Below are 178103 nucleotides of genomic sequence, written 5' to 3' on the forward strand. Positions count from 1 at the left end.
GCGGGGAATACCGCCTCCACCTGCCAGCCGCCTTTCGTGCGTCCATACCGCAAGGTACCGTCCGCACCACGCACACGCTCCTCCAGTCCGGCCAGGCCACTTCCCCCTGCCGTCAGCGCCTCGCGCGCGGGGCCGGGCAAGACGGGCGAATTGTCACTGATGCGAACACCCCTTTGCCAGGTCTGGATGGTGCACCGTGTGGCGGCGACACTGTGATGAACAATATTGGCGGCCGCTTCCCGTACCACATGCGCGGCCGCGCGCTCGGCGTCGTCGTCCACTTCTAGCGGATCTCCAAGCACGATCAGTTGAATCTCTGCTGTCTTCAGCAATTCGCGTGCCGCCGATATTTCTTCGGCCACACTGAGGCGCCTGGCATCACGAACCACCCGCCGCACATCGGCCAGTGCTTCCTGCGAGAGTTTCTGCATTTCATAGAGCTGCTGGCGAGCCTGCTCGGTGGCATCCGGCGTCTCCTTATCCAGCAGCTTGCCGGTGAGTTGTGCTTTGAGAGAGAGCGCCGTGAGGGACTGCCCGACAATATCGTGTAGATCGGCACCGATACGCTCCCGCTCCGTTATTCGCGTGAGTTGCCGGATCGTTTCATTGGCCAAGGCAAGCTTGCGATGCGAGCTGAAAACCTGCGCCAGGGAGAAGAACATGGCGAGCATGATGACAAGCTGGATTACGGTGACGGTGACGACGGTGCTATCCGCCCCCATGCGCCAAATGAGCCAGGCACTCTCTGCCGCTAGGAAGCCAACCAGTGCGGCAGCTCCGTAAAGGAACTGGGCCGGCGCCAGTTGCATCCCGATTACCGCCGCAGCAAATACCAGCATTTGCATGTTCTGCACACTGCCGAAAACAACGAAGGTGAACTGACATGCACAAATAACGGCAAGTGTGGCGAAGAAGCCGACCGGTGCGCGGTACTCGTTGGGAGGCATTGCAGGGTACACGAGCCACGACCGTACGATGGCACCTATAAACAGGGCGCATGTTGCCAGAGCACACCACCGGTGCCATCCGGGCGGCTGCGCGAGCGCGTCGGCAATGGGAAACAGGGTGAAAACCAGCCATACATACGCCCATGTCAAGGTGATGGCTCGTGGATGGTTACGTAACCAGGTGCGCATGATGAACAACCTATCGGATGGGGTGATCCGGCATCGAATTCACGGTGGGCAAGTGGAGGGATGATGACCTGCTCGCGCTCGACCGCCAGCCGCAAGCGCCCGCACGCGGCGGGGTTGCAGAAGCGGCGAGGGGCGGCTTGCGCTAGCCGCGCTCGGTATCGCGGCGCATACGCCAGATAGCGACAACGCAGCACACAGCCGTCCATGCCCCGATATTCACTAGCCAGAGCCAGTTGAATTCTCCGCTTCCCATCGGCCACTGGCTGAGGCTATAGATCCCGTGCAGAGGTGTGTAGGGAGCGACTACACGGAAGAAACTCGGCATAAGATCCAATGGTAGGAACGCTCCGGCAAGGAAACCGAAGATAACGCTGACTCCTCCAATAATCGAGTAAGCGGCATCGGAGCGGACCAGGTAGCCGGTCATTATTCCCATTGTGCCGGCGCAGATACAGCCCGCCAGAATGAGCAGTGGCACCACCACCCAGATGTGCCCCTGAGCATGTGCTCCGGTCAGAGAGCCTGCCACCATGAGAACCAGCAGGGAGAGCAGCGCACCGCACAGTGCCAGCAGTATTTTCAGCACGAAATTGGTGTGTACACTGACCGGTGTTAAGGCGAGTTGACGACTCCACCCCTGGCCGCGTTCCACGCCCACCTGCGCGCCCATACTGGCCGCCCCCAGAAATGCGCCGTACGCCCCCATGCCAAACATCACCGCGCAGGCGACATTGGCATGCCCGATCCACTGAGTCGAATAACTCTGCGAGGCACCAAACATGAAGTACATGACCAGTGGTAGGCCTACCGAGAATCCGATGAGGCCCGGATAGAGCACGGTGTGCCGGAACTGGTGACGGAAGAGTGAGCCGAGGCCCTGCAGTGGCTTAACACGTGGGCATTCCGGGCGCCCGGTGCTTGTGAGGGCTTCGTCTGGCGCGTTTTCCTTGCGGGTAGCGGTAGGCATGTGGACTCCTTAAGGAATTGAGTGTGGTCAGGAAGGCGTGTTGTGAGGTGTCGATATTGGCGTATCCGGCGAGGTACCGGTGACGGCGGGTTCGGCGGATAAGTGTGCTAGAGCTGCTAGGGCTTGGGAAGCATGTTCATGTGGGGGTGCACGGCCTCGGGGTGTGCGTCGTCGGCGGCTACGCCACCCTCGCTGGTAAGCAGGCCGAAGGCCTCGTCCAGTGAACTATCGGTGATGGAGATTTTGACTACGCCGACACATGCCAAGGCTGCGCGGGCGAGCGAAACGGTATCCTCGCCAAGTAACTGGAGCGTGGTGCCCTCGCGCGAAACGACTCCCACCTGGCTGAGTCGCGCGGCGGCGGCTACACTGTTCGCTTCGCCGTCGAACCCGAGCGTGATGCGCTGGGAGGAGAATTGGCTGCGGACCTGCGCCGTGAGGCCGTCGGCGGCAATCACGCCACGGTTCATGATGACGGTCCGCTGGGCGAACTCTTCTGCCTCGGCCAGATAGTGGGTGGCGAAAACGATGGTCTTGCCACGCTCAGCCTCCGCCCGCATGCCGTCCCAGAAATGATGACGAGCCGTGACATCCATGCCGGTTGTTGCCTCATCCAGAATCAGAAGGTCCGGATCGGACAGGAGCGCCAGGGCCACCCGCACTCGCTGCTGTTCTCCACCGGAACATTTGGAGATACGCCGGTTGGCGATCTCGGTGAGGTTGGCCCGGGTCAAAACGACATCAACGGGAAGATGATGCGGGAGTGTGCCTGCGATCATGCGGATCAACTCCGCCACCTTGTACTCTCCCAGTAGGCCGCCGCTTTGCAGCACGGCGCCGAGCCTTCCGCTCCTAATCGCCTGGCGCGGCGTGCCGCCGTACACGCTGATGGTGCCTGAGGATGGGGTGGACAGGCCGAGAATCATGTCGAGAGTGGTGGTTTTTCCCGCTCCATTGGGGCCGAGGAGAGCGACAATCTCACCGCGTTGCACAGTCAGGTCGATTCCGCGCACCGCATGCACCGCCCCGAAGGATTTGGATAGGGCTCTTGCTTCCAGAGCCGACGTCGTGGTCTTCATGTTCTTCATGGTGCCGGGCCGGGCCAGTTGCCAGAAGTCCTAGCTGTCATGTTCCTGGAATGACAGGTGTCATGGGTCAGTGGACACGGCTAGTATTGAGGGCGCAGGGGAGGAGCAGTTCAGATGGAAGAGATCCGGGTCAAGCTGGTGCGCACGGTCGATGAGTCGTATCCGATTGTTATCGGGCATGGAGCAACCGCATGTGTTTCCGATCTTGCCAATCGCGACGGTCTCGCCTCCCGGCGTATCGCCATCATTACCGATACCACGGTGGAAAAGCTTGCTGCGGGCGCGCTCGCGGAGGATCTGCGTCTTACTGGCCGCGACGTCCGCGTTATTGCCTTCCCTGCCGGGGAGAAGAATAAAACACGGCAGACGAAGGAAGCCATTGAGGATCAACTAATCGCCGCCGGATTCGGACGCGACACCCTGGTGATCGCGCTGGGTGGTGGTGTGGTCACCGACTTGGCCGGTTTCGTTGCCGCGACGTACACGCGTGGAGTTCCGTACCTTTCCGTCTCCACCACGCTGCTGGGTGCCGCGGATGCTTCCGTGGGTGGGAAGACTGCGGTTGACACCCCGGCGGCCACTAACCTCATCGGTGCCTTCCACCAGCCCGTCGCCGTGGTGATAGATCTGGATCGTTGGCTCACCCTGTCCGACTCGCAGATACGCGAAGGGCTGGGGGAAACGGTGAAACAGGCCTGCTTGGCCGACGCGGAGTTCTTCGCCGCCTTGGAGGACGCGTTTGTTACCAGGGGCCTCACCCCGGCTGAGTTCGTGCGCGACGACGCCCTCACCGTCCTCACGGCGCGCCGCAATTGCGAAATCAAGCGGGATTTCGTGGCGAGCGACGTACACGAGGGCAATCGCCGCATGGGCCTAAACCTGGGCCACACCATTGGGCGGGCACTCGAATCCGCGTTGGGCTACACGCTCAGCCACGGGTACTGCGTTGCGATCGGATTGGCATTGCAAGCGCGCTGGGGAGCAACTTTCGGCTACGTCAGTTCCGGCGATGTGGCCCGCCTGGAGCGTCTGCTGGGGGCTATTGGTCTGCCGTACCGGTTGCCGGAGGGTGTCGATGTCAGCCGGATCATGGACGCCATGTGGCATGACAAGAAGGGAACGACTAACACCATCCGTTTCGTCTTCCAGCGGGGGGTCGGCGACCTCATGGTCTTCGACTGCGGGCGATACGCACGCCCGGTGCGGGAGAGTGCGATCCGGGCTTTTCTCGAATCGCAGGTTGCAGCGGGGCAGTGATTCCGGATGGGCTGGCGCGGTGGTTCATGCTGGAGCGGTGGTGTCCGGCGGCATGGAGACTCGCTGACCGGCGGCGATTCATTGCGACACCGCGTCCACGCAACCATAGTTAGGTGCGCCTAACATTTTGTGAGACAACGCGATACCATCTGATTATGAACGAGGCCCACGAACACACCGGCACAGACGGCCGCGAGAACCGCGAGCCGTCCCATTGGGGTGTACACGGTGGCCACGGCGATAGGCACGTTGGCCACGAAGGTGGGCACGCTGGCCACGGCGAACACGGGCACAATATATCGATCACTGCCGACCGCCGGTATCTGTGGAGCGCCTTGCTCCTCATCCTCGGTTTCATGCTTGGTGAGGTTGTCGTCGCCGTCGCCTCTGGATCACTGGCGCTGTTGTCCGACGCCGGTCACATGCTTTCCGACGCCGGTGCGATTGCCGTCGCCCTCTGGGTTACACATGTAGCACAGCGCCCGGCGCACGGCGCATGGACCTACGGCTTCACTCGCTCCGAGATCCTCTCGGGCCTCGGCAATGGCCTGACAATCCTCGTCGTCGCCCTCGTCATCCTCGTGGAGGCGGTGCGTCGTCTCATTACTCCGCCGGAAGTGGAGGGCGTCGCCGTCGTCGTGGTGGCCGTCATCGGGATCGGTGTGAACCTACTCGCCACCTGGTTGCTGGCCAAAGCCAACCGCTCCAGCTTGAATATCCGCGGCGCGTATCAGCACATACTCACCGACCTCTACGGCTTCATCGGCACCGCTGCGGCAGGGGTGGTCATTATGGTGACGCACTGGACGCGGGCGGATGCGATCGCCTCAATCCTGGTGGCGGCCATTATGATCCACGCCGGGTGGGGGTTGGTACGTGATGCCGGCCGGGTGCTGCTGGAGGCCGCTCCCGCGAGTGCGGATATTGCCGAGATTCGGCGTCATATGCTCAGCCTGCAGCATGTGCGGGCCGTGCACGATTTGCATGTGTGGAGCGTCGGATCGCAGCAACCGGTGGTGTCGGCACATTTGGTTGTGGATGAAGAGTGTTTTACAACCGGGCGGGCACCGGAGGTACTCGACGACGTTCAGGGGTGCCTGTCCGCGCATTTCGACATCGCGCATTCGACGCTGCAGTTCGAACCGGAACGCCATGCCGCGCATGAACGCGGCACGCATCGCGACTAAGAGGCGGCGCTTCCCGGCGCCTCCTAAACGCAGCGATATAGCAGTGCAGCTAGGCGGCGCCGGCTCCCCACTGTGTCGGGCGGTCCTTTTCGGTTGCCTTGCTCGCCGCCGCGGACTGTTCGCCTCCCAACTGCAAATTGAGATCAGCGGAATGCGAACCGGGCGTGTGGAGGTACGCCTCACGAATGCGTGGTTGCGCGTCGATGGCGCCCGTTTGGGGAATGGACACTGCTGAATGGGGCTGTGCCTGGCTTGCTGGCTCGTCAGGGTTCCCGGAGGTGGGCGTGTGGCCGGAGCCTTCGCTACGAGTGGCCTCTTCGCTACCGCGCCACTGCCGGGCCACGAAAAGGGCGGGTGCGATTGGCGTTCCTGCTTTCAGTTCGGCCCGCGAATGCGCGACGACGGCGTCCAGCGTTCCGGCGCGCTTCGACACCAGCCGTTGGCGCACATAGCCCACGCCGTCGGAGACGAGCTGCGGCGCCAGGGCGAGGTCGGCAGCGCAATCGAGGTCTTCCGCGACGGGGAGCAGTTGTTCCACCAGATCGGGTAGCGCCAGCATCATGGGCATGAGTTCGCCGTCGTCGGTGTCAATCAGGAGCGCGCCCACACCGTAGCGGGCCGCGCGCCACTTGTTCTCCTCGACGTACCAGTGAGGCAGGGTGGGTAGCTCTCTGCCGGCATCCAGTTCGCGGGATGCCCACTCCACCAGGCTATGAACGAGGGCTGCCAGTGCCCGGACTTCCGCCAGGTTCGATGACGAGTCCGCTATCCGCGCCTCGACGGTGCCGAAATGCGGGGCGGGGCGGACATCCCAACGGAGCTCGTCGAAGTGGTGGATAGCTCCTACCCGCATCATATTGTCCGTGTATTCCTCTAGGTTCTCCCAGGTAGGAAGCTCGGGCGGGATACCGGCCGTGGGCAGCTGTTGGAACATCATGGCGCGGTTATCGGCGTAGCCGGTGTCGATACCGTCCCAGAAGGGGGAAGCGGCCGTCAGCGCTTGGAGCAGGCCGATTTTAGTGGTGAGGAACCGAGCGATGGGCAGTGCCTTCGCCCGGTCTTCGACGCCGACGTGCACATGCGTACCAAAGATCAGCATCTGACGGCCCCAATACTGGGTACGATCAACGAGCTCCTTGTAGCGGGGATGCTCGGAGACCAGTTCGTGGGTGGGATTGGCAAAGGGGTGGCTTCCGCCTCCCGCAAGTTCAACTCCCAGCTCGTCGAGTACAGGCTGTAGCAGGCTCAGGCCTTCGTTCATGTCTGCGGCGCATTCGGCGACGCTGGTCCGCTTGCGGGAGACCAGTTCAACCGTGTTGCGCAACATTTCACTGTGGAGGATGCCGTGTTCGGGACGCTGCTTCTCGACTGCCTCCAAGACCTCCGGCGCGCATTCGGCCAGCGCGTTCGTTTGTGGGTTGATGAGCTGTAGTTCCCACTCCACCCCGATGGTGGAGCGCTGCGATGGAGCAAACTTGATGAGCATGCGAGTCCTCTCCGCTTACGTTATGTTCGAGCTTTCCAGTAACGGGAGACGAAGGCCGAGATAATCTGATTGGCACCAGTGGTATCCGCTGCGTCGCAGCGGGCTATGACGGCTTCCTTCTCATCGGCGGGGTAGTAGGTATCGCTATAGGTGTTGATACGGATATGCATGCCTTCCTTTTCTATCTCCGGATGAAACTGGGTGCCGTATACGTTTCTACCCCAGCGCACCATCTGGATTTGACAGAATTCGCCGGTGGCGAGAACCGTGGCGTCGCCTGGCAGGACGCCAATAGCGTCGGAATGGCCAGTGTATCCGTAGATAACAGGTTCCAGGTGCCGGGTGAGAGGATCGGAAAGAGCTGCTTCGGTAAGCGTAATCGCGGGTGCCTGCAGGTCTTCCGCGAAGCCGCCCACCAGTGAGCCACCGAGTGTGCGAGTGATGGCTTGTAGGCCGAAACATATCGCCAGGGTGGGGATGTCCTCGGTTATGACACGTTGGGCTAGTTGCTCTGCGCGGTCCTCTAGGACTGTGGGAATGCCGTGCGCATCCACCTCGCTGTAACCGAAGGGTGAACCGGTGATGACGACGCCGGAATACTCACCGGTCAGGTCGAGCTCCGCCGGGTTGGGAGCCGAGGCATCCACCATGGAGACGCGCACGATGTCGCTGTGCGGATCCAGACCTCCGAAAGCAGCGAAGGAATTCCACTCGTCCTGCGCGATTGTGCCCTCCGGTCGGCATACGGCAAACAGGAAGGGCTTCATGGGCGTGGACGAGATGGTCATGAGGATTAGATTACGTTGTTGGGTGGCCTGTGAGTAGCGCCCGTTCACTGGATGGGTGACTGCGGTGAGAAGGTGCGGTTTGTGCTAGGACCGTCGTCGTGTCGGTAGCGGCTGCAATCGGGCTGGCCCTTCGGGGTGCCCAGGGCTGCTCTTGGTGCGACGGGTGGGGCGTGGTTCTGGGTTGTCCATAAAACTCCACCATGCGGGCTCGTGGCCGATCAGAAGCTCTGCCCCAATAGCAGTGCGCGCTCTGCGGCCTCGTTCATAATCTCCTCGGCATGCTCGGGGTCGAAATCCATGCCTTCGGCCACGATCTCTTCGAAGCTTTGCACACCGAGAAAGCCGAAAATCGTGCGCAGGTACTGGTTTGCGGGATCCGCACCCCGGAAAATGCCCCCGGCGGTTTGAATATGGAGGATCTTTTTGCCCGGTACGAGGCTGATGGCGGTTCCGTCGTCGTTGTAACGGAAGGTCACTCCCACAACGTTAATGGTGTCGATCCACGCCTTCAGGCGTGTGGGAACCTGCAGGTTCCACAGCGGGTTCGCAATAACGACCTTGTCGGCGGCGACGAACTGTTCGGTGTAGTGCTTGAAGAGCGTGATCTTGGCCTGCTCGGCAATACTCAAATGGATGAAGGGCACGCCCTCGCCCAGCTCGTTCCAACCATTGAGGAGGTCTAGGTCGATCTCCGGGATTGCGACCTCGTACAGGTTGAGATTGGTGATTTCATCCTTCGGATGATGCTTACGGTATTCCTCTTCGAAAATCGCCGTGAGCCGCATCGTGCGCGAGGCTCGCGCGTCAAGAGGATGACTGCGAACGATCAACACACGTGCCATCGCGACTTCCTTTCCGTACTTTGCCATACGTGCGATGCCTGAACCGTACCGATTCTAAGGCACCAGACTTGGAGTGGATAGTGTGGGTTAGCCGGGAGCGACGAAGCGACTGAGCGGATGCGCATTGACCGCGCGGGTGCTCGCGCCCCTGAAGCGGGTCCGGTATTGACAGCGCCCCTGGGGCCCGTGCGCGACCGCTCGGCCAGCGCCAGCGCCCGGGGCTTCCTTCACCGCCGGTTCCCCTGCACCTGCGTGGCCGGTGTTAGCGGCCGGGCTTCCCTCATCGCCCGAGTTCCGTGCACGTGCGTGGCCGGTTCTGCTTCCCGTTTGTCAACTGGGCTACTGTGTACCGGTTCCCCTGCACGTGCGTGGCCAGTGCTAGCGGCCGGGACTTCCTTCATTGCCCGAGCCCCGTGCGCGACCGCATGGCCAGCGTCCGGGAGCTGCCCAACGAAGTGGAACGAGCGTTCGTTTGTGCCAAATGCTTGACACAAACGAACGGGGCGCCTAGCTTTGTATCAAGTAGTTGGTACATCGGATTGGGGAGTCATGTTCCTGCTTTACTTTGCGATCACGCTTGCTGTCACGGTTTTGGCCGTCGCCCTGCCACTCGTCGTCGTGCGTAATGCGGTTGTGGATAACGGTGGCGAAACAGAGGTACCAGTAGACCTTGTTGCTGTGCAACGATACTCGCGTAGCAGTGTCGCCATCGCGTTAGTTGCCGGGGTGGTGGCGGGCCTGATCGGCGTCGTCGGCTGGGGAATTGCGTGGCATGCCACAGCACAGGGGAGCGGTTCGGAACTGATCGGCCCTCTTGCCGTGACTACCTTTGGCGGTGGCGAGGACGTGGGTATGGAGCAATTCCTTGGGGTGCTGGTGGCGCCCGGCCTCTTCGGCGTCACGAGTATGGCGGTTCTGCGGATGCGGGAACGGCGCAGCCCCATAGTGACAAACGGGCCTGTAAGCGCGTCGCTCAAACCGCGCCGCGGTAGCGACTATGTGCCGCGATGGGCCTCGGTTGCCGCGGGTACGGCGCTGGCAATGGTTGCCTCCTTGCTTGTCATAGGAATGGTGACCAGCGATGGCACGGGCACGGCTTTACGCGTGCAGTGGCGAGGCGACGAAGGCGAGCTTGTGACAAGTATTGTGGGGCCGTGGCCGGGTCGGGTATTCGCCGGGCCCATCCTTCTCGCTCTGCTCGTCGAGGTAGTTCTCGCGGCGATGACCTTACGAGACATCGCTGTCCGTGGGCAATTGACTTCTGGGTTCGACGCCGGAGTGGACCGGACCATCCGCTGCCGTAGTGCCGAGGCTGTGATCGGACTACTACTGCTCTCGGTTGCCTGGCCCATGTTGGTGCTGGGGTTGAGCATGGGGCCCGTGCTGGGCTACGCGCTTGGGGCGCAACCGATCGTTGGCATTGGGGTGGGCGTCGTCGGAGCATGGGCCTTCGTATGCGCCAGTGCTGGGCTGGTCTTCTTCTGCGGCGGATGTGTGCTGTTGATGCGACGGTTGCCGACACAGAAGCTGGCTGCATCGGGCAGGGAGGTGAAGAAATGACGGATCGGTCCGGCGATTCGCCGCGTATCGTGCTTGATCTCGATGACCCGACGCCGCCATTCGAACAGGTACGTCGTCAGATCAGTGAGCTTATCGTAGCCGGAGCCTTGGCCGAGGCGGCTCGGCTTCCTACGGTTCGGCAGCTCGCTGCGGATTTGCGTGTTGCGCCCGGAACCGTCGCACGCGCCTACAAGGAACTGGAAGCCGAAGGCCTGGTGAAAACGCGCCGCGGTGCAGGAACGCGAGTCGCTCCAGGGCAGGCGTTGCCACTGCGCCAGCGGCAGATGAAACTCGAGCAGTTGACGGCCGGATTCGTGGCTGCCGCCCGCCGGATCGGAGCCGACGGCGCCGCGATACGTGCGGCCGTGGAAGCCGCATTGCATGAGGCCTGATTCGCAACGCATTGGTTTGATGGCCTGGCGCCGGGAATCAAGAGAAAAGTGTCCAGATCCCGTCCAAACGGCGGAAAACTTGATCGGATCAATTTAAGAACTGGCGGAATCATGCGGATTTCGCGGCTTGGTTAGACTGGGCGCCTCTCGTTTGGACGGGATTTTGACACGTGTGCGGGCGACCGACGCGGGGCGCCTGCGAGAAACCCCACCCAACAACACAAGACCTTTAACCCAAATGACCTATAACCCCAACGGGGGAGGTGCGCGGTGTTGGGTGCCTGGCGGAATAAGTACGAGAAAGCCGCAGCACAACGTGCTGCGGTTGTTGCTGGTCGGGGTGGCGGGATTTGAACCCACGACCTCTTCGTCCCGAACGAAGCGCGCTACCAAACTGCGCCACACCCCGAGGCCGTCGCAAAGCTGCAACTAGTCCATATTAGCCGAATGACGTCGTGAAATGGAAACCCCTTGCCGTGATATGCCACGCATCTGCCCGCATGTGCCTCGTAGTACGGTGACGATTCCTGCTGGATCAGTACTCACGGCGGTGCTTGCCCATCACCAGAGTTCCCACGTCCGGGAGCGCGGTCAGTCACCTGTGCCGACTACTGTCTCCGAGTATCGCCTGCACACGTCCGGGAGTGCGCGGTCAGTCAGCGACCCGCCTGTAGATACGTGCTGAAACCAGCACGCGCGCGTCTAGGGTTCGGGCGTCGATTCTGGGGGTCACCGGAGGTTTCCGACGATACGACCGTGTGGCTTGAAGCTCACGGGCGGCGATTCTGCGGGTCTCCGGAGGCTTCCGAATGGCCCTTCATCTCCACTGGGGCCGGTGTGAGTGGAGTTCCTTGCGCACGCATGCTTCAAGCGGGCACATCAAACACCCTCGGGATGAGATCCGTTGGGGATTTGGTCCGCATCCGATTCAGTAGCTTGGCCGCATTGCGATGATCACGTAGAAGCCGACTCTAGATCACTACGAGAACCTCAGATCACTGCGAGATCCAGCAACACCGCCTCCGGGCGGCACGCAATCCGCATCGGAGCGAAGGGTGATGTGCCCAAACCTGCGGAGACATTGACCCAGGCGGTGGGACGCCGCTCGGTGCCCGTTGGCACCGTCCCGTCCCCGTGCATGACGCCCTTGCCGGTGGGCGGCCACTGGAACAGGCCCGAGGCGTATTCACGTTCCAGGTCGCAGTTTGTCACCAATGCCCCAGCTCCAGGAAGGCAGATTTGCCCGCCATGCGTATGCCCGGCGAACACCAGTGCGCACCCGTCTGCCGTCATCGCATCGAGAATCCGCTTGTATGGTGCGTGGGTCAGTCCGATGCGCAGATACGTTGCTCCGTCAGGCGTTGTGCCAACAACTTGCTGAGGAGCGGGGGTGTACGGAGTGCCGCACTGTGGCGATCCCTGCGGGGAGTCTCCCAGCGGGAGCGGATATTCGTCGCGGTCCAAGTGCGGATCATCGACTCCCACGGCGTCAAGACTCCAATTACCGATGTCGAGATGTGCGCGCTGGTTCGTCAGGTCGTGCCATCCGAAGGCTTCCAGGCCGCTTTGCAACTCCTGCCAGGGCTGTTCCGCACGCTTTTCGTTCTCACTTGCCTGGGGTGTGGTGTTCGCCGCCAGGTAACTCAACGGGTTCTTGGGCTGCGGCAGGTAGTAATCGTTAGAGCCGAAGACGAAGGTGCCCGTCGTGCCCGCAAACGGAGATAAAGAGGAGAACAGCGGAGTCAACGCTGCTGGGGAGGCAATCAGATCCCCCGTGAGAACAACGAGGTCGGGCTCAGTAGCCGCCAGTTCTTCAATCCAGGCCGCACGGCGATGCTGCCAACCCAGCAAGTGAGAATCGGATAGATGCAATATGCGAAGTGTGCGGCCAGCAGATGTCGGATTACCGGCTTGGGCGCCATCGAGAAGAACTGTCCGGCGCCGAAGTGTATAGGCTTGCGCCTCGAGGAGGCCCCACGTGCCAGCGGTTGCTGCCGCTACTGCGGATGCCGTCGCGGTACGTTTAGCCCCCCGCCAGATACTTCTCCCGGCGCGCGCAAGAGCATTAGCCATCGCCGTCACCACCACCGTCGTGGGGTTCCTGCTGATCAGACTGCGCTGGCTCTACGTCTCCACCCTCGCCCGATGTATCGTCCTCATCGTCGCTGCCTTCGGCATCCTCCGCCGGTTCGGTTTGCGTTGGGGGTGCGGTCGACGACGGCGTACGGCGGGTGTTCGGTGATGTTATGACATTACTGGATGGTGTGGGGAACGACTCCGCGGGCTCGTCCGCTAGCGCCTGTGTCATGTACTGAGAAAAGGCCATGGCGGGGAAGAGGCCGCCATACACCTCCCAGTAGTACCGCCCGTTAATGACGGAACCCAACATCGAAATGCTTCCGGACTGGTGGCCCTGCCAGATCGCCGTCGCCAGCTGTGGTGTATAACCGACGAACCAGGCAGCCATATCACTGTTCGCCGTCCCCGTCTTTCCGGCGACTTCGCGCCCGGGAATGATGGCATTCTCGCCGGTGGCACCGCGAGTCACTACCTGCTTGAGGACGGCGTTAGTCTTACGGGCAGTCTCGGTGTCAAGCACCTGACGGCAGGTGGGCTTCTTGTCCAAGAGCACGTCGCCGTCGGCACCGAGAATCTGCGTATAGGAGATCGGGTCGCACTTATTGCCGTCATCGGCCAGCGTCGCTACAGCGACGGCCATAGACAGTGGGGTAATCTCGTTCGAACCGAGAACCGACGATGGAACATACCGCCAGTCACCACCGTCGCCGCGTTCTACACCCATATCGAGGGCGTTCTGTGCGATGTCGCATAGGTCCATCTGCTGAGCCATATGGGCAAAGGAGCCGTTGACCGATTCGCGTGTTGATTGCAGAACGGTCATCTGCCCGCCGCCGTGGCCCTCCAGATTGCTGACGGGCCAGGATGCGGCCGATGCTGGAGAGCAGGATATGTTCCATGCGCTGGCAGGGATGGTGCCGTCATTGGAATTGACGTACTCGTAGGCGGTATGCCCTTCTTTCAGCCACTGTATAAGGGTGAAGATCTTAAACGTGGATCCCGACTGGAAACCGTATCCGCCGCCCATCTCCAGATTGACATTGAGATTGACAGTCGTGGCCGTCAGGTCCGATTCGCTTGGCTCGCCATAGTTGGTGTTCTGCGCCATGGCAACGATGTGGCCGGTGCCGGGCTCGACGCTAGAAAGCGCCATCTGGATACCGGAGGCGTCATTGGTGGGTATATTTGTGACAAGTGTGTCAAATGCCGCCTGCTGCTTGGCGGGGTCGAGGGTGGTTTGAATCGTCAACCCACCGCGATAGAGCTTTTCCAAGCGGTCATCCGCATCGGTTCCCCAACTGTCATCGGCGAGCAAGTCACGGATGACGTAGCGGCAGAAATAGGCGGAGTTTCCGGCCGCTGCGCAACCATTGGGTGTTTCCGACACATTGAGCATATCAGCGATCGGCGTATCGAGGGCTTGCTGCAACTCCTCGTCGGTGATGTAGCCGTACTTATTCATCTCGCCGAGCACGACGTCGCGCCGGATCTTGGCGTTGTCGGGATGGTTGATCGGATCCCAGCGTGCGGGCGACTGAGTCAGACCTGCAAGCAATGCGGATTCCGCGATATTGAGATCGGTCGCGTGCTTGGAGAAGTAGTGCAGCGCTGCGGTTTCGACGCCGTATTCGGATGTGCCGAACTGGGCGAGATTGAGATAGCCGGTGAGGATCTGGTCCTTTGTCATCGTCTTCTCGATAGCGATCGCATACCGTGCCTCGTTGATCTTGCGGGAAATTGTCTGCTCGGTAGCCGAGTCAATGAGTCGGTTATCTCCTTCGACTCTGCCCTGCTCAATCAGAGCGTTCTTCACGTACTGCTGGGTGATCGAAGATCCTCCGGCCGTTGCACCGCCGGTGACATTGTTGATGAAGGCGCCGGCCAATCCCTGCACATCAATACCGTGGTGCTGGTAGAAGCGATGGTCCTCGATCGCCACAACCGCGTTCTTCATGTGGTCCGAGATTTGCTCCGAGCTGACGACGATGCGGTTCTCAGCATAGATGCGCGCAAGGACGGAACCATCGGATGCCAGCAGAACCGATTGCTCTGAGGGTTCCGTGAATCCGAGATCGTCGGGGACATCCTCGAAAACACCCGTCACGGCGTTGATCGTCGTCGCTGTGGTGGTTGCCAACGGGAGGGCAACTCCGGCCATCAGGACGCCGCCAAGAGTGCACATGGCCAGAAGTGCGGCCAGGAAGGTCGTGATCTGGCGGGCCGTTGCACCGTGCTGAGTAGATGTGGACATAATGCAAGAATACGTGGTGTAGCAGAGAATTTCCGCATGCAATCCACAGCTGGTCGAAATAGTTCTGCTATCCGGAGAACTTCCATGTGGAAGCTGGGCGGCAGCCGAGCATCAGGTGCTTAGTGGCATTATCTGGCCCGACGTTCTGACTTGGGCATTTGGCAGCTCTTATGGTTATTATTGTCCTAGAAAGGTGACCGGCGTCACCGCGCAGATGATAGCCGGTTCTAGATGAAGCTCCGAGAATTCGGGTTGCGTGCGAAAGGAGGAACGCATAATGTCTCTGGCCACCGCAGACCAGACATGGGCGGTTCATGCCGCGTGCTCGAATACCGATCCCGACACGCTTTTCGTTAGAGGTGCTGCCCAGCGGCAGGTTCGGCAAGTGTGCTACGGCTGCCCGGTACGGCTCAACTGCTTAGCGGATGCTTTAGACTCCGAGACTACGTTCGGGGTGTGGGGTGGTCTGACCGAACGAGAACGGCGTGCTCTACTGCGTCGTTTCCCAAATGAGCATGACTGGTACCACAGGTTGATATCGGGTACGGATCCGATAGCGACCGAGTTGCGAGAAGGTCGCGTGCCTCGTCTCAACAATCGTTGACGCACGGGGTTCATGAGCATTCGCCGCCGACGACGCTGAGCCATCGGCATTCTGGTGGGAGCGGCGAGGGCATGGTGCGTCGCTTCGCCGCTCTGGATCACGCCCCGTAGAGCAGCTAGGATTGTGCCCATGCAGAAATGGGAATACGCGACGATTCCACTCTTGATTCATAACACCAAGCAGATTCTTGATACATGGGGAGATGAGGGGTGGGAGCTCGTACAAGTGGTTCCCGGTCCTGACGGCCAGAATCTTGTCGCCTACCTGAAACGACCCCGGGACTGAACAATGGAGCATCGGTCACAGCGCATGATCGAACTTGGCATTGAGCTTCCGGCTGTCCCGGCTCCCGTAGCCGCCTACGTACCTGCATTGCGCGACGGTGATACTGTGCGTACTTCTGGCCAGCTGCCCTTTGTTTCCGGGCGGCTCCCGCTGTCCGGAAAGGTGGGGGCGGCGGTCAGCGCCGAGGAGGCGTACATTCTGGCGCGCAGTGCCGCCCTCAACGCCATCGCTGCGGCTGCGGAAGTTGTGGGCGGTATCGATAACCTGGAGCGCGTGTTGCATGTCACGGTGTTTGTTGCATCGGCAGACGACTTCACCGGTCAACCGCAGGTCGCAAACGGAGCGTCCGAGTTACTAGGCGAGGTCTTCGGTGATGCGGGGGAGCATACGCGCTCGGCGGTAGGTGTTTCGGTGCTCCCTCTCGACTCGCCAGTAGAGATCGAACTGATCTGCCGGGTGCGCAGGTAGCCTGCCGACTGTACCGCTTGAGGAAACAAGCGAATCTACTTGCGAGCAACGCACGAACGCTTCCTGTTCCACAAGATGCGCGGGGACGACTCGGCAAGCTACAAGCTTGTCAACTGAATCTTGCTCCGTAAAAGGCGGGGACGGTAGCCATGCCACCGTCCCCGCAGAGTTGTATGCGACCAACCCTAGTGGGCGCGACGCTGTAGTCGTGCCAACTCAATAAGAAGGACGGCCCGGCCCTCCAAACGGATCCATCCGCGTGAGACGAAATCAGCCAGTGACTTGTTCACGGTTTCACGCGAGGCGCCGACCAAATGTGCAAGTTCCTCCTGTGTGAGATCGTGTGGCACGTAGATGCCTTCGGGAGTGCGCTCGCCGAAGCGATTAGCGAGATCCAGCAATGCTTTCGCGACCCGCCCCGGCACATCGGAGAAGACCAGATCAGCCATCTGCTCGTTCGTGTGACGCAACCGGCGAGCCAGCTCGCGCAACATCGACATCGCGAGTTCGGGATGGGTGTTGAGATATCCCATCATGTCCTTATGCGATAGTGAGAGGAGACGCGTTGGGGCGATAGCGGTGACTGTTGACGAACGGGCGCCCAAATCAAAGAGTGAGAGTTCGCCGATGATCTCGCCGGGTCCCAGAACCGCAATGAGGTTTTCGCGACCATCGTCCGAGGAATGGCTAAGTTTAACCTTCCCCTCCGTGACGACATAAAGCCGATCACCCTCGTCGCCCTCACGGAAAAGCGATTCCCCGCGCTTGAGGGCGGCTTCACTCATGAGCTCGCCTAGAGCCTCGAGATCCTCCGCTTCAAGGTCACGGAAAAGAGGAACCGCCTTGAGAACGCTCGTGTCCATCTGTTCCCTTTCTTTCCGGCCGTAGTAGCTCCACTAAGGAGCAAGCCAAATGTTTGCCATGCACATCACATTTTGCCATTTTTCCGACGCCTTGCGCATGAATACGCTGGGAGTATGTCGAAGAAGGGTGAATTGTTGCCGCAGCGGCGCTCATTGGGCGCTCGTCGTGACAATGCGGAGGTGATGTGTCGCCGGTTGTTGGCGCTTTACCCGGATGCCGCCGCAACACTTGATCACAGCAACGCATTCGAGTTGCTCGTGGCGACCGTACTATCTGCGCAGACGACCGATGTGCGGGTCAATACGGTGACACCGGAGCTGTTTCGGCGCTACCCCGACGCGGAGGCGCTCGCTGCTGCCCCGCATGAGGACCTGGAGCAGATTCTGCGGCCGCTCGGCTTCTTTCGTGCCAAGGCCCGATCTTGCCAGGCGTTGGCCGCGCAGCTATGTGAACAGTTTGAGGGAGAGGTTCCACCGCGCCTAGAGGATCTAGTCAGTTTGCCGGGTGTCGGCCGGAAGACTGCCAATGTGGTGTTAGGTGATGCGTTCGGCATTCCGGGCATTACTGTGGACACCCATGTCGGTCGCCTTTCACGCAGGTGGGCGTGGACTCGGCATCGGGATCCAAAGAAGGTAGAACGCGATCTCGCCGAGCTTCTCCCACACTCGGAATGGACGGTGATCTGCCACCGAATGATCGCGCACGGCCGTCAGGTGTGTCATGCGCGGAATCCGGCATGTTCTAGGTGCGAACTGGCAGACGTTTGTGCGTCCTTTCCCTTGCTGTCGTCAAGACTCTCGAATTCCGGCGGTGAGAGCCATTAGCGTGGGTGGGGTGACCCTCTGAGCTCCTGCGCTGCGAGTGCTTACCACGTATCAGAGACTCTGTCAATGGGTACTGATACCCAACCCGTGCACTGGCGGGGGACACGCCGACACGGCTAAGGTGGCTTATGGCAGGCGCCTTTCGCCGTGTGTTACCGCAGATGGTGGACGAAGGCACCTGCCGCCAAAGACAGTTGTTCAGACCGGGTCCAAGCCGCGAGACCGCTAATCGCCGATGGGCACAGCGGTGCGGTATGGGTTGCGGGTTCCATTAGAGGTGCATTGCCGTGTCGACTAATCCGAGCCAATTGCGTGATGATGGTGCTATCCGCGAAGGTGCCAGGCTTGTCGGGCAGGCCAAAGAAGAGTTGACTGGGGAACTTACTCGGTTGGAAAACGAGATCATGGGATGGGCTGGCATATGGAAGGGGTCTGGCGCTGCTGTCTTTATGAATTTCCAACAGAACTGGAATACACGTGTTACAAAGCTCTACGCAAGTCTGGATGACTTCGTGGTCGCCTTGACCGGAACAGCCACCGCGGTAGAGAACACCGAGACGCAGGTGTCCTCTTCCTGGGGTGAAATGAGCGGTCTGCTCGGCGGCTAGCGTTGCGGTGACGACGGCTCTCTTGCGTCCCGGTTCAGGTAGTACCACCGGTTCGTCCCGAGATCTTTCCCTCTAGAGGTGGGGCGCGGTTCCACGCCCCACCTCGCCTTTTGTATTATGCGCATCGCGCCGCCTTGATCACGCACTGCGGTGCGCAGCCCGCGCAGATGTAGCCGATCGACGCCGCTGCGCAGGAAATCACACAGATGCATTCGCCGAACGGCTACTGGAATCCGCCGAGGAAATCAAGAATCAGTTTCGTTAGTTCTTCCGGCTGTTCTTCCGGCAGGAAATGGCCGGCGTCGGGCAGTGAAATATGGCGGTAATGGCCCTTCGCAAACTCTCGGTCGTTATCCCACGCACGGTCGGGTAGGAGCGGGTCAAGCTGTCCGCGAGCCGTCCAGACCGGCACGGTGATCGGCCGACGAGAAATCGCCATGTACTGGCGTCCCACGATATGCCGCTGTGAGGTGTACGCCCAACGCAGTTGTTCCAGCGCGGTCGAGGTTGCCTCGGGTAGCCGGAGTGCGGCGGCATAATAGGCCGCCTGTGCGGCTGCGCCATTATTGCCCGGAGCTGACCACTCGGTCAGCAAGCGGCGCACTCCGTCCTCCGAATTCAAAGAACGCCTGGCGGCGGCGGGAACAAAGGTAGTGAGCACATGGCGCCACGTTCGCAAAGTCAGGTGAGTGCCCAGCCGCTGCGTCGTAAGCGGATGTGGCGCGGATACTGTCAAGATTCCCTTTACCAGTTCCGGTTCCATGGCCGCGGCGGACCAAGCAAGAGTTCCACCTCGACCGTGGCCAACGATCACCGCCTGTGATGCGCCCAGACTCCTCACAACGGCGGCGAGATCTTGTGTCAGAGTCAGTCCGTCGTGCCCGTCTGGAGTCTTATCGGATCCTCCGAGGCCACGTTGATCAAGCGCGGCGACTTCATACCCGGCTTGCGCAATCGGTGCGATCTGATGACGCCACGCCCACCAGTACTCCGGGAAACCGTGAACCAGAAGGACAAGCGGACGACTGCTGTGATGGTCACCGGCGTGAACCAGGTGGAACTGGCACCCATTGGCCCCGATAAGACGGTGCTCCCACGGACCCTCAAGATAGATACAGGAATTATCGGCAGGTACGGTCATGAAAAGCTCTCAGCGCTCGATCACGACTCGGAATCACCGAGAGCGATGTGGCGGCGAGTTGTCACAATTCCAAACCGCTGGCCCCGCCGACGCGCGCCATGAGAGATGACTCCTGCGAGCATGAGGGCGGCACCGAACATGAGCATCCGCCCGGAACCGAGGTCAAGGCCGAGATGATGCACAATGTTGCCGCATAGTGGATTAATATCGCCGATGGCCGTGTCCAGCGTGTCAATGATGCTGCCCTGTGTCCAGCGCGGCAGGACGAGGGCTAGGCATCCGAAAAGCGAAAGGATGACGCCTGCGACGGTGACTCCCAAAGAAGACGCTCGGGCGAGGAGTGCGATCAGTGTGGCCACGGCAATTCCGCCGAGCAGCTCAAGAAGCGCGGCGATATTGAGGTGACCTGTTGCCCAAGGATTGCCGTCAACCAGTGAAAGCCGCACGCTTGCATCAGAGAGCAAATACCATGCCACCGGCGCGAGGACGATGGTCGCCGCAAGGGCTCCCGTGTGCGTCCAGGCGCGACTCTTAGGGGCGGCGGGGACGGTATCGGGATCAGGTGGCGGTGTGGCCCAATCAGTAGGTAAAGCTTTGTCTCCCGATTCTTGCGGAGCGTCGGCGACGGCCGGGCCCGTGGCCTCCGTATCGTCGTCGGCGTTGCGCTCCTCATGTTCAGACGCCATCCCGATTGCCTCTGCGAGCGACGCATGCGCTGCATCCGGGCTTGCGGAACGTAAGGGTAGATCCAAGGGGGAAGTGGCCGTCTCGGCGGAAGCGTCACTATCTGTCAGGGGCTGTTCGTCGGTGGCGGTACGGGGCTCACTGGTGACAGTATCACCGGATTCGACCGGGCCGGTGTACTCCTCTGGTTCCACAGAGGCATCTTCAACAGCGGCGTCCTGGAGAGTGTCTTCGACTGGGGAGGTCGCCGCGGCGAGGTCCTCTGCCAAGGCCGAATCTGCTGCGGTTTGCGATCCGTCAGGAGCAGGGTGCACGTTGGGATCCCCGTTGGGCGTTTCAGGTGTCATGGAGGTGGACGCTTGAGCGTTGTGCTCGGCAGAAGTGCCCTGGATAGCGCTCTCTGAATTCTCTTCGGCCGACGCAGAAGCATCCTGCGACGACGTCTCCCGCGTATCGGAAGTTGCGTCGTCAATCGGCGCGAGAATGTCATCGTCCTCGAAGGGCCGACGCGACGACGAGCTGTACGGGTCAGTTGGGGTGGACACGACTTTCCTCCTCAATTGCTTCTATCTTGACGCTACGGCAAGAAGAGCTATCTGTCGGGGAAGCAGGCGGCGTGCCTCGTGTGAGATTCGTGTTCCTATCGGCCTGCGGTGCGGAGTGATGTAGATATGGGTGGTATTCATGGATTACAAACGGCGCGCGGCCTGTGTAGCCGCGCGCCGTGAGTGGGAAAACGGAACTGTGATGGCTCAGTTGGTAATGGCCTGCTCCGCGCAGGTCGCACTTGCCTCTTTGGTCTTTTGGAGGTCGTCGTCCGTGAAAACTTCCGCTTCCATATCGCCGTCGACGAGGGCCTGAAGTGCTTCGGCAGAGAAGTCATCGTAGACCTCGTCCACTAAGCAGGTGTAGAAGCCATCCGTGAGAATAGCAGAGACTTCGGAACCGTACTGCTCCTCCATCATCGGTTGGAGATACGTTTGCATCGCGTTGGAGACTTCCTCTTTGGACGGTTTCTCCGCGCTTCCGCAAGCAGCCATCGAAATCGTCAGGAGTGGGATGGCGGGCAGTGCGATGAGTTTCTTGAGATTCATGTGCTGAGGCTCCTTTCGTTCAGTGGGCGAGTATCCCATGTTCCTTCTCTCGGCCAAATCCATACAAGTGGAGCTTGACTTGTCCTCACTGTATCACCGGATTTACGCGGATACTCCGCGGGATCGGTCCTTGTGTAGGAGATCACGCAGCGTTGCAAGGAACAATACGGCACGAATGTGCTGGTCGGCGAGCTGTCAAAGGCGCAGCGTCTGCCCCGTGCGCTGTGGGTGAGAGGAAATCGCCGCGAAAGATTTGAGAGGAAGGCAACTTTTCTGCGGGTTGGCTCGGCAGGAGTTCATGGACTTTGCACGGTCTTTCGCTGCGCCGGTGACGATGAACGAAATCGCATCATAATCACTGAGAAGATCTCCACAGGCGGGCAAATGAAGGGGCTGTCCACAGGCGCAACCCAAACGCTGCGTCCATGAGAGCACATGCTTCAAGCTAGATGCACACAACAAGAGTCGCAGAAACGGAGCCATCGACCACTCTTCAATGGCTGAATGGCGCGGCACAACGGGAGTCATAAGAATGGAAGCAATATGGAAAGCAGACGCAAGGCGGGGATGGGGCACAGGCAATCTCTCGAACAGAAACGCTCGCGCAAGCAAGAGAGCAATGTGACGGTGATCAATGCGCAGGAGTTGACGCAGCACAAGGAGGGAGGACGGATTGCGGCATGTTCCTTGGCCGCGCACAGCGAGACTGTGCGTTCCGAAGTCAATCGCTTGGCGGCGCTTGCTGGCATCAACATTGTGACTGGTCGTTCCGGGACCGCGCCGTCTGCTGTGCTCAATTTACGGGAAGTGGATGGAAGTATGCCGCAGGTAGAAGCTAGCTTTCACCCGGCCTACGCTCCGTACTTTGCATCTGGGTGTATAAGGCTTTCGTTGCGAGAGGAAGCGGAAGATGTCCTCGAACTGATGCTGGCGGCGGGATCCACCCAACGGGGTACCATCGTCGGAGTCATTGGAAGTCGAGGTGGAATTGGAGTCTCGACTCTAGCGAGTTGGTTGGCGCGGGAGATGGCACGTGAGAGGGAGACGTGCCTCCTCGACCTCGATCCGCTGTCTGCTGGCATCGATCTTCTTCTCGGCTTGGAAGGCGCACCGGGCCTGCGATGGTCCGATCTGGCAGAAGACAGCGGTGCCCTCGTTCCTGGCAGGCTAAATGCTGCCCTGCCATCGCTGGGCGCGCTGCGCGTTCTCAGTGCCGACCCCAGAGGCGGTGCGCCGCGCGGGGGAGGTCTCGGCGTCGATGCGATTGCCGCTCTTTCGCAGGCCAATGAGGTCACGGTGCTGGACATTCCACGATCCGGCATCGACGCGGGCACGAGGGAGCGGGAGTGGTTGGAGTGGTGCGACGTCGTCGTACTCATCGTGGGTGGTGGATTGCGGGAAATCCAGCAGGCGCGGCGGGCTATCAGTCTGCTGCCGGGCGAAACCCCGCTGGTTATCGTCGGGTCGGGCGTGAGTGGAGGTGAAGCTGCGGCGCTGGCCGAGGCGCTTGATGTGCCGCAAGTCATGCCGTTACGACGGTTGCGTACCTTGGACCAAGACCTCAGCCACGGCGTGCGGGTAGGCGATCGCACTCGTTGCGCCACCGCGCGGGATGTGTCCCGTATCGGGGTCATCTGCCGCGAGGCGGTGTGATGAAGCAGTTAAGTGACACACAGATCCGCCGAGCGCGCGCAATCCTCGCCGATGGCAAGGGCATTCCGGAAGCGCTGGCGGACACCGTTCCAGTGGCTGTTGGGGTACACGATGTTCTAGGTGTGCGCCGCCAGTTGCGCGCGGCGATTGGGGGTGCAGGCCCGATCCTGCAGCCGCTACTGGAGGATCCACAGGTGACGGACATCCTCGTGAACGGGGTCCATGGCGTATGGATTGATCGCGGCAGAGGTCTTGAAGCTGTTGCTGTGAGCACCGGTCTTCTCGATACACCACAGCAGGTGCGCGACCTTGCGGTGCGTTTGGCTGCGGCAAGTGGGCAGCGCCTCGATGATGCCAGTCCGATTGTGGATGGCACCCTGGAAGGGGGCCTGCGTCTGCATGCTGTTCTTCCTCCTCTGGCGTGGGAGGGTCCGTTCATTTCGTTGCGGTCTCACCGGGCTGTGACGTTGAGTTTGGACGAGCTTGTAGCGAGCGGTACCGTGCCGGTTGAGTTGGCTGCAGTTCTGGTTGCTCTGCTCAACAGCCACGCCAATGTCATGATCTCTGGTGCGACAGGATCTGGAAAGACGACGCTGCTTTCGGCGCTCCTCTCGCAGGTATCGGCGGCTGAACGCATACTCATCATTGAGGAGGCGGCCGAGTTGCGCCCGCGCCATCCGCATGCGATTCACCTACAGGTGAGGCATGCCAATGTGCAGGGAAGTGGCGAAGTCGGCATGGTTGACCTGGTACGAGCGGCGCTGCGCATGCGGCCGGATCGGATTGTTCTGGGTGAATGTCGTGGTGCGGAGGTTCGGGAGGTGCTTTCGGCCCTTAACACGGGCCATGAAGGCGGTTGGGCAACGGTCCATGCCAATTCTGCACATGACGTGCCAGCTCGATTAGTTGCTCTGGGTGCTCTCGCGGGCATGACGGAGGCAGTGGTTGCGGCCCAGGCGGCTAGCGCGCTTGATGCCGTTATCCATATTGACAAGAACAATGGGCAACGTTGCATCAGTCAGGTCGCCACGTTGGAGCGGCGCGGCGACGAGCTGGTGACTTGTGACGCATTGAAGTGTGTCGATGGCGAGGAGGGACAGCGACGTGTCGTTCCCGGCCCAGGGTGGCCGCGTCTAGCACGCAGGCTTGCATTGAGAGAAAGTATATGAAGCTGATTGGTTTCCTTTTACTGCTGACCGCCTGGTATTGGACTCCGTCTTATCCCCGCCGTGCAGGTGCGCAGGCCGGAGTGCAGCAAACGGCACTCATTCGAAGGCTGTTGCGCGGTGGGAAGCCTTTTCCGTGGCCGTTGGCGGGAAGCTCTCCGCCGCAATACGAATCTGGTGTGGGGCAGGGAGCTCGTTCCGATTTGGGGCACTCGTCCGGTGGATATGAGGCAGGGGGTGGCCCAGGCTTTTCTGGCGGGGAGAGCTCGCAAGGGATGCGAAAGGTGACCTTGCGGCGGTTGACGCGGAGCGTCCGTCCGGTGCGTGAGCCCGAAATCGGTCTTTTGGTTGCGGAGGCTGCGACTCGATTGCGATGCGGTGCGAGCTTCGAACAGGCCTGGCAAAAGACTTTCGAGCGTACAGACATTGCCGACAGATACAAAACGGGCGTCGATAGCGCTGGTGTGCCTCACGGTCTGCGCGCGCTGCAGAGATCATCAAGTAGCACGGAGCTGATGTTCGCCATCCCGGCTGCGGTTGCCGTGTGTCGGCTGAGCCATCTGACCGGAGCGCCAAGCGCGGATGTATTGGAGGCGTGTGCGGGCGGCATCACCGAGGTAAGTGAGGCGGCAGCAGCACGCAGGGTGGCCCTTGCTGGGCCACGGACGAGCGCGCGGATGCTTGCCCTTCTACCTTTGCTTGGCTTACTCCTCGGATATGTGTTGGGGTCCAACCCTCTGGCGTTTCTTCTGAGTACGAATATAGGACGAGTCTGCCTCCTTGTAGGTTTCGCCTTTGAACTGGCGGGAATCGTGTGGGTGCGGCACTTGGTTAAACGAGCGGAAGAAGGCTCATGATGACTGCCTCCACGCCGAGTCTTGCAGCCTCGTTGCTGGCGGCCTGGGCTGCATGCGGCCTATTGGCACTGGCGCTCACGGCGAGAACTCCAAACGGGAGGCGGAGGCCCTCGAATCGTCCGACGCTACTCGCCCATGTCGACGAGGCAATGATCCTGGATATTGCACAAGCGGCATTACAGGGCGGTACATCCATACCGGGTGCACTCCTTGCCATCCATGAAGCGGTAGCGGAGAGCGAGAGCGCGGGGCTCGACGTCGCGGCGCGGACGCTGCTTCTGGGCGGAACGTGGGAGGAAGTATGGGGCCAGGTACCGGCGCGTTTTCAAAGCCTGCGTGACGCGCTTCAACCCGCATGGGAAGATGGCGCGGCTCCATCCGCGCTGCTTCGACAGGCCGCGGAAGGTATTCGACAGGGGCGGAGTAGGCGTGCCCGTGAAGCCGCGGCTCGGCTTGGAGCTCACCTGGTGTTACCGCTGGGCCTGTGCTTCTTACCGGCCTTCGTGATGCTTGGCATCGTACCGGTTATCGCTTCGGTTGGGCTTTCGCTGTTTCACTAGACGAGTGCGGCCGAGGCGCCGACACGCGTCCCACTGGGCATCGTTTCGGGCGCTGGCACGGGCCATTACGCAGGAATCCGGATCCATAGAGTGCGCGGCGAAACCGGTTTGGATGCGCGTCGACGTCGCTGTGGCCTGCCGGGAAGCGAGGGGCGCTTTCAAGTTGCGACATGCACGGGACGCTTGGCGGGTGGGAGCCGCGAGTCCATCTGTTACCTTCCCGGGGCGTTGTACCTTCATTCCCAACCGGTGGCAACCGTGAGTCCGTCCATTACGCATTCCCTCGGCCGAGTCTCCGGCATTGAAGAGTGCCTTGCCGACTGCTGGTCAGCGTAGTTCGTCGAAGACTCTCACCTGGCGCTGTATCCACAGATCGCGTTATGTCGTGCGGATTCACAGGAGCTTCTAGCGGCTGGTCTGCTGTGCCCGCGAAACGGGAGAGTGGTAGTACCGCGCCACAAAGGGTGGCGCCAAACATTGGAGGAAACAATGTCTATGCAACTCGGAGGTTTTCTGGAGGACACCAGCGGCGAAGCCGGTATGGCAACGGCTGAGTACGCGATAGGGACCGTCGCCGCCACATCTTTCGCAGGGCTTCTGGTGTGGATGATGAAACAATCCTGGGTCAAAGAGGGGTTGGTGTCGATCTTCAAAGCAATCTTCAAGTTCTAGCCGTAGAAGCGAGCGGGGAGGCGGCTGGGAACATCCCGACGGTCGCCTTCCTGCTCGCTACCCAAACTGATTGGTTGCATCTTGCCATCGGCAGTTGTACACAACGGAGCCAATTCTCCACCTCGCTGAAGGGCGCTTTCGCAGCCTTGCCGAAGGGCGCTGAGCCGCAACGGCTTGCTACGGACGTAAGCTCTGCTCTGCCTGCAAGGCTGAACTTGGCTTCGCGCGTTTATCGGCGACGGGTGGCGGGGTTTGGACCGCCACCTGCGTGGTCGATTCTCACGTTCGTTGCAGGCACATGTTTGCCACACACATGATCGGGAGATTGCGTAGTGTGCGATTGCCGAGGGCGGTTGCCATAACAAAGGAGAAAAACAATGTGGTCACATAAGCACGAGTCAGCTAGCCCAGTTTCATCGGAGCGTGGCATGGCGACCGTCGAAATCGCGCTTGGGATGATTCCGATAACGGTCATGATCATCGTCGTACTTGCCGCTGGCTCCCTTGTCCATTCCTACATGCAAGCGCAGGATGCCAGCCGTATGATCGCGAGGTCGGTTGCACTGGGAGAATCGCCCGATGTAGCACACTCGGCTGCTGCGCAGGAGTCCAATATGACCGTTGCCATCGAGACCGAGGGTGAATATGCCCAGATCACGGTTACCGCGAAGCCTGGCGGAGTACTCGCGCCGCTTGGTTCCGGTCCACTGGGTATCGACATATCCGCCACGACTGTGGCCCGGCTCGAATCGGGGGTGACGCTGCCATGAACAGATGCGTCAATGGCAGAGGCAGGAGTGCCGCCGTTGGGAGCAGGGTGCGGAAGCATCGGGGTGCTGCGCCACTTCTATCAATCGGCCGCAGTAGACACGGGTCGGCTTGCGTAGGTTGCGGAGGAGGAAGACCGGCGATGTCGCTTGTTGAAGTCGAGAGCTCTAGTCTCTCGGGCTCGGGCGATCAGGTCGGGCCGGGTGATCAGGTCGGGCCGGGTGGCCTATTCGGGCCGGGTGGCCTATTCGGGTCGGGTGGCCTATTCGGGTCGGGAGATCCGAGGGAGGTTAGCGCGCATACGCTGCTCAAAGGGTCTGTGGCACCCTGCCAAGACCGCGAGTCGGTGCAGCGGAGCATTAGTTGGCATGCCGGTGACACACGAAGTGAGCGGCCGAGAGCCTCCCCGGAGGTCGGGGCTGGAACAGTGCTCGCGGTGGGTGTGTGCCTTCTGGCGGGCATGCTCGCGGTCCTGCTCCTGTTTGTGGGAAGTGTTGTCAGTGTCAAAGAACGGACACAGGATGCAGCGGACCTAGGCGCGCTTGGCGGCGCGCAGGTCTTCCAGGAGTCTCATGACGGCGAACAAGCCTGTGCCGCGGCGGCCATGATCGTGCAGCGGAATAGAGCAGAGTTGGTGGAGTGCACAATGAGTGGCGAATATGCCACAGTGAAGGCACGCACGGTGGCGGTGTGGCATTGGGTGAGTTTCACTGCGCAGGCAACGGCCGGTCCGGCGGACGCGCCACCCGAGTGAACGCTCACACCCCCGGGCAAGAGTCCGCACCCCTGAATGAACGCCCGAGTCACCTGAGCGAACTCCTGCGCCCCCCAAGGGTTCAGTGCCACCCCAGAGAAGGCCTGCACCACCCAAGTGGAAGCCTCAGTTGCCTGAATCCCACAGGTACCGCAGCTTCATGGCTGCGGCTACCCGGAAGCTGCATCGTGGGTTGTAGTGGTACGTGCGTGACCTTTCGATGCGGCGCCGAGGATGCGGCAACAAGAACAGATGTGGTGCCAAGAGTACAGGTCATTTAGCAGGGACAAGCTCGTATCCGGCGTTTGCTCACCATCTCGGCATGGTACACGTCACTCTGTAGGGGCAGCCTCCTGCAGAGAGGGCAAGAGCAGGCGGAGTAGCTGAATTGCGCCCGCCTTGGATAACGGCTCGTTGTTGTTCCCGCATTTTGGTGACTGGACACAGCGCGGACAGCCCGTCTGGCACGAACAAGTCTCCAGAGTGCGCAAGGTCGTTTGGATCCAACGGGTGGCGGAATCGAAACCGCGGCGTGCGAAACCTGACCCACCAGCGACGGCGTCGTGCACAATAACCGTTGCCTCGCCCGTTTGCGGGTGGACAGCGGTGGAAAGGCCGCCAAGATCCCAGCGGTCGCAGGTAGCAAAAAGAGGAAGGAGGCCAATCGCAGCGTGTTCGGCGGCGTGCAACGCCCCCGGCAGATCCGCGGCCGGAATCCGTTCTTGTTTCAGCGTGGCGGCGCTTATCGTCCACCAGGTACCAGTTGTTTCGAACTGACGTAGAGGCATCGTCAGTGGTACAGAGCCCAGGTACATCCCGTCATGGGAGCGGCGGATGTCATAGCCCGTGACGCGGGAGGAGACAATGACCTGGCCGACGGCCCAAGTCCCGCAGGAGAGATTGACCGAGGATGTGGTCTCAAGGATCTCGACTCGATGTTCTTCACGGGAATAGGTGCGGATCTCCTCTTCGCGGTGGGGGTGCACCACCGCAGTGTCGGAGTCTAATTCGTCGACTTGGTAGGGGATGCCCTGGTGAAGATAAATGGCCCCCGGATACACGGTGGTGTCAGCGCGTTCGCGGCCAACGGTGCCCAGAAGTGCACCGTCCTCGGAGTTGATGATGGAAACGGTGCTCGCTTCACCGCGTACGCTGACCGTGTCGTGTGCTTGGGTGCCCAAGGCCGTATTCCAATACCAACCGGTTGGTCTTTTCCGCAAGAGCTCTCCGGCGGCGAGATCATCGAACAGAGTGGTGTCGGCAAGCCCGAACAAGGCGGCGTCCTGCGCGACCAACGGTAGCTCGGCTGCCGCCGCGCATAGCTGCGGTACGAGAACATTCGGATTAGCAGGGTCAAACACATTGACCGCAGCCGGAGGCTGGCGAAAACTGTCCGGATGTGAGAGAAGGAACTGGTCCAGTGGGTTGTCACGTCCGATGAAAACCGATAACCCGGCCTGCCCGGCTCGCCCAGCGCGCCCGGTCTGCTGTGCGAAAGAGGCGTGGGTGCCAGGCCAACCGGTAACGACGACGGCGTCCAGTCCGGAGATATCGATGCCCAGTTCAAGGGCATTGGTGGTCACCAATGAACTGAGAGTTCCATCGCGCAGCGAACCCTCCAGCTCACGTCGCTCCTCGGGAAGATAGCCACCGCGATAAGCAGCGACCCGGTTACGGACCTGAGGCGCGTGATTGGCCAGGTAGTCGCGCGCGATCTCGGCAACACGCTCAGTTCCGGCACGCGATCGAACGAAGGTGAGACAGCGCGCCCCGGCTGCCACCAATGTTCCGGTCAACTCACCGGCTTCCGTGTTAGCGGCGCGGCGAGGCCTCTCCTCGCCGGCGAACTCGATATCGGGGTCGTATCGCCGTTGGTCTGTGGGAACGCCCGTCTCGCCCTGACCTGATGTTGTCGTGTCTTCTTGCCCGTTTGGGCTGGTGACTAGGGGTGCCTGAGAAAGCCGGGGGTCGCGAGTGCCTGGAGGAAGTCCAGCGGCTGCTCGTCCCTGCCCCATGCCGGTTCCGTCACGGCCGTTGTTTGCGTCGTCGAGCTCACGGCACTGCCACAGCACGGTTGTCTGCGCTCCGCGTGGGGCGCCGTCGTCGGCAATCCCGACCACCGGCCCTAATGCCTCGCCGAGCATTCGCTCGGCAGCTGATTCAGGGTCATCGCTGGTCGCGGACAGGAAAACCACGACCGGTCTTGCCCCGTAGTGCGCCGCCATACGCAGGAGTCGGCGTAAGGTCAGGGCGACGTGCGCGCCAAATTGACCGCGGTAGGTATGGAACTCATCAACAACGATCAGATGAAGACCACGCCACAGACGTGTCCAATTCTGCTGTCGAGCCAGTAAGGCATGATGCGCGAAGTCTGGATTCGTCAAGATGATGTCCGCGTAGTCGCGCGCCCACGAGCGTTGCGGCAATTCAGAGTCGCCATCAACCGTGGAAACGCCGATCTGAGGATCCACGATTCGGCACAGGGTACGCAGCGCATCCAATTGGTCGGCAGCCAAGGCCTTGGTGGGAGACAAGTACAGGGCAGTTGGTCTGCGGTGCAGGCGAGACAGTGAGACCTCGTTCCGCTCAAACCTGACGAGTTCTGCAAGAAAAGGCACCCACGCCGCGAGTGACTTGCCGGAGCCCGTACCCGTAGCGATAACGGTGTGGAGTCCCGCGTGAATCGACTCCGCCGCCTCCGCCTGATGAATCCAGGGGCGTTCCACCCCCTGCCTTGTCAACGCGTGTCGAACCGCAGTGGGAATCCATTCGGGCCAACGGCTAGTGCGACCGGGACGTTCGGGTTGCTCAATGATTCCCGTAATCTGGCCGGGAGTCGCATGGCCACGTAGAACATCCAACAAGTTGGTCACCCGTCAACCCTATGGCATCAAGCGGCTTCTCTGGGGACGGCATGCCATCGGGTTGCCATCGATACTTTGGTCGGCCGGTACCGTCTTGCACGATTCCGATATCGGTACAATGAGTCGGCCATTGACGCGAGTGTTGCGACTCCGGTTACCTCTGTCTTGAAACCGGTAGGACGGCCCACCGCTCACATTGCCCCCACTTCCGGTAGGCCATCCTTGATACTCGGGGCGGCGCGCGGAGCAGCCGACGCTCGCTGGGCAGCGCCTCAGGACATCCTTGATACTCGGGCAGTGCTGATACCCGACTCGCGAGTCGCGACGTGTGGAGACGAGCGCACCGAACACTTCCGAGAGTGCACTGCCTGCTCAGAGAAGAGCGCACCGCATACTCAGCCGAGAATAATAGGGGCGAGAACATTGCCTGTTGTGCGAGTGGTGGGTGGAGTTCATTCGGCTGTCTTCCACCCCCCGGCGAATTCTCGGATGTCCAATTCGTCCTTCGGGCGGTCCATATGTTTTGCCTGTCTTCCCCCGGCAAATTCGTTGAGGACTTTAGTCCCAAGTGTTCTATAAGGTGCGGCGTTGTGGCTTATGCGTGACGCAATATGTTGGGTAGCACGCGCGTGTCTACCACTACATGTAGTGGTACATGGCCTATGTTGGACAACGCGCCTCGGGGTGTTCCGAGGTGCACACTGATAAATGCAGTACTGGTACGCATAGTGCCTATGAATAATGTGCTGGTGCGGCCGTCGCCTCAGTCGCCCGGGGTGGTGCTCGGTAGAGGCTGCGACTACCAACAATCGGCGTTCGTTGGAGGGAACATAGATATGGCAGAGAATACGAACCGCGTTGAGATTGACGCCATTGAGACGGTCAATGAATATCTTGATCGCTCTGATTGGCGTGTCAATGCCAACGCCAATCAGGACTATTCCCTGGGTGGTCTGGTCCTGAACTCCGCCGGCAAGACCATCGCGAACTACTGGCTCACCCAGGTGTACAGCCCCGAGGAGGGAAAGGCGCATCGTAACGGCGACTATCACATTCATGATCTGGACATGCTCTCCGGATACTGTGCTGGTTGGTCCTTGCGCCGTCTACTCGAAGAGGGGTTCAATGGCGTCAGCGGTGCCATTGCTTCAGCACCGCCCAAGCACTTCTCTTCTGCCTGCGGTCAGATCGTGAACTTCCTCGGCACACTGCAGAACGAGTGGGCGGGAGCGCAGGCGTTTTCCTCCTTCGATACCTACATGGCGCCCTTCGTCCGGCTCGACAACATGGCATTTGCCGAGATCAAGCAGTGCATCCAAGAGCTGATCTACAACCTCAATGTCCCGTCTCGCTGGGGAAGCCAGTGCCCCTTCACGAACCTGACCTTCGATTGGACATGCCCGGCTGATATCGCGGATAACCACCCCCTCATCGGGGAGGAGGTCTGCGACTTCACCTACGGTGAGCTTCAGCACGAGATGGACCTGATTAATCGCGCGTACATGGAAGTTATGACCGAGGGCGATGCCGATGGCAGAGTCTTCACCTTCCCCATTCCGACCTACAACATGACGAAGGACTTCGACTGGGACTCTGAGAATGCCAATCTGCTCTTTGCGATGACTGCCAAGTACGGTCTCCCCTACTTCCAGAATTTCATCAATTCGGAACTTGATCCGGGGATGATCCGTTCAATGTGCTGCCGTTTGCAACTCGACTTGCGGGAACTCCTTAAGCGCGGCAACGGCCTGTTCGGTTCGGCTGAGCTGACCGGTTCCATCGGCGTCGTCACCATTAACACGGCCCGACTCGGTTATCTCTACAAGGGTGACGAGGCCGCTCTCTACGCCCGCCTCGACCACTTGATGGATTTGGCGAAGTCCACGCTGGAGAAGAAGCGCGTCAAGGTGCAGCAGTTCATGGACCAGGGGCTTTATCCCTACACCCTGCGCTACTTGGGGCATCTCAACAACCATTTCTCCACCATCGGAGTCAACGGTGTTAACGAGCTGATCCGTAATTTCACCGACGACGCCCACGACATTGCCGACGAGTGGGGTCACGCTTTTGCGGTGCGTCTGCTGGAGCATGTGCGCGAGCGCCTTGTGGCGTACCAGGAGGAGACGGGCAACCTGTACAACTTGGAAGCCACTCCCGCGGAAGGCACCACTTATCGATTCGCGAAGGAAGACCGCAAGCGTTACGCGGGCATTTTGCAGGCCGGCACCGACGATGAGCCGTACTACACGAACTCCTCTCAGCTGCCTGTTGCCTACACCGACGACGCCTTCGAAGCCCTCGAGAAGCAGGCGGATCTCCAGTCCCTGTACACAGGTGGCACGGTCCTCCACCTGTACATGAACGAGCGGATGAGCTCTGCAGAGGCATGTAAGCGGCTGGTTCGGCGTGCGCTGACGAACTTCCATCTGCCCTACATCACCATTACGCCAACCTTCTCCATCTGCCCGGTGCACGGTTACCTTGCCGGTGAGCATCTGACATGCGAGAAGTGTGCGGAAATGAACCCGTCGGCGGAGCCGCAGGTCTGCGAGGTGTGGACGCGGGTGATGGGCTACTTCCGTCCCGTCCAGTCTTTCAATATCGGCAAGAAGGGTGAGTACCACGAGCGTGTGACCTTCAAGGAGGGTGCGCTTGCCAGCCGCGCTTTGCACGGTGACAAACTAGTCGATTCGTATGACGAATTCCAGGCGCAACTCAAGCAGGAAGCCAAAGCGTGATCAATCGCGACCAACAGGTTGACTGGCCGGTAGCCTCTGGTGCGACCGGCCCGTCCGACCGTTGTTCACAGTCGGAATCCGCGACTACTTCTGCCACGCCGTTGGCAGCCGCCGCTACGCGGTCGGCCGCCTCAGCCGTCGCAGGTAGATTGAACTCACTTTCCGCACCTGTAGCGGACGATGTGGCGATTGCCGGGTTCGTCCCGCTGTCCAGTGTTGACTGGCCGGATCATCTTGTTACCACGGTGTTCTTGCAGGGGTGCCCTTGGCGGTGCCCCTATTGTCAGAACTCGGAGATCTTGGATTCCCGCACACCGGGCATCGTGCCGTGGCAGGAGGTGACGATTCACTTGCGGCGGCGTCGAGGCCTGCTTGACGGCGTCGTCTTTACCGGAGGCGAGGCGCTGCGACAGGCGGCGCTGATCCCTGCCATGCGCGAGGTGCGTGATCTGGGATTTCAGGTAGGCCTGCATACCGGAGGCGCCTATCCCAAGCGTCTCCGGGAAGCACTGGAATTGACGGACTGGGTGGGGTTGGATGTTAAGGCACTGCCCGATGACTACCGTTCCGCTGCCGGGGTCGCCGCAGGTGACAAGGCCTGGGAGTCGCTCGACATTATGCTTGCCATCCATGAACAGCGTGCCGGTTCCACTTTTCCGCTCGATTACGAAGTGCGGACCACCGTGTATCCGGGATCGCCTTCGGCTGAACACTTCACCGCCATGGTCGAGACCCTGCGTGCCCGTGGTGTTAGGCGCTTCGCCCTGCAGGAGGCGCGTACGACCGGTACCGATCCGATTTTTCAGGAGATGGCCCGGCGGTGGGACATGCCTGCGTGGCGGAGGCGATTCACAGACTTGACGGTGATTGCGCAGAATGTGGGCTTTGATTGGGTGGAGGTTCGCGACGTGTGATAGCACCGCTTTCTTCGTGAGGGACCGGTGGTGTGAAAAGGTAGGGCTTATGTCGCGGGAGCATTTGGTGGCTGATGGGTACTCTGTTGGGCTCTGTGCTCTGCCTCCCAAATTTGGGAACATGGCTGCCCGGGCCGTTGTCCTTGGATTGACGGTTGGAATATGCGACGCTTGACTTGGCGTGAGCGTGTGACGCGAGTCATGTTGACAAGTTGTGGTGCTCTCATGTCGGCCGCAATGTCTTCAATAAGCAAACACGCCTCATATGATATGTACCTGGGGGAATAGACTGTACAAATCAATTGCAACTTCTATAATCTCGTACAAGACGTGAACTTAGATATGTTAGTACGACAGCGTTTTGGCTGGTCACGCAAGTGGCAAAGTTGAGACTCGAGGTTTTTCTTTGTTGTAGCATACTGCCAAGCTTGGCCTTGAACTTGTTCAATTGGGCCAACGACGATCACATTCTGGGGGCGAATGCGATGAGTAGTATAAAACATACATTCTCTTTAATGTGGGAAGAACAAACTGCGACAATACTTCGAAGGTTCCAGTGTTTGAACGCGGGCCTGAGTCGATCATCGTGGACCGGCCGCACCACGCAGTGTCGAACTTTTGGTGGGATACTCGCGGTACTTGTCTCAACGATGCTTGTACTGGGATCGGTGATCTGGCCATGGCACACCACGCCGGCACAGGCAGCAGAGGTAACGGTTCCACTTGGCGAGACCGTTGCCAGTGTCTCCAACGTGACGATGAAAGAGGAACCCATCGGGGGCGGATACTCCAACGAGTACTACGCCAACCGATACGGCGGTGTACGCTACTCACCAGTTTCGGGCGGCAACTACCTCTACCAGACCACCACGGAAGATGTGACCGGCTCCCAACAAGAGTACGCGCTCTTCGCCTACGGTTGGGGGACCAACCAGAGTAGTGCCGGACCAACAGCTGACCTGCAGACGCAGAGTTCGGTCGGTTTCCGCCCCGGTGAGACCTCCGCGGTGGAAGTCGGGAAATCCTTCCTTGTGGGCGATATGCGTCACTGGAACAATCCCATTTTCACCACCACCGATTCGCGCTACAAGGACGACGACGGCAATGGTGGTTCGCTCCTGTACGGCAATATCAATGTTGCTCTCGGCCAGAACCCGGACGGCACAGTGGCTATTGATTCCGCCTTCCCATTTACGCTGCATGAGACAGTGAACACCTGCCGGTCCACTTTTGACGCCGATGGGAACTACGTGGAAGACGGCTCCGGGCGCTACGCGATGAACAGTGCCGGACAGGTCGGTCTTCGCGCCACCTGGACCGGATGGGGATGGTCCTCCGACTACCACTACGCATATGATCGCTCCGGCATCCTGCGGTCCTTCCCTGCCGGTGACGTTGCTGCTGCGGGAGAGGACAACGGCGCGCTATACGGGAAGAACGGCCGCTCCTGCGAGGATGACTATCTCACCATTGCCACTGATCGGTCCGACACAGCATGGACGGATCCTACAACAGGCATACAATACAAGCTCAAGTTGTGGGGTTTCGTCAACAAGGGAGCGGATTGGCAGGCTTGTGCAGCCGAGCTTGATGAAGCGGACATTGTTGATCTTGAGGCAGGCTTTGTTACGAAGGAAGCCGCGCAGACGTACGGGTGCCTATACGGTTCCATGGAACAGGTCCGTGAGGTGACGTTCCAGAAATACGCCACCACGGCCGAGCAGTGGCAGGACACGGAGATCCCCACCTTCACCTACAGTAATCTCTCCGAAGTTGGTTCGGTGGCGGCCGAAACCTGGAGCCCCATGGGGTCCATGACGCCGTCGGGCTGGGGCACCACCAACATGGCGGTTGACAGCAAGACATACGAGTTGCTCGCGCCGGATGACCGCGCCAAGGTACAGGAGGATACCCCGGTTCCCGCCTTGACGGACAGCTCCTCTGGATGGCGACTAGCCGACATTGTCTGTACATACGGTGACGACGGCAATATCCTCCTGGACCGCAACGGAAACCCGTTCGACTCCACTGCCGACAATCCGACACCTAATATCGATATCGACGCTGGAACGCTAGCGCTAGACAGTACCGATTTGGCGGACAACGTCAACGACACGAATATCACCTGCACGTACCACAATGAATACGAGGCGAAATCACGCCTGACCCTGGTCAAGGCATTGCAGGGTGACGTTCCCGACGGCGTGACGGCTGACCAGTGGACGGTGACGGCCAATGGTACCGACACCATGACCAGTGATACGGCAGTTTCCGGACGTTCGGGAAGTGAGGCTGTGACCAGCCAAGTCGTCCCCAGCGGTTCATACCAGCTGTCGGAGAGTGCGCCAGCCGACGTCTACGGTTTCGAATTGGTTGAGGACTGGAGTTGCGCGGACGCCGATGGTGCAACGGTCGACGTGAGCGACAGCGTAGTGAACCTTGCCGACGACGCCGACGTCACCTGCACCGTCACGAACCAGCTGCGTACCGGCAGCCTGCAAATCAGCAAGGAGATCGACGACCCGCTGGGTGGACTCGCTGATACAACAAAGACCTATGACATTTCCTACGACTGCGGTACCGCGAACGGAGTGGACTACTCGGGAACACGTACGGTAAGCGCGGGGGAAACGGTGCAGATTGACGGTATCCCTGCCGGTCTGACCTGCACGGTTTCGGAGGAGACCCCGGATGGCGGTCTTACGAACTCGTCCTACCACTGGGCAGAGCCGACCTTCTCCGCGCAGGACGTGGTGACCGTTGGCGATGACACCGTCAGTGTGACGGTTACCAACCACATCGCCCAGGAGACGGGATTGCTGCAGATCAGTAAGAGGGTGCTACCGGAAGACGGCGTTGCTCAGCCGGGCTATACCGGTGAGCGAGCCTTCCCCATTGACTACTCCTGCCAGCTGGACGGCTCCGGGGTAGCCTCCGGTACGGTGGAGCTTGCCGATGGCGAATCAACCACGGTGACGGTGCCCGCCGGGGCGACATGCACAACAAGCGAAGATGTTCCCACCGTCGAAGATGGCGATTTTGCAACTCCCGCTTACGAATGGACACGCAACAACATCGTTGATCAGACGGTGACCGTCGCTGCGGATGCCACGGCCTCCACCACGGTGGAGAACTACTACACGGTGGTCCTTGTTCCGTTGAACCTGACGAAGCAAGTCGTGGGCGGGGGATATCTCGGGACCGCGGCTGACGGCTCGACCCATACCTTCACGATCACTGCGGATTGTGGTGCGGGCTTCACCTATACGGAGGAAGTGGCAGCCGACGAGACAGTGACCGTTCAAGTTCCGCGTGGCACCACCTGCCAGATCAGTGAGAATGCAGACGGCGCTGACGACGACTTCGCCGACGACGTGCTGGATGCCGATCACGAATGGGACCCGGCAGCCACGGAGTACGTGGATGCAAATGGGCAAGCCCTCGAGAACAATCTCATCGCTATCTCTTCTGCGGGCGGTGAGACCGCCAAGGTCATAAATCACACTACTGCGGCCTGGGGCGGGATTGCCGTGACAAAGGTAGTTCCGCAGACCGAGGGTCTAGTAGCCGGAACCGCCTTTGATTTCGACATCGCTTGCGATGCCCCGGCACAGGGAGATGACGAGAACTACACTGCCCATATCTCCCTGGCAGTCGGCGAAGTCTGGCGCAACACGGGTGCCCCGCTTGCGGCGGGTACCACCTGTACGGTGACCGAAGAGTCGTTGACGGGCACATCCACCGGGCTTGTCGATTCGTCATACCGGTGGGCGTCCACCACCATCGATCCCGATGATGGAGTGGGGAACACGGTGGAGGTAGATGGAACGACGGCGACGGTTGTGGCGCATGCCGCCAGTTCCGACGCAGGGCGTCCCTACCCGCGTGTGACCTTCACTAACACCTACGAACGCGTCTACTCGACTATCGGGGTGGAAAAGATTCTCAATACTCTGGACAGCGATCCGAGTGTGGGTACGACGACCACCTTCACTGGCACCTGGACATGTAGCTACGGCGGTGGCGCAACGGAGGTCTCCGGAACCTGGAGCCGGACTGGAGCAGGGGCCGCCACATTGACAGTGACCTCGGGTGACGCCGTCCTCTCGGAAGGCAATACGCGTGCTTCCGTGCTGCTGGGTTCCAACTGCTCCATTACCGAGGACGACCCAGGATATCCGGACCCCGCGAATCACTCCTTCTACTGGCAGAATCGCCAAGCGGGTGAACCCATCACCGTCAGTGCGGATGCCAGCGCCAACACGCTGACCTACACGAACACGGTCGGCAAGTACTTGGCGGGGCTGACAATCACGAAAACGGTGAACGGCCCGGGTGCGGGTGAGGGATACGCTGCAGGTTCCTTCACGGTTCACTATGAGTGCACCTCGCAGGCGGGGCACACCGTATCGGGTGATGTGGCCCTGAGCGATCTCTCGTCCCAGCTCGTCTCGGATGTCCCCGCCGGCTCTACCTGCACGGTGTCGGAATCCGAGAATCTGCCGACGCCGATCGATCCCTATCGTTGGGATACGCCGTCCTTCACAGTGAGCGGTGATGGTGTCACCGGAACTACCACGAGTGATGGGGCAGTCACCTTCACCCTGCCGGATGAAGGTGAACCGGAAGTCGGCGTCGAAGTGACGAACTCGCTGTCTGCGCGCACGGGATCAGTGACGGTTGCGAAGACGGTGGCCGACGAGAACAAACAGGGTTATACGGGAACAACCTTCCCGGTCTCACTGCTGTGCACACCGCCGGGAGGAGATGCGGCTACGGTGATGGGTACGGCCGATCTTGGCGATGGCGATAGCGTCACCTTTGAGGTGCCGCTCGGCTCCACCGGATGCTCGGTGACCGAGGCCACGATCAGCGGCGGGCTGCAGGACGACTCCTACGCCTGGGGGACGCCGGACTTCTCCGATCCTCTCGCCAACGTTGGTGAAGGCGATAATGGCACGCTCACGGTGACGAACCACATCGAGCGCCGATTCGGCACTATCAGCCTGAGCAAACGGATCACTGGTGAAGGCGATGCTGCTGCACAAGGAGGGGCTGTTACCTATACGGGCAGCTTCGTATGCACCCACGCCGGAGACTCTGACATCAGCGGCACCTGGAGTGTGACCGGTGCGGGAGTCGCTACCGTGATCGCCACGGTCAACGGGACAGAAGTTGATCTCGCAGCCGATAACAGTGTGCTGCCGCTGGGGGCAAGCTGTACCCCGGCGGAGGACCCGGTTAACGATCCGCCCAATGCGGGCGACCCATCCTATGTATGGGGCGCTGCCGGTGATAGCGCTGCGGTTAGTGACGCCGTCGTCGCTGCGGATATCACCAACGAAATGACGGTGACCAACGAGGTGGTCCAGGAGACCTCCACCGTGCATATCAGCAAGGAGGTCACAGGTGAAACCGCTGGCCTGGCGAACGCCGACCAGACGTTTACCGTGTTCGCCACCTGTACCGATGAGGGCAACGACTCTTTCGATCCGCGCGTTGTGGAACTGACCAATGGTCAGACGGCGGACTTCCCGCGCACACTGCCACGTGGCTGGACGTGCCGGCTTTCCGAGGAGTCGCTGACGCAAGACATGCTCAAGGATGTCTCCTACGCGTGGGGCACTCCGGTTTTCGAGGTGACCATTGACGGTGTCACCACCGAGACAGACACCTTCGTGGTCGAGGGCGATGAAATCTCGATCAAGGTCAGCAATCCGATTACGCGCGTGCGTGGCAGCCTGGAGATCCGCAAGGAACTTGGCGCCACCGCGGCACAGGATGGCATCGTCAATGACGGGACCGCGTACAGTGGCTCCTACACCTGCAGCTATGACGGCGAGGAAATTGCCAGTGGCACGTGGAGCGTCGACGGCGCCGGTACGGCCACTTTGACAACATCGGACGGTGAAGAGCAGGGCGAGCTTCCGCTGACCGCGGTATGTACTGCGAACGAGGACACCCCGGCAGACTCCGCACTGCGCGATACGTCGTATACGTGGCTCGATCCGGTGGTCACCTACTCGGGTCCGAATGTGGAATCCGGGGCGACAGTGGAAGCGGACTCTCCGGCACTTATCACTGTGACGAACGATGCGACACGCGTCTATTCGGATCTGCGTATTGAGAAGATTTACAGCGGAGTGGATGGCGACGGCACAACGGCTGGACTTGCCGACGGTGCCGAGGTCCTCATCTCCTATACCTGCGTTGCTGCAGATGGCAGCACAGTGGAGGGGCAGACCACTCTTCCCGCCTCTGGCGGTGCCATTGCCACACCGGATCTGACGGCGGCGCGCATCCCCGCAGGTTCCGAGTGCTCGATCCAGGAACAGACGCTTACCGATGACTTGCTCAGCGATAAGTCATATGGATGGAACACACCGGTATACGAGGTGACGCCCGACGAGGGTGGTGAGTTCGCGGGCGGTAACTCGGTGACAACCGAACCGGAGGCTACCGCGGTACTGCGGGTGACGAATGAAACCACACGCAGGTACGGTGCCCTTGAGATCGTCAAGGACATCCCGGAGGGCTCCACGGCCACCTTCGGGAACGTCTATTCGGGCGAATGGACGTGTACAGCGCAGGACGGCACGGTAGCCGCCGGAGAATGGACGGTGACCGGACGAGGAGACGCCACCCTGACTGGCGCGGACGGTTCAAACCCGGCGCGTATTCTTGCCGATTCTTCCTGCACGGTTGCCGAGAGCGGACGTCCGGGAAACCCGGTACATTCCGACGCTTCGTACACTTGGACGACGCCGGTGGAGGAGGTGCCGGTTGACTACACCAACAACGGGGTGATTCCAGCCGGTGATCACGTTCGGGCAACCGTCACCAATGAGACGGCGCGTAATATCGGCTCCTTCCAGATTCAGAAGGCTCCGATCGAAGGCGCGTCCGATGGCGTCACCGATACTACATTCGCAGTCGACTACTCCTGCCGTGCTGGCACAAACGATCCGATTAGCGGGACCGTGGAGGTGCAAGCAGGCGGGGCTCCGGTCACCGTTGCGGGTATTCCGCTCGGCTCGTACTGCACGGTATCCGAGCAGGGACCGCAGGGTGGTCTCGCCGAAGGCATGACCTGGCAGCACCCGGAGACGTATACCGTCACCGGTGCAACCATCATGATTGCGGAGGGCGAGGAGCAGGTCGAGTCGGTTACCGCCGATGAGGTGCAGTTCCGCCTTCCCGTTGATCCGGACGCCGAGGCGGCGACTGTAACCGTCACGAACACGGTCCTGCCGGAGGCCCTGATAGCGAAGACCTTCACCGGCTCCGCACAGCATATGGTTGACGAGGCCTGGGATGGCACATGGGATCTGACGTACACGGTGACGGTGACTAATCCGTCTTCCGTGCAGGCATTGACATACGACCTGAGCGATGTGTTGACGCTTCCGGACTCCGTAGTTCTTAACCAGGTGACCATCAGCGGCGGTGCGCTAACCGAGACGCTTGCTGCGGACGCCATGCCGGATCCCGTGATTACCGGTGCGGAGCTTCCCGCGGCGGCCGACGGCGAGGGGACGCATACATACACCATCACGTTGAATGTGACCGGTCCCGCCGACGGCGTTAACACCTCGGGACAGGCGGAGTGCTCAACTGATAGTGCCACCTCTGGTGAGACGATCCATAACTCGGCGACGGTTACCTCCAATGGTACGGAGCATTCGGATGAGGACTGTGGATCGATTCCTGAAACTCCGGAGGTGGGTGTGGAGAAAACCGCTTCCACGGCTACAGATAACGGTGACGGAACGTGGAGCATTGACTACACGATCACGGTCACCAATAGCAGTGAGGCGGTGGGCCGTTACACGTTGAGCGATACGCCGTCATTCGGAGATGGCCTGACCGTGCTCTCTGCGCAGGTACGGCAACCGGGCGACGACGAAGCACAAGACCTCGAAGGCACCGGACCGTGGACATTGGCCACCGACCGGACGATCACCGCCGATGGGACGCATGAGTATCACGTCATTGTCTTGGCACAGGCCGATCTTGGCGCGAATGGGATTCCGGATACGGCCGTATGTGAGCCCGATGGCTCCGACGGCCCAGGCCAGGGCTTCTACAACGCTGCCACGGTCAGCTCTGCCGGCAAGACCAGCGACGCGGACGCTTGTGCCAGCCCCGCTGTTCCGGAAATCGTCAAGAGCCTGGACAGTTCCGATCAGCGTCTTGCCGATGGTGCCTGGGATGGTACGTGGGATTTGGAGTACAGCATTACGGTGAGTAATCCTTCTGCGGATATTGCTGTGGTGTATACGTTGGTGGATACTCCGGCCTTGGGTGATGGTGTGACGATTAATTCGGGTACTGTGACCGGTGGGCAGACTCCGGATGGTTTCACGTGGACTGCTGCCAATGGTCAGACGCAGGTGATTGTTGATGCTCCGGTGACGCTCCAGCCGGGTGCGAGCGACACCTACACGGTGCGCTTAAATGTGACAGTACCGGATGCGGGTGTACCGGCCGACGGCTTTGACGCTCAATGCGTGGGTGGCGATACGGCCGCTGGTAACCAGGCGCTGCACAACACGGCTACGGTAAGCGCCGGCGGTACGACCTTAGAAGATGAGGCCTGCGGATCGATTGAGCAAGCAGCCCAAGCGACTATCGAGAAGAGGCTCGAAGGAGTTCCCGTCCAGCAGCCCGATGGAAGCTGGACGATCACCTACAGTCTCATTGTCTCCAATAGTTCGGCGCTGCAGGCCCGCTTCGACCTGTCGGACGAGTTGAACTACGGCGCAGGAATCACCGTGGACTCGGCAACTATCGAATTGACGGAAGGTCACCAGGCGGTCACGGAGACCAACTGGGACGGCGTGCAGAATACGGCCGTCGTCGTCGGTGGAAGTATTCCGGCCGCCGAGGTACCGGCAACCGACGATGACCCGGGAACCCCGGCTAGGATCGTCTATACGGTGACCGTCCATGCGAGCGCGCCGCTAGCGACTGTGGCTCCAAGCGCGGCCGACTGCACCGTTGATGACGGCGAGGATGGCCGCACAGGTTTCCGAAATGTTGCATCCCTGGTGTCAGGTGGGCAGAGCACAACTGCTGAGGCCTGTGGAGCCCCGGCTGCCCCAACGGTTGACAAGACCTTCACCAGTGCGCAGCGGCGTCTTGCCGATGGGGCCTGGGATGGTACGTGGGATTTGGAGTACAGCATTACGGTGAGTAATCCTTCTGCGGATATTGCTGTGGTGTATACGTTGGTGGATACTCCGGCCTTGGGTGAGGGTGTGACGATTAATTCGGGTACTGTGACCGGTGGGCAGACTCCGGATGGTTTCACGTGGACTGCTGCCAATGGTCAGACGCAGGTGATTGTTGATGCTCCGGTGACGCTCCAGCCGGGTGCGAGCGACACCTACACCGTGACGCTCAACGTTAACGCTCCCGCTTCGGGAGTGAACACTGACAGTGCCATTGACGCGCGGTGCCAGGGCAGCGACACGCCGGCGGGCAACGAGGCGCTGCACAACCAGGTGACCGTCACATCCGGAACCTCAGAATTCACCGCCGATGCCTGCGGCGATATTCCGGCACTGCCCGCAGTTATCGTCGATAAGACGGTGACTGGTACACCGACGCTTGTCGACGGTGTGATGACGGTGAAGTATCAGGTGACTGTGACGAACACCGACGAAGCAAACGCGACGCGATACACACTCACGGATACTCCCGCATTCGGAGAGGGAATGGAGATCATCTCTGCCGAGGTCACAGGCAATGGTGCGGCGGACGACTGGGATGGCACGGCGCAGCCCGTGGTCGTCAGTGATGCAGCCCTGGAGGCAGGAGCCTCCGAAACCTTCACGGTAGTCATCCGAGCCAAGATTCCATCGTCGCTGAGCAGTACTGCAGGCAACTGCACGCTGGAGTCGGGCGAGTCAGGAACCGGCGCGCTGAACCGGGCAACGGTGACAGCCGGCGGTGAGGAGATGACGGATGAGGCCTGTGCCGAGCCGCCGTCGCCCACTCCGACCCCGTCTACGAGCCCGTCCCCGAAGCCATCAACACCCTCGCCGCACAAGATGCCGTTCACCGGCGCGGATATCCGCTATGCCGTGTGGGCGCTGATCTTGATCGGCGTGGGTGGTCTCGCCGTGGCAGGAGCTCGTCGCCGCCGGAAGCACACGGAGGCGTAACTAAGCAGCCGTAAGGCTGCGACGGCTGCACCTTCCGGATTTGTGTGAGGCAATCCGGGAGGTGCAGCTTTAGTGTGTACCCTCGTCAACGACCCGGCGCGCGGTTGCTCGCTCGTTATCCGAGAGAACCGGGGAACCGTAGGCAGTGCGAGTGCGGCTGTCGGCGGCGAGGTCTGCAAGTGCGATGACAAGCGCCACGATAACAAAACTGGCAATGAGCGCATACCCCATACGAAGCGCATGGGCGTATCCATGTGCGACTTGTTGGAAGAAGAGCCCGGTCACAGCAGCGGTTCCCACTGCAGTGGCGATACGCTGCCCGGTCTGCATGATCCCAGCAGCGGTCCCTCCATTAGCCACCGGCACATCGCGCAGACTGAGCACCTGATTCGGTGAGTTGATCCATCCAGCAGCGAAGCCGAGTGGCAGTGTGGACAGCGCCAACAGCCAGACTTCTGTCCCTTCGGCCACAAAGGTGGAGACCCAGGCGGTCAGCGCCAGGCCAGTGAGATTACACAGCAGGCCGTAGACGACGATCTTCCGTCCCCAGCGCACCACCAGCCGCCCGCCGAGCGGCGCGGAGTAGATCGACAACAACGCGGAGGGCATGCCGATTAGCCCTGCGACTAATGCGCTACGTCCTAGCCCGTTCTGGACGAAGAGCGCAATGAGTACCCAGATCGTCGTCGTTCCGGCGAAAAACGCGGTGATCATGGCTGCACCGAGCGAAAAGGTTCGGATGCGGAACATAGCCAGATTAACCATGGGCTCATGCCCGCGTCGCGCGTAGGTATGTTCCCACAGGAGCCAGATTCCCAGTACAACGAGTCCCGTGGGCAGTGCCCACCACGCAAGCGGATTCTCGGCGGCGACCATGAATGGAAGCATGATGAACAGAACCGCGACACCCAGCAAAACCGCACCGAAGGGGTCTAGGTCGTGGTGCGGACGCGGCATCGAGCGCCGGGGGGCCAAGCCGTCGCCTTCGTTTGGTACAGCGTTGCCGTGATCCGTGGCGTGTTGGCGGCGAACCTTCCTTCCCTCGCGTGGCAGCCATCTCCAGCCAAGAATGACGGCCAGTAGGGCGAGCGGGATATTGATTCCGAGCGTCATGCGCCAGCCGAGCCAACTGGGAAGAGAGCCGAGCAGTAGTCCACCGATGACCGGTCCGATTGCGACCGCGGTTCCGACGACAGCACCGAATAACCCAAAGGCGCGAGCCCTCTCGGCGCCACGATAGTGCTGTTGGATCAGGCCGCTGACCTGCGGATTGTAAAAACCGGCGCCCACCCCCATCACGGCGCGTGCCAAGTTGAGGACCAGTGCGTTCGGCGCCAGCGACGCCACCGTTGATGCGATGCCGAAGAGGGTGACTCCCACCAAGAAGAGTCGGCCCCGGCCCAGCAGATCTCCGGCGCGGCCTGCGGCGACGAGCACGACGCCGAAGGTTAGGGAGTACCCGGTTAGAGCCCACTGCAAATCCGCCGCACTTGCATTGAGTCCGGTCTCAATGGCGGGCAGGGCGACATTAATGATGCTGACGGTGATCAGGGAGAAGAAAAGCGCGGATAGTAGAACGAGCAGTATTCTGTCGCGCTCTCTTCCTTGCAGAGCTTCAGTTTGTTCGGGCACATCCTCATGATAGGAGGTCGCACAGATGATGACATGGGGCGACTAAGAGGTGACCCCTGTGAGTGCCTGCATAGTTGAGTGCGCCTGGTTGCCGTTGGCGCTCATTGGCTCGCGTGGCTGCTTGTTGTGCCATATGCTGCTCCGGCCGCTCGCGGTGCCCATATGCCACGCCTCACTGGCTGCTCGTGCCCATGGTTCGCGCTTCACGGCTGCTCGCGGTACCGAGCGTTAGGCTGTTCGTCATGGTACCTGTGTTCACCACCGAACTGTTAAGCGACGAGGCCGCAGATAGGCTCCGCGCTGATTTGGATGGCTATTCATGGCCTGCCATTGAGGAAACTCTGGGCGGGGAGGCCGCTCGGGCGGTACGGCGCGAACAGCGGCTGCCTGCATTATTGGCCGCGCGGGCGGCCTCAGCGGGTAGCGCGGAGTACCGCTGGATTGCGGTTCAAGCGCGCCTGTTTCTGCTGGGCGATGCGGTTGCCTACGACGAGGCGGTGCTGGCCTTGCCGGAGCTATTCGACTCGCCCAACCTGGCGAGCGCGGTGCTGCAGGAGGTTGATCACCCGGCCGCGGAGGAACCGACTGGCGGTGCCGGGGAGGGAGTCCGTGAAGGTTTCGTGCCGGGCTACCACGGGAGCCCCGCAAGCGGTGGGGGGACACAGAAACGGCTGGTGCGGGCGCGCTTCCAGATCGTGCCCATCGCAATACCGGCGCATCTGCCTGCGCGCGGATCGGGTATGGCTCCGAGCCGACTGCTGGTGGCCTCGGATTGGGGAGAGCTTGTGGGCATGCTCCCGACTTCTGATCATGTGATGCCCGTGGGCGGTGCCACTCGCACCCTGGCCGCGCTCGCGGACTATCGACCCGGCCAGCGGGTGCTGGACATTGGCACCGGTTGCGGTATTCATGCCATTCTCGCCGCGCTGTGTGGCGCGCGCGTCACCGCTACCGATACATCCGCACGTGCACTCGCCTATGCGCGCTTCAACGCCCGCATGGCCGGGGTCCGACTCGATTTGCGGCAGGGCTCGTTGTTGGAGCCGGTACTGCCCTCCAGCGGCGAGCAGTCCGACGTCCAGTCCGATGACGTTCAGTCCGTCGGCGTACAGGTGGAGCCTGAGTTATTCGACGTTGTGGTCTCCAACCCACCCTTCGTGATAACCGCGTCTGCGGTCCGGCGCCAAGTGGTCTTCTCATATCGCGACGGCGGCATGCCCGGTGACTCGCTACAGGCGGAGCTTATCGGGGCGCTTCCACGTGTGCTGCGCGCCGGAGGACGCGTATGGATGTTGGGAAATTGGGAGATCCGCGACGAAGCCGCTTGGGATACCGGGCCACGGCGATGGGTGGAGGGCCTCGGCCTCGACGCGTGGTTCATCCAACGCGAGTATCTCGAGCCCTGCCGCTACGTGGAGATGTGGTTGCGCGACGGCGGCCTCACCACGGCGGATAGAGAATATGAGGAAGCCTATGCGAAATGGCTCACGGATTTCCGGGATCGCGACGTAGTCGGAATCGGAATGGGCTACGTGCTGCTCGGAAGGCCCCATTCGAATCTCGGTACAGACCAGTCGCCTCCCGCTGCGGCGCTCGTGAGTAGTGATAGTGCGGATGGGATGCCTCTTTCAGCGCCTGCGACGCACGAGGCGCCCGCTGCCGCCTGGAAGAAGCCTTGGTTGCGTTGCGAGGCGCTGGGCGGACCGGCCCCGGCAAGTCTGCATGACTACACAGAAAGAATCTGGGCACAACGGTGGCTACTGGATAGGTCGGCTGATGAGCTCGCGGTGCTCCGCCCGCAGAACAACTGCGTGGAGCATCGACTTCACATTCCCGGCCAGAGCGATCCCTTCCTCGTCAAACTGGCCCAGACCAATGGCTTTGCGGCCGAGGTCGAGGTGACAAGTGCCGTCGCCGCCGTCGTTGGAGCGTGTGACGGGGAACTTAGTTTAGGTGTACTCTGCGACGCCGTCGCCGACCTTCTCGGTGAGGCAGCGGAGTCAGTGCGCGCCGAAGTGCTTCCTGCCGTGCGGGAACTACTCGCGCTGGGAATGCTCACCGCGTGGGAATAGTAGCCTCGGGCAACTGTGCAAACTCGCTGAAATCCGGCAGGCTCCGATGCAGTGCCGCAAGGATTTGAGCCGCGTCAGCGCTGCCGTTCGGCGGGGCAATGCGGCGGAATCCTTGCCCGCCCGCCGCGTGAAATGCCTGCGCGTTCAGTACGTCGAGCTCATAGGAGGTTTCCAGGCAGTCGGCAAAGAAACCGGGCGTCACCATCACGATATGTCTGCTTCCCTGCGCGGGCAGTTCGGCCATGGTGTCAATTGTTGCCGGTGTCATCCAGCGGCCGGGGCCGAAACGCGACTGGAAGGTGTTGCGCCAGGGAAGACGAGCGTCGCTGTCCAGTTGGACCCGTTCCATGATGGCCGCCGCCGTGGCCTCACACTGTGCACGGTAGAAATCGGGCTCGTGGACCGGGCGGTCCGGCAGGCTGTGCCAGGAGAACACGACTTCATCAATCGGCCCCTCCGCCAGGGCTGCACCGATCCTCCTGCTGTACCAGGTGATGTATTCCGGGAGCAGATGCCACTCATGCGTGGAGCGAACCCGGGGAAAAAGGCCTGCCTGCGCGGCGTGCCTGATGCCGTCCGCGATACGGTCATCAACCGAGCCGACCGTTGCCGGCGCGTACTGCGGATACGTCGCCAGAACCGTGATGCGGTCGCAGGTGGCGGCGAGCCGTAGGAACTGATCCACCATGTTGGGCGCGCCGTACTGATAGCCGGCGCGGACCTCCACGCCGGGCAGAAGCCTCTGCAGTTCCGATTCCTGCGCTGCTGTGTATACGCGCAATGGTGAGCCGTCCGTCAGCCACACATGCTGGTATTGAGGCAGCACCTTCGTGGGCCGCGCGTGCAGCACGGGGCCGTGCAGGATGGGCTTCCAAAGTGCGGGATGTAGATCCACAACCCGCCGGTCGGAGAGGAATTCGCGCAAGAAGTCCGCGATTGCCTCGGGGGAGAGATGCGTCGGGCTGCCCAGCGCCGCGATGAGCACGCCCTCCTTCGCGGCCCCGGAAGAGGCCAAGAGTGGTTGGGATGGCGAGGATGGGCTAGCGGCCAAGTGTGCCTTCGGCGTACCGTGGTCTTTCGGCACGGGAGGGACCGCTTGTTCCTGCATACACTCCTCCGTAGAAAACGCTGGTCAACAACTACGCTAGCGGCGGCTCGGCCGGAAAACATCGGACTTGCATCCCAAGCGAAACGTTTCCAATTCCGTTGGTGCTGTGGATAGAGTGAGCCTTGCCGCGAGGAAGTGGGATAGGTTGCTCACCGCTGTGTTCGAGATTTCGCGCCCGCTTCCGCCTTGGCGCTAAAGTGGCCACAGAAGCACGCGTGTGTGGAGGGAAGAAAACGTGACAAAACTCGTCATTGTCGAGTCGCCGGCCAAGGCCCGCACAATCAGCGGGTACCTCGGCTCCGACTACGATGTCGAAGCTTCGATTGGGCATATTCGGGATCTCCCGCAGCCCTCCGAGCTCCCGGCGAATATGAAGAAGGGACCGTATGGGCGTTTCGCCGTGGATATCGACAACGGGTTCGAGCCGTATTACGTGGTCGCCCCGGACAAGAAGAAGAAAGTTGCCGACCTTCGCAAGCGCCTGAAAGAGGCCGACGAACTCCTACTGGCTACTGATGAGGACCGAGAAGGGGAGGCAATCGCCTGGCATCTGCTGGAAGTCCTCAAACCGAAGGTGCCGGTCAAGCGGATGGTCTTCCACGAGATCACGCCGGAAGCCATCGCGCGGGCGCTGGAGAACCCGCGGGAGCTGGACGATAAGCTCGTCGACGCGCAGGAATCCCGCCGTATTCTTGACCGCCTGGTGGGCTACGAGGTATCCCCCCTGCTGTGGCGCAAGGTCGCCGCCGGATTGTCGGCCGGGCGTGTCCAATCCGTGGCGACCCGGCTGGTTGTGCAACGCGAACGGGAACGGATGGCTTTCGTCGCGGCATCCTACTGGGATGTCGCCGCCACCTTCCGTAAGGCAGACGCAACGGCCACCGGCTCGGGCGAGGAATTCGATGCTCGGCTGACCGCGCTGGACGGGCAGCGTCTGGCCACTGGCCGTGACTTCACGGACAAGGGTGAACTCACCACCAAGAGCAGCCATGATGGTGTTCGAGTGCTGGACCAGGAGGCAGCGCAGGCCGTCGCCGACGCCGTCGCTGGTAGTCAAGCTGTTGTCTCTTCCTTGGATACGAAACCGTACTCACGCCGTCCGGCTCCTCCTTTCACGACGTCGACGCTGCAGCAGGAGGCATCCCGAAAGCTACGTATGAGTGCCCGCGACTCGATGCGCACCGCACAGGCGCTGTACGAGAACGGGTACATCACCTATATGCGTACGGACTCCACGGCACTATCCGAGCAGGCGTTACACGCGGCTCGCAGCCAAATACGCGAAATGTACGGTAGCTCCTATGTGCCGGAAAAACCGCGCCGCTACGCCACGCAGGCCAAGGGGGCACAAGAGGCTCACGAAGCCATTCGCCCCGCCGGCGATCATTTCCGCACTCCGGACCAAGTGCGCGGGCAGCTGAGCGGTGCCCAATTCGCACTGTATGAACTGATCTGGAAGCGGACAGTTGCGTCGCAGATGGCCGATGCAGTTGGGCAGACCGCCTCGGTACGCCTCGCCGTCACGCTCGGGGGAGCTGCCGGAGCGGAACAGGCCGAATTTGCCGCCTCGGGGACGGTTATCACCTTCCGTGGCTTCCTAGCCGCATATGAGGAGTCACGCGACGCGAAGCGGTATGAGGACGGCAAGAAGGACACGGAGTCTCGGCTGCCTGAACTCGCCGTCGGTGAGCAGGTGCCGGTAACCGCTGCGCAGGCAGACGGTCACGAGACGCAGCCACCGCCGCGATACACGGAGGCATCGCTGGTGAAGAAGATGGAGGACCTCGGTATCGGACGCCCATCCACCTACGCCAGCACCATTGCCACCATTTCCGACCGTGGATATGTTGACCATCGCGGCCAAGCACTTATCCCCACCTGGACGGCGTTTTCCGTGGTGCGTTTGCTAGAGGAGAACCTGCCCGAGTTGGTGGATTTCGGATTCACCGCCGATATGGAGAGTGAACTGGACCGAATCGCTGCGGGCGAGGAGGAAGGAACCGCCTACTTGGAGCGATTCTGGCGCGGTAACTCTGAACGCCCCGGACTGGAGAAACAGGTTGCTGGGCTGGGAGATATCGATGCCAAGGCGATTAACTCCATCGCATTGGGCGACGGCGTCGTGTTACGAGTGGGCAAATACGGTCCGTACATTCAGGAAACCGGGCCCGATGGCGAGGAACTGCGCCACGTATCCGTGCCGGAGGGCATTGCGCCCGACGAGATGAACGAGCAGAAGGCGCGCGAACTGCTGGAGGGTGCCGGTGGTGCCAATGGGCGTGAGCTCGGCACAGACCCGGCCACCGGCCATACGATTGTGGTGAAGTCCGGCCGATTCGGGCCCTATATCACCGAGCTTATTCCGGAAGGAGAAGTGACTCTTACGCCGACGGGACGGCCTTCGAAGAAGGCGCCGACGCCGCGGACCGCATCCCTCTTCAAAACGATGACGGCCGAGAGCGTGACCCTGGACGAGGCCTTGCGGTTGCTTACTCTGCCGCGAGTGGTGGGGGTGGTCGACGGCGAGGAGATCACCGCCCGGAACGGCCGCTACGGGCCGTACATCTCCAAGGGCAAGGACACCCGTTCGTTGACCAGCGAGGAACAGATCTTCACCATCACCCAGGACGAGGCGCTGGCACTGTTGGCCCAGCCCAAGGCACGGCGCGGAACCACTGCAGCGAAGCCACTTCGAGAACTCGGAGTTGATCCCGCAACGGGATCACCGGTTGTTTTGAAAGACGGGCGATTCGGCCCTTACGTGACGGATGGGACCACGAATGCCTCGCTGCGCCGCGGTGATGACCCAAGCACAATCACCCCGGATCGCGCCTACGATTTGCTGGCTGAGCGGCGAGCGAAAGGACCGGCGCCGAAGCGTAAGACGACGTCGAAGAAAACGACGTCAAAGAAGGCTGCTGGCACAAAGAAGAGTGCGGGCACGAAGCGAGCAGCCGCTACTACGAAAGCCTCCGGTACGAAAAGCTCGGCGGGCAGGGGGTCCTCCTCTAAAACCTCGACGGCGAAGAAGAGGACCGAGAAGTGAAGGGCCTCTTCATCTCGGTCGAAGGGGGCGACGGCGCCGGGAAGACGACGCAGATCGCAGCGCTGCAGCAATGGTTGACACGCGGCGGAAGGGAGGTTGTGGTAACACGCGAGCCCGGGGGAACCGCACTGGGCGTGGCCATCCGTGAGGCCTTGCTGCACAGCGGCGAGGTGTCGCCGCGAGCGGAGGCTCTGCTGTACGCCGCCGATAGGGCGCATCACGTGGCCTCCCTGGTTCGCCCAGCGCTCGAGCGCGGTGCCGTTGTCATATCTGACCGCTACTTTGATTCGTCCGTGGCCTATCAGGGTGCCGCGCGTAGCCTAGGTAAGGAAGAGGTCAGGCAACTCTCCCTCTGGGCAACCGATGGGCTGGTTCCGCAGTTGACCGTGCTCCTGGACGTTCCGGTGGCGGTGGGGGCGAGCCGCGTGGGCGGTGAACGGGACCGTATCGAATCGGCGGGGTTGGAATTCCACGAGGCGGTACGGGCTGAGTTTCTGCACCTGGCGGCCGCCGAGCCGGAGCGGTGGGTGGTTGTTGACGGTACGCTTGCCGTTGACGAGGTGACGGCACGGGTGTGTGAGGCAGTTCGTGCACGTCTTTTGGATGCCGATGGCACATCGGCCGGGGTGGACGTGCTCCTGCCGGATGTGAATATCGCCGAGGTGGCGGGAGACAGGGACGCGAATACGCAGGGCGCGGATGCGCCGGGGACGGATGCTCCTGCGGCAGCCTCCGACGCGCGCGCTGCGTCACAGGGTACGCCCGCAGAAGCGGGCAGAGCAACGGATGGCGATCTGGAGTCGACTCTTCGTGGCGGCGAGGGCTCCGAGGCAACCGCGAAGGGCACTCGATCATGAGCGTTTTCGACGAGCTTGTCGGGCAGCGAGCGGTACGCGAGCAGTTGCAGCGTGCCGCTCACGCCGCACGCTTACTCGCTGCTCGTTTTGATGAGGAGAGCGCGGAAGGCGCCGAAGAAGGCTCCCGCGGCGCTCCCGCTGACGCTCCCATCTCCGGCAGCGATGCCGCGCTGAGCCAGGCGTGGCTGTTTACCGGGCCGCCCGGTTCCGGCAGATCAATTGCAGCCCGCGCGCTGGCGGCGGCTCTCGAATGCACGGGGGAGGAGCCGGGATGCGGACAGTGCCATGCCTGCCAAACGGTGCTGGCCGGTACCCACCCCGATGTCACGCTGCTGACAACCGAAGGCGTCACAATTACGGCGGACCAGACGCGCGCGATTGTTGCAGAATCCTATACGGCGCCGGGAAGCGGACGGTGGCGAATCATCATCATCGAGGACGCTGATCGGATGCTGGAGCGTACGACGAACGTGCTGCTTAAGGCCATTGAAGAGCCTCCCGAGCGAACCTTCTGGATGCTGTGCACACCTTCGCCCGACGACGTTCTGCCGACTATCCGTTCGCGCTGCCGCCGGGTCAACCTGGTTGTTCCTGCTGCAGAGGACGTTGCGGAACTTCTTGTACGGCGCGATGGCATTGAACCGCAACGGGCGTTGCAGGCCGCGCGGGCCGCGCAGTCCCATATCGGCCGGGCGCGTGGACTCGCCACCGATGTACAGGTGCGGCAACAGCGCGAGGAAACTCTGCTGGGAGCTCTTGGAATTCGCGGAACGGGTGATGCCGTCATCGTGGCCCAGCGGGTGTTTGATCACGCGAAGAAGCAGGCCGATGCGCAGGCGGAGAGGGACAACGAACGGGAACGGCAGGAGCTGCTTGCCACTTTGGGGGTGAGGGAAGGTGCGCGAGTTCCCCCGGCCGTGCGGGCACAGGTACGAGAACTGGAAGAGAAGCAAAAGCGGCGCGCGACTCGTACACAGCGCGATGTGCTCGACCGCGACATGGTCGACCTGCTCTCCCTGTATCGTGACATTCTCACCGTCCAGCTCGGCGCACAGGTTCCCTTGATCAACGCAGACCTGACGAAACAGATAGAGCAGGCGGCTGCGGCGGCGTCGTCGGAGCAATCGGTGCGGCGCATGGACGCCATCGCGACCGCACGGCAGCGCCTAGCGGGCAATGTGGCGCCGCAACTGGCCATAGAGGCCATGATGGTGGCGCTACGTCCACAGGGCTGAAAAGGGGGAAATATGGCCCGGCCGGTGGCGACTCCGGATTTTCAGTCCACCGGCTCTAATCCAGTCCTGGACTGTTATTAGTGGCCTCTAATCTGGGATTTGAGTGTAATGCGGGATTTGAGTGTAGCTTCGGCGGAGCCGACTACTCCGCGCCGACTGCCGGGCAGTACCGCTCCCACAGGTTGACCGACGCGCCCGGTGAGGAGCATCACAACTTGGTTGTTCGGATGCTGGCAGGAATTTTGGGCGGTTAGTCCGAGTGGCGTCCCGCGCGCAACATGCTACCCGTGCGTTATATCCGGCATTTCGCGCGCTGTGCCGACGTCGGCGACGCCGGGGCGATGCCGAAATGCGGGTGACTTTCAACGCGATACTGTCGGCGTACAGCGGCTCGGTGACTGCGTCGAATAATGGGCGTGCGAGTGGCTGAAAAGCTCGGCGTCACATACGGTTGAGGTGTGAAGCGACATACGAGATTAACAGCAGCCCTTGCCGCGAGTGCGCTCCTGCTCAGCGCGTGCGCCATGGATACCTCCGCTCTGGGAAGATCCGGTTCTGGCGAGGTAGGTCAGAATCGTGCCGACCTGGAGAAGTTCTACACCCAGGACTTTGAATGGAAATCGTGTGACGACACGTCGTTGGACTGCGCCACGATAGAAGTCCCGCTCGACTATGACAACCCCGATGGCGAGACGATTGAGATTGCGATGACACGGCGGCCGGCGGACGGCCGCAAGGCTGTCGGGAATCTCTTCGTGAATCCGGGTGGACCGGGCGGATCTGGATTCTCGGTCGCGGAGAATGCGGAGTACTACTTCGATACCCGGATTACGGACGCATTCAACATTATTGGTTTCGATCCGCGCGGCGTGGAGCGCTCCACACCGGTGGATTGCGTCGATGATGATACTCTCGGGGAGCTCCTCGATGAGTCTTTCGACCTGTCAACGGATAAGGGACTCGGGGAAGCCGATGAGCAGGTGAAGATGGTTGGTCAATCCTGCGAGGAGAATGCGGGCGACCTCCTACCCTACGTGGGTACGGAATACGCAGCGCAGGACATGGATGTCATGCGAGCATTGGTGGGCGACGAGAAGCTGAACTATGTGGGTTTCTCCTATGGAACATCGCTTGGCGGCCAGTACGCAGATCTTTTCCCACACAATGTTGGGCGCATGATTCTTGATGGTGCTGTTGATACCACGGTTGGTTCGGCGCAAATGAGTCACGATCAGTCTCTGGGATTTGAAACCGCCCTGCGGAACTACGTTGACGACTGTCGTGGCGGGAACGCGTGCCCCTTCAAGGGTTCGACTGACGACGCTTTGGCGCAGATCAAGGAACTCTTTGAGAAGTCTTTGGAGGAGCCATTCCCCACAAGCGATGCGGATCGCCCCTTGACTCAGTCACAGTTTTTCAGTGGCTTGATCACGCCCCTGTATAACAAGCAGAACTGGCCGATTCTCACGCAGGCTTTCTCACAGCTCATCAATGACAATGACGGCTCGCTCTTCCAGTATCTCGGCGATCTCATGAATGGTAGGGAAACGGACGGTTCCTTCTCCTCGAACTCCACCGAGGCGAACTGGGCAATTAACTGCGCCGACTACCCGTTGTCTTCCGACGACGAAGTAGAGGAACTCGCCGCAGATCTGAGAGAGAACGGCACGGTTTTCGGTGACTATATGCTCAGCGCTCCCGACGTCTGCCTGTACTGGCCCTACAAGCCCTCGCAGGCTCCGGGGCCGTACATTGGGAAGGGAGCGGACCCGATCGTCGTCGTCGGTACGCGCTACGATCCGGCTACTCCATACCAGTGGTCGGAGAGTTTGGCAGAGTCTCTGGACAGCGCCGTGCTGGTGACGTGGGAAGGCGACGGGCATACGGCTTACGGTTCGGCAGATGACTGCATTAGTGACCCGCTCGACGATTACCTGATTGAGGGAACTGTACCGGAAGACGGGCTGACCTGCTCGCCGTGACAAAGTATACCTGTGCATGCCGGTGCGCGTTTTTGCCAGCGGTCTTCCGGTGAGCGGGCACATGCGTCGCCTTTCACTCGGTTACGGTTTGCGGCTCGCGGCGCGCTTGGGTAGCATATCCAATGCTGCTCAAGCAGCGTGCCACCTTAGCTCAGTCGGCAGAGCGATTCACTCGTAATGAATAGGTCGAGAGTTCGATTCTCTCAGGTGGCTCCAGCAAGGGCCCGGAACCAACAGGAACCGGGCCCTCTGCCATGCCTGGCGTGACGAATCGTCAGACATGCTCACTATGGACGGCAGGCGCGAAGTTCGCCGCAGTGCTCCAGCACCGATGCTCATTTACGCAAGGTGCCGGAGCCGAACGTGCTACGGGCGCAACATCGCCTTAATGGCACGCCGCTCGTCCATGGCGCGATATGCCTCGGACACGTCGTTCAGAGGAAGTTCGAGATCGAAGACCTTTCCCGGCTCGATCTTGCGCTTCCACACCAAATCCAGCAGTTCGGGCAAGTACTTGCGCACCGGTGCGACGCCGCCCGCCAAGTGCTTGTTATCCCAGAAGAGCCGGTCAACGGGCAGGTCGCCGTGAGGCACACCCACCAGGCCGATGCTTCCACCCGGACGCGCGGCATCGACTGCCGTCTTGCGCGCCTGCTCGGTTCCTACACATTCGACGACGCAATCCGCCCCGAGTTCCTCGGTCATCTCCTTGATGCGGGCAATGCACTCCTCGCCGCGCTCCGGGATGATATCGGTGGCACCGAAATCGCGGGCGACCGCCTGGCGAGGCGCGTGCCGTGAGAGCGAGATGACCCGTTCGGCGCCGAGTTGCCAAGCGGCAAGTGTTGCGCACAGTCCGACGGCGCCGTCGCCCACGATCACCGCAGTGACACCGGGGCCGATGTTGGCGCTCACCGCGCCGTGCCAGCCGGTACACATGACATCGCTCAAGGTCAGCAGAGAAGGGAGAAGATCGTCCGTCGGTTTGTCGGGGGTCGCCACCAGGGTGCCGTCCGCGTTGGCCACGCGAATGTACTCCGCCTGGCAACCGTCGTAATTGGTACGGTTCACACAGGAAGTGTGTATGCCCATTCGGCAGGCCGGGCAGGTGTTATCACTGGTGGTAAAGCCTCCGATAACGAAATCTCCCGGTTTGACCGAGGCGACGGCGTCTCCTACTTCTTCGACGACACCGATGTACTCATGGCCGATGGGAGTTGCCTGAGGAACTTCGGTAATTCCCCGATAGCGCCACAGGTCCGAGCCACACACGCAGGTGGCGACGGTGCGCACCACGGCATCGCTTGGTTGCTGAATTGACGGGTAGGCACGTTCTTCATAACGAACGTCCCCTGCTCCATGAATAACTGCTCCATACATGCTTCCATTACAGCGCGATATGCATCGCGGTGTCATGGGTACTGCTATACACGGGGAGCGCGTGTTTTCTTCTCCTGGGGCTCGTTATCCGGTGCACTCGGGTATTTAGTCGGTGGCAGGACCATAAGACGCATGAGAGAATCATCCCATGGCTTATACCCTCGTACTGCTCCGCCATGGCGAGAGCGAATGGAATGCTAAGAACCTCTTTACCGGCTGGGTTGATGTGCCTCTGTCCGAGAAGGGCCGCGCGGAGGCCGTTCATGGCGGCGAACTCCTCAAGGAGGCAGGGGTGCTTCCGGAGAAGCTGTTCACGTCAGTGTTGCGGCGTGCCATTATGACTGCGAATCTGGCCTTGGATGCGGCAGATCGGCACTGGATCCCGGTAGAGCGTCACTGGCGGCTGAACGAGCGTCATTACGGTGCGCTGCAGGGCAAGAACAAGAAGGAGATTCGCGATCAGTACGGTGACGAGCAGTTCATGTTGTGGCGCCGGTCCTACGATGTGCCGCCGCCCGCCATCGAGCTTGGCTCCGAGTTCTCGCAGGATACGGATCCGCGTTATGCGGGTGAGCCGATCCCCGCTACGGAATGCCTGAAGGATGTGCTCGAGCGGTTGCTGCCCTACTGGGAGAGCACCATCGTTCCAGAGATCAAGACGGGTAAGACGATCATGATTGCTGCGCACGGCAATTCGCTGCGTGCCATTGTGAAGTACCTGGACGACATCTCCGACGAAGAGATCGCGGGCGTCAACATCCCCACCGGCATCCCGCTGGTTTACGAACTGGATGAGGAGACCCTCAAGCCGATCAAGAAGGGCGGCACGTACCTGGATCCGGATGCGGAGGCGAAGATCGCTGCCGTCGCCAATCAGGGCAAGTAACAGAGGCGGTTCCGCGGCCGCGCGGGCGATCACGCCGTCGCCAGGCGGAAGAGTCTTCCTCTCCCGCAGCGGTGGGCACGGCGAGGCTCGGGTGTCTATGGGCGTCGTGAGCATGGTCGGAGGCTACGGCGTCCCGCCATGCTCACTCTGTGGCCATGTCCGGTGCGGACGTGGCGCAGCGTGGGCGTACCGCCCGCCCGGGCGCTCACTGGGCGTATTGGCACTACCTGTCGGATGAAAGCAAAAGTACCGCCCGGGCGTGGACCGTTGCCATCGCCTGCCATCGCCGGTGGGGACGTTAACCTTTCTGGCGCGCAGCACGGCGCGGGTCAACAGCGCGCTGTGCGGACATCTAGCACATATGGTGGACATCTAGCGTATGTGGAACAAGCAGCGCGGAAGGTGGAGGAAATAACCGATGATTCGCCGGATCATCCTGGACTGCGATCCCGGGCACGACGACGCCGTCGCCATCATGTTCGCTCTCGGCAGGCCCGAGATCGAGTTGGCTGCTATCACTACAGTGGGTGGCAATCAAACAATTGATAAGGTGACCCGTAACGCGCGAGGAATCCTCGCCCTGTGCGGTAGGGAGGAGATTCCGGTCTACCGTGGTGCAGAACGTCCTGTGCTGCGGCAGGTGGAAACGGCGCCATCTATCCACGGTGAGACGGGCCTTGACGGGGTGGAGCTTCCCATTCCTGCCGCTGCGGAACGGCCACAGCGAGCCGCGCAGGCCATTGTGGAGATCGTGCGCGAGAGTGAACCTGGAAGCATTACCTTGGTAGGAACCGGGCCCTTGACCAACCTTGCTCTGGCGGCTCGGTTGGAGCCCGCTATTGTCAACCGTGTCCGCGAGGTCGTCATAATGGGCGGTGGGATCTACGAGGGCAACTGGACCGCCGCCGCGGAATTCAACATCTGGGTAGATCCGGAGGCGGCTCGTATTGTCTTCGATGAGCCGTGGCAGGTGACGATGGTTGGCCTGGACGTGACGCACCAGGCACTAGCGACCTCGGCTGTGGTCGATAAGGCGGCGCGGATTAACACGCCAACCGGGAAGTTCTTCGTTGACCTTATGCGTTTTTTCCAGGAATCAAATCGAGAGGCATTCGGCTTCGCAGATCCGCCTGTACATGATCCGTGTACGATTGCCTACCTGATCGATCCCGAGGTTGTGCGGACACAGGCTGCGCCCGTCGCCGTCGAGACGCGCGGCGAGCTGACTGCCGGGGCGACGGTAGTAGATCTGCGTGCACCGGCGCCCGCAGATTGCCATACACGGGTGGCGACGCAGTTGGATCGGGAACGCTTCTGGGAGTTGGTTCTCGACGCGATAGCCCGCCTATAAGACACTGGCCCGCCTATGAAATACCGAGCCCTACCAGGAAATACCGAGCCCGCGGTGCGGTGGGGGTTGCCCTGAGCTGGAACCTCGACGCGGCACCGTCTGGCTTCGTGGTGGCCAGTGTGATGCCCATGCCGGTGCCGGGTGAGCAAGGTCGCAGTTGTCGGAGAGGTGCGGGGATGAGGGACGGCCATTGTGACAGGTAGGTGCGTCGATCAATGCCAACGACTGGGCGAAAAAGTGGCCAGTTTGGCATCGCTGAAAATATAGACTTTATACCCGCCGTGATAGAATATCTACCCGGAACACCCAATCAGGATGAAAGGGCCCTGTTCACATGACCTTCAATATCGGTGAGACCGTCGTCTACCCTCACCACGGCGCGGCGTACATCGAGGACATCTCTACAAAGAAGATTCGTGGCGAGGAGAAGCTGTACCTCACACTGCGCGTTATGCAGGGAGACCTGGTAATCCAGGTTCCGGCCGACAAGGTTGAAGACGTCGGAGTACGTGATGTCTCTAATGACGATCAGCTCGAGCGTGTGTTTGACGTACTGCGCGCAGAACGGGCTGAAGAACCGGCGAACTGGTCGCGGCGCTATAAGGCCAACGGTGAGAAGTTGACCTCCGGTGATGTTGTGAAAGTTGCCGAAGTTGTGCGCGATCTGAGCAGGCGAGATTCTGATCGGCATCTATCGGCCGGCGAAAAGCGCATGTTGCTGCAGGCTCGTCAGATTCTCGGCTCCGAAGTCGCGCTAGCGCGTGGGGTAACCGAGGATAGGGCATTGGAACTACTTGACGAGGTCCTTGCAGACTCCGTCAACGCAGCTTAGTGGCGTGCCAATGGGCATAGCCGCTGTTATCGCGGGTGCCGGATCGGGTACACGCCTAGGAACTCAAGGTTCGAAAGCCCTAGTGCGGCTTGCCGGTGAACCACTTGTTATACACGCCGTGCGCTCCATGGTCCGCTCAGGCGTGGTCGACGATGTCGTCGTTGTGGCACCTGCCAATGACCTGGACATGTTCGAGTGGGTGCTCGGCGCGGCAGGGATGCATGCGCGTGTTGTTGCGGGAGGGAGCACCCGCCAGGCATCCGTGGCAGCGAGCTTGGACGCGGTGGGCGATGCCAGCCACGTCCTTATCCACGACGCAGCAAGGCCACTGACTCCGGTTGACCAGATTCGTTCTGTCGTCGATGCGCTACTATCCGGGCATCCGGCAGTGGTTCCAGCACTGGCACTTGTCGATACGATTAAGCGAGCCGGCGCGAAGAGCACTGATGGTACGGAGCCGATCGAGGAGACTCTAGATCGTTCCGTGTTACGTGCCATGCAGACTCCGCAGGGTTTCGTCGTCTCGGTTATTCGCGAGGCCCATGCCCGCTTCGCCGAGTTGGCTCGCGATGAGGCTAGTGCGGCCCCTGATGATGCTGCACTCGTCGAGGCGCTGGGAGTCCCCGTGGTCATGGTGCCCGGGCACGACGAGGCACGGAAGATCACCCGTCCATTTGATCTGCGCGTGGCCGAGATGACGCTTGCCGAACACACATCGCCCGCGGAACTTTGACTGTGATCGCCCACTGATGCGCCTGTGGCGTCGCCGCATGCTCTAACGTCGCGTTCGCCTGCCCTGTTGCAACTGTTTGGGCAGAGACCCCGCCCATGGTGTCGTATTACTTTGTTCATTGCCCGTGCGGTGGCGCCAACTGCGTCGATCCGAGCCGTTACTATTCCAGATCGTCGGCCCTGGCAGCTGCTCCGCGTCGGATCCGGGCGCGGGCAGGGGCTTTGCTCTAGGCTGGGCGTCATGGACATGCGAGTAGGAACGGGTATAGATGTCCACGCGTACGCACACGATGCGAGCCGTACGCTGCATCTGGCATGCCTAGAATGGCCGGGGCAACGCGCCTTGGAGGGCCACTCCGACGCCGACGTCGCCGCGCACGCTGCGTGTGACGCCATATTGATCGCGTCCGGTGTGGGGGAACTGGGGACAGTTTTTGGAACGGACCGGCCCGAGTGGGCAGGTGCTTCGGGAACGAGTTTGTTGGTGCAGTCCGCCCTTTTGGTGCAAGAAGCCGGTTGGAAGATCTCGAATATCGCGGTGCAGATCGTTGCGGCACGCCCGCGCTTTGCCCCGCGTAAACAGGAGGCGGAATCGGCCATGAGCCAGGCGGTTGGAGCTCCGGTTTCGGTCAGTGCGACGACGACGGACCATCTCGGCTTCGTCGGGCGTGAGGAAGGCATCGCGGCCATAGCGACGGCCCTCGTGCTGCGGCACTGACCCGATTCTTGAGTGCCGAAGGCTGTGGCGGCTCACAGCATATTCTTGGCCAGACACAGTGAGATCAGGTGTGATACCTCAACCCGATTGGATACCCTGAAGGGGTGAGTCTCAATATCTATGATTCGGCAACCCACACCTTGCGGCCTTTCGAGCCGCTCAGCCCCGGGAAGGTGGGGATCTACCTGTGTGGGGCCACGGTACAGGGCTCACCACATATCGGCCATATTCGTTCGGCCCTAGCCTTCGACGTCCTCGTACGCTGGATGCGTCGGTGCGGATATGAGGTGACGCTGATCCGTAACGTCACTGACATTGACGACAAGATTCTCGCCAAGTCGACTGCCGCCGGTCGGCCTTGGTGGGCGTGGGCCTATACCTACGAGCAGGAGTTCTCCGCAGCGTATCGCGCTTTGGGAGTTCTTCCACCCACCTATGAACCACGTGCTACCGGTCATATTCCTCAGATGCTGCAACTCATCCAGGAGATTATGGATGCCGGTCACGCGTATACCGGTAATCCGGGCAATGTGTATTTCGATGTGACATCCCTGCCGGACTACGGTTCGTTGACGCGGCAATCGTTGGAGCATATGACGGTTGACGAGGCCGAGTCGGAGCCGGATAAGCGCAACCCGCACGACTTTGCCCTGTGGAAGGCTCCGAAGCCGGGTGAGCCCGCAGATGCCTCCTGGGATTCGCCCTGGGGGCGGGGCAGGCCGGGATGGCATTTGGAGTGCTCCGCAATGTCGGGCAGCTATTTGGGGGAGACTTTCGATATTCACGGCGGCGGAATCGATCTGCGTTTCCCGCACCACGAGAACGAGCAGGCGCAGTCACACGCTGCGGGTCGCGGTTTTGCCCGCTACTGGATGCACAATGCGTGGGTGACCATCGAGGGCGAGAAGATGAGTAAATCATTGGGGAACTCCCTCGTAGTAGATAACATCCTCCAGCAGGTTCCAGCAGTTATTGTGCGTTTCGCACTGGGAACGGTTCACTACCGCTCAACGGTCGCCTATTCGCCGAGCACCCTGGCGGAGGCGACGGCCGTCTGGGAGCGCCTTGCCGGTTTCGTCAATCGTTCGGTTGCGATGACGGGTGAGATCCATCTCGACGACGTCGCCGCCGTAACGCCCGCGGACCTTCCTGAGGCATTCGTTGCCGCGCTTGACGATGACCTCAACGTTTCGGGTGGTCTCGCCGCGATCCATGAGGCGGTGACGAACGGCAACAGTGCCATAACGGCCAAAGACGAGGAGGCCGTGCGGCACGCACAATTGATGGTGCGCGCCATGCTGGACGTTTTGGGATTGGATCCGTTGGCGGAGCCGTGGCGCGGCGAAGGCGGCTCTGACGCTACCCAGCAGGCGCTTGACTCGATCATCGCAGGCATCCTGCAGGAGAGGGCCGATGCGCGCCGTGCAAAAGACTGGCCACGAGCAGATGCCCTGCGTGATTCCCTGGCGCGGGCCGGCATCGCGGTCGAAGACTCCTCCGACGGTGCGAGCTGGCGTTTGGAGGCGCAGTAATGGCGGGGAATCAGCCATCACGGCGCCCGAAGAACAAGAAGGGGCCAACAGTAGGCTCGGGCGGGAAGAATCGTCGTCGCCTAGAGGGCAAAGGGCCCACACCGAAGGCGGAGGACCGAGTTTACCATCCGGCGCATCGCCGTAAGTTGGAAGCGCAGGCCAGAGCGGCGCAGGCCGAGCGGCGGGCACCCAAACTGCGTGGTGTGCTGCAGTTGGAGGAGGATCACGAACTGATTGCGGGGCGTAATGCCGTTGTGGAAGCCGTGCGTGCGGGTGTTCCGCTCAAGCGGGTTTTCATGGCGGGCGCCTTGGCCTCTGATGAGCGGCTGGGCGAGGTTGTGCGCACGGCAACCGCGCTGGGTGCACCGCTTCTTGACGTCTCGCGCACGGAGCTGGACCGGATGACAGATGGCGCGGTGCATCAGGGCGTGGCGATTGAGGTTCCTCCGTATGACTACTGCGAGGCAGCCGATTTAGTGGAACGAGCGGAGCGCAGCGGTAAACCGGGTCTGATTATCGCGCTGGACTCGCTGACAGACCCGCATAACCTCGGAGTGGTATTACGCTCCGGGAGCGCCTTCGGCGCACATGGCGTTATCGTTCCGCAGCGACGCTCGGCGGGTGTAAATGCGACCGTATGGAAGGTTTCTGCCGGTGCCGCGGGTCGCCTACCGGTCGCGCGAGTGCCTAACTTGGTGCAGGCGCTGGAGACACTCAAGCGGAGCGGGTATTTCGTGGTGGGGCTCGACGGCGCCGGGGATACGCCAATCGGAGAGCTCACCGTTGCCGACATGCCACTGGTACTGGTTACCGGCTCAGAGGGAAAGGGGATGGCGCGGCTGACACGGGAGACATGCGACGTCGTCGCCTCCATCCCAATTGCGGCACAAATGGAGTCGCTCAATGCCGCGGTTGCGACGGGAATTGCGCTGTATCAGATTGATCGGTTGCGTTCTCGCGTTAATGTGGAATAAGAAGATGAGGAATCGAGGCTGACAATGCCCACATGGCGTCCGGTGCACGGTGAGGTGATCCGCTTGGATCCGGCGCTCACCTCCGTTGAAGCAATTGAGGAGTACCTGGCGGAAAAGCGGATTATCGCCCGTGGCCACGCGCAGGAAGAGGTGTACAGCATCGAGCTGGCGGCCACCGGGCGACGGCGTCGCGTTGCCGTCTTAAATGAAGAGGGCCTTGTGCTCCCGGGACCGTCGCTTTCCGATCTACTGGAAGATATGGACCACGCCCTGCGTAAGCTGGAAATCCGGGTGGATGGGGTCGTACAGTGGGGCGATATTGATCTCGGTGAGGTTGATGTTGCCGGTGATGATTGCGACGTCGCGAACGGTGTAGACGCTGCTGGTACTGCCGTTACAGGCGAGGAAATCCGCGGGGGAGAATCGGGTGGTCACCCGGAGACGGGCATGCGCTTGGGGGAGGCGGTTGTACAGGCGGATGGGATGACCGTCCGCCAGGAACCTGCAGACGTCCCCCTGGAAGGGACAGGCACGCATCCGAACAATGTAGGCAGCCGCTTGGCGGATGCGAGTGTCCCCTCGGAAGAGGCGGACGACGATCCGCTACCCGATTACGCAGCGGGTCCGATGCTTGTGCTGTCAGACGTTCCGTTCTCGCAAGTGCCAGGGGTGGCGGCGGCCATGGGCAAGCCGGTGGCGGCCTTGCGGCTCCCGCCCGTGAACGCCCTCGTGGCTGACGCCCCGATTCCGAAACGCAGTCATGGCAGCGCGAAATTCACCATCGTGCTTTCAACGGATCCAAGTGGAGTGGACAAGCCCGTTCTCTCGATCCGGCAGGATTCGCTGCGCGTGACGTGGGAGTGGGAGGGCGAATTCCCGCTGGTCGCTTGGGTACGGGATAACGATGTTGCGGCGAATTTCGCTGACGAACAGCTCGGTGTGGGCGCCTTTGTGACGCGCATATGCACAGATTTGTCCGATACCGATCCGCAGGCGTTGCGGGACGCACTGTTGGGGGATCCGGAGCATGCGGGCCGCAATGTTGCTGCTGCCATTGGACTACCTGCAGAAGTGGGGGACTGTCTGGAGGGCCTGCTGGAGGCCCGCTCACTCCCCGGGGCAGTCGTCTTTGAGCCGAAGCCGTTTACTGAACGTTTGCAGTCTACGGTTGCATATGAAGTTTCTGGACAGGGCGTGGCGGCTCCCGGGTTCTGGGCAGTGTACCGCAAATTGTATCTGGAGCATCCGCGGGCAATGGAGGCGGTTGCGACGGCGCAGGCCGGCATCGGGGCCATCCTCGTGGCGTCTGGAACACGGATGTGGCATCGCACCTCAGGCAAGGTTCTTGCCGGTCTGGGAGGTGCATTGGCAGTGAATGCTGGTGCACGGATTTTGGCGACGCAATGGATACAGGCTGCGCTGGAGGCCGAAGGCTTGGCGGTGCGGCGTGAAACTGTTGACGACGGCGAGTAAGCCGACGCGGCTTGCCTTTTGTGGACAGCCGGTCGATGCACCGACCATTCGACGCACCGGGTTGTGAGACGATTACGAGGATGGATGCGATGGCAGAAACAAGCGTCGATGACGCCATTGAGGCTTTCTGGGTACGTGCCCGAAATGCGGCTGGAATATACCCATTGGAGGCAGTGCTAGGGCAGGACGAGCAGATGTCGCTTCGCCCGCCCGTATTCAGCTTTGGGGACTCGGTGGAGATGGCTGACTGGCTGTGTCAGTTAGTTATTGACGGGAAGAAGACGGCGACGTCGAGCTGGCGTGACATGTACTCACACGAAGGCGCCGAGCTGCCCGAAGTTGGTGAACTCTCCATCGTCTGCGATGGAGCGGGAAAGCCGCGTGTACTGCTCCGTTTGACGGCGGTGGAGACGGTGAGTTTTGCGCACGCGGGCCCGGAAATAGCAGCCGCTGAGGGCGAGGGCACCTTCGAAGAGTGGAGGGAGGCGCACGATGCGGTTTTCCGGCATGAATGCGAGGAAGCGGGTATCGAGTTCGACCCGAATGGCGATATCGTCGTCGAGCATTTTGAGGCGCTGTACTCGCTGTGACACGGAAGTGTTCGACAATGAGGATCCCTACCGGGTAGTCGATGGCACGCGTTGTTGATGTTGGGGTGGATGGCGCTCACGAGGTGAGGTGGGATGCTGTTCATCACCTAGCGGCAGGCAGTGCCGGATAGCGGTCGCGGACGTTGCGGCAGGCGGTGCTCGCTATTGGTGTGGTGCACATCATCAGATCGCGGACGCTGAGGCCTATTCGGTAGCGGTTGCGGTACCGCTCGCTCCGACGACCGTGCAGTTTTCGGCCGGGCTGAGTGTGCCCTCCGGATTTGCCGCCGCAACGTTCTCAGGCGTTTCCAAACTCTCGTAGTCGGATCCGAGCACAATATTGAGCGTTGCGTCGGTGATGCCGTTGTTGTATTGGATCATGCTGTCGGGGAAGTACTGTGCGATAGTGTAGGCAGCAGCGATACCCTCCGGACCGGTGATGATGCGCGCCGACTCGCTAAGGCTCTGTCCGTCCCAATTGCCGGTCTCATTGACGACGACGCCGCGACCGGCAAGATCCGTTGCCGCCTGGCTCGCTAGGTTCGCCCGGGAGGTGGAATTGTAGACATTGACAGAAATCGAGTTGAGTTCGACAGCCGCCGTGCCTTCCTCAATACAGGGAGTGACAACTGTATTCGAGGACTTTGCCGGGGTGAACTCCCGGTCGAACGGGAATGGCAGGACGCCGGTCCAGAAGAGGAGGGACAGTAAGAGGAGCACTGCGAGGATCGCTGAGATGGATCCGAAGATAATGGTCTGACGCTGCTGGATCCGGCGGCGGTATGCAGCTCTCGCCGTTGTCTTTCCCTCGTTCACAAGGTCAACCGTAGCGGAGGAGAGCGCTTCGCGCATGCTTTGGAGCGTACTGTGCCCGACGAGATGGGAGGAAGCGGGGTGGCAGTGGCACGATTCGTTCGCGTTGGGCAGACCAGTCGTTTGCGTTCGTCAGACCAGTTGTTCGCGTGGTCAGAGCAGTGGGGTGCAGAGGCGATGGCAGGCGAAAAGGAACGCGCGATCATGCACGGGTCGTCGGCCGTGTATGGGCGGCGTGTTGGCAGAATGTGGGATCCTCGGCCGGGCAGAGGTGTGAGAATGGCGGCATTTGGCGCAACTAATGGTACAAGTGGCTCGGCATGAATAGCGCGTGAGAGTTCCCTGCCGTAAGCTTGGCACCGACGGTTCCCTCACCGGCTTCACCACGGACCGGAGCGAACTGTGCACAAGGAGACGCAGTCTTCCTCGGAAAGGCATTTTATGGGAAAGCGTATTGCAGCAATTCTTGCGGGAGCGGTCCTGCTTCTCGCACCGCTCGCAGCGGCGCAGAATGGCACGCCGCATAAGGGCGATGTGGCCTATGCAGTCGGAGTCGGAGCTGCGCGAGGCGGCGCAATCGTCCTGGGGATCTTGCTCATTGTCTACGGAATTCGGAAGAAGCCCGAGAAGGATAGTTCCGCCCAGCCACAAATGCCGCAACAGTACACGCAGACGCCGGGCCAAGCGCCGGGAGACGGCCAGCAGTATGTGCCCAACGGCGTACAACAAGCCGGTTGGAGTTCTGCTGGTGAGGCGCAGCAACCGGGCGTGCCGCCGCAGGGTTCATACCCGGAAGCCAGCCCTTATCAGCAACCGGACCCTTATCAACAGCCTGGTTCTTACCCGCAGTCCGGTTCTTACCAACAGCCCGACTCGTCTCAGTAACCGGGCTCATATTAGTCATCCGGTTCATACCGACAGCTTGGTTTCGGCCGGTCGCTTGAAAGGCATCGGTGATCGCGGGCCCGTCGTGTTATCCGCGCACGTGCATCACGCTGTAAAACGTTGGTACCCCGCCGAAGAATCGGCCGGGTACCAATCTTTTGGCGGAGGATGGGGGATTCGAACCCCCGAGGGCTTGCACCCAACACGCTTTCCAAGCGTGCGCCATAGGCCACTAGGCGAATCCTCCTGGCGCGTCAAGACGCCCTATAAGGTTAGCGGATGCGACGGCCGGGCGCGAGTTCAGCCGGTGAGATAACTGTCTCGCTTCCTACGCTTCACGTCTCTGCGGGCCTGGATCCTTGTTTGATGGTCTGTTAGCGGGAAACGGGCTCGTTCGGCGGGCGACGCCCCATTCTGGGGTCAACCGCGGCCCGTGCCATTCTCGCGGCTTGCAGGGATGCCGGGGCGTGCACGCTCCTCAGTTGGCGAGGCCCTCAATGACTTCCGCGCGTGGAAGCTTGGTGAGCAGTTCGCCCGGCACGGCCAACTTCGAGGTACGCAGGCCTGAACCGATGACGCAGAATCCTTCCGCGACACGTGTGTCGATGAGTAGTCGCCAATTCTCGGGAATACCAACCGGCGTGATTCCTCCGTACTCCATCCCCGATGCGGCGACAGCGCGCTCCTGCGGCCAGAATGAGCACTTGCGCACGTTGAGCGTCTTCTTGATGACGTGATTGACGTCGGCATTCGTCGTCGCGCGGATAACAGATGCCGCAACCCTTTCCTCGCCCTCCCTCTTGCCTGCCACGAGGATGCAGTTGCACGAGAGGTAGATGTCCATCTCGTAGTGCTCCGTCATGGCTTCGGTATCGGCGTATGCCGGATCAATGCCACACACGAGGGCCCGCGCGGCAAGCTCCGGCTCCTGCGCTGCCACTTCCCGTAGCCCATCAGCAACCGGCGTAGCTAGAAGATGAAGATTGTCCAGTGCGCTCACCCAGTGAGCGGTTCCCATCCCGTTGATCTCGTCCACAATGCTCATGCCGCCCACCATAGAACCTGGAATGAACGGATGGAAGGATGCGTCCGACTTGTGGCACCTTTGTCACCCGGCATCCTCAGCGTTATTCGAAGGTGATCCCAGGGCGTTGTCTGGCTGTTAATCCGGCGTTTGAGGTTCAGGCGGTCCTATGGGAGTTCCGGCCGAATGACGTTGTGTCGCACCGAATGTACAAAGGCCACGGTCCGCACTCCACGGTTCGGGCTCCAGGCCAAACAGCTTCAGTCAACTGAGTACTCGGCTCGGTATTGAGTTTGTGGTGCACGGTGGGAGAGGAAGTCGTGATATCGCCTATGGTGAACCGTGCCATTGCACGCGCCGCCCGTGGAAGGGAGGAAGAAGCTCCCGCTCGGCGGGAGACTCCCGTAGGCTCACCAAACGTTGGTGACATTATCCGTTTGCTCGGTCCGGGTTTGGTCTCGGCGCTTCGGTGACGTAAGCTAGGCAAAGACTCCCCACGCGGCGTTATCTTGCAAAACTCCCCCAGGGCTGGAAGGCAGCAAGGGTATGCGGGCTCTGACGGGTGCGTGGGGAGTCCTCGCTTTTCCGAGTGGCTGCCCTTCCACACCGCTTTTCTCAAGCATGCCGTCCGATATCGGGGTACCTGCTAGCCATGTTCATTCGCATCGAATGACGCGCGAATGTGACGGTGCCTACCCGTACACTGGTGGGGTGAGCACGGCACTGTATCGGCGTTATCGCCCGCAGACTTTCCAGGACGTGATTGGTCAAGAGCAGGTTTCTAAACCGATCATGGCGGCATTGCGTGCCGGAAGAACGGCGCACGCCTACCTTTTCTCGGGTCCGCGTGGTTGCGGGAAGACGACCTCGGCCCGTATTCTCGCGCGTTGTTTGAACTGTGCCCAGGCGCCAACCGATACTCCCTGTGGGGAATGCGAGTCATGCCGTGAACTCTCCCGCGAAGGCTCGGGGTCGCTTGATGTGGTCGAAATGGACGCGGCGAGTCATGGCGGCGTGGATGATGCACGCGACCTCATTGAGCGTGCATCCTTCGCTCCGGCTCGTGATCGGTACAAGATTTTCATTATCGACGAGGCTCATATGGTTTCGAACCAGGGCTTCAACGCGCTGCTTAAGTTGGTCGAGGAACCACCCGAGCATGTGAAGTTCATCTTTGCCACCACGGAGCCGGAGAAGGTGATCGGAACGATCCGTTCCCGCACACATCACTATCCGTTCCGCCTAGTGCCTCCGGAGACGTTAGAGCACTACCTCGCTCAGATCTGCGAGGAAGAAGGGGTCCACATCGGAGCCGGGGTTCTGCCGTTGGTTGTGCGAGCAGGCGGTGGATCCGTACGCGATTCCCTGTCTGTATTGGACCAGCTCATGGGTGGAGCCGACGGCGATTCGATTGAGTATGCCGATGCTATTGCGCTGCTGGGATATACGGATGCTGCGCTTCTCGACGACGCCGTCGAGGCACTTGCCGCCAGCGACGGTGCGACCTTGTTCTCGGTTGTTGACCGGGTCGTACAGTCCGGGCATGACCCACGTCGTTTCGTGGAGGATTTGCTGCAACGCCTGCGGGATCTGACGGTGATAAGTCTGGCGGGGGAGGCAGCTTCCGCTGTGCTTGACTCCTTGCCCGGTGATCAATTCGAACGCATGGTTCGCCAAGCGGAGCATGTGGGAGGTCGGCGCGCATCTCGTAGCGCCGATCTCACCAATGAGGCTCTTAATTTGATGGTCGGTGCCACATCGCCTCGTCTGCAGTTGGAGTTGCTGTGTGCGCGGTTGCTGCTGCCGGAGACGACGGCGTCTGTCGCTCCTGCAGGGGCTGAAACGCCGAAGAGCGATGCCGACCACGCGGCATCGAGCGCACCGGCCTCCCGGCCGTCGCGTCCAGTCAGTGCGCGGCATCCGGGCGGTGGACAGGGCCAGGCAGGTCCATCGCACGGCGGAGTACCGCGTGCCAGTGGTCCCGCACAGCCGGGAGCACGCGTGTCACCCGCTTGGGCGGCTGCGGCCGAGCCGGAAGTCCCACGCGAGGATGTCGCGGCTGCTGATGGCGGAGGCGGTCGCAGCGATGAGCCACAGGCCAGCAGTACAAGCGCTGAAACGCCGATAACAGGTGAAGTTGCCATTTCGGAGGCCGAGCCCGCAACGCCTACGACGTCGGTAACGGCCGCGGCGCCATCGCCGGAGCCCGCGGGAGGTGCGGAGTCGGCCCTGCCGCAGAATGCCGCCTTGGTCCGGCAGCGCTGGGATGAAATCGTCACGGCCGTGCAGCAGAACTCACGGTCCACTGCGGCACTGATCCAAACCAACGCACAAATCGGTGGCTTGGCGAATGGCACGCTCACATTGTTCTTCCAAACCGCGGGGTTGGCGACGACGTTTAACGAACGTGGCGACCACGCTCCTCGCGTGGCGAGAGCACTCAACGACGTCCTTGGTCTGAATGTTCAAGTACGGGCGGAGGTCGGCGGGGGCGATGCCCCAAAAGCACCGGCCGTCCCTAGCCGGACGGCACCGGCCAGCAACGCCCCATCTGTCGGCGTGATTCCTCCGGCACAGGCTGGCCAGCCCGAGGCATACGGCCAGTCATCGGGCGACGTGTCGGCAAACACCACGGGTGACGGTCCGGCCGGGGCGGCGCCTGACCTTGCAGCACGGGCGCAGGAGCACGTGCCGACCGCAGATGCCGGGGCGACTGCGCGGGGTACCGAGGGTGATGAGCCCCGAACGGGATCCGGAGACGGGTCGACCGGGAGTCCGGCCCGTGGGAACGAGCCGGCGCCCACATCTGATAGCCAGGTTGGACCAGTGGCAAATCGCCAGGCGGAACCGGCATCTCGTGGCAATTGGGAACCGGCATCTCCTGGTAGTGCGGTTCCGGCACCTGATGCTGCGGCGGTCTCGACGCCCCGCAGTAAGCCGCAGCCGACATCCGAAAACGAACGGGCGATATCCGAAACCGAACGGCGACCGGCATCTGATAGCGATGACACGGTGGGCACTACGGGTGGGAACGCTGCGGTGCCGGACCCGGCTGGCGTACTGGGTCCCTTGGTCGACGAGGTCGTGGAGGCAACCGCATCACGCGGCACTGAGAAGGCGAGTGATGAGGCGGGCGCCTCCGCTGCAACGTCTGCGCAGGCCGGCATGGACGTAACATTTGCACCAGGTAGCACCAGCTCCGCGCGCACGGACGATGCCGTGTGGGATACGGAAGCGACAGGAGCCGATCTCCACATCAGCTCCGCGCGCACGGACGATGCCGAGGAGCCCTTCTATGCACAGCGGATGCCAACGCTGCCACCGCGTCCGCCGTCGTCAGATGGGCCGAGAGCATCGGCGAGTGTAACGGAGGCACAGTCCGATGGGCCGCAGAAGCCGCCGTCGGGTGCACCGCAAACAACGTCGGCCGCACGAACGGCCACAGGCGATGGAACCCACTATGCGCCAGAAGCGCCGCATGGCTTCACCGTGCGAGAGTCTGGCGATGCTCAAGATGGCTCCGTTGGGGATCGCGGCGCGCCCAGTAGCGATGCAGGGCAGACGGTTGGGAACCAGGCACAACCCGTCATTCCCCGCATGCCGACGCCCCCGCCGCGCGGCGCTCGTGGGGGTGGCCAATCGTTCATGTCGCGTGTCCTCGCGGAGCATGGCGGTCAGACGCCGCCTCCGCCACCCGTGCCGGAAATGGCCGAGGAACTCCCCGAAGACGACCAGGTGAGTCCCGATGATCCAACCGTGGCGCAATCTGATCTGGTCGGTCTGGAGGTTGTTCTCTCCACCTTTAATGGCACAGTGATTGAAGAGAAGCCCGTGGAAGGCGGAGGTGCGTAAATGGCAGGTGTTTACGATGGCGCGGTCCAAGAGTTGATCGACGAGCTGGGGCGCTTACCCGGTGTTGGCCCGAAGAGTGCACAGCGTATTGCCTTCCACATTCTTGAGGAGGATCAGACGGATGTGGAGTCGCTTGCCCAGGCCATCCTGCGCGTGAAGGAACGTGTCCGTTTCTGCGAGGTCTGCGGCAATGTGACCGAGGAGCAGATCTGCTCGATTTGTGCGGATACGCGCAGGCTCGACTCCGTGATCTGCGTTGTCGAGGAGGCACGAGACATCGTTGCCATTGAGCGAACCCGTGAATTCCGCGGTCGATATCACGTGCTAGGCGGCTCGATCAACCCGATTCAAGGAATCGGGCCGGAGGATCTGCGCATTAGAGAGCTGCTGGCGCGCCTGGGAGACGGGGCGGTGACCGAGGTCATCCTCGCCATGGATCCGAATATCGAGGGTGAAGCCACCGCCGCCTACCTGCTGCGCATTCTGGTTCCGCTAGGGGTAGCCGTCTCTCGGCTCGCCTCTGGTCTCCCGGTTGGGGGCGACTTGGAGTACGCCGACGAAATCACACTGTCCCGCGCTTTTGAAGGCCGTCAACGTGTTCATACCCCGACCCCGCAGGGTGCTCCCGAGGGGTCGCAAGGGGGCGCAGCGTCAGTGCCCCAAAGGCCTGTGTCGTCAACGTCGCAAGGCTCCACACTGCCGCTGCCTGGCCGGGCAGCACAGGCCCCGGAGCGACCGGTACCACGGGCACTAGACGGTCCGTCGGCGCAAGGCCCGGCACCCCAACTCTCGGAATGACCGGCACGCTAACTCCTGGAGCGACCAGTACCACAACTCCCGGACGGAGCAATGCCTCGGATTCGCAGTGAGTTGCTGTCCACCGCTCGGCGGCAGATGCGCCACTCGGCCCGCATCGGTACGATTAGTCCGTCAAATTAAGGAGAACGACGTGTCACTTGTGGTTCAGAAATTTGGTGGTTCCTCTGTTGCAGATGCCGCCAGTATCAAGCGTGTTGCCAAGCGCATTGCGGCGACGCGCGAGGCGGGCAATCAGGTTGTTGTCATCGTCTCGGCCATGGGCGACACAACGGACGACCTCATAGATCTGGCCCAACAAGTCACCGACGATCCTCCCGCGCGTGAAATGGATATCCTGCTCACCGCGGGCGAGCGCATCTCCATGGCACTGCTGGCCATGGCCGTGGACGAACTCGGTGTGGAAGCCCATGCCTACACCGGGCAGCAGGCCGGCCTGATGACGGATAACCGGTACGGCCGTGCATCCATAGTCGGTATCGTGCCGGAGCGGATTCTGCGGACGATCCAAAGTGGTGCGGTTGCGATTGTGGCGGGATTCCAGGGGGTGAATTCTCACAACGACGTCACCACACTGGGGCGCGGTGGATCTGACACGACAGCGGTGGCATTTGCCGCAGCACTGCATGCCGATGTGTGCGAAATCTACACCGATGTGGATGGCGTCTTCTCGGCCGACCCAAGGATTGTGCCATCGGCTCGCCAGCTCGGCGTGGTTACCTACGAGGAAACCCTGGAACTCGCCGCGCACGGCGCCAAGGTTCTTCACCTGCGTGCTGTGGAATTCGCCCGCCGCTACAACGTCCCGTTACATGTACGATCATCATTCTCCGACAAGGAAGGCACGTGGATCGTGAACGATAATCTCAGTCAGAACGAAGCGATGGAAGCCCCGGTGGTCTCCGGCGTGGCCCATGACCGCTCGCAGGGAAAAATATCGGTGGTGGGGGTCCCGGATATTCCGGGCGCGGCGTCTAAGATCTTCGCCATTGTGGCCGCCGCCGATGGAAATATCGACATGATCGTGCAAAATACGTCACTGAGTTCGCCCGGCATCTCGAATATCTCCTTCACCGTGCCGCAGGCACAGATCAAGGATGTGGTAGCCGCGCTTACCGCCAAGCAATCGGAGCTGGGATTCAAGGACATACGTGTCACCGATTCCATCGGAATTCTTTCCATCGTGGGTGCGGGGATGCGATCTCATTCGGGTGTTTCGGCCAAGCTTTTCACCACGCTGGGCGACTTGGGGATTAACGTGGATATGATCTCGACGTCGGAGATCCGGATCTCTGTGGTCGTCAGCCCAGACCAGTTGGACGAGGCCGCACGCGCGGTGCACACCGCCTTTGACCTCGATACCGAAGCGGAAGCCGTTGTTTATGGAGGTACGGGACGATGAGTATCACTCTGGCTGTAGTCGGCGCCACAGGGCAGGTGGGGCGCGTCATGCGGCAACTCCTGGAGGACCGTGTGGTGCCGGTAGATGAGGTTCGTTTCTTCGCGTCGCACCGCTCCGCCGGCACGGTGTTGCCTTTCCGTGGCGAGGATGTTGTGGTGGAAGATGTCGCCACCGCCGACCTGAGCGGAATTGATGTTGCCGTGTTCTCCGCCGGGGGCGGCACCTCGCGCGAATACGCCCCGAAGTTTGCTGCGGCAGGCGCGGTCGTCGTCGACAATTCCTCGGCATGGCGTAAGGATCCTGATGTACCGCTCGTGGTATCTGAAGTGAATCCGCACGCGCTGAAGAATCGGCCGAAGGGCATTATCGCCAACCCGAACTGCACTACCATGGCCGCGATGCCGGTGCTGAAGGTACTGCATGATCAATTCGGTCTCAAGCGCCTGATCGTCTCTACATACCAGGCGGTCTCCGGATCGGGCATCGAGGGTGTGCGGGAGCTCGATGAGCAGGTGCGTGCCGGAGTGACGCAGGATCTCACCGCGCTTGCACTCGACGGGAGTGCGGTTGCGTTTCCGGAGCCGAGTACCTACGTTGCGCCGATTGCCTTCGACGTCGTCGCCTTCGCTGGCAATCTTGTCGACGACGGCTCGGAGGAGACCGACGAGGAGCAGAAACTGCGCAACGAGTCGCGTAAGATCCTGGAGATTCCTGACCTTGCCGTATCAGGCACCTGTGTGCGGGTGCCTGTATTCACTTCTCACGGTCTTTCGATCAATGCGGAGTTTGAGAAGCCGGTGACGCCGCAACAGGCGCGGGAGCTCCTCGCAAAAGCACCCGGGGTGGAACTGGCGGATGTGCCGACACCCCTGCAAGCGGCAGGTACAGATCCCTCATACGTGGGCCGTATTCGGCAGGATCAGTCCGTAGAGGGCGGCTGTGGCCTGGCCATGTTCGTTGTTGGTGACAATCTGCGTAAGGGCGCGGCACTCAATGCTATCCAGCTTGCGGAACTGGTCATTCAGGAGCTGCAAAGCTGACTCGCCGGGACGCTGACTGAAACCGGTGGCTCACGATTCACGGTGTACTTGTACGGCCGGTTGAGGCGTATGCCCTTCATACAGATCGACGCAAGTGCCTTCGATGCCGATGGCTCGTCCGAAGTGAGATGTGATCGCCGTCCGATTATGGCGTGGACAGGGTTGCCGAGTGACTCGGTGCCGCCATCGGGCATTCGCGGCCGGTGGTTTGCTAGCGATTGGGTAAGTCGAGGCCAGAGCCGTGTCAGTAGATCTCGTCGCTGTTCAGCCCCTCGAGCTCTTCGGTGTCCATGCCGATGTAGGAGCGCTCGTCGCGGCGATGTCGCAACACATTGTCGATGAAGGAGCAGATGGCCTCATCCAGCGGAATGTCCTTGTGGGCCTTCTCGGAGATGAACCAACGGTGATCGAGAAGCTGGTGGAAGATCTCGGCCGGCTCCAGCTTCCCGCTGAGTTCGCGCGGCACGCGGCTAACGGCATGCTCGAAAACGTTTGTCAGCCAATCGTGCGCAACCAGTGATAAGGGCGCGTCGCTCTGCCCGGTGATGGCGCGATATTGTTCCATGTCATGCATCATGCGCCTGGCCTGGTTCTCCTCGACGTCCATGCCGGTCAGCCGCATAATCTGACGCGAGAAATGGCCGGCGTCGACAACCATGGGCTGGATGGAGATATGTGCTCCTTCCAGATCGGTGACCATGGAGAGCTCGCTGACATCAAATCCGAGATCGTTGAGGCGTTTGACACGATCATTGACTCTCCAGCGCTCGTCAAGCCCGAATGAAGTCTCCTTCGTCAGTTCGCCCCATAGCTCTTCGTAGCGTTGGACGAAGGCGTTACCGATCTCCACCGTGTCGACCTCTTCGGGGAGTATTCCACCCGCCTGCAGATCCATGAGTTCTCCGATGATATTCGTGCGGGCGACGTCGATATCGTAGAGTCGCATGCCTTCGGAGAGCTCATCGTACATTTCGCCGGTTTCTGCGTCGACGAGGTAAGCGGCGAACTCTCCGGCGTCGCGGCGAAACAGAGTGTTCGAGAGCGAAACGTCACCCCAGAAGAAGCCGAGGAGGTGCAGACGAACCATCAGTACGGTCAGGGCATCGATGAGACGCCCGACGGTGGCGGGGCGCTGGTGCCTGCCGAATACGGCGCGGTAGGGCAGCGAGTAGGAAAGATGCTCTGTGACTAGAGCCGGGTTGAGCGGTTCGCCCTGTGGTGTCACTCGGCCGGTGATAACCGCAATTGGCTCGACGGCGGGTGCATCGACGCGGATGAGATTACGCAGCATCTCATACTCGTGATACGCGACTTTCTCGCCTATTTCCTTGACGGCGATGACGCGGCCCCCCAAATGGACGAAGCGTACCACGTGACGTGAAATACCGCGGGGGAGTGCGGCCACGATATCGTCGGGCCAGGTGTCCAACGGCAACTGCCAGGGAAGGTCGAGTAGCTCGGGATTAACGCGCGCGGCTGTAATCTGAAGCGAATGTGCCATCTCTCTAAGAATCCTCGGCCCGGGTAGCGGAAGTAGTTCTCGGTGACCGCGTGCACACACCGCTCGAGGCGTGTGCTGCCGAGTACTTTGGCGCAGCGGGACGCCGCCCTGCCGCATCTGGCCTACTCTCGGACCTTGTCATGTCACCTCGAAGAACATTATGCACGTCGCACGGCCAACGCGCATTTGCAGGTGCCCTTGCATGGCGAACTTCCTTCCGGCCCGTTCACGTGGGCGGCGAACCAGCCGGAAGGAAGCACTTAGCACTGTGAGTTGGCTGGCGCTTGCCGATACTGTTTGATCAGCACTGGCAGACGCGCTCTTGCGCCATCAGGAGCCGAGGCGCTTGCCGCTGGCAGCGGCGAAGAAATGAACGCGTTCGATCTCCGGCACCAGGTTGATAACATCACCCGGTTCAGGCACGCGGTCCGGATCAATACGCACCGTCACCTGATCGGAGCCATCTCCGGAGCCGAACTTCTCCGTCTCCGCATCCGATCCAGCGATCTTCCCGTAGACGTATGCATCGGAGCCGAGCGACTCGACGAAGCTGACCTCGAGCGGGAGTATGGACTGGCCCGAAGATGCGCTTGTCTCAACAGTGGAGCCTCCGGTTGTCCAACCGAAGGACTCCGGACGCATACCCAGGATGATCTGGTCGCCGTCGTCCGGGGATACCTGCGAGAGAACATTCGTCGGCAGGTCCACACGCGCGTTGCCGTGGACGGCTTGCGTGCCCGAAATGGTCCACTTGCCAAGGTTCATGGCGGGAGAGCCGATAAATCCGGCGACGAAGGCATTCTCGGGGCGCGCGTACATATCCTTGGGAGTGCCGACTTGCTGCAGCAGTCCGTCTTTGAGAACGGCGATACGATCTCCCATGGTCAGTGCCTCGGTCTGATCGTGCGTCACATAGACGGTGGTGATGCCGAGTCGGCGTTGCAGGGAGGCGATCTGCGTACGTGTCTGCACGCGAAGCTTTGCGTCAAGGTTAGAGAGCGGCTCGTCCATGAGGAACACATGTGGTTCGCGTACGATGGCGCGGCCCATGGCAACGCGCTGCCGCTGACCGCCGGACAGGGCCTTCGGCTTGCGGTCCAGATAGGGTTCCAGGTCAAGGATGCGTGCCGCTTCTTCGACGCGATCACGAATCACGTCCTTGGGCTCGCCGGCGATTTTCAGAGCGAATCCCATGTTCTGCGCAACGGTCATATGCGGATAGAGCGCATAGTTCTGGAACACCATCGCGATGTCGCGATCCTTGGAAGGAACGTCGGTAACATCGCGATCACCGATCAGGATGCGGCCGTAGTTGACCTCTTCGAGGCCGGCTAGCATCCGTAGCGACGTCGACTTTCCGCATCCTGACGGGCCGACGAGGACGAGAAACTCGCCGTCTTCGATGTCCAGCGAAAGCTGGTCCACTGCAGGTTTATCCGATCCAGGGTAGATGCGGGTTGCTTGATCAAAGGTTACGGTTGCCATTTGTCATGGTCCCTTCACCGGCAGGTACGTGCCGGACGATCCGAGTGAAAGGTGCCGAGTACGTGTCGACTCTGACACGGCCCACCATCTGGGTGAACCGAGACTCATTGTTACATAGCAGGCAAGGGATTTCCAACTTTTGCAGATCGTTTGCAGTTTGTTGCGCAACGCTCGTCAGGCCTTGGCGGGGGTGCTTGTACGTGGTGCGGGCGGGGAGAAACCGCTTGCCAGGCGCGGATTAATGCCGAAAACGACGAGCCTTCGCAAGAGTTACCGCAGGTCAGTGTTGTTTTCGTCACAATCGGTCGTTCTGGTGACGCGTCATGGCGGTGACACATCATGTTTGCCCGTGGCGGAAATGGTGCGGACGGCCTCGGCAACCGCGACATCCATACGCATGGTGTTCGCGGGCGACGGAAATGGTGGCGGCGCGCGGTTGGTGCCGACATGTAGTTCGGTGCCGGTGAGAAGACTGCAACGGTAACTATGATCTCGACAACACGGCTGTGAGGAGTTCTCCCCAGCTGTCAATGGGTACTTCAACGGCAAAGAAGGGTAGCGTTGGAGACGTGCGTGAACGGGCTGAGATTGGAGGCTACCGGCTGATCCGGAGGATCGGTTACGGCGGCATGTCCACCGTGTTTGAAGCGGAGGACGGTTCCGGACAGCGCGTTGCCCTGAAGCTTCTGCATCCTGCCGTTGTGGCGGATGAAGCGGGGCGCACACGGTTACGTCGGGAAGTGCAGACCATGCAGCGCGTCCGCGGACCCTATGTGGCGGAGGTACTCGATGCAGAAACTGAGGAAGACGAGGCATTCATCGTCACCGAACTCATTGAAGGCCCGACACTTGAGCAGGATGTACAGGATTCGGGCGTGTACAAGGGCGGCGATCTCGCCAGCCTCGCCGCCGATTTAGCGACTGCCATTCGCTCCGTACACGGGGCGGAGGTGTTGCACCGAGATTTGAAGCCGTCGAATGTCATGGTGTCTGACCATGGCCCAGTTCTTATCGACTTCGGTATCGCGCAATTGGAGGAAGACTCCCGCCTTACTGTGCCCGGATCTCTGACTCATACGCCCGGCTATTGCGATGCGCGGGTCATCTCTGGAGCAGCTCCGGATGAAGCGGCAGATTGGTGGGCATTGACAGCGGTTCTCGCCTACGCTGCGACCGGGCATGACCCGTATGGCAGCGGTAACTCACCGGCAGTGATGCGCCGCGTCTTGACGGGTGAGCCGGATCTGACCGGGCTGGATTCCCGCTTGGTACCGGCCTTTGAACGAGCGCTTGCAACCGAGGCCGAACAGCGTATCAGCTTTGACACTCTTGTAGACGCGCTGCGAGATCCGTCGCAGACGGAGAGACTGCTTGAAGAGGCTGATGCTGCCAGGGGTGGTGACAGTGCTCCGTCTACCGGGCAAGTGGCGGGTATTCTCGCCGCCGAGAACGGAGCAGATGCACCGGGCGCTACGCGCGTTCTGCCATCAAACACGGCAGCGAGTACCGCCGTTCTGGATTCGAGTGGAGCGTTCGCTCCGAACGTTCACTCCGGCTCTGACGCCCGGTCCAACTCCGACGGGCAGGCGACACAACTGCTGCCTCCCGTGGGGAAGGATTCGCAGTCCGGTGAGGGCACTGGGGTTGCGAACTCGTCAGGCGCGGGCGCCGTCGCGGAGGATGGCTTAACGGCCCGCTACGAGCTGGGCGCCGGATTCCCGGCCGTGGATACTACGGAGGCGATGGTGAATGCGCCCACCCAGACGTTGGCCTCGCCGCCCACTGCAGCGTACATGTCGCCGCAGGTCTACTCCTCGCCGCCCACTGCAGCGTACAACACGTATACTCCCGACGGTTATGCGCCGGTGCAAGAGAGCTATCCCCCTCGCGATGTTCCCGCCGTGGCACAGCCGGGCGATCCTGCCTACGGATACGAGGCTCCCTACGAGGTTCCCGATTGGTTGTGTCCGGCGCCGTCGGCGAAGCTCCTCGTGGCGCTACTGGGGATGAGTTGTGCGCTGCTGGCCGTGGTGTGGCCGCTCGCCGTACTTTCGGCCTTCGGCATGCTCTCCATTCTCGCCAGCGCGATTGGCCTGTCGTATCACGATCTGCGGGAGCGCCGTATGCGCGCCGGTCGGCGGCGCGCGACCGACCACACGTGGACGGTGATGCGTGTGCCGTGGACACTGGCGCGGTCGTTCTTCCTCCAACTCGTCAGCATCACGGTGGGAGCATTCTTCGGGATTGCGACCCTGTGGATCGTCGGTTTACTCACAGGCGATCAACGCCTCTCCCTGCTGGTAGGAGTCGCCGTCTTCCTGCTGGGCGCCTGGTTGATTGCTTCCAGCGAGCATGCTCGGGAGGGGACGCGGCGCGTCATCGCTGCCGTCGCACCTACTGCCGGATACCGCACCTTCTGGATTGTTGTCTTGCTGGCCGCAGCCTTGGGAAGTGGCGTCATTGCCTATACGACGCATGTCATTGATTGGGCACCGCTGGCTGACGTGCCATTCCTCTTCAGCTCAATACCGTGGGGCGGCGGTTAGATTGCACGATTGGAGGCTTTGCGGCGGGATGGCTATATGGGAGGCTGGATATTCGGCAGGATGGCGGTTCAATGATTCTCAGGGTCGGTTTCCAGTGGACGTGGCAACAGAGGATGTAACCTGCACGTAAGAATTGCCGCAAGGCGCAACCTTACCTAGGATCATGACGTGGCATCAAGGAATACGCCCGGCACGAAGAACGCGGGCAAGACGAAAGAACAACGCCGCCGGGAGGCGCGCGAGCAGGCGGAGAAGCTCCGGCAGGAGGAGGCGCGGCGTGCGCGCCGGAACAGAATCTTCTTGATCGTTGCTTCGCTGCTGGTGGTCGCGCTCGTTGCGGTGGCGGTGTACATTATCATGACCTCCTCGAAGAAGACCGATGATGCGGACTCTACGAAATTCACGCATAAGGGTAGAGTTATCACGGAGCAAGCACCGAAGAATGTTGGCGAGTGGGGCGGTGTTTCGGTCGGTAAGAACCTTGTTGCCGGCACCTCGAACAAGGGTGTGCCAGAGGTGACGATTTATACCGACTATGCCTGTCACTACTGCGGTCAGTTGGAAGAGAGATTCGGTAGCCAACTCGAAGAAATGGCAAAAGACGGCGAGATCACATTGACCTATGTGCCCGTCAATATCTATAGCGACAACGAGTATGCATCCATGGGATCACAGGCAGACTACTTCATCGCGGCGAACGATCCGGAGCATTACTTGGCCTACCGCGCATTGATGTGGAGCAAGCTCTCGAATCCCTATCTGAGTGCGCAGGGTAATCAGATGCCGCAGTTATCAGACATCCTTGATGTGGCGAAAGAGGCGGGGCTATCCGACGAGCTTGTCTCTCAGTTGGGGGATGCGCTGAATTCTGGACTCTATGCCGATTATGTTGCACAGGTGACCCAACAGTTGCGGGTGGATCGCAAAGCCAGCACGCCAACCGTTCTGATTAACGACGATGTGTTGGAAAACTGGCCGACGCTGCCGGATGCGATCAAGGAATATCAGACGGCGTCAGCAACAGCGACGGCAACGGCTGAGGAAAGTTGAGGCGTTCGACTCTGCAGCAGGTGGGGCAGCGGTTCCCGCTGATGCCCAGTCGATCCGGTCGCGGATACTGATTCGTAGCATGGGCGGGAGCGGTGCCGACGGGCGAGCTTGGCAGATCCGGTCTGCAAGTGGCGCGAAACTGCCTGGGGCGGAAGCGGAGAGCCGCAGTAGCTCCCGTGAACGGCGATGATGAGCGGGAGAGTTCTTCTGGGCGAGGCGGTGTGGGAACCAATACAGTTGCCGCACCGCTCGCTCTTCGCTTTGCCGCTGCGTCGCACTTCTGGCAAGATATAAGGGCTTCAACGAGAGAACGACCGCTTCGTGCGGACCGTTCATTGGCCACCTTAGCTCAGTTGGTAGAGCACCCGCCTTGTAAGCGGACGGTCGCGAGTTCGAGTCTCGCAGGTGGCTCCGTGGGTTCCGTTGGGCGGAGAGTCGCAACGGAGTCCGTGCTTCCACCATTGCGCGATTTTGCTGCTTTTCACGGAGAGTCGTGCGACACGGTTCGTCGTGCGACACGGTTCAGCTTGCTGCGGAGCTGCCTTACAGTTGAGGCATGAAGTATGGCATGCGCAAGCCGAGTCCAAGGAAGTCAATCGCGGCGCGGACAACCGGCAAAATGAAGCGAAAGGTGAAGCGGGCGATCATCCCCGGTTACGGCAAGAAGGGGATGGGCTATCTACGCGATCCAGAACGCGCGGTGAAAAACGCCGTTTACAAGCGGACGACCTTTAGCATCACCGACCTGTTCAGGAAGTAAGCTGCACAGTCGTGCGGGGTCCTAGCATCACCTGAGGGTCTGCGCGGTAATGCCGTGGATAATGCGCCTCAACCTGCTCGGGGAGCTGGGGCCAATACCGGGTAGCTTGGCGGTGCCGTGTGACATGCCCCTGCGGCACCTGTTAGGGTAAGGCTGGCCTGACTTTAAGTGTGGAGGAGCGTTTCCATGCCGACCCCTGCCAGCCTCTACGAAGGACTGCTAGCGGCGATTCCTGCCGAGTTGACCGTTGTGCATGTGGATGTGGGCAAACAGTGGGTGCGGGTGACGAACTCCGCCGGAAACACAGGTATCGCTTGGGCGCTGGCCACCGAGTCTCGACCACGGCGCATGAACCCGGAGGCGCTGGTGGGTGCGACGTTGCCCGAAGTGGCCGCTTTGATCAGAGGGTGGAACCTCGCGGAATGCTCGCTGGGGCAGGCGGCGATCAACTCGTGGTATTCCGCTGCGGCCAACGGCTGCGGCCAACGGCTGCGGCCAACGGCTCCGCCTTCGTGAACAAAACCGCACCACGCCTACTGGAGCTCTCCCGGCACGCCCATAGCGTGCTGATTGGACCGTCAACGCCGCTCAGTCCGCTCCTCTTCGACTACGACGTCGATACGGTGACCGGTTTCATCTCCACTCCACCGCAGCAACAGCCGCTGCTACAGATCGGTGTCAAGGGTGTGCCTGGCGCGGGCTACCGCGTGCACCGGCATCGGGGGCAATAGGACTTGGTGTCTGGCTGAGGTGCCACAGTTGCCTGGTCGTCTTGTGCGATGCACTGGTTACGGTCTACAAACTCTTTTGTGATCGCAACTCTGTTGTGTATCGCTGGTAGTTTGCGCATTCCCAGCTATCGGAGGTTTTCACCGATCGGTCTTTAAGAGCTTCTGAGAGCCCTTGGCCACATGGCGAACTTGACACGTTACCGGCTATGTGTAAGATTACACTTACCTAGCATTGTCGGTGCGGTGGCGCGTCTGAACATGCCCGGTAGAGACATCTACAAACGAATTAGGCGGAATCATGAAGAAGCGGATTGCTTCAACTCTTCTGACTCTGGGATTGACCCTTGGCGCTGGCGGAGCCGCTGTGGCTGGGGTTCAGTATCCTGCGGAAGGTGGCACCTGAGAATATGGCAACGGCAGGACAGTGGCGTACTCGTACTACACGGTCAATCGCTGTCATGGGTCGTCAATCACTCGCAATGGTGTAGTCGAAGCGCGTTCGGTTAACACCGCTGCAGGTAAGAAGTCTATTGCTGAGAAGCGCAAAGCTCCGTGGACGACTTTCCGTTTTCATTATCGGGTTTGCTGATTTAAGCCTGCTGGCTGGGTAGGCTGTCGGAAGACAGTCAACCCAGCCAGCAGACCGCGCTACCCAGTGTTTTGCTCCACTGCCTACGCAGTGTTGGTATCCGGTGTCGAGTAGTCGAGTAGTTCGTCACCTCAGAAGGGATCTTCATGATACGGATCGTGGCGCGTATCGTCGCGGCGGCTATGGCGGTATTCATCGCAATTCTCACCGTGGCTATTATGCGTGAGGATTCCTTCTCATATCCCGTCGGTACGAGTCGGTCGTTTACGCTGAACACCGCGAACTCCTCGGTTCCGAAGGCCGAACTGCTTGCGGGCTTGAACGATGTAGCAGATTCCACGGGAGCCACCATCGTTAAGGCGTCCGCCGGTATGGAATCGGATGCGGAACGCCGCGATCTCATCTGGTTTGGAACGCGGAAGCCCGCGAGTGAGACGGAAGTCGACTGGTTCGACCGTACTCTCAGCGGTTCCCTTATCGCCAGCTCTGAACTCGGAGACCGCCCCCTCACCGGTCATTACATGATGAGCTCCGAACCGGGAGCGGTGGACAAACTCATGGACTGGGCAGAATCGGCGGGAGTGGAGATCGAGTGGACGGGGCTCCGCTCGCTGCGGGACCTCGTTGAAGCGTATGTGAGCGGAACGGGCGCCGGATTCGCTGTGATGGGCGTTGTCGTCCTCTTAGTGGCGGTCGCGGCAGCATGGTTTGCCGGGAGGATGCGTTCACGCTTACTGCGGCTGATGAACGGCGTGCGGCCATGGCGCATACACGGCCGCGATATTTGGCTGCTGGTGCGAATAGTGCTCGTATGGTCGCTCCTCGCCTGGGCCTTGAGCTGTGTGGCCGTTGCGGTTGGCTACGGAACCACCAAACTCTCCACCTTTGCCGGTATTTCACTGGCGGCACTCGCCGTTGCAGATGCGCTCGTCATGCTGGTGGCAGGGGCAGTTTCCGTGGCCACCCGTCCACGTGCGGCCACCGTGGCCAACCGTCAGCCTCCCGTTCTTGCCTTCACTCGCTTCAGCCTGGCCACTCGGGCTGTCGCGGTTGTGCTCGCCGTGACGATCGTGCCCTTCGCCTTCGACTATGCGCAGAATGCACGAGATGCGCATACCATGGCGGCACGGTGGGCGCAGGCGGATTCGGCGGTCACAGTCTCGCTGACAGACGCCATCCTGGACCTAGATTATGAGAGGGAACATTTTCAGCGCCTGACGCCTTTCGCTCAGGCGGCGCAAGCGGAGGGAATCGCGGCGCTTTCCTTCTCGCTCGGGGAGCTCACCACGCTCGAGAACATGGAATCCAGCGGATTCGACGACGTCGTGGTCACGGACCGGCGTTTCCTGGAGCTTATGGGCATTGGCGTAGGTGAAACGGGTAGCCGCGGCGAACTGGTGCCAAGCGATAGCGATGCCATTCCACCCGCGTTGCGCGCGGAACTCGAGGCCGGCTTCGAGTTATGGACGGCTGATGGCTCATCGCAGGGCGGGTACTCCTGCTTCACCTACGCGGGCGATGAACCCCTACCTGTTATTGGCAAGGTCCTCAGCAATGGAGACAACGTGGTGGTGCGCAACCCGTTGGTGATCGTGGTAGATGAGCCGATGAGCTTCTTCGACAACTCCATGTTGGACGCGTTCATGATCAACGGGCAGATGATCTTCACCGACGCGGATAAACTCCGGCAACTCCTCGCTGAATCGGGGATGGATGTCGATGTTATGTCGGTTGACGGCGCCGTTGAGCAGATCCTCACAACCGCTCAGGAATATGAGCAGCAGGCGCGGCTCGGCATGCTGGCGGCGGCGATGGCACTGCTCGCCATCGCGATTGCGGTGATCCAGGCGGCGCAGACCTGGGCGGGAAGGAACCAGCGCCGCATCTTCGCCCTGCACAGTGCGGGCGATTCATATCTGCGTATCGCGCGCCGCTCCATCGCGGGGGAGACCGTCTTTATCGTCGTCGCCGCCGCAATTGCGGCAGCGGTAGCAGTGGGAGCGCTGGAACTTCCTCCGTCGCAGACACTGCTGGTGATGGCCGTAATCCTTCCGCTGTATATCGCGGGCACGGCGTTCGCGTTCCGAGCGACTGCCGCGCAATCCTTCCGCCGTTCACTGCACCGGCAAACGTGACGTGCTGCGCGGGCGAGCGTAAAGCGCGCATCCGCGAGCGGCCACGGCTCCGCTCCACTGCGGGCGTTACCGCCAGCCCGTCTACCGCCTATCAGCACCACCAACTGACAACTATCCGAAGGCGAGGTGCGGGTCGAGACCCGTCTACTGCCTATCAACATGATTGACTGACAACACCCCGAACGACAGGAAAACACATGACCATAACGGCGTCGAACCTCGGCATGAAAATCGCCGGGCACGAGATTCTCTCCGGCATCAGTCTCACCTGCGAGGCGGGGCAGGTGACAGCGCTAGTGGGCCCGTCCGGCTCGGGGAAGACCACGCTTCTCAACTGCCTCGGACTGCTGCAGCGGCCAAGCGCAGGTACGATCACGATTGATGGGCAGGACTCCACACACTGGGGCGAGCGGCCACGGCTGCGTTTCTGGCAGCGCGAGGCGGCGTTCATCTACCAGGACTACGGTCTGATTGATGAAGAGAACCTTGCCTACAACGTGACCTTGCGGGCATCGGGTATCCTCCGGCCAAAAGCCCGCACGAACTCTCGCCTCACGGACATCCTGCAAACGGTCGGGCTCGCCGGGCGTGAATCCGACCCGGTATCCGTTCTCTCCGGCGGTGAGAAGCAACGGGCGGGTGTGGCACGCGCGCTCTACAAGAAAGCTTCCTATATCTTCGCGGATGAACCGACGGCGTCGCTTGATGCGGACAATCGGAGCAATGTCACCCACTTGCTGACGGATGCGGCCACAGCGGGTGCATGCGTTGTTATCGCTACGCACGACGACGATCTGGCGGCCGCGGCCGATACGGTGTACCAGTTGTAGAGCGATGCTGGCATAACGCGACGATGCCGACATAATGCGACGATGCCGGCGTAACGCAACATAGCGAGTGCACGGTCGGCCGAATGGCCTACGCGTCGTGTTTCAGCTATATGGAAGCAGGCCGCCCCGGCCCCTGAGAGAAGGGCGGAAACTCTGTATCAAGCATGGTGTGCAGCGGGAGCTGCCCCGGCCTCTTGGAGGAGGGGCATTCGTGTTATCGCTATGCAGCACTGCAACTGAGCCACCGACAACGGCTACCAGTGGCGGGGGTATTCGTGTGATCGGTATGGCAGCATTGCACCTTATCGGTATGGCAGGGCAGCACTGCAACCGGTAGCCTTACGTGGCCTACCGCTCAGGGCAGCTGCCAATCCACCGGGCTGGCGCCCTGCTCGACCAGCAGGGCATTGGCGCGCGAGAAAGGCTTGGACCCGAAGAAACCACGCGAAGCGGAGAGCGGGGACGGATGCGGCGAGGTGATGACCGGTGTGCTTCCCAGCAGCGGGCGGAGCTCTTGGGCGGGTCGCCCCCACAGGATCGCCACCAGCGGACGATCCCGCTGGGCGAGGCAGCGGATCGCGTGTTCCGTGACCTTCTCCCAACCTTTCCCACGGTGTGAACCGGGGTTGCCGGGTTGGACGGTCAAAACACGGTTGAGGAGCATTACGCCCTGCTCGCACCACGGGGTGAGATCGCCATTGGATGGCACGGATGTGCCCAGATCGTCGTGCATCTCGGTGAAAATATTAACCAGCGAGCGGGGAATGGGCCGTACAGCCGGGTCGACACAGAAGCTCAATCCCACCGGGTGCCCCGGGGTTGGATACGGATCCTGGCCCACAATTAGTACCTTCACCTGGTCGAGAGGATAGGTGAAAGCGCGCAGCACATTCTTACCGGCAGGCAGGTAGCCGCGTCCTTCTTGCAATTCCGCCCGGAGGAAATTACCCATGTAGTGAATGGTGGATTCCACGGGCGCGAGGGCATTCGCCCAGCCTGGATCGATAATCTCGGAGAGAGGCTGCATGGCTGTAGCATACAGCCGGAGGCTGCGAAACTGTGAGGCAGGAAGTCCGGGAGGTGATGGCGATGCGCGACGTTGCAGGGGCGCCCAGCGGTGCGGGAGACGATGTAGAAGAAGGCGGACCCACATCCGATCCAACGCCGCCCGCCCAACAGTACGAAGGGGAACTGAGCCCCCAGGAACAACGCGAAGGGGAGCTGAGCTCCCAGGAACTGCATGAAGGGGAGCTGAGCCCCCAGGAACAACAAGTACTGGAAGTGGAGCGTTCCTGGTGGCGGCGGCGCGGCAACAAAGCGGCACTTATCGCACAGACAGGCCTGACCTCCGCGCAGTATTACCTGATTTTGAATCGGGCGTTGGACAAGCCGCAGTCTCTCTTGCAAGAACCGGACTTGGTGCGGCGTTTATTGCGCTTGCGTGAACGGCGTGCGCGGGAGCGGCACGGCAATGAGACGCCGCATCTACGCCAAGCGGAAGAACCGCAGTGGCGCCAGGAACAAGCGAAAGAGGGCCAAGACGCGCTAGGCTAGCGCTGTGGCACAGGAATACCCCGAAGACGAATTTGACGCCATCGCGGCCAGCCGTAAGGTCCATGGCACCCATCGCCCGCAACGCTCGAACACACGGTGGTGGATTGCTCTTGTTGCAATTCTGATTGCTGCGCCACTGGCTGGTTGGGGGATTATCCAACTGATTAGTGCGGACAGGCCTGCGCGAGAAGCCACGACCACGGCGACGGCGTCGGACGCAACGGAAACCACGGATGGTGGCGGTACTACCGGAGAAGGCCCAGCAGAGAGCACCGAGCCGGTCGAGACAGGCCCCGAGCTTCCAGCGGTTGATCTTGATTCCAGTGTGCTTGTGCTCAACGGCGCAAGTATTCGCGGATTCGCGGCAAGCAATCAGGAACTCCTCGTCGCGGAGGGCTTTACCGATGTGGAAGTGGATAACTACGACGGTACAACGCCGGAAGTTTCAACCGTCTTCTATGCGGCAGAAAGTGATGAGGGAACGGCAGCCAGTGTCGCAACAACTCTGGGCATACCAGAGGACAACGTGATTCTTGCGCCGAGTGCGACCGGTGACTATCAGATAGTTGTCGTCCTTAGGGCGGATCTGAGTTAGTAGTAGATCCTGGCGCGAGAGCATCGCGGATCTCCTGGTAGCGCCACCGACCCCGGCTTGACAGCGCAACAGACCCTCTTGCATTAGCGCTGCGGGTCTCGCCGTGGCTGACTGATCTGCCGGAACAAGGTCTTCATGGTGCACTAAGTTGAGTCGCAGCTACTCAAGTTTTCGCTGTCCGCGGAATGTAAATATCGCGTTATAGCGGGGATTTTTCCGCCTCAATGACGTTCACGCCACACTGGGTGGATTCGTCTTGCACTCTCGGGCCGAGAGTGCCAAACTCGACTTAGCACTCGAAGAACGAGAGTGACAAAATCTCTCAGTCGATGAGGGGTACGGCATGCCGGGACGTGACCGGCGTGCTCGACCTCGTCCGTCGCGGGCATCGACTGGTGGATTCCACCATCCCTGTGGGAGGAACTAATCGCATGGCAAAGACCATTGCTTTCAACGAGGAGGCTCGTCGCTCCATGGAGCGCGGGCTGAACCTTCTGGCCGACACCGTTAAGGTGACCCTTGGACCCAAGGGCCGCAACGTTGTGCTCGACAAGAAGTGGGGCGCCCCGACCATTACCAACGACGGCGTTTCCATTGCCAAGGAAATCGACCTTGAGGATCCGTACGAGCGCATCGGCGCCGAGCTGGTGAAGGAAGTCGCCAAGAAGACCGACGACGTCGCAGGTGACGGCACCACCACCGCTACGGTCCTTGCCCAGGCCCTCGTGCACGAAGGACTGCGTAACGTGGCGGCCGGCTCAAACCCGATCGCTCTGAAGAAGGGCATCGATAAGGCGGTTGAGGCCATTACCGAGCGTCTGCTCGCTGATGCTAAGGAAATTGAGACGGAGGAAGAGATCGCTTCCACCGCCGCTATTTCCGCAGGTGACACCGAGATCGGAGCCGCCATCGCCGAGGCAATGTCCAAGGCGGGCAAGGAAGGCGTTATCACCGTCGAGGAGTCCAACACCTTCGGCCTCGAGCTGGAGCTCACAGAGGGCATGTCCTTCGACAAGGGCTTCCTCTCTCCGTACTTCGTGACCGACGCCGAGCGCCAGGAAGCCGTGCTCGAGGATCCGTACGTCCTCCTCATGGACTCCAAGATCTCCAACGTCAAGGAGCTGCTGCCGCTGCTGGAGAAGGTCATGCAGACCGGCAAGCCGCTTGTCATCATCGCTGAGGATGTCGAGGGCGAGGCCCTGGCCACCCTGGTCGTGAACAAGATTCGCGGCACCTTCAAGTCGGCTGCGGTCAAGGCTCCGGGCTTTGGCGATCGCCGCAAGGAGATGCTGCAGGATATGGCCATTCTGACCGGTGGTCAGGTCATCTCGGAGACCGTTGGACTCAAGCTGGAGAACGCCGATCTCGACCTCCTTGGCCAGGCCCGCAAGATCGTGCTTACCAAGGATGAGACGACCATCGTTGATGGCGCTGGCGATGCCGAGCAGATCGCGGGCCGTGTGGCTCAGATCAAGCAGCAGATCGAGAACTCCACCTCCGATTACGACACCGAGAAGCTGCAGGAGCGCTTGGCTAAGTTGGCCGGTGGCGTGGCGGTGATCAAGGCCGGTGCCGCTACCGAGGTCGAGCTCAAGGAACGCAAGCACCGTATTGAGGATGCTGTGCGTAACGCCAAGGCTGCGGTTGAGGAAGGCATTGTTGCCGGTGGCGGCGTCGCGCTGCTGCAGGCTGCCGACGAGGCCTTCGCCGGACTCAACTTTGAGGGTGACGAGGCGACCGGTGCGGCCATTGTGAAAGCGGCAGTTGAGGCTCCGCTCAAGCAGATCGCAGTGAACGCCGGCCTTGAGGGCGGCGTCGTCGTGGAGAAGGTGCGTTCCCTGCCCAAGGGTACTGGCCTGAACGCGGCCACCGGCGAGTACGAGGATCTGTTGGCTGCTGGCGTCATGGACCCGGTCAAGGTGACCCGCTCCGCGCTGCAGAACGCCGCATCCATTGCCGGACTGTTCCTGACCACCGAGAGCGTTGTCGCCGACAAGCCGGAGCCTCCAGCCCCGGCCGCTGGCGGTGGCGATGACATGGGCGGCATGGGCGGCATGTACTGATCCTGCCGTACAACACCTAACGGGTGCCCCGGAAGCATTTGTTCCGGGGCACCCGTGTTTGCTAAGGGGCGAGTGGGTACTCGTTGGTGGCGGTGCAGGGTCGTGGGGCCGCCGCTGCTTTCCGGTACTTGCCTGCGGTGGTGCAGGAGGGTAGGCGCGCGACGGCCCGGGGCGGCAGATGTCCAAATCGCGTCCAAAGGAGAGGTGGCCGGTCTGGTCAGGCCGCTAAATCCGCGGAATTCCGCCAGTCTTTACATGGGATTGATCAAGTCTTCCATCGTTTGGACGGGATTTTGACAAGTATAGGAGTATGACGTTGCTAGCTAGATACCGGGTCACCTGTTGCAGGACGGGGTGACAGCCAGGGGAGTATCGCTACGCTCTCGGATCCCTACCGCCAGGCCTCTTGTGCGGCGGCCAGGGCACTGCTACGACGGCGAAAGCCGTATAGAGCACTGGTCGAGGCTTGGCCCAATCAGGCGTGAAAGATGGATATGAGTCCACCCCCAGCGCCAACGCGCCAACCTATCGCGTCCCGCCCGTTACTTGGTTGCGTCCTTCTTGGGGTGTGTTTCGGCAAAGTGGTGGTGTGTTCTATTTCTCTGGGGTAGGGTGTCGGTTGTCCGTGTTTCTGGTTCGTGTTGTTGTTTGGAGGTTGTGGCCGTGGCATCGTTTTCTGATTTGTTGTTGTGGAAGGGCAGGTTGTTGCGGGAGGCTGCGTCTGAGTTGCATGCGAAGGCGCTTAAGTATGACTACGTGCGTGAGCAGTTGGAGTCGATTAATTCTGATGGTGAGTTGGAGGGTGCGTTCGCGACGGCGGAGATACACTCGCGTAACGCGCTGGCTGATGATGCTGCCGATATTGTCACCTTGTATGAGAAGGTTGCCAATCGTTTCCGGGATGCTGCCGCGGAGGTGGATAGTATTTGTTCGGATGCGTATGCCCTCAAGGATGAGGCAGCTTCTTATGATGTGACGATCAACGAGGATGGCACGGTATCGGGCATTCCTGTGCGCTGGTGGGATCCGGGGCCGGTGACCTTGGAGAAGATTACCCCTACCGCGCAAGAAGAAATTGGCAGTCAAGTCCACCAGTTAATGCAGCGCGCCGAGCAACTGTTACAAGTCCTCAAGGGAGTCTACGAGGAACTAGCCGGGACAGAGAAGCTTGCCACGGGCGCGGATACGTCTATTATTCAGGCCGGAGTTAGCAAACCAGATCCAAGTTGGACTCCGCATGAGGTCAACGATTGGTGGACGGCGCTCACACCGGCCGAGCAACGCGAGATCGGTCTTAATCATCCGGAGTGGATTGGCAATCTGGACGGGATACCACTGGATTGCCGGTCGAAGGCGAATACGATCCGCCTGTGGAGTGATCCTGATTATGAAGCGTTGCGAGCGGTGGTTGATGAACTTGATCTTCGTGATTATGTGGAGGATAACCCGCGTGATCGTGAGCGAGCTATCGAGTTGTGGGAGACGCTGAAGAAGTATGCGCCAGACGGGCATGCGGCGGCTGATAAAGTGTTCACTGTCGAGGCGCTGCGGGCTCATTTCCCGATGGAGAGCCCGCAGGCTTTGTGGGACTCGCCGCCGGGGCAATATAGTCTGCTGGTCTATGATTTCAACGGCAGTTCGGAGCATATGCGTGGTGCTATCGGTGTGGGCGATATTGATCACGCGGAGAATGTTGTCACCTTCACCCCGGGTATGACCTCCAATGTTCTTGAGAACCTGGCAGGCACTCCAACCTCCTGGGGATACGACGTACAGAACATGAACACCGTACTGCGGGAAGCAAGTGTTCAACTAAGAAGTAATCCCGCTCGTGCGAGCGAAGAAGCGGCTGGTGTGGTGTGGTTGGATTACGAGCCGCCGGATATGAATGAGCTTTTGCCCCTCCCCACCCGTGGGGCCGTGCGCTCGCCTCTTACCACGAATATGGCCGATGACGGCGCACCGCGGTTGAGTGTCTTCCTGGATGGCCTGGAAGCCACGCACGCTGCGGGTGATTTCAATCTGACGAATATGGGGCATTCGTTTGGTTCTCTGACTGCGGGTCTTGCCGCGCAGGAGACCACCGCTCCGGATAACACCATCTTTATCGGTTCTCCCGGGGTGGGAACCATCTCGAATGCCGAGCTGAATATGATCGGTGGGCATACCTTCGTCGGGGAAGCCGATGGTGATGCGGTTGCCGATCTGGGCTGGTACAGCCTCGACCCGGATCGCGTGCCCGTCTTCGAGAACTTCAGCACCGACGCTACTACCGATGCTGACGGCACCCGCTACGAAGGGTCCGAAGGACACTCAGAGTACCTGACCAAGCCGAAGAACCCGACTATCCGTTCCACTACCTCCGTGCACAATATTGCCAGCATTATTATTGGTGAAGGTATGGCAATCCCCGACAAGGACTGATATGACAACACAGCACCACCACCATATGCGGGCACGCCCGGCCCGCCTCGCCGCCGTCCTCACAAGCCTGTGCTTGCTTGTTACGGCCGGGTGTGCGGACACGCGCAGCAAGTATTTCGGGGAGCCCGTCCAGCAGCAATCCGTCTCCGATATCCCCATCTCCCAGGCCCGCGCCGAAACCCTCACCCTCCTCATCAGCATCTACGACATGCTCTCCGACAAATACGACGTCGGAGAATGGCCGGCCTTTACCACCACGGACCAGGCTGCTCTCACTGCCGGACTGCAATGCCCGGAAGGCTACACCTCAGAGACATACCATCTAGCCTCGTCCACTCGTCCATTGACCGAGGAGAACTGGGACCAAGCCCTCCAAGACGTCTATGAGTTAGCGAAACCCTACGGTTTTACCTCCCCAGAACCCTACGTTCATAGCAAAGGCAACGCCGCCATCCTCGTCAACCCCGACAATGGTGCTGCCATCATACTGTCGTACGTGGGAATCACCGCAGTCACCATTGATACTGGCTGTGCCCGTGGTGTTGGGTTTGATGACTGGCCCGAGGGTACCGAGCCCATCCCGGAATACCTGCGCGGTTCCGGCCGCGGCAGGTGGGCCACCATCGAACCCGAAGAATGGTCCACCACCACACCCGACCCCAGTACTGGGGCAACACCATGAACAACACCCCACGTGCCGCACGGGCACTCCACCAGTCAGCGCAGTGCCACCGATCTCCCTCCAGAGCACACCACAGCCGCTGGCACCACGACCGGTGGAACCACCACCCTCATCAGGAACACACGTATTCCGACCGGAAACGCTGCGGCACCCCGCAATCCCCACATTCAGAGTGCGGCCGGTCGCCTCGAGCGCGGGTGCTTGGCGTCGTGCTTGCCGTAACGTGCCTGGTCGTGGCTACGGGGTGTGCGGACACGCGCAGCAAGTATTTCGGTGAGCCTGTGCAGCAGCAATCCGTCTCCGATATCCCTATCTCCCAGGCCCGCGCCGAAACCCTCACTTTGCTTATCTCCATCTACGACATGCTCTCCGACAAATACGACGTCGGAGAATGGTCGGCCTTTACCACCACGGACCAAGTAAGTCTGACTGCCGGACTGCAATGCCCAGACGGCTACACCTCTGAGAGTTACTCATTGGCGTCGTCGGCTCGTCCATTAACCGAGGAGAACTGGGACCAAGCCCTCCAAGACGTCTATGAGTTAGCGAAACCCTACGGCTTTACTGCCCCACAACCCTACATACAGCGTGAGGGACAAGCCGCCATCCTCGTCAATCCCAGCAACGGAGCAACACTCGACATCGGGTATATCGGCTTGACTTCCTTGCTAATTGATACTGGTTGTGCGCAGGGTGTGGGGTTTGATGACTGGCCCGAGGGTACCGAGCCCATCCCGGAATACCTACGCGGTTCCGGCCGCGGCAGGTGGGCCACCATCGAACCCGAAGAATGGTCCACCACCACACCCGACCCCAGTACTGGGGCAACACCATGAACAACACCCCACGTGCCGCACGGGCACTCCACCAGTCAGCGCAGTGCCACCGATCTCCCTCCAGAGCACACCACAGCCACTGGCACCACGACCGGTGGAACCACCACCCTCATCAGGAACACACGTATTCCGACCGGAAACGCTGCGGCACCCCGCCATCCCCACATTCAGAGTGCGGCCGGTCGCCTCGAGCGCGGGTGCTTGGCGTCGTGCTTGCCGTAACGTGCCTGGTCGTGGCTACGGGGTGTGCGGACACGCGCAGCAAGTATTTCGGGGAGCCTGTGCAGCAGCAATCCGTCTCCGACATCCCCATCGCACAAGCCCGCGCCGAAACCCTCACCCTCCTCATCAGCATCTACGACATGCTCTCCAACAAATACGACGTCGGAGAATGGACACCCCGCACCACCGCCGACCAAGTAAGTCTGACTGCCGGACTGCAGTGCCCAGACGGCTACACCTCTGAAAATTACTCATTGGCGTCGTCGGCTCGTCCGTTGACCGAGGAGAACTGGGACCAAGCCCTCCAAGACGTCTACGAGCTAGCGAAACCCTACGGCTTTCAAGCACCACAACCCTATCTCCATCCCAAAGGCAATGCCGCCACTCTCTTCAACCCCGACAACGGAGCAACACTCTACATAGGGTATGCCGGTTTAACGTCTATTGATATCGACACTGGCTGCGCGCAAGGTGTTGGGTTTGATGACTGGCCCGACGGTACTGAGCCCATCCCCGAATACCTGCGCGGCTCCGGCCGCGGCAGCTGGGCCACCATCGAACCCGAAGAATGGCCCACCACAACGCCCGACCCCAGCACTGGGGCAACACCATGAACAGCACCCCACGCATAGCGCGCCCCGCGCGACCACCCCGCCAGACGGCACAGCCGCCACCGGTCGCCCACCAGGGCACACCACAACCACTGGCACCACCAGCGGTGGCACCACCATCTCCACCAGGAACACCGGCAACAACCTGGACCCCACCACACTCCGCCGCGATTCCCGACAAGGACTGACATGACAGTACAACGCCATCACTATCAGCCGCTACGCTCAATCCGTGTCCTCGCCGTCCTCGCAAGCCTGTGTGTGGTTGTTACGGCCGGGTGTGCCGATACGCGCAGCAAGTATTTCGGTGAGCCTGTGCAGCAGCAATCCGTCTCCGACATCCCCATCGCACAAGCCCGCGCCGAAACCCTCACTTTGCTTATCTCCATCTACAACATGCTCTCCGACAAATACGACGTCGGAGAATGGCCGGCCTTTACCACCACGGACCAGGCTGCTCTCACTGCCGGACTGCAATGCCCGGAAGGCTACACCTCAGAGACATACCATCTAGCCTCGTCCACTCGTCCATTGACCGAGGAGAACTGGGACCAAGCCCTCCAAGACGTCTATGAGTTAGCGAAACCCTACGGTTTTACCTCCCCAGAACCCTACGTTCATAGCAAAGGCAACGCCGCTATCCTCGTCAACCCCGACAATGGTGCTGCCATCATACTGTCGTACGTGGGGATCACCGCAGTCACCATTGATACTGGCTGTGCACGCGGTGTTGGGTTTGATGACTGGCCCGATGGCACCGAGCCCATCCCGGAATACCTGCGCGGTTCCGGCCGCGGCAGCTGGGCCACCATCGAACCCGAAGAATGGCCCACCACAACGCCCGACCCCAGCACCGGGGCAACACCATGAACAGCACCCCACGCATAGCGCGCCCCGCGCGACCACCCCGCCAGACGGCACAGCCGCCACCGGTCGCCCACCAGGGCACACCACAACCACTGGCACCACCAGCGGTGGCACCACCATCTCCACCAGGAACACCGGCAACAACCTGGACCCCACCACACTCCGCCGCGATTCCCGACAAGGACTGACATGACAGTACAACGCCATCACTATCAGCCGCTACGCTCAATCCGTGTCCTCGCCGTCCTCGCAAGCCTGTGTGTGGTTGTTACGGCCGGGTGTGCCGATACGCGCAGCAAGTATTTCGGTGAGCCTGTGCAGTAGCAATCCGTCTCCGACATCCCCATCGCACAAGCCCGCGCCGAAACCCTCACCCTCCTCATCAACATCTACAACATCCTCTCCGACAAATACGACGTCGGAGAATGGGTACCGAAGACGAATGCCGACCAGGTCGGCTTGACCACAGGATTGCAGTGCCCAGAAGGCTACGCATCGGAGACCTATCGGCTGGCGTCATCGACGCGTCCGTTGACCGAGGAGAACTGGGACCAAGCCCTCCAAGACGTCTATGAGTTAGCGAAACCCTACGGCTTTACCGCCCCACAACCATACGTCCACAGTGAGGGTAACGCCGCAGTCCTTTTCAATCCCAACAACGGCGCAACACTCAACATCGGATATATCGGCCTGACATCTATTGATATTGATACCGGCTGTGCGCAAGGTGTTGGATTCGATGACTGGCCCGAGGGTACCGAGCCCATCCCGGAATACCTACGCGGTTCCGGCCGCGGCACCTGGGCCACCATCGAACCCGAAGAATGGCCCACCACAACACCAACACCTGTAACTGAGGAGACAACACCATGAACAAGAAGGCTTATATCAACCTGAACGTTCTGGCCTCGCTGGTACGAAATACGGAAGACCTCGGCAACATCATCGATGGGACCGGCAATGGCGATGCCATCCGGGCATCCAATGACGGCATCATCAACGGCCACCTCGGTGCCAGTGCCGAAACCGCCGCCAAGGCGATCGAAACCTCCCGCACCACATTCGTACAACGCCTCAACCAGCACGCCGAAGCAACCAAAGCCGGATACGAAGACTTCCAAGCACAAGAAGAAAAGGTCACAGCCTCATTCAACAGCCTCTCCCTACCACCCCACACCGCCGGACCCCTCTGAATCGTCCTTTGAGAGTATGTCGGAACTGTTCTGCTGCAGCGGGCGTCGATCAACTTGATGGTGTTGGTGGTTTAGATGGTGTCACTGTGTCGCGCCCGCCGGATCGCGGGACGGGCACAATGCTTGGCATAGCAACTGTGCGCCAGGGCTGGACGGGGTCGTCCTTGGGGAGTGCGCCCGTGCATTTGTTGCCAGGCCGATGACGTGTCGCCATGTCTCGAGCACCTAAAACAGGATCCTGCACGCCTAAATCTGTGGTTCGCGCTCGATGCCGTGTTCGGGACAATCGGGAAGATCGCAGGGGAGGGTGGCGTCGTCCTCGAGAAGGCCGTGTAGTTCAGTTTCTTCATGAGGCGTCGACGGTTCGCGCCGCACAGAAGCATCACCTGGTGTAGTTGGATCCTGCCGCACTGCGGGCTCGCTTGAGACAGATGACTCTCGTGGCGTCTCTTCGTCAACCCATTCCGGGGTCGAGGCTGCGATATGGGGCTCGGTGACGCCGTCACCAGGTGTTTCCACAGCCGGGGATACCGAGGTCTCCGCGTGCTTGCGTGCCTCCTTCGCCTCTTCGGCTTCACGATGGCGTTCTTCGATACGCTGACGCAACTGAGCGGAAATCATCTCGCGGCGCTTCCGCTTCCGCTCTTCTGCCATCATATTTCCATTCAAAGGCCGTTCCTTGGCATCCTCGATACAGTCGCAACATGACTCCAGGCTGGAGACGGGCTCCTCCGCACTTGCCGGCGTGAATATCGCGGAGTCTGTACCCATGCGTTGTGCGCGCCGTGCCTGCTCAGCCTGTTCCGCCTCATCCTCTGCTGCTGAAGCGCGGAAGAGGGAATCCAATGCCTGCTTACCGGGCTTGGTGCCGCCAACGCCGTTGCCCTTCGGGGAACCGGAGGCCCTACCCGGACCGGCCGATTCGTCGTTCTGTGTACCGTTCGACTCGCTCGGATTCGCGTTGTTCCCCGTGGAGTCCACATGGTTCCCGAAGGTGGCGAACTCGGGGGATGAGTGCAAAGCCGTGGCCGTGTTGGCCTGAAAATCGGTGGCGTACTCCTGCACCCTGGGGGCATGTTGCAGCGTGGTAGCAGCGGGTCCGCTAGTAGCAGGTTCCGGTGAAGGTGCGGAATTGGCCGTTGTGGTGCTCTGTGTGCGTGATGCTGCCTCGGCGGACCCCATTGCTTCTTCCGCCGCATCGAGCCGACGAATGCGCTTGTTGAGCCGCTCCAGTTCCGCCTCCAAGTTCTGGCGGGCACTGTCCTCCCATTCGCGGGCCAGTGGTGTAACAAAGAGCCGACGTCGCTGCAGCAGACGTGTCACGATGCTCCGGCGTGCGGTGAAGAAATCGATATCCGGAATATGTGCATACTCGGCGCGGATGAGTTCGACATACTTGCGATAGCGCTGCGGCTCGGCAGCAAGTGGTGTCAGGTGTACATCCCGCAGCGCCGCCTCATCCAGGTCGATTGCCTCGGGTTGCGCCGTAGACGTAGTGGTGCGCTCCCATTCGCGCACGCCCATGGCGTGAATCAAAGCGGCCACACGCCGGGCAGAGTCGTCGTCGATCCCGAGCTCACACAGTTCCTTTTGCGCGACGACGGCGGAAGAGTGCTCGTCCTCGCCGCCGTTGCGGACGTATGTCTCCTTCTCCGCCGTTGAGAAGACAATGCCGTGATACCAGGCCGCGAGGCGAACCAATTCGGGACTATGAGTTTCTGGGAGGAGTTTCTCTAGGTGCGAGAGAATGTCAACAAGATGCGTAAGTCCATGGTAGAGACGGTCCGGCGAAGACCACCGCTCTACCAACGATGCGCATGCGGCAACGAGTTGCTCTTTCGGGAGAGTGGAACCCGCTGCCTGGAGAGAGCGCACATAAGCCTGTGTCAGCCACTGTGGCACCTCAGTATGCATAGGACCTCCTAGGGACGCACGCGATTCTAGTACTGTCTACGGTCCAATGTGCGAATCGATCACTATCCATTGTGACTAGTTACACCGAATGATCGCTAGTCGGCTGCCGGTCGCTCCGATCGATGCCCGATTTGACCCGTAGTTCAGTGACTTCACCCACTGGTGAACGCGGCTTCCGTCGGCGCCATTCCCGCGGGGGAATGTGCATCGTCCGGCACACCTCGGGGCAATTCGTGGCGAAGTCGGCAAGATTGCCATGAAGTGAACTAACGTAGTGCTGTGGGATTCACTCAGAGCACAGACTCGCCGCTTCATGGACGCGCGCTCATCACCGGTGGAACATCCGGCATTGGATTGTCGTTCGCGCATGGTCTGGCGGCACGTGGCTGCACTCTCACGCTGGTGGCGCGCGACGAAGAACGACTACGGCGTACATGCGCTCAATTGGAGCGTCGCGCGCATGTTGCATGTGATTACCTTGTGGCGGATCTCGGGCAGCCAGAAGAGGTGCAGCGCGTCGCTGCGCTCCTTGCGAGTGCGGACAATCCCATCGAGGTCTTCGTCAACAACGCCGGCCACGGACTACACCACAAACTTGCTACGGCTGATACGGTCCCTTTAGCAGAGGCGATTGATGTCATGGCATCGGCCGTTGTAGAACTTGGCGCGGTCGCCGGAGCTGCCATGAAGGGCCGTGGCCATGGTGTGATCATCAACACTGCGTCCGTATCCGGTTTGGTGCCCATGGGTCTGTATTCGGCCATCAAATCACTAGTGCGTACTTGGTCCGAGTCATTAGCCATTGAGCTTGCGCCCACTGGCGTGCAGGTTATGACATTCATGCCCGGTTGGGTACGAACGGAACTGCATCAGCGCTCTGGAATCACGACGTCGAATATTCCCGGGTTCTTCTGGCTCGACGCCGACCGTGTTGTGCGGGAGTGTTTGCGTGACGTTGAAGCGGGGAGGACGCATTCGACTCCCTCCAAGCGGTTCAAAGTGATCGCCGCACTTGCCGCCCATGCGCCGCGGCGTGCGGTAACTGCGGTGACCGCCAGAATCAACCGGGGACGGGACTGAGTATGGCCGAGCCTCTTGAGCCAATTGACCGTTATCTTGACGAGGGGAGAATGCGACGACGTCGGCGCGTGCGCAAGTTGGTGACACGGCCGGTCATCTCCACCGTCGTTCGCCCCACTGTGTTGGGCGAGGAGAATATCGAAGGTCTGAAGGGCGCCTTTATTCTGGTACCCAACCACTCATCTCACCTGGATGCACCGATGGTGTTTTCCCTATTGCCCGACTCCTTGACGGAGCGCCTGGCGACCGGTGCGGCCGCGGATTATTTCTACCGTCGCAAGGGAATCTCTGCACTCACATCCCTTTTCTTCAACAGCTATCCGATTGAGCGCGCCGGGCATCGCCGGGGCAAGGAACGCGGTCAGGCCGCAGGAATGACGGGCCGCCTGCTGCGGGCCGGAGTGCCTATCCTGGTCTTCCCGGAGGGATCACGTTCCCGCAATGGAGAGATTGGGGCATTCAAGCCGGGTGCGGCCGCGCTGTCATTGAAGGTGGGTGTGCCAATCGTTCCGATTGCCATGGCCGGCGGCCACGAGGCAATGCCCGTCGGATCGGTTTTTCCGAAGGTTGGCAGCGAGGTTTTTCTCTTCATTGGCGCCCCGATGTACGGCAAAGAGGGCGAATCTGCGGAGGAATTCATGGCACGTGTGGTTCAAGCCATCACGCTCATGTTGGAGCAGCGCAGTGCTCATCCCATTGACGACGACGGTACGTCGCCATTCACGGGAGAGATCCTCTAACCTGCAGCGGCCATCTGGCTGGAACCGCGCCCGCCATTCTGCTTCTGAGCACGGCGACCGCCGGCACTAGAACGCTCGCGACCGCCTGCGGAGCGTCCCGCCTTGTTACTATGTGTTTGCTGCTCACCCGAAGCGTGGGCTGTTGCTTCCGCCGGGTGCTTCTCCTGAACCGGGAAGGAAAGACGGACGGTCAGGCCCCCACCGGCGGTCTCAGCCAGGCGAGCCGTGCCGCCATGGGCAGCCATAATGGCGGCGACAATCGCCAAACCGAGACCGGAGCCACCCGAGGCACGGGAACGTGAGTAGTCGGTGCGATAGAATCGCTCAAACAGGTGAGCGGCATCCTCGGGCCTGACGCCGGGCCCATGGTCACGGACCTCAATAACCGCCTCGGATGGGGTGGGTTTCCCAACGGCGACCTCGACCGATGAACCGGCGGGCGTGTGTGTGAGCACGTTGGAAAGCAGGTTCGTGACTACCTGAGTTATCTTGTCTTCGTCGGCCGTCACCGTGATGTCTGCGGGCTCGGCTCCGTCAAGGCCTATCACGGAGGCCGGACGGGAGGAATCGCGTACTCGCAGGTCTTCCACTGCGTTACGGCACACACGGGTGATGTCCACCGAACTCCATACCAACGGGCGTCCCTCATCGAGTCGCGCAAGCTGCAAGAGATCCTCTACCAGACCGCTCATCCTGTGAGCTTCAGACTCAATCCGATCCATGGTCTGCGGGATTTTATCGGCTGGAACCCCGCCGAGGCGATAGAGCTCGGCGTAGCCACGAACTGTTGCCAATGGTGTCCGCAACTCGTGGGAGGCATCGGAAACGAATTGGCGCATCTTCGCCTCAGAGCGCGCTTTCACGGCGAACGCGTGTTCAATCTGGGCCAACATGGCATTGATCGAGGCGGCGAGCATTCCGACCTCGGATCCCTCACGCCCCTCCGGAACGCGGCGGGAGAGATCGCCGGCGGCGATGGCATGCGTGGAATGCTCGATGTCGCGCAACGGTTTGAATGATCTGCGAACAAATGCCCAGGTCAACAGTGCGCCTAGCGTCACAACACCCAGGGCGACTTGTAACAGGATCAGAGCAACCTGCATCACCGTGTTATGGATCGGTGCCAGTGGACGGGCGATAAGAATCTTTCCGATCGTGTTCGGCCCATTGGTCACTGGCAAGATCACGACCCGCCACTGGGAACGGGCCTGCGTGCCTTCCACTGTGAACACTTGCGACGAGCCATCCCATCTTTCTAGGAGATCCTCTGTGGCGGCTGGTATTCCGTACCGTTGCGCAACGATCGTGTTCACGCGAGTGAACAACTGCGTACTGCCGCGGGAGTCGGTGCTAACACTGGCGCTGAGGTAGTAATCCGAGAGCAAAGAGGGATCAGGTGTGTCGTTGATATCCGAGGCGAGGGTGTTGAGAGCATTTCCCGCCACAACGGTTCCCGACGACTTGAGCTCGTCGTCAAGATTGCTGACAAGGTGACGCTGCAGTAGCGAGAGTGTCACCGTGGCGATCACGACGATCACCACCACCATGAGCAGAACAAAGGTGATAAGCAGTCGAAAGGAAAGAGTGCGCGTCACCCGCGGTTGATCTGGGCGCGGGTGACGCTTGGTTAGAATTCGGGCCACGCGATCCTACTTGGATGTACGCAGAACGTAGCCAATGCCTCGCTTCGTATGAATAAGCGGAACGATAGCGGCGGCTTCCTCCGGATCGGTGATTCCAAGAGCCTCGGGAGAGTCGATTTTCCGGCGTAAGTACGAGATATACGACTCGATGATGGAGATCTCACCCTCCCAGTCGTAATCCCACACATGGTCTAGAATCTGCATCTTTGATACAACGCGTTCGGCGTTGATCATCAGGTAACGCAGGAGTTTGAATTCGGTTGGAGACAGCTCGATCTCCCGTCCAGCGCGCCGCACATCATAGGAGTCCTCATTAAGTTCAAGGTCCGCGTAGCGCAGAATCGCATTATCGTCCTCTGCGGGGCGAGTGCGGCGCAAAACGGCGCGGATGCGTGCCACGACTTCCTCCAGGGAGAAGGGCTTCGTAATGTAGTCGTCGCCGCCAACCGTCAGGCCCTGGACTTTGTCTTTAATGTCGTCACGCGCGGTGAGGAAAAGGACGGGAAGTTGTGGGTCGCGCTCCCGCAGGCGATGCAGGACGCTGAATCCGTCCATGTCCGGCAACATAATGTCGAGGACGACAAGATCGAGGCGTGCACCGGACTGGTGATCGAGTGCCTCATGACCATCGGCGGCGGTGAGCACTTCGAAGCCTGCAAAACGAAGCGAAGCTGATAGCAGTTCGCGGATCGAAGGCTCATCGTCGACGACGAGAATCGTTGCTTCAGGTTCTTGCTGCGAAGTGGTCATGTGTCAAGTAAACGCGAGAATACTGTGAAGAAACTGGGAATACAGTGCTGTGCGAGAGTGGCTCAGACCACTCTCGCACAGCTGATGCTTGAAATGACTCGCCCGTTGGGCGCCGCTATCAGTATGCGGTGAAGTCCTTGCCCTCAATCTGTGCGGGGGCCTCACCGTTCTTCAGTGCGGCAAGGCGGGCCTCAATCTCGATGTCGTTCGTGTGGTCCTCTAGGGCAGCGAACTGCTCGTCAAGGCTTGCCGCAGCGACTTCCGCCTTCCCTTGTGCGAGAGCCTCCTGGCGACGCACCTGATCCTCGTAACGGCCGAGCTCGCTGGTCGGATCAAGAACATTGATCGAGGAGATGGCGTCCTGGACCCGATTCTGTGCCTCGGCAGACTTCTGGCGGGCAACGAGCTGATCGCGCTTCGTCTTGAGCTGATCCAGCTTGCTGCGCATCTGGGTGAGGCCGTCCTTCAGCTTCGCAACCACTTCTTGCTGCGACTGGATAACCGGCTCGGCGGCTTTCGCCTCGTTCTCGAAGTCGATCTGCTTGCCAAGCGCAACCTTGGCAAGGTTGTCGAACTTCGTCGCGTCAGCTTCCTTTCCGGCTGCGCGCATCTCATCAGCCTTGCGGGAGGCAGCCAAAGCCTTCTGACCCCATTCACGGGCTGTTTTGATGTCCTCGTTGTAATCGGCTTCGGCCAGTCGCAGGTTGCCTACGGTGACGGCGACGGCGTCCTCCGCTTCCGCGATGGAATTCGTGTAGTCGCGAACCATCTGGTCCAGCATCTTCTGCGGGTCCTCCGCCCGATCCAGAAGGGCGTTGATGTTGGCCTTTGCCAGTTGGGAGATCCGTCCGAGGATTGTCTGCTTCTCCGCCATGAAATTACCTTTCGATAAGTGGCACATGCGTGCCGTTAGATGAAATTGTACTGATGGAACGGCTGCGGGTGTTTGGCATAGGGTTGCTTCGAACTAGAAGCGTCCGCCGCCGGAACGCCCCCCGAAGGAACCACCTCCAGAGAGGCCTCCGAAGGAGCCACCACCCGAGTGCCCGCCGCCGAAGCTTCCGAAGCCGTGTCCACCACCGCGGTAACCACCCCCGCCGTAGCCGCCACCGCCCCCCAAGCCGGAGAGAATGGCTCCCAGGACCATGCCACCAATAATCGCCCCCGTATCGGAACCGCTATCGCGGCGCTCTTGCTCGCGTGCGCGCACGGCTTGGCTAATGTTTCGACGGGCGGTTACCAGTGCATGAGATGCACGACTGAGCGCCTGTGCATACAACTGCTCTTGTTGTGACTCATCCTTGGCCTCCTCGGCCTGTTGGAGTAGTCTCTTCGCGGCCTGGAGCTCCGAGCGCGCCTCGGTGCCGACGTAGTAGCGATACTGGCTGATGTGCCGTTCGGTCTCGGTGATCTTCCGCCTGGTCTCTGCCCGGTTGCGTGCCATCACCGTTTGTGCCTTACGCCGAGCCTCCTCTGCTCCGCGTACGCCGACTAATGCGGCATCCAGAGCGTTCTCAGCACTTGTCAGCCGTTCGATGGCTTCGAAGGGATCAACAGAAGGGGTGGAGGCGTATGCCAAGGCGGCTTCCGCCGCTCGGCGCCGATCAGCAATGATTGCGTCGTTGCCGCCGAGACGATTCGCATCGCTCACGTCTTGGCTGATCGACTCGATACCGGCACGCATGCGCCGATCCGCCTGCGCGTAGGTTTCCGGTGCGTTTACCAGTTGCGCCGCGACTTGCCGCGCCTGCTGCAACCCTTCTTCCGCAATTCGAACGAAGGAAACGGCGCGCTTGGAGTCATTTTCCGCGACGGCGTCGCGGCCCTCAGCAATGGTCTGCGCTGTGGAGTCGAGCAAGGTGAGAACCTGGCTCGGGAGTGACTGCAGCGTGGCAAGGGCATCGGCCGAATACCGCGTGCCCAACACGCGGAGTTGTTCCTGCCCCACTTTCAACTGTTCTCGGATCTCCGCCGACCGAGTCTCCAACTCATCAAAATGCGCGGACGCATTGGATGCGAGATCGCGCAGTGCCTGGAAGCTCTCCTGCTGCCCCGTCACCGTTTCCTGCGCTCTTTTTGCCAACTTAATGATCTGCCTGTTCATACGGTGAGCTTGGGTGGGCGTCTCGGGAATACTGTCTTCGAGTTTCGTGCGGATCTCGAAGGCTTGAGCAATGTCGTGCTGTGCCGACGCGAGTATCTGTTCAAAGGTGGATGTCGCCTCGATGCCGAATTCTGCCTTGGCGAATTCAAGCTCATTAACAGCTGCGCGCACATTCTCGTCGGTGGCAAGCAACATCTGTGAGGCCTGCACGCGCAGGTTCTCCAGGCTCTGGGTCTGTGCGGCCAGTTCTCTGCGCTTGCGTTGGCGGTGCAGCAACGCCAAGGCCAAGCCGATGATCGCGAGTACGGCAATCGCAACAACCAGAGGCGTGAAGTTTGTCTTAGTGCTTGACACAAGATTGTCTGCCAAGGTGGCAAGTCCACCCTCCCAGTTGCCGTCGGCCCACTGGGATGTCACATCGGAGTTGATCGCGTTCTCGAACTTTGTCCAATCGAAGCTGCTGTTTCCCACCCACAAGGAATACTCCGAGTCGGCAACGGCGATTGCCAGTAACGACGAGTTGCTTGGCAGTTGCGAGCGATACTCGGCCGCCTGCTCGGCCCACCCGGATGAATCGGCACCGTCGAAACTGTCGACGAACACAACATACAGCGGCTTGCCCGTCTCACTCTCAAGATGTTGGAGAGTACTGCGAACCGCAGAGTCATCGACAACGTTCGCGCGGTCCGTGACCAGCGAGGACACGGCGAAAGGGTCATCGGCCCGGGCCGTCGTCGCAAAAAAGGAGACGGACACGGTCAAAACAAGCGTTAGGAAGAGCGCGCCGAGCGCGGCGGCTCCTTTGCGGAAGGTGCTCACAGAAGAATCATCCCCTGTCGGTATCGAGTTGCGCTAGGAGCGGGTGTGGGGACTACTACCCAGAAGGTAACGCTACCAAGAACTGCCGGGAAAATGCAGGGGAAATTGAGAACGTCGCACTGGATGTGCCGGGTCGTCGTTACTGGTGGTGGCATCGGCGTGGCCCATAAGCCGGTAGAATATATCGCAGCTATACACTTTTGTACCGCAGCTGTCTACTGTGCGGTCTTCCAGTGAAAGAGAGTCTTCCGTGCCAACGGGTAAGGTCAAGTTCTTCGACGAAAAGAAGGGCTTCGGGTTCATCGCCGGTGATGACGGCACCGAAGTCTATCTGCCTGCATCCGCCGTGCCTATCGGCGCCAAACTTCGTACCGGTACTCGGGTGGAATACGGAGTTGCCGAGACTCGACGTGGTCCGCAGGCCCTCTCGGTTTCGGTGCAGCAGAAATTGGAATCACTAGCGCGTAAGAATCGGCGCACCCCTGAGCAGATGGTGCCGATTATCGAGGATCTGATTAAGATTCTCGACTCGGCCTCAACCCAGCTGCGCCGGGGGCGTTATCCCGATGGCGGGCATCGAATCGCCGCCGCACTGCGAACCTTAGCGGATGATTTCGATGCCTGAGGCGCGTATCAGGCCAGGCCGCTCTGCCGGAAAAGAGAAGATTCTGTTGCGTGCCGTCGATAAGGCGCGCGAGGCCCTGCATGAGCTGACCCGCCCAGAGATGATCGGCGAACATGCTGGCGTCGTCGTCGAGGGTGATCGGGTTCTCACGCATGCGTTCCACTGCCTGTTGCCCGGCTACGGCGGATGGTATTGGACGGTCACCGTGGCACGGATTCCGCGTTCCTCACGCGTGACCATTGACGAGTTGGCGCTGCGTCCGGGTGAAGATGCCCTGCTGGCACAGGAATGGGTGCCGTGGGAGGATCGCTTGCTTCCCTCGGACGTCCAACCCACAGATCGCCTCCCCTACCGCCCCGACGATCCTCGTTTGGACCAGGGATATGAGGCAACGGGCGAGGACGCTGACCAACTGGCGGATTACGAACTCGGCTTGGGTCGGGCACGCGTACTTTCCAGCCGGGGCCGCGATTCTGCCTTTCAGCGGTGGTATGCGGGCGACCACGGCCCGAACTCTGCCGGGACGAAGGCTGCCAAGGCTGCCTGTTCCACCTGCGGATTCCTTCTGCCGATGGCGGGGTCTGCTCGCACGCTCTTCGGTGTATGCGCCAATGAGTGGTCGGCATACGACGGCTCGGTAGTTTCCATGGATCATGGCTGTGGTTCGCATTCGGAGACGGATGTGGGCAAACAGAAGAACATGTGGGATCCTTCCGACCCTGTTGTCAACGAGGCGGATATGGAGATCCTTCCGTAGAGTCATGAGGCGATTACAGGGCCGAGTACGTCCGTATGCGTGGGGTTCGCACGATGCCATCCCCGGCTTGTTCGGTTATCCGCCTGCTCCTGAACCGGTAGCCGAGGTCTGGCTGGGAGCGCATCCGGACGATCCGGCAATGGTGGGTTGTGCGGAACACGCCCCGTTATTCGATCTCAGCCAGGTCTATCCGCAGGAGTACCCGGCCGAATTGAATACGGCTGAGCAGTCTCTGGCCGACTACATTGCGGCGGATCCATGCGCGACGCTGGGCCTCTCGGTGGCCGAGGTATCGGAGGGCCTGCCGTATCTCCTGAAGCTCATCGCACCGGCGGAACCGCTTTCCCTGCAGGTTCATCCGTCGCGGGAGCAGGCGCGGGCAGGTTTTGCGGCGGAGGAGAGCGCGGGCATTCCCCGCCGGGCACCGGAACGCAACTATAAGGACACGAACCATAAGCCGGAGTTGACCTACGCGCTGACCCGCTTCGACGCCTTGTCCGGTTTTCGAGCGCCACGGCGTATCGGCACGGTGATCCGCGCTCTGGATACCCCGCTGAGTAATCGGCTGCTGCAGATTATTCACGACGCCGGTGTGCGCGCAGCCTTCACCTTCCTGCTTTCGCAGGAGACACGCCCGAGGCCGGACGAGGTGGACGATGTGGCCGCCGCCTGTGCGCGGCGTGCCACAGAGGATTCGCCCTCGCCGCGCGCGGATGCTATCGTCACACGACTGGCGCAGAGATATCCGGGCGATCCGGGGGTGGTGGCTTCGCTGCTGCTCAATCCGGTGACGCTGCGCCCCGGAGAAGCCTTGTTCATCCCGAACGGCACCGTTCACGCCTATCTGTCCGGGCTGGCGGTGGAGATCATGGCGACGTCGGACAACGTGCTGCGTGCCGGTCTGACCCATAAGCATGTCGATGCGGCCGAGTTGCTGCGGGTGGTCGACGCCGTCGCCGCCCCGCCGATCCGTATCGCTCCAGAGCGCGTATCGCGAATCATGTCAACCTTCTACGCGCCGGTGGAGGATTTTCAACTCTCCGCCATTCACCTGCGTGACGCCAATGCGCGCGAACCGATTCGCGGCGAGGGGCCGCGTACCGTGATCTGCCTGGAAGGTGCGGCGCAGCTTGAAGCAGGTGGGCAGCGCGCCGATCTGAACGCCGGGCAGGCCATGTTCATCCCGGCCGACGACGGAGAGCTGACCATGCGCGGTTTCGGAAATCTGGTGCTCGCCGACGTGCCGTAGAAGGCGCCGCTAGGCGATGTGTCCGGGCTGTGAGCAGTGCTTGCTCGCGGGTTGGACGACGGGAAGAATCTTGCCGTGAGCGATACAGCTGCGGGCACGGCTGAGGCGCCGGCCAAGAACATCCTTGAAAAACACTTCCACCTAAGCGAGCGCGGCTCATCAATCGGACAAGAACTGCGCGGCGGTATGGTCACCTTCTTCGCGATGGCCTACATCCTTGTTCTCAATCCAACAATTCTCAGCGGTACCGACTCCACCGGCGCCTACCTGGGCGGTGGCGCGGAGGCGAATGTTCCGGCTATCGCCGCCGGTACCGCCCTGGTCGCCGGCGTGATGACCCTGCTCATGGGCGCGGTTGCCAATTTCCCGCTGGCCCTCGCCGCTGGGTTGGGGCTGAACTCCATGGTGGCCTCCATTATTGTCAAACTGCCCGGCATGACGTGGGCCGACGGCATGGGCATCATCGTTATCGAGGGCATTGTTGTTGTGTTGCTGGTACTCACCGGGCTGCGCGAGGCGATATTCCGTGCCGTTCCGAAGTATTTGCGCACGGCCATTTCGGTGGGCATCGGCCTATTCGTGACCATTGTGGGGCTGGTGAATGCGGGAATCGTTCGCCAGGGCAGCGGCACGGCCCTCTCCTTCGGAGTGGATGGATCGATTTCTACCTGGCCGCTGCTGGTTTTCGTCGTGGGGCTCTTCCTCACAATTATTCTTATGGCGCGCCGAGTCAAAGGCGGGATTCTCATCGGAATCGTCGTCTCCACGGTGTTCGCCATTCTCATCGAGTGGCGCGGCAATTTGGGAACTGCCAGTGCCGAGAATGTGGGCGGCTGGGGGCTGTCCATTCCCCGGCTGGATGGCGCACCGGTGCAGGTGCCAGACTTCGCCACCCTCGGCCAGTTCTCGGTGACCGGGCCTTTTCAAAAGCTGGGGGTGATCGCCGTCGTCGTCCTTGCCTTCTCCGTCATGCTGGCGGACTTCTTCGACACCATGGGAACGATGGTGGCCGTCGGCTCTGAGGGCGGCCTGCTGGACGAGAACGGCAACCCGCGCAACACCTTCCGCATTCTACTTATCGACTCGCTGGCGGCGGTGGCCGGTGGCGCGGGCGGAGTATCCTCCAACACCGCGTATATCGAATCCTCTACTGGCGTGGCCGATGGGGCACGCACCGGGCTCGCCTCCATTTTCACGGGGACCTTCTTCCTGCTGGCTACATTCCTAGCGCCGCTGGCCGGGGTGGTACCCAATGAAGCGGCGGCCCCGGCGTTGGTGGCGGTGGGCTTCCTGATGATGCAGCAGGTATCCGAACTGGAATGGTCCGATCTGGCGACGGCGATCCCCGCCTTCCTCACCATCGTGTTCATGCCCTTCGGCTACTCGATCACCGTGGGAATCGGTGTGGGCTTCATCAGCCACACCGTGATGCAGGTGGCGAGCGGGCGCATACGCAAGATCCACCCGCTTATGTGGGTTGTGTCCGCCTTGTTCATCGTGTACTTCCTGCTTGGCCCCATCCAGAGCGCGTTGAATATGTAGCATGAATGTATGAGTGACGATGAGGCCTCGCGTTTAGGTACTAGGTGGAGGAGGCAACGCTACTTTGGCACAGTTCTGCTGGCCTTCGCCATGTGTCCAGTTGTTTTCGCCTTCATCTTCCAGCGTGACCCGGATACGGCTTCCTTCCTCGGCCTGATTCCAGTTGCTGCTGTCGGCTTCGTCTTTGTGGTGTTGGGCGTGCTCAACCGCAACCGGGAGATCGAGTTGACCACGCATTCGCGCGAGCCCGTGGCTGATGACGACTGAACGTCGGCCTCGGTGACCTGCCGACCCAAGCGCCGGTGGTGGTGGGAGCAGGGGTGGTAGTCACCGGTGCTTGTGAAATGACTCGCCCGTACCGGCGGTGTCAGCGGCCAAGATGGTGTGCGATCCGCGGTGTATCACTCATGGATGCTTGTCTACTCTGCCACGTTCCTCCTGTGACCTCTCGGCCGAGGGGGCGTAAACAAAGCCAAGGGGAGTAGACTGAAAAACCGCCCGAAAACGGCGGAGTTCTCTTGGCGGAGGGATTGATGGGGCGAACATTCTCCAGCTTGCGTTATTTCAACTACCGGATCTGGTTCTTCTCGGCTCTGGTGGCGAATACCGGGACCTGGATGCAGCGGGTCGCCCAGGATTGGTTGGTTCTTGCCATCCTCACGGATGATAATTCCTTCGCCATTGGCGTGGTCACCGCACTGCAGTTCGCCCCCATACTCTTCATCATGCCCTTCGCGGGTTCGCTCGCCGATCACTTCGACAAGCGGAAGATCATACTCCTGACGCAGACCTTCCAAGCTCTGCTCGCCTTCGCCCTCGGCGGTTTAGTACTAGCCGGAATCGCCACAACTGCCATTGTCTGCGGCTTCGCCCTTCTGCTTGGTGTGGCGAACGCCTTCGACAACCCCGCTCGCCTGGTGTTCGTCTCCGAACTTGTAGCGCCGCGCGATCTTCCCAACGCCATCGGTTTGAACTCCACCAGCTTCAATGTGGCGCGCCTGATCGGCCCGGCGTTGGCAGGCGTGCTGGTGGCCGTTGTTGGTCCGGGGTGGGTATTCCTCATCAACGGCTTCTCCTTTATCGCAACGATTGCGGCGCTGCTGGTGATGCGTCCGGCGGAGTTCTTCACGGCTACATCCCCGCGCAAACCGCGCGAAAAGGGTCGTGTTCGGGCTGGACTGCGTTATGTGCGGTCACGTTCGGATCTCAAGGTCATCTTTGTGGTGACAGGTGTTATCGCCTGCCTCGGTATGAACTTCCAACTGACCACTGCCTCCATGGCCCGCGTGGTGTTTGATAAGCAGGCGGGGGAATACGGGCTTCTCGGCTCCGTTCTGGCGATCGGTTCGTTGACCGGAGCGCTGCTCGCCGCCCGGCGGCGTAGCCAACCGCGGGTGAGACTGGTAGTGGCGATGGCCTTCGCCTTCGCGCTGGCAGCCGGCGTCAACGCGGTGATGCCCACGTATCCCACCTATGCCATCTCGCTTATTCCGGTGGGACTTGTCATCCTCACCCTGCTCACCAGTGCCAACACCTCGGTGCAGATGTCCACTGAACCGGAGATGCGCGGGCGGGTGATGTCCTTGTACCAGGCGGTTATGCAGGGCAGTGCGCCGGTTGGAGCGTTGATCGTCGGATGGATCTGCGAGGTGATCAGTCCGCGCTGGGGCGTGGGAATCGGAGCGATCGGTGCGTTGATCGTCGGCATCGCTGCTTATGTCTGGGGGAGGCGTAACTGGGACGTGGCGGTGCATTACCACTGGCACTCGCACCCGCATGTCGAGATCATCGGGCCGTTGGAGCGCCAGCAGCAGGAACATAGCGAGGGCGACGGGTTGGGTGCGGGTCCAACCCCGGGCGATGACGCAAAATAGAAGGCTTCCTGGCGCGGGGGTGAAGGCATACCGCGCAAGGGTGGCATCAGGTTGAGCGAGTACGCCGTATCGGCGGAATCGCGAGTCAAACCGCGCAAGGGCGGCATCAGACCACGATTCGCGACCGTTTCGTGTGTGGATAGGGGTTTGGCGACGCCGACGCGACACCAAGGACACCCGTTCTCCCGTATCTCGCGCGGATGGGAGCCACCGGCGCGAGGCGGAGCCTACAAGGAGCCAAATGGCGTGAGAAGAAGGTCTACCGGGAGGATAATTCGGCATTGACGTCTTCGCCGTCACATATGCTCTATTGCCCAGTCGATACAGGTCAACAGTGCGGCGACCTCGTCGGGCTCCACATTCGGGAAGGTGCCGAAACGGAACTGGTTACGGCCCAGGGAGCGGTACGGGTCGATGTCCACGATGCCGTTCTCACGTAGAAAAGCGCTGATCGTACGTGTATCAACCGATTCGTCGAAATCAATCGTCGCGACGACGGGCGAGCGGTCGGCGGCATTGGCGACGAAGGGTGTTGCTTCGGGGCGGTTCTCGGCCCACTCGTAAATCAACGCAGACGATGCGGCAGTGCGCTCCGCCATGGCATCGAGCCCGCCGCTGCTGAGCATCCATTCGGTCTGTTCGGCGATGAGCAACAGGTTCGCGATACTCGGGGTATTCAGCGTTTGATCTTTGCGCGAGTTCCGCAGCGCGAGCTCGAGATTGAGAATATCCGGCACCCAGCGGGTAGAACCGAGCCGTTCGATGCGCTCAATGGCAGCGGGGGAGGCCACGGCGATCCATAGGCCGCCGTCGGCGCCGAAACACTTTTGCGGTGAGAAGTAGTAGAGGTCGGTTTGCGATATGTCTACGGTGACGCCGCCCGCACTCGATGTGGCGTCAACGAGGGTGAGTGCTCCGGGGTGTTGATGGGAGCCCCTGCTACGCCCATAACGTGTTACCGGAGAAAACACTCCGGTAGAAGTCTCATTCTGGGGATAGAAGTATGTGTCGACGGCGTCGTTCTCCTCGCCGCGGTCCACGCAGCGTGCCAGACGGCCGGGTTCCGCAGATTGGATATCAACCTCCGCCCACGGAACGCGCCCCACCGCGTGGGCGGCCTTAGCGGAGAACTCGCCGAAAACAGCGGCCTGCGCGCGGCTTTCAACGGCGGTGAAAGCGATGGCATCCCACACCAGGCTGGCGCCGCCGTTGCCAAGCATAACCTCGTACCCCTCCGGAAGATGGAAGAGCTCGGTTAGCTGGGCACGGATCTGACCGACCAGATTCTTCACGGGTGCTTGCCGATGCGAGGTTCCCATGGGAGAAGCCGCATCCGCAACACGTGCGAGCTGTTCGGGGCGTGCTTTTGAAGGTCCCGAGCCGAAGCGGCCGTCGGTGGGAAGGAGATGGGCAGGGATGGTAGTGCGCATAGTTGTATTGTGCCGTGCTTTGCACCCGCCGGGACGATGCTTCCGTCTGACGGGCCAAACGGTATTACGCGCGGATTACGTCGCAGAATTGCCAACTGGCGTGGCGGCCCGGCGCGCTCCAGTAAAATCGGGAAGCACAGCGGAATAACAGGCGTTATGGTGGCGCGGACAATCGATGTGGGCAATCGATGAGGAGTAAGTATGAGGGGCCATTTGGTCGACACGACGGAGATGTATCTCAAGTCGGTCTATGAACTGGAAGAAGAAGGGGTTCCGCCTCTGCGTGCGCGTTTGGTGGAACGACTCGGGCAGTCCAAGCCAACGGTCTCTGAAACAGTTGCGCGCATGGAACGCGATGGGCTGATGTCACTGGATGGGCGTGCGATTGTTCTCTCGGAAGAAGGCCGGTTGTATGCCACGCAGGTGATGCGCAAGCATCGCCTCGCGGAGCGTTTGTTACTGGATGTGATTCGCATTCCGTGGGAGGACGTCCATGAGGAGGCGTGCCGTTGGGAGCATGTGATCTCCGATGAGACCGAGCAGAAGATCGCTGAGCTCCTGGGCTATTCGCGCTATGACCCCTACGGCAACCCGATCCCTGAATACGGTACGGCAGGGCCTATGGGGCAGACGGCTGCTGAGAATGGCCTCATCAACGGGCGTGAATTCCTTGCGCAGAACCCGGATGGTGGAATCGCGATTCTGGCCCGCATTGGTGAGATCTTACAAACGGATACGGCTCTGCTACGTTCACTGCGCGAAGCGCGGATAGTCCCCGGGGCGGATGTGACCATCTTCATTGAGGGGGCCCGTCCGGTCATCTGTGCCGCAGGGTGCGTCGAATTGTCGCCGTGGATGGCGCGCCACCTGCAATTGCAGGTGGCGCGGTAGACGGTCGAGCAAGGCGGTCTAGACCGTGGGTGGTCGCTAGTACGCGACATCCCGTGGCGGTGTAGGCACACGGCGGGGATGGCCATCGGGGTGGGGACCGCCGTCGGGAAAGAGCGTTCGAAAGATGGTTCTCCGCGTTCTACTTTCCGCGGAGGACCAGCCATCCCACTTCAGCAGCGGACTCGCCTTCCCACTTTCGTGGCGGACTACTTCAGTAGCGGCCCACTTCAATGGCGGATCCGCCGTCAACATGGTGGCAGGCTTGAAAAAGCTCGGCGGCGTAGTGCGCGGGGCGTCTAGTCTGTGACGGGCTTGTTCTGGACGTCGTCGTGCGCCAGCTCTACATCCTGGTCTGGTTGCGGGCGGTGGTGAGGGTTTCGGTCTGCAACTTCCGCTGGTAGAAGCGTGTCCGTTTCCATTCGGAGCTCGCCTTCTTCCTCTTGCAGTGCGTCGCGGACCGCCGTTGCGGGTGTCGTCTTCTTCTTGGCCGAACGCTGCCGCAGATAGCCAATGATTATGGGGAGCACCGAGACAAGGACGATGATGACAACGATGACATCAATATTGTTGGCGACAAAGGAGAACTGACCAAGGAACAGGCCGGCAACTGTCATAATGCCGACCCAACCCACTCCTCCGACTGCATTGAAGAAGACGAAGCGACCGTAGCGCATGCGCGCAGCTCCTGCCGCGATGGGTACAAAGGTTCGCACGATCGGTACAAAGCGCGACAGAATTAGCGAGGCCGCACCATACTGCTGGAAGAACTCCTCCGCGCGGTAGAGGTACTCGGTCTTCAGTATGCGAGCGTCCGGTTTGAAGAGCTGCCGCCCAAAACGTGATCCAAGGAAGTATCCGACCTGAACACCCAGGAATGCGGCCAGAATGCCGACAATAAGCAACACTTCGATTCTGATACCGAACTGCACGTGCAGCATGGCGGCGGTGAAAATCAATGAGTCTCCGGGCAGGAACGGGAAAAGACAGCCCGACTCGATAAACAGAATGAAAGCAACGCCAGGCAGTACCCACGGCCCGAGGGCTGCAAGTAACGCGGCAGGATCGGAGAGTATGCCCATGCGTTACAGACTACGTGAATGAGGCGGGGAAACGCGGCGAGCGTGAGCGAGTCGGCAGAGTGTTGCGCATCGATATTCACGCGAACTCGCCGAGTGTGACGACCTGACGTGGCGAAGGTCTCGACGTCGTTATAAAAATGTGACATCTCGTTATCGTGTTGCTATCATCGTGCGTGGGCTCGTTCACGGCCGAGGCCTAAGCCGAAGGTCGTGAGCATGAAAAAGTGACCACAACTAGACGAGGAGACCTTGACAATGGCAGGACGTCACGCGATGACTCGCGAGACTGCGTTGGAAACCCTCAATTCTCCTGCGGGGCGCGGACTTGCTGCTGCGGTGGCAGTGGGAACGGTGCTTGGTGTCGCCATTCCGACAGCCTCAGCTGATGCTACCGAGAACCGTGAAGGTTCGCGCGAGGCGGCACGCCTTGCATCCGTGGCACCGGAGGCCACCACGGAAGTGACGGTGGACGCCGACGCTTCCTGGGAGATTGCTCAGGTTGCGGTGCAAGCGGAGGATTCCGATTCTTCCCTCGCCCTCGACATGGAAGTGACTGCTCCCGTTGTTGAAGAAGAGGTGACGGTCGAGGAGACGGCCACTAGTGCAGTGGCTGATACCAATACTGCGACCGCCGCTGTTGTCGGCGAGGAAGCACCTGCCGCGAGCTCATCGAATTCAGGTCTGCGTTCGCAAATCGTCGCTTACGCTCGACAGTTCTCAGGCGCGCCCTATGTCACCGGAGGCACGACGCCATCGGGCTGGGACTGCTCCGGTTTCGTGAACTACGTGTTTGGAAACTTCGGCATCAGTATGCCGCGCACCTCGAGTGCTATCGCGGCATCATTCACGCAGGTACCGGCTTCGCAAGCGCAGCCCGGTGATCTTGTGTACTGGCCGGGCCACATCGGCATTTACACCGGCAACGGCATGCATATTGCGGCGGCTAACCCATCTACTGGCACGTATGAACATGCAGTGTACGGAAGTCCGATCTACCTGCGTGTGGTGGGCTGAAACAATACGGCGCTTGACCAGTTGAAGCCATCTGGCGCGTGGTGGGTCAACGTGGCATAAGACATTACAGAGAGGCGAGTCGGCTGTTTGTCGGCTCGCCTCTTTTGTGCGTGATCGGCATGCTCGGCCGGTGGTATATCAAAAGTGTGTTTATCCGGTGTGTGCGGATGGCGGTGCAGCATAGCATCGTGAGCGCGTGCGCGCACGCCGCTGCGCCGCTGCCAAAACTCGCGGGTGAAGCGTCGCACCGCTGCACGCGGGTGTGCTGCAGGTACGGCGGGTTTGCGAGCCCGAGCAGCACGCACTCGTACCCGCCTACACGGTACGTCTACTCGGTCCTTGCTGTTTGACTGCGGCATGGGACACAGCGAAGCATTTGTGATCAACACAACTTTCGGTGTGTCTATGTTTCATTCGGTCGGCCTACGTCGCGTGCTGAGCAGGTGATTTGCCGTAGAAGACGGGGAAGTGTCACGCCCACATGGTGCGACGGGCCGATAACAGCGTGGGTCACCTCTCGTTATGAAAACGTGACATTCGGTTATTGAGCCGTTATTGTCTTCTATAGGCAAGTCGCCGGGTGAGTACGCACACTGCGGCGAACGGACGAATGAGGAGATATACAAGATGGCCGGACGGCACGCGAAGACTCGCGAGGCAGCCCTCAGCACTCTTAACTCCCCCGCAGGACGCGGGCTCGCAGCGGCAATGGCTTTCGGAACGGCGCTCGGCGTCGCAATCCCGTCTGCGGCAGCTGATGATGACAGCAGCGGCGCCAACACAGCAGGTGCCCTCGCGCGTAAGAATATTGCGAGCGGCACGGTAGCGGACAACACGCGGGAAGTCACCGTTTCCGAGGATAACGAGTGGCAGATTTCCCAGGTTGATATTCAAACCGAAGAGGCCACACAGTCCCCCATGGCGCTCGACATGACGGTTAACACCCCGGCGGTCGAGGAAGAAGAAGCCGTCACCGAAGAGGTTGTCGCGACTGCGAACGATACCGCCGGATACGCGGACACCGGCTCGCAGGCTGCTACTGCGGCAAGCAGCGAGACGGTGGTTGCTACCGCAAGTGGTAGCGGCACGGGCGCGTCAATCTCCGCAACGGCTCAGTCCTACATCGGATCCCCGTACCGCTGGGGCGGTACCACACCAGCCGGCTGGGACTGCATTGGCTTCGTGCGTTACGTGTACGCCCAGTACGGTGTTCAGATTGGCGGTTACACCACTTCTGTGCTCTCCGTTGGACGTCAGGTTCCTTATTCGCAGGCTCAGCCCGGTGACATCCTCTACTGGCCCGGACACGTGGCCATTTACGTGGGCAACGGCCAGAATGTTGGCGCGTGGAATGCCAGCATGGGAACAAAGGTCGGCCCGAACTCGTGGCTCGGCACGCCAACCGTCATCCGCGTTTTCGACTGATACACACTGCTTTGAGCTGGGACCATGCGTCTCAGTGCTGGTGGGGGTCGTTTATACGACCCCCATCGTGCTATCCACAGGGTTGCCTGGGTTCGGGCGACGGTCTTCCTTGGGGTGATGAGGCATGGGGTGTTTTCCGGGCTCGGGCGGTGCCAGCCCAATCGTGATAACCCTCTAAACTGCCGCGCGGAGCACCTGCACATGACCGGCGTGACGTGCAAGAATAGGACTAGCCCGAACCAACCAATGGAGGTGGCAACCTATGGTTTACCAGCACGAGAATCTTGTTGTCTGCGGCGTCGACGGCTCGGAGGCGTCTTTGAACGCCTTGACATGGGCGGCACACGAAGCGGCGTCGCGAGGCGCCCGGCTCGAGATTATGTGCTGCTACGAAGAACGCACGTATTCCAAGCACGTAGGAAGCGGTGCAGAAGGCGGCGGTCTTCTGGTTGAGCGAGCGAAAGAGGTTCTGGATGAGGCGGGCGCCCTCGCCGCCGCTATTCACGATGACGTCGTCATGGCACTGGAAGCGGCCGACCCGACGAAGGCGCTTTTGGAGCGCTCGAAGAAGGCGGCACGTGTCGTTGTAGGCGCACGTGGCGGTTCGGGTGGTTTTGCGGACCGTATGCTGGGCTCCGTGGCCTCGGCGGTTTCGGCCCGCGCGTACTGCGCCGTCGTCGTAGTTCCCACCCCCAATGTGAAGGCGGTTCTACCGGTCAAGCACATCGTATGCGGTGTCGATGGCTCGGAGGCCTCTCGCCTGGCGCTGCGTTTAGCCATCCGAGAAGCGTCTCGCTGGGGTGCGCGGTTGTCCTGCGTTGGTGCGGTTAATTTTGCCGGTGCGACCTGGCTGCCGGGCTCCGAATATCATCAAGAGGTACTTGACGACGTTCGTTCCGGGTTACGCGACATGGTTGAAGAATCCATGCAGGGCCTTGATGTGGATGTGCGGTGCCATGCGATTGAGGGGAATCCGGCGGCACTTATGGCCGAGTTTTCCACTGCGGTCGATCTTCTGATCGTGGGAACACGCGGTCGAGGCGGCTTCGCGGGGTTACTGTTAGGATCAACCAGTCAGGCGGTACTCCACCACGCCGCCTGCCCGACGATTATCGTGCCGAAACGTACCAGCCAGAACGAGGACGCCATGGGTGCCGAAGTGCCCTGGCAGCGTCCTAGCTAGACGTTGCTTGTGCCGAGCCCGTTTTGGCGTGAGACGAGGCCGCTCGTCGTGGTCGCCTGTCTGCCGGCCAGCAGGCGTGGCGCACCGCCGCGTAGGTGAAATAGGACAGTCTGCAGAACAACGGGTAAACTGGCCTGCGCGCCCTCGTAGCTCAGGGGAAGAGCGACCGCCTCCTAAGCGGTAGGTCGAAGGTTCGAATCCTTTCGGGGGCACTACCGGCGCGACTGGCAGTATTTCGCCTCGGTGGTTCCGTCGTGTCCGTCGCAGAAACTCCTGGGCTGTGCGAGAACGAATGGTTCCTGTTACTCGCCGCTCGGCGCGGTATCCCGAATTTGCTCCGGCGGGCGGATACCGTTGGTGTGTGAGTCCATTCTTTAGGCGTAACCGAGACAGAAAACCGGCAGATGCGGGGTTGCCCCCCGAAGCGTCGTCCGCTTCTGCGGCGGACGCGCCATCAGCGCCGTCGGGCGGGGCACTCTCGGCACCGTCGGCCGAAGAGAGCGTTCTCCCGGCTGAGGAAACCGCCGTGGTTTCTGTTTCGCCTTCGTCCGCATCCGCCGCCTCCCCGGAGCCCGCACCTTCGCGCCTAGAACTGATTAGCAGTGCCTATCACGCGTGGCACACCGAGCTCGCCGGGCTGGCCGGGGACATTACACAGACAATCAACGAGTCAGACCCGGCTGTTATCGACTTGACGCGACCGCACCCCACCGGGGGCGCACAAATGTATTCCGGGATGCCGACGTTGCTGACATCGTTGGTGCGGGAAGAGGAGGCACAGCAGGTAGCGCTGTCTCGCCTGGCGTCATTACAGCGGCGTATCGAAGAGCTGTCCGAGCGATACGGTTACGCGCCGGTGACCATGGCAATTGGCAATGTGACGTGGACCGAGCTTCCGGGAGGAAGCGTCGCGGCAGCCGATTTGGGTGCAGCCTATGAGGTAACGGGCGAGCTGCACCTCGACCCGGAGTCCGTCCGCCAGAACGCCGACGAAGCCATTGGCTTGGCGCGCGTCGACGGCGAGGATTCCGCAACAGCCCAGGACGGCTCCCCGGCGCAGTCCGCCGTCGACCCAAGCAGTGCGGCAGATGAGGGCCGAGAGAGCGAGGCAGGAGGGGAGCGCGACGACGGGCAGAAGGGCGATGACGCTGCCACCTCTGCCGACGAGGCATCGGAAGGGAACGCGCAGGTCAGCGTCATTGAAATGAATCAGCCGGTGCTGCTGCGCACCGTGCGGCTGGAGCCTACCGGGACCAACGATGCGTATATCACCCTGACCGCGCGTTGCGAGGTCAATCCGACACTGCTGCGTGCGCTGCGCGCTCACGGCATTCCGGCGGAGGACGTGTCGCAACTGCGTTCTTTGGCCGCCGACCCGAATAGGGAGGACGAGGTCCTCGCGCGGGTCCGTGAACTGGGGCGCATCTATTTGCCCGGTTTTGAGTATCAGGTCTCGATGTTGCTGGGCAGTTTTGTACATCCCGGGCAGGTGTTGCTCTCCGACCTGGAGGCTATGAAGCCTTATATCGAGACATCGGGAATTATGGCGGCGCTGGCCGGAGATGAGCCGACACGCCGACTCTCGGTTGCGCCGCTACCGCCGGCGGAGCGCCGAGATCGTGCGCCCGAGGTCGAGCGGGGTGCCGGAGACCGTGATGTTGCGGAGTTGGCCGTTGTGGAGGCCGTGGCATCGGGACGCTCCGTCGTCGTCGATACGCCGCCCGGATCGCAGCGGGTGGGAACATTGGCCGCCATCGCGGCAGATGCGGCGGCGTCGGGGCGTTCAATGGTTTACATCCCGAGCCGCGCCTCGGCGGGGCGGGCCTTCACCGACGAGCTGAGAAGGCTCGGTCTGGGGGATCTGTATTTGGACTTCGCGGATCTCGATGCGGTGGCGATGCGTTTGCGTACCGGTTTACGCCTGCGCAGCCCCGAACTCGACGACGACGCCACGTTGGACCTGCGCGCCCGACTGGCGGATGTGCGGCGGCAACTGGGTAACTACGTGGCCGCGCTGCACGAAGAGGATCCGAACTGGCATGAGTCGGTGCATTCACTGCTGGAGCGGCTGGCGGCGCTGACAACGGGAATGGATGCGCCGAAGAGCCGAGTCCGGTTGGGGTCCGACGACTTGGCGGAACTGGCGGAGAGATACGAGCAGTGGCGTGAATTGTTGTTGGAGGCCGCCGAGCTCGATGCGTTCGTGCCGCAGGATGCGGCATCCGCATGGGCCGGCGCAACCATAGCTGCGATTGAGGAAGGCGAGTCCGCCATGCAACGGGTGGCACGATTGGCCGATGAGATCCTTCCCGTCGTCATGGCGCAGTCACAGCGGGCCGCGGGTGAAACAGGCCTGGAGCGAGCGGTTACCTTCGCGGATTGGCAAGAGCAGCTCGACATGCTGGATGGAGTCTCCAGCACCCTCGACGTATTTGTGCCACAGATCTACGAGCGCTCCGCGATGGACATGGTGATCGCCACCGCCTCGAAAGAATGGCGGGAAACCCACGGCGAGGAAATGAAGGGATCCGAGCGGCGGCGTTTGACGAAACAGGCCCGTGATTTCATTCGTCCGGGTGCCACGGTAACCGATTTGCACAAGGAACTGGTCACCGTGCAAAAGCAGCGTGAGGTATGGCGGCGTTACTGCTCGGAAGAGGGCTGGCCGAAGCTCCCGGACGGGATGGCGCAGATCAAGGCCTCAGCGGACGAGGCGCGGCGCGAGATTGCGACATTGCAAGCGGTGCTGCCAGAAGGGCGGGAGCTTCGTGAGTTGCCGCTGGAGGAACTGCTGGCAACTGTTCGGCGTATGAAGGATGACACGGAGACTATGTCGGTCCTGCCTCGTCGCAACGAGATCCTTGCCCAGTTGCGCGACGGCGGACTAGGCGCCTTCCTTGATGACTTGGCGTCTCGCGGTGTTTCTACCGCGGACGCCGTGAGTGCGGAGTTGGAGCTTGTGTACACGAGTTCCATTTTCGAGCAGTTGGTCGGCAAGTCGCCGGAGTTGGCCCGCATGGGTCCGGCGGAACTGACCGAGCTGAGCTCATCGTTACGGCAGTTGGATAAGGCACACACCGCTACCCTCGCCGGGCCAGTGAGCCGGGCCGCGGTGAGGATCATGCGTGAAACCATCTCAAAGCGCCGCGATGACACCATGAAGCTCGATGCGCAGCTGGCGCGCTATTCTACCGGCGGCCTGCGTGACGCCATTGCGGCCTACCCGCGGCTTGTACAGGTGTCACGTCCGGTATGGGTTATTCCGTCAATGGTTGCGGCGGAGTTCGTTCCACCGATGCCCTGGGTCGATATTGTTGTTATGGACGACACGGACAGCGTGCGGGTCTCATCGGCAGTCTCTATGCTCATGCGCGGCCGCCAGATCGTGGTGGCAGGCGATCTGCGACGCGGAGATGACGGTACAGCGGTGAAGGCCTTCGCGGATGTCCTTCCTGTGTGTCAGCTCCCGACGCTGCGCGCCCGTCATGATGAACTCGCCACTCAGACCCTGCGGGAGCAGGGGTATGCCGACGTGTTGGAGATGGTGCCGTCGGCGGCGGCGAGCGAACGCTCTCGCCTCGTGGTTGTTGATGGACGCGGCGTTCCCTCTCCGACCACCGGTATCGTGGAAGGCACTCAGGTTGAGGTTGACGCGGTTGTCGATGCCGTGGTCGATCACGTGTTGACGGACCCCGAGCATTCGCTCGCCGTGGTTTGCGTGTCACAGCAGCACGCCGTGCGGGTACGTGAGGCGATTAAGAAGACTGCGGCAAACTCAAGCGCTTTGGCATCGCTGGTCAGCCCTGACGGTCCGGAGCCCTTCGCGGTATTGGATATAACGCAGTGTGCCGGGCTGCGCCGCGATTCCATCATCCTCTCGGTCGGTTACGGTAAGACGGTTCATGGTCGAGTGTTGCACACCTTCGGCTCCCTTGCGACACCGGATGGCGTGACCGGTCTGGTGAATGCGGTGGAGTCCGCGCGTGACCAGTTGACGATTATTTCCGCGCTGGGTCCGGGGGAGATCGGAACGGATCTGATTACCTCGCCGGGGCCACGTTTGCTGGCTAAGCTCATTGATCGTGCCGCCGGGCGGGATATCCCGTTGGACCCGGCGGAGTCGGGCCAGGCCGTTGACCCGTTGTTGGCGGATCTGGCGGCGCGTGTCGAACGGGCCGGTTGGGTTACTGCGGCGAATTTCGGATACGAGGAGGGAATACGAATTCCTCTTGTGGCCGGGCATCATTCCCTGCCGGGCACGTGGCGCGTGGCGGTTCTTCTTGACGACGACGCTTACATGGCGGAGCCTTCGCAGCGACGCCGTGATCGTTACTGGGCGGAGCGCCTGGAGGCGCGGGGCTGGTCGGTTGTACAGACCTTCTCCACTTCATTGTTTATCGATCCGGTGGGGCAGGCGGAACGTGTGATTGCTTTGCTGGAGGAGATCCGTGGGCAGGCGTTGGAAGCTGCTCGTGGCCCGGTGACCGTTGCGGTTCCCGTGCTGGATGACCAGTGGCTGAAGGCGGACGAGCCGGAGGGGGGCGAACTCGGAGCCGGGGGCGTGCAGGCGGTTCAGGCTGTACCGCGCGGTCCACGTCCGCAGATCACGGCCGGACTGCCACTCGCCGCATACTCTGATGATCAGTTGGATGAGATGATTGCGTGGATCGCGAGTGACGCGGTTCCTCGTACCGAGGATGGCCTGGTGCTGGCGTTGCGCGAGGAGCTTGATGTGCGTCGGCGTGGCAGCCAGACCGAAGCGGTGTTGCGTAACGTCGTGCGGCGCTCGGGCTTGGCGGCCACGCACGGTGATGATCGGGATTCCGCGAGTGCTGTGGCAGCGGGTGGGCTAGCCGCTTTGTCGAGCACGGCCGGGAGTGCGGTTGGCGGTACGGAAGCCGTAGCAGATTCCGCGGCCGACGACGGCGCTACGGACGGCGACCATGGCGCTGCTGATGGCGCGCGTTCGGCGGAGTAAGAGGCGGAGTAAGAATGGGGCGGCAGCATCGCGCGGCAATGCGCCTCTCACGGGTTGATCGAGAGCGGTTGGAATCCGGCGAGTTCGCGCACCCGGAGGATGCGCTGCGGGCAGCGGCGCAGGAGTCCGTGGCGGATAATGCGCGCGGCGCGGCTGCGGCCGAGCATGCTGGAGCGGCGAGCGCGCAGCGACGCGATGGGATCCAGGCCCGCGATGCGCACGAGCAGGATCTACTGGCTGAGCTTCCCCCGCATTTTGGAAAGCTGTAACGTGCGGCGGGAGTGCCTAGAGGCGCGGTACCGGACGGAAGCTGGCGGCCGGGAGCGGGAAGATACCACGGCGAGTAGAGTCTCGATCCCGCTGCGAGCATGAGCTTCCCTTTAGCCGCATAGCGTTACGCACTACAAGCGCAGGCGAAGAGCCGAGTAGCACCCATATGCGAGGGGTGCGGAACCTCTGCGGATTCCGCACCCCTGTTCAGTCACGTTCCAGCGTCGCTGCCGTGGCTCAGCCCTGGCCTCGGCGGGCCCGTGGCACCGCTGCGCCGACGCGCGTTGCCCGGCTGGCGGCGCGGCCGACACCCGGCTCAGCTAGTGGCACCCGCGGAGCCGTTGCGTGCGAGCAGGTCGCGGATCTCGGTCAGCAGTGCGACGTCGTCGGAGGGTGTCTCCGCCGCCGCGTCATCTTCGGCCTTCTTGCGGGCTTCAAGGCGCTCGTTGAACTTGTTCATAGGCAGAACAATGAAGAAGTAGAGTGCTGCCGCGATGAGGAGGAAGTTGACGAGTGCGGTGACTACGAAGCCTGGTTGAATGGTGGCGTTCCGGAAGGTGATTGTCCAGATTTCGTTGAAGTTCGGTTTACCGAAGACGCCGGAAACGAACGGCATGATGACGTAATCGACGAGGTGCTGAACAATCGGCTGGAATGCGCCTCCGATAATAATGCCCACGGCCATGTCTACGACATTTCCGCGTGTGATGAAGTCTTTGAATCCCTTAAGCATGAAGCTCCCTTACAGTCCTTTTGTAGTTGACGGTTGAGCGGGCGAACGCAGCGGCGATCGCCGGGCAGGGGCGTGGCCCATCATGCAGGATCTAGTAGGACGACCTGCATGGTCGTCCTCGCTCCATATCCGAGGACTAGACTAGCGGCATTCTGCGGCACAGACACGTACAGAATGCGAGTGTTACTCTCTTCACTGAGAAAACCGCCGCTCGACTCTGTGAGTCCGACGCCAACCACGGTGGCTTTGTCAGTGACAAGCACGGCCTCGCCGGTATCCGCATAATCATCGGGTGGTGCGTAGAGCGCAACCGACGCTCCCGGTTGCGCCAGTTCTTCCGTCCCGTCGGCGGTTATGGTGACGGATACGATTACACGCCCGGGTGGAGCAGAAGCGAGAAAGTCGCTGGACAGCAGCATCGTAGATGACAGTGGCATTCCGGCGGGTAGAGAGGTGGTCAGAATGCGATCTGTGGCGGCGTCCGTCTGTGTGAGAACACCGTGCGGAACTAGATCGCGTGGCACTTCCACAAGTGCGAGGTCACTGCCGCCAAGCTTCGACCCGGCAGATAGTTCGCGGGAAGAAACCACAACCTGTGCCATCGGCGTTTTAACCTCGGAAATGGCGGAAACCACGGCGGATAACATGGCCAGCACGGTCAGCGCTGCGAGGAGGTAACGTAAGCGCCACAGCGTAGCCCGTAGACGAGTCAATCTCATGCACTCACGTTAGGAGGAAGGAGCGAGCGCGTGCCCGCGTCATTCGCACACTGTGGATAGGTGCCGCATCTCACCGTCTGTGGGGACACCGAGCGATTCACACCGAGCAGCAATGCTGCAGTCAGCATTTCAAAGTGCGGCGCCAGGGGTTTCGTGAAAGATATCGGCGCCAGGCGCCTTGGGACTTCAAGGCGGGGGTGGTGCCACGTGTGGCTTGAAAGAAATCAAAACCGCGTGGCGTGAAAGAAACTGACACCAGGCGTCTCGTGATTTCAAGGCGGGTGCGGCGCGAGGCGTCTCGTGAAGGTAAAAGACTGCGGCGGAAAGTAATGGCCGCGGCGGGTGGATCGGCTACGATGCGTTACTTGTGGCGCGGCCGGGAGCGCTGGTGGACGCCTTCGTCTCGCTCTTCGACGACGAGTCGACGCTGGAGGAGTCACTACTCGATGCTTTAGAGTCCCCAGGCGCGGAGGAAGAATCAGCATGTGAAGAGTCAGCCGAGCGGAGCGCACCGGAGCTGGAACGTGCGTCGTTGTGATAGAAACCGGAGCCCTTGAAAACGATGCCGACAGAGTTGAATAGCTTGCGCAGGTGACCGCCGCACGCCTCGCACACCGTCAATGGGTCATCAGAGAACGACTGATGAATATCGAACTCATTCCCACACGCGGTGCAGTGATACGAATACGTTGGCACGCTTAGGTCCTTTCCCTGGCAGTAACTCCGAGTGTCAAGAATACTCCGAATTCGCCCGGTCGGCTGGCGCACGGGATACCCAGGGTCAGTCGGCGCCATAATACGCGCCCGGTCGGCTGGCGCATGCGATTGCCGATGAGACCCATCCTTTAGAGGACGGCTACAGGCTCCGTCGCACCGCAGGCGCCCCACCGATCAGGAAGGAGCACGTAGCTGACCTGCTGATCGGTATCGCATTGCGGTAGGTCAATATCCACGTATTCTTCCGGATACACCATTGCGCCAACGCGGGTTTCGGGTCGGATTTGTTTCAGGACGCGGTCGTACCAGCCGCCGCCCTGCCCAATACGGTTTCCGTGATGATCCACCAGCATGGCGGGAACGAGCATAACATCGACCTCCGCGAGGATTTCCGACCCGATGGCGTCGCCACTGGGTTCGGGAGGCCGACCGGGAGCCAACACCGCCAAATCGTCGGCGCCGCGGTACCATCCCCATTCGCGTGCCAAACCGGGCCCAAGCTTCGGCAGCAGTACCCGCCGCCCTGCCACGATTAAGGCTTCACAGAGTTCTAGCGTGGGAGGTTCGTTATTCACGGAGGCATACACGGCGATGATTTGAGCGTCGTCGATAAAATCCATCGCGGTGGCCACCCACTGGTTGCCGAGTTCGCCACGAATGTTGGCGGGCCGCCGAGAGCGGTGCTCGCGCGCCGTTGCCCGCAACACCTGCTTGGCGTCTTCCACATCCATGCCTGAGACATCAGGGAGTGTCACCCTGTCCATACGCATAGCCCCATTCTTGCACGCCAGGCGTGCGCCCGCCATCGCCATGCACCCATTCCAGTGGGAGCAACCGGGGAGTTATCCCCAGCTGGCGGCGATTCACAGGTAATCTGGGTGTCGGAGAGTCGGGACGACATCAGAAGCCGCGGGAGGACACCATGAAAAGCGTTGCCAGACACCTCGACGAGTGCTTGGAGGCCGCGAAGCCGCTCCCGCCCTTTGACGTTGAACTGTCGGACGCTTTTTCTTGCATTCTTGCCGAGGACGTGCGATCAACGGTGGATGTGCCGGTGGCGGACCTGGCAGCACGAGACGGGTACGCTGTGGCGGCCTCCGACACGCTGGGAGCCGCTGACGATCCCGTCCGTATGCACGTGGTGGCCGACATCTATGCGGATTCCATGGAAACGGTCCGCCATGTGGAGGGTACGGCAGTGCGCATTGCGTCGGGTGCACGAATGCCCGGTGGTGCGAACGCCGTCGTCCCCCTGGAGAAAACTGATCAGGGAACTGCGGAGGTGTTGATCAGCGTGTCTGTTCGCAGTGGCGACAACGTCCGCCAACAGGCCGAGGATCTCGCCGCGGGCGAGGTGATCCTGGAACGGGGGACGCGCATATCCGCCCGCCATATCGCCTTGCTAGCGGCTGCGGGGCGCTCGCGGGTCACGGTACGGCCGGCGCCGCGCGTCGTCGTTATGAGTGTGGGCGACGAACTCGTCGAACCGGGGCGCCCGTTATCGCCCGGCAAGGTGTACGACGCCGACTCCCATGCTTTGGCGACGGCGGTACGAGCAGCCGGTGCCGTGGTCTACCGGGTATCTGCGGTGTCAGACGAGAAGCGGACGTTGCGCGACGCGCTGGAGGATCAGCTGGTGCGCGCGGACGTGATCATTACCACCGGCGGCTTGTCATACGGTGGGGGAGATACGGTCAAGGAGGTCTTGTCGCCCCTCGGCTCGGTACGTTTCGACAATGTGGCCATGAGTCCGGGACGTCAAATGGGAGTCGGGACGGTCGGTGATGGCACGCTGATCTTCTGCCTGCCGGGTGACCCGGTTGTGGCGTTGGTGGCATTCGAGGTGTTTGTGCGTCCGGCGCTGCGGAAGATGGCGGGATACACGCATTTGAATACGCGCATGATAGGCGCGCGGGCCGCGCGGGGACTTGTATCCGACGCGGGATTGCAGGACTATGTGCCGGTCAAGGTGACGGGTGGACCGGCAGACGGCTACGAATTCTCCCCAACAGGAGAATCGAGGCATCCGCTGCTTAATGGGCTGGCGAGCGCGAACGGTCTAGCGGTGGTACCGGCAGATCAGACCACGGTGGCGATTGGTGACACTCTGGAGTGCATGATTCTCAACGGGTGACGGCCACTCCAAGTGGCCGTCCAGTTGTAGCTGGCATTGAGTGCGCGACACTCTGCGGATAGGTACTATCGCCATGCACTGCGTAGCAGGCCCGGGCCGGAACGGCGGGTGTAAACGCGAGACGGCAATGGTATACGCCGACGCGGTACCAGAGCCTATTCAACCGTGGTTTTTCGATGGCGGTTGATGGAGCGGATACCCGGGAGAGGCAGCCGCAGGCGAACGAAGTAAGCGCAGGTTCGCGGAGCGAGGGCAAGACGTGTGACGTAGGACTGCGAAGTGCGGCATGTGGGTGATTCGCCACGGGAAAACGGCAACACGCGCCCGATGCTATCGGCCATCGGGGCAGATCGCCGATAGCGTTGGAACATGGGCATCGAGGGATACGTGGTGGCGTTTGTAACGGCGCTGCTCCTCGTGTACGTGATTCCCTATTATTACCGTCGCACCATGGTCCTAGCGGAAGCGCGAATTGACGAGCGGTACGCGGAAGATCTGCGGATGCTACGCCTTCCGGCAGGGCAGGTAGCTGAGCATGCGGCAGATGGACGTGGTGCGCATGGCACGGTTTTCTTTCGCCAGCCGGAGGTCGTTATGAGCACGGAACGAGGATCCCAGGGAGTGGTTCCTGCCGGGAAGAGTACTCGGAAAGGTAGCCTCACGCGGGGAGCTCTGGACGCCAGCAACGCGGTCAGTGCGGCAACTGATGTGCGTGCACTGGCGAAAGCACGCGCACGCCGCCGTGCGCGCATTTCGCAGCGGGTCGCCAAGCAACAGCGTGGACTACTCGGTGGCGGCGCATTGGGCGTTCTCGCGGTTGTTTTCTGGATTCTCGCCGCAGCCACCGCTTTTCCGGTAGGGGTTGCCCTGGCGGCGACGGCGGTTACCGGCGTGTACTTCGTAGGCCTCGGGTACATCATGTCTGAGATGAATAAGGCCTCGCAGGCTGACCGTGAGACGATCACGGAAATCAACGCGAAGCTCGGCACCGGCAGCATGCGGCGGGAGGCCTCCGGCACGGCACGCCGCCCGAGCGCCCCCCGGTCGCGGACGAGCCGCAGCACTCCCGCCGATTCCGGCTCTTCTGATTCCCGGAAGGGGTCTGGCGTCATAGCGCGGAGTGCGGGAATGCCGCGCCGTGATGGCAAGGCTGCCAGGCCGTATGGGCAGGCGCCTGTGCATGCGGCTGAGCAGGCCGGAGTGTCCAGGCGGGGCGCGCAATCGGCAGTAAGCTCTGCTCGGAAGGCGCAGGGTGCGACGTATCCCGGTGAGCGAGAAGCACAGGCTGGGCGGCGCGAGCAACTGACGAGCAAGGCGTCGACAGGTGCTGCGGATGGTCGAGCGGAAGGCGACTTCCGGGTGGATGCCCCGCGGCGTGAGCGAGGAGACCGCGTGGAGCGCGGGAGTCATATGCCGCAGCGCGGCGGGGATGGTCCCTCGGCGCGCGCGCCCCATGGCATTTCTTTGACACTTGATGAGTCCTTTGTGGGGGGCGCAGCGCAGGCGCCGGGTGCTGCAACGGCTGATCGGGCTGAGCGGAGTGCTGCGGTGGCTGTACAGGCAACGGATGCCGTGGATGCTCCCAGTTACACCCTCAAACCGCGCCAGATTGAACGGCGTGTGGTGGCGCCGTATCGGGCTCCCGCCGAGCAAAAGGCGTCGGTTCCCTATCGCCCGCAGCGTGTAGCAGAGAACTACGATTCGGCGAGAGCGTCGGCCACGTCGTCGGCCACGTCGTCGGCCACGTCCGTACAGGCGACGGCGGGTGAACGCGACGTCGAGCAGCCTGGGCAGAAGGCTGCGGGGCAAGTGGCTGCGGGGCGGACGGGTGAGGGTACTACATTTAGCACCGCGGCTCGGCCGCATGCCGGCGGACAACCCGATGGCTTGGCCGGCGGGTCGGTGCTAGACGCGTTGCTAGCGCGGCGCCGCGCCTAGATTGCTTCTGGCGGGCTCCGCTCGCAGTGCCGCGGAATCGCGGGGAGACGAATCGGGCAGTATCAGTTATGCGCCCGGGTCTGCTTTGGCGGCCCCTCGTACAAGGCGCTCTGCGGGAGTAACGCCAGGGCTTCAACCCGTTGGGCATCCTTGGCGGTTCAGACGGCCAACGTGTCTGTGTGGGTGAGCGAATGAACCTCCAAACGGACTGATACTGATGGGGCGGCCACCACGTTTGCGTGGGCGTAACGCCAGGGCCGTAACCCGTTGGGCATCTCGACCGACAAGGTTCCGATGCAGAGTGGGTGTGACATCATTGGCACGGCCTAGATGTGCATACCGGCGCTGCGAGTGCTAGGCTAATGAAGTCCTAGGGGCTATGGCGCAGTTGGTAGCGCGTCTCGTTCGCAATGAGAAGGTCAGGGGTTCGAATCCCCTTAGCTCCACCAATGAATGAAGATCGGCTGGCACATGCCGTGTCGGAGCGGCAGCTCGATCAGTACATGGCAACGTCATACCCTGCATTTTCGGGCGGACCTTTGCCACTATTCGTACCCCATGCCGGTGAGCTACTGGAGCGGTGTCGTTCGGCCGTGCGGGTCTCTGCCCACTAATCGCAGCTCGCGTCGGTAAGGTACTGGAATTGTATTGTTCAGCAGTGCGGGTCTCTGCTGCTATTCCCATTTCGTGCCGGTGAGGTGTGGATCGCTAGCGTTCGACTTCTGCTCGCTAATCGCGCCTCGAGTCGGAACGAACCGCAGCCCCTAACGAGGCATCCTCCTGGTGGGCAGCTGTCTGTTGCATTAGGAGCTGTCAAGGGGGAGACGTTGGGGCCGCCCCGATGGTTCGGGACGGCCCCAACATTCAACTGTGGTGCCCGGCGTGCGGATTCGGGCTACTCACATGGTGAGCGGTTGGACCTACGATGTTCGTGGCTCTCCGCTTCCGCCACCGGTTGCCGTGCCGTCTTCTTCACCACTGGCGGCCGACGGCGTCGTGCCAGCAGTCGAGGCGCCAACGGCAGCGGATTCGGCGTCGTTAGCAGTTGCACCGTTAGCAAGTGCCTTTGCCCGCGCGCGGTGGTTCATCACGATCAACAGTCCGGCGGCCACGGCTCCTATCACTGCGACGACGGCGGTGATGATGAAGATGTAGCGGTACCCGGTAGCCGGGTCATCGGCGTAGCGGTCGGTTAACGAACCGTTGAGCCGGTATGCCCAGAAGATCGACGCATACGCGAGGAACGACCCCACAGACATGGCTCCACCGGAGATCCGCTCGGGGAGGTTGAGTTCCGCCACCGGAGCCAGGATCACGGACTTTCCGAGGAAAGTCGCCACCGCTACCACGATCAGCATGATCAAGATGGGCCAGATCATCGCCTGCGAAACGGGCAGTAGTGTGACAATCACACACGCCACAGCAACCATGCCTAAGGATGCCGCCATCATCTTGGTGGAGGACTTGAAAATGTAGTCGGCGAGCAGACCAGAGATTAGACCCGCAAACACGCCTACCAGACCGGTGTTGAAAATACCGAAGGCACCGGCCATTCCCTCCGAAACCTTGAATACCTGCGTGAGATAAGGAGCCGATGTGTACATGAGGTTGATGTAGCACCAGTACACAGTCAGCGCGGCGAGTCCGGCAAGCCATACCCGCGGCTGAGCCAGCACCTTGAGAAGACCGGTCAACGCAGCGGCGTTGTCAGAATGCCCCTCTTCCTTGGCGACCTTCGTGTCAGGAACCAGACGAGCCACCGCGATCATCATGGGGACGAGGAGCAGTGCGTAAGCGACCGCGAATACCTTCATAATGGTGGTGGTGTAGTCGCTCCAAATCATCATGCAGACGACAATGAGTCCGTTCATGAGGAACTCAGCGGCGCGGCGAATCGATTCGAGCAGACCCATGGCCAGGCCCTTGCCCTCTTTATTCTGGTCGGCGGAGAGGATGGAAACGCCATTTACGACTGCGGGCCAGACTATAGCGTCAAGAATGCCCCATGATATGGCGATCCAGCACATGATTCTGAAGTTCGGCGTGAGCAGGAACAGAATCAAGTAGGTGGCCAGTCGCCAGCCGAGTGACCAGAAGATGATTGTGCGCACCTTGAAGCGGTTGTTGATCCAACCGGCGGGTACGTATAGGAAGGTTGCGATGCCGATCCAGGTCATCAATGTGCCGAACTGTTCGCCGGAGATTCCGAGGACGTTCTGCAGCGGGATCATGAGTGAGCCCTTGAAGGCTTCGAAGGCAGAGTAGATGATCTGCCCGGACATTACGACGGTGAGGAATGGTCCTACTCGGCCCCGACGAAGGAAGATTGGGATGCGTGACTTGCGGGGGGGGGTATCGTTCTTGGTAACGGACAAGGTCGTGCTCCTTGAATTGTTGCGTGTGTTGAGTGTTGGTAAATGCCGTCAGACCAGGTGCATCATCTGGTCGGAGCAGTTCGTGAAGACTCCGGTGCAGCCCCAGTTGAACAGTTGATTCGCCCGGTCGACGTCGTCGACGGTCCAAACGTTGACGCCGAAACCGGCCTCGCGGAACTGCTTGACTTTAGAAGCAGTCAGCCCGGAATCCTCCGGGTGGATGTACGTTGCTCCGCAGAGTTCCAGTACTGCGAGCCAGTCGTCATAGAGTGCTGCAGTTTCATACAGGACCCCGATCGCATATTGCGGATGGCGCTGATGGAAGGCCATGAGAAGCGGCTGTCCGAACGAGGAGATGATGATCTGGCGCTCTGGATCGAGGCGTTCGAGCTCCTTGGCGACGGCGTCGATCAGGAGAATCGTGCGCTCTGCCCCTTGCTCGTTCTGCTTGATTTCGATGTTGGCGTTGACTTTGCGCTCGTTGAGGAAATCGATGAAATCAGACAGGCGAGGAAGCCGTGCTCCCGCGAACTCCTTTCCGTACCACGATCCGGCATCGATATCTTCGAGGTCGGCAGCGGTCAGGGGGTAGAAGCTTCCGGCGCGGTTTGTGGTGCGGTCTAGCGTGGAATCGTGGATGATCACTGGTGTGCCATCGGCGAGGATATCGACGTCGGTTTCCAGCCAGGTTGCGCCACGATCCACCGCAAGTGCGAAGGCCTCTAGCGTGTTTTCTGGAGCTCGACTCGATAATCCTCGATGTGCAAAGACCGCGCGCTCGAATAGGGGGACCAAAGCAGACGCTATGGTGTCCACTAAACCTCCTTTGTCTAGTCGCATTAGAGTGAGACAACCTTACATAGACTATGACCTGGGTTACTAATCGACAGCTCTGGCTGCACACCCGTGCTCGGACTGGAGGAAGTGTTGAACGGATATGCAACACTCTGGTTGGTGGGTGGGGTTGCTACAGACTGGGCGATGCGACTACTACCGAGAAATGGAGGATTTCGCGAGAAGTGTAGGTTTTTTCGCGTAGTTTCTTGAAAAACCCGACACTTCTTCACGGGTCTGCGGGGTTGAGGCGTGGCGTAGCCCGCAGGAGTGGGGAGAGCACAATTACTCCGCTATGCCGGGATCTGTGTGAAGGATCTGCTCCAATGCGGCCACATGTGCCGCGACGGCGTGTTGCCCTTCTTCCGTCAGCTTGATCCATGTCAGGCGTCTTCGATCTTGCCGGTTGGGCGAGGTCTCCTTTCGAATTTGGATATAGCCGGCGTCGCTGAGTACGCGGAGGTTCTTTGAAAGGTTGGCATCGGTGATTCCCAGCAGATCCTTGACGACGCCGAATTCCAGCTCGGTCACCGGCTGAAGCAGAGCGCAGATTCGCAGTCGATAGGGGGAATGAATGACCACGTTGAAGGACGGTGTGATATCGCGTGCCACGAGTCTATTCGCCTTGCGCAATCTCGCGACGCATTGCGTCATCCTGCCTGTGACCAAGAGTTACGAGGAGGATGAATTGGATGGCCACCACCGGGATACACCAGGAGAGAGGCTTGCCCGCCAGCCCAATCATTCCCGCAGTCGCCATTGTAAACAGGAGGACGAACAGGCGGGTGTAGTAGTAGGCCTTACTGCGGCGGCCGCTCGGCATCGCGGAAACGCCGTATATTGCGGTATAGGTACGTTCAAGCAAGAGGATCGCGAGGATGCTGAATACGAGAAAGCCGGTGAAGGCGGGGTAGTGAGACTGAATTGCGAGGCCAAAAGTCATTGCGCCGGCGATCATGCCGAGGATCGGGTGGTACCACAGTGGAGTGGCGGCGCGTGCTGCTAGAGCGGCTCGGTCGGCACCGAGTGTATCCAGCGCGTCCTGCGCTTGGCTTTGCGTTGGTTGCTTGATCTCGCCGGTTTTCGATGCGGCGTCGCGGGAAGTTGCTTCGTCGTCTCTGGTCGTCGGGACGCTGTTGGATATGGGGGTATTGCTGCGGGGTGTGGGGGTATCGCTGCGGGGTGCGGGGGAATTGCCTGGCGTATTGTTGCTGGCCGTCGGAGTTCCGCCGTCAACCTTGGGGGTGTCATGGTCGTGGGCGGGCGTGTTGTTCGGTGCGTCTGCGTTGTCGCCAGGTGGCGAACTGTGTTGGTCGGGTCCGACGTCGTCGGGAAAATTGGATGAATCTGATCTCATGGAACAACTCTAACAATCACTTGCTAAAGTGGCAAGCGATTGTTGAAGGCGCTCGCTGTGGATTCCTGTGCGGTGGCTTGGCCGAAGGGCCCGGCGGCGAGTGTTCTCGAGAAGTGTAGGGTTTCTCGAGAAGTGTAGGTTTTTTCGCGTAGTTTCTTGAAAAACCCTACACATCTTCAAAGATGTGCGGCGCCTATGAAACAGTCGCGCGGGTGCGGGTGCGGCAGGCGTGGCGGTGCGCATAAAATCGTGCCATGACAACGCCGTTGGAACGCATTACCGCGCGCATCGCCCCTTTTGGCGACCTGGACGCCGATACCTTCTCCCCGAAGCCCCTGCTGACCTTGGAGGAGTTCTTTGATGGCAACGATGTGGTGGGCAGCATCCTGTGCAACGTCGTGCTCGACGAGGAAGGATATGACGCTCCCACGCCACAGCAGGTTCGGGCCGTACTGGAGGCCATTCGGGCGCGCGACGACGTCGATGATGTGCGTGTCGCAATCGGAATGTTCGACGATCCGGACTGGCCCTTCGCCGAGGAGGTTGTGGTGGTAACCGACGCCGATCCGAATGTGGTGCTCGGTTGGTTCCCGGAGGCCTACGCGCCCGATGCCGTCGCTGCTGCCGACGACGAAGAGTATGAGGATATCAAGTATTCAGTCGAGCGATTCCGCATCTGTTGGTGGGACTGAAGCGGGTGTAGTCAGCGGGGTCTTGTCGGCATGCCCGTGTGCTCTGCAGCGTCAGACCGGCCAAGCATGGTCTCATGCACTGGGCTCATGCCCTGGCTGCGCTGCATGTGTTCGACCGGCAACTGGGAGGGGAGAGCGCCGTGCAAGCAAGCGGATCATCGGCTGGTTGCTTTCCAGTCGGCAGTCACTCCTCGCACAGCCGGAACACGTAGCCGTCACTTCCCGGCGAACTCAAGTTGCGATCGCGCAGCACCATGGAGCTAGGCGCATCCGGACGGTGGCAGTATTCCTCAAATGTGGCGAAACCGGCGGCGTCGTCGGTCTCTTCATCCACGTATTCGATGTCGATCACGTGATTGCCATACACCGCCGTATAGTTCTGACACTCGTTGTAATCCATGCATTCCTCAACGACGGCGAAGTCGAAGCCCGCCGAGTCGTGTAGTTGCCGCGATGCCTCCGCACTGTTCTTTTGTCCGGCGGCCAGGCCTTCACGATGTGCTATCTGCACAAAGAGCCTCGCCTGAGCAAGGTTGTCGCCCAGTGACAGAGCGCCGCCCGAGCGCGTGTAACTGTCTAGATTGTCGAACTCCACGGCGTTGAAGCCGTCACGGGCGCATTGTTCGATCCACGGTTCGACGATGGCGGCGATTTTCTCGCGATTGGAGCTGCTCGAAGTGTCCAGGAGAACCTCGTCGGGCCAGTCGGGGTCCGCCAGTGGTGCGCCGTCGGCGTGTAGAAGGAGATCGTCTGGCCATGCCTCGCGCTCCTCGGGCTGAGTTTGAAATCCGTTGATGTAGCAGATGGAGTACAGGCCGCCTGCGGGGGGATCGTGGTGATCGCGTCCGACGACGCCGACGGCAGGGTCGGGTGTGTAGGCTCCGGCCAGTTGATAGTCAGGCTGAGCGTCGGTAGGCGGCAAGGTGACGTCTGCTGCTGAGTCCTCGGAGGTGTGGGGAGTATCGGTGGCGCCGGGGTTTACGGTGCTGGAGCTGGAAATGCCGGTGTGCGGAGCCGCCGGTGTACAGCAGGCGAGGAGGAACGCGGCGATCAGGAGCACGGCGGCGCGATGGCGTGTGGGCCGTGTGCCGGAGGATGGTTGAGGGGCCATGGGCTTCTTCCGTGTGGACTCTGCGGTGCATTCACAGTCTAGGGGAGGTGCGACCGCAGTGGCGCGGCGTAGCCAGTTGCGGAAGGCAGGTGTGGTCTTAGTTTAGGGGAGGTGCCACCGCAGTCGCGATGAGGCGCGGTCAGAGAAGTCTGCGCGTTCCCATGCGCATACCTTGTTGCGTAACCACTGTGCTTTTGTCACGCTGGTAATAGCAGATAATGCATCTTGCCCTGATATTCAAAAGCTGTGGCCGAAGGGGAGTCAATACCTTTCTGGACGACGTGCCGCACAGATTTTGCGAGAGGGGAGCGCTCTGACAATGTCGCGGTCGTGCGAGTCGTGGGTGGAGACGCCGACGGGTTGGCAATAGCTGTATTAGAGGCACGACCATGTTGCTGTTGTCTATTGCGGACTCCGGGATAGTTCACAATCAAGGGGAGTCAATGATCGACTGGAAGAAGCGCTTTGTACTCAGACCTAGCATGTCCAGCGCGAACATCTGGGTGAATCTGAGCTGGGCGGGTAGAGAGCCGGAGAAGCCGAGCATTCTGCCTGATGGTCGCGATTGGGAAGAGGTTCTGTATGGCGGCGGCGTCGCCGCGTTGCCGGATGACCTGTGGCTCGAGCTGTGGAACAGCGGGAGGTGCGTTGATTGGCTCTGGGGCGGCTTGAGCGAATGTATTGTCTCGCAGCGGTTCTTGCAGATTCTCGTTGAACAAGGGGTGCCGGGTGTTGAGTATCGCCCGTTGACCATTCGGCGGAGGCGGAGTGCCGATATAGAGGGGTACTACCTGCTGCTGTACCTACCCGCTCCCGGCGCGGGCAGCGTGGTGCGGCGCTACCCTTCTGATGGGCGTACGCCCGGCATGCTGGTTGATGGTGCGGTGGCTGAAGCAATCCTGGCGGCGCAACTCGCGGGCGTCTCGATGACGCCTGCGGAGGAAGAGTACGGCGAGTTGGAACAACGACGCCGCGAAGTCGAATGCCGACTGCAGGCCTTCGGATCGCCCGTAGGCGTGCTGTCTGGCGAAGCGAACGTGTTGCCGAGCGAAGCGGGTGCGCAGACCTGCAAAGAAGGCGTGTCGGCGGGCCAAGCGGATGGGGTGGCGTATGAAGCGTGCGAAGTGAATGAAGCGGAGGCGCCAACAGGCCGGACGGTGAGGCCAGTAGATGGGAACAGACGTCCGGCGTCCGATTGGGATAACCGCTTTATTCTGCATGCGAGTGATCTCGTTGGAGACGCGAACGCGATGTCGGTTGAGCTCAGTTGGCCGGGCAAAGATCCGGGGCGGCCCCATCGCCTGCCCGATGGGCAAGAGATCGGTGAGGTCCTTATCGCAAAGGGAATCGACGCGCTGCCGACGGAACTGTGGCTCGATGTTGTCAGCTACGGCGAGCAGACCGACTGGCTGTGGACAACTGACTGCGGGCCGGTCGTTTCACGAAGATTCTTGGATGTGCTCATCCTCGAAGCTGTGCCTGGAATTGAGTACCGCCGACTTTCGGTCAGATGGCCGTCCGATGCCACGGCGCAAAACGTGCCGTCCGATGCCACACCGCAGAATGCGCTACCCGATGATGAGTCGCTGGACACAGCGGAAACAACCGGCAACATTGAGGATTACTTCCTCCTCCGCGTCCACGCCACGGGCCCGGATGCTCCGCTGCGGCTCTTCCCGCGTAACGATCCCCACGCCTATCGCTTGGACGTAGACGCGATGCTCTTCGAGAAGATCAAGAACGCCGGGCTGACGGAGATCAGCGCAAGCACAGCGCGCGGGATCTGGGATGAGCTCAGATCCGAGGCGGCATGGCTGGACAAGCTGATGGGGGAGCTCATGGCGGAGTAGTTTGCGGTGCAATAGCGGCACCCACGCAGTGCCCGGCCGTCGTCGGTCCCATTTGTGTACGGAACGGGACCGGTGCGCTCACTCCATAGCTCCCTTCTGCCAAGTACGCACCACGGCCAAGGTGTACTTGAGGCCCTAACACTGCCAGGTTAGTAGTTCAACTAGTACCTGAAGACCTGAAATGGCGCAATGCGTGGCAACAAACGGTGTCGTTTCGGCCTGTACAGTCGTGGCTGGTCAGCACTTCTGCCAGAGACTTCGGTCCATGCGGCGAGAGTGCTGGATGTGGGCGTGCTGTGAGGCGCTTCTGGCACGGCTCGCGCTTACCTCATGAGAGTCCGGCTTGTGCCCGAAGAGTCGGCCACTAATCCGGCGTCATACGCGCGACGACGTTATGACAATGCAGCCACTTCCCGGGGCACTGATCGAATGGGTGATCCTGTAGTCGTTCGATTCAACGTTCTGGTCCCAAAGGAATCCGAGGTGTTCGGCTATGTATAAGAGGACTTCGTTCATGTGGACTTCTTCGGCGTGCGGACGTGTGCTCGGACGTGCGATGCTGCGCTGAAGGCCGTAGAGTCCAACTTGTTGCCATCCCTAGCGGCTGGAGCCGCGACAACTTCTGTACGCGGTGGGTGATTCATCGATGCCATCATGAAAGACAACGGACATCTTGGCCTCCGGTGACACCCGCGTTTTAATGCACAAGCGTGACATCGCAGAACACGGCACCGGGAGCCCACTCCTCCCAAAGAATATCAATGACCGCAATCAGTGTGGTCGCTGTGCTGCTGCGCTCGGCGATGAACAAGATCTGCCGGTCGAACTCGCATAGCGCCCTCACTAGTTCCCAACTCGGCGCTGTGTGCATTCGTATGACGCCGAGATGTGGTTCGCTGCCGCATAGCACATCGTATCCGTCAATGGTGCCTGCACTGTGATGCTGACATTTCAAATGATCTATTACGCGAAGGCAGGCATCTTCCAGCGGCAGGTTGCGCAGCCACGTCGAGTTCGCCGTGGAGATTACGGGATGCTTATTCGGACTAGTCGAATGGCGAGGCAGAGGATCTGTCGCGCTGGTCGAGATCGGGTTGGCGTCGTCGCATGGTTGAGGAGTCTCACCACTGGGTAAGCCGCAGTGGTCTGCACCGCGTGGATTCGAGGAGGGGCTGAGAACCTGCTCTGAGCGCGCGCGAGCATCGAGCTGTCGAATGGTTTCGGCGAACTGCTCCGATAGCGAGTGAGCGGTGCTCTCTGTGCCTGAAGTGAGAAGCACATTCTCGACGCTGGGACAGCCCGGCGCCGCAAACCGCTTGAGGATGGCGCGCAGTTCTTCCCGGAAGGGGGCGACCCGGCGCTCAGCGATGAGGAACTCGATACGCTGCTTGCGTTCTTGGGGATCCATATCTCTGCTCATAAGAGTGCTTTCTTCATCGGCTGTGATTCATTCTTTCACGGTGCAACACGATGAGTGCACGGTGCAACACGATGAGCACACCATGCCGCGAGGTTTCGGATCAGGTGCACTCCGCTTTGCGCGAAGGGTGGAGGGACGGCTAGAAGTCGTGCCTGGCGCTGCGCTTGAATAGTGGATGATGAAGCTGAAGTATGCGAATAGTCCTTTGGGCGTGCCGCGAGCGACGCCACGTGTGCCGCGGCGTTTCCGCCTGTTGGCGGCTTTGACCGGCCTGGCGCTCGCGCTCGGGGTGCTCAGCGCATGTAGCAACGATGGCACCACCCCCTCCGGACCGCAGGATCCGAGCGTATCCGGTTCCGGGGCTCCAAGCGTGGGAGCGGAGACGCCGTCGGACAACGCGGCGGATTCAAGCACACCGGTGGATGCTTCAGATGGCTCCTACAAGGTGAGCACGCGCGAGATCACCGTCCCCATTGGTGACCAGTCGATTTACGGTGTCGCCTATCTGCCCGATACGGACACCCCGGTTCCTCTTGTCATCATTTCTCATGGGCTGGGGATCACGCATGAGTCGGTCGGTGAATATGCGCGTTTCCTCGCCAGCCACGGCATCGCCGCCTATACCCCGGACTTTCGTGGCGGTAGCACCATGAGCCGCAGCGACGGCGAGACCACCGAGATGAGCGTGATGACGGAGGCCGACGACATCGAGGCCATTATGGCCGCCGCCACCGGATGGGAGTTCTTTGACCAGGAGAATCTCTACCTGATGGGGGAGAGCCAGGGCGGGGCGGCCTCCGGCGTCGTTGCCGCGCGGCGGCCCGACGACGTCGACAAGCTTGTGCTTCTTTATCCCGCGTTCGTCATCCCCGACGTCGTGCGTGAGAGTTATCCGTCTCGCAGTGACCTGCCCGAAACCTTCTCTATGTTCGGGTGGATGACCTTGGGGCGTGTCTACGGCGAAGACGTGTGGGATTGGGACTTTGAGGCGGATGCGCGCAGCTATCCGAATCCGGTGCTCATCATCCAGGGGACTGCTGACGTGGTGGTACCACCCGCCTATGCCGAGCGCGCCGACGCCGCCTACCCGGATTCACAGCTACACATGCTGGAGGGCGCCGGGCATGGTTTCTACGGGTCCGAGGAAGACACGGCCAAACAGTACGCGCTGGATTTCTTGCGGTAGGCGGGTACGACTCATCCCGCTGTTGGACGGGCAGGTATGCCGCCGCGATGCGAAGGACGTTGTCTAACCTTCGAGGTGGCACGCTACTTCCGCAACGCACCGGCGAGCAGTGTTCGAGCCGCCCACATCCCGGTAAAGGCCGCAGAATCTGACCACGGCCACGCCAGGGAGTCGCCGGCCAGAATGACGCGGCGCCCGTATGCATGGCTGCGATAAGCCGCGATGTGGGAAAGACGTCCGGGCGGGCTGGTTGGCATGGCGTACGGGATTCGGATCACCGCGTTGGTGGGCGCCGGGTTGGAGGGTGCCCTGTCGGAGGGCGTTGTGTTGGAGGGCGCCGGGTTGGAGTGCGCTGTGTTGGAGGGCGCGGCGTCGCCCGAATCGTCACCCACAAAGGCATCCCGGAGTGTCGGTTCCCACACCAAGAGACTGTGCCGCGCAGCGGCAATGATCTTCGCGTCTGATTGCGCGGCCAGTGCGCGCGCCTGCGAATCGGAGAACATGCAGGTGATGACATCGCGCGAACCACCGGAAGAACCGGAATCCGGGACGTGTCCGGCGCGGCTGGCCACACATAGTGCGGCGAATGGCCCGGTATCCGGGTGCGCGAGAACGCCGTAAGCTCCTTGCAATTCCGGACGGTCTACACGCCGCCCCAGTCCTAGGCCCACCAGCAAACCGCTGCTATAAGGTACCTGTGTCACGGCCGTTTCGTAGTGATCGAGCGCCATAATTCCGTCTGCGTGAGGTCCGGGGACGGCGACGACGACGGCGTCGGCCCGGTAGTCACCGCGATCCGTGCGAACAAGGACCTCCGATGCGGCCTGCGCTATTTCGGTAACGGTGACCCCGGTGTGTACCTCCAACCGAGCGGCGAGTGCATCAGTCAAGGTGGACAGACCGCCGCGGATGGTAAGGGTGTGCTGGCGCAGGCCGTGTTGCGCCATGGCCGCTACTGCTGCGGCAGAGCTCGCTTGTGTGTCTTGGAAGTAGAAGCCGTGGTAAGCGGGGCGCCATGCACGTTCCAACATGGCATGAAGCCCTAGTTCCTCTGCCCATTCGGTGGCCGGGACCGCGTCGAGCGCTAGCCAGTTCAAGGGATCGAATGTGCCGTTGCGGCGGTAGCGCGTGCCAAAACGTGCCAGTCCGGGAACCGCCGCGCCGGCGTCGCGCAGGGAGAGGATGTCGGCTCGCACCGCAGACGGCGGCAAGCTGGCTCGAAATGCTCGAATCTGGCCGTCAATGGCAATTGCGCTGCCGCTGCTGAGATGCTCCAACTTGAGATTCACGGCGGCGGCAAGCTTCGGGATAATCCGGTAGGCGTCGGTCACGAAATTGGCGCCTGCTTCCATCGTGCAACCGTTGACGGTAATGGAATGGAACCTGCCTCCGGGTCGCGCTGCTTTGTCTACAACGACGACGTCGATACCAGCGGACTGTAGCCGCCAGGCGGCGGTGAGGCCGCTGATTCCGGCGCCGACGACGATTGCCGTGCTGCTGCTACCAGAGGATCGACGCTGCGCCATTAACATCTCCGCGGGTAGTAAAGGCTCTGGCCATTTCTGCGTTGCCTGTGTCAAGCAAGAGGCTCGACCGGGGATCTAACAAGCCGACCGTATCGGAGACTCGACTACCGGTCAAGGCTCGATCATGAGTACTTTCAGGAGTAGCACACATTGTTGAGGGCTGGGCGGTTTCGGTGTGGGCGGTTTGCACGTCGGTGCGCTGGTGGAAGGGCAGGTTCCCGTCGTAGCAGGGCCGCTCGTGCATGCTGTTTCCTCCTAGTAGTGCACACCCGCTGAGTACCAGCAGGGCTGCTAGTAGTAGCCTGGTCAGATGTTCGATGGGTCGTCGTATGCGCATGGTGTTATACGGCTGTCCCGGCCACGACGTTGGCGAGTTGTTCTTGTGCGTGGCTGTTATTGACCAGGTAGCCGGAGTGCCCGGTGACAGTCGTGTTCGCATCTGAACCCCTCTGCACATAGTGATGACCGGAGGTGGATCAGTGCGACGGGGATGTGCTCGAGTCGCTGGTTTCGGGACGGCAGCCGGTCGTGTAGCTCAATGAGAGAGTTTTGCCGGAGGTGGATGTCATGACAGTGACGTAGCCGCCGTCCTCGGTGTTGAAGATGTTTACGAAGCCACGCTTTTCTTCGGAGATGTCGACTACCTCGGTGAATCCGAGTGGTTCCAGCTCTTCGATCACGATGTCTCGTAAGTGTGGGAAGTCCTCTATCGGAAGACCAAATGCCCGGCCCTGTGTCCGGAGGTCGTACTTTCCTTTGTCTGCGCCGTCCTCGCAGTATCCGAATCCGACCTCGTCGAGTGTCTCGATGTCGGTCCAGTTTTGTGGTCCGTATTCGGCATCGATGCGGTTGCGGACGCGTTGTAGGGCGCTGGTCAGCCCGGTGTGGGCGGTTTCCACGTCGGTGCGCTGGTAGAAGGGGAGGTTCCCATCATCAAAGGACCGCTCATACATGGTGTTTTCTCCGAGTAGTGCACACCCGCTGAGTACCAGCAGGGCTACTACTAGCAGCCCTGTCAGGCGTTTAACGAGTCTTCGTGCTGGCATGGTGTTATCCGGCTGTCCCGACCACGACGTTGGCGAGCTGCTCTTGTGCCTTACTGTTATTGACCAGGTAGCCGGAGTGCCCGGTAACCGTCGTGTTGGCGTCTTTTGGGTTCAGGTGGGTGAAGCCGTCATCGTAGTAGGGATCCTTACCCAGTGCGCCGCTGCCGGGCGGGACACCATCACTACCAGAGACAATCGCGTTGCCCCACCCCATCGGATCGTTGTCAAAGCGCAGCACGTAGCGGTTATCTTCGGGGACGTTCATGTCCCAGGATCCGTGGAATACTCCGGGGGAACCGAACACGGCATACCCGTCCACCACACCCGGCCGGGCCTGCGCCACACCGTAACTCGAGGTGGTTGACCCGTAGGAATGCCCGAGCACGGTCTGATACACCCCCGAGCCTTGGCCGTCCACGTTGCGGGAGTCCTCAATGCCCTCCACGAACGCGGCCAGCGAGTCTCCACCGGTCTCCGCCCGGCCAAGACCTGCCGCAGCCGGCACATCCGGTGGAGCGTCATACCCCATCCACGCCACCGTCGCAACAGACTCACCGTCTGTATTTCCATTGGCGATCCTTCGCAGATTCTGCATGTCCTTCGTCAGTCCGGGCATGTCTTCGACGGTGGTGGTCATGCCGGGGACGTAGGTGGCGACATAGTCGGCGGTGTCCACGTTGCCGACCGCGATGGCGGCGTGGGTCAGTTCGTTGCCCGGGCCGCCGGTGGCGGGTTCATAGAGCAAAAGCTGAGTGTGGCTACCCTGCGCGAGGGCGTCTTTGATGGACAGTATGTCGTCGCGTTGGCGTTCCAACTCTTGGAGTTCGGTCACGAGCGCCGGATCCTGGTAGGAAATATTATCGCTGGGCTCCCCTGGCTTTGGTTCCTTGTAGTTGAGCTGTCCCTCCAATTCTGCAATACGCTGCTCGACGGCGGTCAGGTCCTCGTCTAGGTTGTGCTGGTTGGCTTCATTGCGTGCCCAGGCATCAATACCATCCAGGTTGCCCAACTGGCGTGGATACTCCCGGATCATGCGCTGGCGTTCCTCGTCGGTGAGTGCGTCCCACCATGCCGCCACCTCCTGCGTGGAGGCGCCCACTGGTGGGGAATCCGCCAGGCCTGGCGTGTCCGAGAGGTCCTCCACCTGGGAGGCCTTGCCCTGGCCCACCGCATCGAACACCGCCTTCAACGCCGCATCCACGTCTGCTGCCTTGTCTAACGCGTCGCGTACATTTCTCTGCGCGCCATTCAGGGCCGCCTCGCGTTCTAGTTTCTCGTCAATATCCAACCAACAAGCCGGAGTCGGATCACTCACGTTCCCGGACGCCGATATGTCGAAACCAAAGAAACCTGCCCGTGACAGGGCCTCGCTCACCGAGAGGCGTACTTCGGCCACGCCGTGCTGGGCGGTGGATAGCCCGCTGATCAGGTCACCGATTAAGCCGAGGACTAGTTCGGATGAGTCTTCTAAACTATCGCGTCGTTCTTGTGCGGCGGTTGCTCCGGCACCTGACCAGCCGGAAGTGACGTCAATGCTCTGGATGTACTCGCCGACGGTGTAGGCGCGTTTGCGGATTCGGATTAACGCATCTATCGCCAGGTCTAACGCGTCCTCTTTCCATCCCAGCACGTCTTCCCAGATCACGACCACACCACCTTGTCTTATTCGTTGACCAGTGCGTCGAAAGCCGTGAAGTCCACGTCGGTGCGCTGGTCGGTTGCCGTATACGAGGCCAGTGCTCCGTTCAGTGCGTCCTGATACCCGCCCAAGGCCTCCGAGAGCTTCCCGGCCGTCGCGTCCACCGACCCGGCCACAACCGACGCCGAGCCTGCAGCATTCCCACCCGGCATGGCTGACCCCACAGCGTCCAGCACGTCACCAAGCCTGACCGTCACCGCCTCATCCCGCGCGTTCCCCGCCACCGAAGCCGCTTGCTTCAAACTAGACAGATCCACCACCAACTCCAACACGTCTTGCTCCTTTGCCGTCGTAAGACTGCTGTCATTATCCGAAACCGTGGCCCTGCCCCAGCACCGGCAGTACTTCAACTCGTGAAGCTCGTACCACCGATGAAACAGGAGCCGTTCCACGGCAATTATCGTTAGCGTAGGCCGTGTACGGTTCTCGTGCAAGTGTTGCGATACAGGTGCACTGGCGAGCATCAGGTGTGCCGGGGCGACGATTCCTGCGGGTTTTTCCCTCCAGCACAGCCATAGGCGCTGGAAGTGGTGCGAACATGGGACGGCTGCCGTTGGCGTAGGTGCTTCCGCTAACGTTTGGGCTCTGGCAGAATTGAGGTAGGGATCACCATATCCCGACTTCGATAACTGACAAACTTCCCACAAGGAGGACTCAATCATGGCCTATACCGTATTTCGCAAGATACTCAGAATAAGCGGCGCGATGGTAGCAAGCGCAAGCGCCGCATATGGAGTCTGGGTCGCAATATTCTATGAAGGGGTTATCCCCGCTCTCTTGCCCTTTGCCGCCGTCGCCACCGTCGGCGCGGTGCTTGCCGCATGGGGTGCCGTGCAGGCCAACAGAACGACGCTTGCTGCGGGAATGGCGATGCAGATTCTCAGCCCGACGGGCGCCGCTTGGATACTCTCTTTGCTCATAGGGCTTATCGGAATAGGTTTGTTGGTCGGAGGACCGCTCTTGCCCAGCGGAACCAGCCGGGCGCAGCACGACTCTACTGATCCGGTGCTCTATTACGGAATGCGGGGGAGTCATATTTGATTGAACTCAGGGACATCACCGAGGAGAACTTTCCCGCCGTCGTCGCGATGAAGCGTCCTGAGGGAGAGAATTACGTTGCTGCAAATGCGTACTCGCTTGCGCAGGCGTGGCTGTATCGCGACAACGGCGACGTGTTCCCCTACGCGATCTACGATGGCGAAACTCCAGTGGGATTCCTGCTGCTCGACGAGGATACGTCTGAGCGGACGCTGCGCATCTGGCGGATCATGTTTCCGGAAGAGCACGCGTGCAAGGGGTATGGAAGTGCGGCGATACGCCTGGTTCTGGAGCGGGCGCGGCGAATGACGGACAAGTTCGACGTCGTTGCCTGCGACTGCGATCCTTCGCACACGCGGGCGCGGCATGTGTACGAGAAGCTGGGTTTTGTTGCCACCGGCCAGATCAATCATGGCTCGGATGAGCTGGTGTACCGGCTGACTGCTTCCGCTTGAGCAGGGGCTTCGCATCGGCGTCGAGCAATAGTGGCGCGACGGCGGCCGCGAGTATAAGCGTCGTCGCCCGATTCTTCGTGAAGTCCTCAAGAAAGGAGGCCGTCCTAGATGCCAGGATTCCTGCCATGCTCGCGGAGGAAGACCGTGGCTATGTCGAAGTTATTCCGGTCGATTGGAGGCACTCCCACTCGCATCTGTGGCGTCGTCCGGGCCGACGACCCGTCCATCCTCCAAATTAACCAATAAGACCCCGCTGTTCGGCTCGTGCTTCGGCGTGCACGCGATCCAGCCCTCGTCCGCTTTCCTCGCGACGTCGAATCCGTCGAGCGCTAGGCGCTGGGTGGCCCAAGCGACACCGGTTGAAGATATTGCCACAATGTTCAAGTCAGTAATGAGCAGTAGTAGCTGCGGGTCCGGTACTTCTAGCACGTCGACGACGTCGTGGCGCGCCTGCGCAACCTCTGTGAATGATTTCGGATCGCGCACATCACCGAGGAAGGCCGTACCACGGGCGACGATGCAGGCGATCCACGGGTGCGGCGAGGGGTACGCGCCGCTGCAGGTAGGTATCCCCGGTGTTGGGGAGTGGATGCCGAGAGTGTATGAGGCATGGTCTGGCCTGGGTGCGTCACCTGGTTCCACCAGATAGGTCTCCATATAGGAACCGAAATCTTTGCCGAGCTCGTAGTCGGGTTGTCCTCCGGGAGGCAGGTCAACGACGCCAAGACGATACCTGCAAGAGAAGGTGTGAAACTCTGTTGGCATTCAGTGCCCACCGCTCTGGTTCAAGTGTTCCGCTAGATAGCGCCCCGTAATCGATGCCGGATCGGATGCGATCTGCTCCGGCGTGCCACTGGCGACCACACGGCCACCCGCCTCGCCGCCACCCGGCCCCATATCGATGACCCAGTCGGCATTAGCGATCATATCCAGGTCATGCTCGATCACCACCACACTCGCCCCCTGCTGCACGAGGCGATCCAGCACGCCCAGCAGCACGCGCACATCCAGCGGATGCAGGCCAATACTCGGCTCGTCGAGCACGAAAACCGTGCCGTGCTGGTCGCGCCCCAGGTCTGCAGATAGCTTTAGCCGCTGTGCCTCGCCCCCGGAGAGGGCCGTCGTCGCCTCGCCAAGGGTGAGGTAGCCGAGCCCAAGTTCGGCGAGCAAATGCAAGTGACGACGCACTTTCGGCAAATCCGCGCACGCTTCCTCCGCTTGTTCGACGGTGAGCGCCAGTACATCGGGCAGGGACAGGGCGTCGTCGTCGGACCCACCGCGCGGAACCCGGCGGATCGCGCGAGCCTGCTCGCCATAACGAGACCCGCCGCATTCGGTGCAGACAATATCGACGTCGGGCAGGAACTGGACGTCGAGGACGATCTGCCCGGTGCCGTCGCAGTGCGCGCAGCGCAGCGAGCCGGTGTTGTAGGAGAAGTCCCCGGCTTTCAGTCCGGTCTCTCGCGCCTGCGGGATGCGCGCGTACACGCGGCGCAGCTCATCCATGACTCCGGAATATGTGGCAACCGTGGAACGGACATTGCTGCCGATAGGCGAGGAGTCGACGACGACTACACGCTGCGCCTCGCCGGTGCTGATCGATGTGGCGGGTCTGGGCAGTGGCGCACTGTCGGCAAGCGAGCGTAGCGCCGGCACCAGGGATTCCAATACCAGAGTCGTTTTCCCGGAGCCGGATACTCCGGTGACGGTGGTGAGCCGCTGTTCGGGGATGGCGACGTCCAGGGCATGGACCGTGTGGATCGGGGCGGTTTCCAAACGTATGGTGCCATGTTCGAATATCTCTGCGGAATCGGCCGTCTTCCGGCTATGAACGTCAGCCTGCCCGGTGATGAACGGCGCGATGCCGCTGGCAGGGTTTGTGATCGCGTCCGAAAGAGGCGCGTTGATGACGATGTTGCCGCCGGCTTGCCCCGATCCGGGGCCTATTTCTATGAGCCAATCCGCTTCCCGCAACAAAGCGACGTCATGGTCGACGACGAGCACGGAGTTGCCATCTGCCAGCAGGTCGCGCACCACGCCGGTCAGGCCGGTGAGATTGGCCGGATGCAGGCCGATACTCGGTTCGTCGAGAACGTAGAGGACTCCGGTGGTGCGGTTGCGTACGGCGCGAGCCAGCTGGACGCGCTGGCGTTCTCCGGTGGACAGCGTTGCCGAGGCGCGATCCAGGCTCAGGTATCCGAGCCCCAGATCGAGTAGACGGCGTGCGGTCACAGTCAGCTCGTCGACGATCTGCCGTGCCATTGCTACCAGATCATCCGGCATGGTGGCCGGAATGCCCGCTACCCATTCCAGCAGATCGGCCAGCGGCAACATGCATGCTTCGTCCAGTCCGATTCCGCGCACTGTTGTGGAGCGGGCAAGCTCTGAGAGACGGGTGCCGTGACACTCGGGGCAGTCGGCCTCGTGCAGGAATTTCTCCACGCGCTTCATACCCTTCTCATCCTTCACCTTGGAGAGGGCGTTCTCCACGGTATGAACCGCGCTGTAGTAAGTAAAGTCCATCTCGGTGGCGATATTGGACTTTTCGTTCACGTAGAAGATGTGTTTCTTCTCCGCGGGGCCGTGGAAGACGATCTCCCGCTCATCGGGCGTGAGCTCGCGGAAGGGCACGTTTGTGCGCACACCCATCTCACGGGCGAGATCTTTCATGAGCGACCACATGAGGTTTTGCCACGGGGCGACGGCGCCCTCATCGATGGAGAGTGACTCGTTGGGTACCAAGGTGGATTCGTCCACCGTGCGCACGATTCCGGTTCCCTCGCAGCGGGGGCAGGCGCCTTCGGAGTTGAAGGCGAAGGATTCCGCGCTGGGTGGAGTGAATTCGACGCCGCAGGTGGTGCAGTGCAAGGCGAGATCGAGGGCGACGTCGATGGTGGGCGGGTTTTCGTGGCCGTTGGGGCACATGTGGTGACCGAGCCGGGAGTAGGCCAGGCGTAGCGAGTTCAGCACCTCGGTGGAGGTGCCGAAGGTGGAGCGCACCCCGGGAACGGGCGGACGTTGATGCAAGGCGAGAGCCGCCGGGACGTGGAGGACCTCGTCCACATCCGGGCGCGCAGCCTGAGTGAGGCGCCGTCGCGTGTAAGTGGAGAGCGATTCCAGGTAACGCCGGGCGCCCTCGGCGTAGAGCACGCCAAGCGCCAGTGAGGACTTGCCCGAGCCGGATACGCCGGCAACCGTGACTAGTTTCCCCAGCGGTACCTCGACGTCCAGGTTCTTCAGGTTATGGACCCGTGCGCCGCGCACGCTGATGGTGGAGGGCGGGGGAGTTTCTGACATGACGTTTCTTTCTCATGCGGCTATGGCGCATGTTCATGCGCCCATGGGGCGTGCAGAGTGACGTTTCCTCACGCGCCACCGTAGAGTCTACGACCGCTGCTGCGATGGCGGTAGCTTCGCACGTTCCATCGCCAGGTTTACCGTTGTCGCCGTGCGGGGGGAGATGCCGGTCTGACTCAGGTTCGGCTGGCCGAGCGTGCCGGTTTGCGGACCCGGCGGCGCGTCAATGATGAAGCCGCTGCTTCTATAGCACTTGTGCTATAGAATGTGGTTGTGAGGCGTTTTGACACGGGCGCTGCCCCTCAGATCATCCGAGCCGCGCGGCGTGATGCCGGTCTGACTCAAGCTCGGTTGGCTGAGCGTGCCGGTTTGCGGCAGCCGAGCCTGGCGCAGATGGAGTCAGGTAAGCGCCCGGTATCTGACGAGATGCTAGAACGCATCTTGCGCGCAGCTGACTACCGCCCGTCAATTCCGCTTGCCACCCATGCTGATGAAATCATCGCTCGTGCCCGAGTGTACGGACTGTCTAACCTCCGTGTTTTCGGTTCGGCACTGCGTGGCGAAGACACCTATGATTCTGACATTGACCTGTTTGTCACGCCCGCGCCCAGTACCGACCTCTTCGATCTTGCCCGATTCGTTGCCGAGGTCGAGGCGCTCACGGGATTCCCAGTCGAGGCAGTGGCTGACACGAATGTCCCCGAGGTACTGAAGGACGCCCTCCGCGAGGCGGTGCCGTTATGAGTGGCGACGGAGAGGTCCGGCGGTTCGCCCCGCGCCAACGTCGCGCGGCCGGAGCCAGCCATGACCGTGAGAACCTGATGCGGGAGTTACAGGCGATCCGCCGACGTGTGCAGGCAGTTGCGGCAACCTCGCGGGATGCGTTTCATGACGGCTCGGACGCTTATGACATTGCATCCATGGTGATCATTCGTTTAGCGGCACTCTTCGAGCGCCCTGAATTCGCGTCGTATTTGACGGACGTCACCCGCGAGGAGCGTCAAGCGATCAGCACTACGCGGAATATCGCTGCCCACACGGGCTACCGGTCTATGAATGATGACCTGTTCTGGCTTGCAGTGACGCACCGCGTGCCGCGAATTCTGGAGCGACTGATGGAGGAAGATGGCGCGGCCGGGAGACGTTAACCGATGGGCTTGGCCGTGCGTCCCCAAGCTTTTCAAGATTCTCAGTTGAATCGGCATGCGGCATAGAAGTGCGGAGAGGGTGTAGAGCTTCCGGTCTGAGCTTTAGATGGTTAATACGTGAGGGGTGTGGAAGGAGGGGCGCGTCAAAGGGGACGGCCACACAGCGGTGGCTTTTGTGGGAACTGTCTCTGGGTAACTCGGGTGGGCTGCGCCTATTTGGTCGCTTCGCCAATGTTCCGGAGGCGGGCAACGCACGCCTGCCCCAATGCACTGCCAAGGAAGTTGAGTAACGCAGGTACCGCCTCCGCCTCGTTGGTGCGGCGATGGATTGTGAGCATGCCGCCAATGACGAAGTTCAGAGCGATCTCGTCATCCGCGCTCAGCGCGGCGGTATGGCCCTCTTCGTCGTGCGACCACGCCGCCACGAGGAATTGCTCCAGGAGAGGCGTCAGAGCGGTACCGTTGCGGCTGGCAAGAAGGCGGACACGGCGAAGGCGTTCTTCGCCGTCGTCGGTGGATAAAGTACGTGAAGCTACCGTTCGGGGCGGCTCTTCAGTAAGGAAAGCCTGCTTGATGTTGTGGAGTGGCAGGTCGGCCACTGCGCTTTCCGCGAGGTCGTCCAAGCTTGTGAAATGGTAGTAAAAGGAGTTCTTGTTCATCTCTGCTGCGGCGACGACGTCGCGCACGGACATCCGTTCGTACGGCTTGCGTGCGAGTACCTGCCAGAATGCGTTGATGAAGCGCTCTGGGCCGTGCGGGTCTCCCGGTGCGTAGCGTGGTCGCCCCATATCTCTCCTAAATTAGCCACTTCGGGTGAATTGTGGCCGTTTAAATTAGCCACTGTGGCCTATATTCTACATGTGTCAACGCCGGAACCTGGGAATATCACCGCAGGTCGGCTCCGCGACCACAGCTATCCGCTGTGCAGTGTTTTGTAAGGAGTTGCTATGAGCGCCGTTGCCGAGAGGTTAGGAAAGCGCCGTTTCGTTTTGCCAACGCTTGCCGCGTTGTTACTCGGATGTGTCCTTTCGCTTGTTTTCTACCCCATGACCCATATGGAGCCGCGGGATCTCCCCTTTGCCGTCCTCAATCTTGACGAGGGGGCAACTGCTCCCACTGGCGAAGTCAACGCCGGGCAGCAGATGGTGCAGGGGCTCGTGAACGCGCCAAATGAGGCGATTGAGTGGACCATCGTCGACTCGCAGGCAGAACTCGACGCCGCCATGGAGAACAATGAGTACTACGGCGCCGTGGTGATTCCGGCAGATTTCACGGTTAAGCAGTTGGAGGCCGCAGGCGGGGGAGGAGCTGCCAGTGTCCAGGTGCTTATCGATAATGCTAAGAGCCCGCTGGTGGCCACGCAGATGAGTGCGAGTATCCCATCCCTATTTGGCGAGCAGGGGATCGAGGCTCAGGTACAGGTACTTCACGCCGGGGCATCAACCGCGAATACGAACCCATTGCTCAGCCAACAACTTGCAGTCATGCCGCTGGTGATGCTCTCGCTCGTGGCATCGGTCATCGTGGCGTTCATTGTGGCACCGGTCAAAGGGACTGTGGGAGCTGAGCGCCGTCGGCAGGTGGCGGTGCAACTAGCTACGCTGCTGGTTACTTCGGCGGTGATCGGGTTGACGGTCTGGGTCATTGTGACGGCAGTGGGCGGATTTAGCCTATCGGCTGCGGGAATCGTGTTCTTCTGGCTGGCGAGCGCAGCCATTATGACTTTGCTTGTGGGGGCCTTTGACATACTGGTGCTTCTTGGTGTGCTTGTAGCCCTGTGTCTCTTCGCGTTGGGAATGCCATGTGGTGCGTTGCCCGTGGAGATGATGCCCTCCTTCTGGCAGAGCTGGGTGTATCCGTGGGCGCCGCAGCATTTCATTGGCAACGGCCTGCGTGATATCGCTTATGTGGGTGCGGGTGCGTGGCCGTCGGGTGCTACGCAGCTGGCCGTGATCTGCTGTGTTGGTCTCGCACTGCTTGTTGCGGCGGCGTTTATGAGCCGAGGCGAGCGGAATGCCGATGGTGCGGCGTCTGAGGGCAATGGTGCGGTAGTGGAGCGTAATGGCACGGCGTCTGGGGACAATGGCGCGGTATCGGAGCGTATCCACGAACAGGCGCTGGCAGCGGAGAGTGGGCAAGCGTTTGATGCGTAACCGACTGCCCGACTCATAACACACGTTTGGCCCGGTGGCAGGCTTTGAGAGCCGACCACCGGGCCATCAATTTACGTGCAATTGCGCTATCGTTGGCGCAGCCGCTACACGATGGTAATGCCGCCGTCGACGGTCACAAACTGGCCTTGTACGTAACTGCAAGCATCGGAGGAGAAGAAGAGGATTGGGCCGTTGAGTTCTCCGGAGGCGCCGGGACGACTGGCGGGGTTCTGCGCGTTGTATGCGGCAAGAAACTCCTGTGACTTGAAAAGCGTCTCCGCCGTCATTTCGGAGGAGAATAGGCCGGGGCCTAGGGCGTTGACCGTGATGCCGTAGCGTGCATAGGACGCGGCCATGCCTTTGGTCAGGCCGATGACGGCCGCCTTCGAGGCATTGTAGGAATGGCGGATGAACACGTCTGCCTTATCTGCGATCACGGCGTTCACCGAGGCAATATTGATAACGCGGCCGTATCCTGCTTCCTTCATACGTGGCAGAACATACTTGGAGACGTGTGCGATGCCTTTAACGTTGGTGTTCAGCGCTTTGTCCCAGTCCTCGTCGCTCAAGGTCTCGACGCCGCCACGCACCGCCACTCCGGCATTATTGAGCAGAATGTCGATGGTTGGGAACTGTGCGGCGACCACGTCGATCGCATCCTTGCAGCTAGCCTCGTCGGTCACGTCGCAGCCGACGGCGAGAACGGAAACTCCTTGGTCTTCGAGTTCGGTTTTCAAGGTCTCCAGGCGATCCACCCTGCGTGCGAGCAGTGCGACGTTGGCTCCCGCGGCGGCGTAGGCACGGGCGGCGTCGGCGCCGAGCCCAGAACTCGCTCCGACGACGACGGCGTTCTTACCTTCGATATTGAACGGGTTGGTCATTGATGGCTCCTTTGCTTGAGTCGCGCTGTGGAATGCCGTTCCACGACTGTTGGCAATGCGTGATATGTAAGCGTTCTGCGGTCCCTCGGTGAACGAGCTGGTCCGCAGGGTTCTGATCGTAGATGTAGCTGAGCCGTATTGGTTCTGGAATCAAGGATACAATGCGGAGGCCCGTGGTGGGCGCGTATGGCGTCCGCTGCCCGCGCAACATCATCGCGCGGTGCAGTGTGGTATGCCCGTGCCGATTCTGTTCGACACCCCCGGCGTTCGTGGTGCGAATGTTCCTGCGTGAGTCAACTGGGTGTGCTCATTGCATCGCACAACCGCGGGGTGCGGCCTTCAATCTTGTCGTTCGTCGTCGCACGCAGCAGTGCATCGTACAACCGGGGTGTGGCCGCTACACCGCATAACTGCACGAAGTCGAGCGGGGCGGAACGACAAACGCGACTCGTAGAGCCTCGCCGTTGCATAGAGTACGCGGTAACATGGGGGCGTCCTTACAACGTGACTGTGTCGTGGCAGTGCCAATCGAAGGGAGCGTCGTCGAATGAGGAGCCGTTCCTACCTGTTGGAGCTGCGGTTGCGGTTGACGCTCCTTGCTCTCAATGCGGTGTTGTGGATCGCTGCGGCGGCAGCTTTATGGGCGTACTGGGGGAAATCGTGGAATGGGGTGTCTGGGTGCCTCTTCGTTCCGGCGGTCTATTTGGGTGGTGCTCTCGCCGCCGAGGGTTCTTATCTCGCGATACGCCGGGCGGAGGCGCGCCGTAATGCAGTGTGGGCGGCGTCGGCCCGGTCCTCGGCCGCAGTGACCGCGTTCAGTGCCGTACTCGATATCCTCTTCGCCGTCGTTTTTCCATATGCGGCATACGCCAGCGTTCTCCTTGCCCACGGAACGTTGCGCGGACTCAACGGGCGTCTTGTTGTACTGGTAGGAGTTTTCACCCTGCTTTACCTGACGCTTACCTACGTGATCGGCATGCTCACAGCGGCCATTGCACCAGGCAGGATCATCCCGCCTGCACTCGCCTTCACCCTTGGTCTTTTCCTTGGCTCTTATCTGGTCTCGAGTTCAGTTGAGATCAACAGCTGGTACGCCTTCCCATTGGACGCGTTCCTGTTGCTGTTGATTGTGGGTGTGCTCGCCGTCGGTGTGCTTATTGGCGTGCAGCATACATATGATTCCTCTGCCCGCAAAGCGCAGACGACAAGTATTGCAGGGATTGCGATGATCGTCGTCCTCGCCTGGTTTTTCGGCCCCATTGATATTGCGAGGACCGAGCGAGCGGATGGGGAGAACCATATCTGCGAGCAACAGGGGATAGACATGGTGTGCGTGTGGAAAGAGGACGCATACAAGCTTCCCAGTTTGAAGGAGCAGGCGCGCCGGTGGCGGCAGATCATCACCGGAACGCAGTACGATGCGCCACCCACCTTGTTCTTTGAACCGGCACTGCCGTTGGGTTCGTTGAATACAAGGTATGGGTATGAGGACAGTATCGTACTGCAGGCCACTGGTGGTAAGAACCCGAACTGGCAGGCGGGCTACGGCATGATTGAGAATGCTGCCTATTGGGAATGTCCGCAGCAAGACGAACGGGGCGCATCGACAGGCTACATGAATCTCAGCGGCATTATCGGCAACTACATATACGGTGACATCGACTATCGCGGCTACACGGTCGACAGCCCGGACGAAGACGAACGCCGATTTGCGCTGACCGAACGGTTAGCGGAGCTGCCCGAGGATGCCCAACTCGCCTGGCTGCGCCAGAAGATCGGCACCTATGCCGAAACCTGTGAGTTCGAGGTGGGGATGTAATGCGTGAGTTTTTGATGTTGACACTCTGTCGGCGGTGCACGTCGTCGTGCAGGATGGCCAATGAGCCGCGACTAACTGGATATGCCGCCATTTTGAAAGGCGGCGATCAATCAGGATACCGGGTAGTCCGCAAATCCTTGGATACGTGGCCATTGAGTGCCAGGAAGTGGAGTAAGAATGCCTGAGCGCATGTCAGAGGATTCGCAAGCGGTTGGCCCGCAGGAGCTGACCGGCGCGGCGGCACCGGGGGCTGCTGGCGCGCAGCAACCTGCTGACGCATATGGTGTGGTTGAACTGCCTACCGAGGAGCGGGCCATAGAAGTTCCGTTGACGGAAGTTGCGGCAGAGTCGGACTCCGTGCGAGTGCCACCAGCATATGCAGCGGGGCCGTCCCCAGCATTTGCGGTGCACGGGTTGTGTCAGGGCTACGGGAAACGCGAGGTGCTGCACGATCTCGGCTTCGATGTTCCCGGCAACGGGACAACGGGACTGCTCGGTCCTAACGGTGCTGGCAAGACGACTCTCCTGCGTACCCTGGTGACCCTACTCAAACCTCGTGCCGGTGAACTACGTTCCGGCGGTGTGGCTATAGATAGCCGAGCAGCTATCCGCGAGTTTCGTAGGAAGCTCGGCTACTTGCCACAGGGATTCTCCTACGACGAGGCTTTTTCGGCTCTCGATTTTGTCTCTTATGCGCTGTGGATGCGTGAGTACCCCTCGGCGAGAATCGCTGATGAGGCTCGAAACGCCCTTGCACGAGTGGACCTAGCGGACCGCGCCTCGAGCCGGATGCGGGAACTCTCCGGCGGTATGCGGCAGCGGGTGGGGATTGCCGCGGCTATAGCGGGCGAACCGTCGCTGATCGTGCTGGACGAGCCGACTGCCGGCCTTGACCCAGGGCAGCGCTTCGAGCTACGAGCCGTACTCAGCGATGTAGCCGCACGGTCGACGATCATCCTCTCCACCCACCTGATTGAAGACCTCGCTGCCATCGCTGATCATCTGATCGTTCTCAACGAGGGAAGAATCTCCTATGAGGGAACCGCGGAGATGCTGCGCGCGAAGGAGAGCCTATCTGTGGAGGGGCTAGAAGCTGTCTACCGAAGGCTACTGAACGGCGATTATGCGCGGTGAGGCGGATTGCTGCAGCGGAGGGTGGATGCTTGTGATGCTACAAGATGGGGTGGCGGGGATGCGACCGATGTCGGCGCCTTGCCACCTTTAGGTCACCAGGTGTGGCGTTTGCGGCTGTCTCTGGTGAAGGCCTGGTAATTGCGAGAGATGGGGTGGTGTGGATGTTGAGGTTAATGACGAAGAATCGGCGCATCCTGCAGGTGCTGATATGGAGCGCTGTACTCACGCTGGGATTCCTTCTGATCTTCCCGACGTCGTACGGCTTGCCGCCGGCGAACGGCGTGCGGGAGATAGCGCTGACCCGCGTGTTGCCGGTGTTCTTAGGCGTGTTGGCGGGAACCTGCACGGCGGGTAGAGGGCCAGGGATGGAGGATCTTGCCGGGCCACGCGCCAAACGCTGCCGCGCGCTGGTGCTAGCGGTGGTCTGTGCGGCGCAGCTGACGTGCCTGGCCTGCCTCATCGCCGTCGTGAATCTGCTTGCGATTGACGGGGCCATTGAAGCACGCGATGCCCTCGTATTCCTGGCGGGAACGCTGTTTTTCCAAGCGCTGTGCATTATTTCCGCCTACCTGTTCTCGGGGCCGGCGTACTGGGTGATTCCAATGTTGGCGTTTTTCAGCCAGGTGGCCTTTCCTTATCGGCGGTTCTTCGAGCCGAATCGGTGGACGGTGTTACTCACGAGTAACCCAGCCACGGTGGCGATGACGGTGGTGTTGGTGGTCATCGCTGGTGCGCTGGCGCTATCGACGCATCCGGGGATCGTGACCCGGGCACGGATGCACGCGCCGGTGCTCGTCTAGATGTGAGGTAGATGCGAGGCGGGCACAAACGACGCCGGCACAGATCTAGCATGGCCGTGGAGTGAAGCGGCGCTGGTGTCGGTTTGCGCTGGCGTCGGCGGGTCGGATCGACATGATGCGTGTGTAGATTGTCCAAATCCCGTCCAAATGGAAGGGAGCTGACCGGAGTGCTGGTCAAAATCCGCATGATTCCGCCACTCTCTAATATGAATCAATCCAGATTAGCGCCGTTTGGACGGGATTTGGACAGGGAGCATGGTCGAGGTGTGTGGCGCGGACCCGGAGTTGCGCGGCAGGCGCCGCAGATGGTGTGGTTACCGTGATTGCACGTGCGTGGAAGCTGTGCAGCGCGTCAGTGTCTAGCCGGTCAAGTGAGGGACCGGACTGCACGTGTGGGGAAGCTGCCCTAGCGTATCGGGACAGGTTGGCGGCGAAGCGGCCCCGGTTGCACGTGGGGGAAGTTGCAGTGGACTATTCGGTAGCGGCGACTATCCCCCAACCGTGATTGCCAGTGCCGGGAGGGAGGGCGTTCGGCGCTGGGGTTGCCTGCGTGAACGGCGTACGGATAGACCGCCCTAGCCCGACTGGCCGCTGGATGCGCCATGGCGCGGCCGCGATCATTTTGCGCGGGGTTGTTCTCTTGCGCTCGCTGGGAAGCTGTGCAATGCTTTGACTGAACATGTTCAGTGAACGTGTTCAGGTTGGAGGGTGTGATGCCGCGTCAGGCTGGAGGGCGCAATGTCGAGTCGTGCTGATTCACGTGCCGCAACCAGAAGAAAGGTTGTTGGTGAGGCGCGCGTTTTGTTTGAACAGAAGGGGTACGCCCGGACCACAGTTCGTGATATTGCCGCAGGTGCTGGTGTCAGCGTGGGGACTGTGATGTCGGTCGGCGATAAGGATGAGTTGCTCGTTGAGGCCTTCGAAGACCGCATCAGAGAGTTTCATGAAGAGCGGGCGGCAGGTGCGGAGGATACGCAAGAGGGCAGCGGTTCTCTGTCCGGGCAGGTTGGGCAGATTGGGCTGGGGAGCGGGTCTGCGTCCGCCGTCGATAGGAATGCTGCACTCGAAAAGCTACTAGCCACCGTCGGCCCCTTCATCGATCTCTTTGCCGAACACCAAGAAATGGCCCGGGCGTATGGGGCTGTCCTCCTCGTGGGGCGGCATGCGTCGCAGATCTTCGGAGAGTTACAGGAACTGCTCATCGGTGAGTTCGAGGCCGTATTTGCACGCTTGTTGCAGTGCCCGCCGGCGCAAGCCGAGCAGCTTGCGGTAGGTGCGTATCTCGCATACGTTGGCGCGCTGTTCGAATGGGCGGCGACGCCGGGTATGGACCGTGCTGCATTGCGTGCCAGACTTCGGGAGGGTTGGCAGGGCTTTATGGGCGTAATGCCGGGGAGGTGCGAGTCGTGATTCTGTTGCCGCACGTTCCTTGGCTCGTGATCGTACTGGCGGTGGTGCTGCTGGGCGATGCGGTTCTGTCGCTCCGACCGCCCACGTTCATGCAACGCTGCCTTGATGGTGTTGGCTTTCCCCGCCAATGGTGGTGGGTGTTGGTTGTCGTGAAGGTGACGGCGGCTATCGGACTCATCGTCGGGCTTTGGGTGCCGGGCGTGGCTGCCGCCGCGAATGTTGGGGCGCTTGCCTATTTCGGCTGTGCCGCAGCGGCCCACATCCGCGCTCGGTTTACGGGCAAAGAATTCTGGGTGAACTGCATGGGCATGTTATTGCTTGCGCCTATCGTCCTAGTAGTAGGCCTGGTGTGATGAGTGGGTCGTCCATATGCTCTGCGGACGATGTGCGTGCCTGACTTAGATCTTTAGCAACTCGAGCGGCTCCGTCGAGGACGGCAGCGAGTCTGTGCCTGGGACTCTACTTGCGGTGGGGAGAACGTGTGCCGCGTTGGGTGCCGCGGTTTGGAGGTCGCGTGATCTCACCGCGGGTGCCCTTGCTGGTCGGTGGGATCGGCAACGCCCTGCTCTACGTGATTACCGGCGGCACGACGGCGATTCTAGGAAGCCGTTGGCTGGGACTTGCGGAGGGCTGGATGCCAACCAGGGACATCGATATCAACCAGTGACTGGGCGATCGTCGTCGACAGACACTTAGTTCAATGGCGCCTACCAACGTCTGGCTGATTGGAGCTCGCCGATGCGATGAGATTGCTTTTCGCCAGCGGAAGTGACTCCGCAACGGCACGTGCCCACCTGTGCGTGTCGGATACAGCGGCCCAGTTGGAGTGGAGAAGGACCATAAGATCCTCGTGCAGCCGCTGAGCCGGCACCGCGCCGACGTCGTTCGCCAGACTGATCGCACCGCTGGCGTCACGCAAGACCTCGATTGCGATGCCCGCCGTTTCTCCCGCGGCGGCGCTCGCCAGCAGGCAGTTGTTCGTCATGGATACATCGCCCGGCCCGTCGGTCACCCCGCGTTATCCCTGCTATGCCGCCAATCTACACGCTGGCACGGCGCGCCAACATTGGGGCTAGTCACACTATCGTGCACACTATCCGAAATGAGACAAACATACCCCCAGAATCTAGCGAGATTCTGGGGGTATTACTTACGCGAACGAAAGAAAGCCGTCGTCGCATTGGTAGCAGGCGTAGCCGCCGATACCGGACAGGTCGAAGGCTTCGTGTACGCCCCGCGTCGATCCGCAGACATCGCAGCACGGCCCGGACCAGCGAGGAATGCGCTCCCCGCCCTCAAGGTAGGCGTACACCATTTCAGCGCCATCATCAACGCGGAACGGCTTACCAATCTTGCGGCAAACGCGGGTGGTGGTACTGCCGTCCTTCTTGTGGATGCTGATTTCCTTCCCTTCGGTGTGCATCAGCTCGCTATAACGTCCGTACGCTACCCATTCGCCGCTCTTGGTCTTGCGGTAGGTGGTCTGTGTCTTGCTCATTTTCTTTCCTTTGCTTGTGGGTTCGAGGCCTTCCCTCTCCCTGTACTTATAGTGTACAGCTTGGGCGAGCGGGAAGTCAACCCCTAAAACGTGGCGTGCGACACAAAAAGGCCCCGGCCATTTGGGCATCGTAGAGAGGCCTGGCCGGGGGACTATCAAGGCCAATCATACACGCGCCTACAATTCACCGCCCATCTCCTCAGCCAAACGCACATGCTCCTCAGCCCGGCGGAAAACCTGCGTCTCGCGCAGGTCAAACGCTGCCGCCAACTTATGCACATCGGAGACATAGAACGGGGAAGTGCCGCGCAGTAGGCGAAACACTCGCGTGCGGGATACGCCAGACCTCTCGGCTACCTGATCGTATGTGTATGAGTGCCGCTCCATCTCGGCGAGGAAAACGCGGGCCAGCGCGCTGTCTAGCGGCTCGGGTGAAATCGCTTGTCTCATAGAGATACCCTATACCTAGATAGGCACGCGCGTATAGCGGACGAAATACACGCGCCGCAGAGATTCGCCGCTATGAGTTGACAAAATTCCTATTTAGGCATACGCTGAACTCGTCCGATTCCTAGATAGGAATTTTGAGAGGAAATTCGATGGAAAAAGATCCACTGCTCAGAGCGGTAATCGTGGAGCTTCGCGCCGAGATGGCACGCCAAAAGATCAGCCAGCGCGAGGTCGCTAACCGCATCGGAGTAAGTGCTCAGTACCTATCCGAGCTACTCAACGGCACGAAGCGCCTACGGGCAGCCCTGCTACACAAAGCCGCTCAGACCCTCGGCCTCGACATGGAAACGCTCTACGCGCGGGCTGAGGCTGCGATGCGTGCCGCTGAGCGTGAGGCTGCGGCATGAGGTGGCTATCACTAGCGGAGGCTGCCGAGCGTGTGCCGTACTCCCGGCAGACCCTGGAGCGGGCCGCGCGGGCAACCGAGGAAGGGCCGGGACTACTACCACCACTACCAGCCCGGAAAACACGGGCCGGACGGTGGGTCATCACAGATGAGGAGCTAGACGAGTGGATGCGCTCGCAACTCGACTAATCAAGCAAAAGGAGAAAGTAAATGATTGAACGTATTTTCACGGGCCTTGCCTGGGTCACAGTGGCTGCCCTGGTCGCTGTCGGCATGGCCGCCTTGTACGAGTCGCAGGGAGACTGGCAGCTCGCGCTAGTGGGTGTTGCCTGCCTGGCCGCCGCCTTCGTCCCCGCCATTATCGCAGACCGGGAGGAGGCCCGATGAGCCAGTACGATCTACACCCCGATATCGTGGAGAAGGCGGTCGCCACCGGCCTAGTTGACTACTCGGACGCTGCCCGCCTAGCCGATTACATCTGCGTATATCCCGGCAATGATCCGGTGGTTACGGCGGGCGAATGCGGTGTTGCTATCGAGGCCGTCCGCGGAGTCTATGCCTGGCTGGGAATGGTGGGGGCGAGCCGACTCTCCCCACTCGCGCTTGCCCGCGCCACGTCGGACGGCCAGTGGGCCGAGCTGTCCCGTGAGGAGAAGCGGGCCTCGCTCCACGAGGCACGGCACTACCTCGCGTATCCCTGGGACATCTCCAGCCGCGAGGCGGAGCGGGCACTGCATATCGCCGCAGTCTACGGACCGGCGGAGGTGATCGCATGATGGAGGCGCAGATCATCCCCAACGCTGGCCTAATCGACGGCGCAACATGCCGCCAAGCCGACCCCGACCTGTGGTTTCCGCTCGACTCCGAGCTGGAGACCAGAGACCGGGCGCGGGAGCTGTGCCAGACCTGCCCCGTGTTTGGCGAGTGCGCCGCCTACACGGCGGCCCTGCGCGAGGTGTCGCCACGGCTGACTGTCGGCGTATGGGCCGGTATCTATTACCTGGACGACGGACGGCCCGGGAAGGTGTGCCCGACTTGCGGCAAATCGCTGTTCTTCCGCGTCAACCGTGATTTTTGCAAGTGGTGCGGCGGTGAGTTGCCCTGGACCGCCACGGCGAAAAAGAAGCGGCCCTTGCTCAGCCCCTGCACGTATTGCGGGCGGCTGATCCGCGCTCGCGGCGTCAAACCCGAGGACGTAGCGGAGGCCAACACGGTGAGCTACGGCGGGCCTGGCATGTGCGCCACCTGTTACAACCGGCGACGTCGCGGGCAGACCGCCGCCGACGAAGGGAGGATCGCGTGATCACGCCCGAGGATTTAGCCCGGCGAATGCTGGCTCGGCGCGGTGACCGGTTGGCCCGCGTCGGCGAATACACGACCGACACGTGGCCGCTCACATCGCCCGTACTGCGCCGCATCCATACGCGGGATGCTGAGGTCGTCCTCGGCGTCCTCGCGAACATGCCCAAGGCGACACCCGATGAGATAGGCCACGCCGCGTTTCAAGCGCTCAAAAAGCACCGGTCTACCCCACTAATTGGCCTCTCATTAGACGCAGTGTACGCCGTCTATCACGACGTGATGGACATGCTGGCAGTGCTCTGGGGCCTACCCGCGACGGTCAACCCGTTAGAGGGAGACCACCATGAGTGAGTACACGCCAGAGCTCCTCTGCGACGGCGATATCCGGCTCTATCACGGGGACTGCATCGACGTTATACGCAGTCTGCCCGCCTGTTCGGTGGATTCCGTGGTCACTGATCCGCCGTACGGTATCGATTTCGTGGGCGCTGCCTGGGACGGGGACACGATCCGCGCTGAGCATGGCACGTTCCAAGCCTGGACCACCGCGTGGGCGGGAGAGTGTTTGCGCGTCCTCAAACCCGGCGGGCACCTGTTAGCGTTCGGCTCGCCGCGCAGGTGGCACCGGCTCGCCGCAGGTATCGAGGAAGCCGGATTCGACATCCGCGATAGTATCGCCTGGCTACACGTGCAGGGATGGCCGAAACGCTTGGATATCGCGTATGCCATCGACCGGGGGCAGACTCTCTCCAGAGAGCAGATACTCAGATTTACGACCTGGCTGCGGTCTACCGGGATCACCGCAGCGCAGATCAACGAGGCGACCGGCACGCACATGGCGTCTCACTACTTATCTATCAAGTCACAGCCCGCCGTACCGCGCGCGAAAGAATTTGACCTGCTGCGCCCGCTGCTGCCCGAAGTGCCCGCTGAAATTGAGGAGCTGGTAGCGCAGCGGACTGGGACGACGCGAGAAGACCGCGAAACCGCGTACAAAGGGCGTGCAACCGAACTTCTTGGCAGATGGGAAACACTCGACTCGGGCACGCCCGTGCTGGGCGAAGCGAAGCAGTGGGAGGGCTGGGGCACCGCGTTAAAGCCCGCGTTCGAACCGGTTGTCGTCGCCCGCAAACCCCTAGAATCCACGGTCGCCGCCAGCGTCACTCAGTACGGGACCGGCGCGCTCAACATCCGGCGTTGTGAGACCGAAACGGGGGCGTATCCACCGAACGTGACCTGCGACCAGACGGCTGCCGGACAGATCACCGCCGAGTCCGGCGTACAGGTCGCGGACCACTGGCCCGTCTGGCGGCTCCACGCCAAAGCCGGACCCGACGAACGCCCCAAAGTGGGCGGGGTGGCGCATCCGACGGTGAAACCGGTTGGCCTCATGGCTTGGCTGGTACGCCTCATCACACCCTCTAACGGCCTGGTCCTGGAACCGTTCGCGGGATCCGGCACGACGGGGGAAGCGGCGCTCGCGGAGGGCATGCGCGCAATTCTGATAGAGCGCGAAGCAACGTACCTTCCGTTGATCCGCCAGCGCCTCGCTAGGCCGATTGACACAGTACTACCCCTAGGCGGTGTCGCATGACCTGGAGTGTGGTCAGGTGTGACGCGGAAACGGTGGCCCTGGAACTGGATGGCACCGAGTACCTGCTAGGCCCCGACGATGCATCCGAGATGGGGGCCGCGCTGATGGCCGCAGCAGAGGCAGACATGACAGACGCAGACGCCTACGACGCTGCCGAGCGTGCGTGGGAGATGAGGACAGACAGATGAGCACGAGAGATTTTAGGCCGGGCGTATATCCGGGGATTGATCCGGTCGAGTATCACGACCAGATTTTCGGCCCAGCGGGAGGCAGCGTGTCCAGCACGGACGCGAAAAACCTGCTAGTCGCCCCCGCCTACTACCAATACCACCACGGCCACCACCCGGCCCCGTCGCGGGCCATGGAGCTAGGCACGGCAATACATGCCGCCGTGCTCGGCGTCGGACAAGCCGACATGGCCACGATTGAGGGGAGCTGGCGGACGAAGGCAGCCCGCGAAGCGGTCGCCGCCGCACGCGAGGCGGGACAGATCCCACTCTCCCCGGACGAAGCCTGGGAGGTCCAATCAATCGCGGCGGCGGTGCGTGACCAATCGGCAGCCGCCGGACTATTGGACGGGCCGGGGATCGCCGAAGCATCGATCTACGCGCCAGACACGGCGACCGGAGTATGGATGCGTGGCAGGCCGGATTGGATAGCCGGGGACCTGACCAGCGACGAACCGGTAGTCATGGTGGACCTGAAAACCACCAGCGGGGACGCATCGCCGGATAGTTTCGCGCGTGAGGCGGCACGTTGGGACTACCCCTTGCAGGCCGCCTGGTATCGGAAAATCTGGCACCAGATTCACGGCTACACGCCGCGTTTCGTCCACGTCGTCGTGTCCAAGACCCCGCCCTACCTGGTAGGCGTCTACGAGCTAGACGACGAATATTTGACAGCCGGACTAGTACGCGCGCGGCGGGCACTCAACCGGTACACGGAATGCGTTCGCGCCGCGTCGTGGCCGGGCCACTCTCCCGACATCGAGCTTTTGGGGGCGCCTGCCTGGTACACCGCCGACGCAGGATTGGAGGTCTACTAATGGATCTTACGCAGACTATTGAGCCGCGCTCCGACCAGCTCAACGCCGACGACCTCATCTCCGGGCCGCGTGACGTGACCATTACCGGCGTCACGGCAGGTACCGCAGAGCAGCCCGTCAACATCGAGCTGGCTGAGTACCCCGGACGCCCCTACAAGCCCGCCAAAAGCATGCGCCGCGTTTTGGTGACGGCGTGGGGACCAGACTCAGACGCCTACACCGGTAGGCGTATGCGGCTCTACCGGGACCCGTCCGTCCGCTTCGGCAGGGATGAGGTTGGCGGCATCCGCATCTCCCACCTATCCGATATCGACGGACCGGTACAGCTCGCCCTGACGGTTACCCGTGGCAAGCGTGCCCGGTACGTCGTCGAGCCACTCCCCGGCACCGGTGGCGTGGCAGACGAAGCCATCGAGCAAGCGGCAACCGTCGAAGAGCTACGCGCACTATGGGCCACGGCAACACCAGACCAACAGGCACGCATCACCCAGCGCGCCACACAACTAACAGAGCAAGCGAAGGAACAACAGAAATGAGAACCTACCCCAACCTGGACGGTCCGGTCGCACGACGCAGCGACCCGGCCACATCCTGGGCCGCCGCGCAGTCCCTCACGGACGGGCATGTGCGCGGCTCCCAACAAGCCGTCCTATCCACACTCCGCCAATCCGGCCCGCTGACGGACCCCGAGATCATGGCCGCGATACACGCCGCCGGGGGCACCTGGTCAGACTCGAGGCTCCGCACCGCCCGCAAAGAACTCTGCGAACGCGGCCTCGTCCACCCCGAAGACACCAAGCGGGGCCTCACGGGCAGCCAGTTCACCCGCTGGGCCGCAACACCAACACAAGCCACGATCAAGGAGGCAGCATGACCACCGACGACGAACTGGCATACAAGTACTTCGGAGCACCCATCACAGACTGGGAAGCCCTCTGGGAGGCCATCTCGCTAAAACTCGCCGCATTCCCGCCACGCGGTACACGCTTAAAGGGGTACCAGACGCGCATGCTCGCGCGCGCATGCTTCGACCCTGGAACGCAATACGCATCATACGCCGCCGCTGATAATGCCGACGATAGAGACTGCGCCAGACGCTACGCAGATCACTGCCTCGATATCATCAACGCCGCCTACATCCTGCAATACACCGACCCGACCACTAAAGACCAGCTTATCGCGGTCGCCCGCGACTACTACGTGATGCGCTGGAACCGCCCCGATATTGACTGGGTACGCCTGCTAGACCGCGAAGGGCGCGGCCACCTGATAGACGCCACGGCCACCAAACCGGAGCACGACCCCGCCGAATCCGCAGGCATCGCCCTCGCCTGGATCGCTTCACTACTCGCACAAGACCGCATCCGCATCTCCCGCTACTACACGGCCCACGCAAAGGAGACAGCACGATGAGCCTAGTCCCGCGCGACAGCTGAAACCGTGGCCCTCTAGCACCCAACGACGAAGGAGACAACTAACCATGACCGCGATCATCCTCTGGCTAGCCCAAGCCGCCCTCATCATCCTACTAGCAGGCTGCTGCCTCGCCCTCGCCGCAATGGTCGGCCTCGGCATCTACCAGATCGGCAAATCACTCGCCGAATGGCGACACGACCGCAACCATAACCCCCACACACGATAAGGAGACCCACCATGACACATGTCCGCGTAACCTCGCAGGCCGAGCTCGACCACGTACTCGAGAGTGGCGAGTACTCATACGACGAGCATGAGATCATCATATGCTCTCCAGCTGATCAGCTGATCGTAGTCACCGACGACCGGGGCCTGGACCTGTACGCCAGCGGCTCGGCGACAGTCAGCGCCTACGGCTCGGCGACAGTCAGCGCCTACGGCTCGGCGACAGTCCGCGCCTACGACTCGGCGACAGTCAGCGCCTACGGCTCGGCGACAGTCAGCGCCAGCGGCTCGGCGACAGTCCGCGCCTACGACTCGGCGACAGTCAGCGCCTACGGCTCGGCGACAGTCAGCGCCAGCGGCTCGGCGACAGTCAGCGCCTACGACTCGGCGACAGTCCGCGCCAGCGGCTCGGCGACAGTCAGCGCCTACGACTCGGCGACAGTCAGCGCCAGCGGACTACTAGTAGTCACCCGCAAACTCTCCACTGCCGCCACCGTCACCGGCGGAGTTATCATCGACGTGACCGCATACGACGAGAGCAACGCCGCCGATTGGTGCGCACTCAACCAAGTACAGGGTGACGGCGAAACCGTCACCCTGTACAAGGCCCTGCCCGCCGACCTCACATCCGGCATACAGTATGCCCACCCCACCACGTGGCCCCTAGAGGGCGAGGTGGCCTGCGACGACTGGCAGCCAAACAACGGCTGCGGCGGCGGCCTGCACCTGTCCCCGACGCCCGCGCAGGCGCAGCACTACCTCGACAACGCCGATCTTTCGACCGCGCGGTTTTTGGAATGCCGCGTATCTCTCACTGATCTACACCCGATCCTGGACGGCGTAGCAAAAGCCAAAGCACCCCGCGTAACCGTCATCCGCGAAGTGGATATCGACGGCAACCCGATCAGCGAGGCAACCAAATGAGCACGCGCGCCACGCTACGCATGAGATACCCCATCACCGACTACGACGCCTACGTGACCGACCTCCGCGCCGAAGCCATCGACCGGACCATCGCCACCGCACGCGCCCACCGGCTAGGCGTCCTCTCATGGCAAGGCCGCCCCGCGATCACCACAGAGTACACGCCCGGCCAGCACATCGACGTGACCCTACACGTCACCAGCCCGACACCCCTACACGACCCCCTACTAATCGAGGAGCCAACACAATGACCTACTACACGCGCCACGTGTCCGCGTATCAGAGCATCGCCACGCAAGCCGCTAACATGCTCGCCCACCTACGCGACAACGGTCTCCTACGCGCCCACAGCCAGCGCACCGACTCCACCGGCGCAGACCTACTACCCCGCCAGCTCGACGCCACCGCCGAGCAGATATACGAGGACCTGGCCGACGAGTACCAGTGGGACTACGTAGCCGCAGAGGAGACGGGACACCCCATCGCACCCTGGGAGCATGTCAGCATCCCCACCCGGCACTGCTGCCAGCTCATAGCAGCCCTCCAATGGGCAGTCCAAATCCACTTCGACCAGCAACAGCAAGCAGGACAGGAGATCAACTGATGAACTACAGTCTGGCAATCCCGATCCCCGCATCCGTCTGGCTCTCCGCCAACGACCGCCGCCACTACATGGACAGGGCGCGGCGCACCGCGCAGCTCCGCGTCCTCGGCGACTACGCGGCCCGCACCACACGCTACCGGCCCACCCGATGGCCTGTCCACGTGACCGCCACCATCGCCTACCCGGCCCGCGTCGGCAGAGCAGACCCCGCCAACGCCGCCCCCACCGTCAAAGCCCTCATCGACGGCATGACCGGCCACCTATGGCCCGACGACGACTCCGCCCATATCGACGCGATCACATACAGGCGAGACCCCGACCCCGCGACCGTGCCGGGTACACACCAGATCACAATCACGATAACCGAACCGGACTAAACCAACCGGCACCATATCACAAGAAAAGAGGAAGGTTGCCATGGGATCACGGAGGGGAGACAGGCGCGCGTATACGCCGCTGGATGTCGCCTACCTCGCTAACCCGAAGTGGGTGCGCGTCGCCGAATTGTTGCGCGAAGCGGATGCAACTTGCAATGCAAAGTGCAATGCAAACTGCCATGCAAAGTGTGTGCACATTGCGCTGCACGACGCGCAAATCGCGCACCTCGGATCCATCCTCTACAGCGCGCAAAACAAGACCGACGGCGTCTTCCCCGTCGCCGCAATCAAAGCTCTTTACAACATTCACAGTGAGGCGGCAATTACAGCCCTTTTCGACGTGGGAATGTGGATCAACCTTCCCGGTGGAATGGCGGAAATCCGCGACTTTCTGGAACACAACACGTCACGCGCGGAAGCCGCCGCCACATCAGAAAAGCGTCGTAACGCCGCAGCCAAACGCTGGAAGGAAGCTGAAAACGACGATGCAAAGTGCAATGCAAACTGCCATGCAAATAGCAGGGATAGTAAGAGTAAGAGTGAGAGTAAGAGTAATAACCCCTCTGTGTCCCCCCTAGCCGCTGACGCGGCAACGGGCGACACAGAGCAAACCCCCAAACCACGCCCCAACCGCAAACGAGGAACCCAACTCCCGGACGACTGGACGCCAAACCCGCGACACGCGGACATCGCCGCCGAACGCGGCGTGACCTGCTGGGCTGAGGCCGAGAAATTCCGCGACTGGGCACGCGCAACCGGGCGAACCTACCGGGACTGGGACGCCGCCTTCCGCAACTGGCTACGCCGCGCCGAACCATCCCCACTCCCGGCACCAGCAACCGACCTCCGAGCCGCAGAAAACGCACGCAGAGACGCCGAACGCCGCGCCGAGCGCGAGGCCCGCGAACGCGAACGCGCCGCCCTCGAAGCATCCCGGAAAGCCAACCCTCACGCCGCACAAACGGCCCTCGAAGCCGTCCCCAACCTCAGAGACCGAATCGCCGCCAACCGGCGGCAGAAAGCGAAATAAACCATGGCAAACGAACCAATCGTCACGATCACCGGCAACCTGACCGCCGACCCCGAACTCCGCTTCACGCAAGCCGGAATCCCCGTCGCAAACCTCACGGTCGCCTCCACACCACGCACCCTCAACCGCCAGACCAACCAGTGGGAAGACGGCGAACCGATGTTCGTCCGCTGCTCGATCTGGCGCGAGTACGCGGAGAACGTCGCCGAGTCACTCACCAAGGGAATGCGGGTGATTGTCACCGGGAAACTCACGGTCCGCTCATACGAGCACAACGGCCAGCAGCGCACCTCGCTAGAGCTAGCCGTGGACGAGATCGGCCCCGCGCTGCGCTACGCCCGGGCACAAGTCACCCGCACCACGCAGGGAGGCCAGCAGGCCGGACATGCCCCTCAGAGCCACGAGACGCCCGCCTACGGGCCGAACAGCGGCGGAGGGTACCCCAGCACCAGCCCGACCGAGAACGGCCCGCAGAGCGGCGACTACGCAATGCCACCCTTCTAGGGCACGACAAGCACGCAGCGAATCGGACCTAAACCCCCTCGGGGGTAGGCAGGGGGTACCACCCCCACCCCCAACCAACCAAGCAACCCCACAAGAACGGAACGAAAGAGGGCAAGAAATGGATGCCAGCCTGAACGCCTACGAGCGGGAAACGATCATCACCCTGTCCGACGGAGACGACCTCGTGCGCATATGGACCGCACAGAGGCACGTTATCCGCCGCCTTCGCGCGGACAAGCGCTTCACCGAAACGACCAACCCGGCCACCGCGACCGAGAACGAGGCGGAGTTCACCATCCCCTACCGTGACTACACGCCATGGGGAGGCGCGAAACACCGCCGCCAGCTCACACCCGAACAGCGCGCGCAAATGGTCGCCCGCCTTCGCAAGAGCTAGCCCGCCACCGTATCATAGACAAAGGAGAAACATTAACCATGTCACGATTCCAAACACGAACCCGCTACGTTGAGGCAATCCAACATAAGAGCGTCCCCGAAACCACCGCATGGCTTGACACTTCCGAGGCCGACGAAGAAATCGAATACGCGGTTCTTGAAGCCGCCATACTCATAAAGACCCATGGCAAACATAAAGCTATCTTGCCCGGCGACTGGCTTGTCCTGGACGAGAACTGCACGCTCCGACTCTACACGGAAACCGCCTTCGCCGATATCTACGAGCCGACAGAAGATGACGAGTACACGGACCGCGACCTAGCCGCGAAACTCGCCGAAGCGACCGACGCCATGCGCAACCTTTGGGCACAATCCAACGCCCTCATGACAGAAATAGAAAACCTCGCAACCGACACCGTTGCGCTAGGCGAGGCCCTCATAAGCCTGCAATCCGTCATCGCAACCACACCGCCAGCATGGGAGAAGAACAAATGACCTACACGCCGAAACGAGTCCAGCGCCGCCGCGCGAAAGACTGGAGAATGCCCCTCTGCGGCTGCGGTTGCGGAAAGCCTGCACGGTACGTCGGACGGCCCACGCGTTGGGGCAACCCCGCCATAATCGGCCAGCGCATGCCCTACCAACTCCACTCAGGCGGCGGCAAAGCACGCCCCTACATCTGGGACGCCGCCCAAGCCGTCGAGTGGTACACCGACTGGATTACCGGCGTCGTGCGGCTCGCGAACGGTAAAAACGCACGCCAAGCACCAACCGTCGAGGACATCCGCGCCACGCTGGGCGGGCACGACCTGGCCTGCTGGTGCCCGCCCGACCAGCCATGCCACGCAGACGTACTACTAGCCCTAACCAACCCGGAGACCGCATGACTGACCAGATCACGCCGGACCGGCAGACCCGGCTCATCCTCGATACCATCGCCGATCTACTCTCCCAAGTCCCCGACCCAGACGATCTGATCGGCATCAGGTCCCCGAGGCCCGCCACAGGTAGCACACCGCTACCCGGCAGCCTGCCGCACGGCCTCGACGCGATCACGGACGACTGGGAGACCGGTACCGTGCGGACGGCGGACGGATGCCGGGAAATCCTCGCCGAGATAGCCGACGAATGGGCCGACAAACTCGGCTATGAGGGGATTGGATCCCGACCCGACGGGCCACGGCATGCGTGCGACTGGCTGGCCGACCACACCGAACACGCCTACCAGCAACTAGACGCCGACACGTGGGACGCGTCCGTCGGTGAGATACGCCGCGTCCACTCCATCGCCCTACACCTCGCAGGCCAAGACCCCGCACCCTCCGGCCGCTCCTGCCCACGCGACGGCACACGCCTAGTCCGATACCCCCTCGACGACGGACTCACAGACTGGGAACTCTGCGCCACCTGCGGCACCACATACACCGACGAAACATACACTGACGCACTACGCGCCGCCCTCGACACCGCACGCGCACGCGACACACTCATACCCCTAACCGACCTACCACGCCTCGGCATACCCGCCAACACCGCCAAATCATGGATACGGCGAGGCCAACTCAAACCAATAAACATTCACGGCACCCGATACATACACGCAGGAGAACTACCAGAGAGGAGCAACGATGACGAATAACATGCCGACAGGAACAGACAACGCACTATTCGAGATGACCCCAGAAAGCCCGCGCGTCCAGCTACTAGCAGACCGATATGTTACCCCCCCCCTTTACCGTCCTAAACCGGCGCGGCGGAGACTGGCTAGACCGCGACAGAAAATGGAAACAGCTAGGCATACGCTCCGAACTAGGACGCAAAGGCGACCTCGTCTACAACTCCCTACAAACCAAGTACCGAAACTGGTACCAAATCAAAGGTGAAGTAGAAGCACGCATCGGACGCCGCGCCACCGAAAAAGACATCCTCGCAGCACCCGAAGCGGAACGCCTCGTCACTACAACCGCCGAAGGGTCTCAAACATCCATCTTCTCCCCAACCCTGGCCGAAATCGCCTACAGGTGGTACTCCCGACCCGGCTCACGCATCCTCGACCCATTCGCAGGCGGCGCAGTACGCGGCGTCGTCGCATCCGCCCTCGCCCGCTGGTACACCGGCATAGAGCTACGCCCCGAGCAGGTAGAAGCCAACCGCGCCCAACAAGACCTCGGCGGAGACATCACGCCCCACTGGATCACAGGAGACGCCGCCGAGATCAGCAACCTACTACCCGACGGGTACGAGGCAGACATGATCCTCTCCTGCCCACCCTACGCATACCTAGAACAGTACTCCGACGACCCACGCGACCTCTCCAACATGACCTACCCCACATTCCGGGACGCATACCGAGACATCATCCGTGAAACAACCCGCTACCTGCGCCCTAACCGGTTCGTAGCCTGGGTAGTCAGCGAAATCCGCAAGGGCGATGCCCGCCTAGCGACAGAGTGGCTGAACGCCACACCCGACACGCCAGTAACAGACCTGGACGAAGACCTGGAGGATATGAGCAACGCACAGGAAAAAGCCAGCTAGACTGAGACGCACACCCACACAACAGGAGGCCAAAATGAAGAAACGCATACTACTAGCACTACCCGCCGCCCTAGCACTCGCAAGCTGCGGCGGAGGAGACACCGACACTACGGACCAGACGACAACGCCAGCAGCTCAGGAGGAGACGACCACGGCCGCTCTAGACATCCCAATGGACGGCGACACGATAGGCCCGACCGCCTACGGAGACACCGCTACCCGCACCGTCACCTACACCGACGGCACCGTGGAAACCGCTATCATACTGACAGGCTGGGAATGCGGCCTCGACGCCGACACGGCAAACGCGGACCTAGACGAGTGGGACGACCCCTACGAAATGCCCGACGGAAAGTCCCTCTGCCGGGCCACCATACGCTACGAAAACATAGGCAACAACCCGAACTCCATGCCCGAAGCCCCTACCGGGTACACGGACACTGAGGGCCGCCGATACCAGCAGACAGCCGACTACGACCTCTACGTGATCAACGACCGGCTGATGACCCGCGACAACGGCTCCCCCTTCAACCCTGGCGACACCTGGGAGGTCCAGCACCTCATCGAGGTTACCGACGGCATCACGATAGAGTCTCTAGACTGGGACGCCGACGACACGGGGGCACCCACACGCCTGGCCGTCCAATAAGAGGTGTGCGCCATGGACCCACTAGTAACGCTTACGCTTGGCCCCATCACCATATTCTCTACCCTTATCAGCACACGCTGGAGCGAGAACACGAACATATCCCAGTTCACCGAGCGCTGGCACTATAGGTGCTACTGCTGGAATCCAATCGAAGGGATGGAATCAACAGAGAGTGACGCAATACAGCAACTAATCGCTCACATAGAGGACATCCACGAAAACATGGGATGGCACACCGGTACGGAAGCGATGGACCATATACTATGCCATTACCTATACCAGTGGGGCAACGGTTACAAATGCGAGCCGCCACCAGAACTTGCCACAGCCTGCGAAAACATCCCCCGCTACCAGTCCTAACATAGACCGCCCCTCCCCTGAAGCACCGGGGGGAGGGGCTAACAACACACCGCCCCCACCCAGACAACCCGGCCCGCCCCACCACCCGACACGCCCACAACCAGCACAACTTGCAACCACCCCAAAAATAGTGCACCCTAATACCGGGTAATAAGTGCACCCAAAAACACACCGCCCCCCTCTAAAAACACCGGGGGGGTGCCCCTATGTGGTTTGTCAAGCGGCGGTGGGTAGTTGCTGTGCTGGTTGGGGGTCGTAGAGGGAGCCGTCGCGGATCATGGCGTATAGGGTGAGGATGCGGCGGTGGGCGAGGGTGAGGA

At 61.1% G+C, this 178103-nt stretch carries 160 protein-coding genes, 6 tRNA genes, 1 other RNA gene and 2 pseudogenes (1 of these 169 only partly in view); 117 read left to right on the plus strand and 52 right to left on the minus strand.

Features of this window, described 5'->3' with window-relative positions; genetic code table 11:
• The 3 genes from EKN07_RS06470 to EKN07_RS06480 form a co-directional block, all read right to left on the minus strand.
• Positions 1-1136, minus strand: partial view of a histidine kinase gene (locus tag EKN07_RS06470; RefSeq protein WP_126145954.1) — the 5' portion only. 88 nt of this gene lie to the left of the window's left edge; 1136 of the gene's 1224 nt are visible here — the first part of the coding sequence; the start codon lies at positions 1134-1136; its stop codon lies beyond the left edge, outside the window.
• A 142-nt stretch (positions 1137-1278) separates the two neighbouring features.
• Positions 1279-2103 (minus strand): ABC transporter permease, encoded by an 825-nt coding sequence (locus EKN07_RS06475; RefSeq protein WP_126145955.1) that lies wholly within the window; start codon positions 2101-2103, stop codon positions 1279-1281.
• 116 nt (positions 2104-2219) lie between these two features.
• Positions 2220-3182, minus strand: a complete 963-nt coding sequence (locus tag EKN07_RS06480; protein WP_108714829.1) for an ABC transporter ATP-binding protein — start codon at positions 3180-3182, stop codon at positions 2220-2222.
• 123 nt (positions 3183-3305) lie between these two features.
• On the opposite strand from EKN07_RS06480, the gene aroB reads away from it, so the two are divergent.
• On the plus strand, positions 3306-4448 hold the full coding sequence (gene aroB / locus EKN07_RS06485; protein WP_126145956.1) for a 3-dehydroquinate synthase: 1143 nt from the start codon (positions 3306-3308) through the stop codon (positions 4446-4448).
• Between the two features lie 155 nt (positions 4449-4603).
• Positions 4604-5635, plus strand: a complete 1032-nt coding sequence (locus tag EKN07_RS06490) for a cation diffusion facilitator family transporter (RefSeq protein ID WP_126145957.1) — start codon at positions 4604-4606, stop codon at positions 5633-5635.
• 49 nt (positions 5636-5684) lie between these two features.
• On the opposite strand, the gene EKN07_RS06495 is transcribed toward EKN07_RS06490, so the two are convergent.
• The 3 genes from EKN07_RS06495 to EKN07_RS06505 all read right to left on the minus strand — a co-directional run bounded on the left by EKN07_RS06495 (position 5685) and on the right by EKN07_RS06505 (position 8751).
• Positions 5685-7121 (minus strand): glutamate--cysteine ligase, encoded by a 1437-nt coding sequence (locus EKN07_RS06495; RefSeq protein ID WP_126145958.1) that lies wholly within the window; start codon positions 7119-7121, stop codon positions 5685-5687.
• A gap of 20 nt (positions 7122-7141) precedes the next feature.
• Positions 7142-7909 carry a gamma-glutamyl-gamma-aminobutyrate hydrolase family protein gene (locus EKN07_RS06500; protein ID WP_108714832.1) on the minus strand — a complete coding sequence of 256 codons (768 nt, stop codon included), beginning with the start codon at positions 7907-7909 and terminating at the stop codon, positions 7142-7144.
• A gap of 218 nt (positions 7910-8127) precedes the next feature.
• A complete protein-coding gene (locus EKN07_RS06505; RefSeq protein ID WP_126145959.1) occupies positions 8128-8751 on the minus strand; it encodes an NAD(P)H-dependent oxidoreductase in 624 nt (207 codons plus the stop codon).
• 549 nt (positions 8752-9300) lie between these two features.
• Here EKN07_RS06505 and EKN07_RS06510 point away from each other — a divergent pair.
• Positions 9301-10311 (plus strand): hypothetical protein, encoded by a 1011-nt coding sequence (locus EKN07_RS06510; RefSeq protein WP_126145960.1) that lies wholly within the window; start codon positions 9301-9303, stop codon positions 10309-10311.
• Entirely contained in the window at positions 10308-10703 is a 396-nt protein-coding gene (locus tag EKN07_RS06515; RefSeq protein ID WP_108714835.1) for a GntR family transcriptional regulator, read from the plus strand. The genes EKN07_RS06510 and EKN07_RS06515 overlap by 4 nt, the downstream gene beginning before the upstream one ends.
• A gap of 332 nt (positions 10704-11035) precedes the next feature.
• Here the strand turns inward: EKN07_RS06515 and EKN07_RS06520 are convergent.
• The 3 genes from EKN07_RS06520 to EKN07_RS06530 all read right to left on the minus strand — a co-directional run bounded on the left by EKN07_RS06520 (position 11036) and on the right by EKN07_RS06530 (position 15033).
• A tRNA-Pro gene (locus EKN07_RS06520) sits at positions 11036-11112 on the minus strand.
• 581 nt (positions 11113-11693) lie between these two features.
• A complete protein-coding gene (locus EKN07_RS06525) occupies positions 11694-12776 on the minus strand; it encodes a metallophosphoesterase (RefSeq protein WP_126145961.1) in 1083 nt (360 codons plus the stop codon).
• Positions 12769-15033: a transglycosylase domain-containing protein gene (locus EKN07_RS06530; protein ID WP_108714836.1), complete on the minus strand. Its 2265-nt coding sequence runs from the start codon at positions 15031-15033 to the stop codon at positions 12769-12771. The genes EKN07_RS06525 and EKN07_RS06530 overlap by 8 nt, the downstream gene beginning before the upstream one ends.
• A 277-nt stretch (positions 15034-15310) precedes the next feature.
• Here EKN07_RS06530 and EKN07_RS06535 point away from each other — a divergent pair, with 277 nt between their 5' ends.
• From EKN07_RS06535 to EKN07_RS06540, 3 genes are all read left to right on the plus strand, one after another.
• Complete coding sequence (locus EKN07_RS06535; protein WP_164505400.1) at positions 15311-15637, plus strand: WhiB family transcriptional regulator; 327 nt, start codon at positions 15311-15313, stop codon at positions 15635-15637.
• A 129-nt stretch (positions 15638-15766) separates the two neighbouring features.
• The gene (locus EKN07_RS12545) at positions 15767-15922 is read left to right on the plus strand and encodes a hypothetical protein (RefSeq protein WP_164505401.1); all 156 of its coding nucleotides are present in this window, start codon (positions 15767-15769) and stop codon (positions 15920-15922) included.
• A 3-nt stretch (positions 15923-15925) separates the two neighbouring features.
• Positions 15926-16390 (plus strand): RidA family protein, encoded by a 465-nt coding sequence (locus EKN07_RS06540; protein ID WP_126145962.1) that lies wholly within the window; start codon positions 15926-15928, stop codon positions 16388-16390.
• Positions 16391-16575: 185 nt separating this feature from the next.
• Here EKN07_RS06540 and EKN07_RS06545 read toward each other — a convergent pair whose 3' ends face one another.
• Entirely contained in the window at positions 16576-17253 is a 678-nt protein-coding gene (locus tag EKN07_RS06545; RefSeq protein WP_126145963.1) for a Crp/Fnr family transcriptional regulator, read from the minus strand.
• Positions 17254-17436: 183 nt separating this feature from the next.
• Here EKN07_RS06545 and nth point away from each other — a divergent pair, with 183 nt between their 5' ends.
• Complete coding sequence (gene nth, locus EKN07_RS06550; RefSeq protein WP_240611450.1) at positions 17437-18078, plus strand: endonuclease III; 642 nt, start codon at positions 17437-17439, stop codon at positions 18076-18078.
• 287 nt (positions 18079-18365) lie between these two features.
• Entirely contained in the window at positions 18366-18686 is a 321-nt protein-coding gene (locus tag EKN07_RS06555; protein WP_164505402.1) for a WXG100 family type VII secretion target, read from the plus strand.
• 223 nt (positions 18687-18909) lie between these two features.
• On the opposite strand, the gene EKN07_RS06560 is transcribed toward EKN07_RS06555, so the two are convergent.
• From EKN07_RS06560 to EKN07_RS06570, 3 genes are all read right to left on the minus strand, one after another.
• On the minus strand, positions 18910-19827 hold the full coding sequence (locus EKN07_RS06560; RefSeq protein ID WP_108714839.1) for an alpha/beta hydrolase: 918 nt from the start codon (positions 19825-19827) through the stop codon (positions 18910-18912).
• Positions 19828-19847: 20 nt separating this feature from the next.
• Complete coding sequence (locus EKN07_RS06565; RefSeq protein ID WP_108714840.1) at positions 19848-21056, minus strand: hypothetical protein; 1209 nt, start codon at positions 21054-21056, stop codon at positions 19848-19850.
• Between the two features lie 207 nt (positions 21057-21263).
• Positions 21264-21605, minus strand: coding sequence for a hypothetical protein (locus EKN07_RS06570; protein ID WP_108714841.1), 342 nt, complete (start codon positions 21603-21605; stop codon positions 21264-21266).
• 543 nt (positions 21606-22148) lie between these two features.
• Here EKN07_RS06570 and EKN07_RS06575 point away from each other — a divergent pair.
• The 7 genes from EKN07_RS06575 (at position 22149) to EKN07_RS06605 (ending at position 28035) form a co-directional block, all read left to right on the plus strand.
• On the plus strand, positions 22149-23258 hold the full coding sequence (locus EKN07_RS06575) for a hypothetical protein (RefSeq protein WP_126145964.1): 1110 nt from the start codon (positions 22149-22151) through the stop codon (positions 23256-23258).
• A complete protein-coding gene (locus EKN07_RS06580) occupies positions 23258-24427 on the plus strand; it encodes a TadA family conjugal transfer-associated ATPase (protein ID WP_108714843.1) in 1170 nt (389 codons plus the stop codon). The genes EKN07_RS06575 and EKN07_RS06580 overlap by 1 nt, the downstream gene beginning before the upstream one ends.
• Positions 24424-25281, plus strand: coding sequence for a hypothetical protein (locus EKN07_RS06585; protein ID WP_126145965.1), 858 nt, complete (start codon positions 24424-24426; stop codon positions 25279-25281). The genes EKN07_RS06580 and EKN07_RS06585 overlap by 4 nt, the downstream gene beginning before the upstream one ends.
• Positions 25278-25841: a type II secretion system F family protein gene (locus EKN07_RS06590; RefSeq protein WP_126145966.1), complete on the plus strand. Its 564-nt coding sequence runs from the start codon at positions 25278-25280 to the stop codon at positions 25839-25841. Before EKN07_RS06585 ends, EKN07_RS06590 begins: the two co-directional genes overlap by 4 nt.
• A 489-nt stretch (positions 25842-26330) precedes the next feature.
• A complete protein-coding gene (locus EKN07_RS06595; RefSeq protein ID WP_108714846.1) occupies positions 26331-26513 on the plus strand; it encodes a DUF4244 domain-containing protein in 183 nt (60 codons plus the stop codon).
• 428 nt (positions 26514-26941) lie between these two features.
• A complete protein-coding gene (locus EKN07_RS06600) occupies positions 26942-27283 on the plus strand; it encodes a TadE family type IV pilus minor pilin (protein WP_126145967.1) in 342 nt (113 codons plus the stop codon).
• Positions 27284-27423: 140 nt separating this feature from the next.
• Complete coding sequence (locus tag EKN07_RS06605; protein WP_164546623.1) at positions 27424-28035, plus strand: Rv3654c family TadE-like protein; 612 nt, start codon at positions 27424-27426, stop codon at positions 28033-28035.
• A 332-nt stretch (positions 28036-28367) separates the two neighbouring features.
• Here the strand turns inward: EKN07_RS06605 and EKN07_RS06610 are convergent, their stop codons facing one another.
• Positions 28368-30908: a DEAD/DEAH box helicase gene (locus EKN07_RS06610; protein ID WP_240611314.1), complete on the minus strand. Its 2541-nt coding sequence runs from the start codon at positions 30906-30908 to the stop codon at positions 28368-28370.
• Positions 30909-31735: 827 nt separating this feature from the next.
• Between EKN07_RS06610 and EKN07_RS06615 the strand changes: the two genes are divergently transcribed.
• From EKN07_RS06615 to EKN07_RS06625, 3 genes are all read left to right on the plus strand, one after another.
• Positions 31736-33637: a ribonucleoside triphosphate reductase gene (locus tag EKN07_RS06615; RefSeq protein ID WP_108714849.1), complete on the plus strand. Its 1902-nt coding sequence runs from the start codon at positions 31736-31738 to the stop codon at positions 33635-33637.
• Positions 33634-34551, plus strand: coding sequence for an anaerobic ribonucleoside-triphosphate reductase activating protein (locus tag EKN07_RS06620; RefSeq protein ID WP_240611315.1), 918 nt, complete (start codon positions 33634-33636; stop codon positions 34549-34551). The genes EKN07_RS06615 and EKN07_RS06620 overlap by 4 nt, the downstream gene beginning before the upstream one ends.
• A 668-nt stretch (positions 34552-35219) precedes the next feature.
• Positions 35220-44720: a DUF5979 domain-containing protein gene (locus EKN07_RS06625; RefSeq protein ID WP_126145969.1), complete on the plus strand. Its 9501-nt coding sequence runs from the start codon at positions 35220-35222 to the stop codon at positions 44718-44720.
• A 69-nt stretch (positions 44721-44789) separates the two neighbouring features.
• Here EKN07_RS06625 and EKN07_RS06630 read toward each other — a convergent pair whose 3' ends face one another.
• Positions 44790-46352: an MFS transporter gene (locus EKN07_RS06630; RefSeq protein WP_205647281.1), complete on the minus strand. Its 1563-nt coding sequence runs from the start codon at positions 46350-46352 to the stop codon at positions 44790-44792.
• A gap of 242 nt (positions 46353-46594) precedes the next feature.
• Between EKN07_RS06630 and EKN07_RS06635 the strand changes: the two genes are divergently transcribed.
• Complete coding sequence (locus EKN07_RS06635) at positions 46595-48424, plus strand: methyltransferase (RefSeq protein WP_125482393.1); 1830 nt, start codon at positions 46595-46597, stop codon at positions 48422-48424.
• Here the strand turns inward: EKN07_RS06635 and hemH are convergent.
• Positions 48408-49532 carry a ferrochelatase gene (hemH, locus tag EKN07_RS06640; protein ID WP_126145970.1) on the minus strand — a complete coding sequence of 375 codons (1125 nt, stop codon included), beginning with the start codon at positions 49530-49532 and terminating at the stop codon, positions 48408-48410. The two genes, EKN07_RS06635 and hemH, sit on opposite strands and share 17 nt — an antisense overlap.
• 235 nt (positions 49533-49767) lie before the next feature.
• On the opposite strand from hemH, the gene topA reads away from it, so the two are divergent.
• The 5 genes from topA (at position 49768) to EKN07_RS06665 (ending at position 56868) form a co-directional block, all read left to right on the plus strand.
• Positions 49768-52578, plus strand: coding sequence for a type I DNA topoisomerase (topA, locus tag EKN07_RS06645; RefSeq protein ID WP_126145971.1), 2811 nt, complete (start codon positions 49768-49770; stop codon positions 52576-52578).
• On the plus strand, positions 52575-53435 hold the full coding sequence (gene tmk, locus EKN07_RS06650) for a dTMP kinase (RefSeq protein WP_126145972.1): 861 nt from the start codon (positions 52575-52577) through the stop codon (positions 53433-53435). Before topA ends, tmk begins: the two co-directional genes overlap by 4 nt.
• The gene (locus EKN07_RS06655; RefSeq protein WP_126145973.1) at positions 53432-54670 is read left to right on the plus strand and encodes a DNA polymerase III subunit delta'; all 1239 of its coding nucleotides are present in this window, start codon (positions 53432-53434) and stop codon (positions 54668-54670) included. The genes tmk and EKN07_RS06655 overlap by 4 nt, the downstream gene beginning before the upstream one ends.
• Before the next feature lie 458 nt (positions 54671-55128).
• Entirely contained in the window at positions 55129-56652 is a 1524-nt protein-coding gene (locus EKN07_RS06660) for an alpha/beta hydrolase (RefSeq protein ID WP_126145974.1), read from the plus strand.
• Between the two features lie 140 nt (positions 56653-56792).
• Positions 56793-56868: transfer RNA gene (locus tag EKN07_RS06665), tRNA-Thr, on the plus strand.
• A gap of 150 nt (positions 56869-57018) precedes the next feature.
• On the opposite strand, the gene EKN07_RS06670 is transcribed toward EKN07_RS06665, so the two are convergent.
• The gene (locus EKN07_RS06670) at positions 57019-58032 is read right to left on the minus strand and encodes a zinc-dependent alcohol dehydrogenase family protein (RefSeq protein ID WP_126145975.1); all 1014 of its coding nucleotides are present in this window, start codon (positions 58030-58032) and stop codon (positions 57019-57021) included.
• Positions 58033-58180: 148 nt separating this feature from the next.
• On the opposite strand from EKN07_RS06670, the gene EKN07_RS06675 reads away from it, so the two are divergent.
• The 9 genes from EKN07_RS06675 (at position 58181) to EKN07_RS06715 (ending at position 67120) form a co-directional block, all read left to right on the plus strand.
• Entirely contained in the window at positions 58181-58918 is a 738-nt protein-coding gene (locus tag EKN07_RS06675) for a phosphoglyceromutase (RefSeq protein WP_108714857.1), read from the plus strand.
• Between the two features lie 418 nt (positions 58919-59336).
• Entirely contained in the window at positions 59337-60269 is a 933-nt protein-coding gene (locus tag EKN07_RS06680) for a nucleoside hydrolase (protein WP_126145976.1), read from the plus strand.
• A 334-nt stretch (positions 60270-60603) separates the two neighbouring features.
• Positions 60604-61101, plus strand: coding sequence for a CarD family transcriptional regulator (locus EKN07_RS06685; RefSeq protein ID WP_108714858.1), 498 nt, complete (start codon positions 60604-60606; stop codon positions 61099-61101).
• 10 nt (positions 61102-61111) lie between these two features.
• Positions 61112-61834 (plus strand): 2-C-methyl-D-erythritol 4-phosphate cytidylyltransferase, encoded by a 723-nt coding sequence (gene ispD / locus EKN07_RS06690; RefSeq protein ID WP_108714859.1) that lies wholly within the window; start codon positions 61112-61114, stop codon positions 61832-61834.
• A 240-nt stretch (positions 61835-62074) separates the two neighbouring features.
• Entirely contained in the window at positions 62075-62551 is a 477-nt protein-coding gene (ispF, locus tag EKN07_RS06695; RefSeq protein ID WP_108714860.1) for a 2-C-methyl-D-erythritol 2,4-cyclodiphosphate synthase, read from the plus strand.
• A 104-nt stretch (positions 62552-62655) separates the two neighbouring features.
• Positions 62656-64083 (plus strand): cysteine--tRNA ligase, encoded by a 1428-nt coding sequence (gene cysS, locus EKN07_RS06700; protein ID WP_108714861.1) that lies wholly within the window; start codon positions 62656-62658, stop codon positions 64081-64083.
• Positions 64083-65057 (plus strand): 23S rRNA (guanosine(2251)-2'-O)-methyltransferase RlmB, encoded by a 975-nt coding sequence (gene rlmB, locus EKN07_RS06705; RefSeq protein ID WP_108714862.1) that lies wholly within the window; start codon positions 64083-64085, stop codon positions 65055-65057. The genes cysS and rlmB overlap by 1 nt, the downstream gene beginning before the upstream one ends.
• Before the next feature lie 24 nt (positions 65058-65081).
• Positions 65082-66530, plus strand: a complete 1449-nt coding sequence (locus EKN07_RS06710) for a hypothetical protein (RefSeq protein WP_108714863.1) — start codon at positions 65082-65084, stop codon at positions 66528-66530.
• An 89-nt stretch (positions 66531-66619) separates the two neighbouring features.
• Positions 66620-67120, plus strand: coding sequence for an ASCH domain-containing protein (locus EKN07_RS06715; protein ID WP_164505405.1), 501 nt, complete (start codon positions 66620-66622; stop codon positions 67118-67120).
• Between the two features lie 204 nt (positions 67121-67324).
• Here EKN07_RS06715 and EKN07_RS06720 read toward each other — a convergent pair whose 3' ends face one another.
• Positions 67325-67972, minus strand: coding sequence for a LytR C-terminal domain-containing protein (locus EKN07_RS06720; protein WP_108714865.1), 648 nt, complete (start codon positions 67970-67972; stop codon positions 67325-67327).
• Positions 67973-68374: 402 nt separating this feature from the next.
• Between EKN07_RS06720 and EKN07_RS06725 the strand changes: the two genes are divergently transcribed.
• Positions 68375-68818 carry a hypothetical protein gene (locus EKN07_RS06725; RefSeq protein WP_108714866.1) on the plus strand — a complete coding sequence of 148 codons (444 nt, stop codon included), beginning with the start codon at positions 68375-68377 and terminating at the stop codon, positions 68816-68818.
• Positions 68819-68977: 159 nt separating this feature from the next.
• Here EKN07_RS06725 and EKN07_RS06730 read toward each other — a convergent pair.
• A tRNA-Ser gene (locus EKN07_RS06730) sits at positions 68978-69065 on the minus strand.
• Between the two features lie 231 nt (positions 69066-69296).
• The gene (locus EKN07_RS06735; RefSeq protein ID WP_126145977.1) at positions 69297-69863 is read right to left on the minus strand and encodes a YbaK/EbsC family protein; all 567 of its coding nucleotides are present in this window, start codon (positions 69861-69863) and stop codon (positions 69297-69299) included.
• A 464-nt stretch (positions 69864-70327) separates the two neighbouring features.
• Between EKN07_RS06735 and ffs the strand changes: the two genes are divergently transcribed.
• From ffs to EKN07_RS06765, 5 genes and pseudogenes are all read left to right on the plus strand, one after another.
• An RNA gene (gene ffs / locus EKN07_RS06745) (signal recognition particle sRNA small type) lies at positions 70328-70424 on the plus strand.
• A gap of 129 nt (positions 70425-70553) precedes the next feature.
• Entirely contained in the window at positions 70554-73694 is a 3141-nt protein-coding gene (locus EKN07_RS06750; RefSeq protein ID WP_126145978.1) for a DNA polymerase III subunit gamma and tau, read from the plus strand.
• Positions 73695-74288: pseudogene (recR, locus tag EKN07_RS06755) on the plus strand (recombination mediator RecR); the annotation flags it as partial.
• Positions 74289-74643: 355 nt separating this feature from the next.
• Positions 74644-75912, plus strand: a complete 1269-nt coding sequence (locus tag EKN07_RS06760) for an aspartate kinase (protein WP_108714871.1) — start codon at positions 74644-74646, stop codon at positions 75910-75912.
• Positions 75909-76952: an aspartate-semialdehyde dehydrogenase gene (locus EKN07_RS06765; protein WP_108714872.1), complete on the plus strand. Its 1044-nt coding sequence runs from the start codon at positions 75909-75911 to the stop codon at positions 76950-76952. The genes EKN07_RS06760 and EKN07_RS06765 overlap by 4 nt, the downstream gene beginning before the upstream one ends.
• A 244-nt stretch (positions 76953-77196) precedes the next feature.
• Here EKN07_RS06765 and EKN07_RS06770 read toward each other — a convergent pair whose 3' ends face one another.
• Both EKN07_RS06770 and ugpC read right to left on the minus strand, forming a co-directional pair.
• Entirely contained in the window at positions 77197-78453 is a 1257-nt protein-coding gene (locus tag EKN07_RS06770) for a DUF4032 domain-containing protein (RefSeq protein ID WP_126145979.1), read from the minus strand.
• A 330-nt stretch (positions 78454-78783) separates the two neighbouring features.
• The gene (gene ugpC / locus EKN07_RS06775) at positions 78784-79938 is read right to left on the minus strand and encodes a sn-glycerol-3-phosphate ABC transporter ATP-binding protein UgpC (RefSeq protein ID WP_108714874.1); all 1155 of its coding nucleotides are present in this window, start codon (positions 79936-79938) and stop codon (positions 78784-78786) included.
• Positions 79939-80507: 569 nt separating this feature from the next.
• On the opposite strand from ugpC, the gene EKN07_RS06780 reads away from it, so the two are divergent.
• The 8 genes from EKN07_RS06780 (at position 80508) to EKN07_RS06815 (ending at position 88579) form a co-directional block, all read left to right on the plus strand.
• Complete coding sequence (locus EKN07_RS06780) at positions 80508-82484, plus strand: protein kinase (protein ID WP_164546624.1); 1977 nt, start codon at positions 80508-80510, stop codon at positions 82482-82484.
• A gap of 168 nt (positions 82485-82652) precedes the next feature.
• Positions 82653-83534 (plus strand): thioredoxin domain-containing protein, encoded by an 882-nt coding sequence (locus EKN07_RS06785; protein ID WP_126145981.1) that lies wholly within the window; start codon positions 82653-82655, stop codon positions 83532-83534.
• Between the two features lie 338 nt (positions 83535-83872).
• Positions 83873-83945: transfer RNA gene (locus EKN07_RS06790), tRNA-Thr, on the plus strand.
• Between the two features lie 145 nt (positions 83946-84090).
• Positions 84091-84294 carry a hypothetical protein gene (locus tag EKN07_RS06795; RefSeq protein ID WP_126145982.1) on the plus strand — a complete coding sequence of 68 codons (204 nt, stop codon included), beginning with the start codon at positions 84091-84093 and terminating at the stop codon, positions 84292-84294.
• Positions 84295-84480: 186 nt separating this feature from the next.
• Positions 84481-84810: a DUF4213 domain-containing protein gene (locus EKN07_RS12855; protein ID WP_206435691.1), complete on the plus strand. Its 330-nt coding sequence runs from the start codon at positions 84481-84483 to the stop codon at positions 84808-84810.
• Positions 84807-85025, plus strand: a complete 219-nt coding sequence (locus tag EKN07_RS12860) for a DUF364 domain-containing protein (protein WP_206435692.1) — start codon at positions 84807-84809, stop codon at positions 85023-85025. Before EKN07_RS12855 ends, EKN07_RS12860 begins: the two co-directional genes overlap by 4 nt.
• A 735-nt stretch (positions 85026-85760) precedes the next feature.
• On the plus strand, positions 85761-87749 hold the full coding sequence (locus EKN07_RS06810; protein WP_126145983.1) for a hypothetical protein: 1989 nt from the start codon (positions 85761-85763) through the stop codon (positions 87747-87749).
• 197 nt (positions 87750-87946) lie between these two features.
• The gene (locus EKN07_RS06815) at positions 87947-88579 is read left to right on the plus strand and encodes an ATP-binding cassette domain-containing protein (RefSeq protein WP_108714880.1); all 633 of its coding nucleotides are present in this window, start codon (positions 87947-87949) and stop codon (positions 88577-88579) included.
• Positions 88580-88934: 355 nt separating this feature from the next.
• On the opposite strand, the gene EKN07_RS06820 is transcribed toward EKN07_RS06815, so the two are convergent.
• Positions 88935-89606, minus strand: coding sequence for a uracil-DNA glycosylase (locus EKN07_RS06820; RefSeq protein ID WP_108714881.1), 672 nt, complete (start codon positions 89604-89606; stop codon positions 88935-88937).
• A gap of 32 nt (positions 89607-89638) precedes the next feature.
• On the opposite strand from EKN07_RS06820, the gene EKN07_RS06825 reads away from it, so the two are divergent.
• From EKN07_RS06825 to EKN07_RS06870, 11 genes are all read left to right on the plus strand, one after another.
• The gene (locus EKN07_RS06825) at positions 89639-90133 is read left to right on the plus strand and encodes a DUF3263 domain-containing protein (RefSeq protein ID WP_126145984.1); all 495 of its coding nucleotides are present in this window, start codon (positions 89639-89641) and stop codon (positions 90131-90133) included.
• A gap of 4 nt (positions 90134-90137) precedes the next feature.
• Positions 90138-90728: a LytR C-terminal domain-containing protein gene (locus EKN07_RS06830; RefSeq protein WP_126145985.1), complete on the plus strand. Its 591-nt coding sequence runs from the start codon at positions 90138-90140 to the stop codon at positions 90726-90728.
• 431 nt (positions 90729-91159) lie between these two features.
• Positions 91160-92791 carry a chaperonin GroEL gene (gene groL / locus EKN07_RS06835; RefSeq protein WP_108714884.1) on the plus strand — a complete coding sequence of 544 codons (1632 nt, stop codon included), beginning with the start codon at positions 91160-91162 and terminating at the stop codon, positions 92789-92791.
• A gap of 663 nt (positions 92792-93454) precedes the next feature.
• Positions 93455-95215: an alpha/beta hydrolase gene (locus tag EKN07_RS06840; protein ID WP_126145986.1), complete on the plus strand. Its 1761-nt coding sequence runs from the start codon at positions 93455-93457 to the stop codon at positions 95213-95215.
• Between the two features lies 1 nt (position 95216).
• Positions 95217-95897 (plus strand): LppA family lipoprotein, encoded by a 681-nt coding sequence (locus EKN07_RS06845; protein ID WP_126145987.1) that lies wholly within the window; start codon positions 95217-95219, stop codon positions 95895-95897.
• A 281-nt stretch (positions 95898-96178) separates the two neighbouring features.
• A complete protein-coding gene (locus tag EKN07_RS06850) occupies positions 96179-96733 on the plus strand; it encodes an LppA family lipoprotein (protein WP_164546625.1) in 555 nt (184 codons plus the stop codon).
• A 281-nt stretch (positions 96734-97014) separates the two neighbouring features.
• Complete coding sequence (locus EKN07_RS12550; RefSeq protein WP_164546626.1) at positions 97015-97569, plus strand: LppA family lipoprotein; 555 nt, start codon at positions 97015-97017, stop codon at positions 97567-97569.
• 186 nt (positions 97570-97755) lie between these two features.
• Positions 97756-98436, plus strand: coding sequence for an LppA family lipoprotein (locus tag EKN07_RS06860; protein WP_126145990.1), 681 nt, complete (start codon positions 97756-97758; stop codon positions 98434-98436).
• Positions 98437-98622: 186 nt separating this feature from the next.
• Entirely contained in the window at positions 98623-98757 is a 135-nt protein-coding gene (locus EKN07_RS13135) for a hypothetical protein (protein WP_277600503.1), read from the plus strand.
• A 135-nt stretch (positions 98758-98892) separates the two neighbouring features.
• The gene (locus EKN07_RS06865) at positions 98893-99306 is read left to right on the plus strand and encodes an LppA family lipoprotein (RefSeq protein WP_164546627.1); all 414 of its coding nucleotides are present in this window, start codon (positions 98893-98895) and stop codon (positions 99304-99306) included.
• On the plus strand, positions 99303-99626 hold the full coding sequence (locus EKN07_RS06870; protein WP_108714889.1) for a hypothetical protein: 324 nt from the start codon (positions 99303-99305) through the stop codon (positions 99624-99626). The genes EKN07_RS06865 and EKN07_RS06870 overlap by 4 nt, the downstream gene beginning before the upstream one ends.
• A 246-nt stretch (positions 99627-99872) precedes the next feature.
• On the opposite strand, the gene EKN07_RS06875 is transcribed toward EKN07_RS06870, so the two are convergent.
• Positions 99873-101540: a hypothetical protein gene (locus tag EKN07_RS06875; protein ID WP_126145992.1), complete on the minus strand. Its 1668-nt coding sequence runs from the start codon at positions 101538-101540 to the stop codon at positions 99873-99875.
• A 279-nt stretch (positions 101541-101819) separates the two neighbouring features.
• Here EKN07_RS06875 and EKN07_RS06880 point away from each other — a divergent pair, with 279 nt between their 5' ends.
• Together EKN07_RS06880 and EKN07_RS06885 are read left to right on the plus strand one after the other, a co-directional pair.
• Positions 101820-102620, plus strand: a complete 801-nt coding sequence (locus EKN07_RS06880; protein WP_108714892.1) for an SDR family NAD(P)-dependent oxidoreductase — start codon at positions 101820-101822, stop codon at positions 102618-102620.
• A 2-nt stretch (positions 102621-102622) separates the two neighbouring features.
• Complete coding sequence (locus EKN07_RS06885; protein WP_108714893.1) at positions 102623-103360, plus strand: lysophospholipid acyltransferase family protein; 738 nt, start codon at positions 102623-102625, stop codon at positions 103358-103360.
• On the opposite strand, the gene EKN07_RS06890 is transcribed toward EKN07_RS06885, so the two are convergent.
• From EKN07_RS06890 to EKN07_RS06905, 4 genes are all read right to left on the minus strand, one after another.
• Positions 103357-104955, minus strand: a complete 1599-nt coding sequence (locus EKN07_RS06890; protein ID WP_241228149.1) for a HAMP domain-containing sensor histidine kinase — start codon at positions 104953-104955, stop codon at positions 103357-103359. The two genes, EKN07_RS06885 and EKN07_RS06890, sit on opposite strands and share 4 nt — an antisense overlap.
• Positions 104956-105009: 54 nt before the next feature.
• A complete protein-coding gene (locus tag EKN07_RS06895) occupies positions 105010-105753 on the minus strand; it encodes a response regulator transcription factor (RefSeq protein ID WP_108714894.1) in 744 nt (247 codons plus the stop codon).
• Between the two features lie 118 nt (positions 105754-105871).
• Positions 105872-106627 (minus strand): PspA/IM30 family protein, encoded by a 756-nt coding sequence (locus tag EKN07_RS06900; RefSeq protein WP_108714895.1) that lies wholly within the window; start codon positions 106625-106627, stop codon positions 105872-105874.
• Between the two features lie 93 nt (positions 106628-106720).
• Positions 106721-108676, minus strand: a complete 1956-nt coding sequence (locus EKN07_RS06905) for a TPM domain-containing protein (RefSeq protein ID WP_108714896.1) — start codon at positions 108674-108676, stop codon at positions 106721-106723.
• 250 nt (positions 108677-108926) lie between these two features.
• Between EKN07_RS06905 and EKN07_RS06910 the strand changes: the two genes are divergently transcribed.
• The 6 genes from EKN07_RS06910 (at position 108927) to EKN07_RS06935 (ending at position 114723) form a co-directional block, all read left to right on the plus strand.
• Positions 108927-109301 (plus strand): cold shock domain-containing protein, encoded by a 375-nt coding sequence (locus tag EKN07_RS06910; protein WP_108714897.1) that lies wholly within the window; start codon positions 108927-108929, stop codon positions 109299-109301.
• Positions 109294-110058 carry a DUF3027 domain-containing protein gene (locus tag EKN07_RS06915; protein ID WP_126145993.1) on the plus strand — a complete coding sequence of 255 codons (765 nt, stop codon included), beginning with the start codon at positions 109294-109296 and terminating at the stop codon, positions 110056-110058. The genes EKN07_RS06910 and EKN07_RS06915 overlap by 8 nt, the downstream gene beginning before the upstream one ends.
• A gap of 4 nt (positions 110059-110062) precedes the next feature.
• Positions 110063-111307 (plus strand): mannose-6-phosphate isomerase, class I, encoded by a 1245-nt coding sequence (gene manA / locus EKN07_RS06920; RefSeq protein ID WP_108714899.1) that lies wholly within the window; start codon positions 110063-110065, stop codon positions 111305-111307.
• 75 nt (positions 111308-111382) lie between these two features.
• Complete coding sequence (locus tag EKN07_RS06925) at positions 111383-112849, plus strand: NCS2 family permease (RefSeq protein WP_240611324.1); 1467 nt, start codon at positions 111383-111385, stop codon at positions 112847-112849.
• A 9-nt stretch (positions 112850-112858) separates the two neighbouring features.
• Positions 112859-113116, plus strand: a complete 258-nt coding sequence (locus EKN07_RS06930) for a hypothetical protein (protein WP_108714901.1) — start codon at positions 112859-112861, stop codon at positions 113114-113116.
• 266 nt (positions 113117-113382) lie between these two features.
• Positions 113383-114723 (plus strand): MFS transporter, encoded by a 1341-nt coding sequence (locus EKN07_RS06935; RefSeq protein ID WP_126145994.1) that lies wholly within the window; start codon positions 113383-113385, stop codon positions 114721-114723.
• A 296-nt stretch (positions 114724-115019) separates the two neighbouring features.
• Here EKN07_RS06935 and serC read toward each other — a convergent pair whose 3' ends face one another.
• The gene (gene serC, locus EKN07_RS06940) at positions 115020-116153 is read right to left on the minus strand and encodes a phosphoserine transaminase (RefSeq protein ID WP_126145995.1); all 1134 of its coding nucleotides are present in this window, start codon (positions 116151-116153) and stop codon (positions 115020-115022) included.
• Between the two features lie 201 nt (positions 116154-116354).
• Between serC and EKN07_RS06945 the strand changes: the two genes are divergently transcribed.
• Positions 116355-117044, plus strand: a complete 690-nt coding sequence (locus EKN07_RS06945; protein WP_108714905.1) for a metal-dependent transcriptional regulator — start codon at positions 116355-116357, stop codon at positions 117042-117044.
• Positions 117045-117340: 296 nt separating this feature from the next.
• Here EKN07_RS06945 and EKN07_RS06950 read toward each other — a convergent pair whose 3' ends face one another.
• Entirely contained in the window at positions 117341-118123 is a 783-nt protein-coding gene (locus EKN07_RS06950) for a DedA family protein (protein ID WP_126145996.1), read from the minus strand.
• A gap of 255 nt (positions 118124-118378) precedes the next feature.
• Here EKN07_RS06950 and EKN07_RS06955 point away from each other — a divergent pair, with 255 nt between their 5' ends.
• The 6 genes from EKN07_RS06955 to EKN07_RS06980 all read left to right on the plus strand — a co-directional run bounded on the left by EKN07_RS06955 (position 118379) and on the right by EKN07_RS06980 (position 126992).
• Positions 118379-119137 (plus strand): C40 family peptidase, encoded by a 759-nt coding sequence (locus EKN07_RS06955; RefSeq protein ID WP_108714907.1) that lies wholly within the window; start codon positions 118379-118381, stop codon positions 119135-119137.
• Between the two features lie 627 nt (positions 119138-119764).
• Positions 119765-120562 carry a C40 family peptidase gene (locus EKN07_RS06960; protein ID WP_108714908.1) on the plus strand — a complete coding sequence of 266 codons (798 nt, stop codon included), beginning with the start codon at positions 119765-119767 and terminating at the stop codon, positions 120560-120562.
• A 262-nt stretch (positions 120563-120824) separates the two neighbouring features.
• Positions 120825-121745, plus strand: coding sequence for a universal stress protein (locus EKN07_RS06965; protein ID WP_108714909.1), 921 nt, complete (start codon positions 120825-120827; stop codon positions 121743-121745).
• Positions 121746-121885: 140 nt separating this feature from the next.
• Positions 121886-121957, plus strand: a tRNA-Arg gene (locus tag EKN07_RS06970).
• Between the two features lie 149 nt (positions 121958-122106).
• Positions 122107-126723, plus strand: coding sequence for a hypothetical protein (locus EKN07_RS06975; protein ID WP_126145997.1), 4617 nt, complete (start codon positions 122107-122109; stop codon positions 126721-126723).
• Between the two features lie 14 nt (positions 126724-126737).
• Positions 126738-126992, plus strand: a complete 255-nt coding sequence (locus EKN07_RS06980) for a hypothetical protein (protein ID WP_108714912.1) — start codon at positions 126738-126740, stop codon at positions 126990-126992.
• 317 nt (positions 126993-127309) lie between these two features.
• On the opposite strand, the gene mscL is transcribed toward EKN07_RS06980, so the two are convergent.
• On the minus strand, positions 127310-127726 hold the full coding sequence (gene mscL / locus EKN07_RS06985) for a large conductance mechanosensitive channel protein MscL (protein WP_108714913.1): 417 nt from the start codon (positions 127724-127726) through the stop codon (positions 127310-127312).
• Between the two features lie 80 nt (positions 127727-127806).
• Positions 127807-128445: an SAF domain-containing protein gene (locus EKN07_RS06990; protein ID WP_108714914.1), complete on the minus strand. Its 639-nt coding sequence runs from the start codon at positions 128443-128445 to the stop codon at positions 127807-127809.
• Between the two features lie 367 nt (positions 128446-128812).
• On the opposite strand from EKN07_RS06990, the gene EKN07_RS13025 reads away from it, so the two are divergent.
• Positions 128813-128983 carry a hypothetical protein gene (locus EKN07_RS13025; protein WP_240611506.1) on the plus strand — a complete coding sequence of 57 codons (171 nt, stop codon included), beginning with the start codon at positions 128813-128815 and terminating at the stop codon, positions 128981-128983.
• Positions 128984-129000: 17 nt separating this feature from the next.
• Here EKN07_RS13025 and EKN07_RS13030 read toward each other — a convergent pair.
• Both EKN07_RS13030 and EKN07_RS07000 read right to left on the minus strand, forming a co-directional pair.
• Positions 129001-129240 (minus strand): annotated as a pseudogene (locus EKN07_RS13030) (FmdB family zinc ribbon protein); the annotation flags it as partial.
• 50 nt (positions 129241-129290) lie between these two features.
• Complete coding sequence (locus tag EKN07_RS07000) at positions 129291-129932, minus strand: 5-formyltetrahydrofolate cyclo-ligase (protein ID WP_108716595.1); 642 nt, start codon at positions 129930-129932, stop codon at positions 129291-129293.
• Positions 129933-130084: 152 nt separating this feature from the next.
• On the opposite strand from EKN07_RS07000, the gene glp reads away from it, so the two are divergent.
• The 3 genes from glp (at position 130085) to EKN07_RS07015 (ending at position 133683) form a co-directional block, all read left to right on the plus strand.
• Positions 130085-131296: a gephyrin-like molybdotransferase Glp gene (gene glp / locus EKN07_RS07005; RefSeq protein ID WP_126145998.1), complete on the plus strand. Its 1212-nt coding sequence runs from the start codon at positions 130085-130087 to the stop codon at positions 131294-131296.
• Between the two features lie 369 nt (positions 131297-131665).
• Positions 131666-133234, plus strand: a complete 1569-nt coding sequence (locus EKN07_RS07010; protein WP_126145999.1) for a DUF6667 domain-containing protein — start codon at positions 131666-131668, stop codon at positions 133232-133234.
• Between the two features lie 373 nt (positions 133235-133607).
• Positions 133608-133683: transfer RNA gene (locus EKN07_RS07015), tRNA-Ala, on the plus strand.
• Between the two features lie 471 nt (positions 133684-134154).
• Here EKN07_RS07015 and EKN07_RS07020 read toward each other — a convergent pair.
• The 4 genes from EKN07_RS07020 to EKN07_RS07035 all read right to left on the minus strand — a co-directional run bounded on the left by EKN07_RS07020 (position 134155) and on the right by EKN07_RS07035 (position 137800).
• On the minus strand, positions 134155-135516 hold the full coding sequence (locus EKN07_RS07020) for an MFS transporter (protein ID WP_108714917.1): 1362 nt from the start codon (positions 135514-135516) through the stop codon (positions 134155-134157).
• Between the two features lie 141 nt (positions 135517-135657).
• A complete protein-coding gene (locus EKN07_RS07025; RefSeq protein WP_241228150.1) occupies positions 135658-136425 on the minus strand; it encodes a glycerophosphodiester phosphodiesterase family protein in 768 nt (255 codons plus the stop codon).
• 303 nt (positions 136426-136728) lie between these two features.
• Positions 136729-137055: a transcriptional regulator gene (locus tag EKN07_RS07030; RefSeq protein ID WP_206435693.1), complete on the minus strand. Its 327-nt coding sequence runs from the start codon at positions 137053-137055 to the stop codon at positions 136729-136731.
• A gap of 4 nt (positions 137056-137059) precedes the next feature.
• The gene (locus EKN07_RS07035; RefSeq protein ID WP_126146002.1) at positions 137060-137800 is read right to left on the minus strand and encodes a hypothetical protein; all 741 of its coding nucleotides are present in this window, start codon (positions 137798-137800) and stop codon (positions 137060-137062) included.
• Positions 137801-138054: 254 nt separating this feature from the next.
• Here EKN07_RS07035 and EKN07_RS07040 point away from each other — a divergent pair, with 254 nt between their 5' ends.
• Positions 138055-138492, plus strand: coding sequence for a hypothetical protein (locus tag EKN07_RS07040; protein ID WP_126146003.1), 438 nt, complete (start codon positions 138055-138057; stop codon positions 138490-138492).
• Positions 138493-138676: 184 nt separating this feature from the next.
• Here EKN07_RS07040 and EKN07_RS07045 read toward each other — a convergent pair whose 3' ends face one another.
• Positions 138677-139603, minus strand: a complete 927-nt coding sequence (locus EKN07_RS07045; RefSeq protein ID WP_126146004.1) for an endo alpha-1,4 polygalactosaminidase — start codon at positions 139601-139603, stop codon at positions 138677-138679.
• Between the two features lie 482 nt (positions 139604-140085).
• Here EKN07_RS07045 and EKN07_RS07050 point away from each other — a divergent pair, with 482 nt between their 5' ends.
• Positions 140086-141453, plus strand: a complete 1368-nt coding sequence (locus EKN07_RS07050; protein WP_126146005.1) for a hypothetical protein — start codon at positions 140086-140088, stop codon at positions 141451-141453.
• A 697-nt stretch (positions 141454-142150) separates the two neighbouring features.
• Here EKN07_RS07050 and EKN07_RS07055 read toward each other — a convergent pair.
• On the minus strand, positions 142151-142873 hold the full coding sequence (locus EKN07_RS07055) for a hypothetical protein (protein ID WP_125482397.1): 723 nt from the start codon (positions 142871-142873) through the stop codon (positions 142151-142153).
• Positions 142874-143048: 175 nt separating this feature from the next.
• Between EKN07_RS07055 and EKN07_RS07060 the strand changes: the two genes are divergently transcribed.
• Entirely contained in the window at positions 143049-144059 is a 1011-nt protein-coding gene (locus EKN07_RS07060; RefSeq protein ID WP_126146006.1) for an alpha/beta fold hydrolase, read from the plus strand.
• Positions 144060-144142: 83 nt separating this feature from the next.
• Here the strand turns inward: EKN07_RS07060 and EKN07_RS07065 are convergent, their stop codons facing one another.
• From EKN07_RS07065 to EKN07_RS07085, 5 genes are read right to left on the minus strand one after another with little or no spacing between them, the layout of a single operon-like run.
• On the minus strand, positions 144143-145585 hold the full coding sequence (locus EKN07_RS07065) for an FAD-dependent oxidoreductase (protein WP_164546628.1): 1443 nt from the start codon (positions 145583-145585) through the stop codon (positions 144143-144145).
• Entirely contained in the window at positions 145560-146024 is a 465-nt protein-coding gene (locus EKN07_RS07070; RefSeq protein ID WP_125482398.1) for a hypothetical protein, read from the minus strand. The genes EKN07_RS07065 and EKN07_RS07070 overlap by 26 nt, the downstream gene beginning before the upstream one ends.
• 37 nt (positions 146025-146061) lie before the next feature.
• Positions 146062-146631, minus strand: coding sequence for an LppA family lipoprotein (locus EKN07_RS07075; RefSeq protein ID WP_108714927.1), 570 nt, complete (start codon positions 146629-146631; stop codon positions 146062-146064).
• A 4-nt stretch (positions 146632-146635) separates the two neighbouring features.
• Positions 146636-148276: an alpha/beta hydrolase gene (locus tag EKN07_RS07080; protein ID WP_126146008.1), complete on the minus strand. Its 1641-nt coding sequence runs from the start codon at positions 148274-148276 to the stop codon at positions 146636-146638.
• A 17-nt stretch (positions 148277-148293) separates the two neighbouring features.
• Positions 148294-148722 (minus strand): hypothetical protein, encoded by a 429-nt coding sequence (locus EKN07_RS07085; RefSeq protein ID WP_126146009.1) that lies wholly within the window; start codon positions 148720-148722, stop codon positions 148294-148296.
• A 268-nt stretch (positions 148723-148990) separates the two neighbouring features.
• On the opposite strand from EKN07_RS07085, the gene EKN07_RS07090 reads away from it, so the two are divergent.
• Together EKN07_RS07090 and EKN07_RS07095 are read left to right on the plus strand one after the other, a co-directional pair.
• Entirely contained in the window at positions 148991-149371 is a 381-nt protein-coding gene (locus EKN07_RS07090) for a hypothetical protein (RefSeq protein WP_126146010.1), read from the plus strand.
• Positions 149368-149823: a GNAT family N-acetyltransferase gene (locus EKN07_RS07095; protein ID WP_126146011.1), complete on the plus strand. Its 456-nt coding sequence runs from the start codon at positions 149368-149370 to the stop codon at positions 149821-149823. The genes EKN07_RS07090 and EKN07_RS07095 overlap by 4 nt, the downstream gene beginning before the upstream one ends.
• A gap of 159 nt (positions 149824-149982) precedes the next feature.
• Here the strand turns inward: EKN07_RS07095 and EKN07_RS07100 are convergent, their stop codons facing one another.
• Positions 149983-150588, minus strand: coding sequence for a hypothetical protein (locus EKN07_RS07100; RefSeq protein WP_108714932.1), 606 nt, complete (start codon positions 150586-150588; stop codon positions 149983-149985).
• Entirely contained in the window at positions 150589-153120 is a 2532-nt protein-coding gene (locus tag EKN07_RS07105) for an excinuclease ABC subunit UvrA (protein ID WP_126146012.1), read from the minus strand.
• Between the two features lie 273 nt (positions 153121-153393).
• On the opposite strand from EKN07_RS07105, the gene EKN07_RS07110 reads away from it, so the two are divergent.
• Together EKN07_RS07110 and EKN07_RS07115 are read left to right on the plus strand one after the other, a co-directional pair.
• Positions 153394-153864 (plus strand): XRE family transcriptional regulator, encoded by a 471-nt coding sequence (locus tag EKN07_RS07110; protein ID WP_126146013.1) that lies wholly within the window; start codon positions 153394-153396, stop codon positions 153862-153864.
• On the plus strand, positions 153861-154268 hold the full coding sequence (locus tag EKN07_RS07115) for an antitoxin (RefSeq protein ID WP_126146014.1): 408 nt from the start codon (positions 153861-153863) through the stop codon (positions 154266-154268). The genes EKN07_RS07110 and EKN07_RS07115 overlap by 4 nt, the downstream gene beginning before the upstream one ends.
• A gap of 212 nt (positions 154269-154480) precedes the next feature.
• Here the strand turns inward: EKN07_RS07115 and EKN07_RS07120 are convergent, their stop codons facing one another.
• Positions 154481-155056: a TetR/AcrR family transcriptional regulator gene (locus tag EKN07_RS07120; RefSeq protein WP_126146015.1), complete on the minus strand. Its 576-nt coding sequence runs from the start codon at positions 155054-155056 to the stop codon at positions 154481-154483.
• 159 nt (positions 155057-155215) lie between these two features.
• Between EKN07_RS07120 and EKN07_RS07125 the strand changes: the two genes are divergently transcribed.
• Positions 155216-156421, plus strand: coding sequence for an ABC transporter permease (locus EKN07_RS07125; protein ID WP_126146016.1), 1206 nt, complete (start codon positions 155216-155218; stop codon positions 156419-156421).
• A 104-nt stretch (positions 156422-156525) separates the two neighbouring features.
• Here the strand turns inward: EKN07_RS07125 and EKN07_RS07130 are convergent, their stop codons facing one another.
• Entirely contained in the window at positions 156526-157302 is a 777-nt protein-coding gene (locus EKN07_RS07130) for an SDR family NAD(P)-dependent oxidoreductase (RefSeq protein ID WP_126146017.1), read from the minus strand.
• 547 nt (positions 157303-157849) lie between these two features.
• Here EKN07_RS07130 and EKN07_RS07135 point away from each other — a divergent pair.
• The 6 genes from EKN07_RS07135 (at position 157850) to EKN07_RS12555 (ending at position 163132) form a co-directional block, all read left to right on the plus strand.
• Positions 157850-159121: a hypothetical protein gene (locus EKN07_RS07135; protein WP_126146018.1), complete on the plus strand. Its 1272-nt coding sequence runs from the start codon at positions 157850-157852 to the stop codon at positions 159119-159121.
• 189 nt (positions 159122-159310) lie between these two features.
• The gene (locus tag EKN07_RS07140) at positions 159311-160255 is read left to right on the plus strand and encodes an ATP-binding cassette domain-containing protein (protein WP_164546629.1); all 945 of its coding nucleotides are present in this window, start codon (positions 159311-159313) and stop codon (positions 160253-160255) included.
• 173 nt (positions 160256-160428) lie between these two features.
• Complete coding sequence (locus EKN07_RS07145; protein WP_126146020.1) at positions 160429-161055, plus strand: hypothetical protein; 627 nt, start codon at positions 160429-160431, stop codon at positions 161053-161055.
• A gap of 738 nt (positions 161056-161793) precedes the next feature.
• Positions 161794-162465: a TetR/AcrR family transcriptional regulator gene (locus EKN07_RS07150; RefSeq protein ID WP_126146021.1), complete on the plus strand. Its 672-nt coding sequence runs from the start codon at positions 161794-161796 to the stop codon at positions 162463-162465.
• Complete coding sequence (locus EKN07_RS07155; protein ID WP_241228151.1) at positions 162462-162818, plus strand: DoxX family protein; 357 nt, start codon at positions 162462-162464, stop codon at positions 162816-162818. Before EKN07_RS07150 ends, EKN07_RS07155 begins: the two co-directional genes overlap by 4 nt.
• 161 nt (positions 162819-162979) lie before the next feature.
• Positions 162980-163132, plus strand: a complete 153-nt coding sequence (locus tag EKN07_RS12555) for a hypothetical protein (RefSeq protein ID WP_164505413.1) — start codon at positions 162980-162982, stop codon at positions 163130-163132.
• A gap of 30 nt (positions 163133-163162) precedes the next feature.
• On the opposite strand, the gene EKN07_RS07160 is transcribed toward EKN07_RS12555, so the two are convergent.
• From EKN07_RS07160 to EKN07_RS07170, 3 genes are all read right to left on the minus strand, one after another.
• Positions 163163-163477, minus strand: coding sequence for a hypothetical protein (locus EKN07_RS07160; protein WP_126146023.1), 315 nt, complete (start codon positions 163475-163477; stop codon positions 163163-163165).
• Between the two features lie 138 nt (positions 163478-163615).
• Complete coding sequence (locus EKN07_RS07165) at positions 163616-163963, minus strand: hypothetical protein (RefSeq protein WP_126146024.1); 348 nt, start codon at positions 163961-163963, stop codon at positions 163616-163618.
• A 177-nt stretch (positions 163964-164140) separates the two neighbouring features.
• Positions 164141-164413, minus strand: a complete 273-nt coding sequence (locus EKN07_RS07170) for a helix-turn-helix transcriptional regulator (RefSeq protein ID WP_126146025.1) — start codon at positions 164411-164413, stop codon at positions 164141-164143.
• A gap of 149 nt (positions 164414-164562) precedes the next feature.
• Here EKN07_RS07170 and EKN07_RS07175 point away from each other — a divergent pair, with 149 nt between their 5' ends.
• The 25 genes from EKN07_RS07175 (at position 164563) to EKN07_RS07285 (ending at position 177423) form a co-directional block, all read left to right on the plus strand.
• Positions 164563-164820, plus strand: coding sequence for a helix-turn-helix transcriptional regulator (locus EKN07_RS07175; protein ID WP_126146026.1), 258 nt, complete (start codon positions 164563-164565; stop codon positions 164818-164820).
• Positions 164817-165008, plus strand: a complete 192-nt coding sequence (locus EKN07_RS07180) for a helix-turn-helix domain-containing protein (protein WP_126146027.1) — start codon at positions 164817-164819, stop codon at positions 165006-165008. Before EKN07_RS07175 ends, EKN07_RS07180 begins: the two co-directional genes overlap by 4 nt.
• 21 nt (positions 165009-165029) lie before the next feature.
• Positions 165030-165206 carry a hypothetical protein gene (locus EKN07_RS12560; protein WP_164546630.1) on the plus strand — a complete coding sequence of 59 codons (177 nt, stop codon included), beginning with the start codon at positions 165030-165032 and terminating at the stop codon, positions 165204-165206.
• A complete protein-coding gene (locus tag EKN07_RS07185; RefSeq protein ID WP_126146028.1) occupies positions 165203-165595 on the plus strand; it encodes a hypothetical protein in 393 nt (130 codons plus the stop codon). Before EKN07_RS12560 ends, EKN07_RS07185 begins: the two co-directional genes overlap by 4 nt.
• Positions 165592-166122: a WhiB family transcriptional regulator gene (locus EKN07_RS07190; protein ID WP_126146029.1), complete on the plus strand. Its 531-nt coding sequence runs from the start codon at positions 165592-165594 to the stop codon at positions 166120-166122. Before EKN07_RS07185 ends, EKN07_RS07190 begins: the two co-directional genes overlap by 4 nt.
• Entirely contained in the window at positions 166119-166472 is a 354-nt protein-coding gene (locus EKN07_RS07195; protein ID WP_126146030.1) for a hypothetical protein, read from the plus strand. Before EKN07_RS07190 ends, EKN07_RS07195 begins: the two co-directional genes overlap by 4 nt.
• Positions 166465-167715, plus strand: a complete 1251-nt coding sequence (locus EKN07_RS07200) for a site-specific DNA-methyltransferase (RefSeq protein WP_126146031.1) — start codon at positions 166465-166467, stop codon at positions 167713-167715. Before EKN07_RS07195 ends, EKN07_RS07200 begins: the two co-directional genes overlap by 8 nt.
• Positions 167712-167903, plus strand: coding sequence for a hypothetical protein (locus EKN07_RS07205; protein ID WP_126146032.1), 192 nt, complete (start codon positions 167712-167714; stop codon positions 167901-167903). The genes EKN07_RS07200 and EKN07_RS07205 overlap by 4 nt, the downstream gene beginning before the upstream one ends.
• Positions 167900-168760, plus strand: coding sequence for a PD-(D/E)XK nuclease-like domain-containing protein (locus EKN07_RS07210; protein WP_126146033.1), 861 nt, complete (start codon positions 167900-167902; stop codon positions 168758-168760). Before EKN07_RS07205 ends, EKN07_RS07210 begins: the two co-directional genes overlap by 4 nt.
• Entirely contained in the window at positions 168760-169296 is a 537-nt protein-coding gene (locus EKN07_RS07215; protein WP_126146034.1) for a hypothetical protein, read from the plus strand. Before EKN07_RS07210 ends, EKN07_RS07215 begins: the two co-directional genes overlap by 1 nt.
• On the plus strand, positions 169293-169634 hold the full coding sequence (locus tag EKN07_RS07220) for a hypothetical protein (RefSeq protein ID WP_126146035.1): 342 nt from the start codon (positions 169293-169295) through the stop codon (positions 169632-169634). The genes EKN07_RS07215 and EKN07_RS07220 overlap by 4 nt, the downstream gene beginning before the upstream one ends.
• Positions 169631-170173 (plus strand): hypothetical protein, encoded by a 543-nt coding sequence (locus tag EKN07_RS07225; protein ID WP_126146036.1) that lies wholly within the window; start codon positions 169631-169633, stop codon positions 170171-170173. Before EKN07_RS07220 ends, EKN07_RS07225 begins: the two co-directional genes overlap by 4 nt.
• 67 nt (positions 170174-170240) lie before the next feature.
• Positions 170241-170402, plus strand: coding sequence for a hypothetical protein (locus tag EKN07_RS12565; protein ID WP_164546631.1), 162 nt, complete (start codon positions 170241-170243; stop codon positions 170400-170402).
• Between the two features lie 11 nt (positions 170403-170413).
• Entirely contained in the window at positions 170414-171325 is a 912-nt protein-coding gene (locus EKN07_RS07230) for a hypothetical protein (RefSeq protein ID WP_126146037.1), read from the plus strand.
• Entirely contained in the window at positions 171322-171576 is a 255-nt protein-coding gene (locus tag EKN07_RS07235) for a hypothetical protein (protein ID WP_164546632.1), read from the plus strand. Before EKN07_RS07230 ends, EKN07_RS07235 begins: the two co-directional genes overlap by 4 nt.
• Entirely contained in the window at positions 171573-171929 is a 357-nt protein-coding gene (locus EKN07_RS07240; RefSeq protein WP_126146039.1) for a hypothetical protein, read from the plus strand. Before EKN07_RS07235 ends, EKN07_RS07240 begins: the two co-directional genes overlap by 4 nt.
• Entirely contained in the window at positions 171929-172306 is a 378-nt protein-coding gene (locus tag EKN07_RS07245) for a hypothetical protein (RefSeq protein WP_126146040.1), read from the plus strand. The genes EKN07_RS07240 and EKN07_RS07245 overlap by 1 nt, the downstream gene beginning before the upstream one ends.
• Before the next feature lie 40 nt (positions 172307-172346).
• Positions 172347-173336 (plus strand): hypothetical protein, encoded by a 990-nt coding sequence (locus tag EKN07_RS07250; RefSeq protein ID WP_126146041.1) that lies wholly within the window; start codon positions 172347-172349, stop codon positions 173334-173336.
• Between the two features lie 3 nt (positions 173337-173339).
• Complete coding sequence (locus EKN07_RS07255; protein WP_126146042.1) at positions 173340-173840, plus strand: single-stranded DNA-binding protein; 501 nt, start codon at positions 173340-173342, stop codon at positions 173838-173840.
• 118 nt (positions 173841-173958) lie between these two features.
• Entirely contained in the window at positions 173959-174237 is a 279-nt protein-coding gene (locus EKN07_RS07260) for a hypothetical protein (protein ID WP_126146043.1), read from the plus strand.
• Between the two features lie 38 nt (positions 174238-174275).
• Positions 174276-174731 (plus strand): hypothetical protein, encoded by a 456-nt coding sequence (locus EKN07_RS07265; protein WP_126146044.1) that lies wholly within the window; start codon positions 174276-174278, stop codon positions 174729-174731.
• A 47-nt stretch (positions 174732-174778) separates the two neighbouring features.
• Entirely contained in the window at positions 174779-175123 is a 345-nt protein-coding gene (locus tag EKN07_RS07270; protein ID WP_241228152.1) for a DUF4326 domain-containing protein, read from the plus strand.
• Positions 175120-175875, plus strand: coding sequence for a helix-turn-helix domain-containing protein (locus tag EKN07_RS07275; protein WP_126146045.1), 756 nt, complete (start codon positions 175120-175122; stop codon positions 175873-175875). The genes EKN07_RS07270 and EKN07_RS07275 overlap by 4 nt, the downstream gene beginning before the upstream one ends.
• 77 nt (positions 175876-175952) lie before the next feature.
• Positions 175953-176774, plus strand: coding sequence for a class I SAM-dependent methyltransferase (locus tag EKN07_RS07280; RefSeq protein WP_126146046.1), 822 nt, complete (start codon positions 175953-175955; stop codon positions 176772-176774).
• Positions 176775-176808: 34 nt separating this feature from the next.
• Positions 176809-177423, plus strand: coding sequence for a hypothetical protein (locus EKN07_RS07285; protein ID WP_126146047.1), 615 nt, complete (start codon positions 176809-176811; stop codon positions 177421-177423).
• Positions 177424-178103 lie beyond the last annotated feature (680 nt).

The organism is Actinobaculum sp. 352 (genome assembly GCF_003957265.1).
Lineage (GTDB): Bacteria > Actinomycetota > Actinomycetes > Actinomycetales > Actinomycetaceae > Asp313.

Excerpts from the sequence above, each read along its gene's own strand:
- EKN07_RS06475 (WP_126145955.1), bottom strand. The coding sequence starts at position 2,103 with ATGCCTACCGCTACCCGCAAGGAAAACGCGCCAGACGAAGCCCTCACA.
- EKN07_RS06480 (WP_108714829.1), bottom strand. The coding sequence starts at position 3,182 with ATGAAGACCACGACGTCGGCTCTGGAAGCAAGAGCCCTATCCAAATCC.
- aroB (WP_126145956.1), top strand. The coding sequence starts at position 3,306 with ATGGAAGAGATCCGGGTCAAGCTGGTGCGCACGGTCGATGAGTCGTAT.
- EKN07_RS06490 (WP_126145957.1), top strand. The coding sequence starts at position 4,604 with ATGAACGAGGCCCACGAACACACCGGCACAGACGGCCGCGAGAACCGC.
- EKN07_RS06495 (WP_126145958.1), bottom strand. The coding sequence starts at position 7,121 with ATGCTCATCAAGTTTGCTCCATCGCAGCGCTCCACCATCGGGGTGGAG.
- EKN07_RS06500 (WP_108714832.1), bottom strand. The coding sequence starts at position 7,909 with ATGACCATCTCGTCCACGCCCATGAAGCCCTTCCTGTTTGCCGTATGC.
- EKN07_RS06505 (WP_126145959.1), bottom strand. The coding sequence starts at position 8,751 with ATGGCACGTGTGTTGATCGTTCGCAGTCATCCTCTTGACGCGCGAGCC.
- EKN07_RS06510 (WP_126145960.1), top strand. The coding sequence starts at position 9,301 with ATGTTCCTGCTTTACTTTGCGATCACGCTTGCTGTCACGGTTTTGGCC.
- EKN07_RS06515 (WP_108714835.1), top strand. The coding sequence starts at position 10,308 with ATGACGGATCGGTCCGGCGATTCGCCGCGTATCGTGCTTGATCTCGAT.
- EKN07_RS06525 (WP_126145961.1), bottom strand. The coding sequence starts at position 12,776 with ATGGCTAATGCTCTTGCGCGCGCCGGGAGAAGTATCTGGCGGGGGGCT.
- EKN07_RS06530 (WP_108714836.1), bottom strand. The coding sequence starts at position 15,033 with ATGTCCACATCTACTCAGCACGGTGCAACGGCCCGCCAGATCACGACC.
- EKN07_RS06535 (WP_164505400.1), top strand. The coding sequence starts at position 15,311 with ATGTCTCTGGCCACCGCAGACCAGACATGGGCGGTTCATGCCGCGTGC.
- EKN07_RS12545 (WP_164505401.1), top strand. The coding sequence starts at position 15,767 with ATGCAGAAATGGGAATACGCGACGATTCCACTCTTGATTCATAACACC.
- EKN07_RS06540 (WP_126145962.1), top strand. The coding sequence starts at position 15,926 with ATGGAGCATCGGTCACAGCGCATGATCGAACTTGGCATTGAGCTTCCG.
- EKN07_RS06545 (WP_126145963.1), bottom strand. The coding sequence starts at position 17,253 with ATGGACACGAGCGTTCTCAAGGCGGTTCCTCTTTTCCGTGACCTTGAA.
- nth (WP_240611450.1), top strand. The coding sequence starts at position 17,437 with ATGTGTCGCCGGTTGTTGGCGCTTTACCCGGATGCCGCCGCAACACTT.
- EKN07_RS06560 (WP_108714839.1), bottom strand. The coding sequence starts at position 19,827 with ATGACCGTACCTGCCGATAATTCCTGTATCTATCTTGAGGGTCCGTGG.
- EKN07_RS06570 (WP_108714841.1), bottom strand. The coding sequence starts at position 21,605 with ATGAATCTCAAGAAACTCATCGCACTGCCCGCCATCCCACTCCTGACG.
- EKN07_RS06575 (WP_126145964.1), top strand. The coding sequence starts at position 22,149 with ATGGAAAGCAGACGCAAGGCGGGGATGGGGCACAGGCAATCTCTCGAA.
- EKN07_RS06580 (WP_108714843.1), top strand. The coding sequence starts at position 23,258 with ATGAAGCAGTTAAGTGACACACAGATCCGCCGAGCGCGCGCAATCCTC.
- EKN07_RS06585 (WP_126145965.1), top strand. The coding sequence starts at position 24,424 with ATGAAGCTGATTGGTTTCCTTTTACTGCTGACCGCCTGGTATTGGACT.
- EKN07_RS06590 (WP_126145966.1), top strand. The coding sequence starts at position 25,278 with ATGATGACTGCCTCCACGCCGAGTCTTGCAGCCTCGTTGCTGGCGGCC.
- EKN07_RS06595 (WP_108714846.1), top strand. The coding sequence starts at position 26,331 with ATGTCTATGCAACTCGGAGGTTTTCTGGAGGACACCAGCGGCGAAGCC.
- EKN07_RS06600 (WP_126145967.1), top strand. The coding sequence starts at position 26,942 with ATGGCGACCGTCGAAATCGCGCTTGGGATGATTCCGATAACGGTCATG.
- EKN07_RS06605 (WP_164546623.1), top strand. The coding sequence starts at position 27,424 with ATGTCGCTTGTTGAAGTCGAGAGCTCTAGTCTCTCGGGCTCGGGCGAT.
- EKN07_RS06615 (WP_108714849.1), top strand. The coding sequence starts at position 31,736 with ATGGCAGAGAATACGAACCGCGTTGAGATTGACGCCATTGAGACGGTC.
- EKN07_RS06635 (WP_125482393.1), top strand. The coding sequence starts at position 46,595 with ATGGTACCTGTGTTCACCACCGAACTGTTAAGCGACGAGGCCGCAGAT.
- hemH (WP_126145970.1), bottom strand. The coding sequence starts at position 49,532 with ATGCAGGAACAAGCGGTCCCTCCCGTGCCGAAAGACCACGGTACGCCG.
- EKN07_RS06655 (WP_126145973.1), top strand. The coding sequence starts at position 53,432 with ATGAGCGTTTTCGACGAGCTTGTCGGGCAGCGAGCGGTACGCGAGCAG.
- EKN07_RS06670 (WP_126145975.1), bottom strand. The coding sequence starts at position 58,032 with ATGTATGGAGCAGTTATTCATGGAGCAGGGGACGTTCGTTATGAAGAA.
- EKN07_RS06675 (WP_108714857.1), top strand. The coding sequence starts at position 58,181 with ATGGCTTATACCCTCGTACTGCTCCGCCATGGCGAGAGCGAATGGAAT.
- EKN07_RS06680 (WP_126145976.1), top strand. The coding sequence starts at position 59,337 with ATGATTCGCCGGATCATCCTGGACTGCGATCCCGGGCACGACGACGCC.
- EKN07_RS06685 (WP_108714858.1), top strand. The coding sequence starts at position 60,604 with ATGACCTTCAATATCGGTGAGACCGTCGTCTACCCTCACCACGGCGCG.
- ispD (WP_108714859.1), top strand. The coding sequence starts at position 61,112 with ATGGGCATAGCCGCTGTTATCGCGGGTGCCGGATCGGGTACACGCCTA.
- ispF (WP_108714860.1), top strand. The coding sequence starts at position 62,075 with ATGGACATGCGAGTAGGAACGGGTATAGATGTCCACGCGTACGCACAC.
- rlmB (WP_108714862.1), top strand. The coding sequence starts at position 64,083 with ATGGCGGGGAATCAGCCATCACGGCGCCCGAAGAACAAGAAGGGGCCA.
- EKN07_RS06710 (WP_108714863.1), top strand. The coding sequence starts at position 65,082 with ATGCCCACATGGCGTCCGGTGCACGGTGAGGTGATCCGCTTGGATCCG.
- EKN07_RS06715 (WP_164505405.1), top strand. The coding sequence starts at position 66,620 with ATGGCAGAAACAAGCGTCGATGACGCCATTGAGGCTTTCTGGGTACGT.
- EKN07_RS06720 (WP_108714865.1), bottom strand. The coding sequence starts at position 67,972 with ATGCGCGAAGCGCTCTCCTCCGCTACGGTTGACCTTGTGAACGAGGGA.
- EKN07_RS06725 (WP_108714866.1), top strand. The coding sequence starts at position 68,375 with ATGGGAAAGCGTATTGCAGCAATTCTTGCGGGAGCGGTCCTGCTTCTC.
- EKN07_RS06735 (WP_126145977.1), bottom strand. The coding sequence starts at position 69,863 with ATGAGCATTGTGGACGAGATCAACGGGATGGGAACCGCTCACTGGGTG.
- EKN07_RS06765 (WP_108714872.1), top strand. The coding sequence starts at position 75,909 with ATGAGTATCACTCTGGCTGTAGTCGGCGCCACAGGGCAGGTGGGGCGC.
- EKN07_RS06770 (WP_126145979.1), bottom strand. The coding sequence starts at position 78,453 with ATGGCACATTCGCTTCAGATTACAGCCGCGCGCGTTAATCCCGAGCTA.
- ugpC (WP_108714874.1), bottom strand. The coding sequence starts at position 79,938 with ATGGCAACCGTAACCTTTGATCAAGCAACCCGCATCTACCCTGGATCG.
- EKN07_RS06795 (WP_126145982.1), top strand. The coding sequence starts at position 84,091 with ATGAAGTATGGCATGCGCAAGCCGAGTCCAAGGAAGTCAATCGCGGCG.
- EKN07_RS12855 (WP_206435691.1), top strand. The coding sequence starts at position 84,481 with ATGCCGACCCCTGCCAGCCTCTACGAAGGACTGCTAGCGGCGATTCCT.
- EKN07_RS06810 (WP_126145983.1), top strand. The coding sequence starts at position 85,761 with ATGATACGGATCGTGGCGCGTATCGTCGCGGCGGCTATGGCGGTATTC.
- EKN07_RS06815 (WP_108714880.1), top strand. The coding sequence starts at position 87,947 with ATGACCATAACGGCGTCGAACCTCGGCATGAAAATCGCCGGGCACGAG.
- EKN07_RS06820 (WP_108714881.1), bottom strand. The coding sequence starts at position 89,606 with ATGCAGCCTCTCTCCGAGATTATCGATCCAGGCTGGGCGAATGCCCTC.
- groL (WP_108714884.1), top strand. The coding sequence starts at position 91,160 with ATGGCAAAGACCATTGCTTTCAACGAGGAGGCTCGTCGCTCCATGGAG.
- EKN07_RS06845 (WP_126145987.1), top strand. The coding sequence starts at position 95,217 with ATGACAACACAGCACCACCACCATATGCGGGCACGCCCGGCCCGCCTC.
- EKN07_RS06860 (WP_126145990.1), top strand. The coding sequence starts at position 97,756 with ATGACAGTACAACGCCATCACTATCAGCCGCTACGCTCAATCCGTGTC.
- EKN07_RS13135 (WP_277600503.1), top strand. The coding sequence starts at position 98,623 with ATGACAGTACAACGCCATCACTATCAGCCGCTACGCTCAATCCGTGTC.
- EKN07_RS06870 (WP_108714889.1), top strand. The coding sequence starts at position 99,303 with ATGAACAAGAAGGCTTATATCAACCTGAACGTTCTGGCCTCGCTGGTA.
- EKN07_RS06875 (WP_126145992.1), bottom strand. The coding sequence starts at position 101,540 with ATGCATACTGAGGTGCCACAGTGGCTGACACAGGCTTATGTGCGCTCT.
- EKN07_RS06885 (WP_108714893.1), top strand. The coding sequence starts at position 102,623 with ATGGCCGAGCCTCTTGAGCCAATTGACCGTTATCTTGACGAGGGGAGA.
- EKN07_RS06895 (WP_108714894.1), bottom strand. The coding sequence starts at position 105,753 with ATGACCACTTCGCAGCAAGAACCTGAAGCAACGATTCTCGTCGTCGAC.
- EKN07_RS06900 (WP_108714895.1), bottom strand. The coding sequence starts at position 106,627 with ATGGCGGAGAAGCAGACAATCCTCGGACGGATCTCCCAACTGGCAAAG.
- EKN07_RS06915 (WP_126145993.1), top strand. The coding sequence starts at position 109,294 with ATGCCTGAGGCGCGTATCAGGCCAGGCCGCTCTGCCGGAAAAGAGAAG.
- manA (WP_108714899.1), top strand. The coding sequence starts at position 110,063 with ATGAGGCGATTACAGGGCCGAGTACGTCCGTATGCGTGGGGTTCGCAC.
- EKN07_RS06930 (WP_108714901.1), top strand. The coding sequence starts at position 112,859 with ATGAGTGACGATGAGGCCTCGCGTTTAGGTACTAGGTGGAGGAGGCAA.
- EKN07_RS06935 (WP_126145994.1), top strand. The coding sequence starts at position 113,383 with ATGGGGCGAACATTCTCCAGCTTGCGTTATTTCAACTACCGGATCTGG.
- serC (WP_126145995.1), bottom strand. The coding sequence starts at position 116,153 with ATGCGCACTACCATCCCTGCCCATCTCCTTCCCACCGACGGCCGCTTC.
- EKN07_RS06945 (WP_108714905.1), top strand. The coding sequence starts at position 116,355 with ATGAGGGGCCATTTGGTCGACACGACGGAGATGTATCTCAAGTCGGTC.
- EKN07_RS06950 (WP_126145996.1), bottom strand. The coding sequence starts at position 118,123 with ATGGGCATACTCTCCGATCCTGCCGCGTTACTTGCAGCCCTCGGGCCG.
- EKN07_RS06955 (WP_108714907.1), top strand. The coding sequence starts at position 118,379 with ATGGCAGGACGTCACGCGATGACTCGCGAGACTGCGTTGGAAACCCTC.
- EKN07_RS06960 (WP_108714908.1), top strand. The coding sequence starts at position 119,765 with ATGGCCGGACGGCACGCGAAGACTCGCGAGGCAGCCCTCAGCACTCTT.
- EKN07_RS06965 (WP_108714909.1), top strand. The coding sequence starts at position 120,825 with ATGGTTTACCAGCACGAGAATCTTGTTGTCTGCGGCGTCGACGGCTCG.
- EKN07_RS06980 (WP_108714912.1), top strand. The coding sequence starts at position 126,738 with ATGGGGCGGCAGCATCGCGCGGCAATGCGCCTCTCACGGGTTGATCGA.
- mscL (WP_108714913.1), bottom strand. The coding sequence starts at position 127,726 with ATGCTTAAGGGATTCAAAGACTTCATCACACGCGGAAATGTCGTAGAC.
- EKN07_RS06990 (WP_108714914.1), bottom strand. The coding sequence starts at position 128,445 with ATGAGATTGACTCGTCTACGGGCTACGCTGTGGCGCTTACGTTACCTC.
- EKN07_RS07000 (WP_108716595.1), bottom strand. The coding sequence starts at position 129,932 with ATGCGTATGGACAGGGTGACACTCCCTGATGTCTCAGGCATGGATGTG.
- glp (WP_126145998.1), top strand. The coding sequence starts at position 130,085 with ATGAAAAGCGTTGCCAGACACCTCGACGAGTGCTTGGAGGCCGCGAAG.
- EKN07_RS07010 (WP_126145999.1), top strand. The coding sequence starts at position 131,666 with ATGGGCATCGAGGGATACGTGGTGGCGTTTGTAACGGCGCTGCTCCTC.
- EKN07_RS07020 (WP_108714917.1), bottom strand. The coding sequence starts at position 135,516 with ATGTCCGGGCAGATCATCTACTCTGCCTTCGAAGCCTTCAAGGGCTCA.
- EKN07_RS07035 (WP_126146002.1), bottom strand. The coding sequence starts at position 137,800 with ATGAGATCAGATTCATCCAATTTTCCCGACGACGTCGGACCCGACCAA.
- EKN07_RS07040 (WP_126146003.1), top strand. The coding sequence starts at position 138,055 with ATGACAACGCCGTTGGAACGCATTACCGCGCGCATCGCCCCTTTTGGC.
- EKN07_RS07045 (WP_126146004.1), bottom strand. The coding sequence starts at position 139,603 with ATGGCCCCTCAACCATCCTCCGGCACACGGCCCACACGCCATCGCGCC.
- EKN07_RS07050 (WP_126146005.1), top strand. The coding sequence starts at position 140,086 with ATGTCCAGCGCGAACATCTGGGTGAATCTGAGCTGGGCGGGTAGAGAG.
- EKN07_RS07055 (WP_125482397.1), bottom strand. The coding sequence starts at position 142,873 with ATGAGCAGAGATATGGATCCCCAAGAACGCAAGCAGCGTATCGAGTTC.
- EKN07_RS07060 (WP_126146006.1), top strand. The coding sequence starts at position 143,049 with ATGATGAAGCTGAAGTATGCGAATAGTCCTTTGGGCGTGCCGCGAGCG.
- EKN07_RS07065 (WP_164546628.1), bottom strand. The coding sequence starts at position 145,585 with ATGGCGCAGCGTCGATCCTCTGGTAGCAGCAGCACGGCAATCGTCGTC.
- EKN07_RS07070 (WP_125482398.1), bottom strand. The coding sequence starts at position 146,024 with ATGCGAACACGACTGTCACCGGGCACTCCGGCTACCTGGTCAATAACA.
- EKN07_RS07075 (WP_108714927.1), bottom strand. The coding sequence starts at position 146,631 with ATGCCAGCACGAAGACTCGTTAAACGCCTGACAGGGCTGCTAGTAGTA.
- EKN07_RS07090 (WP_126146010.1), top strand. The coding sequence starts at position 148,991 with ATGGCCTATACCGTATTTCGCAAGATACTCAGAATAAGCGGCGCGATG.
- EKN07_RS07100 (WP_108714932.1), bottom strand. The coding sequence starts at position 150,588 with ATGCCAACAGAGTTTCACACCTTCTCTTGCAGGTATCGTCTTGGCGTC.
- EKN07_RS07105 (WP_126146012.1), bottom strand. The coding sequence starts at position 153,120 with ATGTCAGAAACTCCCCCGCCCTCCACCATCAGCGTGCGCGGCGCACGG.
- EKN07_RS07115 (WP_126146014.1), top strand. The coding sequence starts at position 153,861 with ATGAGTGGCGACGGAGAGGTCCGGCGGTTCGCCCCGCGCCAACGTCGC.
- EKN07_RS07120 (WP_126146015.1), bottom strand. The coding sequence starts at position 155,056 with ATGGGGCGACCACGCTACGCACCGGGAGACCCGCACGGCCCAGAGCGC.
- EKN07_RS07125 (WP_126146016.1), top strand. The coding sequence starts at position 155,216 with ATGAGCGCCGTTGCCGAGAGGTTAGGAAAGCGCCGTTTCGTTTTGCCA.
- EKN07_RS07130 (WP_126146017.1), bottom strand. The coding sequence starts at position 157,302 with ATGACCAACCCGTTCAATATCGAAGGTAAGAACGCCGTCGTCGTCGGA.
- EKN07_RS07135 (WP_126146018.1), top strand. The coding sequence starts at position 157,850 with ATGAGGAGCCGTTCCTACCTGTTGGAGCTGCGGTTGCGGTTGACGCTC.
- EKN07_RS07140 (WP_164546629.1), top strand. The coding sequence starts at position 159,311 with ATGTCAGAGGATTCGCAAGCGGTTGGCCCGCAGGAGCTGACCGGCGCG.
- EKN07_RS07145 (WP_126146020.1), top strand. The coding sequence starts at position 160,429 with ATGACGAAGAATCGGCGCATCCTGCAGGTGCTGATATGGAGCGCTGTA.
- EKN07_RS07150 (WP_126146021.1), top strand. The coding sequence starts at position 161,794 with ATGTCGAGTCGTGCTGATTCACGTGCCGCAACCAGAAGAAAGGTTGTT.
- EKN07_RS07165 (WP_126146024.1), bottom strand. The coding sequence starts at position 163,963 with ATGAGCAAGACACAGACCACCTACCGCAAGACCAAGAGCGGCGAATGG.
- EKN07_RS07170 (WP_126146025.1), bottom strand. The coding sequence starts at position 164,413 with ATGAGACAAGCGATTTCACCCGAGCCGCTAGACAGCGCGCTGGCCCGC.
- EKN07_RS07175 (WP_126146026.1), top strand. The coding sequence starts at position 164,563 with ATGGAAAAAGATCCACTGCTCAGAGCGGTAATCGTGGAGCTTCGCGCC.
- EKN07_RS07180 (WP_126146027.1), top strand. The coding sequence starts at position 164,817 with ATGAGGTGGCTATCACTAGCGGAGGCTGCCGAGCGTGTGCCGTACTCC.
- EKN07_RS12560 (WP_164546630.1), top strand. The coding sequence starts at position 165,030 with ATGATTGAACGTATTTTCACGGGCCTTGCCTGGGTCACAGTGGCTGCC.
- EKN07_RS07185 (WP_126146028.1), top strand. The coding sequence starts at position 165,203 with ATGAGCCAGTACGATCTACACCCCGATATCGTGGAGAAGGCGGTCGCC.
- EKN07_RS07190 (WP_126146029.1), top strand. The coding sequence starts at position 165,592 with ATGATGGAGGCGCAGATCATCCCCAACGCTGGCCTAATCGACGGCGCA.
- EKN07_RS07200 (WP_126146031.1), top strand. The coding sequence starts at position 166,465 with ATGAGTGAGTACACGCCAGAGCTCCTCTGCGACGGCGATATCCGGCTC.
- EKN07_RS07205 (WP_126146032.1), top strand. The coding sequence starts at position 167,712 with ATGACCTGGAGTGTGGTCAGGTGTGACGCGGAAACGGTGGCCCTGGAA.
- EKN07_RS07210 (WP_126146033.1), top strand. The coding sequence starts at position 167,900 with ATGAGCACGAGAGATTTTAGGCCGGGCGTATATCCGGGGATTGATCCG.
- EKN07_RS07215 (WP_126146034.1), top strand. The coding sequence starts at position 168,760 with ATGGATCTTACGCAGACTATTGAGCCGCGCTCCGACCAGCTCAACGCC.
- EKN07_RS07220 (WP_126146035.1), top strand. The coding sequence starts at position 169,293 with ATGAGAACCTACCCCAACCTGGACGGTCCGGTCGCACGACGCAGCGAC.
- EKN07_RS07225 (WP_126146036.1), top strand. The coding sequence starts at position 169,631 with ATGACCACCGACGACGAACTGGCATACAAGTACTTCGGAGCACCCATC.
- EKN07_RS12565 (WP_164546631.1), top strand. The coding sequence starts at position 170,241 with ATGACCGCGATCATCCTCTGGCTAGCCCAAGCCGCCCTCATCATCCTA.
- EKN07_RS07230 (WP_126146037.1), top strand. The coding sequence starts at position 170,414 with ATGACACATGTCCGCGTAACCTCGCAGGCCGAGCTCGACCACGTACTC.
- EKN07_RS07235 (WP_164546632.1), top strand. The coding sequence starts at position 171,322 with ATGAGCACGCGCGCCACGCTACGCATGAGATACCCCATCACCGACTAC.
- EKN07_RS07240 (WP_126146039.1), top strand. The coding sequence starts at position 171,573 with ATGACCTACTACACGCGCCACGTGTCCGCGTATCAGAGCATCGCCACG.
- EKN07_RS07245 (WP_126146040.1), top strand. The coding sequence starts at position 171,929 with ATGAACTACAGTCTGGCAATCCCGATCCCCGCATCCGTCTGGCTCTCC.
- EKN07_RS07250 (WP_126146041.1), top strand. The coding sequence starts at position 172,347 with ATGGGATCACGGAGGGGAGACAGGCGCGCGTATACGCCGCTGGATGTC.
- EKN07_RS07255 (WP_126146042.1), top strand. The coding sequence starts at position 173,340 with ATGGCAAACGAACCAATCGTCACGATCACCGGCAACCTGACCGCCGAC.
- EKN07_RS07260 (WP_126146043.1), top strand. The coding sequence starts at position 173,959 with ATGGATGCCAGCCTGAACGCCTACGAGCGGGAAACGATCATCACCCTG.
- EKN07_RS07265 (WP_126146044.1), top strand. The coding sequence starts at position 174,276 with ATGTCACGATTCCAAACACGAACCCGCTACGTTGAGGCAATCCAACAT.
- EKN07_RS07270 (WP_241228152.1), top strand. The coding sequence starts at position 174,779 with ATGCCCCTCTGCGGCTGCGGTTGCGGAAAGCCTGCACGGTACGTCGGA.
- EKN07_RS07275 (WP_126146045.1), top strand. The coding sequence starts at position 175,120 with ATGACTGACCAGATCACGCCGGACCGGCAGACCCGGCTCATCCTCGAT.
- EKN07_RS07280 (WP_126146046.1), top strand. The coding sequence starts at position 175,953 with ATGTTACCCCCCCCCTTTACCGTCCTAAACCGGCGCGGCGGAGACTGG.
- EKN07_RS07285 (WP_126146047.1), top strand. The coding sequence starts at position 176,809 with ATGAAGAAACGCATACTACTAGCACTACCCGCCGCCCTAGCACTCGCA.